The organism is Thermohalobaculum xanthum (genome assembly GCF_016623495.1).
Lineage (GTDB): Bacteria > Pseudomonadota > Alphaproteobacteria > Rhodobacterales > Rhodobacteraceae > Thermohalobaculum > Thermohalobaculum xanthum.
This window is the reverse complement of sequence record NZ_JAEHHL010000007.1, coordinates 1-222469: the sequence shown is the minus strand read 5'-3', so window position 1 is coordinate 222469 and position 222469 is coordinate 1. Positions and strand designations below refer to the sequence as shown.

General features: G+C 69.7%; 208 protein-coding genes, 1 tRNA gene and 1 pseudogene (1 of these 210 cut by a window edge). 100 read left to right on the top strand and 110 right to left on the bottom strand.

Annotated elements, in window-relative coordinates; genetic code table 11:
- On the bottom strand, positions 1 to 145 hold the beginning of the coding sequence (locus H0I76_RS12785; protein ID WP_200610381.1) for a LabA-like NYN domain-containing protein. Its footprint begins 449 nt before the window's first position; 145 of the gene's 594 nt are visible here — the first part of the coding sequence; its start codon is at positions 143 to 145; its stop codon lies beyond the left edge, outside the window.
- Between the two features lie 48 nt (positions 146 to 193).
- On the opposite strand from H0I76_RS12785, the gene folK reads away from it, so the two are divergent.
- The 17 genes from folK to rnhA all read left to right on the top strand — a co-directional run bounded on the left by folK (position 194) and on the right by rnhA (position 16480).
- A complete protein-coding gene (folK, locus tag H0I76_RS12780; protein WP_325166447.1) occupies positions 194 to 835 on the top strand; it encodes a 2-amino-4-hydroxy-6-hydroxymethyldihydropteridine diphosphokinase in 642 nt (213 codons plus the stop codon).
- Between the two features lie 100 nt (positions 836 to 935).
- Entirely contained in the window at positions 936 to 1307 is a 372-nt protein-coding gene (gene rpoZ, locus H0I76_RS12775) for a DNA-directed RNA polymerase subunit omega (protein ID WP_200610380.1), read from the top strand.
- A gap of 40 nt (positions 1308 to 1347) precedes the next feature.
- Positions 1348 to 3546, top strand: coding sequence for a RelA/SpoT family protein (locus H0I76_RS12770; RefSeq protein WP_200610379.1), 2199 nt, complete (start codon positions 1348 to 1350; stop codon positions 3544 to 3546).
- 55 nt (positions 3547 to 3601) lie between these two features.
- Positions 3602 to 4195, top strand: a complete 594-nt coding sequence (locus H0I76_RS12765; RefSeq protein WP_200610377.1) for a DUF2062 domain-containing protein — start codon at positions 3602 to 3604, stop codon at positions 4193 to 4195.
- 1 nt (position 4196) lies between these two features.
- Complete coding sequence (locus H0I76_RS12760) at positions 4197 to 5012, top strand: pyridoxine 5'-phosphate synthase (RefSeq protein ID WP_200610375.1); 816 nt, start codon at positions 4197 to 4199, stop codon at positions 5010 to 5012.
- Positions 5012 to 5635, top strand: a complete 624-nt coding sequence (locus H0I76_RS12755) for a LysE family translocator (protein WP_200610374.1) — start codon at positions 5012 to 5014, stop codon at positions 5633 to 5635. Before H0I76_RS12760 ends, H0I76_RS12755 begins: the two co-directional genes overlap by 1 nt.
- Positions 5636 to 5866: 231 nt before the next feature.
- Positions 5867 to 6292 (top strand): holo-ACP synthase, encoded by a 426-nt coding sequence (acpS, locus tag H0I76_RS12750; RefSeq protein ID WP_200610372.1) that lies wholly within the window; start codon positions 5867 to 5869, stop codon positions 6290 to 6292.
- Positions 6293 to 6402: 110 nt separating this feature from the next.
- The gene (locus tag H0I76_RS12745; protein WP_200610369.1) at positions 6403 to 7362 is read left to right on the top strand and encodes a TAXI family TRAP transporter solute-binding subunit; all 960 of its coding nucleotides are present in this window, start codon (positions 6403 to 6405) and stop codon (positions 7360 to 7362) included.
- 70 nt (positions 7363 to 7432) lie between these two features.
- Positions 7433 to 9247, top strand: a complete 1815-nt coding sequence (locus tag H0I76_RS12740) for a TRAP transporter permease (RefSeq protein WP_200610368.1) — start codon at positions 7433 to 7435, stop codon at positions 9245 to 9247.
- A 98-nt stretch (positions 9248 to 9345) separates the two neighbouring features.
- Positions 9346 to 10230, top strand: coding sequence for a signal peptidase I (lepB, locus tag H0I76_RS12735; protein WP_200610366.1), 885 nt, complete (start codon positions 9346 to 9348; stop codon positions 10228 to 10230).
- A 94-nt stretch (positions 10231 to 10324) separates the two neighbouring features.
- On the top strand, positions 10325 to 11023 hold the full coding sequence (rnc, locus tag H0I76_RS12730; RefSeq protein WP_200610365.1) for a ribonuclease III: 699 nt from the start codon (positions 10325 to 10327) through the stop codon (positions 11021 to 11023).
- 31 nt (positions 11024 to 11054) lie between these two features.
- Positions 11055 to 11966: a GTPase Era gene (gene era / locus H0I76_RS12725; RefSeq protein ID WP_200610364.1), complete on the top strand. Its 912-nt coding sequence runs from the start codon at positions 11055 to 11057 to the stop codon at positions 11964 to 11966.
- Between the two features lie 5 nt (positions 11967 to 11971).
- On the top strand, positions 11972 to 12304 hold the full coding sequence (locus H0I76_RS12720; protein ID WP_200610363.1) for a DUF1491 family protein: 333 nt from the start codon (positions 11972 to 11974) through the stop codon (positions 12302 to 12304).
- Positions 12305 to 12378: 74 nt separating this feature from the next.
- Positions 12379 to 13125, top strand: coding sequence for a DNA repair protein RecO (gene recO / locus H0I76_RS12715; protein WP_200610362.1), 747 nt, complete (start codon positions 12379 to 12381; stop codon positions 13123 to 13125).
- A gap of 102 nt (positions 13126 to 13227) precedes the next feature.
- Positions 13228 to 15015 (top strand): ABC transporter ATP-binding protein, encoded by a 1788-nt coding sequence (locus H0I76_RS12710; RefSeq protein ID WP_234455291.1) that lies wholly within the window; start codon positions 13228 to 13230, stop codon positions 15013 to 15015.
- Positions 15012 to 15962 (top strand): 4-hydroxy-3-methylbut-2-enyl diphosphate reductase, encoded by a 951-nt coding sequence (gene ispH, locus H0I76_RS12705; RefSeq protein WP_200610361.1) that lies wholly within the window; start codon positions 15012 to 15014, stop codon positions 15960 to 15962. Before H0I76_RS12710 ends, ispH begins: the two co-directional genes overlap by 4 nt.
- 41 nt (positions 15963 to 16003) lie before the next feature.
- Entirely contained in the window at positions 16004 to 16480 is a 477-nt protein-coding gene (rnhA, locus tag H0I76_RS12700) for a ribonuclease HI (protein ID WP_200610360.1), read from the top strand.
- A gap of 38 nt (positions 16481 to 16518) precedes the next feature.
- On the opposite strand, the gene coaD is transcribed toward rnhA, so the two are convergent.
- Both coaD and H0I76_RS12690 read right to left on the bottom strand, forming a co-directional pair.
- On the bottom strand, positions 16519 to 17016 hold the full coding sequence (gene coaD, locus H0I76_RS12695; protein WP_200610359.1) for a pantetheine-phosphate adenylyltransferase: 498 nt from the start codon (positions 17014 to 17016) through the stop codon (positions 16519 to 16521).
- 97 nt (positions 17017 to 17113) lie between these two features.
- A complete protein-coding gene (locus H0I76_RS12690) occupies positions 17114 to 17545 on the bottom strand; it encodes a CBS domain-containing protein (RefSeq protein ID WP_200610357.1) in 432 nt (143 codons plus the stop codon).
- Between the two features lie 141 nt (positions 17546 to 17686).
- Between H0I76_RS12690 and H0I76_RS12685 the strand changes: the two genes are divergently transcribed.
- Together H0I76_RS12685 and H0I76_RS12680 are read left to right on the top strand one after the other, a co-directional pair.
- Positions 17687 to 17989 (top strand): RcnB family protein, encoded by a 303-nt coding sequence (locus H0I76_RS12685; RefSeq protein WP_200610355.1) that lies wholly within the window; start codon positions 17687 to 17689, stop codon positions 17987 to 17989.
- A gap of 156 nt (positions 17990 to 18145) precedes the next feature.
- Positions 18146 to 18829, top strand: coding sequence for an RcnB family protein (locus tag H0I76_RS12680; RefSeq protein ID WP_200610353.1), 684 nt, complete (start codon positions 18146 to 18148; stop codon positions 18827 to 18829).
- 91 nt (positions 18830 to 18920) lie between these two features.
- On the opposite strand, the gene H0I76_RS12675 is transcribed toward H0I76_RS12680, so the two are convergent.
- A complete protein-coding gene (locus tag H0I76_RS12675) occupies positions 18921 to 19997 on the bottom strand; it encodes an alcohol dehydrogenase family protein (RefSeq protein ID WP_234455290.1) in 1077 nt (358 codons plus the stop codon).
- A gap of 70 nt (positions 19998 to 20067) precedes the next feature.
- Between H0I76_RS12675 and H0I76_RS12670 the strand changes: the two genes are divergently transcribed.
- Positions 20068 to 20589: a TetR/AcrR family transcriptional regulator gene (locus H0I76_RS12670; protein ID WP_200610351.1), complete on the top strand. Its 522-nt coding sequence runs from the start codon at positions 20068 to 20070 to the stop codon at positions 20587 to 20589.
- A 131-nt stretch (positions 20590 to 20720) separates the two neighbouring features.
- On the opposite strand, the gene uvrA is transcribed toward H0I76_RS12670, so the two are convergent.
- From uvrA to H0I76_RS12650, 4 genes are all read right to left on the bottom strand, one after another.
- Positions 20721 to 23600: an excinuclease ABC subunit UvrA gene (gene uvrA, locus H0I76_RS12665; RefSeq protein ID WP_200610349.1), complete on the bottom strand. Its 2880-nt coding sequence runs from the start codon at positions 23598 to 23600 to the stop codon at positions 20721 to 20723.
- A gap of 116 nt (positions 23601 to 23716) precedes the next feature.
- Positions 23717 to 24205, bottom strand: a complete 489-nt coding sequence (locus H0I76_RS12660) for a helix-turn-helix transcriptional regulator (protein WP_200610347.1) — start codon at positions 24203 to 24205, stop codon at positions 23717 to 23719.
- Between the two features lie 97 nt (positions 24206 to 24302).
- Positions 24303 to 24869 (bottom strand): cytochrome b/b6 domain-containing protein, encoded by a 567-nt coding sequence (locus tag H0I76_RS12655; protein ID WP_200610345.1) that lies wholly within the window; start codon positions 24867 to 24869, stop codon positions 24303 to 24305.
- A complete protein-coding gene (locus tag H0I76_RS12650) occupies positions 24869 to 25126 on the bottom strand; it encodes a PepSY domain-containing protein (RefSeq protein WP_200610343.1) in 258 nt (85 codons plus the stop codon). The genes H0I76_RS12655 and H0I76_RS12650 overlap by 1 nt, the downstream gene beginning before the upstream one ends.
- Positions 25127 to 25412: 286 nt before the next feature.
- On the opposite strand from H0I76_RS12650, the gene H0I76_RS12645 reads away from it, so the two are divergent.
- The 4 genes from H0I76_RS12645 to H0I76_RS12630 all read left to right on the top strand — a co-directional run bounded on the left by H0I76_RS12645 (position 25413) and on the right by H0I76_RS12630 (position 27404).
- Positions 25413 to 25757: a CidA/LrgA family protein gene (locus H0I76_RS12645; protein ID WP_200610341.1), complete on the top strand. Its 345-nt coding sequence runs from the start codon at positions 25413 to 25415 to the stop codon at positions 25755 to 25757.
- Positions 25750 to 26469, top strand: a complete 720-nt coding sequence (locus H0I76_RS12640; RefSeq protein ID WP_200610339.1) for an LrgB family protein — start codon at positions 25750 to 25752, stop codon at positions 26467 to 26469. The genes H0I76_RS12645 and H0I76_RS12640 overlap by 8 nt, the downstream gene beginning before the upstream one ends.
- Positions 26470 to 26577: 108 nt before the next feature.
- Positions 26578 to 27075 carry a single-stranded DNA-binding protein gene (ssb, locus tag H0I76_RS12635; RefSeq protein ID WP_200610337.1) on the top strand — a complete coding sequence of 166 codons (498 nt, stop codon included), beginning with the start codon at positions 26578 to 26580 and terminating at the stop codon, positions 27073 to 27075.
- A 17-nt stretch (positions 27076 to 27092) separates the two neighbouring features.
- The gene (locus tag H0I76_RS12630; protein ID WP_200610336.1) at positions 27093 to 27404 is read left to right on the top strand and encodes a DUF3144 domain-containing protein; all 312 of its coding nucleotides are present in this window, start codon (positions 27093 to 27095) and stop codon (positions 27402 to 27404) included.
- Positions 27405 to 27424: 20 nt separating this feature from the next.
- On the opposite strand, the gene H0I76_RS12625 is transcribed toward H0I76_RS12630, so the two are convergent.
- Positions 27425 to 28108, bottom strand: a complete 684-nt coding sequence (locus H0I76_RS12625; protein WP_200610334.1) for a DUF2270 domain-containing protein — start codon at positions 28106 to 28108, stop codon at positions 27425 to 27427.
- Between the two features lie 212 nt (positions 28109 to 28320).
- Here H0I76_RS12625 and gyrA point away from each other — a divergent pair, with 212 nt between their 5' ends.
- The gene (gene gyrA / locus H0I76_RS12620) at positions 28321 to 31065 is read left to right on the top strand and encodes a DNA gyrase subunit A (RefSeq protein WP_325166446.1); all 2745 of its coding nucleotides are present in this window, start codon (positions 28321 to 28323) and stop codon (positions 31063 to 31065) included.
- A gap of 93 nt (positions 31066 to 31158) precedes the next feature.
- Here the strand turns inward: gyrA and H0I76_RS12615 are convergent, their stop codons facing one another.
- From H0I76_RS12615 to H0I76_RS12600, 4 genes are read right to left on the bottom strand one after another with little or no spacing between them, the layout of a single operon-like run.
- Positions 31159 to 31929, bottom strand: a complete 771-nt coding sequence (locus tag H0I76_RS12615) for a phosphoadenylyl-sulfate reductase (protein WP_234455289.1) — start codon at positions 31927 to 31929, stop codon at positions 31159 to 31161.
- On the bottom strand, positions 31922 to 32413 hold the full coding sequence (locus H0I76_RS12610) for a DUF934 domain-containing protein (protein ID WP_200610332.1): 492 nt from the start codon (positions 32411 to 32413) through the stop codon (positions 31922 to 31924). Before H0I76_RS12610 ends, H0I76_RS12615 begins: the two co-directional genes overlap by 8 nt.
- Positions 32397 to 34058 carry a nitrite/sulfite reductase gene (locus H0I76_RS12605; protein WP_200610330.1) on the bottom strand — a complete coding sequence of 554 codons (1662 nt, stop codon included), beginning with the start codon at positions 34056 to 34058 and terminating at the stop codon, positions 32397 to 32399. The genes H0I76_RS12610 and H0I76_RS12605 overlap by 17 nt, the downstream gene beginning before the upstream one ends.
- 11 nt (positions 34059 to 34069) lie before the next feature.
- A complete protein-coding gene (locus H0I76_RS12600) occupies positions 34070 to 34384 on the bottom strand; it encodes a DUF2849 domain-containing protein (RefSeq protein WP_200610327.1) in 315 nt (104 codons plus the stop codon).
- Between the two features lie 190 nt (positions 34385 to 34574).
- Here H0I76_RS12600 and folP point away from each other — a divergent pair, with 190 nt between their 5' ends.
- Together folP and glmM are read left to right on the top strand one after the other, a co-directional pair.
- A complete protein-coding gene (folP, locus tag H0I76_RS12595) occupies positions 34575 to 35618 on the top strand; it encodes a dihydropteroate synthase (protein WP_200610325.1) in 1044 nt (347 codons plus the stop codon).
- The gene (gene glmM / locus H0I76_RS12590) at positions 35615 to 36958 is read left to right on the top strand and encodes a phosphoglucosamine mutase (RefSeq protein WP_200610324.1); all 1344 of its coding nucleotides are present in this window, start codon (positions 35615 to 35617) and stop codon (positions 36956 to 36958) included. The genes folP and glmM overlap by 4 nt, the downstream gene beginning before the upstream one ends.
- Before the next feature lie 4 nt (positions 36959 to 36962).
- On the opposite strand, the gene argC is transcribed toward glmM, so the two are convergent.
- The 3 genes from argC to H0I76_RS12575 form a co-directional block, all read right to left on the bottom strand.
- Positions 36963 to 37889 (bottom strand): N-acetyl-gamma-glutamyl-phosphate reductase, encoded by a 927-nt coding sequence (argC, locus tag H0I76_RS12585; protein WP_200610323.1) that lies wholly within the window; start codon positions 37887 to 37889, stop codon positions 36963 to 36965.
- Positions 37890 to 38003: 114 nt separating this feature from the next.
- Entirely contained in the window at positions 38004 to 39053 is a 1050-nt protein-coding gene (locus tag H0I76_RS12580; RefSeq protein WP_200610322.1) for a Glu/Leu/Phe/Val family dehydrogenase, read from the bottom strand.
- Between the two features lie 191 nt (positions 39054 to 39244).
- Complete coding sequence (locus H0I76_RS12575; RefSeq protein WP_200610321.1) at positions 39245 to 39823, bottom strand: GNAT family N-acetyltransferase; 579 nt, start codon at positions 39821 to 39823, stop codon at positions 39245 to 39247.
- A 123-nt stretch (positions 39824 to 39946) separates the two neighbouring features.
- Here H0I76_RS12575 and H0I76_RS12570 point away from each other — a divergent pair, with 123 nt between their 5' ends.
- The 3 genes from H0I76_RS12570 (at position 39947) to serA (ending at position 43158) form a co-directional block, all read left to right on the top strand.
- Positions 39947 to 40111, top strand: a complete 165-nt coding sequence (locus H0I76_RS12570; protein WP_200610320.1) for a glutathione S-transferase family protein — start codon at positions 39947 to 39949, stop codon at positions 40109 to 40111.
- A gap of 162 nt (positions 40112 to 40273) precedes the next feature.
- Positions 40274 to 41449, top strand: coding sequence for a phosphoserine transaminase (locus tag H0I76_RS12565; protein WP_200610318.1), 1176 nt, complete (start codon positions 40274 to 40276; stop codon positions 41447 to 41449).
- 116 nt (positions 41450 to 41565) lie between these two features.
- A complete protein-coding gene (gene serA / locus H0I76_RS12560; RefSeq protein WP_200610316.1) occupies positions 41566 to 43158 on the top strand; it encodes a phosphoglycerate dehydrogenase in 1593 nt (530 codons plus the stop codon).
- 115 nt (positions 43159 to 43273) lie between these two features.
- Here serA and H0I76_RS12555 read toward each other — a convergent pair whose 3' ends face one another.
- Positions 43274 to 43894: a Crp/Fnr family transcriptional regulator gene (locus H0I76_RS12555; RefSeq protein ID WP_325166450.1), complete on the bottom strand. Its 621-nt coding sequence runs from the start codon at positions 43892 to 43894 to the stop codon at positions 43274 to 43276.
- 304 nt (positions 43895 to 44198) lie between these two features.
- Between H0I76_RS12555 and H0I76_RS12550 the strand changes: the two genes are divergently transcribed.
- Together H0I76_RS12550 and H0I76_RS12545 are read left to right on the top strand one after the other, a co-directional pair.
- Complete coding sequence (locus H0I76_RS12550) at positions 44199 to 44738, top strand: adenine phosphoribosyltransferase (protein WP_200610312.1); 540 nt, start codon at positions 44199 to 44201, stop codon at positions 44736 to 44738.
- 112 nt (positions 44739 to 44850) lie between these two features.
- Positions 44851 to 46449, top strand: a complete 1599-nt coding sequence (locus H0I76_RS12545) for a thiamine pyrophosphate-binding protein (RefSeq protein ID WP_200610310.1) — start codon at positions 44851 to 44853, stop codon at positions 46447 to 46449.
- Between the two features lie 32 nt (positions 46450 to 46481).
- On the opposite strand, the gene H0I76_RS12540 is transcribed toward H0I76_RS12545, so the two are convergent.
- From H0I76_RS12540 to mutM, 10 genes are all read right to left on the bottom strand, one after another.
- The gene (locus H0I76_RS12540) at positions 46482 to 47744 is read right to left on the bottom strand and encodes a glycerate kinase type-2 family protein (protein ID WP_200610308.1); all 1263 of its coding nucleotides are present in this window, start codon (positions 47742 to 47744) and stop codon (positions 46482 to 46484) included.
- A gap of 7 nt (positions 47745 to 47751) precedes the next feature.
- Positions 47752 to 48747 carry a DMT family transporter gene (locus H0I76_RS12535; RefSeq protein ID WP_200610305.1) on the bottom strand — a complete coding sequence of 332 codons (996 nt, stop codon included), beginning with the start codon at positions 48745 to 48747 and terminating at the stop codon, positions 47752 to 47754.
- Positions 48748 to 48857: 110 nt separating this feature from the next.
- Positions 48858 to 51263 carry a DNA topoisomerase (ATP-hydrolyzing) subunit B gene (gene gyrB / locus H0I76_RS12530; protein ID WP_200610303.1) on the bottom strand — a complete coding sequence of 802 codons (2406 nt, stop codon included), beginning with the start codon at positions 51261 to 51263 and terminating at the stop codon, positions 48858 to 48860.
- A gap of 49 nt (positions 51264 to 51312) precedes the next feature.
- Complete coding sequence (gene recF, locus H0I76_RS12525; protein ID WP_200610301.1) at positions 51313 to 52461, bottom strand: DNA replication/repair protein RecF; 1149 nt, start codon at positions 52459 to 52461, stop codon at positions 51313 to 51315.
- An 88-nt stretch (positions 52462 to 52549) separates the two neighbouring features.
- Positions 52550 to 53668 carry a DNA polymerase III subunit beta gene (gene dnaN, locus H0I76_RS12520; protein ID WP_200610299.1) on the bottom strand — a complete coding sequence of 373 codons (1119 nt, stop codon included), beginning with the start codon at positions 53666 to 53668 and terminating at the stop codon, positions 52550 to 52552.
- Positions 53669 to 53798: 130 nt separating this feature from the next.
- A complete protein-coding gene (gene dnaA, locus H0I76_RS12515; protein WP_200610297.1) occupies positions 53799 to 55166 on the bottom strand; it encodes a chromosomal replication initiator protein DnaA in 1368 nt (455 codons plus the stop codon).
- Positions 55167 to 55614: 448 nt separating this feature from the next.
- Positions 55615 to 56073, bottom strand: a complete 459-nt coding sequence (locus tag H0I76_RS12510) for a rhodanese-like domain-containing protein (RefSeq protein ID WP_200610295.1) — start codon at positions 56071 to 56073, stop codon at positions 55615 to 55617.
- Between the two features lie 360 nt (positions 56074 to 56433).
- On the bottom strand, positions 56434 to 56700 hold the full coding sequence (rpsT, locus tag H0I76_RS12505; protein ID WP_200610293.1) for a 30S ribosomal protein S20: 267 nt from the start codon (positions 56698 to 56700) through the stop codon (positions 56434 to 56436).
- Positions 56701 to 56783: 83 nt separating this feature from the next.
- Positions 56784 to 57560 carry an enoyl-CoA hydratase gene (locus H0I76_RS12500; RefSeq protein ID WP_200610291.1) on the bottom strand — a complete coding sequence of 259 codons (777 nt, stop codon included), beginning with the start codon at positions 57558 to 57560 and terminating at the stop codon, positions 56784 to 56786.
- A gap of 88 nt (positions 57561 to 57648) precedes the next feature.
- Positions 57649 to 58500: a bifunctional DNA-formamidopyrimidine glycosylase/DNA-(apurinic or apyrimidinic site) lyase gene (mutM, locus tag H0I76_RS12495; protein WP_200610289.1), complete on the bottom strand. Its 852-nt coding sequence runs from the start codon at positions 58498 to 58500 to the stop codon at positions 57649 to 57651.
- Between the two features lie 370 nt (positions 58501 to 58870).
- On the opposite strand from mutM, the gene ubiE reads away from it, so the two are divergent.
- From ubiE to H0I76_RS12455, 8 genes are all read left to right on the top strand, one after another.
- The gene (ubiE, locus tag H0I76_RS12490; RefSeq protein ID WP_200610287.1) at positions 58871 to 59623 is read left to right on the top strand and encodes a bifunctional demethylmenaquinone methyltransferase/2-methoxy-6-polyprenyl-1,4-benzoquinol methylase UbiE; all 753 of its coding nucleotides are present in this window, start codon (positions 58871 to 58873) and stop codon (positions 59621 to 59623) included.
- 3 nt (positions 59624 to 59626) lie between these two features.
- Positions 59627 to 61186 carry a 2-polyprenylphenol 6-hydroxylase gene (gene ubiB, locus H0I76_RS12485; protein WP_200610285.1) on the top strand — a complete coding sequence of 520 codons (1560 nt, stop codon included), beginning with the start codon at positions 59627 to 59629 and terminating at the stop codon, positions 61184 to 61186.
- A 188-nt stretch (positions 61187 to 61374) separates the two neighbouring features.
- Positions 61375 to 62595 carry a bifunctional phosphopantothenoylcysteine decarboxylase/phosphopantothenate--cysteine ligase CoaBC gene (gene coaBC, locus H0I76_RS12480; protein WP_200610283.1) on the top strand — a complete coding sequence of 407 codons (1221 nt, stop codon included), beginning with the start codon at positions 61375 to 61377 and terminating at the stop codon, positions 62593 to 62595.
- A complete protein-coding gene (gene dut / locus H0I76_RS12475; protein WP_200610281.1) occupies positions 62592 to 63059 on the top strand; it encodes a dUTP diphosphatase in 468 nt (155 codons plus the stop codon). The genes coaBC and dut overlap by 4 nt, the downstream gene beginning before the upstream one ends.
- 37 nt (positions 63060 to 63096) lie before the next feature.
- Complete coding sequence (locus H0I76_RS12470) at positions 63097 to 63549, top strand: RrF2 family transcriptional regulator (RefSeq protein ID WP_200610279.1); 453 nt, start codon at positions 63097 to 63099, stop codon at positions 63547 to 63549.
- Between the two features lie 28 nt (positions 63550 to 63577).
- Complete coding sequence (gene cysK / locus H0I76_RS12465) at positions 63578 to 64531, top strand: cysteine synthase A (protein ID WP_200610276.1); 954 nt, start codon at positions 63578 to 63580, stop codon at positions 64529 to 64531.
- 78 nt (positions 64532 to 64609) lie between these two features.
- Positions 64610 to 64918, top strand: coding sequence for a hypothetical protein (locus tag H0I76_RS12460; RefSeq protein WP_200610274.1), 309 nt, complete (start codon positions 64610 to 64612; stop codon positions 64916 to 64918).
- On the top strand, positions 64918 to 65682 hold the full coding sequence (locus tag H0I76_RS12455; protein ID WP_200610272.1) for a HesA/MoeB/ThiF family protein: 765 nt from the start codon (positions 64918 to 64920) through the stop codon (positions 65680 to 65682). The genes H0I76_RS12460 and H0I76_RS12455 overlap by 1 nt, the downstream gene beginning before the upstream one ends.
- 19 nt (positions 65683 to 65701) lie before the next feature.
- Here the strand turns inward: H0I76_RS12455 and H0I76_RS12450 are convergent, their stop codons facing one another.
- From H0I76_RS12450 to leuC, 4 genes are all read right to left on the bottom strand, one after another.
- Complete coding sequence (locus H0I76_RS12450; protein ID WP_200610271.1) at positions 65702 to 66886, bottom strand: endonuclease/exonuclease/phosphatase family protein; 1185 nt, start codon at positions 66884 to 66886, stop codon at positions 65702 to 65704.
- 56 nt (positions 66887 to 66942) lie between these two features.
- The gene (leuD, locus tag H0I76_RS12445) at positions 66943 to 67557 is read right to left on the bottom strand and encodes a 3-isopropylmalate dehydratase small subunit (protein WP_200610270.1); all 615 of its coding nucleotides are present in this window, start codon (positions 67555 to 67557) and stop codon (positions 66943 to 66945) included.
- Between the two features lie 53 nt (positions 67558 to 67610).
- The gene (locus H0I76_RS12440) at positions 67611 to 69524 is read right to left on the bottom strand and encodes an asparagine synthase-related protein (protein ID WP_200610269.1); all 1914 of its coding nucleotides are present in this window, start codon (positions 69522 to 69524) and stop codon (positions 67611 to 67613) included.
- A 347-nt stretch (positions 69525 to 69871) separates the two neighbouring features.
- Positions 69872 to 71272, bottom strand: a complete 1401-nt coding sequence (gene leuC, locus H0I76_RS12435; RefSeq protein ID WP_200610268.1) for a 3-isopropylmalate dehydratase large subunit — start codon at positions 71270 to 71272, stop codon at positions 69872 to 69874.
- 352 nt (positions 71273 to 71624) lie between these two features.
- Here leuC and H0I76_RS12430 point away from each other — a divergent pair, with 352 nt between their 5' ends.
- Positions 71625 to 71885 carry a hypothetical protein gene (locus H0I76_RS12430; protein ID WP_200610267.1) on the top strand — a complete coding sequence of 87 codons (261 nt, stop codon included), beginning with the start codon at positions 71625 to 71627 and terminating at the stop codon, positions 71883 to 71885.
- Here H0I76_RS12430 and H0I76_RS12425 read toward each other — a convergent pair.
- From H0I76_RS12425 to H0I76_RS12385, 9 genes are all read right to left on the bottom strand, one after another.
- Positions 71860 to 72345, bottom strand: a complete 486-nt coding sequence (locus tag H0I76_RS12425; RefSeq protein ID WP_200610266.1) for a GNAT family N-acetyltransferase — start codon at positions 72343 to 72345, stop codon at positions 71860 to 71862. The genes H0I76_RS12430 and H0I76_RS12425 overlap by 26 nt on opposite strands.
- Complete coding sequence (tsaB, locus tag H0I76_RS12420; RefSeq protein ID WP_200610265.1) at positions 72342 to 72977, bottom strand: tRNA (adenosine(37)-N6)-threonylcarbamoyltransferase complex dimerization subunit type 1 TsaB; 636 nt, start codon at positions 72975 to 72977, stop codon at positions 72342 to 72344. The genes H0I76_RS12425 and tsaB overlap by 4 nt, the downstream gene beginning before the upstream one ends.
- Before the next feature lie 45 nt (positions 72978 to 73022).
- Positions 73023 to 73580 carry a NifU family protein gene (locus H0I76_RS12415; RefSeq protein WP_200610264.1) on the bottom strand — a complete coding sequence of 186 codons (558 nt, stop codon included), beginning with the start codon at positions 73578 to 73580 and terminating at the stop codon, positions 73023 to 73025.
- A gap of 70 nt (positions 73581 to 73650) precedes the next feature.
- Complete coding sequence (locus H0I76_RS12410; RefSeq protein ID WP_200610262.1) at positions 73651 to 74400, bottom strand: hypothetical protein; 750 nt, start codon at positions 74398 to 74400, stop codon at positions 73651 to 73653.
- A 98-nt stretch (positions 74401 to 74498) separates the two neighbouring features.
- A complete protein-coding gene (locus H0I76_RS12405; RefSeq protein WP_200610260.1) occupies positions 74499 to 74954 on the bottom strand; it encodes a universal stress protein in 456 nt (151 codons plus the stop codon).
- A 153-nt stretch (positions 74955 to 75107) separates the two neighbouring features.
- On the bottom strand, positions 75108 to 77795 hold the full coding sequence (locus H0I76_RS12400) for a cation:proton antiporter (RefSeq protein ID WP_200610258.1): 2688 nt from the start codon (positions 77793 to 77795) through the stop codon (positions 75108 to 75110).
- 131 nt (positions 77796 to 77926) lie between these two features.
- A complete protein-coding gene (locus H0I76_RS12395; RefSeq protein WP_200610256.1) occupies positions 77927 to 78772 on the bottom strand; it encodes a universal stress protein in 846 nt (281 codons plus the stop codon).
- Between the two features lie 77 nt (positions 78773 to 78849).
- Complete coding sequence (locus tag H0I76_RS12390) at positions 78850 to 81564, bottom strand: bifunctional acetate--CoA ligase family protein/GNAT family N-acetyltransferase (RefSeq protein ID WP_200610254.1); 2715 nt, start codon at positions 81562 to 81564, stop codon at positions 78850 to 78852.
- A 155-nt stretch (positions 81565 to 81719) separates the two neighbouring features.
- Positions 81720 to 83198, bottom strand: coding sequence for a capsule biosynthesis protein (locus H0I76_RS12385; protein ID WP_200610252.1), 1479 nt, complete (start codon positions 83196 to 83198; stop codon positions 81720 to 81722).
- A 158-nt stretch (positions 83199 to 83356) separates the two neighbouring features.
- On the opposite strand from H0I76_RS12385, the gene H0I76_RS12380 reads away from it, so the two are divergent.
- The gene (locus H0I76_RS12380) at positions 83357 to 84172 is read left to right on the top strand and encodes an SDR family NAD(P)-dependent oxidoreductase (protein ID WP_200610243.1); all 816 of its coding nucleotides are present in this window, start codon (positions 83357 to 83359) and stop codon (positions 84170 to 84172) included.
- 15 nt (positions 84173 to 84187) lie between these two features.
- On the opposite strand, the gene H0I76_RS12375 is transcribed toward H0I76_RS12380, so the two are convergent.
- From H0I76_RS12375 to H0I76_RS19460, 3 genes are all read right to left on the bottom strand, one after another.
- A complete protein-coding gene (locus tag H0I76_RS12375) occupies positions 84188 to 85528 on the bottom strand; it encodes an aminotransferase class I/II-fold pyridoxal phosphate-dependent enzyme (protein ID WP_200610241.1) in 1341 nt (446 codons plus the stop codon).
- Positions 85525 to 87699, bottom strand: coding sequence for a type I polyketide synthase (locus H0I76_RS12370; protein ID WP_407704272.1), 2175 nt, complete (start codon positions 87697 to 87699; stop codon positions 85525 to 85527). Before H0I76_RS12370 ends, H0I76_RS12375 begins: the two co-directional genes overlap by 4 nt.
- Before the next feature lie 103 nt (positions 87700 to 87802).
- Complete coding sequence (locus tag H0I76_RS19460) at positions 87803 to 93166, bottom strand: type I polyketide synthase (protein WP_234455288.1); 5364 nt, start codon at positions 93164 to 93166, stop codon at positions 87803 to 87805.
- Positions 93167 to 93549: 383 nt separating this feature from the next.
- Here H0I76_RS19460 and H0I76_RS12350 point away from each other — a divergent pair, with 383 nt between their 5' ends.
- Complete coding sequence (locus tag H0I76_RS12350; RefSeq protein ID WP_200610237.1) at positions 93550 to 94335, top strand: ATP-binding cassette domain-containing protein; 786 nt, start codon at positions 93550 to 93552, stop codon at positions 94333 to 94335.
- Positions 94336 to 94352: 17 nt separating this feature from the next.
- On the opposite strand, the gene H0I76_RS12345 is transcribed toward H0I76_RS12350, so the two are convergent.
- Positions 94353 to 95516, bottom strand: coding sequence for a hypothetical protein (locus H0I76_RS12345; protein WP_200610227.1), 1164 nt, complete (start codon positions 95514 to 95516; stop codon positions 94353 to 94355).
- Positions 95517 to 95768: 252 nt separating this feature from the next.
- Here H0I76_RS12345 and H0I76_RS12340 point away from each other — a divergent pair, with 252 nt between their 5' ends.
- The 3 genes from H0I76_RS12340 to H0I76_RS12330 all read left to right on the top strand — a co-directional run bounded on the left by H0I76_RS12340 (position 95769) and on the right by H0I76_RS12330 (position 101091).
- Positions 95769 to 96497, top strand: coding sequence for an ABC transporter permease (locus H0I76_RS12340; protein WP_200610225.1), 729 nt, complete (start codon positions 95769 to 95771; stop codon positions 96495 to 96497).
- 293 nt (positions 96498 to 96790) lie between these two features.
- A complete protein-coding gene (locus H0I76_RS12335) occupies positions 96791 to 99115 on the top strand; it encodes a glycosyltransferase (RefSeq protein WP_200610223.1) in 2325 nt (774 codons plus the stop codon).
- Positions 99112 to 101091: a capsular polysaccharide biosynthesis protein gene (locus H0I76_RS12330; RefSeq protein ID WP_200610221.1), complete on the top strand. Its 1980-nt coding sequence runs from the start codon at positions 99112 to 99114 to the stop codon at positions 101089 to 101091. Before H0I76_RS12335 ends, H0I76_RS12330 begins: the two co-directional genes overlap by 4 nt.
- A 125-nt stretch (positions 101092 to 101216) precedes the next feature.
- Here the strand turns inward: H0I76_RS12330 and H0I76_RS12325 are convergent, their stop codons facing one another.
- Genes H0I76_RS12325 through H0I76_RS12305 form a run of 5 tightly spaced genes read right to left on the bottom strand, consistent with a single transcriptional unit; the run spans position 101217 to position 108778 of the window.
- The gene (locus H0I76_RS12325) at positions 101217 to 101792 is read right to left on the bottom strand and encodes a sarcosine oxidase subunit gamma (protein ID WP_200610219.1); all 576 of its coding nucleotides are present in this window, start codon (positions 101790 to 101792) and stop codon (positions 101217 to 101219) included.
- Positions 101785 to 104790: a sarcosine oxidase subunit alpha family protein gene (locus H0I76_RS12320; protein ID WP_200610217.1), complete on the bottom strand. Its 3006-nt coding sequence runs from the start codon at positions 104788 to 104790 to the stop codon at positions 101785 to 101787. Before H0I76_RS12320 ends, H0I76_RS12325 begins: the two co-directional genes overlap by 8 nt.
- Positions 104787 to 105074: a sarcosine oxidase subunit delta gene (locus H0I76_RS12315; RefSeq protein ID WP_200610215.1), complete on the bottom strand. Its 288-nt coding sequence runs from the start codon at positions 105072 to 105074 to the stop codon at positions 104787 to 104789. Before H0I76_RS12315 ends, H0I76_RS12320 begins: the two co-directional genes overlap by 4 nt.
- A gap of 9 nt (positions 105075 to 105083) precedes the next feature.
- Positions 105084 to 106352, bottom strand: a complete 1269-nt coding sequence (locus tag H0I76_RS12310) for a sarcosine oxidase subunit beta family protein (RefSeq protein ID WP_200610213.1) — start codon at positions 106350 to 106352, stop codon at positions 105084 to 105086.
- Positions 106352 to 108778: a GcvT family protein gene (locus tag H0I76_RS12305; protein WP_200610212.1), complete on the bottom strand. Its 2427-nt coding sequence runs from the start codon at positions 108776 to 108778 to the stop codon at positions 106352 to 106354. The genes H0I76_RS12310 and H0I76_RS12305 overlap by 1 nt, the downstream gene beginning before the upstream one ends.
- Before the next feature lie 314 nt (positions 108779 to 109092).
- On the opposite strand from H0I76_RS12305, the gene H0I76_RS12300 reads away from it, so the two are divergent.
- Complete coding sequence (locus H0I76_RS12300) at positions 109093 to 109743, top strand: hypothetical protein (RefSeq protein ID WP_200610210.1); 651 nt, start codon at positions 109093 to 109095, stop codon at positions 109741 to 109743.
- Positions 109744 to 109901: 158 nt separating this feature from the next.
- Positions 109902 to 110327 (top strand): universal stress protein, encoded by a 426-nt coding sequence (locus tag H0I76_RS12295; protein ID WP_200610208.1) that lies wholly within the window; start codon positions 109902 to 109904, stop codon positions 110325 to 110327.
- A gap of 43 nt (positions 110328 to 110370) precedes the next feature.
- Here H0I76_RS12295 and H0I76_RS12290 read toward each other — a convergent pair whose 3' ends face one another.
- The 8 genes from H0I76_RS12290 to H0I76_RS12255 all read right to left on the bottom strand — a co-directional run bounded on the left by H0I76_RS12290 (position 110371) and on the right by H0I76_RS12255 (position 118821).
- The gene (locus tag H0I76_RS12290) at positions 110371 to 110628 is read right to left on the bottom strand and encodes a hypothetical protein (protein ID WP_200610206.1); all 258 of its coding nucleotides are present in this window, start codon (positions 110626 to 110628) and stop codon (positions 110371 to 110373) included.
- 183 nt (positions 110629 to 110811) lie between these two features.
- Entirely contained in the window at positions 110812 to 111759 is a 948-nt protein-coding gene (locus H0I76_RS12285; protein WP_200610204.1) for a D-2-hydroxyacid dehydrogenase, read from the bottom strand.
- A gap of 97 nt (positions 111760 to 111856) precedes the next feature.
- The gene (locus tag H0I76_RS12280) at positions 111857 to 114067 is read right to left on the bottom strand and encodes a 3-hydroxyacyl-CoA dehydrogenase NAD-binding domain-containing protein (protein WP_200610202.1); all 2211 of its coding nucleotides are present in this window, start codon (positions 114065 to 114067) and stop codon (positions 111857 to 111859) included.
- A gap of 11 nt (positions 114068 to 114078) precedes the next feature.
- A complete protein-coding gene (locus H0I76_RS12275) occupies positions 114079 to 115290 on the bottom strand; it encodes an acetyl-CoA C-acetyltransferase (RefSeq protein WP_200610200.1) in 1212 nt (403 codons plus the stop codon).
- Positions 115287 to 115763: a GFA family protein gene (locus H0I76_RS12270; RefSeq protein ID WP_200610198.1), complete on the bottom strand. Its 477-nt coding sequence runs from the start codon at positions 115761 to 115763 to the stop codon at positions 115287 to 115289. The genes H0I76_RS12275 and H0I76_RS12270 overlap by 4 nt, the downstream gene beginning before the upstream one ends.
- 5 nt (positions 115764 to 115768) lie before the next feature.
- Entirely contained in the window at positions 115769 to 116407 is a 639-nt protein-coding gene (locus tag H0I76_RS12265; RefSeq protein WP_200610196.1) for a glutathione S-transferase family protein, read from the bottom strand.
- A 132-nt stretch (positions 116408 to 116539) separates the two neighbouring features.
- Positions 116540 to 118333: an acyl-CoA dehydrogenase C-terminal domain-containing protein gene (locus tag H0I76_RS12260; protein WP_200610194.1), complete on the bottom strand. Its 1794-nt coding sequence runs from the start codon at positions 118331 to 118333 to the stop codon at positions 116540 to 116542.
- A gap of 86 nt (positions 118334 to 118419) precedes the next feature.
- A complete protein-coding gene (locus tag H0I76_RS12255; RefSeq protein ID WP_200610191.1) occupies positions 118420 to 118821 on the bottom strand; it encodes a MerR family transcriptional regulator in 402 nt (133 codons plus the stop codon).
- Positions 118822 to 118992: 171 nt separating this feature from the next.
- Between H0I76_RS12255 and H0I76_RS12250 the strand changes: the two genes are divergently transcribed.
- The 3 genes from H0I76_RS12250 to H0I76_RS12240 all read left to right on the top strand — a co-directional run bounded on the left by H0I76_RS12250 (position 118993) and on the right by H0I76_RS12240 (position 121610).
- Positions 118993 to 119481: a PaaI family thioesterase gene (locus H0I76_RS12250; RefSeq protein ID WP_234455287.1), complete on the top strand. Its 489-nt coding sequence runs from the start codon at positions 118993 to 118995 to the stop codon at positions 119479 to 119481.
- Positions 119474 to 119971 carry a PaaI family thioesterase gene (locus tag H0I76_RS12245; RefSeq protein WP_200610190.1) on the top strand — a complete coding sequence of 166 codons (498 nt, stop codon included), beginning with the start codon at positions 119474 to 119476 and terminating at the stop codon, positions 119969 to 119971. The genes H0I76_RS12250 and H0I76_RS12245 overlap by 8 nt, the downstream gene beginning before the upstream one ends.
- Before the next feature lie 286 nt (positions 119972 to 120257).
- Positions 120258 to 121610: an MATE family efflux transporter gene (locus H0I76_RS12240; RefSeq protein WP_200610189.1), complete on the top strand. Its 1353-nt coding sequence runs from the start codon at positions 120258 to 120260 to the stop codon at positions 121608 to 121610.
- Between the two features lie 42 nt (positions 121611 to 121652).
- Here the strand turns inward: H0I76_RS12240 and H0I76_RS12235 are convergent, their stop codons facing one another.
- The 7 genes from H0I76_RS12235 to H0I76_RS12205 all read right to left on the bottom strand — a co-directional run bounded on the left by H0I76_RS12235 (position 121653) and on the right by H0I76_RS12205 (position 128043).
- On the bottom strand, positions 121653 to 122150 hold the full coding sequence (locus H0I76_RS12235) for an AAA family ATPase (protein ID WP_200610187.1): 498 nt from the start codon (positions 122148 to 122150) through the stop codon (positions 121653 to 121655).
- 350 nt (positions 122151 to 122500) lie between these two features.
- The gene (locus H0I76_RS12230; RefSeq protein WP_200610185.1) at positions 122501 to 122902 is read right to left on the bottom strand and encodes a hypothetical protein; all 402 of its coding nucleotides are present in this window, start codon (positions 122900 to 122902) and stop codon (positions 122501 to 122503) included.
- 314 nt (positions 122903 to 123216) lie between these two features.
- The gene (locus tag H0I76_RS12225) at positions 123217 to 124263 is read right to left on the bottom strand and encodes a quinone-dependent dihydroorotate dehydrogenase (protein WP_200610183.1); all 1047 of its coding nucleotides are present in this window, start codon (positions 124261 to 124263) and stop codon (positions 123217 to 123219) included.
- On the bottom strand, positions 124260 to 124601 hold the full coding sequence (locus H0I76_RS12220; protein ID WP_200610181.1) for a DUF952 domain-containing protein: 342 nt from the start codon (positions 124599 to 124601) through the stop codon (positions 124260 to 124262). The genes H0I76_RS12225 and H0I76_RS12220 overlap by 4 nt, the downstream gene beginning before the upstream one ends.
- 86 nt (positions 124602 to 124687) lie before the next feature.
- Entirely contained in the window at positions 124688 to 125611 is a 924-nt protein-coding gene (locus tag H0I76_RS12215) for a DMT family transporter (protein WP_200610179.1), read from the bottom strand.
- Between the two features lie 21 nt (positions 125612 to 125632).
- Positions 125633 to 126535 (bottom strand): amino acid ABC transporter substrate-binding protein, encoded by a 903-nt coding sequence (locus H0I76_RS12210; protein WP_200610177.1) that lies wholly within the window; start codon positions 126533 to 126535, stop codon positions 125633 to 125635.
- Positions 126536 to 126651: 116 nt separating this feature from the next.
- A complete protein-coding gene (locus H0I76_RS12205; protein ID WP_200610176.1) occupies positions 126652 to 128043 on the bottom strand; it encodes an aminotransferase in 1392 nt (463 codons plus the stop codon).
- Between the two features lie 249 nt (positions 128044 to 128292).
- Here H0I76_RS12205 and H0I76_RS12200 point away from each other — a divergent pair, with 249 nt between their 5' ends.
- Entirely contained in the window at positions 128293 to 129114 is an 822-nt protein-coding gene (locus tag H0I76_RS12200; RefSeq protein ID WP_200610172.1) for a hypothetical protein, read from the top strand.
- Between the two features lie 56 nt (positions 129115 to 129170).
- A complete protein-coding gene (locus H0I76_RS12195; RefSeq protein WP_200610170.1) occupies positions 129171 to 129836 on the top strand; it encodes a DUF2268 domain-containing putative Zn-dependent protease in 666 nt (221 codons plus the stop codon).
- A 29-nt stretch (positions 129837 to 129865) separates the two neighbouring features.
- Here H0I76_RS12195 and H0I76_RS12190 read toward each other — a convergent pair whose 3' ends face one another.
- Positions 129866 to 130246, bottom strand: coding sequence for a hypothetical protein (locus H0I76_RS12190; protein WP_200610168.1), 381 nt, complete (start codon positions 130244 to 130246; stop codon positions 129866 to 129868).
- A gap of 265 nt (positions 130247 to 130511) precedes the next feature.
- On the opposite strand from H0I76_RS12190, the gene H0I76_RS12185 reads away from it, so the two are divergent.
- On the top strand, positions 130512 to 131369 hold the full coding sequence (locus H0I76_RS12185) for a TauD/TfdA dioxygenase family protein (protein WP_200610166.1): 858 nt from the start codon (positions 130512 to 130514) through the stop codon (positions 131367 to 131369).
- A gap of 42 nt (positions 131370 to 131411) precedes the next feature.
- Here H0I76_RS12185 and H0I76_RS12180 read toward each other — a convergent pair whose 3' ends face one another.
- From H0I76_RS12180 to groES, 5 genes are all read right to left on the bottom strand, one after another.
- Positions 131412 to 132488 (bottom strand): linear amide C-N hydrolase, encoded by a 1077-nt coding sequence (locus H0I76_RS12180; RefSeq protein WP_200610160.1) that lies wholly within the window; start codon positions 132486 to 132488, stop codon positions 131412 to 131414.
- A gap of 43 nt (positions 132489 to 132531) precedes the next feature.
- Positions 132532 to 132828 (bottom strand): antibiotic biosynthesis monooxygenase family protein, encoded by a 297-nt coding sequence (locus tag H0I76_RS12175; protein WP_200610159.1) that lies wholly within the window; start codon positions 132826 to 132828, stop codon positions 132532 to 132534.
- A gap of 112 nt (positions 132829 to 132940) precedes the next feature.
- Complete coding sequence (locus H0I76_RS12170) at positions 132941 to 133558, bottom strand: sulfotransferase family protein (RefSeq protein ID WP_200610158.1); 618 nt, start codon at positions 133556 to 133558, stop codon at positions 132941 to 132943.
- A 155-nt stretch (positions 133559 to 133713) separates the two neighbouring features.
- The gene (gene groL / locus H0I76_RS12165) at positions 133714 to 135360 is read right to left on the bottom strand and encodes a chaperonin GroEL (RefSeq protein WP_200610157.1); all 1647 of its coding nucleotides are present in this window, start codon (positions 135358 to 135360) and stop codon (positions 133714 to 133716) included.
- A 49-nt stretch (positions 135361 to 135409) separates the two neighbouring features.
- On the bottom strand, positions 135410 to 135721 hold the full coding sequence (gene groES / locus H0I76_RS12160) for a co-chaperone GroES (RefSeq protein ID WP_200610156.1): 312 nt from the start codon (positions 135719 to 135721) through the stop codon (positions 135410 to 135412).
- Between the two features lie 232 nt (positions 135722 to 135953).
- Here groES and H0I76_RS12155 point away from each other — a divergent pair, with 232 nt between their 5' ends.
- The 5 genes from H0I76_RS12155 to H0I76_RS12135 all read left to right on the top strand — a co-directional run bounded on the left by H0I76_RS12155 (position 135954) and on the right by H0I76_RS12135 (position 140393).
- Positions 135954 to 136955, top strand: coding sequence for a TraB/GumN family protein (locus H0I76_RS12155; protein ID WP_200610155.1), 1002 nt, complete (start codon positions 135954 to 135956; stop codon positions 136953 to 136955).
- A 158-nt stretch (positions 136956 to 137113) separates the two neighbouring features.
- Positions 137114 to 137998, top strand: a complete 885-nt coding sequence (locus tag H0I76_RS12150; protein ID WP_234455286.1) for a TIGR01459 family HAD-type hydrolase — start codon at positions 137114 to 137116, stop codon at positions 137996 to 137998.
- A gap of 136 nt (positions 137999 to 138134) precedes the next feature.
- A complete protein-coding gene (locus H0I76_RS12145; protein ID WP_200610154.1) occupies positions 138135 to 138578 on the top strand; it encodes a MaoC family dehydratase in 444 nt (147 codons plus the stop codon).
- 37 nt (positions 138579 to 138615) lie between these two features.
- Positions 138616 to 139602 carry a bifunctional riboflavin kinase/FAD synthetase gene (locus H0I76_RS12140; RefSeq protein WP_200610153.1) on the top strand — a complete coding sequence of 329 codons (987 nt, stop codon included), beginning with the start codon at positions 138616 to 138618 and terminating at the stop codon, positions 139600 to 139602.
- Between the two features lie 11 nt (positions 139603 to 139613).
- Positions 139614 to 140393 carry a lysophospholipid acyltransferase family protein gene (locus H0I76_RS12135; protein WP_200610151.1) on the top strand — a complete coding sequence of 260 codons (780 nt, stop codon included), beginning with the start codon at positions 139614 to 139616 and terminating at the stop codon, positions 140391 to 140393.
- On the opposite strand, the gene H0I76_RS12130 is transcribed toward H0I76_RS12135, so the two are convergent.
- Positions 140384 to 140755 carry a winged helix-turn-helix transcriptional regulator gene (locus H0I76_RS12130; RefSeq protein WP_200610150.1) on the bottom strand — a complete coding sequence of 124 codons (372 nt, stop codon included), beginning with the start codon at positions 140753 to 140755 and terminating at the stop codon, positions 140384 to 140386. The two genes, H0I76_RS12135 and H0I76_RS12130, sit on opposite strands and share 10 nt — an antisense overlap.
- 120 nt (positions 140756 to 140875) lie before the next feature.
- Between H0I76_RS12130 and H0I76_RS12125 the strand changes: the two genes are divergently transcribed.
- The 7 genes from H0I76_RS12125 to H0I76_RS12095 all read left to right on the top strand — a co-directional run bounded on the left by H0I76_RS12125 (position 140876) and on the right by H0I76_RS12095 (position 146037).
- On the top strand, positions 140876 to 141490 hold the full coding sequence (locus H0I76_RS12125; protein ID WP_200610149.1) for a glutathione binding-like protein: 615 nt from the start codon (positions 140876 to 140878) through the stop codon (positions 141488 to 141490).
- A gap of 59 nt (positions 141491 to 141549) precedes the next feature.
- Positions 141550 to 141957 (top strand): nuclear transport factor 2 family protein, encoded by a 408-nt coding sequence (locus H0I76_RS12120; protein ID WP_200610148.1) that lies wholly within the window; start codon positions 141550 to 141552, stop codon positions 141955 to 141957.
- Positions 141958 to 141969: 12 nt separating this feature from the next.
- Positions 141970 to 142182: a tautomerase family protein gene (locus H0I76_RS12115; RefSeq protein ID WP_200610147.1), complete on the top strand. Its 213-nt coding sequence runs from the start codon at positions 141970 to 141972 to the stop codon at positions 142180 to 142182.
- A 158-nt stretch (positions 142183 to 142340) separates the two neighbouring features.
- Complete coding sequence (locus H0I76_RS12110; RefSeq protein ID WP_200610146.1) at positions 142341 to 143672, top strand: MFS transporter; 1332 nt, start codon at positions 142341 to 142343, stop codon at positions 143670 to 143672.
- Complete coding sequence (locus H0I76_RS12105) at positions 143669 to 144109, top strand: YcgN family cysteine cluster protein (protein ID WP_200610145.1); 441 nt, start codon at positions 143669 to 143671, stop codon at positions 144107 to 144109. Before H0I76_RS12110 ends, H0I76_RS12105 begins: the two co-directional genes overlap by 4 nt.
- Positions 144110 to 144233: 124 nt before the next feature.
- A complete protein-coding gene (locus tag H0I76_RS12100; RefSeq protein WP_200610144.1) occupies positions 144234 to 145283 on the top strand; it encodes a threonine aldolase family protein in 1050 nt (349 codons plus the stop codon).
- A 7-nt stretch (positions 145284 to 145290) separates the two neighbouring features.
- Positions 145291 to 146037 carry a maleate cis-trans isomerase family protein gene (locus H0I76_RS12095; RefSeq protein ID WP_200610143.1) on the top strand — a complete coding sequence of 249 codons (747 nt, stop codon included), beginning with the start codon at positions 145291 to 145293 and terminating at the stop codon, positions 146035 to 146037.
- A 9-nt stretch (positions 146038 to 146046) separates the two neighbouring features.
- Here H0I76_RS12095 and H0I76_RS12090 read toward each other — a convergent pair whose 3' ends face one another.
- Together H0I76_RS12090 and hslO are read right to left on the bottom strand one after the other, a co-directional pair.
- A complete protein-coding gene (locus tag H0I76_RS12090; RefSeq protein WP_200610142.1) occupies positions 146047 to 147252 on the bottom strand; it encodes an MFS transporter in 1206 nt (401 codons plus the stop codon).
- Positions 147253 to 147296: 44 nt separating this feature from the next.
- Positions 147297 to 148301, bottom strand: a complete 1005-nt coding sequence (hslO, locus tag H0I76_RS12085) for an Hsp33 family molecular chaperone HslO (RefSeq protein WP_325166445.1) — start codon at positions 148299 to 148301, stop codon at positions 147297 to 147299.
- Positions 148302 to 148376: 75 nt separating this feature from the next.
- On the opposite strand from hslO, the gene H0I76_RS12080 reads away from it, so the two are divergent.
- Both H0I76_RS12080 and H0I76_RS12075 read left to right on the top strand, forming a co-directional pair.
- On the top strand, positions 148377 to 148814 hold the full coding sequence (locus H0I76_RS12080; protein WP_200610141.1) for an NUDIX domain-containing protein: 438 nt from the start codon (positions 148377 to 148379) through the stop codon (positions 148812 to 148814).
- 194 nt (positions 148815 to 149008) lie between these two features.
- Entirely contained in the window at positions 149009 to 149215 is a 207-nt protein-coding gene (locus H0I76_RS12075; protein WP_200610140.1) for a cold-shock protein, read from the top strand.
- Positions 149216 to 149377: 162 nt separating this feature from the next.
- Here the strand turns inward: H0I76_RS12075 and H0I76_RS12070 are convergent, their stop codons facing one another.
- From H0I76_RS12070 to H0I76_RS12060, 3 genes are all read right to left on the bottom strand, one after another.
- Positions 149378 to 150046 (bottom strand): hypothetical protein, encoded by a 669-nt coding sequence (locus tag H0I76_RS12070; protein WP_200610139.1) that lies wholly within the window; start codon positions 150044 to 150046, stop codon positions 149378 to 149380.
- Between the two features lie 243 nt (positions 150047 to 150289).
- The gene (argF, locus tag H0I76_RS12065) at positions 150290 to 151219 is read right to left on the bottom strand and encodes an ornithine carbamoyltransferase (protein ID WP_200610138.1); all 930 of its coding nucleotides are present in this window, start codon (positions 151217 to 151219) and stop codon (positions 150290 to 150292) included.
- Positions 151216 to 152385 (bottom strand): aspartate aminotransferase family protein, encoded by a 1170-nt coding sequence (locus tag H0I76_RS12060; protein WP_234455285.1) that lies wholly within the window; start codon positions 152383 to 152385, stop codon positions 151216 to 151218. The genes argF and H0I76_RS12060 overlap by 4 nt, the downstream gene beginning before the upstream one ends.
- Before the next feature lie 285 nt (positions 152386 to 152670).
- On the opposite strand from H0I76_RS12060, the gene H0I76_RS12055 reads away from it, so the two are divergent.
- The gene (locus H0I76_RS12055; protein WP_200610136.1) at positions 152671 to 153087 is read left to right on the top strand and encodes a (R)-mandelonitrile lyase; all 417 of its coding nucleotides are present in this window, start codon (positions 152671 to 152673) and stop codon (positions 153085 to 153087) included.
- Between the two features lie 184 nt (positions 153088 to 153271).
- On the opposite strand, the gene H0I76_RS12050 is transcribed toward H0I76_RS12055, so the two are convergent.
- Positions 153272 to 153850 (bottom strand): hypothetical protein, encoded by a 579-nt coding sequence (locus H0I76_RS12050; RefSeq protein ID WP_200610135.1) that lies wholly within the window; start codon positions 153848 to 153850, stop codon positions 153272 to 153274.
- 650 nt (positions 153851 to 154500) lie between these two features.
- Between H0I76_RS12050 and H0I76_RS12045 the strand changes: the two genes are divergently transcribed.
- On the top strand, positions 154501 to 157137 hold the full coding sequence (locus H0I76_RS12045) for a CARDB domain-containing protein (protein ID WP_200610134.1): 2637 nt from the start codon (positions 154501 to 154503) through the stop codon (positions 157135 to 157137).
- 51 nt (positions 157138 to 157188) lie between these two features.
- Here H0I76_RS12045 and H0I76_RS12040 read toward each other — a convergent pair whose 3' ends face one another.
- From H0I76_RS12040 to hemC, 12 genes are all read right to left on the bottom strand, one after another.
- Complete coding sequence (locus H0I76_RS12040; RefSeq protein ID WP_200610133.1) at positions 157189 to 157728, bottom strand: hypothetical protein; 540 nt, start codon at positions 157726 to 157728, stop codon at positions 157189 to 157191.
- A gap of 177 nt (positions 157729 to 157905) precedes the next feature.
- Positions 157906 to 158349, bottom strand: coding sequence for a D-aminoacyl-tRNA deacylase (gene dtd, locus H0I76_RS12035; RefSeq protein WP_200610132.1), 444 nt, complete (start codon positions 158347 to 158349; stop codon positions 157906 to 157908).
- 200 nt (positions 158350 to 158549) lie between these two features.
- Positions 158550 to 161015, bottom strand: coding sequence for an arsenate reductase (azurin) large subunit (locus H0I76_RS12030; protein WP_200610131.1), 2466 nt, complete (start codon positions 161013 to 161015; stop codon positions 158550 to 158552).
- Between the two features lie 13 nt (positions 161016 to 161028).
- Positions 161029 to 161553 (bottom strand): arsenate reductase (azurin) small subunit, encoded by a 525-nt coding sequence (locus H0I76_RS12025; protein WP_200610130.1) that lies wholly within the window; start codon positions 161551 to 161553, stop codon positions 161029 to 161031.
- Between the two features lie 147 nt (positions 161554 to 161700).
- Positions 161701 to 162915: a sigma-54-dependent transcriptional regulator gene (locus H0I76_RS12020; protein WP_200610129.1), complete on the bottom strand. Its 1215-nt coding sequence runs from the start codon at positions 162913 to 162915 to the stop codon at positions 161701 to 161703.
- Positions 162909 to 164339, bottom strand: a complete 1431-nt coding sequence (locus H0I76_RS12015) for a sensor histidine kinase (protein WP_200610128.1) — start codon at positions 164337 to 164339, stop codon at positions 162909 to 162911. The genes H0I76_RS12020 and H0I76_RS12015 overlap by 7 nt, the downstream gene beginning before the upstream one ends.
- Positions 164336 to 165184, bottom strand: a complete 849-nt coding sequence (locus tag H0I76_RS12010) for a PhnD/SsuA/transferrin family substrate-binding protein (protein ID WP_234455284.1) — start codon at positions 165182 to 165184, stop codon at positions 164336 to 164338. Before H0I76_RS12010 ends, H0I76_RS12015 begins: the two co-directional genes overlap by 4 nt.
- A gap of 337 nt (positions 165185 to 165521) precedes the next feature.
- Positions 165522 to 165597: transfer RNA gene (locus H0I76_RS12005), tRNA-Thr, on the bottom strand.
- A 138-nt stretch (positions 165598 to 165735) separates the two neighbouring features.
- Complete coding sequence (locus tag H0I76_RS12000) at positions 165736 to 167109, bottom strand: heme biosynthesis protein HemY (RefSeq protein WP_200610126.1); 1374 nt, start codon at positions 167107 to 167109, stop codon at positions 165736 to 165738.
- Positions 167110 to 167128: 19 nt separating this feature from the next.
- Positions 167129 to 168655, bottom strand: a complete 1527-nt coding sequence (locus H0I76_RS11995) for a COG4223 family protein (RefSeq protein ID WP_200610125.1) — start codon at positions 168653 to 168655, stop codon at positions 167129 to 167131.
- Between the two features lie 131 nt (positions 168656 to 168786).
- Positions 168787 to 169512 (bottom strand): uroporphyrinogen-III synthase, encoded by a 726-nt coding sequence (locus H0I76_RS11990; protein WP_200610124.1) that lies wholly within the window; start codon positions 169510 to 169512, stop codon positions 168787 to 168789.
- Positions 169512 to 170453 (bottom strand): hydroxymethylbilane synthase, encoded by a 942-nt coding sequence (gene hemC / locus H0I76_RS11985; protein WP_200610123.1) that lies wholly within the window; start codon positions 170451 to 170453, stop codon positions 169512 to 169514. Before hemC ends, H0I76_RS11990 begins: the two co-directional genes overlap by 1 nt.
- An 82-nt stretch (positions 170454 to 170535) precedes the next feature.
- On the opposite strand from hemC, the gene tsaD reads away from it, so the two are divergent.
- From tsaD to H0I76_RS11955, 6 genes and pseudogenes are all read left to right on the top strand, one after another.
- Entirely contained in the window at positions 170536 to 171651 is a 1116-nt protein-coding gene (tsaD, locus tag H0I76_RS11980) for a tRNA (adenosine(37)-N6)-threonylcarbamoyltransferase complex transferase subunit TsaD (protein WP_200610122.1), read from the top strand.
- 71 nt (positions 171652 to 171722) lie between these two features.
- Positions 171723 to 171878: pseudogene (locus tag H0I76_RS19800) on the top strand (YciI family protein); the annotation flags it as partial.
- A 122-nt stretch (positions 171879 to 172000) separates the two neighbouring features.
- Positions 172001 to 173521 (top strand): bifunctional aminoglycoside phosphotransferase/ATP-binding protein, encoded by a 1521-nt coding sequence (locus tag H0I76_RS11970; RefSeq protein ID WP_200610121.1) that lies wholly within the window; start codon positions 172001 to 172003, stop codon positions 173519 to 173521.
- A 19-nt stretch (positions 173522 to 173540) separates the two neighbouring features.
- Complete coding sequence (locus H0I76_RS11965; RefSeq protein WP_200610120.1) at positions 173541 to 173960, top strand: EVE domain-containing protein; 420 nt, start codon at positions 173541 to 173543, stop codon at positions 173958 to 173960.
- Positions 173961 to 174046: 86 nt separating this feature from the next.
- Positions 174047 to 175027 (top strand): iron exporter MbfA, encoded by a 981-nt coding sequence (gene mbfA, locus H0I76_RS11960; RefSeq protein WP_200610119.1) that lies wholly within the window; start codon positions 174047 to 174049, stop codon positions 175025 to 175027.
- Between the two features lie 33 nt (positions 175028 to 175060).
- A complete protein-coding gene (locus tag H0I76_RS11955) occupies positions 175061 to 175690 on the top strand; it encodes a hypothetical protein (protein ID WP_200610118.1) in 630 nt (209 codons plus the stop codon).
- Positions 175691 to 175872: 182 nt separating this feature from the next.
- On the opposite strand, the gene H0I76_RS11950 is transcribed toward H0I76_RS11955, so the two are convergent.
- The 9 genes from H0I76_RS11950 to H0I76_RS11910 form a co-directional block, all read right to left on the bottom strand.
- Positions 175873 to 176364, bottom strand: coding sequence for a RidA family protein (locus H0I76_RS11950; RefSeq protein ID WP_200610117.1), 492 nt, complete (start codon positions 176362 to 176364; stop codon positions 175873 to 175875).
- 93 nt (positions 176365 to 176457) lie between these two features.
- Positions 176458 to 176862, bottom strand: a complete 405-nt coding sequence (locus tag H0I76_RS11945) for a VOC family protein (RefSeq protein WP_200610116.1) — start codon at positions 176860 to 176862, stop codon at positions 176458 to 176460.
- A 27-nt stretch (positions 176863 to 176889) separates the two neighbouring features.
- Complete coding sequence (locus H0I76_RS11940) at positions 176890 to 177882, bottom strand: C45 family autoproteolytic acyltransferase/hydolase (RefSeq protein WP_200610115.1); 993 nt, start codon at positions 177880 to 177882, stop codon at positions 176890 to 176892.
- A gap of 4 nt (positions 177883 to 177886) precedes the next feature.
- Positions 177887 to 179338 carry a biotin carboxylase gene (locus H0I76_RS11935; protein ID WP_200610114.1) on the bottom strand — a complete coding sequence of 484 codons (1452 nt, stop codon included), beginning with the start codon at positions 179336 to 179338 and terminating at the stop codon, positions 177887 to 177889.
- 17 nt (positions 179339 to 179355) lie between these two features.
- Positions 179356 to 182097: an aminotransferase class I/II-fold pyridoxal phosphate-dependent enzyme gene (locus H0I76_RS11930; RefSeq protein ID WP_200610113.1), complete on the bottom strand. Its 2742-nt coding sequence runs from the start codon at positions 182095 to 182097 to the stop codon at positions 179356 to 179358.
- A gap of 112 nt (positions 182098 to 182209) precedes the next feature.
- Positions 182210 to 183184: a carbon-nitrogen hydrolase family protein gene (locus tag H0I76_RS11925; RefSeq protein WP_200610112.1), complete on the bottom strand. Its 975-nt coding sequence runs from the start codon at positions 183182 to 183184 to the stop codon at positions 182210 to 182212.
- 84 nt (positions 183185 to 183268) lie between these two features.
- Positions 183269 to 183697 carry a universal stress protein gene (locus H0I76_RS11920; RefSeq protein ID WP_200610111.1) on the bottom strand — a complete coding sequence of 143 codons (429 nt, stop codon included), beginning with the start codon at positions 183695 to 183697 and terminating at the stop codon, positions 183269 to 183271.
- Positions 183698 to 183711: 14 nt separating this feature from the next.
- On the bottom strand, positions 183712 to 186462 hold the full coding sequence (locus H0I76_RS11915) for a TRAP transporter permease (protein ID WP_200610110.1): 2751 nt from the start codon (positions 186460 to 186462) through the stop codon (positions 183712 to 183714).
- A 117-nt stretch (positions 186463 to 186579) separates the two neighbouring features.
- Complete coding sequence (locus tag H0I76_RS11910) at positions 186580 to 187545, bottom strand: TAXI family TRAP transporter solute-binding subunit (RefSeq protein WP_200610109.1); 966 nt, start codon at positions 187543 to 187545, stop codon at positions 186580 to 186582.
- A 419-nt stretch (positions 187546 to 187964) separates the two neighbouring features.
- Here H0I76_RS11910 and H0I76_RS11905 point away from each other — a divergent pair, with 419 nt between their 5' ends.
- The 18 genes from H0I76_RS11905 to H0I76_RS11820 all read left to right on the top strand — a co-directional run bounded on the left by H0I76_RS11905 (position 187965) and on the right by H0I76_RS11820 (position 207934).
- Positions 187965 to 188972 carry a BMP family protein gene (locus tag H0I76_RS11905; protein WP_200610108.1) on the top strand — a complete coding sequence of 336 codons (1008 nt, stop codon included), beginning with the start codon at positions 187965 to 187967 and terminating at the stop codon, positions 188970 to 188972.
- 129 nt (positions 188973 to 189101) lie between these two features.
- Complete coding sequence (locus H0I76_RS11900; protein ID WP_200610107.1) at positions 189102 to 190643, top strand: ABC transporter ATP-binding protein; 1542 nt, start codon at positions 189102 to 189104, stop codon at positions 190641 to 190643.
- Positions 190640 to 191701: an ABC transporter permease gene (locus H0I76_RS11895; RefSeq protein WP_200610106.1), complete on the top strand. Its 1062-nt coding sequence runs from the start codon at positions 190640 to 190642 to the stop codon at positions 191699 to 191701. Before H0I76_RS11900 ends, H0I76_RS11895 begins: the two co-directional genes overlap by 4 nt.
- A complete protein-coding gene (locus H0I76_RS11890) occupies positions 191701 to 192642 on the top strand; it encodes an ABC transporter permease (protein WP_200610105.1) in 942 nt (313 codons plus the stop codon). Before H0I76_RS11895 ends, H0I76_RS11890 begins: the two co-directional genes overlap by 1 nt.
- Before the next feature lie 124 nt (positions 192643 to 192766).
- Positions 192767 to 194074, top strand: coding sequence for an amidohydrolase family protein (locus H0I76_RS11885; protein WP_200610104.1), 1308 nt, complete (start codon positions 192767 to 192769; stop codon positions 194072 to 194074).
- Between the two features lie 109 nt (positions 194075 to 194183).
- Complete coding sequence (locus tag H0I76_RS11880; RefSeq protein ID WP_200610103.1) at positions 194184 to 196289, top strand: acetate--CoA ligase family protein; 2106 nt, start codon at positions 194184 to 194186, stop codon at positions 196287 to 196289.
- Positions 196290 to 196350: 61 nt separating this feature from the next.
- Positions 196351 to 197136, top strand: a complete 786-nt coding sequence (locus tag H0I76_RS11875) for an enoyl-CoA hydratase-related protein (protein WP_200610102.1) — start codon at positions 196351 to 196353, stop codon at positions 197134 to 197136.
- Between the two features lie 2 nt (positions 197137 to 197138).
- Entirely contained in the window at positions 197139 to 197621 is a 483-nt protein-coding gene (locus H0I76_RS11870; RefSeq protein WP_200610101.1) for a thioesterase family protein, read from the top strand.
- Positions 197622 to 197758: 137 nt separating this feature from the next.
- A complete protein-coding gene (locus tag H0I76_RS11865) occupies positions 197759 to 201166 on the top strand; it encodes a S8 family serine peptidase (RefSeq protein ID WP_200610100.1) in 3408 nt (1135 codons plus the stop codon).
- A gap of 102 nt (positions 201167 to 201268) precedes the next feature.
- Positions 201269 to 201817, top strand: coding sequence for a thioredoxin family protein (locus tag H0I76_RS11860; RefSeq protein ID WP_200610099.1), 549 nt, complete (start codon positions 201269 to 201271; stop codon positions 201815 to 201817).
- Between the two features lie 5 nt (positions 201818 to 201822).
- Positions 201823 to 202512, top strand: coding sequence for a phosphoglycolate phosphatase (gene gph, locus H0I76_RS11855; protein WP_200610098.1), 690 nt, complete (start codon positions 201823 to 201825; stop codon positions 202510 to 202512).
- Between the two features lie 104 nt (positions 202513 to 202616).
- The gene (locus tag H0I76_RS11850) at positions 202617 to 203477 is read left to right on the top strand and encodes an MBL fold metallo-hydrolase (RefSeq protein WP_200610097.1); all 861 of its coding nucleotides are present in this window, start codon (positions 202617 to 202619) and stop codon (positions 203475 to 203477) included.
- A gap of 11 nt (positions 203478 to 203488) precedes the next feature.
- Positions 203489 to 203902: a YeeE/YedE family protein gene (locus H0I76_RS11845; RefSeq protein ID WP_200610096.1), complete on the top strand. Its 414-nt coding sequence runs from the start codon at positions 203489 to 203491 to the stop codon at positions 203900 to 203902.
- Position 203903: 1 nt separating this feature from the next.
- Positions 203904 to 204329, top strand: coding sequence for a DUF6691 family protein (locus H0I76_RS11840; protein WP_200610095.1), 426 nt, complete (start codon positions 203904 to 203906; stop codon positions 204327 to 204329).
- Between the two features lie 144 nt (positions 204330 to 204473).
- On the top strand, positions 204474 to 206180 hold the full coding sequence (locus tag H0I76_RS11835) for a sensor histidine kinase (RefSeq protein WP_200610094.1): 1707 nt from the start codon (positions 204474 to 204476) through the stop codon (positions 206178 to 206180).
- Positions 206177 to 206893: a response regulator transcription factor gene (locus tag H0I76_RS11830; protein WP_200610093.1), complete on the top strand. Its 717-nt coding sequence runs from the start codon at positions 206177 to 206179 to the stop codon at positions 206891 to 206893. The genes H0I76_RS11835 and H0I76_RS11830 overlap by 4 nt, the downstream gene beginning before the upstream one ends.
- A complete protein-coding gene (locus H0I76_RS11825) occupies positions 206886 to 207587 on the top strand; it encodes a hypothetical protein (RefSeq protein WP_200610092.1) in 702 nt (233 codons plus the stop codon). Before H0I76_RS11830 ends, H0I76_RS11825 begins: the two co-directional genes overlap by 8 nt.
- Positions 207584 to 207934, top strand: a complete 351-nt coding sequence (locus H0I76_RS11820; RefSeq protein ID WP_200610091.1) for a hypothetical protein — start codon at positions 207584 to 207586, stop codon at positions 207932 to 207934. Before H0I76_RS11825 ends, H0I76_RS11820 begins: the two co-directional genes overlap by 4 nt.
- A gap of 24 nt (positions 207935 to 207958) precedes the next feature.
- On the opposite strand, the gene H0I76_RS11815 is transcribed toward H0I76_RS11820, so the two are convergent.
- Positions 207959 to 208819: a quinoprotein dehydrogenase-associated SoxYZ-like carrier gene (locus H0I76_RS11815; protein ID WP_200610090.1), complete on the bottom strand. Its 861-nt coding sequence runs from the start codon at positions 208817 to 208819 to the stop codon at positions 207959 to 207961.
- A gap of 225 nt (positions 208820 to 209044) precedes the next feature.
- Between H0I76_RS11815 and H0I76_RS11810 the strand changes: the two genes are divergently transcribed.
- Positions 209045 to 210091, top strand: coding sequence for a quinoprotein relay system zinc metallohydrolase 2 (locus H0I76_RS11810; protein ID WP_200610089.1), 1047 nt, complete (start codon positions 209045 to 209047; stop codon positions 210089 to 210091).
- Positions 210092 to 210230: 139 nt separating this feature from the next.
- Here the strand turns inward: H0I76_RS11810 and H0I76_RS11805 are convergent, their stop codons facing one another.
- A complete protein-coding gene (locus tag H0I76_RS11805; RefSeq protein WP_234455283.1) occupies positions 210231 to 210866 on the bottom strand; it encodes a hypothetical protein in 636 nt (211 codons plus the stop codon).
- Positions 210867 to 211124: 258 nt separating this feature from the next.
- On the opposite strand from H0I76_RS11805, the gene H0I76_RS11800 reads away from it, so the two are divergent.
- A complete protein-coding gene (locus H0I76_RS11800) occupies positions 211125 to 211325 on the top strand; it encodes a hypothetical protein (RefSeq protein ID WP_200610088.1) in 201 nt (66 codons plus the stop codon).
- Between the two features lie 12 nt (positions 211326 to 211337).
- Here the strand turns inward: H0I76_RS11800 and H0I76_RS11795 are convergent, their stop codons facing one another.
- Genes H0I76_RS11795 through H0I76_RS11775 form a run of 5 tightly spaced genes read right to left on the bottom strand, consistent with a single transcriptional unit; the run spans position 211338 to position 215613 of the window.
- Positions 211338 to 212177 carry an ABC transporter permease gene (locus tag H0I76_RS11795; RefSeq protein WP_200610087.1) on the bottom strand — a complete coding sequence of 280 codons (840 nt, stop codon included), beginning with the start codon at positions 212175 to 212177 and terminating at the stop codon, positions 211338 to 211340.
- Positions 212174 to 212914, bottom strand: coding sequence for an ATP-binding cassette domain-containing protein (locus H0I76_RS11790; RefSeq protein WP_200610086.1), 741 nt, complete (start codon positions 212912 to 212914; stop codon positions 212174 to 212176). Before H0I76_RS11790 ends, H0I76_RS11795 begins: the two co-directional genes overlap by 4 nt.
- 45 nt (positions 212915 to 212959) lie before the next feature.
- On the bottom strand, positions 212960 to 213421 hold the full coding sequence (locus H0I76_RS11785; RefSeq protein WP_200610085.1) for a cupredoxin domain-containing protein: 462 nt from the start codon (positions 213419 to 213421) through the stop codon (positions 212960 to 212962).
- An 18-nt stretch (positions 213422 to 213439) separates the two neighbouring features.
- Positions 213440 to 214405 (bottom strand): YVTN family beta-propeller repeat protein, encoded by a 966-nt coding sequence (locus H0I76_RS11780; protein WP_200610084.1) that lies wholly within the window; start codon positions 214403 to 214405, stop codon positions 213440 to 213442.
- Between the two features lie 14 nt (positions 214406 to 214419).
- Positions 214420 to 215613, bottom strand: a complete 1194-nt coding sequence (locus H0I76_RS11775) for an ABC transporter substrate-binding protein (protein ID WP_200610083.1) — start codon at positions 215611 to 215613, stop codon at positions 214420 to 214422.
- Between the two features lie 161 nt (positions 215614 to 215774).
- Here H0I76_RS11775 and H0I76_RS11770 point away from each other — a divergent pair, with 161 nt between their 5' ends.
- Positions 215775 to 216296 carry a DUF3280 domain-containing protein gene (locus tag H0I76_RS11770; protein WP_200610082.1) on the top strand — a complete coding sequence of 174 codons (522 nt, stop codon included), beginning with the start codon at positions 215775 to 215777 and terminating at the stop codon, positions 216294 to 216296.
- 111 nt (positions 216297 to 216407) lie between these two features.
- Complete coding sequence (locus H0I76_RS11765) at positions 216408 to 217196, top strand: hypothetical protein (protein WP_200610081.1); 789 nt, start codon at positions 216408 to 216410, stop codon at positions 217194 to 217196.
- Between the two features lie 12 nt (positions 217197 to 217208).
- Here H0I76_RS11765 and pqqE read toward each other — a convergent pair whose 3' ends face one another.
- From pqqE to pqqA, 5 genes are read right to left on the bottom strand one after another with little or no spacing between them, the layout of a single operon-like run.
- Complete coding sequence (pqqE, locus tag H0I76_RS11760; RefSeq protein WP_200610080.1) at positions 217209 to 218330, bottom strand: pyrroloquinoline quinone biosynthesis protein PqqE; 1122 nt, start codon at positions 218328 to 218330, stop codon at positions 217209 to 217211.
- On the bottom strand, positions 218327 to 218620 hold the full coding sequence (pqqD, locus tag H0I76_RS11755; protein ID WP_200610079.1) for a pyrroloquinoline quinone biosynthesis peptide chaperone PqqD: 294 nt from the start codon (positions 218618 to 218620) through the stop codon (positions 218327 to 218329). The genes pqqE and pqqD overlap by 4 nt, the downstream gene beginning before the upstream one ends.
- A complete protein-coding gene (pqqC, locus tag H0I76_RS11750) occupies positions 218617 to 219372 on the bottom strand; it encodes a pyrroloquinoline-quinone synthase PqqC (RefSeq protein ID WP_200610078.1) in 756 nt (251 codons plus the stop codon). Before pqqC ends, pqqD begins: the two co-directional genes overlap by 4 nt.
- The gene (pqqB, locus tag H0I76_RS11745; protein ID WP_200610077.1) at positions 219369 to 220274 is read right to left on the bottom strand and encodes a pyrroloquinoline quinone biosynthesis protein PqqB; all 906 of its coding nucleotides are present in this window, start codon (positions 220272 to 220274) and stop codon (positions 219369 to 219371) included. The genes pqqC and pqqB overlap by 4 nt, the downstream gene beginning before the upstream one ends.
- 28 nt (positions 220275 to 220302) lie before the next feature.
- Positions 220303 to 220395, bottom strand: a complete 93-nt coding sequence (gene pqqA / locus H0I76_RS11740; RefSeq protein ID WP_200610076.1) for a pyrroloquinoline quinone precursor peptide PqqA — start codon at positions 220393 to 220395, stop codon at positions 220303 to 220305.
- A 384-nt stretch (positions 220396 to 220779) separates the two neighbouring features.
- Here pqqA and H0I76_RS11735 point away from each other — a divergent pair, with 384 nt between their 5' ends.
- Both H0I76_RS11735 and H0I76_RS11730 read left to right on the top strand, forming a co-directional pair.
- Complete coding sequence (locus H0I76_RS11735) at positions 220780 to 221892, top strand: S-(hydroxymethyl)glutathione dehydrogenase/class III alcohol dehydrogenase (protein WP_200610075.1); 1113 nt, start codon at positions 220780 to 220782, stop codon at positions 221890 to 221892.
- Between the two features lie 70 nt (positions 221893 to 221962).
- Complete coding sequence (locus tag H0I76_RS11730; protein ID WP_200610074.1) at positions 221963 to 222376, top strand: SRPBCC family protein; 414 nt, start codon at positions 221963 to 221965, stop codon at positions 222374 to 222376.
- The last annotated feature ends 93 nt before the right edge of the window (positions 222377 to 222469 follow it).

The window sequence follows — 222469 nt, the reverse complement described above, 5'->3', positions numbered from 1 at the left end:
AGTAGAAGGCGCGAACCAGCTTTCCGCGGCGCAGGAACTCGGATCTCAGAAGCTTGTAATCTATATCGAAGCCCAGAGCCTTGGTCGCAGCGTAAAGGTTCGAGCCGTCGATGAAGAGAGCGAGACGCTCGTCGCGATAGAACATAATTTCCTCAGGCACTATGCCACATGGTGAATTGCCAGATGGCGGTTGATGGTCCGCGGGGCGCGCGATTCGGGGGGCACTCTTTACTCCGGACCGAAACGGAATTCCATTCATTGCGGAGCCGGCATGCCGACTGCCTTGATTGCCTTGGGCGCAAATATCCCATCGGGTAATGCCGACATCAAGGCGACCTTATGCCTAGCGTTGGCTATACTAAAGGATAGTGACGGAATCGATGCGATCCAACCGTCGCGCTGGTTTCGCACGCCTGCTTTTCCCCCCGGCAGCGGTCCCGATTTCGTGAACGGCGCCGCGCGCGTCGAGACTGGTCTCGAGCCGGCCGAGCTGCTCGAGCGCCTGCACGCGGTCGAGGAAACGCTCGGGCGCAGGCGCAAGGCGCGCTGGGCGCCGCGGGTCTGCGACCTCGACCTCATCGCGATGGGCGATGCCATGCTTCCCGACGCACAAACGGTGCGCGACTGGATCGCGCTCGACCTGGGCAAGGCGCAGACGCTGGTGCCGCCGCGCCTGATCCTGCCGCATCCGCGCCTGCACGAGCGTGCCTTCGTTCTGGTCCCGCTCGCCGACATCGCGCCCGAGTGGCGCCACCCCCTCACGGGCCGGTCGGTCGCCGAGATGCTCGCGGCCCTTCCCGAGGCCGCGCGCGCCGAGGTCGTCGCACTGCCATGAGGGCGCCCGGAGACGGCATGGGGCGCTGCGTCTTGAATTCGCCGCATCTGCACCATATACACCGCACTTCCGATCAGGATCAGCGACAGGGAGATGCCTCATGGCCCGCGTCACCGTTGAAGACTGCGTGGACAAGGTCCCCAACCGGTTCGACCTCGTGATGCTTGCCGCGCACCGCGCGCGCACGATCTCGTCCGGCGCGCCGATCACCATCGACCGCGACAACGACAAGAACCCCGTGGTCGCCCTGCGCGAGATCGCCGATGAGACGCTCGAGCCCGACGTGCTGCGCGAGCAGGCGATCGAGGCGTCGCAGCGGCAGATCGAGGTCGACGAGCCGGAAGAGGACAACATGGCGATGCTGCTTGGCGCCGAGGTCGGCGTCCAGCCGGCACCGCCGCAGCCCGCGACGGACGATTTGGACGAGGAGAAGCTTCTCCGCGCCCTGATGGCCGAGCAGGACAGAGGCTGAACGGCACGGCCGGCGCCGGCCCGAGCGGAGCGTAGTCTAGGTGATCCGCCAATACGAGCTGGTCGAGAAGGTCCGCGACTATAACCCCAACACCGACGAGGCGCTGCTCAACCGCGCCTATGTCTTCGGCGCGACCGCGCATGCCAACCAGCGGCGCGCGAGCGGCGAGCCCTACTGGGGCCACCCGCTCGAGGTCGCGTCGATCCTGACCGATCTGCGCCTCGACGACTCGACCATCGTGACGGCCCTGCTGCACGACACCGTCGAGGACACGCCCGCGACCTCGGACGAGATCGCGCGCCTGTTCGGCGAGGAGATCGCCGGCCTCGTCGACGGCGTGACCAAGCTCACCAAGCTCGAGGTCACCTCGACCGAGACGGCGCAGGCAGAGAATTTCCGCAAGCTCCTGCTGGCCATGGCCAAGGACGTGCGGGTGATCCTGGTCAAGCTGGCCGATCGCCTGCACAACATGCGCACGCTCGACCATCTCAAGCCCGAGAAGCGCCGCCGCATCGCGCAGGAGACGATGGACATCTACGCGCCGCTGGCAGGCCGGATGGGCATGCAGTCGATGCGCGAGGAACTCGAGGACCTGGCCTTCGAGGTCCTCAACCCCGAGGCCCGCACCTCGATCATGCGCCGCTTCCTCAAGCTCCGGCGCGACAGCGGCGACCTGATCCCGAAGATCTCGGCCGAGCTGTCGCGGGTCCTTGCCGAGGCGGGGATCGAGGCCGAGGTGCGCGGGCGCGAGAAGAAGCCCTACTCGATCTGGCGCAAGATGGAGGAGAAGCAGATCAGCTTCTCGCAGCTCTCGGACATCTACGGCTTCCGCGTGATCGTGACCACGGATGCGGACTGCTACGCCGCGCTGGGCGCGATCCATCGCCACTGGCGCGCGGTGCCGGGGCGGTTCAAGGACTACATCTCGGGGCCCAAGGCGAACGGCTATCGCTCGATCCACACCACCGTGTCGGGGCCGGGTGCCGCGCGCGTCGAGATGCAGATACGCACCTGGCAGATGCATGCCGTCGCCGAGACCGGCGTGGCGGCGCACTGGGCCTATCGCGACGGCGAGCGGGTCGAGAACCCCTTCGCGGTCGATCCCTACAGCTGGTTGCGCGATCTGCTGGCGCGCATCGAGGCGGGCAACGAGCCGCAGGAGTTCCTCGAGCATGTCAAGCTCGACATGTTCACCGACCAGGTCTTTTGCTTCACGCCGAAGGGCGAGGTGGTCGGGCTGCCGCGCGGCGCGACGCCGATCGATTTCGCCTATGCCATCCACACCCGTATCGGCGAGCGCTGCGCCGGCGCGCTGGTCGACGGGCGGCGCGTGCCGCTCTGGACCCGGCTGCGCAACGGCCAGCAGGTCGAGATCATCACGGCCGAGGGCCAGCGCCCCTCGCCGCACTGGGAAGACATGGCCAAGACCGGCCGCGCCAAGCACGCGATCCGGCGCGCCCTGCGCGACCGGCAGCGCGAGGAGGAACTGGCGCTGGGGCGCGACCTGATCGAGCAGACCTTCGCCCGGCGCGGCCGCGAGGGCGGCGCCAAGGCCTACCAGGCCGCGGCGGTCAAGCTCGGCCAGCCCTCGGTCGAGGCAATGCTCGTCCAGCTCGCGCGCGGCGAACTCTCCGCCCACCAGGTCTACGAGGCGATCTATCCAAGCCCCAACGCGGTCGAGGAGGTGGCACCCGAGCCGGCCGAGGCGCTGACCGATCCCAAGCGTGTGCGCGGCGTCAGCCGCGGCGCGGCGGTGATCTTCTGCCAAACCTGCCTGCCCGTGCCGGGCGAGCGGATCATCGGCCTTGCGCGCCGCGGCGGCGTGGTGGTGCACGAGATGTCCTGCCCGATCCTCGAGCAGCACGAGGCCGACCTGACGCGCTGGCACGACCTGCGCTGGTCGCCCGACGCCTCGCGCACGCCGGCCAACCTGGCGCGCATCGACCTCACCTTGCTCAACCAGCCGGGCACGCTGGGCAAGGTCTGCACGCTGGTGGGCGAGCAGAATGCCAATATCGACAATATCGGCGTGAGCACCCGCAAGCCCGATTTCTTCCTGATGACCATGGATATCGAGGTCCGCGACTTGCGCCACCTCAACGACATCCTCACATCCCTCAGGGCACAGAGCTTCGTGAACAAGGTCGAGCGCGCGCGGCACGCACCGCCGCCCGGTCAGGAACTCAGCGTCGATCAGCCGCGCCTGCCATTGGGCACGGATCCGGCCGCCGGGGCTTGAGCCGAGTGGCCGCACGGTTAAGGTCGCGGCGAGAATTGCGTGGGAGCGGTGGCGTATGATCTTCAAACGGCGTGAGAAGCCGCCCTTCTGGGACCGGATGCGCGAGATCATGTATCCGCGCAAGGGCGCGCTGCGCGGCGTCCATTACCTGCGCAAGCGCATCCACCGCCTGCCCGACAGCCCGCACCGCATCGCGCTGGGCTTCGCCTGCGGCGCCATGGCCTCGTTCACGCCGTTCTTCGGTTTCCATTTCGGCATCGCCGCGGCGCTTGCCTTCCTGCTGCGCGGGAACCTGCTCGCGTCGGCCTTTGGCACCGCCGTCGGCAACCCCCTGACCTTCCCCTTCATCGCCGCCGCTTCGCTGCAGACCGGCTGGCTGATCCTCGGCAACAAGCCGCATGTCGTCGACGAGGGCTTCTCGGTCCACTGGCTGGTCGCGAATATCGAGACGATCTTCGTGCCCTACCTGGTTGGCGGCATCGCGCCGGGGCTGCTGACCTCGTTCGCCGCCTACTGGTTGCTCGGCCCCATCGTCGAGGCGTATCAGGAAAGGCGGCGCAAGAAGCTCGAGGCGCTGGCCGCCGACCGGCGGCGCGCGCTCGATGCCGAGCTTTCGGCCTATACGAACGGCGACCGGCGGGAGGACTGACATGGCGGGCACGGGATCTGTCGGGGACGCGGCGCAGGGCCTCGCGCGGCCGCTGGGGCGGCTGCGTCTCGGGGTGAACATCGACCACGTGGCCACGATCCGCAACGCGCGCGGCGGCGGGCATCCCGACCCGCTGCGCGCTGCGCGGATGGCCGAGGCCGCGGGCGCCGACGGCATCACGGCCCATCTGCGCGAGGACCGGCGCCACATCACCGACAGCGACATCGCCGCGCTGATGGAGGCGCTCGAACTGCCGCTCAACCTCGAGATGGCCGCGACCGACGAGATGCAGGCCATCGCGCTGCGTCACCGGCCGCACGCGGTCTGCATCGTCCCCGAGAAGCGCGAGGAGCGCACGACCGAGGGCGGCCTCGAGGTCGCCGCCGACGAGAACCGCCTCGCCCATTTCATCGCGCCGCTGCGCGAGGCCGGCTGCCGCGTGTCGATCTTCATCGCCGCCGACCGCCGCCAGATCGAGGCCGCCGCGCGCATCGGCGCCCCGGTCATCGAGTTGCACACTGGCGCCTATTGCGACGCCCATGCCGAGGGGCGCCTCGCCGAGCGCGACACCGAGCTCGCGCGGCTGCGCGAGATGGCGAGCTTCGCGCACTCGCTGGGCCTCGAGGTCCATGCCGGCCACGGGCTGACCTTCGACACCGTGGCCCCGGTCGCGGCCTTTCCCGAGGTGATGGAGCTCAATATCGGCCATTTCCTCGTCGGCGAGGCGATCTTCTCGGGCCTCGACAGCGCCATCCGCCGGATGCGTGAGGCGATGGACCGCGCCCGGCGCGAGGCGTTCGGCGAAGGCGTGGCGTGATGACCGGCGCGGCGTTCCTGGTCGCGCCCGCGCTCGCCTTCTTCGTTGCCGCCGCCTCGCCCGGCCCGGCGACACTGTCGGTCGCGGCGACCTCGATGGCGCGCGGCAGGCCCGCGGGGCTGGCCATGGCGGCGGGCCTCTCGCTCGGCCTCGCGGCCTGGGGCGTGGTGGCGGCGACCGGGCTCGGCGCGCTCATGCTGGCGTGGGCGCCGGCGCTCGGCATCGTGCGCATCGCGGGTGGATGCTTCCTGCTGTGGCTTGCCTGGCGTTCGGCGCAGAGCGCGCTGCGCCCGGCCGCGGCCGGCGGCACGGCCTCCGGGGCGAAGGGCGCGCGGGGCATGTTCCGGCAGGGCCTGCTGCTCAACCTGCTCAATCCCAAGGCGCTGCTGGCCTGGGGTGCGGTGATCGCGCTGGGCATGCCGGCAGGCGCCGGTGCGGCCGAGTTCGCTGCGATCGTCGGGGTGTGCTCGGCGCTGGGCTGCGCGATCTACGCGGGCTATGCCGTGCTCTTCTCGCTCGCCGCCGTGCGGGCAGGCTATGCCCGGGCGCGGCGCTGGATCGACGGGGTCTGCGCGGCGCTTTTCGCCGCAGCGGGCGGGGCGCTGATCGCGGGGCGGACCTGAGGCTGGGGCGGTAGGGTGATCGCGCCACCCGCTGGCCACCCGGACAGCGCCCGGCCGCGCCAGACCGGCCGTCCTTCGTCGAGGCAAACGCCCTGATGCGGATCCGGGGCATCGGATTTCCTGCATGGAGTGCCTTCCGGAAAACATGCCGGCCATGTCCGCGCAAACGGGCCGTGCATCGCCGCCGCGGTCTGGCGTAGGGTGGCGCAAACGGGAATCGGGCGCCTTTGAATGATTGTCGGCATCGGATCGGACATCGCGGATATCCGCCGCATCGAGCGCACGCTCGAGCGCTTCGGCAACCGCTTCGTCCAGCGCGTCTTCACCGAGATCGAGCAGGCGAAATCCGAGCGCCGGCGGGAGCGCGTGGCCTCCTACGCCAAGCGCTGGGCGGCGAAGGAGGCCTGCTCGAAGGCGCTGGGCACGGGGCTCAGAATGGGCGTGAACTGGCGCGAGATGGGCGTGGTCAACCTGCCCAGCGGCCAGCCCACCATGCAGCTGACCGGCGGGGCCGCGGTCAGGCTCAGGACGCTGATCCCGCCGGGGCTCGCGCCGCGCGTCCACGTGACGATCACCGACGATCATCCCTACGCCCAGGCCTTCGTCGTGATCGAGGCGATCCCCTCGGACACCCCCTATTTCGGACCCGACCGCTAGGCCGCCGTGGCTTGCCGCGCGGGGAATCGCCTCTGGACAGGGGCGCGCGCCCGCGTAATTGTCGCGCCCCGGGGGCCACGATGCGGGCCCGCATCGGGAGGAAGCAAAGAATGAAGATCATCCGTCTCGCGGTAGCGGCGCTGGCCGCCACGGCCATCCTTGCGCCGGTCTCGGGCTGGGCGCAGACCCGTATCACCTTCAAGTCGGCCAAGACCGGCTCGTCCTACTACCAGATGGCCGTGCAGCTGTCCGAGGCGGTCAAGCGCGGCACCGACGGCGGCATCATCCTGACGGTCGAGGAAAGCCAGGGCTCGGTGCAGAACGTCATGGAGGTCGTGGCCCGCTCGGGCAACTACGTCTTCACCACCCCGCCCGCGCTGGTCGGCTCGGCCCAGGGCGCCAAGGGGCCGTTCCAGGACAAGGGCAACCCGCGCTTCGACGAGATCCGCGCGCTCTTCCCGATCCCCTCGCTGACCATGCATTTTGTCGTCGACGCCGATGCCGGGGTGACCGACCTCGCCGGGCTCGAGGGCAAGACCATCCTGCTCGGCAAGGGCAGCTTCGGCGCCACCGAGGGCGAGAAGTACCTCGAACTCTTCGGCCTCACGGACAAGGTGACGATCGCCGATGCCGAGCTGTCGAACGCCGTGGCGGCGCTCAAGAACGGCCAGATCCACGCCTTCGTCACCGCCGGCAGCTGGCCCGCGCCGAACGTGATCGAGGCGGCCGCCGGCACCGGCGTGACCGTGCTCTCGCTCAGCGACGAACAGATCGCCGAGACCAAGCGCGCGCGCACCGTGATCCCGGCCGGCACCTATGCCGGGCAGGAGGCCGACATCGTCACCACCTCGCTGCCCGTGGTCGCCTATGCCACGACCGAGATGGACGACGACACAGCCTACCGCCTGACCAAGACCTTCTGGGACGAGCGGGCCAAGATGGCCGGCGAGGCCGCGTGGTGGAAGGGCGTCGATGCGGGGCTCCTGGCCAATATCGACGGCAAGATCCATCCCGGCGCGCTCAGGTACTATGACGAGGCGGGCATGGCGGTGACCGAGGCCAACCGCTGAGCCGCTGACCCACGCCGGCGCCAGCCCGATCCATCCCGAGGCGCCTACGCGCCGAGCCCCGGACGGCCAGATGAACGACCCCGTGTCCCCTTCTGCGCCGGCGTGGCGCCTCTTCTGGTGCGCGCTCGGCGCGGCGTCGGTCGGCTTCCACCTGTGGCTGATCTTCTCGGGGCTGGTGCCCAACCTCGTCTCGCGGCCGCTGCACATGGCGCTCGCGCTGCCCTGGGCGCTGGTCTACGGGGCGAAGTCCCCCGCGGCGCGCTGGTCGGGCGCGGCGATGTGCGCGGTGGGGCTTGCCGCCTGTGGCTACATCGCCGCCAATGCGACCGAACTGGGGGACCAGTATGGCTTCCTCTCGGGTCCGATGCAGACCGCGATGGCGGTGGCATTGCTCGTCATCGTGCTCGAGATGGCGCGGCGCGCGATCGGCTGGCCCTTGCCACTGATCGCGGCGCTCGCGCTCGGCTACGGCCTCTTCGGCCAGCATATCGGCGGCGAGTTCGGCCATGCCGGCCTGCCGCTTTCGAGCTTCCTCGGCACGCTCACCATCACCGAAGGCGGCATCTGGGGCAGCCTCACGGGTATCTCGGTGGGGGTGGTGGCGGTCTTCGTGATCTTCGGCGCGGTGCTCAACGCCGGCGAGGCGGGGCAGGGCTTCATGAACCTCGCGACCGCCGCGGCCGGGCGGCTGCGCGGCGGCGCGGCCAAGGTCTCGGTGCTGGCCTCGGCGCTCTTCGGCTCGATCTCGGGATCGGCCTCGGCCAATGTCGCCTCCACCGGCGCGGTGACGCTGCCGGCGATGACGGCGCTGGGCTATCCCCGTCGCCTGGCCGGCGCGGTCGAGGCCGTGGCCTCGTCCGGCGGTCAGATCATGCCGCCGCTGATGGGGGCCGGCGCCTTCGTCATGGTCGAGCTGACCGGCATCCCCTACACCGAGATCGTGATCGCGGCGCTGATCCCGGCGATCCTTTATTTCACCACGGTCTGGCTGGGGATCGACGCCTTCGCCCTGCGCTTCGGGCTCAAGGGCCTGCCCAGCGAGCAGATGCCGCGCGCCGCGACGGTGCTGGCCACGGCCGCCTTCTTCGCCGTGCCCTTCGTCGTCCTCCTGGTCGTGATGTTCGCCATCGGCATGACGCCGCAATACGCGGCGGCGCTGGCCATCCTGTCGGCGGCGGCGCTCCTGCTCTTCGACGCGCGCGGCCTCGTGGGCGCACGGCGCTTCCTTGCCCGGGCCGAGACGGTGTGCCTCACCGCGGGCGGGCAGGTGGCGATGATCGCCTCGATCATCCTGTGCGCCTCGATCGTCATCGGCGTGCTGGGCATGACCGGGCTGGGGGTCAAGCTTACCTCGCTGATCCTGTCGGGCGCGGGTGGGTCGCTGTGGCCGGCGCTGCTGCTCACGGCGCTCGCCTGCCTCGTTCTGGGGATGGAGGTGCCGACCACCGCGGCCTATGTCATCTGCGTCTCGATCGCAGGGCCGGCGCTGCAGGGCCTTGGCCTCGAGCCGCTGACCGCGCATCTCTTCGTCTTCTGGTTCGCGCTCCTGTCGACCATCACGCCGCCGGTCTGCGGCGCCGTCTTCATCGCCGCGGGCATGGTGGGCGAGAACTGGCTCCGGGTTGCGCTCACCGCAATGGCGCTGGGCATGGGGCTCTATATCGTCCCGCTCTGCGTGGTGCACCAGCCGGCTCTGATCGCGCTGGGCGCGCGCCCGGCGGCGGCGCTGGCGGAGGGCGCGGTGACCGCGCTCGGCCTCGGCCTTCTGTCCTACGGCCTGATCGCGCCGTTCACCCTGCCGCGCCGCGCCGCCCTGATCGGGGCGGGGTGCGTGGTGCTGGTGGCCTTCGGCGGGCTTGCCTCGCGGTTTGTCGGCGGCGGCTGAGGCGACGCGCGGGGAAACCGTGCTTGACAGGCCCGGACGAGGCCGCCACATACGCCTGACCCACCGTCGAAGCCCATCACGCAGGTCGAGCCCCCATCATGGCGAAGCGTCAGAAGAAGTCCGACGGTGGCATCTGGGAAACCGTCAAGACGATCTTCTGGGCGCTCCTGATCGCCGCGGTGTTCCGCTCGCTGCTGTTCCAGCCGTTCTCGATCCCCTCGGGCTCGATGAAGCCGACGCTGCTGGTGGGTGACTACCTCTTCGTCAGCAAGTTCGCCTATGGCTACTCGCGATACTCGTTTCCCTTCTCGCCCGACCTGTTCGAGGGGCGGATCTGGTCGGCGATGCCCGAGCGCGGCGATGTCGTGGTGTTCAAGCATCCGCGCCACGACGCCTGCGCCGAGGGGCCGATCTCCTGGACCGTCAACCTGGTCAAGGCGGTGCTGGGCACCAGCAGGCCTGCGCCGAACGACTGCGTCGACTACGTCAAGCGCGTGATCGGGCTGCCGGGCGACCGCATCCAGGTGCGCGGCGGGATCCTGCACATCAACGGCCAGGCGCTGCCGACCGAACCCGTCGCCGATTTCGTTGAGGAAAAGGCGGTCCGCGGCGTGCCCCCGGGCCTGCCGCGATGCATGAACGAGCCGGTCGGGCTGGGCGGCGAATGCCGCAAGGAGCAGTACATCGAGACCCTGCCCGGCGGGCGCAAGCACGCCATCCTCAATGTCGAGGGCGAGATGGGCAACGTCAGGCCGATCACCGGCCGGGCCGACGATACCCGCGAGTTCGTGGTGCCCGACGGGCATCTGTTCTTCATGGGCGACAACCGCGACAACTCGGTCGACAGCCGCTTCCCCGATGTCGGCACCGTGCCGCTCGAGAACCTGATCGGCCGCGCGGACCTGATCGCCTTCTCGTCGGACGGGCCGCTCTGGCAGGTCTGGAACTGGCGCTCGGACCGGTTCCTGAAATCCATCGAGTGACCGGACGCGCGGGCCGCGTCAACCGCGCCCCTTTGCGCGGCGGCGGCGGCTTGGGTATAGGCGAACGGATGGAACCTTCGCTGACCGACGCCAGATGACGCGCAACGCCAGGCAAACGCCGCCCCGGGAGATCGAGCCCGCGCTCGGGCATCGCTTCGCGCGGCCCGCGCTGCTGGCCGAGGCGCTGACGCATCCCTCGGCGGCAAGCCCCGCCCGGCCCGACAACCAGCGGCTCGAGTTTCTGGGCGACCGGGTGCTGGGCCTCGTGATCGCCGAGGCGCTCTTCGCCGCCTATCCCGGCGAGTCCGAGGGAACCCTCGCGCCGCGCTTCAACGCTCTCGTCCGCCGCGAGACCCTGGCCGAGATCGCGCGCGAGATCCGGCTCGGCGAGCATCTCAACCTCGGCCGGTCCGAGAGCCTCTCGGGCGGCCGGCGCAAGGTCGCGATCCTCGCGGACGCGATGGAGGCGGTGATCGCCGCGCTCTATCTCGACGGCGGCATGCCGGCCGCGCGCGGCTTCATCGAGCGCCACTGGACCACCCGTCTGCAGGCCCCGGCCGAGGCGCCGCAGGACGCCAAGACCCGGCTGCAGGAATGGGCGCAGGGGCGCGGGCTCGCGCCGCCCGACTACCAGGTGCTGGACCGCACCGGGCCCGATCACGCGCCGGTCTTCACCATCGAGGCGCGGCTCGCCACCGGCGAGCACGCCACGGCCGAAGCCCCCAGCAAGAAGGCCGCCGAACAGGCCGCCGCCGCGCGGCTTCTCGACAGCATCCTCGGCGCCGGCGCATGAGCCGCCGCGCCCCAAGACCCGGAGACAAGGCATGAGCGCCACCCGCTGCGGTTTCGTCGCGCTGATCGGCGAGCCGAACGCCGGCAAGTCCACGCTGCTCAACGCGATGGTCGGCGCCAAGGTGTCGATCGTCACCCACAAGGTGCAGACCACGCGCACCCGCATCCGCGGGGTCGCGCTCGAAGGCGGCGCGCAGATCGTGTTCGTCGACACGCCCGGCCTGTTCCAGCCGCGCCGGCGCCTAGACCGGGCGATGGTCGCCTCGGCCTGGGCGGGCGTCGAGGATGCCGACGCGGTCGTCTTGATGGTCGAGGCGCAGCGCGGCGTCACCGAAGGGGTCAAGGCGATCCTCGAGGCGCTGGAGAGCCATGTCCGCCCCGGCAAGCCAGTGGCCCTGGCGATCAACAAGATCGATCGCGTCAAGCGCGAGACCCTGCTCGCCCTGACCGCCGATCTCAACGACCGGCGCGCCTTCGAGCGCACCTTCCTGATTTCGGCCCAGAAGGGCCACGGCGTCGCCGATCTCAAGCGCTGGCTGGCCGAGAGCCTGCCCGAGGGCCCCTGGCTCTACCCCGAGGACCAGATCGCCGACCTGCCGCTGCGGATGCTCGCGGCCGAGATCACCCGCGAGAAGCTGACCCTGCGCCTGCACCAGGAGCTGCCCTACCAGCTGACCGTCGAGACCGAGAACTGGGAGGAGCGCAAGGACGGCTCGGCCCGCATCGAGCAGGTCGTCTACGTCGCGCGCGACGGCCACAAGGGCATCGTGCTGGGCAACAAGGGCGCGACCATCAAGGCGGTCGGTGCCGAGGCAAGGGCCGAGATATCCAAGCTGATCGAGCGCCCCTGCCATCTCTTCCTGACCGTGCGCGTGCGTCCCAACTGGCTCGACGAGCCCGAGCGCTACCGCGAGATGGGCCTCGACTTCTCGGACGGAAACTGAGCGCGATGGCCCGGGTCGCGGCGCATGTCTGGGTCGGCGCCTACCTGCAGCGCCTGACGGCCGAGGGCATCTTCGCCCATGTCGTCCATCGCGGCGACGACACGGCCGGCGCCATCGCCGTCAAGGTCGCTCTGATGAACGGGCGTGCATCGCTGTGGTCGCGGGCCTACGGTCTCGAGGGCAACCTCGGCTGGGACGCCGAGATTGCCGATGCGCCCGAGGCCGAGGTCGATGCGGCTCTGGCGCGCGCGCGCGGCCGCGACCGGGACCTGTGGGTCATCGAGGTCGAGGACCCGCGGGGGCGGCACATGCTCGGGGATCCCGGCCTCGCCGGGTAACCGGCCGGCGCGCATGGCATCCGCCCGGGAGCGGGCAGGGCTGGACGTTCGGAACGGGGCGGGCGGAGCGGGAGATGGACTGGCGCGACGAAGGCCTGCTTCTCGGCATTCGCGATCACGGCGAATCGTCGGCGATCATCGATGTGCTGACCGTGCATCACGGTCGCCACTCTGGGCTGGTGCGCGGCGGCGCGGGGCAGAAGATGTCGGCCGTGCTGCAGCCGGGCACGCAGCTCGCCCTCGAATGGCGCGCCCGGCTCGAGGAGCACCTGGGCCATTTCCGCGTCGAGCCGCTGCAAAGCCGCGCCGCCGGGATCATGGCCGGGCGCGGCACGCTGGCCGCCTTCAACGCCATGGCCGCCCTGATCCAGGCGCTGGTGCCCGAACGCGCGCCGGACCAGGGGCTGCACGACGCCAGCGTGGCGCTTGCCGATGCGCTGGCCGCGCAGGCACCCGACTGGCCCGCGATCTACGCGCGCTGGGAGGTGCAGTTCCTCGAGACGCTGGGCTTCGGTCTCGACCTCGAGCGCTGCGCGGTCAGCGGCGCGCCCGACGGCCTCGCCTTCGTCTCGCCCCGCACCGGCCGCGCGGTGACGCGCGAGGCGGGCAGCCCCTGGGCCGGGAAGCTCCTGCCGCTGCCGGGCTTCCTGATCGGCCGGGGCGAGCCGAGTGCCGCGGCGGTGGTCGAGGCGCTGCAGCTGACCGGCTGGTTCCTCGCCAACCGCGCTGTCGCGGCGATGGAGCGCGACGCGCTGCCCGAGGCGCGCGAGCGCCTGCTGCGCCTGCTCGACCGGGCCGCCGCGGCGCCGGGCGGCGGCTGATGCGCGGCCGGGCCGGCTATGGTCTGGCTCTGGGCCGCGCGATGCGCTAAGGCCTGCCCGAGCCGGACGCACTGCGCGAGGCGTTGAGAGGGAGCAAGGCGAATGGTGCGGATGCTGACCGCACTTCTCGACAGGGTGCTCGGGCCGGGCAGCGCCGCGCTGCTCGCGCGGCTGATCGCCGAGAACGCCTGGGCCCACCGCCGCGGCTATGCCGTGGCGCTGGTGCTGATGGGCGTGACCGGCGCGATGGGGGCTGCCATCGCGCTGCTGATGGAGAACGTCATGCAGGACGTCTTCGTCGAGCGCCGCGCCGATGTCGTCCCCGCGATCGCCCTGGTCGTGCTGGTCGTGTTCCTCGTGCGCGGGGCGGCGACCTTCGGCTCGCAGGTGATCCTCACCCGGATCGGCAACCGCATCGTCGCGACCCTGCAGAACCGGGTCTTCTCGCATGTCATGGCGCAGGGTATGGCCTTCCATGCGGGCGAGAGCACCGGCGACCTGACCACCCGGATCTCGATGAACGCGGCGCAGGCGCGCACGGCGCTACAGCTGATCGCCCAGCGGCTGGGCGCGGATCTCTTCGCGCTGGTGTCGCTGGTCGCGGTGATGCTGTGGCAGGACCTTGCGCTCTCGGCGCTCTCGCTGATCGGCCTGCCGGCGGTGCTGGCCGGGGTCGGCTGGCTGGTCGCGCGCGTGCGCAAGCTTGCCCGGGCCGAGGTCACGCTCCATGGCCGGGTGCTCTCGCTGATGGCCGAGTCGGTGGTCGGCGCCCGCGTGATCCGCGCCTTCGGGCTCGAGGACGTGATGCGCGCGCGGATGGAGCAGGCGGTCGCCGACGTGCGCGCGCGCTCGGACCGGATTGCCGTCTTCCAGGGCCTGGTCGTGCCGCTGATGGAGACGATGGCCGGCATCGCCGGTGCCGCCGTGATCCTCTATGGCGGGCTGCGGGTGATCGACGGCACGATGGAGGCGGGCGCCTTCTTCTCCTTCGTCACCGCGCTCTTCATGGCCGCCGATCCGGCCCGCCGGCTCGCGCAGCTCAACGTCGCTCTGCGCCAGCAGCTCGCCGGGGTCGAGGCGATCTACGCGCTGCTCGACACCCGCACCGAGATCCCCGAGCTGCCGCGCGCGCCCGAGCTGGTGGTGCCGCGCGGCGAGATCGCGTTCCGCGACGTGCGCTTTTCCTATGGTGGCGTCCCGGCGCTCGACGGTCTCGACTTCACCGCCCGCGCCGGCAAGGTCACCGCGCTGGTCGGCCCCTCGGGCGCGGGCAAGTCCACGGTGCTCGCGCTGGTCGAGCGCTTCTTCGACCCCGATACCGGCCGCATCGAGATCGACGGGCAGGAGATCAGGGGCGTGGCGCTGGCCTCGCTGCGCGCGAACATGGCGCTGGTCACGCAGGAAACCTTCCTGTTCGACGCGACCGTCGCCGAGAACATCGCCTATGGCCGCGCCGGCGCCACCCGCGCCGAGATCGAGGCCGCCGCCGCCGAGGCCAATGCCGCGGGCTTCATCGCCGCGCTCGAGCGCGGCTATGACACGCCGGTGGGCGAGGGCGGGACGCGCCTTTCCGGCGGTCAGCGCCAGCGCGTCGCGATCGCCCGCGCCATCCTGCGCGACGCCCCGATCCTGCTGCTTGACGAGGCCACCTCGGCGCTCGACGCCGAGTCCGAGGCGCATGTCTCCGAGGCGCTGTCGCGGCTGATGAAGGGGCGCACAACTATTGTGATCGCGCATCGCCTTGCGACCGTGCGCCGCGCACATCACATCGTGGTGATTGACAAGGGCCGGGTGGTCGAGGAAGGCACCCACGATATACTTGTCGGCAAGGGCGGGCTCTATGCGAGGCTCGCCGAACTCCAGTTCGGACCGGAGAGGGAACGGGCATGACACGGCCGCCGCTTAAGCTTTATCTCGCCGATCCGCGCGGTTTCTGCGCCGGGGTCGTGCGTGCCATCGAGATCGTCGAGCAGGCGATCGAGAAATGGGGCGCGCCGGTCTACGTCCGGCACGAGATCGTCCACAACAAGCACGTGGTCGACGAGCTGCGCGCCAAGGGCGCGGTCTTCGTCGAGGAGCTTGACGAATGTCCCGCCGACCGGCCGGTGGTGTTCTCGGCCCATGGCGTGCCCAAGGCGGTCCCGGCCGAGGCCGAGCGGCGCAACATGCTCTATGTCGACGCGACCTGCCCGCTTGTCTCGAAGGTGCATATCGAGGCCGAGCGTCACCATGACCGCGGCTACCAGATCGTGATGATCGGTCACGAGGGGCACCCCGAGACGATCGGCACCATGGGCCAGCTGCCCGAGGGCGAGGTGATCCTGGTCGAGACCGCCGAGGACGTGGCGCGCATCACGCCGCGCGACCCCTCGCGGCTCGCCTTCATCACCCAGACCACGCTTTCGGTCGACGACACCGCCGACGTGGTCGCGGCCCTGAAGGCGCGGTTCCCGCAGATCGTCGGGCCGCACAAGGAGGACATCTGCTACGCCACCACCAACCGCCAGGCCGCGGTTAAGGAGATGGCGCCGAAGATCGACGCCCTGCTGGTGGTGGGTGCGCCCAACTCCTCGAACTCGCAGCGCCTGGTCGAGGTCGGCCGCGCCGCCGGCTGTGCTTATGCGATGCTGGTACAGAGCGCCGCGGACATCGACTGGCGTGCCATCGAGGGCGTCGGCGCGGTCGGCGTCACCGCCGGGGCGAGCGCGCCCGAGGTGCTGGTCGAGGGTGTGATCGAGTCGTTCCGCCGCCGCTTCGAGCTCGACATCGTGCGCGTGGTGACGGCCGAGGAGAACATCTCCTTCAAGGTGCCCCGCATCCTGCGCATGGCGGTTTGACGCGGTGGCGAAGGCTCTGCGTGCCCGGCGCCCGCTGCGCCATGGTTGAGATCACCGCCTACACCGACGGCGCCTGTTCGGGGAACCCCGGGCCGGGCGGCTGGGGCGTGGTGATGGAGGCCTGGCGCGGCGAGGATCTCGTGAAGACGCGCGAGCTTTCGGGCGCCGAGGCTGACACCACCAACAACCGCATGGAACTGATGGCGGCGATCATGGCGCTCGAGACGCTCGAGCGCGGCGTGGCCGTCACCGTGGTGACCGATTCGAGCTATCTCAAGGACGGCATCACCGGCTGGATCCACGGCTGGAAGCGCAATGGCTGGCGCACGGCGGCGAAGAAGCCCGTGAAGAATGCCGACCTGTGGCAGCGCCTCGACGCCGCCCAGACGCGTCATCGCGTGCGCTGGGAGTGGATCAAGGGCCATGCCGGGCACGAGCAGAACGAGCGCGCCGACGCGCTGGCCCGGGCCGAGATTGCGGCGCTGAAGAAGGCCCGCAAGGAAGCCTCCGCCGGCTGAGCCGGCATCCCCGCAGCCCCCTGTCGCGGGGGTAGGTCTCAGATGCGGCCGAAACGCGCCTTCAGCGCCTTCTCGATCGCGGGCGAGACGAAGCTCGACACGTCTCCGCCCATGCGTGCGATCTCCTTGACCAGCTTCGAGGCGATCGCCTGGTGCGTCGCCTCGGCCATCAGGAACACCATCTCGATCTCGTCGTCGAGCGCGCGGTTCATGCCGACCATCTGGAACTCGTACTCGAAGTCCGAGACGGCGCGCAGCCCGCGGATGATGATGGTCGCGTCCACCTCGCGCGCGAAATGCATCAGCAGGTTCTCGAAGGGTCTCACCTCGATGATCGTGCCGGATTCGCGCGCGATGGGCGCGCATTCGGCCTCGATCATTGCGACCCGGGTCTCGAGGTCGAACAGCGGGCCCTTGTCACGGTTGATGGCGACGCCGATCACCAGCCGGTCGACCAGCTTCGCGGCGCGGCGCACGATGTCGACATGGCCCAGCGTGACCGGGTCGAAGGTGCCCGGATAGAGTCCTGTACGCACGCGATCCTCCCCCTGTGCGTGGGAGCCACACGCAACCGCGCCGGGCGCCGGAAATCAAGCCGGAATCAGGAACGGAAGGTTTTTTTCGGGGAGATCGTCAGCCACTCAGCATCCCGGCCATGGCCTGGTTCTCGGCCTCGACCTCGTCGATCCGGGCCTTGACCACGTCGCCGATCGACAGGATCCCGGTCATCTTGCCGCCTTCCATCACCGGCATGTGGCGGAAGCGCCCGGAGGTCATCCGCTCGAGCACCGAGATCGCCGTATCCGAGGGCGAGCAGGTCTCGACCTTGCTGGTCATCACGTCGCTCACCTTCAGGCTCAGGGCGCGCGCGCCCTCCTCGCCGATGCGGCGCACGATGTCGCGTTCTGACAGGATCCCCGCGATCGAGCCGTCGCGTCCGGTCACGACCAGCGCACCGATGCGCCGTGCTGCGAGCCGCGCGGCCGCGTCGCTCAGCGTGATGTCGGAGGTGATGGTCTCGATCGCGGCTGACCCCTTGCTCCTGAGGATCTGGATCACATTCATGTCGGCACTCCCAGCGAGGTTGGTCACGTCAGCGTGAGACGCCGAGCCCAAGCTGTCAACTTTCGCGCGAGCCGCGAGAGTGATGGAACCGGCGGGGCGGCTGGCGCATTATGTGGGCGAAGCGTCATGGAGAGTGGCATCATGCGTCAGACACTGCTTGCTGCCGTCGCGGCCGCGTTCTTGCTGCCGGCTTTCGCCGGGATTGCCTCGGCCGATCCTGCGCATTGCCCGCCGGGGCATGCGAAGAAGGGCTGGTGCTCGCCGGGACCGAAATACTACTACCGCAGGGGCGATCGCATCCCGCGCGACCGCTACATCGTGATCGAAGACTACGATCGCTATGGCTACCGCCGCCCGCCCTCGGGCTACGGCTATGTGCGCGTTGACAGCGACATCTTCCTGATCGCGCTTGGCACCGGGCTGATCGTCGAGGCCCTGCGCTGACCGGCGCCGATTTCGCGCAAGCGTGATCGGCCCCGCGACGGAGCGCCGCACGCTCCGCGTTCGAAACAGCAAGGATGCCGGTCTCCGGCACGGCGCGCGCCAGGGGGTGGTGCCGGGCGTCGGGCCCGTTGTCCGCAACAGCGAGGAGAGATCGCGATGAGACTGTCACGCCGATTCTTCGTCATGCCACTGGCGCTTGCGGGCGCCCTGTTCCTGCTTCCCTCGGACGGCGTCGCGGCCGGGGTGGGCAAGCCGGTCCAGGCGGCCGCGGGCGGGGCCGACGGCATGGTGATCTTCATCAAGGACAACGAACGCAAGGGCGGCCATGACCGCGGACGCGGCCACCGCCACGACGGCGATGGCAACCGCCACCGCGGCCACACCGACGACCGCCAGGGCAAGCATTACGACAAGCGCCACGGCAAGCGGCACGATGACCGCGCCGACCGTCGCGACGACAGGCGTCACGACTACCGCGGCGACAAGCGGTACGACCACCGCGACGCCAAGCGCCATGACCACCGCGGCGACAAGCGGCACGATTATCGTGACGACAAGCGGCACGCGAAGAAGCACTACCGCGACGAGCGCCGCGCCTATAGCGACGGCTACCGCGACGGGCGCCGCGACTACCGGCACGACCATCGGCACCGCTACTACAACCGCTGGGGCTACCGGCCCGGCCACTACGTGCCGCGCACCCGCTATGTCGTGATCCACGACCACGTGCATTACGGCTATCCGCGCCCGCCCTACGGGCACGGCTATGTCCGGGTCGACGGCGACGTCTTCCTCGTTGCGCTGGGGACCGGCCTGATCGTCAGCGCGCTGTCCAACTGAGGCGGGCGAACCGAGACGAGCGAACCGCGCCCGCCACTGAATGGCCCCGGCGCTGCAACGCCGGGGCCATTTCACGTCCTGCGGTGCGCAGTCACGCGCCGACGCTGATGGCGATCTTGCCCACATGCGACTTGGTCAGGAACGCCTCCTGTGCCGCCCGCAGCTTCCGCAGGGGGTAGGTCGCGGCGACCACCGGGCGGATCTCGCCGGCCTCGATGTAGCGCACCAGGTCGGTGAACACGTTGGCGGGCTGGTGCGTGCAGCCGAAGAACGACAGGTCGCGCAGATAGAGCGTGCGCAGATCCAGCTCGACGATCGGCCCGGCGATCGCCCCGGCGGTGACATAGCGCCCGCCATTGCGCGACGCCTCGATCATGTCTTCCCAGCGCGGCCCGCCCACCAGGTCGAGTACCAGGTCGAAGGCGTGCCTCGGGTATGCGGCGTCGCGCTCCAGCGTCGCATCTGCGCCCAGCGCGCGCAGATCGTCCGCCTTGCCCGCGCTGGTCAGCGCCGTGACATGCGCGCCGCGCCGCTTGGCCAGCTGGATCGCGGCCGAGCCCACCCCGCCCGAAGCCCCCGTGATCAGCACCCGCTCGGCGCCAAGCCCCGCGCGCTGGATCATCCCCTCGGCCGTCGAGAAGGCGCAGGGGAACGAGGCCAGCTCGGCATCCGTCAACTCCGAGCGCACCGCGACCGCGTCCTGCGCTGCGGCGGTCGTGTATTGCGCAAAGCCGCCGTCTCGCTCGGACCCGAAAGTCGCGGTCGGCAGGTCCGAGCCGTCCGTGGCCGGCGACTGGATGGCGCGCACCATCACCCGCTCGCCTATGCGCGCGGCCGGCACGCCCTCGCCCGTCGCGACCAAGACGCCGCAGCAATCCGCGCCCTGGATGCGCGGGAAGGCCAGCGCCGTCCCCGACCAGCTGCCATCCGCGTCGGCCGCCGCGCCGTAGCCCTGGCCCGCGCCCGAGGCCGTGTCGCCGCGCACGCTCTTCGAGTACCAGCCGGTCCGGGTGTTGATGTCGGTGTTGTTGACCGCCGAGGCGCCGACGCGGATCAGCACCTCGCCCGCCGCCGGCCGCGGCACCGGCAGGTCCTCGCGCCATTCCAGCTTGTCGAGGCCGCCATGGCCGGTGAGGACCATGCCGTGCATCGTGTCGGGAAGTGCCATCTCCGTCTCCCTTGGGTAGAACGATTCCTCTACTTGCGTAGGTAGAGGGATCGTTCTACATGCGTCAAGCATGACCGATACGATGACCAGGATCGCCGCCGGGCTCGAGCGCGCCTTTGCCGCCAACGGCTTCGCCGAACCGAGCGTCGAGGATCTGCGCGACGCCGCGGGCGTCAGCCTGCGGACGCTCTACAAATACGCGCCGTCCCGCGATGAAATGGTGCGCGCCGCCCTCGATCACCGCCACCAGCGCTACATGGCACATGTCTTCGCCGACCTGCCGCAGGAGCACGGCGCGGCGCTCGGTGCCATTGTCGATCGCATCGCGGACTGGATGGCGCGCGAGGCGTCGCATGGCTGCCTGTTCCACGCCGCAGTCGCCGCCGCGCCGCGCGACGCGGGGCTGCGTGCGCTGCTCGCGCGGCACAAGGCCGAAGTGGCGGAACGCGCCGCCCGGGCCTCGGGCCTGCCGGGGCGCGAGGTCGATCTCACGCTGGTCATCGAGGGGCTCACGCAAAGCTGGCCGCTGCACGGCGACGCCACCGCCGCCAGTGCCCGGCGCCTGTGCGATGCCCTGAGGGCGATGCCCTGAGGGCGATGGCCTGACCCGGGCGCCATGCCGCCCGCAAAAAGCCGTGAAAGAGATTTCAGTTCTCTTTTACAATCAGATAGTTGAATAGGCTTTCACGCGTGAAAGCCTCCGCCGGGCGGCGCGGCAGCCGCCTATTCGGCGGCCATCCGCCCGGCCCGGACCAGCATCGGGCGCAGGTAGCGCCCGGTATAGCTGGCCTCGACCTCGGCCACGTCCTCGGGCGTGCCCGAGGCGACGATCCGACCCCCGCCATCGCCGCCCTCGGGACCGAGATCGACGATCCAGTCGGCCGTCTTGATGACGTCGAGGTTGTGCTCGATCACCACCACCGTGTTCCCCTGCTCGACTAGCTCCTGCAGCACCTCGAGCAGCTTCTTCACGTCCTCGAAATGCAGCCCCGTGGTCGGCTCGTCGAGGATGTAGAGCGTGCGCCCCGTCGCCCGCCGGCTCAGCTCCTTCGACAGCTTGACCCGCTGTGCCTCGCCGCCCGACAGCGTGGTCGCCTGCTGGCCGATCTTGACATAGCCAAGGCCGACCCGGGCCAGGGTCTCGAGCTTCTCGCGGATCGAGGGGATGGGGTCGAAGAAGGCGACGCCGTCCTCGACCGTCATGTCGAGCACGTCGGCGATCGACTTGCCGCGATACTTGATCTCCAGCGTCTCGCGATTGTAGCGCGCGCCGTGGCAGGTGTCGCAGGTCACGTAGACATCCGGAAGGAAGTGCATCTCAATCTTGATGACGCCGTCGCCCTGGCACGCCTCGCAGCGCCCGCCCTTGACGTTGAAGCTGAAGCGCCCGGGCGCATAGCCACGCGCCTTGGCCTCGGGCAGGCCTGCGAACCAGTCGCGGATCGGCGTGAAGCAGCCCGTATAGGTTGCCGGGTTCGAGCGCGGCGTGCGGCCGATCGGCGACTGGTCGATGTCGATCACCTTGTCGAGATGCTCGAGCCCCCGCACCGTGCGGCAGGGCGCCGGCACCAGCCGCGCGCCGTTCAGGCGGTTGGCGGCGTGCTTGTAGAGGGTCTCGACCGTCAGCGTCGACTTGCCGCCGCCCGACACCCCGGTGATGCAGGTCAGCGTGCCCAGCGGGATCTCGGCGCTCACGTCATGCAGGTTGTTGCCGGTCGCGCCCTCGACCATCAGCGACTTGCCGTTGCCCGGCCGGCGCAGGCGCGGGATCGCGATCTCGCGCCGTCCGGCAAGGTAGTCGCCGGTGATCGAGGCGGGCGCCGCCGCGATCTCGTCCGGTGTGCCGTGGGCGATCACCTGCCCGCCATGCACGCCCGCGCCGGGGCCGATGTCGATCACGTGGTCGGCGTCGCGGATCGCCTCCTCGTCGTGCTCGACGACGACGACGGTGTTGCCCTGATCGCGCAGCCCCTTGAGCGAGGCCAGCAGCCGGCCGTTGTCGCGCTGGTGCAGCCCGATCGAGGGCTCGTCGAGCACGTAGAGCACGCCCGTGAGCCCCGAGCCGATCTGGCTCGCCAGCCGGATGCGCTGGCTCTCGCCGCCAGAGAGCGTGCCAGAGGCGCGCGAGAGCGTGAGATAGTCGAGCCCGACATCGACGAGGAAGCCGAGCCGCTCGCGGATCTCCTTCAGGATCGCCGTCGCGATCTGGTTCCTTTGCGCCGTCAGCGCCTCGGGCACGGTCAACACCCAGTCGCGCGCCTCGCGGATCGACATCTCGGTGACCTGGCCGATATGCAGCGCGCCGATCTTCACTGCCAGCGCCTGGTCGCGCAGCCGATGCCCGCCGCAGGTGGCGCAGGGGCGCGAGCCCTGGAAGCGCTCGAATTCCTCGCGCACCCAGGCCGAGTCGGTCTCGCGGTAGCGCCGCTCCATGTTCGGGATGACGCCCTCGAAGGGCCGGGCGATCTGGTAGACCCGCCCGCCGTCGTCGTAGCGGAACTTGATCTTCTCGCCGCCCGAGCCGTGGAGCATCACGGCCTTGGCAAAGTCGGGAAGGTCGCGCCACGGCACGACGGGGCTGAACTCGTAATGCTCCGAGATCCCCTCGATGGTCTGGCGGAAATAGGGGGTCTTCGACTTCGCCCAGGGCGCAAGCGCGCCCTCCATCAGGCTCACGCTGTCATCGGGCACGATCAGCCGCTCGTCGAAGAACAGCTCCTGCCCCAGGCCGTCGCAGTCGGGACAGGCGCCGAAGGGCGCGTTGAACGAGAAGAGCCTCGGCTCGATCTCGGGGATCGAGAAGCCCGAAACCGGGCAGGCGAACTTCTCGGAGAAGGTGATCCGCTCGGGCTCGGGCGTGCTGCCGTCCTCGGCCGGAGCCGGCGCGGTCTCGATGATGGCGATGCCGTCGGCCAGTTTCAGCGCGGTCGAGAAGCTGTCGGCGAGCCGCGTCTCCAGCCCCTCGCGCACCACGATGCGGTCGACCACCACGTCGATGTTGTGGCGGAACTTCTTGTCGAGTTCGGGCGCGTCCTCGATCTCGTAGAACTGCCCGTTCACCTTGACGCGCTGGAAACCCTGCTTGCGGAGCTCGGCGAATTCCTTCCTGTACTCGCCCTTGCGGTCGCGCACGACGGGCGCGAGCAGGTAGGCGCGCGTGCCCTCGGGCATCGCCATGACGCGGTCGACCATGTCCTGGACCTGCTGCGCTTCGATCGGCAGCCCGGTCGCCGGCGAATAGGGCGTGCCGGCGCGGGCGAACAGAAGCCGCAGGTAGTCGTAGATCTCGGTGACCGTGCCGACGGTCGAGCGGGGATTGCGCGAGGTCGTCTTCTGCTCGATCGAGATGGCGGGGCTCAGCCCCTCGATGTGATCGACCTCGGGTTTCTGCATCATCTGCAGGAACTGCCGGGCATAGGCCGAGAGGCTCTCGACATAGCGCCGCTGCCCCTCGGCATAGATCGTGTCGAAGGCAAGCGACGACTTGCCCGAGCCGGACAGGCCGGTGATCACGGTCAGCGCGTCGCGCGGGATGTCGACGTCGATGCCCTTGAGGTTGTGCTCGCGCGCGCCCCGCACCGAGATGAATTTCTGCTCAGCCATGCGACTCATGCCTTTCGGGATACCCCGCAGACATAAACTTTCGGGCGGGGAATGCGAGTCCTCAGGAATGTAAACAAAACGGGAACAAAACGGAAGCCACTGCTTGGCACGAGTTGTCAGTGCGTGGGTCGGCCCTCGTTGCCGCTGACACCCGGCAGCGGACCAGCCATGAGTTCCTCGATGAACAGGCCCAGAAGCTGGGGCCGCCCGCTGACGCCGGCCTTCGCGTAGATCGCATTGAGCTGGGCCTTCACGGTGCCGTCCCGCGTTCCCCGCAGCGCCGCGATCTCGGAGTTCGAGAGGCCCTTGATCGAGAAGAGCGCCACCTCGCGCTCGGCCGGCGTGAGGCCCCAGTCGTCGAAATGCTCCTCGAGAAGCTCATGCAGCGCGCCCGAGGCGATCCGGACCTGCCGCTGCGCGGCATGCATCCGCGAAATCGTGATGCGCAGCTGGTACCCGATGAGCACGACACCCGACATCAGCGCCAGCACCACCGCCATCTCCAAGACGCTGTGCGGCAGATCCTCGCCGGCCGCACCGCTCACGGCGATATCCATGGTTGCGTCGGCGACAAGGAAGACGAGGCAGCCAAGCTGCAGTGCCATCACCGCGGCAAGACCCAGCGCCCGGCGTTTCCGGCGGGCGCTGGCGAGGTCGATCCGCGCGTTGGGGCTATTGGCTTCGATCTTCGCCTCCGGCGGGTCACGGCTGCGGCGGGTTCTCCCTTACTCCCGTGATCATGGCACGCACCAGCGGAACATGGGAGCGCCACTGCTCGAACAGAACCCCTGCGACATGGAGCCCTACCGAGATGAGTGCCCAGTCGGCCAGCGTCTCGTGCACCTCCTCGACCCATTCGACGCCCCAGAACGCGTTGGTCGTCATGAGCCACCCGCTCACGCCGATCGCGACCATCGTGGCGAGCAGGTTGTAGACCATCAGCGCGCCGAGCGGGTTGTGTGAGGGGTGCCGTTCGGGCCTGCCGCTGAGCATTGCGCTCAGGTGCCGCCGGGCCGCGCCGAGGCTGGGCGGAAAGGCCGAGAAACGGGCAGGGCGCGTCCCGACGAAACCCCACACGACGCGAATCGCGACCAGCCCGAGGACCGCGTATCCGACCCAGCGATGGGCCGCGCCTTCATCGTCGAGGACCAGCACGTTGGCGAAGAACAGGGCAACGAGCGACCAGTGGAAGACGCGCACGAGCGGATCCCAGACCCGCTCGGCGCAGCTCTCCGGCCGCGCGGCAGTCGTGGCCGGTCGTGTGCTCATCAGTCGTCGACCTTCGACTTGACGATCTCGCCGGTGTCGCCGTCGACGTAGAGTTCGTACCGCTTGCCCTCCTTCAGGGCGTAGACCTCGATCAGACCATCCTCGCGTTCGAGCTTGCGCACCTCGTAGCCCTGCGCGGCGACGGCGTCGGTTACGCGGGCGCGCTCGGCATCCGGGATCTTCTCGTCGCTTGACGCGAGTGCCGCCGTCGGCATCCCAAGGACAAGGGCGAGGGCAAGGGGGGAAAGTTTCCGCATCTATCATCTCCGTGCTTGCGGCCGGCTGGCCGGCCCCGGGCGGCGCGGACAGTCCTGCCGCCGTCACGCATCACATGGACGGACTCGCGGGGCCGCGCCATTGCCGCGAGGTTCATCGTTGGCCGCATTGAACCGGAGTTTATGTGGCCTTACCCGGCGCCCCGATCGATCCGCGTCGAAAACAGGCAGCAAGCATTCGCGTGCTTTGCGCAGCGCGGACCTTCGTGGGAGGCTTCAGGGTCGCGGAGGTCACGCGACCGGCGCGCGACGCTGCACGGGAGGTTCGATGATCTTCTATCTCACCCTGATCCTGTCCTGCCAACTCGCCGGCGAGGTCATCGTCAAGGCCGTGGGGCTGCCGCTGCCCGGTCCGGTGCTTGGCATGGTCATCCTGTTCTGCGGCCTGATGCTGCGTGGTCTGCCAGCGGGCTTGTCGCGTGTCGGAGATGCGCTGCTCGGCAATCTCTCGCTGCTTTTCGTTCCGGCGGGGGTGGGCGTGATGCTCCATGCCGGACTGCTCGGCCGCGAATGGTTGCCGCTTGCGGTGGCACTGGTGCTCAGCACGCTGATCACCGTCGCCGTGACGGGTCTGGTCATGGCGCGGCTGAGCCGGGGAGGCGCGGATGACTGAGGGCATGCGCGACGTCTGGGTCTACCTCGCGCGCGAACCGCTGGTGCACCTGACACTGACGCTCGCGGCGTTCCAACTCGGCTCGTGGATCTACCGCCGCGGCGGGATGAACCCGCTCCTCAACCCGGTGCTGATAGCGGTGGCGCTGACCGTCGGCGGGCTCGTCCTGACCGGGACCAGCTACGACGCCTATTTCGAGGGCGCGCAGTTTGTGCATTTCCTTCTGGGCCCGGCGACCGTGGCGCTGGCGATCCCGCTATACCGGCAGGTCGAGAAGGTCCGCCGCTCGGCGCTGGCGCTGGGGGCGTCGATCGTGGCCGGCGCGCTCGCGGCCTCGGCCAGCGCGGTCGGGATCGCCTGGTCGCTCGGCGCGAGCCGCGACGCCCTGATCTCGGTCGCGCCGAAATCCGTCACGGCGCCGGTGGCAATGGGCATTACCGAGAGCCTTGGCGGGCTGCCTTCGCTTACGGCGGTCCTCGTCATCCTGACGGGGATCGTCGGCGCAATGCTGGGGCCATGGGTCCTGACGTTGGTCGGGGTGCGCGACTGGCGGGCGCGAGGCCTTGCGATCGGCACCGCAAGTCACGGCATCGGCACGGCGCGCGCGCTGCAGGTGAACGAGGTGGCGGGCGCCTTTGCGGGCCTCGCGATGGGTCTCAACGCGTTGGCCACCGCGCTGCTGCTCCCGCTGCTGGCGCGCATCTTTCTCTGACGCCTGATCCAGACCGGCGGCGCGCGACGAGCAGATGTGGCGTCGCGCCGAGGGCCCGGATAAGGTGCCGGCAGAATCAAGCTTCGAGGGCAGGAGGGAGGCCGCGCCATGGCGGGCAGTGTGAACAAGGTGATCCTGATCGGCAATCTGGGCCGCGACCCCGAGACCCGTTCGTTCCCGAATGGCGGGCGCGTCTGCAACCTGCGGATCGCGACCTCCGAGACCTGGCGCGACCGCGAAAGCGGCGAGCGCAAGGAGCGCACCGAATGGCATTCGGTGGCGATCTTCTCGGAGCCGCTGATCAAGATCGCCGAGAGCTACCTGCGCAAGGGCTCGAAGGTCTATCTCGAGGGCCAGCTCGAAACCCGGAAATGGCAGGACCAGTCGGGCCAGGACCGCTATTCGACCGAGGTGGTGCTTCGGCCCTACCGGGGCGAGCTGACCATGCTCGACGGCCGCGGTGAAGGCGGTGGCGGCGGCTTCGGCGGCGGGCGCGACGACTTTGGCGGCGCTGGCGGCGGCGACCAGGGTGGCGGCTATGGCGGCGGCCGCGGTGGTGGCGGCGGCGGCCGAGGCGGGGACCTCGACGACGACATCCCGTTCTGAACGAGGCTGGGGCCGACATGGCGGATGACCACGAGCACGGACCGGACTGCGGGCATCCGCATGACGCGGCGGGAGACGTCGACCGCGCCTTCTTCGATATGGCCGACCAGTTCATCGCCGTCGCGAACCGCCTGACGGACGAGGTTCCCTCCTCGCGGATCTCGGCGGCGATGATGTACGCGACGGCGCGGTTCAACGCCTTTCTGGCCCAGACCCAGGGCGTGGACGCCGGCGAGATCGACGAGCGGACGGTGCTCTATTTCCGCGACCAGTACGAGCGCATGCTGCGCGAGAACATGGGCCAGACGCTGGTCGCCAAGAAGGACTGAGGGACCGCGCCGCCGGCGCCTCAGGCGATCGAGATCAGCTTGTCCGGGCGGCGGTATCGGCGCTCGATCCGCAGGGTCACGAACGCCAGCGCGATCCAAGACAGGTGGAAGACCACGCCCGCGAGCACGACGACCTCGCCCGGGACCGGTCCGATGGTTGCGCGCTCGAAGATCTGCGCGCCATTCTCCAGCGCGCTGGGGTGGATCGCGAGCTTCCCATAATAGGCGATCGCCTGCACCGCGAGGATGTAGGCGTAGTTCTTCCTCAGCCGACGCCCCACGGCGCGGGCATAGCTGATGTGGAATCGCGGCCGGGCGTAGTCGTTGGCCAGAAGCGTGTTCCACTCGCCGTCCATCGTGACGCCCTCGCCGCGCAGCAATGGCGCGTAGATGTCCGTCTCCATCAGCCTGCAGCGGGCGCGCCAGACGTTGAAGTAGCGGTAGCGCCGCGCCTCGAAGGCGAGAAAGACGACGACCAGCAGCCCGACGAGCACGAGCGGCAGTGGCGAGGCCATCGGCTCGGCATAGGCCAGCGACAGGGCGACGCCGGTGGTGACCACGGCCCAGTTCGTCGTGTTGTCGAGCCGCGAGCGCCAGATCGTCGAGCGGTAGACCTCGCCCCGATAAAGATGGGCGATGGCCCCGAGCTCGGGGCCCGAGAAGGTCTTTGCCGGCCCCCCTTCCGGCACGCGCCCGTCAACCATGGTTTCCCCCTTCGGCGCCTGTTTTCCTCCGATCCTAGCGCAGCCTGCCCGGCGGCGACAGATTGCCCGCAACAATCGCGAGATCCGGTGGTTTTTCCCGCCCGCAGCCGCAATATCCTGCGTCCGATGCTTGCCCGGTGGAAAGCCCGCGTCCTATACTCGCCGACGCGAAAACGAGACCCGGAGCAAACAGCCGGGCAAGGGGTGATCCGGTGAGCGACGACACGACGAACGGCGACGACAACGGCGGCGACGAACTGCCCCGCCTCGCCCATGACGGCCCGAGCATCGCCGTCGAAGAGGAGATGAAGCGCAGCTATCTCGATTACGCCATGAGCGTGATCGTGAGCCGCGCGATTCCCGATCTGCGCGACGGCCTCAAGCCGGTGCACCGGCGCATCCTGTTCGCGATGCACGAGGCCGGGAACACCCACGACAAGGCCTATCGCAAGTCCGCGCGCACCGTCGGCGACGTGATCGGCAAGTATCACCCGCATGGCGACTCGGCGGTCTATGACGCGCTGGTGCGCATGGCGCAGGATTTCTCGATGCGCCTTCCCCTGCTGGACGGGCAGGGGAACTTCGGGTCGCTCGACGGCGATGCCCCGGCGGCGATGCGCTACACCGAAGTGCGCATGGCCAAGGTGGCGCAGGCGCTGCTGGAAGACCTCGACAAGGACACCGTCGATTTCCAGGACAACTATGACGGCCAGGACCGCGAGCCGGTCGTGCTGCCGGCACGCTTTCCGAACCTGCTGGTCAATGGCGCCGGCGGGATCGCCGTCGGCATGGCGACCAACATCCCGCCGCACAACCTTGGCGAGGTGGCCGAGGCGACCATCGCGCTGATCGAGGACCCCGAGCTCGATACCGATGCGCTGATGAGCTACGTGCCGGCACCCGATTTCCCGACCGGCGGTGTGATCCTGGGTCGGTCCGGGGCGCGCAAGGCCTACATGACCGGGCGCGGCAGCGTGATCCTGCGCGCCCGCGTCGACGAGCGCGAGATCGAGGCCGCCGGCCGGCCGCGCATCGTCGTCACCGAGATCCCCTACCAGGTCAACAAGTCGACGCTGGTGGAAAAGATCGCCGAGCTTGCGCGCGAGAAGAGGATCGAGGGTCTCGCCCATATCCAGGACGAGAGCGACCGCTTCGGCGTTCGGATCGTGATCGACCTCAAGCGCGACGCGACCCGCGATGTCGTGCTCAACCAGCTCTATCGCTTCACGCAGTTGCAGACCTCGTTCGGCTGCAACCTGCTGGCGCTCAACAACGGGCGGCCCGAGCAGCTCGACCTCAAGACGATGCTCGTGGCCTTCATCGCCTTCCGCGAGGAGGTGGTGGCCCGCCGCACGGCGCATCTGCTGACGAAGGCGCGCGAGCGCGCGCATCTGCTGTGCGGACTGGCGGTCGCGGTCGAGAACGTCGACGAGGTGGTCGCCACGATCCGCTCGTCGCCGGACCCGCAGACGGCGCGCGAGCGGCTCAAGGAGCGCCGCTGGCCGGCGGCCGCGATCGCCGACTACATCCGGCTGGTCGACGACCCCAGCCACACCATGAACGAGGACGGGACCTACAACCTCTCGGACGCCCAGGCGCGGGCGATCCTCGATCTGCGGCTCCAGCGCCTCACCGCGATGGGTGTCAAGGAGATCGGCGACGAGCTCGAAGGGCTGGCCGCCAAGATCACCGACTACCTCGACATCCTGCGCTCGCGCGAGCGCATCCTCGGCATCGTGCGCGAGGAGCTCGAGGCTGTGCGCGCCGAGTTCGCCACGCCGCGCCGCTCTGAGATCGTCGAATACGAGGGCGACCTCGAGGACGAGGACCTGATCGAGCGCGAGGACATGGTGGTCACCGTCACCCATGGCGGCTACATCAAGCGCACGCCGCTGGCCGAGTTCCGCACGCAGGGACGCGGCGGCAAAGGGCTCGCCGGCATGGCGATGAAGGAGGAGGATTTCGTCACCCGTCTCTTCGTCGCCAACACGCACACGCCGCTGCTGTTCTTCACCACCGACGGGATCGTCTACAAGATGAAGACCTGGCGCCTGCCGTCCGGCGGGCGCAACGCGCGCGGCAAGGCGATGGTGAACATCCTGCCCATCAGCCAGGGCGTCTCGATCGCCGCGGTCATGCCCGTCGACGTGCCCGAGGACGAGTGGGAGAAGCTGCAGATCGTCTTTGCCACCTCGGAGGGCGATGTCCGGCGCAACAAGCTCTCGGATTTCACCAACGTGATGCGCAACGGCAAGATCGCGATGAAGTTCGATCCGGATTCGGACACGCGCCTGATCGGCGCGCGGATCTGCGACGAGAACGACGATGTCATGCTGGTGACGGCCCGGGGCCGGGCGATCCGCTTCCGGACGACCGATGTGCGCGTCTTCGCCGGGCGCGAGTCGACGGGCGTTCGCGGCATCCGGCTGGCGGAGAAGGACGAGGTCGTCTCGATGTCGGTGATCCGGCACTTCGAGGCGAGCCCCGAAGAGCGCGCGGCCTATCTGAAGATGCGCCGCGCGGTCGCCGGCGCCGTCGACGAGATCGAGGAGCGCGACAGCGACGAGGCCGAGGTCGATGATATCGCCCTGCCGCAGGAGCGCTATGCCGAGATGTCGGCGGCGGAAGACCTCATCCTCACGATCACCGAGCGGGGAATGGGCAAGCTCTCGTCGAGCCACGACTATCCGGTGCGCGGGCGCGGCGGCCAGGGGGTCGCGGCAATGGACCGGGCGATGCGCGGCGGCTTGCTCGTCGCCTCGTTCCCGGTCGAGCTGGACAACCAGATCATGCTCGTGACCAATGCCGGGCAGTCGATCCGCTGCCCCGTGTCCGACATCTCGTTCCGCTCGCGCAGCGCGGGCGGCGTGCGGGTGTTCAACACCTCGGGCGACGAACGGGTCGTCTCGGTCGCCTGGATCGCCGAGCATGGCGACGACGAGGACGAGGAGGCGTGAGCAGGCAGAACGCCACGCTCTCCGCCGTCAGCGTGGCGGGGCTGGGCTCGGTCTGACGTTGGTGGCGGCGCGCGGCTCGGCCGGGCCCGCCGTCTAGAAGGGCCCAGGCAGCGAGGCGGCGGTGCGCACCCAGCTCTGGCCGTCGAAATGGATCCCGCACTCGACCTTGCCCTGTCCGCGCCACCGGCCGGCGCGGACATCCTCGCCTTCGCGCACCGGCGAGGTGCAGGGTGCGCAGCCGATCGACGGGTATCCCTGGGCGACCAGCGGATGGCGCGGCAGGTCGTGCGCGGCGATGTAGTCCGCGGCGTCGCGCGCGTCCCAGCGGGCGAGCGGGTTGATCTTCATCCGCACGGTCCCGGCCTCGGCCTCGAACGGCTCGAGCGCGGCCCGCGTGTCCGACTGGTAGCGCTTGCGACCCGTGATCCAGGCCGCGAAGGGCTGGAGCGCGCGCTGGAGGGGCAGCGTCTTGCGTAGGTCGCAGCACGCGTCCGTGTCGCGCTGGTGGAGGTCCCCCGCCGGATCGGCCGCCGCGAGGTCGCGGGCGTCGGGGCGGATCACGCGGACCCCGCGCAGCCCGAAACGATCGGCGAGATCGCGCTGATAGGCGAGGGTTTCGGGGAACAGCATTCCGGTTTCGAGGAACAGCACCGGCAGGTCCGGCGCGACGCGCGAGATCATGTGGAGCAGCACGACGGATTCCGCGCCGAACGACGACACCAGCGCGACCTCGCCGACATCGTGGACCGCCAGCGCCTCGGCCAGGATCTCCTCGGCCGGGCTGTCGCGATGGATCCGGTTGAGGGCCGCGGCACTGGCCGCGGCGCTCATCCGCCGGATGGGGTGGCTGAGGCCGTCAGGCATTGCGGGCTCTCCGCGCGTCGAGGATCGAGCTGCGCGCGCCCTGGCGGCCGCGCTGGTAGGCGTGCTCGGCGCGCGCAAGCGCGGCGCGCCAGAGCTCGAGCGGCTGGCGCTCGGCCACGGCGTCGGGGATCTCGACCTCGTCGAAGCCGCATTCCAGCAGATAGGCGAACTGGTCGACGATCACGGGACCGCTTGCCCGCAATCGGCCGGCGAAGCCCAGCGCGCGCAGCTGGCGCCCGATCGAGAAACCGCGCCCGTCGCTGAAGCCGGGGAACCCGACCGAAATCAGGGCGATGCGTCCGAAGTCCCCGACCAAAAGCGCGGGGTCGGTGTTGTTCGGGATATGCACCCCGAGCGGCGCGTGGTCCACCGAGCCGAGCCGCTCGAGATCGACGATCACCGCGCCGTCGGGCAGAGGCGCGTCACCCTCGATCCGGTTCCAGGGATTGGCAAGCTCGCCGTCGCGATCAAAGAGCAGGCTCATAGAGCGCCTCCCTGAAGGGTTCCATGCCGACACGGCGATAGGTCTGCAGGAAGGTCTCGCGCCGCGAGCTGCGCAGCTCGAGATACCGCTCCACCAGGCGCTCGATCACGCCCGGGACCTCCTCGTAGGCGAAGCCCGGACCGGTCCGCTCGCCCAGCGAGGCGTCTGCGCCGGCATGGCCACCCAGGGTGATCTGGTAGCTTTCGACGCCGGCCTTATCGATGCCCAGGATGCCGATGTGGCCGACATGGTGGTGGCCGCAGGCATTGATGCATCCAGAGATCTTGATCGAGAGTGGCCCGATCTCGGCTTGCCGGCGCGGATCGGCGAAGCGCCGCGAGATCGCCTGGGCCACCGGGATCGACCGGGCGGTCGCGAGCGCGCAGTAATCGAGGCCCGGGCAGGCGATGATGTCGGTCACGAGGCCACGGTTCGGTGCGTCGAGCCCGGCCCCCGCGAGCCCGCGGAAGACCTTGTAGAGACCGGCCAGCGCCACGTGCGGCAGGACGATGTTCTGCTCGTGCGTCACGCGCAGCTCGGACGCCGAATGCCGCTCGGCAAGATCGGCGAGGACCCGCATCTGCTCGGCCGTCGCGTCGCCCGGCACGCCGCCGACGGGCTTCAGCGACACCGTGACTGCGCGGTATCCCTGAGCACGATGGTCATGCGTGTTCTGCGCAACCCAGGCGGCAAAGGCAGGATCGGTCTTGAGTGCGCGCTCGAATGCCGCGTCCTCGGCCGGGCGCACCGGCAGGTCGGGTGGCGCGAAATAGGCAGCGATACGGGAGACCTCCTCGGCCGGCGCGGCGATCGCGTCGCGATCGATGCGGGCGAACTCGGCTTCCACCTGCCGCCGGTATTCCTCGATACCCAGCTCGTGCACCAGGATCTTGATGCGCGCCTTGAACTTGTTGTCCCGCCGGCCATGCAGGTTGTAGATGCGCAGCGCCGCTTCGAGATAGGGCAGAAGATCGGCCTTCGGCAGGAAGGCGCGCAGCTCGCGCGCCAGCATCGGCGTCCGGCCCTGGCCGCCACCGACCAGAACCCGGTAGCCCACCTCGCCCGCGTCGTTGCGAACGATGTAGAGGCCGATGTCATGCGTCGCGACCGCCGCTCGATCCTCTTCCGCCGCGCTGACCGCGATCTTGAACTTCCGGCCAAGGAAGGTGAATTCCGGGTGGAGCGAGGACCACTGGCGGATCACCTCGCAGGTTACCCGCGGATCCTCGATCTCGTCCGGGGCGACGCCGGCAAGCGGGTCCGAGGTGGTGTTGCGGATGCAGTTGCCCGAGGTCTGGATCGCGTGCATCTCGACCGAAGCGAGCGCGTCGAGGATGTCGGGGACATCCCGCAGCTTGGGCCAGTTGAACTGGATGTTCTGGCGCGTGGTGAAATGCCCGTAGCCGCGGTCCCAGCGCTCGGCGATCTCGGCCAGCATCCGCATCTGCCGCGATGAGATGGTTCCATATGGAATAGCCACCCGCAGCATGTAGGCATGGAGCTGCAGGTAGAGGCCGTTCATCAGGCGAAGCGGCTTGAATTCGTCCTCGGTCAGGCTGCCGGTCAGCCGGCGCTCGACCTGGTCGCGAAACTCCGCAACCCGCGCCTTCACGAAGCGCGCATCGAATTCGTCGTAGCGATACATGGTGCGTGTCCTCAGGCAGCGACGTCGAGGCGTGCGGCCGGGCCGACGGGGATGGTCGTGCTGCGCGACGCCTTGATCTGTTCGCGCCGCGTGACGGGCCACGGGGTTCCGTCCGCGAGGCTCACATCGACGGCATAGACGCCGACCACGATGTTCGCGCGCTCGCCCAAGGCGGCGCGCGCTGCGAGGGCCTCGGCCTCTGCGGGATCGCCGGCGACCTCGGCCATCGAGATATCGCGCACCCAGGCATCCGCGCCGAGATAGACGCTGTCGCCACCGATCAGGTCGTTGGCCGCGAAAACGGTGGTGGTGAAAGCCTTGGCCATCTCTTCATCTCCCGTGACAGGGCGAGCCGGAATCGCATGCCGGCTGGTGTTCGTCACCAGTTAGCAATCGGAAGTGTGAATTGCAATAAATTACATCCAACAAAATCATCTTTAAATATTTCACAATCAATATATGTTTTATCGAAAAGTCTCTTTGACCGCGGAACCGCGCTTCGGGTATGCGCGCACGATGTCAGGCGCGTCCGATCGACTCTATGCCCGTCCGGTGCCTTGTTTCGAGGCGCGCCCCGGCGCATGGCGCCTTGCCGGGAGCCGCGTGTTCTTTCGCGAGATCGAGGTGCTTCGCCGCAACGCGAGCCCCGAGATCCTTCCCGTCGACGCGGCGGTCGCAATCTCGCCGGTGTTGGCCGAGGCGGTCGGTCGCGCCGGTGCGAGCCGCCCAGACCTTGCCGGCGTGAGCCTCGCGAAGCCCGCGATCATGGGCGTGCTGAACGTGACGCCCGACAGCTTCTCGGACGGGGGCGTCCACGAGGGCGTGGCCGCGGCGATCGGCCACGGCATGGCGATGGCCGAGGCGGGGGCGGGCATTATCGATATCGGCGGCGAGTCCACCCGGCCCGGGGCGCAGCCGGTGCCCGAGGCGCAGGAACTCGACCGGGTACTTCCAGTGATCGAAGGCCTGCGGCGTGCGGGATGCCCGGCGCCGATCTCGATCGACACGCGCAACGCCGCAGTCGCGCATGCGGCGCTGTCGGCGGGCGCGACGCTCTTCAACGACATCTCGGCCCTGACCCATGACCCCGCGAGCCTCGAGGTTGCCCGTGCGGCGCCCGCCCTATGCCTGATGCACGCGCTTGGCGATCCGCAGACCATGCAGCGCGATCCGCGCTACGACGATGTTCTTCTGGACATCTACGACTGGCTCGAGGCGCGCGTTCTGGCTGCCGAGGCCGCAGGGATCCCGCGCGCACGCATCGCGGTCGACCCGGGCATCGGCTTTGGCAAGACCCTCGAGCACAATCTCGCGCTGCTGCGGCGGCTTTCGCTGTTCCACGGATTGGGTTGCGCCGTGCTGCTGGGGGTTTCGCGCAAACGGTTCATCGGAACGCTCTCGGGCGAAGGCGATGCAGCGCGGCGGGCGCCGGGCTCGATCGCCGCGGGGCTTGCTGGACTCGACCAGGGAGCGCATCTCATCCGTGTGCACGACGTGCCCGAAACGGTGCAGGCCGTCGCCGTCTGGAACGCTCTGAGGGAAGAGGGGGCGGGAGAATGAACCGTAAGCTGTTCGGCACCGACGGGATCCGAGGGCGCGCCAATACCGACCCGATGACGGCCGAGGTGGCGATGCGGCTCGGCATGGCGGCGGGCCGGCATTTCAGCTCGGGCACGCGGCGCCACACCGTGGTGATCGGCAAGGACACGCGGCGCTCGGGCTACATGCTCGAATACGCGCTCGCCTCGGGGTTCGTGTCGGTGGGCATGGATGTGCAGATGCTGGGCCCGATCCCGACGCCTGCCGTGGGGATGCTCACGCAGTCGCTGCGGGCGGATGTGGGCGTCATGATCTCGGCCAGCCACAACCCTTTCGAGGATAATGGCATCAAGCTTTTCGGCCCTGACGGCTACAAGCTGTCGGACGAGATCGAAGCCGAGATCGAGCGGCTGATGGAAGCTCCGGTCGAACTCGCGCCACCGCGCAAGATCGGCGTGATGGAGCGTCTCGACGACGGCCATGCGCGCTACATCGAGTTCGCCAAGGCGACCTTCCCGCGCCGGCGCGGTCTCGACGGGCTGAAGGTGGTCATCGACTGTGCCAACGGTGCCGCCTACTCGGTCGCGCCGCGCGTGCTTTGGGAACTGGGGGCCGAGATCATCAAGATCGGCGTCACCCCCAACGGCGAGAACATCAACCGGGAATGCGGCTCGACCGACCCTTCGGCCTGCCAGCGTGCGGTTGTCGAATCGGGTGCCGATATCGGGATCGCTCTCGACGGTGACGCGGACCGCGTCCACCTGATCGACGAGCAGGGCCGCGTGATCGATGGCGACCAGATCATGGCGCTGATCGCGACGAGATGGGCCGAGAGCGGGCGCCTCGAAAAGGGCACGCTGGTCACGACCGTCATGTCGAACCTGGGGCTCGAGCGCCTGCTCGCCAAGCGCGGCATCGCCTTGCTGCGCACCAAGGTGGGCGACCGCTACGTGGTCGAGGCGATGCGCTCGGGCGGCTACAACCTGGGTGGCGAGCAATCGGGGCACATCGTGCTGGCCGATCACGTGACGACGGGCGACGGCCTGCTGGCGGCTCTGCAGGTGCTCGATGCCGTGGTGACCGAGGGCCGCCCGACCTCCGAGGTCTGCGCGATGTTCGAGCCGTTTCCCCAGCTGCTCAAGAATGTCCGGTTCGACGCCGCGTCGAAGCCGCTCGCGGATCCTGCGGTCCGCGCGGCGATCAGCGACGGCGAGGCGGCGCTGGGCGCGTCCGGGCGGCTTGTGATCCGCGCATCGGGGACCGAGCCGGTGATCCGGGTCATGGGCGAGGCCGAGGATGCAGGCCGGCTCGCACAGGTGGTCGACTCGATCTGCTCGGCGGTCGAACGCGCGGCAGGCTGAGGCCTCAGAGCCCCGCGGCCTCGTCGATCCCTAGCATCAGGTTGAGGTTCTGCACCGCGGCACCTGACGCGCCCTTGCCGAGATTGTCGAGCACCGCGATCAGCACGACGCGACCGGACGCGTGGTCGCCATGCACCGACAGCTCGAGCCGGTTGGTGCCGTTGAGCCGCGTGGGGTCGATGCGCGCGCCGTAATGGCCGGGCTCGACGACGCTGACGAAGCGGCTGCCGGCGTAATGCGCGCGCAATGCCTCGGTGAGGTCGGCCGCCTTCGGCGCCGAGGCAAGCGTGCTCAGATGCAGCGGGATCTGCACGATCATGCCCTGCGCGAAGTTCCCGACCGAGGGCACGAAGATCGGCGCGACCTCGAGCTTCGAGTAGAGCCGCATCTCGGGCAGGTGCTTGTGCGCCTGCGACGTCCCGTAGACGAAGAAATCGCCCGCCGTGCCGGCAGCGAATTCCTCGATCAGTGACTTGCCGCCACCTGAATAGCCGCTCACGGCATTGATCGACACCGGCTGATCGGGGCCTATGATCCCCGCCTCGGCAAGCGGGCGCAGGAGCGCGATCGCGCCGGTCGGATAGCATCCCGGGTTCGAGACACGCCGGGCGGCCGCGATCCGCGAGGTTTGGCCGTCCGTCATCTCGGCGAAGCCGTATTCCCAGTCGGGATCGACCCTGTGCGCCGTGCTGGCGTCGATGAACCGGGTGCCGAGATTGCCTGCAAGGGCCACGGCCTCGCGCGCGGCGTCGTCGGGCAGGCACAGGATCGCGACATCGGCGGCGGCAAAAGCCTCGCGCCGCGCCTCGGGGTCTTTCCGGCGCTCGGGATCGATGCGGATCAGCTCGACATCGCCGCGCGGCTGCAGCCGCTCGCGGATCTGCAGACCCGTCGTTCCTGCCTCGCCATCGATGAAGACCGTGTGCGTCATCGTCGACGCCTCCCTTGCGCGCGCCTCTCGAGCCCGTGTCTCCCGATAACGGCTCCGAGCCCTCGCGGCAAGCTTGCGATGCCAGGCCGCGTGATGCCCGGAACGCGGGTTCGCTCAGGCCGCGGTGGCTTTGCGCACGCCCTTGGCGATCCGCGCGCGCGCGACGCGATCGGCCGCGGCGTCGGGCGAGATCTGCTCGGCCTCGGCCTTGGCGAAGATCTCGAGCAGGGTCTCGGGGATCGCCTCGAGCCGCGCCGTCGCCTCGGCATCCGACAGCTTGGTCGAGGGCCGCGCGACCGAGATCAGGCCGCCGGCATTCACGAGGTAGTCGGGCGCATAGAGGATGCCGCGCCGCCTGAGACGTTCGCCGTCGGCCACCGTGGCAAGCTGGTTGTTCGCCGCGCCGCAGACGATCTGGGCGGCGAGCTCGGGGATGGTCGTGGCATTCAGCACCGCGCCCAGGGCGCAGGGCGCAAACACGTCGGCCGCGACCCGGTGCGCAGCGCTCGGCTCGACCGACCGCGCCGCGCCGCGCGCCAGCGCAGCCTCGACGGCTTCGGGGCGGATGTCGGCGACGGACACCTCGACGCCCGCATCCACCAACTGGGCAACAAGGCTCGCGCCGACATTGCCGAGCCCGGTCACCGTTACCCGCAATCCGTCGAGCCCGCGCTGCAGGCGGTGCCGGACCGCGGCCTCGAGCGACAGGAAGACGCCGCGCGCGGTCCAGGGCGAGGGATCGCCGACACTGCCGGACAGGCCCGAGACATGGCGGGTCTGCGTTGCGATCTCGTCCATGTCCGCGACCGTTGCGCCCACGTCCTCGGCGACGATGTAGCGTCCGGCCAGGCGCTCGACCGCGCGGCCCATGGCGCGCATCATCGCCGGCGTCTTCGGCCGGTCGGGCCCGACCATCATCACCGATTTGCCCCCGCCGAGCGGCAGGTCGGCGAGCGCCGCCTTGAAGCTCATCCCGCGCGACAGCCGCAGCACGTCCGTGAGCGCCTCGCCCTCGGAGGCGTAGGACCAGATGCGGCAGCCACCGAGCGCGGGCCCCAGCGTGGTGTCGTGGACCGCAATGATCGCCCTGAGTCCCGTCTCGGCGTCATGCGCGAAGACGACCTGCTCGTGGTCGTCGAAATCGTGATGGGTGAAGGTGTCCATGACCGCGGCCTCCCCAAGGCTGGAGCGTTGTTGGCAGCACGATGCCGCCACGCCGCGCCTTCTGCAAACCCGGGATTCTTTGATCGCCGCGGCGCTTGTGCGGCGGGCGCGGCGCGGGTGGGCGGAACTCGCCGCGCAACATTGTTTCGCGGCCGCGCAAGCCACGTGGCGCGCCCGCAGCCGCCCGCGAATCAGAGGGGCTTCACCAGTAGAACCCATTCCTCGCCGCGCCCTCGCCAGCCGTCATGGACCATGGGCCGCCGCGCGCGCTCGGCATAGCCGGTGCGCTCGTAGAGCCGGCGCGCCCCGGTGTTGGCATCGGCGACGATGATGCTCATTGCCGCGAGGCCCTCGTCGCGGGCGATCTTCTCGGCGACCGCCAGCAGCCGTGCGCCAAGGCCGCGGCCGCGTGCCTCCGGGTAGGCGGCGAGGACGTTCACGTACCAGTTCGAGGGCGCGAGGTTCTCGAGCTCGACCAGGGGAACGACCGGCGGCGGAAGATCGGCGGTAATTTCCTCGGGCGTCGTCCCGATCTCGTAGCCGGTGAGCGCCGCGAGCGTGCCTGCGCCTTCGTCTGCCACGATGATGCGGGCGGTCCCGGTCTTCTCGGCCTGCCGACGGCGGCCGACCTCCCACGGGTCCTCGCCGTCCTTCGCCATCGTCGCCCAGAGATAGAGCGGCAGGCCTTCTCCCGCGAAGTTCACGAGGTCCGCGAGCGCCGCGGCATCCTCGCGCGTGGCGAGCCGGAAGGGGGGCTCGAGCTCGATCATCGTTCTTCTCCGCGGTCGCCTCGGCTGCGCAACTCTGCCACGCATCGCCGCTTGGGTCACGGCTGGGCCGGCGCTTCGCGCGGATGGCGCATTGCGCGCGGGCTTCGAGAAGACGGCTGGGCCGTGGGCGCCGCTTGTTCCATTGCCGACCCGTCTCTCTTCACGCTGGCGCAGTGGCTCGAAGGCGACCGCGCCGATCTGGCGCGCCTGCCAAGGGTCCTTGCCCACCGCGAGCGGATGCGGGCTCGACCCGCGGTCGTCCGCGCCGTCGAGATCGAGCGGCGCTGAGCGGGGTGCGGGCAGGGAGCACGAGCGACGCCTGCGGCGCCGAATGCGACATCGATCCAGTTGACGACGCGATGTGGCGGGCGTATGCGAGCGGTGGGCGCGTCGTCGGCAGGGCGAGTGGCGGCGGGCTCAGGAACCTCGCCCTGACGACGGAGCGCGTCCATGACGTTCCCCCCCATGCCCGAGGTGCGTCCTCGGCGCCCCGAGTTCTCTTCAGGTCCCTGCGCGAAACGCCCCGGCTGGTCGGCCGAATCCGTCGTGTCGCGCGCCTTCCTGGGACGCTCGCACCGTGCCGGCGGCCCCAAGGCGCAGCTCAGATCCGTGATCGACAGGACCGCCGCGCTGCTGGGCGTGCCCGACGGCTATCGCGTCGGCATCGTTCCCGCCTCGGACACCGGCGCGGTCGAGATGGCGATGTGGTCGATGCTGGGCGCGCGCCCGGTCGATATCCTGGCATGGGAAAGCTTCGGCGCGGGCTGGGCGACGGATGCAGTCAAGCAGCTCAAGCTTGCTGATTGCCGCGTGATCGAGGCGCCATACGGCACGCTGCCGGACCTCGGGCAGGTCCGCGCCGACGCGGATGTCGTGTTCACCTGGAACGGCACGACCTCGGGCGCGCGGGTGCCCAATGCCGACTGGATCTTGGCCGATCGCGCCGGGCTCACGATCTGTGACGCGACCTCGGCGGCCTTTGCCCAGCCGCTCGACTGGCCCAAGCTCGATGTCGTCACCTTCTCGTGGCAGAAGGTCATGGGCGGCGAGGGCGCGCACGGGATGCTGATCCTGAGCCCCCGCGCCGTCGAACGGCTCGAGAGCTTCGCGCCGTCGCGGCCGCTGCCCAAGATCTTCCGCCTGACCAAGGGCGGCAAGCTGATCGAGGGCATCTTCAAGGGCGAGACGATCAACACGCCCTCGATGCTGGCCGTCGCGGATTACGAGGACGCCATCGCATGGGCCGAGGAAATCGGCGGCCTGCCGGCGCTCATGGGCCGCGCCGATGCGAACTTCGCGGCGCTTCAGGCTTGGGTCGACCGCACGCCCTGGGTCGAGAACCTGGTCGCCGAACCGGCGCAGCGCTCGAACACCTCGGTCTGCCTCAGCATCGTCGACCCCGAGATCGCGGCGCTCGACGATGCGGGCCAGCGCGCCTTCGTGAAGGCGATGGTGAGCGCGCTGGAAAAGCAGGGCGTCGCCCTCGACATCAATGGGTACCGCGACGCGCCCGCGGGCCTGCGCATCTGGTGCGGCGCGACGGTCGATACCGCCGATGTCGAGGCCTTGCTGCCCTGGCTCGACTGGGCCTTCGCCGCCGCCCGATCGGAACGCGCGGCCGCCTGACACAGGGACGGCGTTTTTCGCCCCTGCGCCGCGGCGGAGGGGCTCACCGACAGGACATATGGAGCCGACCGTCCGCGCGCGCAGCCGCGCCGGCGCTCCGAGACAGGATAGACGAGATGCCAAAGGTTCTGATTTCCGACGCGCTTTCCGACCAGGCCGTCGCCATCTTCCGCGACCGCGGGATCGAGGTCGATTTCCAGCCGGCGCTGGGAAAGGATCCCGCCCGCCTCGCCGAGATCATCGGCGACTATGACGGCCTCGCCGTCCGGTCGGCGACCAAGGCCACCGCCGAGATCATCGCGCGCGCCAGCAATCTCAAGGTGATCGGCCGCGCGGGCATCGGCGTCGACAACATCGACCTCGCGGCGGCGTCCTCGCGCGGCATCGTGGTGATGAACACGCCGTTCGGCAACTCGATCACCACCGCCGAGCACGCGATCGCGATGATGTTCGCGCTGGCCCGGCAGATCCCGGCGGCGAATGCCTCGACCCATGCCGGCAAGTGGGAGAAATCGAGGTTCATGGGGGTCGAGATCACCGGCAAGACGCTGGGCGTGATCGGTTGCGGCAACATCGGATCGGTCGTCGCGAGCCGCGCCTGCGGTCTTCGGATGAAGGTGATCGCCTATGATCCCTTCCTGAGCGAGACCCGGGCGCGCGAACTGGGCGTCGAGAAGATCGAGGAGGTCGACGACCTCCTGACCCGCGCCGATTTCGTGACGCTGCACCTGCCCAAGACCGAAAAGACCGCCAACCTGCTGAGCCGCGAGCGGATCGCGAAGATGAAGAAGGGCGCGCGGCTGATCAATTGCGCCCGCGGTGGGCTGGTGGACGAGGAAGCGGTGGCCGACGCGGTGCGCGAGGGTCACCTCGCGGGCGCGGCCTTCGACGTGTTCTCGGTCGAGCCGGCCAAGGAGAACGTGCTCTTCGGGCTCGACAACGTGGTGGTCACTCCGCACCTGGGCGCGGCCACCAGCGAGGCGCAGGAGAACGTCGCCCTGCAGATCGCCGAGCAGATGTCGGACTACCTGAACTACGGCGCCATCTCGAACGCGATCAACGCGCCCTCGATCACCGCCGAGGAAGCGCCGATCCTCAAGCCCTGGGTGCGCTGCGCCGAGGTGCTGGGAAGCTTCGCCGGCCAGCTGACCGAGGAGCCGATCACCGAGATCGAGATCGAGTTCGTGGGCCGCGTGGGCGAGCTGAACCTCAAGCCGCTGACGGCGGCGCTGACGGCGGCGCTGCTCACCCCCCAGATGGGCGAGGGCGGGGTCAACATGGTCTCGGCGCCGGTGCTGGCGCGCGAGCGGGGCATCAACATTGCCGAGACCCGCAAGGACGCCCAGGGCGCATACGGCACCTATATGCGCCTGCTGGTGACGACGGCGAAGAAGACCCGGTCCGTCGCGGCGACGCTGTTCTCGGACGGCAAGCCGCGCTTCATCCAGATCAAGGGGATCGGGATGGAGGCCGAGCCGCAGCCGAACATGCTCTACACGGTCAACACCGACCAGCCCGGCTTCATCGGCGCGCTGGGCATGACCACCGGCAAGCTGGGCATCAACATCGCGACCTTTGCGCTGGGACGGTCCGAGAAGGGGGGCGACGCGATCACGCTGATGGGCGTGGACGAGGCGCTCTCGCCCGAAACCCTGGACGAGATCCGGGCGCTGCCGCAGGTGCAGGAGGCCAAGGCGCTCGTCTTCTGAGGCGGGCAAGCCAGGCGGACGGCCCCGTTTTCACGCGTGAAAACGGGGTCAAATTATTGAAAATAAATAAAATACACTGACGTGCATCGTTTGGTGCGGGGGCGGCGCATGCGTCCTACCCCACCTCGCTCAGGCCGCTTGCCGAGAGCTCGCGCAGGCGGGTAGCGTCGAGGATGCGGAAGCGGCGCGGGTCGAGCAGCTCGATCACGCCCTCGCTGGCGAGTTTCGAGACCTGCCGGCTTACGGTTTCGAGCGAGAGGCCGAGGAAGCTGCCGATATCGACCCGGGTGAGCGGCAGCTCGTAGACCGGCCGGATGCCCTTGCGGCTGTGCGGGCAGCCAAGCCTGTCAGCGCGGTTGATCACCAGCGCGAGGAAGCTCGCTACGCGCTCGAGGCCGGACTTGCTGCCCAGCACGACCATCCAGTCCCGCGCGGCGTCGAGCTCGGTCAGAACCTCCTTCAGGAAGGCGTGCTCGAGGCTGGGGTGGGCCAGCAAGAGCGCCTCGAAGCCCGCCTTGTCGAAGCTGCACAGCTCGGTCTCGCGCAGCGCCGTCGCGGTGAACTTGCACGACTCGGAGAAGGCGCAACCGAGAAAGTCGCTGGGCTGGAGCAGGCCGACGATCTGCTCGCGCCCGTCCGGCAGCAGCTTGGAAAGCCGCACGATGCCCGATCGCAGCATGTGCACTTCGCGCGGGCGGCTGCCCTCGGCGATGATCTGCGCCTGCGGCGCGAAGATGCGGCGGCGCGCGATCGCGCGGAGCGCGTCGATCGTGCCCTCGTCGAGGGCCTGGCAAAGGCCCAGGTGCTGCAGGTCGCAAACCTCGCATGTCGCGGCGGTCCGGAGGGCGCGTGGCTGCGGCAGCGGGGGTCTCCCTGTCTCGTCGGGCCGCGAAGGCGCGGAATGCTGGCAGCTTGCGAGGCCCTCGCACGGCTGTCAACGCGATCAGCGCACATATCCCGCGCGGCAACAATCGCCGCCCGGACGTTGAGTTTCTGTCGCGCGCCAGTATGATCGCGCCGCCGCAGCAAAGGGGGGCACGATGAGCGAGACGCGCGCGATCAAGGACTACATCCGCACCATCCCGGACTTCCCCATCCCGGGCGTGCAGTTTCGCGACGTGACGACGCTGTTCAGCGATCCCACCGGGTTCCGGCAGGCGGTGGACGCGCTGGCCAATCCCTTCACCGAGGACCGCCTGACCACGGTTGCCGCGATGGATGCGCGCGGCTTCATCCTGGGCGGCGCGGTGGCCTACAAGCTGGGCCTTCCCTTCGTGCCCATCCGCAAGAAGGGCAAGCTCCCGGGCGGCACCATCGCCGAGGCCTATTCGCTGGAATACGGCGAGGCGATCGTCGAGATCCACCATGACGCCTTCGACCCCGGGGCGCGGGTGCTGCTGGTCGACGACCTGCTGGCGACGGGCGGCACCGCCGTGGCCGGCGTCAAGCTGATCGAGCGGCTGGGCGGGCACATCGTCGCCGCCGCCTTCGTGGTGAACCTGCCGGACCTGGGCGGGTCGGCACGGCTGCGCGAGCTGGGCGTCGAGGTGCTCACGCTCTGCGATTTCGACGGCGACTGAGGCCACGGCGGCGGCTGCGCCGGATCCCTGGCGCAAGCTGTCGTGATCCGGGCTGTTCCCTCGCGCGGGCTCTGCTAGACCGGGCGACGTGACCCCGCAGGAGCCCGCGCCCATGAACGCCGCCGACATCATCGCAAGCCGCCTGCACGCCGCCGGCGTGCGCCACGCATTCGGCATCCCCGGCGGCGAGGTGCTGACCCTGATCGACGCGCTGGAACGCGCCGGGATCCGGTTCGAGCTGGCCCGCCACGAGAACGCGGCCGGCTTCATGGCCGAGGGCGCGTGGCACGCGACCGGCGCGCCGGGTGTGTTGGTAGCGACGGTGGGGCCGGGGGTCGCGAACGCCTTCAACGTGGTGGCGAATGCCGAGCAGGACCGTGTCCCGCTGATCGTGATCTCGGGCATGGTCGATCCCGCGGTGGCGATGTCCTACACTCACCAGGTGTTCGACCATGGCGCCGTGTTCCGGCAGGTCTGCAAGGCAAGCTTCACGGCGGCCGACGGCGCCATCGACGTGATGATCGAGAAGGCGATCAGGATCGCGCAGTCCGGCCGCCCCGGACCTGTCCATATCGACCTGCCGATCCGCGTGGCCGGCGCCGCGCAGCCCGCACCGCGCGAGGCGATGCCAGCGGCGGTGGCGCCGAGCGCGCCGGCCGGGGGGCCCGCGCTCGACCGTGCGCGCGCGATGCTGGCGGCGGCGCGCCGGCCGGTGATCCTTGCCGGGCTCGACGTGCTGAACGAGGCGGGCGGTCCCGAAGCGCTGCGCGGTTTCGCCGAGGCGCAGGGCATCCCGGTGGTCACCACCTACAAGGCCAAGGGCGTGCTGCCCGAGGACCACCCGCTCTGCCTCGGCGGTCACGGGCTGAGCCCGAAATCCGACGCGATCCTGCTGCCGCTGTTCGAGGCGGCGGACCTCGTGATCCTGGCCGGCTACGATCCGATCGAGATGCGCGTCGGCTGGCGCGATCCGTGGGAGCCGGGCAAGGCGATCGAGTTCGCCCATGCGCCGAACACCCATGACATGCATCGCGCCGGCCTCTCGTGGCTCTGTTCGGTCGCGGGCGGGCTGGCGGCGCTGGGACCGGCGGGCACGGATCTCTGGGCCTGCGGCACGCCGGGCCGGGTGCGGGCCGAGCTGATCGAGGCGTTCCGCCCGCGCGGGAGCTGGGGGCCCGACCACGCGATGGCCGAGATGCTGGCGGTTCTGCCGGCGGATGCGGTGGCGAGCGTCGACAGCGGCGCGCACCGCATCCTGTTGAGCCAGCACTTCTTCGCTCGCCGGCCGCGCGCGCTGATCCAGTCGACGGGGTTGTGCACCATGGGCTGCGCGCTGCCGCTGGCGCTGGGTCACCGCATCGCCGATCCCGGGCGCCCGGCGGTTGCCTTCATGGGCGATGGCTGCGCCGAGATGGTGCTGGGCGAGCTTGCGACGCTACGCGATTCCGGCGCGCCCGTGGTCGTCGTCGTGTTCGTCGACCGCTCGCTGGCGCTGATCGAGCTCAAGCAGCGCAAGGAAGGTTTGCAGAACGCCGGGGTCGATTTCGGGCGCACCGATTTCGCGGGGCTTGCGCGCCTGTTCGGCGGCATCGGCGTCACCGTGCGCGGCCCCGGCGAGGCTGGGCCTGCGCTGGAGGACGCGCTGGCCGCCGACCGCTTCACCGTGATCGAGGTCGAGATCCCGCGCCGGGCCTATGACGGGCTGATCTGACGGGCTCATCGGGCGGCGCGCGGGCCGCGCCGTCAGGGGATCAGGATCGCGCGGAAGTCGTTGACGTTGGTCAGCGTCGGGCCGGTGACGACCTGGTCGCCCAGCGCCTCGAAGAAGGCATGGGCGTTGTTGTCGGCAAGCTCGGCCCGCGGGTCGAGCCCCGCGGCGCGGGCGCGCGCCAGCGTGTCGGGGGTGGCGATGGCGCCCGCGATCTCCTCGGCGCCGTCGACACCGTCGGTATCGCCTGCCAGCGCATAGACCGGCCGGCCGTCGAGCGCGACGGCAAGCGCCAGCAGGAACTCGACATTGCGCCCGCCGCGTCCCTTGCCGCGCAGCGTCACCGTGGTCTCGCCGCCCGAGAGCAGGACGCAGGGCCGCGGCAGCGGCTGGCCGTGGGTCAGCACCTGCTGCGCGATGCCCGCCATCACCTTGCCGACCTCGCGCGCCTCGCCCTCGAGGCTGTCGCCGAGGATCAGGGGGGCGACGCCGGCCTTGCGCGCGACCTCGGCCGCCGCCTCGAGCGACAGCTGCGGCGCGGCGATGACGTGGTTCTCGGTGCGCGCGAGGCGGGGATCGCCGGGCGCCGGGCAGCCCGCCGTGGCCGCGAGGTGGCGCGTGACGCTGGCGGGCAGCTCGAGCCCGAAGCGGCGGACGATGGCGCGGGCGTCCTCGGGGGTCGAGCGCTCGCCCACGGTCGGGCCCGAGGCGATCACCGCCGGATCGTCGCCGGGCACGTCCGAGATCAGCAAGCCGACGAGCCGCGCGGGATGTGCCGCGGCCGCGAGCCGGCCGCCCTTGATGGCGGAGAGGTGCTTGCGCAGGACGTTCATCTCGCCGATCGCCGCGCCGCAGGCCAGGAGCGCCTTGTTGACGGCCTGCTTCTCGGCCAGCGTGATGTCGCCGGCGGGCAGGGTCATCAGGGCCGAGCCGCCGCCCGAGATCAGGGCGATCACGAGATCGTCCTCGGTCAGGCCCTGCACGGCCTCGAGCACGCGCTCGGCGCCGCGCCGACCGGCCTCGTCCGGCACGGGATGCGAGGCCTCGACGATCTCGATCTGCCGCGTCGGGCAGGCATGGCCGTAGCGCGTGATGACGATGCCCGAAAGCGGGCCGTCCCAGGCCGCCTCGAGCGCCTCGGCCATGCGGGCCGAGGCCTTGCCGGCACCGACGACCACGGTGCGGCCCCGGGGCCTCTCCGGAAGGTGACGCGCCAGCATGGCCATCGGGTCGGCGGCCGCGACGGCCGCGTCGAACATGGCGCGCAGGAGCGCGCGGGGGCTGTCTTTCTCGCTCATGGGGAGCCTATTTGGCGTCATCCTCGGGCGTTGTCCACGGCACATCGGCCCGAGGCACCACGCGCGGCCGTGCCGGGCGCCCCTCGCGCCAGGCCACGAACGCACCCGAACCCGCGATCAGCGCCATGCCGGCCAGCGTCTCGACGCGCGGCTCGACGCCCCAGAAGGCAAGGTCGAAGGCCGGCATGATGGCGAGATAGCTGTATTCGAAGGGCGCGATGCGGCTCGCCTCGTCGCGGCGATAGGCGCTGATGCTCGACATCATGCCGCCGACGTGGGTGAGCGCGGTCGCCAGCATCGCCGCGAGGACCGCGAGGCCGACGGGGTGCCAGCCGGTGGTGACGAAGGCGAGGTTCGCCCGCGTCTCGACCGCAATCGGCAGCAGTGGCACCAGCGCCAGCCCCGCCAAACCGATGCCCGTGTAGAGCAGGTTGTGCGTCATCGTCAGGGAAAGCGAGCTTTCACCGACGCAGCGCCAGCGCGTGGTGATGACGCCGAGCGCATAGCAGACCGCGGCGACGAGCGGCAGGAAGGCGGCGAGCTGGATGTCGGCGGCGCCGGGCCGGACGATCAGGACGACGCCCGCGAAGCCCGCGACGACGGCAACGAGCCGCCGCGGCCCGATCTTCTCGCCGAGGATCAGTGCGGCGAGGAGCGTGATCAGCAGCGGCCCGATGAAGAAGGCCGAGACCGCCTGGGTCAGCGAGAGGAAGGGCAGCGAGGCGTAGAAGAAGAGATACGCCCCCGCCATGAAGCCCGAGCGGATCAGCGGCCAGCGCCAGCGCGACGGCAGAAGCGGCTGGCGGCCGAGCAGCACGCGCCCGGCGAAGGCGAGGATCGCGACCGTCGCCGCCGAGCGGATCGCCTGCAGCTGCCAGAGCGAGACGTCGGCCGCGATCGCCTTCACGGTCGCGTCCTGCACCGCGAAGCAGAGCATCGCGAACAGGATCAGGCCGACCCCGCTGCGCTCGCGCACGACCCCGGCTTCCGCGCTCTCAGACATGCCGATCTCCCCGTCCTGACGCCGCGAGCATGGCGGCGTCGAGGGGCGGCGTCTTGCGCCCCAGCGGCGGATGTCGTCGCGGACGTGCGCCGGGGATCAGGCGTTGCGCGTCAGATGTCGAGGTTCGCGACCGAGAGCGCGTTCTCCTGGATGAAGTTGCGCCGCGGCTCGACCACGTCGCCCATCAGCTTGGAGAAGATCTCGTCGGCATCCGCCATGTGCTCGATGCGCACTTGCAGGAGCGTGCGGGCCTCGGGGTCGAGCGTCGTCTCCCAGAGCTGGTCGGCGTTCATCTCGCCCAGGCCCTTGTAGCGCTGCAGGGTGAGCCCCTTCTCGCCCTCGGCCATGATGACGTCGAGCAGCTCGGACGGCGCGCGGATCGCCACCTCGCGGTCCTTGCGTGCGAGGCGCGCCGGCGTCGCGTAGGATTCGGCCAGCGCCGGACCCAGTTCCGCCAGCCGCCGGGCCTCGGCGGCCCTGAGCGCGAAGGCGTCGACCGAACGCGTCTCGGCCACGCCACGCAGCACGCGGGTGAAGCGCACGCCGCCATCCGCAGTCACGTCGCCCTGCCAGCCGCGCTCGGTCTCGGGCGCCAGCGCGTCGAGGCGCTGGGCGACGGAAGCCGCCGCGTCGGGCGTGACGCCGGGCGCCATCGCCCCCGCGATCGCCATCTGTTCGAGGATGAAGCGCGGATAGCTGGCCGGGAAGGCGTTGAGCACGCCCTTCACCCGGCGCGCCTCCTCCACGAGGCGGATCAGGTCGGCGCCGGCGATCTGCTCGCCCGAGCCGAGGATCAGGGTCGCGCCCTCGATGCCCTCGCGGATCAGGTAGTCCTCGAGCCCGCGCTCGTCCTTGCAGTAGACCGACTGGCCGCGCCGGGTGACCTTGTAGAGCGGCGGCTGGGCGATGAAGAGGTGCCCTGCCTCGATCAGCTCGGGCATCTGGCGATAGAAGAAGGTCAGCAGCAGCGTGCGGATATGGGCGCCGTCGACGTCGGCGTCGGTCATGATGATGATCTTGTGATAGCGCAGCTTGGCGAGGTTGAACTCCTCGCGCCCGATGCCGGTGCCAAGCGCCGTGATCAGCGTCCCGATCTCCTGGCTCGACAGCATCTTGTCGAAGCGTGCGCGCTCGACGTTGAGGATCTTGCCGCGCAGCGGCAGCACCGCCTGGTTGGCACGCGAGCGGCCCTGCTTGGCCGAGCCGCCGGCCGAGTCGCCCTCGACGATGAAGAGCTCGGACTTGGCGGGGTCCTTCTCCTGGCAGTCGGCGAGCTTGCCGGGCAGCGACGCCACGTCCATCGCGGTCTTGCGCCGCGTGAGCTCGCGCGCCTTGCGCGCGGCCTCGCGGGCCAGTGCCGCCTCGACGATCTTGCCGACGATCTCGCGCGCGTCGGCCGGGTGCTCCTCGAACCACTCGGCCAGCTTCTCGGCCATCAGGCTCTCGACCGCGGGGCGGACCTCGGAGGAGACGAGCTTCTCCTTGGTCTGCGAGCTGAACTTGGGATCGGGCACCTTGACCGACAGCACGCAGGTCAGGCCCTCGCGCGCGTCGTCGCCGGTGAAGCTGATCTTCTCCTTCTTCGCCAGCCCCGAGGACGCGGCATAGGCGTTGATCGTGCGGGTGAGCGCGCCGCGGAAGCCGGCGAGGTGGGCGCCGCCGTCCTTCTGGGGGATGTTGTTGGTGAAGCAGAGCATGTTCTCGTGGTAGCCGTCGTTCCACCACAGCGCCGCGTCCACGGTGATGCCGTCGCGCTCGCCCTGCACCACGATGGGCGCGCCGATCAGCGGCTGCTTGGAGCGGTCGAGCCAGCGCACGAAGGCCTCGACGCCGCCCTCGTAGAACAGCTCCTGCTCGACCGCGTCGGCATGGCGCTGGTCGCGCAGGATGATGCGCACGCCGGAATTGAGGAAGGCGAGCTCGCGCAGCCGGTGCTCGAGCGTCTTGAGGCTGTAGTCGATGTTCGAGAACGTGTCGGTCGCGGCGAGGAAGCGCACCCGGGTGCCGCGCTGGTCGCCCGCATCACCGGTCTCGGCCAGGTGCTTGACCGTCTCGCCGCGCTCGAAGCGGGCCTGGTGCTCCTTGCCGCCGCGCCAGATCGTCAGCTCGAGCCAGTCGGAGAGCGCGTTGACCACCGAGACGCCGACGCCGTGCAGGCCGCCCGAGACCTTGTAGCTGTTCTGGTCGAACTTTCCGCCCGCATGCAGCTGGGTCATGATGACCTCGGCGGCCGAGACGCCCTCCTCCGGGTGGATGTCGGTCGGGATGCCGCGGCCGTTGTCGGTGACCGAGACCGAGCCGTCGGCGTGCAGCACCACCTTCACGTGGTCGGCATAGCCCGCCAGCGCCTCGTCGATCGCATTGTCGACGACCTCGTAGACCATGTGGTGCAGGCCCGAGCCGTCATCGGTGTCGCCGATATACATGCCCGGACGCTTGCGCACGGCCTCGAGGCCCTTGAGCACCTTGATCGACTCTGCGCCGTAGTCTTCGCCGTTCTGCCCGTTCTCTGCCATCTGTCAGGTCCTGACCTGCATGTTGTTGTGGTTCGTGGTCCCGCCGCGGTCAGGCCGCGGCGAGGCGTGAGATCCCATCGGTTTCCGAGACCGCGAACTGCCGCGCGCCCTCCAGCCCGTCGAACAGCTCGGGGCCGGTGCCGGTCATCCAGACCTGCGCGCCGAGGGCGCGGATCTCGGCGTAGAGCGCGCGCCGGCGGCCCTCGTCGAGATGGGCCGCCACCTCGTCGAGCAGCAGGATCGGCGCGGCTCCGGTGGTCTCGGCGATCGCCCGGGCATGGCCCAGCACCAGCGAGATCAGGAGCGCCTTCTGCTCGCCCGTCGAGCAGGCCCGCGCCGGCATCGCCTTGCTGGCATAGACTGCCTCGAGATCCGACCGGTGCGGCCCGTCGAGCGTGCGTCCCGCGGCCGCGTCGCGCGTCCGTCCCGCGGCCAGCCTGCGCGCCAGTTCCGCCGCTTCCTCAGCCTCCAGCGTGTCGGTGTCGCCCGCCGTGGCAAGGGCTTGATGAAAGCGGGTTTCCATGGCCCCGAGAATAGACAGTTCGGCCCGCGGAAACAATGTCTGCGCCCTGTCCTGGGCGGCAATCAGGCGGGTCAGCGCGTCCGCCCGGGCGCGGGCGATGCGCGCGCCGTGGCGGGCCATCTGGGCCTCGATCCCGTCGAGCCAGGCGGCGTCCCAGGGCGGCTCGCGCAGCAGGCGGTTTCGCGCGCGCATGGCCTTCTCGTAGCCGCTGGCGGCCTCGGCATGCGAGGGCGTGAATCCCATGGTCAGCCGGTCGAGGAACTGGCGCCTCTCGGTCGCCCCCTCGATCCACAGCCGGTCCATCGCCGGGGTGAGCCAGATCATGCCGAAGAGCTCGGCCAGCCGCGTCTGCGGCGCGGGCTTGCCGTCGATCGCGACGGTGCGGCGGGTGTCTTGGAGATCCTCGACGCCGGTCACGATCTCGACCTCGCCGCCCGGTGTCTCGACCTCGGCGCGGATGCGCCAGCCGGGGCCCCCGCGATGGGCAAGCTCGTCCGCCCCGGCGCGGCGCAGGCCGCGGCCGGGCGAGAGCATCGAGACGGCCTCGAGGATATTCGTCTTGCCCGCGCCATTCGGCCCGTGCAGCGCGACCGAGGTGCCGCCGGTCTCGATCGCAGCCGCGTCGTAGGAGCGAAAACGGCCGAGCCTGAGGGTGAGAATGGCTGATCGGGTCATGGCCGGGTCCCGGGCTGGCCCTCGGCGCGCTCGCCCGCGCCCGGTTCCGCCCGGCGAGCGGGGCGGTCACGGATGCGCGGTGGCCGCGTCAGACCCGCATCGGCATCACGACATAGACGGCCGACAGGTCCTCGCCCTCGCGCACCAGGGTGGGCGCGCCCGCGTCCGCGAACATGAACACCGCGTTCTCGCGGTCGATCTGCCCGGCGATCTCGAGCAGGTAGCGCGCGTTGAAGCCGATCTCGAGGGCCTCGTCGTCATAAGCGACCGTCAGCTCGTCGGCGGCGCTGCCGGCCTCGGGCGAGTTGACCGAGAGCGCGAGCCGGTCGTGGTCGAGCGCGAGCTTGACCGCGCGCGAGCGTTCCTGGCTGACGGTGGCGACGCGGTCGACGGCCTTGGCGAACTCCTTGGCGTCAACCTCCATCTTGCGGTTGTTGGCGGTCGGGATCACGCGGCTGTAGTCGGGGAAAGCGCCGTCGATCACCTTCGAAGTGAGCACGAGCGCATCGACGGAGAAGCGGATCTTGGTCTCCGAGACCGAGATGGTGAGTTCGGCGTCGTCGTTCTCGAGAAGCTTGCGCAGTTCGCCCACGGTCTTGCGCGGCACGATCACGCCGGGCGCGCCCTCGGCGCCGTCGGGCAGGGGCATGTCGATGCGCGCGAGGCGGTGGCCGTCGGTCGCCACCGCGCGCAGCACCTTGCCCTCGGCACCCTCGGCGACATGGAGGTAGACGCCGTTGAGGTAATAGCGAGTCTCCTCGGTCGAGACGGCGAACTGCGACTTGTCGAAGATGCGGCGCAGTGCCGGTACCGGGGCGGCGTAGGACACCTGGTACTCGCTCGAGGCCATCACGGGGAAATCCTCGCGCGGGAGCGTCGCCAACGAAAAGCGCGAGCGGCCCGCGATCACGTCGAGCCGGCCCGAGGCGGTGTCGGAGATCAGCTGGAGCTGCGCGCCCTCGGGCAGCTTGCGCACGATCTCGAATAGCAGATGCGCGGCCACGGTGGTGGCGCCGGCCTGTTCGACCATCGCCGGCAGGCGCTCGATGACCTCGATGTCGAGGTCGGTCGCGCGCAGGCTGACGGTGCTGCCCTCGGCCTCGACCAGAACGTTCGCGAGGATCGGGATGGTGTTCTTGCGCTCGACCACGCCCTGGGCGCGGCTCATCGCCTTGAGAAGCTGGGCGCGTTCGATCGAGACCTTCATCGCGTGATCCATTCCGTCGCAAGTGCGGCCTCTCAAGGCCGCCCGGCCGTCTTTTTCGGGACACCCAGACTAGTCAAATCCGGGGCGGGATCAATGGCAGAATGCCACAAGATGCAGGGGGTAGAGGGGCTCAGGCCTCCAACATACGCCGCAGAAGCTCGACATCCTCGGAAAGCTGGCTGTCGCTCTCGCGCAGCGCCTCGATCTTCTTGACCGCATGAATCACGGTGGTGTGGTCGCGGCCGCCGAAGCCCCTGCCGATCTCGGGCAGGCTCTTCGAGGTGAGGTTCTTGGCGAGGTACATGGCGACCTGTCGCGGCCGGGCGACGGCGCGCGCGCGTCGTGCCGAGACGAGATCCGAGAGCCGCAGGTTGTAATGGTCGGCGACGCGGCGCTTGATTTCCTCGATCGTCACCTTGCGTTCGGCGGCGCGGAGCAGGTCGGCGAGGCATTCCTGCGCCATGTCGAGATCGATGCGCCGGCCAACCAGCGAGGCGAAGGCGACCAGCCGGGTCAGCGCGCCCTCGAGCACGCGGACATTCGAGTTGATCCGGTGCGCCAGCATCTCGAGCACCTTGGGGTCGAGCACGATCTCGGGATGCGTCGCCATGATGCGCTCGGCCTTGGAGTGCAGGATGCCGAGGCGCAGCTCGTAATCCGCCGGGTGGATGTCCACCACCAGCCCCCATTGCAGGCGCGAGCGGATGCGCTCCTCGATCCCCTCGATCCGGTCGGGCGAGCTGTCGCCCGAGATGACGATCTGCTTCTTCTGGTCGATCAGGGCGTTGAAGGTGTGGAAGAACTCTTCCTGGGTCGAGTCCTTGCCGGCGATGAACTGCACGTCGTCGACCATCAGCACGTCGACCGAGCGGAACTGCTCCTTGAAGGTGATGGTGTCGCGGAAGCGCAGCGCCTGGATGAAGCGGTACATGAACTGCTCGGCCGAGAGGTAGAGCACCTTCACGCCGGGCCGGGACGCCTGGAGATGCGCGGCGATGGCGTGCATCAGGTGCGTCTTGCCGAGACCGACCCCGCCATGCAGGAAAACCGGGTTGAAGCTGGCATCGGGGCATTCGGCCACGCGGCGCGCGGCGGCGTGGGCAAGCTCGTTCGGCTTGCCCACCACGAAGCTGTCGAAGGTGAAGCGCGGGTCGAGCGGCGCCGAGTTGAGGCCGCGCTCGGTCTCGGGCGCCGGGGTGAACATCTCGACCGGGGCGGACGGCTCGCGGCGCGGCGCGCGCTCGCGCACGGTGACCTGGACGCGGCGCACCGCGGGATCAGCCTGACCGATCATGCGCACCAACGCCTGGCCGAAGTTGCGCTCGATCCAGTCGGCGAGGAAGCGCGTCGGGGCTTCGAGGGTCGCAAGATCGCGCGTCACGCTGGCGAGGGTCACCTGGTCGAGCCACTGCTCGACCGCCTTCTCGCCGAATTCCCGACGCGCCACGACCAGAACATCGCGCCAGACCTCGTCAAGCCCGCCTCCGGCGCTCGTCATGGCCCCGCTCCTCTGCTGCAACGGCATTTCCCGCCCCCGACTTCCCACGTACTCCTTCGCCTGCTCTCGCCTCGCCATCGGCCCGTCTCTGTCGCGGGCTCTGAGTTGTTCGTTCCTGGCCGGTTTGCCCGGCCTTATCACCGTTCCCCCCCGCCATCCCGCGCCTGAAACGGAATGGCGTGACAACTGACATTCGCACACCGGACGATTCGCCCGGTGCCGGGCTCCTTCCTTTCGGTTCGACGGTGCCGTTGCCGCACCGCCACCCGGGGTTCCACGCCCGCTCTTCCCCAAGGCCCCATCGGGCTTGCCGCCGACACGATTGCCGTGGGGTGGCGGTATCATGTTATCGCGCGTGGTGGCTCCCCGGTTCCATGTTCCCTCCGTGACGGGATCTTCGCGTCCCGATGACCTGTGCCGGGTGTGCGGGCCGGCCCCCGATTCGATCTCAGTTCTGCCGCCAGGGCAGGCCGCGCATCTTCCATCCGTTCACCGCGCCGCGATGCCCGCTGGCATCGAGATCGCCCTCGAATCCCTCGGCGACATTCGTGCAGCGCGCGAGTCCCGTCTTCGCGCCGAAGGCCTCCGCCACTGCCCGCGCGGCCGAAAGCGACCGCGCGCCCGAGCGGCAGATGAAGAACAGGCGCGACGGCATTCCTTCCTCGTTGCGGTCAAGCGCCTCGGCCACCGCGTCGAGGAAGTCCGGATTGGGTGCCATCGCGGGAAAAGTGAGCCACTCGATCGGCCAGACCTGGCGCCCGAGCGTGGAGAGGTCGGGCAGTCCGACGAAGCTCCATTCCGCCCGGGTGCGGACGTCGATCAGCTGTGCAGTGGGGTCACCCTCAAGCAGGCGCCAGGCGTGGTCCGGATCAACCGCATCCACTGTAACGCCTGCCTGCTCTGCCATCGTCCCTGCCCTGTCCGTTTCTGTCTCTGAATGCCAGACCGAACTAAGCGCCGGCCAAGATTCGGAGCAACAGGAATCCGACCCGATCGGGTCAGAAATTCCGTAGTGTAAAAAAGTAATAAACCATCATCGTTAAGAAACGCATAAGAATAGACGCACCAATAGAGCAAAGGCGCGCGCGGCAGATCCAGTATTAAATGTGATTAAGTGCTGGCTGGAATACCAGCACCCGAACCCTAGCGAATGAGTCGGCGTTCCGGCAACTGGTCTGAAACGGGAACATTTCAGATCCGTGACAATGATGCAAAAACGCCGCCCTTGGGGGGCGGCGTTGCGTTACCGAGCGGTCACAGGCGCGCGTCAGGCGGAGAGCTTGCCGATCCGGTGATGCAGGCGCGAGATCTTCCGGCTGGCGGTGTTCTTGTGCAGGACGCCCTTGGTCACGCCGCGCATCACCTCGGGCTGTGCAGCCTGCAGGGCCGCGAGCGCGGTCTGCTGGTTGCCGGTCGCGATCGCCTCCTCGACCTTGCGGAGGAAGGTGCGAATCCGCGAGCGGCGCGCCTTGTTGATTTCGGTGCGCTTGAGCGTCTGACGCGCCCGCTTCTTTGCCTGCGGATTATTGGCCATCGTCGTCGTCCGTATCCTCGATTCCGGGTGAGCGGCGTCTCTAGCTCAAACCCGCCTGCGCGTCAACTGCCCGTCTGCGCCGCTCACTGGCCGCGGAACTGGGCCGTGCGCTTCTCGACGAAGGCATCCATGCCTTCCTTCTGGTCCTCGGTGGCGAAAAGCGCGTGGAACATGCGCCGCTCGAATCGCACGCCCTCGGCCAGCGTGGTCTCGTAGGCGCGGTTCACCGCCTCCTTGGTGGCCATCACGGCATAGGGCGCCTTGTCGGCGATCTTCGAGGCGGTGGCGACGGCTTCCTCGACCAGCTCGTCGGCCGGCACGATCCGGCTGACGAGGCCCTTGCGCTCGGCCTCGGCCGCGTCCATGAAGCGGCCGGTGAGGTTCATCTCCATCGCCGTCGACTTGCCGACGAAGCGGGTCAGACGCTGGGTGCCGCCGGCGCCGGGCATCACGCCCAGGTTGATCTCGGGCTGGCCGAACTTGGCCGTGTCGGCCGCCAGGATGAAGTCGCACATCATCGCAAGCTCGCAGCCGCCGCCCAGCGCGTAGCCCGCGACCGCGGCGATCACCGGCTTGCGCACGCGCGTCACCGCTTCCCACTCGGAGGTGATGAAATCCTCGCGATAGACGTCGACGAAGGATTTGGGCCGCATCTCCTTGATGTCGGCGCCGGCGGCGAAGGCCTTCTCGGACCCGGTGATCACGATCGCGCCGACATCCTCGTCGGCATCGGCCTTGACCAGCGCATCGCCCAGCTCGCGCATCAGCGCGGAGTTCAGCGCGTTGAGCGCCTTCGGGCGGTTCAGTCGGATCAGCGCGACGTGCTCGCGTTTCTCGACGATGATGTTCTCGTAGGCCATCGGGGTTCTCCGGCTTTGTGTCGGTCGGCCTCGCGGCGCCGCGCCGGGGGTTTAGCCCCCGATGGGCGGACGATCAAGCCCGGCGGGCTCAGCGCTGGCATTTGGGGCAGTAGAAGGTCGAGCGTCCGGACTGCACGATCCGGCGGATCGTGCCGCCGCAGCCGGGCTGCCGGCAGGTCGTGCCCTCGCGGTCATAGGCGAGGAAGCTGTGCTGGAAATAGCCGAGCTCGCCGTCGGCCTGGCGGTAGTCGCGCAGGCTGGATCCGCCGGCGGCGATCGCCTCGGCCAGCGTCGCTCGGATCTCGCGCACCAGCCTGTCGATGCGCCGCGCGGAGACCGAGCCGGCGATGCGCCCCGGGTGGATCCCCGCCCGGTGGAGCGCCTCGCAGACATAGATGTTGCCAAGCCCCGCCACCACGCGCTGGTCGAGCAGTGCGGCCTTGATCGGGGTCATCTTGCCTGCGAGCCGCGCCGCCAGCACCGGCGCCGAGAAATCATTGCCGAGGGGCTCGGGGCCCAGGCGGGCGAGCCAGGGATGGGTGGCGAGGTCGCCGGTCGGCCACAGGTCCATCGCCCCGAAGCGGCGCGCGTCGTTGTAGACGATGCGGATGCCCGCGTCGGTGGTCAGGATCACGTGGTCGTGCGGGCCCGGCTCGGGGGTCTGGTGATGGAACTCGCCCAGCATCCGGTCGCCGATCAGCACGCGGCCGGTCATGCCGAGGTGGACGAGCCAGGTCTGGCCGTCGTCGAGGCCGATCAGAATCGTCTTGGCGCGCCGGCCAAGGCCCTCTACGCGGCGGCCGGTCAGGCGCTCGGCGAATCGCTCGGGCAAGGGCCAGCGCAGGTCGGCGCGGCGCTGGACCACCTCGCACAGGCGGTGCCCGGCAAGCACGGGCTCGAGCCCGCGGCGGACCGTCTCGACCTCGGGCAGTTCGGGCATGGGCACCTCGTCGCGTCGGTCTGGAACATTTCTCGCGCCGCCATGCAGCCGGCCGACAGCGCCGCGAGCGATGTTCCGGCCGCCTTCTTTCGCGCGGACGCCACCCTTTATCAAGCGCCGTGCGGGGGAAGGCGCCTTGCGCCCAGAGGAGGAGAGACACGCATGACTGCCGACGTGACGTCTGCAGCCGGGCCGGCGTTGCCCGGCGTGACGACACGCATGCTGACGACCATGGTCTTCGCGGGAGCGGGCGCCTTAGCCGGCCGTCGGCCCGTGGCCCGCGGCGGCGGCGGGCCGACCTTGCGACAAACGCATCCGGCCCGCGCGGGCCTGTGGCTTTGCCGCGCGGGCTGCGCTATCTCTCGCCCCCATGAGCGACAACAGCACCCGCGAGACCCATTTCGGGTTCCAGACGATCCCCGAGGACGAGAAGGCCGGCCGCGTGCATGGCGTCTTCTCCTCGGTCGCCGCGCGCTACGATCTGATGAACGACCTGATGTCGGCGGGCGTCCACCGGCTGTGGAAGGACGCGATGATCGACTGGCTGGCGCCGCGGCCGGGAATGCGGCTGCTGGACGTCGCGGGCGGCACCGGTGACATCTCGTTCCGCTTCCTGCGTCGGCTCAAGGGCGAGGGCGAGGCGGTCGTGTGCGACATGACCGAGGCGATGCTGCGCGAGGGCGCGCGCCGGGCCGAGGCGCAGGGCATCCACGGGCTCGACTGGGTCACCGGCGACGCGATGAAGCTGCCCTTTCCCGACCGCAGCTTCGACGCCTACACGATCGCCTTCGGCATCCGGAACGTCACGCGCGTCGAGGACGCGCTGGCCGAGGCATACCGCGTGCTCAAGCCCGGCGGGCGGTTCCTGTGCCTCGAGTTCAGCCAGCTGCCGGTGCCCTTGATGCAGAAGCTCTACGACGCCTATTCCTTCAACCTGATCCCGGCGATGGGGCAGGCGGTCACCGGCGACCGCGAGAGCTACCAGTACCTCGTCGAATCGATCCGCCGCTTCCCCGACCAGGAGAGCTTTGCCGCCATGATCCGCGCCGCGGGCTTCGGCCGCGTCGCCTATCGCAATCTCTCGATGGGGGTCGTCGCGCTCCATTCGGGCTGGCGTCTCTGACCCATGGCAGGGCCCGTCTCGCATCTGTGGCGCCTTTTCCGTACCGGCGCGACCTTCGAGCGGACCGGGGCGATGCGGGTGATCCTCGATGAGCTCGAGATCACCGGCTGGCCGCGGCTGGCGATTCGCGCCATCGCGCTTCCCTTCGGCTGGTTCGGGCGTGACGGCGACCCGGGGCTGCCGCCGGTGGCGCGCGCGCTGCAGGCCATGGGGCCGGCCTATGTGAAGTTCGGCCAGGTGCTGTCGACCCGGCCCGACGTGGTCGGCGAGACCATCGTCGGCCAGCTGCGCTACCTGCAGGATCGCCTGCCGCCCTTTCCGCTGGAGGAGGCGCGCGCGGCGCTGGAGGAGGAGTTCGGCCCCCGCGCCTGGGACATGCTGGGCGAGCTGGGCGAACCGGTCGCCGCCGCGTCGATCGCGCAGGTCCATCCGGCGATCTGGAAGCCGACGGGCGAGAAGGTCGCGGTCAAGGTGCTGCGCCCCTCGATCCGCGCGCAGTTCCGCCGAGACATCGGCGCCTTCTACTTCATCGCGCGCTCGCTCGAGATGGTGGTGCCGCAGACCCGGCGCCTGCGCCCCACCGCGGTCGTTGCTCATTTCGAGGGCGTCGTGATGACCGAGCTCGACCTTCGGCTCGAGGCGGCGGCGGCATCCGAGTTCCGCGAGAACTCGGTCGATGACGACCGTTTCCGGGTGCCGTCGGTCTACTGGCCGGGTACGGGCCGGCGGGTGCTGACGCTCGAATGGGTCGATGCCATGCCGCTCGACCCCGAGCAGATCGAGGCCGCCGGGATCGACCGCCAGGACCTTGGTGAGCGGATCATCCAAAACTTCCTGCGCCACGCGCTGCGCGACGGCTTCTTCCATGCTGACATGCACCAGGGCAACCTGCGGGTGGCCGCCGACGGCACGCTGATCGCGCTGGATTTCGGGATCATGGGGCGGCTCGACGCGATCACCCGGCGCCATTACGCCGAGATCCTCTACGGCTTCATCACCCGCGACTACCGCCGGGTGTCGGAGGTGCATTTCGAGGCGGGCTATGTCCCGGCCGACCGCGATGTCGATGCCTTCGCGCAGGCGCTGCGCTCGATCGGCGAGCCGATCCACGGGCAGGATGTGAGCCAGATCTCGATGGCGAAGCTGCTGGCCTACCTGCTGGAGAACACCGAGCGCTTTGGCATGGAGACGCGGACCGAGCTGATCCTGCTCCAGCGCACCATGGTGGTGGTCGAGGGGGTCGCGCGGTCGCTCGATGCGCGGACCAATATCTGGGAAGCGGCCAAGCCCGTGGTCGAGGGCTGGATCCGCGAGAACCTGGGGCCGCGCCGCGTGGTGGCGGACCTGGCCGAGACGGCCAAGGTCATCTCGCGCCTCGGCCCGCGCCTGCCCGGCGTCGCCGAGGAACTGCTGATGCTGGCCGAGGAGATGCGCACCCGCCGCCTGCGCGGACCGCTGGCGGTGGATGTGCGCGAGATGCCGGCGCAAGGTGGGTTGCGGCCGCGCCTGCTGGCCTTCCTTGCCGGTGCCGCGGTGGCGGGCGCGATCGCCTGGCTGATCTGACAGCCCGCCCCCGTGCCAGCCGTAGGGCAGCGCGGCAGGGCCCCGCAAATCCCCGTTCCTGACGGGCCTTCGGGCGCGGATCTTGACGGTTGAACGCGGTGACGCTTCAAACTACAAGGCTCGTGCGGGGTTTGTATAATAACCCCTGCCGAAGGATAACGGGTTGCGGGATTAACAGGTCGCGACGGATGTCAGTGCAAGGCAAGCGGATCCTGCTGATCATCGGGGGCGGCATCGCCGCCTACAAGTGCCTCGAGCTGATCCGGCTGGTGCGCAAGTGTGGCGGCGCCGTGACCCCGGTGCTGACCCGCGCGGCCGAGCAGTTCGTGACGCCCCTGAGCGTCGCGGCCCTGGCCGAGGAGAAGGCGCACACGGCGCTGTTCGACCTCACCGCCGAGGCGGAGATGGGCCATATCCAGCTGTCGCGCGTGGCCGATCTGGTGGTGGTGGCGCCGGCCACGGCCGACCTGATGGCCAAGATGGCTCATGGCCATGCCGACGACCTGGCCTCGACGCTTCTGATGGCGACCGACACGCCGGTGCTGATCGCGCCCGCGATGAACGTGCGGATGTGGGAGCACGCGGCGACGCGGCGCAACCTGGCGACGCTGGCGGCCGACGGGGTGGGCGTGGTCGGCCCCAACGAGGGCGACATGGCCTGCGGCGAATACGGGTTCGGCCGGATGGCCGAGCCAGCCGAGATCCTCGCCGCGATCGAGGCGCGGCTGGCGCCGGCGGGCCCGCTGGCCGGCCGGCGGGTGCTGGTCACCTCGGGGCCGACGCACGAGCCGATCGATCCGGTGCGCTACATCGCCAACCGCTCGTCCGGGGCGCAGGGCACGGCGATCGCCGAGGCGCTGGCAGCGCTGGGCGCCGAGGTCGTCTTCGTCACGGGCCCTGCCAGCGCGCCGATGCCCGTGGGAGTGCAGGTCGTCCCGGTCGAAAGCGCGCGCGACATGCTGGCCGCGGTCGAGACGGCGCTTCCGGTCGAGGCCGCGGTCTTTGCCGCCGCCGTCGCCGACTGGCGCGTCGAGGGCGCGGGCGCCTCGAAGATCAAGAAGGATGGCTCGGGCAAATGCCTCGAGCTTCGGCTGACCGAGAACCCGGACATCCTCAGGACCATCAGCGGCCTGCCGGCGGGCGCGCGCCCGTCCCTGGTGGTGGGCTTCGCCGCCGAAACCGACGACGTCATCGCCAACGCGACCGCCAAGCGGCTGCGCAAGGGCTGTGACTGGATCGTCGCGAACGACGTGAGCCCGGGCACCGGGATCATGGGCGGCGCCGAGAACGCCGTCACGCTGATCAGCGGCGAGGGGGCCGAGGAATGGCCGCGGGCCAGCAAGGCCGAGGTGGCACGGCGCCTGGCGGCGCGCATCGCCGCGCACCTGGCGGAGGAGGGCGTGGCATGACGCTGATCCTGCGCGTGGCGAGGCTCGAGCATCACGACCCGGCGCTGCCATTGCCGCAATACGAGACCGCGGGGGCGGCCGGCATGGATCTGCGCGCCTCGCTGATGCCGGGCGAGCGGGCGGCGGGGCTGGCGCTGCCGCAGATGGGGCGCGTGCTGGTGCCCACGGGGCTTGCGGTGGCGATCCCCGAGGGGTTCGAGGGCCAGGTGAGGCCGCGCTCGGGGCTGGCCGCGCGCCATGGCGTGACGGTGCTGAACGCGCCCGGGACGATCGACAGCGACTATCGCGGCGAGCTTCGGGTCCTGCTGGTCAACCTGGGGCCCGAGACCTTCCGCATCCGCCATGGCGAGCGCATCGCCCAGCTGGTGATCGCGCCGGTCACGCGCGCGGATGTCGAGGCCGCGGCGGTGCTGGACGAAACGGTGCGGGGCGCGGGCGGCTTTGGCTCGACGGGCCGGGGCTGAGGCGAAATACGCAGGGAACTCTGGAGGCGCAAGGACGATGCTGAGACTGTCGCGCAAGACCATGCTCGCGCTCGAGGCGGTGCTGGACGTGGCCTACAACGCCCGGCCCGACCCCGTGCAGTCGAAGGAGATCACCAGTCGACAGGGCATTCCGCAGCGCTATCTCGAGCACGTGATGCAGAGCTTTGTCCGGCACGGGATCCTCAAGGGCGTGCGCGGCCCCAAGGGCGGCTACACCCTGGCGCGGGAGCGGCGGCGGATCACCGTCGGCGATGTCGTGCGCGTCGTCGACCAGATCGATGCCGAGGCCGACGCCGAGCCGCTGAGCCAGGCCGCACTGGGCGAGAAGGTGATCCAGCCGCTCTGGACCGAGACGCGCGATGCGGTGCTGGAGAAGCTCGACTCGATCACCATGGAGGACCTGTGCCGGCGGGCGCAGGAGCTGGGCGTGCCGCACGGATCGAAGCCGACCGCGGATTTCACGATCTGAGCGAGCGCCAACGAGGGAGGGGACTGCGATGTTCGAGGCTGCGCCGCGCGGGCGGATCTACGATTGCATCACCGAGACGATCGGGTCCACGCCGCTGGTGCGCCTCAAGCGCCTTCCCGTCGAGGCGGGCGTGTCGGCGGACATCCTCGGAAAGCTCGAATTCTTCAACCCGATCGGATCGGTCAAGGACCGGATCGGCGTGAGCATGATCGAGGCGCTGGAGGCCGATGGCCGCATCGGCCCGGGCGCCACGCTGATCGAGCCGACATCGGGCAACACGGGCATCGCGCTCGCCTTCGTGGCCGCCGCCAAGGGCTACCGGCTGATCCTGGTGATGCCCGAATCGATGTCGGTCGAGCGGCGCAAGATGCTGGCGCTGCTGGGGGCCGAGCTCGAGCTCACCGACGCGGCCAAGGGGATGAGCGGCGCTATCGCGCGGGCCGAGGAACTCGCGGCCACGATCCCGGATGCGGTCATCCCGCAGCAGTTCGAGAATCCCGCGAACCCGCAGGTCCATGTCGAGACCACGGCCGAGGAGATCTGGACCGACACCGGCGGCGACATCGACGTCTTCATCTCGGGTGTCGGGACGGGGGGGACGATCACCGGGGTGGGGCGTGTGCTCAAGGCCCGCAAGCCCGACGTGCGCATCGTCGCGGTCGAACCCGAGGACAGCCCGGTCCTCTCCGGCGGCCAGCCCGGGCCGCACAAGATCCAGGGCATCGGCGCGGGCTTCGTGCCCGGCGTCCTCGAGCGCGGGGTGATCGACGAGGTGCTGACGGTCGCGAACGAGACCGCCTTCGAGACGGCCCGGCGCCTGGCCAGGCTGGAGGGCATCCCCGGCGGCATCTCGTCCGGGGCGGCCGTGGCGGCGGCGCTGGAGATCGCCGAGCGCCCCGGGATGGCGGGCAAGCGCATCGTCGCGATCCTGCCGAGCTTTGCCGAGCGCTATCTTTCGACGGCGCTGTTCGACGGTCTGTGAGGCGCTGACGCCGCGGGGCGCGCGCCCGCCCGGGAACCGGCGTTCGTGTCGCGGCAGGGGTCGGGAACGGCGGGCAGGATGCTCTTTCTCGCGCTGAAGGCGGTCATCTTCGTTGCCGGCTGGTGGCTGGGCCGGGTCGCGATCCGCGTGGCACGGCGGGCGGGTGCGCTCGACCGGCCCGGGGCTGGCGTCGCCCTGCATGTCGCGCTGGCGCTGGTGGTCGCGCTCTACTGGTTCCCCGAGCTGCGCTGGGCCGCCGAGCATCCGGGCGCCGTTGCCCGTGCCCTCGGCATTCTCGCCTTGACGGCGCTTCCGGTCGCGGGTTTCGTCCTGTTCCTGCGCTGGGCGCATCGCCGGGCCGCCGCGCAGAGAGGCGAGAGGGATTGATGGGCTTCGACCGCGACGAACTCGAGCGCTATGCACGCCATATCGTCCTGCACGAAATCGGCGGGCCAGGGCAGCAGCGCATCAAGGCCGCGAAGGTGCTGGTGATTGGCGCCGGCGGGCTGGGCTCGCCCGCGATCCTCTATCTCGCCGCCGCCGGCGTGGGACGGATCGGCATCGTCGACGATGACGAGGTGAGCCTGTCGAACCTGCAGCGGCAGGTTCTGCACCACACCGACGAGGTGGGCGAACCCAAGGTCGCGAGCGCGGCACGCGCGGTGGCGCGCCTCAACCCGCATGTCGAGGTTGTTACCCATGACGCGCGTCTGACGCCCGAGAACGCTGACGGGATCGTCGCCGGCTATGACATGGTGCTCGACGGGTCCGACAATTTCGACACGCGCTACCTGGTCAACCGCGCCGCGGCGCGCGCGGCCAAGCCGCTTGTCTTCGCCGCCATCGGCCGGTGGGAAGGCCAGGTCGCGGTCTTCGATCCCGCCGCGGGCGGCCCGTGCTACGAGTGCATCTTCCCCGAGCGGCCGGCGCCCGGCCTTGTTCCCGCCTGCGCCGAGGCCGGCGTTCTGGGCGCGATGGCGGGCGTGGTGGGCGCGATGCAGGCGGTCGAGGCGGTCAAGCTGATCGCGCAGGCGGGCGAGCCGTTGCGCGGACGGCTGATGCTCTACGACGCGCTGGGGGCCGAGGCGCGGGTCATCCGCGTCAAGCCGCGCGCCGATTGCCCGGTCTGCGGGGACGCGTCGCGGGGCTGACACGCGGGGCGGCGCCGGCTCAGGGCGCGACGATGTCGAGCCAGACGAGCCGGTGATCCGACGAGACGGGCTCGCGGCCGCCCCCGACCAGGGCTGCGGCCGGGTCCGTGCTCTCCGGCCAGAAGACGCCCGCGCCGCGCATCTCGAGGTTCCGCGAGGGCAGGAGGTAATCGACGCGCAGGTTGCCGGGCCCGTTGCCGTCGTTCCAGTCGGCGGTGTCGGTGGCAGCGGGGCCCGCGTGCCGGGCGTTGCTGCCGCCCTGCGCCGCGGCGGCCTCGGCCGCGCCCACGCTCTGGGGGCGGGGGTCATGCACGCGCGGATGCCCGAGCAGGCCGCGGATCCCGTCGCGGCGGGCCTCGCCATCCACGGGGTCGGCGTTGAGATCGCCCGCGACGACGAAGGCCGCCCCGGGGTCGAGGCCGCCGGGATCGCCCGCATCGTCGCGCAGCCAGTCCGCCCCGTCGAGTATCGCTGTGATCAGCCGGATCTCGTCGGCGTTGCGCGCGCCGTTCCGATCCTCGGGGCCATCGAACACCGGCGGCGTCGGATGCGCCGTGACCAGGTGAAGGACGCGGCCGTCTGGCAGTTCCAGCGGCGCGGACCAGTGCGCCTTGGAGCTGAGCCGCAGCTGCGCCCAGGTCGCGTCGTCGTGGTAGGGCCGGCCATCGGGGTGATGCGGTCGCTGCGCCCCGGGCAGGGCCGACCAGGGAAAGAGCCGATAGCTGCGCACCTTGCCCAGCGGCAGGCGGCTGAGCAGCGCCATGCCGTAATGGCCAGGGTAGACGCCGTAGCCCCAGGCGTCGCCCGGCGCCATGCGGCTGCCGTCGCCGTCGAGATCGATCCCCGAGGGCTCGCCCGAATTCACGCGGCCCTGGAACCGGAACGGGTAATCGAGGCCAGGAAGATCACCGAGCCCCTCGGCCAGAAGGCGCGCGAAGGCGTCGAGCGCCCGCCCCTCGGGGTCGCGGTCGAACTCCTGGAGCACGAGGACGTCGGGGCGCACGCGCAACACGACCTCGGCGACCGCGCGCACCTGCGTGTCGCGTTTCGCGACGTCACGTTCGAGCAGGCCCGCGCCCGACCGCGAGAGCGCCGTGTTGAAGGTGGCGATGCGAACCGTGCCCGCGTCGCGGTCAAGTGGTGATGCGCCCGCGGCAGGTGCCGCAAGCGCGAGGACGAGGAGTAGCGGGAGGGCGCGGCGCATCGTGATCGCCCCGGGGATCCGGTGCGGTCCGTCGTCCGGCGTGCGATCAGGCCGCCTCAGGCGCCCGCGAGCCAGGGGGTCCGCGCCGCGCGCTCGGCCTCGAAGTCCGCGATCGCGTCGGCCTTCTCCATCGTCAGGCCGATCTCGTCGAGGCCATGGATCAGCGAGTGCTTGCGGAAGGGGTCGACCTCGAAGGCGATCGTGTCTCCGTCCGGGCCGGTGATCACCTGCTCCTCGAGATCCACGGTGATCGTCGCATTGGCGCCGCGCTCGGCGTCGTCCATCAGCTTGTCGACATCCTCCTGCGGCAGGACGATCGGCAGGATGCCGTTCTTGAAGCAGTTGTTGAAGAAGATGTCGGCGAAGCTGGGCGCGATGATGCAGCGGATGCCGAAATCCATCAGCGCCCAGGGCGCGTGCTCGCGGCTCGAGCCGCAGCCGAAATTGGCGCCGGCGATCAGGATCTTCGCTTCGCGATAGGCCGGCGTGTTGAGCAGGAAATGCTCGATCTCCTCGCCCTCGTCGTCATAGCGCATCTCGTGGAACAGGCTCTTGCCAAGGCCGGTGCGCTTGATCGTCTTGAGGAACTGCTTGGGGATGATCATGTCGGTATCGACATTGATCAGCGGCAGCGGCGCGGCGACACCGGTCAGCTTGGTGAACTTTTCCATCAGCGGTCTCCTCTTCGGGCGTGTGGAGGGTAAAGCACGGCGCGCGCGCCGCATCAAGCGTCAGCCTGCCTGGTTCCGGGCGGCACGGGGCGCATTCCGCCGCCCGAGGCAATGAATCGCGCGCCGAAGAGTGCAATCCAGCCGGTGCAAAAGAGGTCGTCGAACTGGCGGCCCTGGGCCGCGCGGTCGCGGATGCGTTGCGTCACCTCGGCCGGTGGCGGGACCGCCTCGATATCGCGGGCAATCTTCTCCATGTCGAGGATCTCGGCCACCTCGGGCAGCCGGCCGAGCCTGCGCGCCAGTCCGGCAAGGCATGTGCGGTTCTCGGCGAGCCAGAGCGCCTCGGTCCCGTCGTCGAGCAGCTTGTCGGGAGCGAGCCGAACCTCGTCGGGCAGGAGCCCCGCCATCGCCGCGCGCATCGGCCAGCGGGCGATTCCATCCCGGCACCAGAAGAGCGCGGGCGCGCGCGTCGTGAAGTCGAGGAGCTCGGGATCCAGCAGGGGGTAGACGTAGCGCAGGCCATGCTCGGCCGCCTTGATGGCACGGGCTTCGAGGCCGGCCTGGTAGTGGTTCGACTCGAGGAACGGGCGCGGCCCGTCGGACCGGAGCAAGCGCGCCGGAACGAAGCCGCGCCCCCCGGGTGCAACGAACTCGGCGCCCGGCGGGACGTAACCGGCGCGGCCGATGCTCCCGAGGGTTGCGCTGAGGAGCCGGCGCGGCACGACGGCGCGCATCACCTCGACAACGAGGCGGCGGATCGCGCGGCTGCCCTCGCGCCGCGCGTCCCGGGCGACGGCGGCCAGGCACGCGCCGATCAGCCCGCGGCCAAGCGCATCGGCATATCTGCCGCTGCCATGACCGCTGGCGCCCTCGTCGCCGCCGAGACCGCAGAGCAGCCGGTCGGCGCCGAGGGCAGCGGCCTGTGCGAGGATCTCGCTGTCGCCCCCGTCGAGGTCGCCCGCGAAGCAGACGCCGGGCACCGGCGGTGCATCGAACACGGCCGCGATGTAATCGGTCGGCACCAGCCGAAGCGGTATCCCCGCCTCGCGCGCGACCGATGTCGCAAGACCGGTCTGATCGGGTGCGCCCAGATGGGCGCGCGTCTGCGCGGTGGCGCGGCAAAACCCCGTGATCGCGCGCCCCGATCCGGCGAGCCGGCGGGCGGCGGTCGCGCCAATCGCGGCGCTGTCGAGCCCGCCGCTGAGCAGCGTCGCGACCGGCCCCTCGTCCGGCAGGCAGCGCGCCACCGCGCGCTCGATCAGAATGCGCAGCTCGGACTGAAGCGCATCCGGGGAGGCGGGCCTGATCGTCGGCTGGCGGGCGAGCCGCCAGTAGCGCACGCACCGCTCGCGCCCATCCGAGACGCGCAGAACATGGCCGGCCGGCACCCGTCGGATCGCGCGCAGATGCGTCTGCTGCACGGCCGGGGCCGGTCCGCACAGCCATCGGATCAGTTCCCGGGGGTCGGTGTCGGCCTCGGCGCAACCCGCCTCGACAAGGGCGCGGGGCAGCGATGCGAATGCGATGCCGCCCGAGTGCATGCGCGCGAGGAACAAGGGTCGGATGCCGATCCGGTCGCGTGCCAGGACGAGTTCGCCGCGCGCCGGGAACCAGGCGGCGATCGCGAAATCGCCCGCAAGGCGGTCGGGGAAACGATCCGGGTTGTCGAGGGCCGTGGCGAGGGCGAGATCGGCCTCGTCGGTCCCAAGCCCGGGCGATGCCGCATGGTCGCCGGCGCCGGTCAGTCTCAGATCGCCTGCAATCAGCGCCCCGCCCTTGCCCCGCGCGATCCTTGGCGCCGGGCCGATGCCGCTTGCGTGCCGGCGGACGACGCCCAGCCGGCACTTCCCGTCATGTGCGATGCTGTATCCGGACCCGCGGGTCGTGAGGCTGTGTCGCAAGCGGTCGAAGACCAATGCCGCGTGCTCTTCGGACGCCGAGAGCACGCCGAAGATCAGGTCGACCATTGGCGGTGGGTCAGCTTCCGCGCGCGGCGCGCGTCACGAGAAACGGCCGTTCTGCTGGGTCTGCTCGCTGTGGTTCGAGGACTTGGCAGCGGTCGAGGAAAGCGGGATGACATGAAGGGTTGGAGGGGTCCATGCCTTGCGGCCGGCCGTCGGCTGTTCTCTGCAAGAGGCGTCCATGTGTCTTCCACCTTCACGTGTCCGCGCGAACCGGTCCCCTGCCCCCAAGGAACTACAGCGGGTCGCGCCGAAACATTGTCATGAACTATAAGTCGGATTGTTTGCCCGGAAAATTGGGCAGATTGAAGGCGAGAGGCGCGTGCCTGCCGGGATGGCAGGCACGCTGCAGGTCAGGCAATCTCGCGCACATCCGTGAGCCGGCCCGTGATCGCCGCCGCCGCCGCCATGGCGGGGCTCATCAGGTGCGTGCGGCCCTTGTAGCCCTGCCGCCCCTCGAAGTTGCGGTTCGAGGTCGAGGCGCAGCGCTCGCCCGGCGCCAGCTGATCGGGGTTCATGCCGAGGCACATCGAGCAGCCGGCCATGCGCCAGTCGAAGCCTGCCTCGATCAGCTTCTGGGCGATGCCCTCTTCCTCGGCCTGGGCGCGGACGAGGCCCGAGCCCGGCACGATCATGGCGCGCAGGCCGTCCTTGACCTTGTGGCCTTCCATCACGCGGGCGACCTCGCGCAGATCCTCGATCCGGCCATTGGTGCAGGACCCGATGAAGACCGTGTCGATCTCGACGTCCTGAAGCCGCATGCCGGGGGTCAGCCCCATGTAATCGAGCGCACGGCGTGCGGCCTCGACCTTGCCGCCCTTGAAGTCCTCGGGGTGCGGGACCGTCGAGGTGATCGGCAGCACGTCCTCGGGGCTGGTGCCCCAGGTCACGACCGGCGCGATCTTCTCGGCCGCGAGCGTCAGGACGCGGTCGTAATGCGCGCCCTCGTCGGTGAAGAGCGTGCGCCAGTAGGCCACGGCCTTCTCCCAGTCCTCGCCCTTCGGCGAGCGCGGGCGCCCCTTGAGATAGGCGAAGGTCTTCTCGTCGGGCGCGATCAGGCCGGCGCGGGCGCCACCCTCGATCGCCATGTTGCAGACCGTCATACGGCCTTCCATCGAGAGCGCCTCGATCGCCTCGCCGCAATACTCGATCACGTGGCCGGTGCCGCCGGCGGTGCCGGTCTCGCCGATGATCGAGAGGGTGACGTCCTTGGCGGTCACGCCGACCGGCAGGGTGCCGGTGACCTCGACCTTCATGTTCTTGGATTTCTTCTGGATCAGCGTCTGGGTCGCGAGGACGTGCTCGACCTCGGACGTGCCGATCCCGTGCGCCAGCGCGCCAAAGGCGCCGTGCGTCGCCGTGTGGCTGTCGCCGCAGACGATGGTCATGCCGGGCTGGGTCAGGCCCTGCTCGGGACCGATGATGTGGACGATCCCCTGGCGGATGTCGGCGACATCGAAGATCTCGACGCCGAAATCCTTGGCGTTCTTGCGCAGCGCCTCGACCTGGATGCGGCTTTGCTCGTCCTCGATGCCGGCGGCGCGGTTCACGTCGGTCGGCACGTTGTGGTCGGGCACGGCAATGGTCGATTCCGGGTGGCGCACGCGGCGCCCGGCCATGCGCAGCCCCTCGAAGGCCTGCGGGCTGGTGACTTCGTGCACGAGGTGACGGTCGATGTAGAGGAGGCACGTGCCGTCCTCGGCCTCGTGAACAACATGCGAGTCCCAGATCTTGTCGTAGAGCGTCTTTGCCATGGGTCTTGGTCCTGAAGCTGCCTGCCGGTCGGGTGGAGTGGCGGGGGATCCCCGTCGCTCAGCCGCCGGCAAGGCCCGTCGCCGCGCACGCGAAGAACCGCCAGGGAAGGCGGGAGCGGTCGCTCGGCGCGAAGTTCATCGAGGCACGGGTCATCATGGCGCGGAACCTAATCCGTCCCGCGCGTTCCGGCAAGCGGCGCCGCGCACCGGGAACGCGGGCGCGGTGCGATCGCGTCAGTCCGACGTGGTCTGCCGTCCGGGACTGGCGAAATCGGCGCGAACGGGCTTCCAGACGCCGACCGCGCTGGAGGCCGAATCTCGCAGCGGCCGCTGAGCTTCGTCGCGACCGGCCGTGCCCGACCCGGCCATCGCCCGGCTGGCCGCCGAGTTGGCGAGCTATCCGGTGCCGCCAGGGGCCCGGCCGCCGGGCGTGTCCGGTCAGGCCGGGGCAGGCATCGCCGTGGCCCTGGAGCTGAAGACCGACGCGGGCGTGCTGCGTTTCATCAGCATGACGACCGTGTTCGGCACGGCGCTCGATCTGGGGCTGGCCGAACTGACGATCGAGACGTTCTTTCCGCTCGACGCCTTCACGCGCGCGGCGCTGTCGGCGTGACACCCGGCCCGAGATCGCGGGCCAGCACCAGCGCGTCCTCGCGCCGCCCGTCGTCGCGGCGGTAGTAGCCGCGCCTGCGTCCGGCCAGGCTGTAGCCCGCGTGGGCGTAGAGCGCGCGCGCCGCCGCATTGCTCTCGGCGACTTCGAGGAACATGCGCGCCGCGCCGGCTGCGCGGGCCTCGGCCTCGGCCACCGCCAGGAGGCGGGCGCCGAGGCCGTGTTTCCGGGCTTCGGGCGTGACGGCGATGCTCAGGAGTTCGGCCTCGTCCAAGGCGACGCGGATCACGGCGCAGCCCGAGGGCGCGGCGACAACCAGGGCGCCGTCGCGGGCGAGATCCGAGACGGCCACGGCATCCCAGGCCTGTTCGGGCGTGTCGAAGCTGGAGCGCAGCAGCGCGGCGATCGCCTCGGCATCCTTCGGATCGAGAGGATGGCGCAGGCGGCGGATGGCCTCGCTCATGCGTCGAGGATCGCCGGAGGGGCCTCGCGCGGCAGGGCCGCATCGGCGTCGCGCAGGTAGAGCGGCGCGGGCGGCTCGCCCGGCGTGCGCGCGGCGCCGAGCGTGGCGATGACGGCGGGATCGGGGAGGCTTGCGGGAAGGATGGACCTCAGTTCCGCGACGTCTCCGATCCGCAGCGCAAGCGGCGGCATCACGGATTCGAGCGCGGCGGTGCTCACCCGCTCGGGCGGGCCAAGCGGTGCGCCGTCGGTCGCGAAGCACTGCACCACTGCCACGTCAGTCCGCAGCGCCAGGGCGACGGCGACGGGGTGGCCATGCGCCTTGTGGCGCGCCTCCGCCGCCAGCGCCTCGAGCCGCGAGACGCCCACGACCTCGCAACCGAGGCCAAGCGCGAGGCCGCGCGCGGCGGCGATGCCCAACCGCAGTCCGGTGAACGAGCCGGGCCCCGTGCAGACCGCGATGCGCGCGATGGCGCCCGGCGCGGCCCTGGCCTCGTCCAGCACGGCATCGATCATCGGGAAGAGTCGCTCGGCGTGGCCCTTGGTCATATCCTCGCGCCGCGACACCACCGACGCGCCCGTGTCGAGCGCCACGGCGCATTGCCCTGCCGATGTGTCGATGGCGAGGAGCAAAGGGGCAGTCGTCGGTTACGGCGAGCCGAGCGCGGCGGGCCGGGCTCAGACCCCGACCGGCCGGACCTCGACCACCTCGGGGATGTAGTGGCGCAGCAGGTTCTCGATGCCGTGCTTGAGCGTCAGCGTCGAGGACGGGCAGCCCGCGCAGGCGCCCTGCATGTGCAGGTAGACGACACCGCGATCGAAGCCGTGGAACGTGATGTCGCCGCCGTCCTGGGCCACCGCCGGGCGCACGCGCGTATCCAGCAACTCCTTGATCTGGCCCACGATCTCGGCGTCCGGCCCGTCATGTGCCGCATGGCCGACGGTCGGTGCCTCGCCCTGCATGACGGGCGCGCCCGAGGCGTAGTGCTCCATGATCGCGCCAAGAATCGCGGGCTTGAGATGCGCCCACTCGGCGTCGCCCTTGGTGACGGTCACGAAATCAGGCCCGAGGAACACGCCGGTGACGCCGTCGACCGAGAAGATCCGCGCCGCCAGCGGCGAGACCTCGGAGCCGTCGCGGCTGGGGAAATCCGCCGAGCCCTGCTGCATCACCGGCTGGCCGGGCAGGAACTTGAGCGTCTGCGGATTGGGCGTCGCTTCGGTCTGGATGAACATAACTGAGGCCTTTCGTCAGGTTGCACTAGAGATGCACCCCGGCGAGACCGAAATCAAGAATGATTCTAAATTACCCGAGCTTTTCCGTCAGTTCGCCGGGCCAGCGCCTGATCCGGTTGCGCAGCGTGATCGCGTAGACGAGCAGGTAGCTATAGAGAAAAAGCTCGTGCATCTCGGCGTCGCGGGGCGAGATATAGGGCAGGTAGCCCGCTTTCCGGCCCGAATCCCAGACCATGTAGAACAGGACGAGATATCCGAGCACATGGCAGCTCCGGCCCGGCAGCACGAAGCTCAGGTGTCCGATGGTCTTGCGCGCGACGCCCCGCGCCAGGGCAAGCGGGATCAGGATGCTGCCGAACAGCACGCCGAGGTTGAGGAGAACGCGCGGCTTGTGATTGAGCCACGAGGTCGTGTTGTGCAGGTTGGTCTCGTCCTGGCGGTTGATCGCGGACCAGCCCTCGGGGGTCTCCCATCCGAAGAAATGCTGTCCCCAGCTGTGCTCCTCGCCCGCGATGTAGAAGCATCCGAGCGCCAGCGCCGCGAGCCACGCCCGCAAGGCCGCGCTGGTTCCGCGCGGCGTCGCCACGAGCGCCTGGACCGCGACGACGCAGGCCGCGAGAGGGATCACGAAATGCGCCAGTTCGATCACGCCCCAGCCCTCGGCGAAGAGACGGCGCCACGTCCAGTCGGGGACGGTGTGATGCAGGACGAGCACCGCAATGGCCGCGGCGAGCGGCAACCACATGCGCCACACGGCCGGGATTTCCTGCCGGTCGTCGGTATAGGTCGAAAGGGTCAGGTGTGGCGCATAGCGCAGCATGGCTGCTCATCCGAAGTTGTGACACTTCAGTGTCGTCCGGATGACGGTTCGATTTCAAGGGAGGTTCACGCGATCGTTCGCGCCCGGACGGGCGCGGATCAGCTGATCTCGTCGATCCGCTGAAGGCTCAGGCCGCCCGGCACCACGGTCACGGGAACGCGCATGCGGCCGCCCAGCTTGGCGACGAGGTGACTGACCAGGGGGCCCGGGCTTTCGCCTTCGCCGGCGCCCAGCACGAGGACGCCGATCTCGGGGTCCTCCTCGATCATCTGCAGCACCTCCTCGGAGCGCTTGCCCTCGCGGATGGCGAACTCGGGCGTGATCCCCGCCAGTTGACGCAGTTCCTCGGCCAGTTCGTTCAGCCGGTCCTCGGCCTGGGCGCGGGCCTCGGCGCGCATCACCTCGGCCACGCCCATCCAGTGCTGGAACTCTTCGGGCTGGATGACGTAGAGCATCAGCACGCCGCCCTCGGTGCGCTGTGCGCGACGCGCGGCGAAGCGCATCGCGTTCTGGCATTCCGGTGTCTCGTCGACGACGACCATGAACTTGCGCACCGGCGGTCTCCCCGGGAGGTTGCCCAAGCGGTCACTCTGTCGGTTCTCTCGGGGCTGCGCAAGCAGCGACGGCCAGCGGCACAGCGGCGTGGCCTGGGGCCGGTCGAGGCCACGAACGCGGCTCGCGGCGCGGACGCATCTCCGCCGGAACGCTCAGTGGGTGCCCGATTTGGGCGTGATTTCGGGCCCCGTGCTCTCGTCGTCGTCGCGATCGGGCATCGCGGGCGGCTCGCCCGGCGTCCCTTCGCGCGCGTCGTCCGCCGAAGCGGCCGCGGGCGGCGTTGCGGGCCGCGTGACGGGGATGGCGCTGGCGCTGGCAAGGCGCGCCTCGGTCCGCGGCGCGTCGATGACACGTCCGCGGAAACCGAGGTCGAGCTGGCGCGCCGCGGCTTCGCGGATCGTTGCCTCGATGTCGGGCTCGCGCCGGACCAGCTTTGCGAAGTCGTCGCGCGAGAGGGTGAGGAGCCGGCCGAAACCCAGCGAGACGACTGCGGTCTGGCGCCGCCTCATCGGGCTGATCAGCGCGATCTCGCCGAAGAATTCGCCGTTCGAGAGCTGCAGCGGCTCGCCTGTGCCGCGCACCTCGACGGCGCCGGACGCGATAAAGAACATCTTGTCGCCGCGGGTTCCCGTCTCGAGGATCACTTCCTCTGGCGCGACCAGATGCGTCCGGAGCCGCCGCGCGATCGCGCGGCGCTGGCGCTTGTCGAGGCCCTGGAAGAGCGGCACCCGCTCGACCAGGTCGCGCGGCTTGAGCGCGAGGTCGAGGCGCGGCGGGCGCGCCAGCGGACGCTCGCGGCGGTCGAGTTCGGCCGCAAGGCTGTCATGCAGCTCCTGCCCGATGATCCCGTCATTCAACAGGCGGGCGAACTGCTGACGCTCGCGCCGGATCGCGGCGCGCAGCAGCAGCAGCCTTTCCATGTCGGCGACATAGGACGGGTATTGCAGGCTGACGGCCTCGATCTCCTCCTCGACCCGCTCGAGGCGGTAGGCGATCAGCGCGCGCAGGTTCCCCGCGGCGTCGTCGCCTATCATCGGGCCGAGGGTGCTCTCGGCGAACCGCACGAGGTCGCGCAGGATCCGTTCGCCCTCGAGCAAGGCGGTCAGCCGGATCTCGATGCGCTGGCGGAGCAGGCCGTCCCACCCGGTGAGCCGGTGAAGGGCCACCGCGACCCGGAACGCGCGGGCCGATCGCAGCTCGCGCTCGAAGGTCTCTTCGTAGCCGTCGCGACCGTCGACGCGCGCGGCGTCGACGAGGCGCTCGGAAAAGAGGCGCATGTAGTTGGTCACGCGCGGGCCGATGGCCCCCTCCTCGAAGGCACGGCGCACCAGGCGCCCCTCCTGCGCACCCAGGATGGCAAGACCGACCCTCAGACGCTCGCCAAAGGGGATCCGCAGCCCTCCGGTCGCGCTCTCGGCCTCGCGCATCTGCGCGGCAAGGGTCTCCTCGACGGCTTCGATCGCCTCGTCCTCGAGCGCGCGCTTGCGGGCAAGGTCGGTGATGACGTTGCGCACGCGCTCGATCGAGCCCGCGACGATGCGCTCGCGGATCGCGAGGTCGGTGGGCGAGAGGCGGTTGAGCCCCAGGTAATGGGTGACGAAGGCCAGGGTCGAGGCGTTGATCACCAGTGTCGTCAACGTGAAGGCCGCGGCGAGCGCGCCGACAATGGGCGCATCGGTGCCGAGGGCGTCGATCTCGGTCAGCGCCAGCGCCAGCACCAAGGTCACCGCCCCGCGCACGCCGCCCCAGAGCACCAGAAGCTTCTGCGGCGTCGTCATGTTCTCGGTCCGGGTGAAGAGTTCGATCACCGGAAGCACCGCGAACAGGATGAGCGCGCGCGCACCGAAGGCGCCGATGTAGACGGCCGGGACCAGCAGCACCATCTCCCAGGTGAGCCCCGAGATCAGTCCGGGCGTCAGGGTGGCCACGAGGAGAAGCACGAAGCCATTGGCCCAGAACCCGATCTGGGTCCACACCGCCCGCACGGTCGCCCAGTTGCCGGGGCCCATCCGCACGAACCCGACCGTGCCCGTGAGCGCGCCCGCGAAGACGACCGCGACGACGCCCGAGACGCCGAGGCCCGCATCTGCGATCAGGTAGGTTCCATAGGCGAGCGCGACGGTCATCGAGGTCTCGGCCACCGCCGAGCGGCCCAGCACCGGGTAGAGACGCGAGGCCACGTAGCCCACGCCGAGCCCGACCACCGCGCCGCCGCCGAAGCTGCGCAGGAACTCGGTCACCGCCATGCCGGGGTCCGGGACGTTGATCTGCGACGCGATCTCCAGCAGCACCGCGAAGATCGCGATGGCAGCCGCATCGTTGAGCAGGCTCTCGCCCTCGAGCAGCACCATCAGGCGGCGTGGCGCGCCGATCTCGCGGAAGGTGGTCACCACCGCGGCGGGATCGGTGGTGGCGACCGCCGCGCCCAGCATCAGGCAGGCGACCAGGCCGAGCGGCGAGACGCCCCAGACCGCGAGGCCGACCCCCGCCGTGGCCACGACCACCGCAAAGACCGCGAGCAGCACCACGGCGGCGAGGTCGTCGATCAGCCGGCGCACATTGATCGCCAGCGCCATCTCGAACAGGAGCGGCGGCAGGAACACGTAGAGCAGCGTGCGGCTGTCGAAGGCGATCGAGCTCAGGAACCACAGATCGAAACTCTCGACGCCGCCTCCCGTGAGCTGGAAGCCGGTCATCAGGGTCACGGTGCCGTAGGTGATGCCGGAGGCCGCGACGATGACCGGAAACGGCAGGCCCAGCGCGCGGGCGATCGGAACGCCCAGCGCGACAAGCGTCATCAGCAGCGCGAACAGCCCAAGGCCGAAGACGATGACATCCATGTGACCAGCCTATCCGGGCTCACCGGTGCGGCGGAAGGGGCCTCGGTACCTGGCGCTGCAATCGCCAGTCGCGGTCACGAGCGGGGAAGGCGCCCGCGAGAGGCGCCCCCGGTCGAGGCGGCGCGCACCCGTCAGTGCGACATGAAGATCGGGACCGGCGCGCCGTGCAGCATGTCGCGCGTCACGCCCCCGAAGATCTGCTCGGTGAGCTTCGAATGGCCATAGCCGCCCATGACGATCATGCCCGCGCCAAAATCCGTGGCGTGGCCCAGGATGCATTCCGCCACCGGCTTGCCCATCGCCGGCAGGCGGTCGACGCTCACCTCGATGCCGTGGCGGGCGATCTGTCGCGCGATGTCGGCGCCGGGCTCGTCCCCGTAACGGCCACCGCCGGCCTTGGGGTCGATCAGGGTCAGGGACACCGCATCGGCCGCCTTGAGGAAGGGCATCGCGTCGTGCACCGCGCGCGCGGCCGTGCGGCCGGCGTCCCAGGCGATTACGATGCGACGGAAGTCGGGCTCGTCCGCGCCGTTGCCGGGCATGATCAGAACCGGGCGTCCCGAGCTGAAGAGGATGCCGTCCAGAATCTCGGAATGAAGTTTCTCGGCATCGCTGTCCGGCATGGGTTGCCCAACGATCCCGAGGTCGCAATAGCGCGCGTTCAGCGCCGCGATCTCCGAGATGCCGCCGACCACGCTGGTATCTCCGCGGCTCGCCGCGCTCAGGCCGGCCGCGGTCACCTTCTCGACCGCCTTTGCGGCGATCTCGTCGGCGAGGCGGCGCATCTCCTGAACCTGCTCCGACCAGACCTCGATCGCGAGTTCCGCGCCCGCGACATAGTTGAAGGGCGGCTCCTCGAGCAGCGCCACCACGTCGAGATGCGCCCCGTGTCTAGATGCAAGCGCAATCGCCCGGGCGAGGCAGTTGTCGGAGCCGGGCATGCCGTCGACGAAGACGGCGGCGGAGCGAAAGGCCATGGGAATTCTCCTCGGATTCTGACCGGACAGCCAAGGCAAGAATGCGCTGCCATCGGGCGCATTCGCGTTGATCCGTGTCAAGCCCGCGTGCTGTCGCCGTCCCGCAGGTCGAGCACGACATGCACCGTTCCCTCGGACGGGCGCGGCATCGCGCGGAAGCCGAGATCGGCGCACATCCGCAGCATGGCCCGATTCTCGGGCAGCACCTCGCCGTAAAGCTCGGCGATGCCGGCGGATCGCGCATATTCGATCAGCCGCGTCATCAGCGCCCAGCCGAGCCCTTTCCCCTTGAGGTCCGAGCGCACGGCGATCGAGTATTCGGCCCTCTCGAAGTCGGCATCGCGCGACAGCCGCGAGACGCCAAGCAGACCGCCATCACCGGGGTCGATCGCAGCGAAGGCCATGGCACGGGCGTAATCGATCTGCGTGAGGGCTGCGATCATGCGCGGGTCGGGGTTCGCGACGCGGCCAAAGAAGCGCAGCCGCAAATCGTCGGGATCCATGCGATCGAAGGCCTCGACATAGAGAGCCGCGTCCTCGGGCCGGATCGGACGGCAGATCACCTGGCTGCCATCGGCGAGGTCGAGCGTGCCTTCCCACTCGGCGGGGTAGGGGTGGATCGCGAGGCGGGAATTGGGAACGCGCTCGTCCAGCCGGTCGGGGTCGATCACCACCTTCGCGTCGAGCGCGATGACGCCCGACGGGCTCGCGATCAGCGGATTGACGTCGAGCTCGCGGATCATCGGCAGGTTGCAGGCGATCTCGCCAAGCCGGATCAGCACGTCGCCGATCGCATCCATGTCGGCTGCCGGGCGGTTGCGATAGCCGCCGAGCAGACGCGCGATCCGCGTGCGCGCGACCAGGTCGGTGGCCAGCAGCGTGTCGAGCGGGGGCAGTGCGACGGCCTTGTCGTTCACCACCTCGACCGAGAGCCCGCCCGCGCCGAACAGCAGCACCGGGCCGAAGCGCGGGTCCTCGGCGATGCCCGCGATCAGCTCGTGCGCGTCCGGGCGGCGCAGCATCTCCTGCACGCTGAGGCCGCTGATGCGGGCCGAGGGTGCGCGCTGTGCTGCCTCGAGCAGAATGCGCGCGGCCGCGACCTCGACCGCGGCGGGGCTGTCGAGGTCGAGGACCACGCCGCCGACATCCGACTTGTGCGCGATATCGTCCGAGAGGATCTTGACGGCGAAGCGCGCGACACCGTCACGGGACAGTGCGCTCGCCGCCTTGCGCGCGCCGGCTGCGTCGGAGGCGGCCAGGGTCCGCACGGTCGGGATGCCCGCCGCACCGATCACCGCCTTGGCCTCGGCCTCGTTGAGCACGCTCGCGCCTCGCCCCGCGGCCTCGCGGATGACCCTGCGCGCGGTATCCCAGTCGGGCTTGCGCCCGTCCGACATCGCGGGCGGCACGCGGCTCAGTCGTTCGAGAAGGCGGTTTCGGCGGGTCAGGTGGCCCCAGGCCCGCACTGCGTCGACCGGCGTCGAGAAGACGGGGATACCGACCTCGTCCAGAGTGGCGCGCGATTCGGCGGCAGCGCGCTCGCCAAGCCAGCTCGCGAGAACCGGCTTGGCCCGTCGCCCCGAGGCACGCTGCGCGCGCGCAGCCTCGGCCACCGCACCCGCGACCTTGCCCGGGCTTGCAAGCGCCGTGGGGGCATGAATCACCAGGACCGCGTCGACCTTCCTGTCGTCGAGGAGTGCCGTCATCGCGGCGCGATACCGCTCGGGGTCGGCGTCGCCGAGGATGTTGACCGGGTTCGCATGCGAGCAGAATGGCGGCAGCAGCGCGCCGATCCGCTCGCATGTCTCGTGCGACAGCGGGGCCAGGCTCTCGCCGAAATCGGCCATCGCGTCGGCGGCGAGCAGGCCCGCGCCGGTGCCGTTGCCGAGAATCGCGAGGCGCTCGCCGCCCGGCGTCACGTGGTGGCCGAGGATCTCGGCCGCGTCGAACATCTCGTCGAGCGATCTGATCCGCAGGATGCCGGCGCGCTCGAGCGCCGCCTCGATCATCTCGTCCGAACCCGCAAGCGCACCGGAATGCAATCTTGCCTGCTGGGCGCGCCGTTGCCGCAGGCCCGCCTTCAGCGCGATCACCGGCTTGATGCGCGCCGCCGCGCGCGCCGCCGACATGAAATGCTGCGCATCGGTGATGCGTTCGAGATAGAGCAGGATCGCGCGGGCATCGATGTCCGCGGCGAGGTGGTCGAGCATGTCGGCGACCGTCACGTCGGTGGTGTCGCCAAGCGAGACGATGTGGCTGAAGCCGATGCCGCGCGCTGCCGCCCAGTCGATCATCGCGCCCACGATGGCGCCCGACTGCGAGACGAAGGCGAGCCGCCCGGCCTGGGGCTCGAGATGCGCGAAGGACGCGTTGAGGCCGAGCCGCGGCCGGATCAGCCCGATGGAGTTGGCGCCGAGGATGCGGACACCGTGGTGGCGCGCGGCCGCGAGCATGTCATCGCGAAGGCCCGACTCGGCGGTCATGCCGGCCGAGATCACGACCGCGGCGCGACCGCCGGCGGCGCCGAACTCCTCGATGATGCCGGGCACGGTCGCGGCGGGGGTGACGATGATTGCAAGCTCGGGGACAGGGTCGAGCTTGCTCACCGAGGCCACGGCCGGCCGCCCCAGCACCGTGCGGTGCTTCAGGTTCACGGGGTGCACGTCACCCTCGAAGCCGCCGCGGAGGATGCTCTCTAAGATGACGCGGCCCGGCGCCAGGTCGCGCTCGGTCGCGCCGATCACCGCGACGCCCGAGGGCGAGAAGAACGCGTCGAGGCCTCGGACACTCATGAGATCAGCCTGTCCCTCTGCGCCGTCGCGTCGGTTGCCGCCCGCGGCACCGGGCGTGCCGGTCGCCGCGGAGCGGTGAAGGGGCGTGCCCGGCTGTCGTTTCCGGCGCCGGGCAGAACCGCGTGTGCCACGGTCTCGTCGTCAGGCGGGGGGAGTCAATGGGTGGCGATGGTCTTCTCGGCCTTGGCGCGAGGGCGCCGTTCCCGTGCAGCGTCGCGCCCGGACGGCGCCGTCACGGCTGCGGGGGCGCACGGCGTCGATGCCCCTGCCGCCGCGGGATCGCGCCAGGTCTGCCAGTAGTGGCGATGGTTCCGGACACGCTCGACGATCTCGCGCGCCGCGGCGCGCTGGCCCCTGGGGTCGAAGAGCGAGCCGCGCATCTGGATCCAGGCCGCGGCGGCGCGCGACCAGGCGTCGAACAGCTCGGGATCGGGGCGCTGGGGCGCGGTCCAGAACTGGTCGAGCGGGCCGCGATGCGTGAGGCCCTCGATGTCATAGACCGCGTCGCCCATGACCCGGACCGGGCAACCGACCGAGAGCGCCAGCACGCCGCTCGTCGAATTCGTCGTGATGACGCCATGGGCGGCCTGGGTCATCGCCGTCAGGTTGCCGCCCCGGATCGTCGCCACCCGGCCGGCCACGCCGGCCCGGCTGGCGATCCGCGCGGCCACCTTGCCCCAGTTGATGAGCCCGGGGTCGAAGGGATGGACCTTGATCACCAGCCGCATGTCCCCGGGCGCGCTGCGCGCGAAGGAGGTGATCACTTCCTCGAGCATCTCGCGCTGGCTGGTGTAATCGCTCGACGCGCGGATCTGGTAGTCGGTCTCGAGTTGCAGGGCGACGAGCACCGAGGGCGTCTTGCCGGCGACGAAGTCGCGCTCGACCCGCCGTGCGTGCCGGCGCACCTTGCGGCTGTTCCAGATCCGCGGCAGCCAGCCAAGATACTCGACCACGGGCCATACCGCCTTGTCGCTGAAATAGCGCGGGAAGGCGACGCGGCCGAAGACCTGGGCGAGATTGAACGTGACCTCGCAAAATGCCTCGACGGCAAAGGGATGGCCAAAGGCCGGCTTGCGCGACGGCGCCTCGGGGTGTTTTTCCGCCGCCTCGGCGGCAAGGTAGCGCAATGTCTCGGGGTCGCGGGTGAAGCGCGAATGGCGTCCCATCGCGAAGGGCTCGAGCGTGATCCAGTTGGGGCGGAGATAGCCGTTCTCGACCGCCCAGACCCTCAGCCCCTCGCGCCGAAGGGCGATGCGCTGCGCCGCCTGGTGATAGGGCAGGCGATCCCCGAAATAGAGGATGTCGGTGACACCTTCCCTTTCGACGAGAGCCTCGAGCCAGTGCTCCCAGTCCTCGAGCCGCCCGCGATAGTTCAGGCGCTTGCCGCCCGCGCGCCAGAACAGCCAGTCGCCAAGCGCGAGGTTGACGTGGATCAGGCGCATCCCTGCCGCCGTGAAGGTCGAGCCGAGCACCGACCAGAAGCCCGATGCAGGGCCCTGGAGCATCAGCACGGTCTGCTCTCGGGCGGATCCGGGGCCGGCCTGGAGCGAAGGCGTGCCCGCCAGCGCGCCGTCGGGATCGGGCACCTTGCGCACGCGCTGGCTTCGTGAATCCAGGGGATGCAGCTGATTCATCTAGTCTCTATGCTCCTGCCCTGGACGGTCGGCACGGAAGAGGCGGGGATGCCGGAGTTTCGACGAGCATGGGCCACCCGAGCGACCGGACGATGCCCGGTTCAGGGACAGCGCATTGACGGCCACGAATGCGCGCCACCCGGTGCACGGGGCGTGAGATGAGCGGCAAGTGGCGCGCGATCGTGCTGACCGGCGCGTCCGGCGGGATCGGGCGCGAGCTGGCGATTGCCTTTGCCGCGCCCGGTGTCACGATGCTTCTCGTTGGCCGCGACCGTGCACGGCTGGACGGCGCGGCGCTGGCGGCCCGCGAGCGGGGCGCGAAGGTCGAGACGGCCGTGCTCGACGTGACCGACGCCGAGGCGCTGGCGGGCCGCCTGGCCGCCTTCGACGCGGCGCATGCGGTCGATCTTGTCGTGGCGAATGCCGGCGTGTCGGCCGGGCGCGCGCCGGGTGGCGCCATCGAGCCGCCCGGCACGATGCGCAGGCTGGTCGAGATCAACCTGATGGGCGCGGTCAATACCGTCGAGCCGCTGATCCCCGCGATGGTCGCGCGCGGCGCAGGCCGGATCGCGCTGGTATCCTCGCTCGCCGGTTTGCGGCCCCTGCCGGACATGCCCGCATACTCCGCGACCAAGGCTGCGCTGAGGGCGTGGGGCACGAGCCTGCGCGGCGCGCTGGCGCCCAGGGGCGTGGGCGTGAGCGTCATCTCGCCGGGCTTCGTCACGACGCCGATGGCGCAACGCCACCGCGGGCCGAAGCCCTTCGAGATGGATGCGGCCCGCGCGGCGCGGATCATCTCCCGCGGGCTCGAGCGCGGCAGGCCGCTGATCACCTTTCCCCTGCCGCTTGCGGCCATGGTCTGGCTCGGGAACCGCCTGCCGCCGGTCCTCTCGGATCTCGCGATCCGCGCCTTCGGCGCCGAGATCCTTCCGGAGGGTGACGAGGGCGACGACGGCGGCCGGGACGGGCTGTGAGCCAGCACCATCAACTCAGGCCTTCAACGCTTCGAGGCGGCGGTCGGCCTCGGGTATGATGCGCGCGAGGGTTTCGACCGCCCGGTCGATCTGCTCGGGGCGGTGCTCGGACGTCAGGAAGAATCGCAGGCGGGCGAGCTTTTCGGGCACCGCGGGGTAGATGATCGGCAAGGCGCTGATCCCGGCCTCGTGCAGCAGGTGCGAGGCAAGCCCCGCGCGCATCGAGTGGCCAAGGATGACCGGTGTGACGGCGCTGCCCTGGCTGAGCCCGGTATCGAGCCCCGTGGCCTTCGCCGCGGCAAGGAATCGCTGGCCATTGGCCTGCAGGCGCGCGACCCGCTCGGGCTCGCGCAGCATGATCTCGAGCGCCTTGGCCGCCGCCGCGGCAAGTGGGGATGCCAGCCCGACCGAGTAGACGAAGCCGGGTGCGTTGAAGCGCAGGATGTCGATCAGCGACTGGGCCCCGGCAATGTAGCCGCCGCAGGCGCCAAGCGTCTTGGACAGCGTGCCCATCCAGATCTCGACGCCACGCGGGTCGATGCCCTGGGCCTCGGCGATGCCCCGGCCGGTGGGGCCGAGAACGCCGAGCCCATGCGCCTCGTCGACCATCAGCCAGGCTCCGTGGCGGTTCTTGATCTCGATCAGGCGGCCCAGGTCGGGGCTGTCGCCATCCATCGAGTAGAGCCCCTCGACCACGATCAGGACATTGCGGTGATCGGCCCGGGCCTGGCCCAGCCGCTCGTCCAGCCAGTCGTAGTCGTTGTGCGGGAAGGTCAGGCGCTGGGCGCCGGACAGTTTCGCGCCCTCGGTGATCGAGTTGTGCGAGAGCTGATCCATCATGATCAGGTCCTCGCGGCCCAGAAGCGTGGCGATCGTCGTGACGTTGGTCGCGTGGCCCGAGACGAAGGTCAGCGCGCTCTCGACGCCATAGACGCGGGCGAGCGCATCCTCGAGCGCGCGGTGTGCCGGGCGCTCGCCGCCCACCAGCCTGCTGGCGCAGGCCGAGATCCCGTGCCGGTGCATCGCTTCGGTCGCGGCGGCGACGACCTCGGGATGGCCGTTGAGACCGAGGTAGTTGTAGGAGGCGAAGTTGAGCCGAGGCGCGCCGTCGATCCGCAGTTCGGGCTCGGGCGCGCCTTCGTGGATCCGAAAGAAGGGCGAACTCATCCCCAGCACGTCCGCGACCGCGCGATGCAGCGCCATGGCCTGGTGCTGGGGCAACTGGCTGAAGTCGAAGCTTTCCGCCGCCTCGGCCGGCTCGGCCGGGGCGCCGGCAGCGGTCGCGTCGCGTTGCCCCGAACGCGTCCTGTGCGCCGCCCGAAGCTGGCCGATCAGGGCGGCGCGCGCGTCGCTCATTTCGCCCCCGCGATGCGCTCGGCGCGGGCCCGGATCTCCTCGGCGGCGCGATCGGAGACCTCGGTGTCGCCGTGCTGGGCGCGAAGGCGGTCGACCGTTGCCTCGGCGTCGGTGTCGGTATCATCGGAGGCGCCGCCGGCGCGGAGCCGCTCGAGCACGCGTCCCGACAGGTCGGCGAGGCTCATCTGGTCGCCAAGCGTCGTGATCGGCAGGCTGATCCCAAGCTCTTCTTCGGCCGACATCTTGAGATCGACGGCCATCAGGCTGTCAAAGCCGAGGCTGGCCAGCGGACGGTGCGGGTCGATCGAGGCCTCGGGCTGGCGCAGGATGCGGGCGCATTCGGCGGTCAGCGCCTCGACGATCCGGGCGCGTGCGGCCGTGTCGTCGAGGCCCGCGATCTCGGCCACGAAGTCGCGCCGCGCGGTGCCGGCACCCCGGCGCGTGCGATCGACGCGCTCGAAGAGCGGCGTGTCGATCAGCGGAAGATCGCCGGCAAGGCTGGACCAGCGCATCGGCGCGTAGCGCACGACCGGACCGGCCTCGGGGTCCGCGAGCAGCGCGCCGAGACCTTCGAGCGCATCGTTCGCCGCGAGCAGCGCCCCGTCGAGGCGGCGCTCGATGAAGGCGCGCTGCGCTTCGGCCCGCGCGAGATAGCCCTGGTCCGAGATCGGTCCCCAGGCGATGGCGAGCCCCGGAAGGCCCTCGGCGCGGCGGTTCGCGGCGATGGCCTCGATCGCCGCGTTCGCCGCGACATAGGCCGCCTGCCCGGGATTGCCGAACGCGACCGAGATCGAGCTGTAGAGCACGAAATGCCGTGGCGCGAGGGGCCGCACCAGACGGTCGAGCAGGGCCGCCGCCTCGACCTTGGGGCGCATGACCTTGGCGACGCGCTCTGGCGACAGCTCGGCGAAGGGGGCGTCGTCGAGCACCATGGCGGCGTGGATCACGCCTTCGAGCGGGCTGCCCTCGGCGCGGATGCGGGCGATCAGCGTCTCCATCGCCTCGCGGTCGCAGGCATCGACGGCCAGGGGCTCGACACGTGCGCCGAGCGCCGAGATCTTGGCGATCGCGCCTTCGCTGCCGGGTTGCGGCACGCCCTTGCGGCTGGTCAGCCACAGCCGCCGGGCGCCTTGCCGCGCGAGCCAAAGCGCGGTCGCGAGGCCGAAGCCGCCAAGGCCGCCGACGATGAGCCAGCTGCCCTTGCCCGAGACGGCCTCGCGCGGCGGCGGGGCCGTGCGCTGCGGCGGCTTCGCGGGCCGGATCACGATCTTGCCGACATGGTCGGACCGCTGCATGAGCCGGAAGGCATCGGCTGCCTCGCCCGGCTCGAAGACCTGAACGGGTGGCGGCGTAAGCTTGCCCGAAGCGAAGCCGCGCATGAGCTCGGTGAAGATCCGGCTGGTGAGCGCAGGCCGGGCCTGTACGAGCTGGTCCGCATCGACCCCGAAATAGCTGAGATTGCGCCGGAAGGGCCTGAGGCCGAGGCGCGTGTTGGTGACGTAGTCCTGCTTGCCAAGCTCGACGAACCGGCCGAAGGGCGCGAGACAGTCGACCGAGCGCTGCATCGCCTCGCCGGCCAGCGAGTTCAGCACGACATCGACGCCACGACCGCCGGTGGCTGCGCGTACCTGCTCGGCGAACGCGTGGCTGCGGCTGTCGAACACTGCCTCGGCGCCCATCAGGGTGACCAGCTTGCGCTTGGCCGGCCGCCCCGCCGTGGCGAAGACCCGGGCCCCGCGCATTCGCGCGACCTGGATTGCCGCGAGGCCGACGCCGCCGGCGGCACCATGGATCAGCACGCTCTCGCCCTCCGAGAGCCCTGCGAGTTCCACGAGGCCGTAATGCGCGGTCAGGAATATGGCAGGCAGCCCCGCCGCCGCTTCGAGCGAGACACCCTCTGGCAGCGCGGCGGCAAAGGTCGCGTCCAGGGTGACGTGGCTCGCGAAGGCCGCGGGCGCAAAGGCGACGACCCGGGTGCCGGCGTCGAAGCCCGACGCCTTGCCGGCGCGGGTGACGATGCCCGCGCATTCCATGCCGAGGGTCGGGCCGGCAAAACCGTCCTCGAGTGCCTCGGGCGGCAGCAGGCGTTGCGCCCACATCAGGTCGCGGAAGTTCAACCCTGTCGCTGCAACCTCGATCTCGACCTCGTGGTCGGCCGGGGCGCGGCGCATGCCGGAGGCCCAGTGCAGCGTGTCGACGGCCCCCTCGCGCCCCAGCGCGAGGCGGCGACATCCCTCGGCGCCGGCGCGGGCATCCGCAGCGGCTGCTGTCGGGTCACCGAGGGCGCCGAGCCGCGGCGCCGCGACGCCGTCGCCGTCTATCACCAGTTCGCGCTCGGGTCCCGGCGCGGCGATCAGCCGGGCAAGGCGCGGGCCCGCCGTCGCGCTGTCGAGGGCGGGGTCGATGTCGATCTGGCGGACGATGCAGGCTGGAAACTCGTTTGCAATCACGCGACCGAGGCCCCAGAGCGCCGCGTCCGAAGGACGGCGCGGGGCCGCCGGCTGTCCGGTGCGCTCGGCCGGGCGTCCGCCGCGCGTGAGGAGCCAGATCGGCGTCCCATCGCTGCTCTCGACGGCGAGGCGGCGGCAGAGTTCGATGCGCGGGTCGGGCCCGCCCTGGCGCTGGGTTGGCCAGGGTGTGACGATGGCGGTCTCGCCCTCGCACGATAGCCCGATCGCCGCGGCCGCGTCGTCTTCCGCGCTCGGAGGGTGTGCCACCAGCCGCACCTGCCAGCCGAGCTGCGAGAGCTCGCGGGCGTATGCCGCGGCCTCTTCCGGCGCCGATGCCGCGTGATGCAGCGCAGCGCGGGGCGGCGGCGCAACGTCTGTTGGGTGCTGATCCTCGGTGCCGGTCGTGTCCAGGCCGTCGACCTTCGTCGCTGCGGCACCTGTCACCGGACGCCGCGCCACCGCGACCATGGCCGCGGTCTCGCTCCGGTCGAGCGGCCACGGCCCGGAAAGCTTGAGGCCCGCGGCCGTCAGGCTGCGCGCCAGCGACGCCTTCCCGTGGCGCGGCCCGCCGCTCGAGGCGCCGTTCCACCACGCCGCGGCAAGGCCGGCCTCGAGATCGGTGACAAGATCGCCGAGGCCCTCGACGGCGGCCAGGATGCCGCCTGGCGCGAGGACCGCGGAGAGGCGCGCGCGCTGGATTGTCGACCCGCCAAAGGGCGTCGCCCGACAGCACGACGTCGAATGGCCCTTCCAGCGCATCCCAATGGGCGACGCGCGTGGCCGTCTGCGAGGACAGGGCGAGGGCGAGGCGCTCGCTCACCTCCCGCTCGGGGTCGCTCAGCACGAGGCGGGTAAGGCCCGGCAGGCCCGCCAGCCGGGCCGCGACATCCGGCGGGACATCGCCGAGGACGAGCAGCGCGAGCCGATCGCCCATGGGCCATGACCCGCCAAGATCGAGCCCCATCCGCTCGATCGCGGCCCAAAGCGCGCGTCGCGCCGGCGCGTGGCTGGCGAGATGTCCCGGGGCCGCAGCCCTGGCGTCATCGTCGAGCCCGTCGCGAAGTGCGGGTTCGAGACAGGCGGCCAGGCGCGTCAGGCTCGCAAGGTCTGCCGCGCGCTCGGGGGCCTCGGCGATCAGGGCCTCGATCAGCGCATCGAGCGGCGGGTATGGGCAGTCCCGCGCAAGGCCGAGCACGCCCGATGACGGGGTTACCGCAGCTTTCGTCTCTGTCTCGGGTTCGCCCGTCATCGTGTCGCTCGCGACGGCGAGCAGCCCGCCATCGGCTTCGAGGACACCGGCGACGCGCGCGAAGAGCGACCGCGCCGAGGGGTGGACGCTGCTGCCTCCGTTCCGGTCGATCTGCCGGCTGGCTCCCGCAAGGCTTTCGACCGCGTCCCAGGCAATGCGCCGCGCCGCGGCGTCGGCGATAAGCGCGCCCGCGTCGGGTTCCGGAGCCTGATCGGCCTCCGGGATGATGCCAAGGCCATGCAGGCGCTCCCGCGGCGCGCTCCAGCCATCCGGAACGGGCACCGCGGCCCCGGGCTCAGCGAGTGGAACCAGCGTTTCGGCCCACGCGATCGGGGTGTCGCGAAGCCGCCGCCTCGAGCGGACGCGGCGCAGGCGCATGCCCTCGATGCGCGCGATGGGCGTTTGCTGCGCGTTGCCCAGCGTGATCGCGGCTTCCGCCCCATACTCGGTCAGCCGGACGAGTTCGACCTGGGCATGGCGGATGACGGACCCGGCCTCGGCGGGTTCGGGCTGCGCGAAGGTCGTGAGGCGACCGAGCCGGATCGGCAGGAAGCTGCCCTCCTCGGGCAGGCCCTGCTCGCGCAAGGCGCGTCCCACGAGAGGGAAGAGCGCATGGAATGCGGCGTCGAGGCTGGCGGGGTGGAGCACGAAGTTGGCTCCCGGCGCCGCGTCGGCTTCCGCGAGCTCGGAGATCGCGCCGGGGCCATCGGCGCTCAGGCTGGTGACCAGCTGGAACGCCGGTCCGTACTCGAGCCCCGCCTGCGCCAGCATCCGGTAGAGCCGCTCGCCGGTCCATGCGAGCCGTCCGACCGGCGCGGCATCATCCGTGGCGTCGTCCAGGGGCAGGTTCGCGCCGCCGGGCGCGCGGCGGATGGTGCCGCGGGCATGGAGGCGCCAGTCGTCCGTGCTGCCTGAAGGCCGGCTCTCGATCCGTACGATGCCGGTCTCGCGCTCGAGTTCGGTTCGCAGCGTCACGAGGCCCGGTGCCTCGAAGACGAGCGGGCTGACGATGTCGAAATCGCTCAGCTCGAGGGCGCGCGTTCCCAGGCTCTCGGCGCCGGCCGCGAGCGCGATCTCGGCAAAGCCTGCCGCCGGCATCACGGCGCTGCCCTCGATCGCGTGATCGCCAAGCCAGGGCAGCGACGCGACGTCGAGCTGCGCGCGCCACGTGCCTTCGCCGTGCCAGGGACGCCATCCGAGCAGCGGATGATCGATCGCCGAGCCCAGGACGTCGAGCTCCTCGCTGGTCGCGGGCACCCGGTGGGTCGCATGGTCCCAGCTGTAGGCCGGCCGGTCGTGCCGCGCGGGAAGGGGCGGGCCGAAGAACCGCTCGGCGTCCACCCTCGCGCCACAGGCGACGGCGCGCGCCGCCATCATGTCGATGGTCGCGGATTTTCCGGGGCCCTCGATCGTTCCAAGCACGGCGCCGGCGCGGCCAAGTCCGTCCAGGGTATCGCCGACATAGCTGGGGAGGACCGGGCGCGGCCCGATCTCGACGAACACCGTGCAGCCGACCTCGTCGAGCGCGCCGACCGCCCCGCGAAAGCGCACGGCGTCGCGCGCGTTGTGCCACCAATGCGTGGCGCCCAGGCATTCGCCCTCGGCCCGGGCGCCCGTCGTGGTCGACACGAAAGCCAGCTTGGCGGGGCGGGGCGCGAGTTCGGCAAGGCCGCTCAGCAGCTCGTCGCGGATCTCGTCGATCGCGGGACCGTGGTAGGGATAGGCGACCGCGAGGCGTCGGACCGCGATGCGCCGCTTGCGGGCACTGTGCCCAAAGCGGTCGAGCGCGTCCGCGTCGCCGCAGATCGTGACGCTGCGGGGGCTGTTGTCGCCGGCGACCGAGATCTCGGCCTGCATGCCAAGCTCGTCCAGCATGCCCTGGACGGTCTCGGCGCTGGCGAGCACGGCCGCCATGCCGCCGCGCCCGGCCAGGGGCCGCACGGCGCGTGCGCGCACGCGGATCAGCCGCACCGCGTCCTCGAGGCTCAGCGCGCCGGCGGCCCAGGCCGCCGCGACCTCGCCGACCGAATGTCCGGCGACGGCATCGGGCCGCACTCCGCGCCCGGCCAGCGCCTCGACCAGGGCGACCTGGATCGCGAAGATCAGGGGTTGCGCGACCTCGCTTTCCTCGATGCGCGCGCCGAGCTCGGGGTCCTGCAGGAGGTCCGCGAGGTCTGACGTCGGGTCGTCGGTCCCGCTCTGTGCGCGGAATGCGTCGGCGACACGGTCGAAGGCCGCGCGGAAGGCGGCGTCGCCGGCATAGAGATCACACCCCATCCCGGGCCATTGCGCGCCGTTCCCCGAGAACACGAAGGCGGTCTGTCCGGCCCGGTCGGCAGCCGTCGCGACCGCGGTGTTCACGAGCGACGTTCCGGCGCCGAGGCTGTCGAGCTCGGTCACGAGCGCGCTCACGGTGTCGCCCAGCACGACCGCGCGGTGTCGGTGGCGGGCCTGTCGATGCGCGGCGGTCGCGATCAGCGCCGTCGCCTCGGCAGCCGAGGTGCCGGCGACGCGCGCCGACCATGCGGCGGCCTGGCGGGCGAGGCTCTCGCCGCTCGCGGCGGTAAGGATCAGCGGCGGCAACGATGCCTGCGAGGTCAACGGCTCGGGCGGCGAGGCGGGACGCTCGGCGGGCAGCGCCTCGCGCAGGACGGCATGCGCGTTCGCGCCACCGAAGCCGAAATTGTTGATGCCCGCGACCCAGGGCGCGCCGTCGGGATGCGGCGGGACGGGCAGCGCCTCGGTCGCAACCTGCAAGCCCAGGTCGTCGAGCGGGATGTGCGGGTTCACCTGCTCGACATGCAGGCTGCGCGGCACCGTGCCGTTCTCGAGCGCGAGGGCGGCCTTAATCAGCCCCACCAGGCCCGAGGCAGGCTCGAGATGCCCGACATTCGATTTGGCGGAGCCGATCGGCAGCGGCCGCGCGCGGCCCTTGCCCAGAACCTTGCCGATCGCGTGCGCCTCGATCGGGTCGCCGACCGGGGTGCCCGTGCCGTGCGCCTCGATGAAGGCGAGGCGGTCGGGCTCGATGCCAAGCCGCCGGTAGACCGTCTCGAGCAGCGCCGCCTGCCTCTCGCCCGACGGCAGTGCGAGGCCCATCGTGCGGCCATCCGAGTTCACCCCGGTTCCCATCAGAACCGCGCGCACGGGTTCGCCCTCGGCGCGGGCGCTCTCGAGCCGGCGCAGGACGAGCGCGACGGCGCCTTCGGCCCGGACATAGCCGTCCGCGGCGGCATCGAAGGCACGGCAGAGCCCCGTCGGCGAGAGCATCGACGCGCGCGAGAAGCCCACGAAGTTATAGGGCTGGAGGATCGCGTTCACACCGCCCACGATCGCGGTGTCGATCTCGCCATCCGCAAGCGCGCGAACCGCGTGATCCAGCGCGTAGAACGATGACGAGCAGGCGGTGTCGACCGTGTAGCTCGGTCCCTTGAGGTCGAAGGCATGCGAGATGCGGTTCGACAGGATCGAGAGGGTGTTGCCGGTCATGAACTGCGCGCCAATCGCGGCGGGGTCCGCGGCAAAGCGCTGCGAGTGGTCCATCGAGGAGGCGCCGACATAGACGCCGGTTCGCCCCTCGGAAAGGATCTCGGGCTTCAGGCAGGCCGCATCGATCGCCTCATAGGCAACCTCGAGTAGGATGCGCTGCTGGGGGTCCATCTGAGCGGCTTCGCGTGCCGAGATGCCGAAGAAGCCGGGGTCGAATTCCCAGATGCCGTCGATCAGGCCCGCCGACATCGTGTAGCTGCGGCCGGCCATCCGCCGGTCGGGGTGCAGGAAACGGCGGGCGTTCCACCGATCGGGCGGGATCGGCGCGATGCTCACGCGCTCCTCGGACAGCAGGCGCCAGAACTCCGCGGGATCGGAGGCACCAGGCAGGCGGCACGCAAGTCCGCTGATCGCGATTTCGACCAGCTCTCGGTCGTGCCGGCTCGTCATTCGGGCATTTTCCCCCACCACATGAGGTGCTCTGCTCACCTCGTGTCACTGCTCTCCAACGCCGCCAAGGCGTTTGTGCACCAGTCCCTACCACCGAACCAAGGAACGAAAAGCCGTTGGCGCCATACTCTGCAATCGCTGCCTCTGCAATCGCTGCCGTCCGGCCGATCCAACGCGGGGCGTCACACCATTTTGCGCAGCATTCCCCACCGCCCCGAAGGACAATCAAAGGTTAGCCTGCCCGGCCACAGGATCAAACAACTAATCCGAATGCAGCGATCATGCGCTGCGACGGTTGACCACGCTCGCGGCGCACGGCTTTACTTCGCGCCACTGAAGCACCCGCCGTCGCGTGCGAGAGCCGGGTGCGCAAGGAGCCGTTCATGCCTGACGAACGCCATCAGAGCCGCGGGGTTCCGGCCGACCCCGAGGCATCCCCGCAGACGGGCGGCACGACAGCGGGCGCGATCGTGCTCGAGGCGCATGACGTCGTACGCTCCTACGGCCGGAAGAAGGTGCTGGCGGGCATCAGCCTCACGCTGCGGGCGGGCGAGGGCGTCGCCATCCTCGGGCGGCGCAATGCGGGAAAGAGTGTGCTCAGCCGCGTGCTCTCGGGCGTTGCCCCGCCGGATTCGGGCTGGGTGGCGACCTCGGCCCCGGTGGCGCCGATCGTCGGGACGGGAACGGGCTTCGGAATGACGGCGAGCGTCGAGCGTGACCTCGGGCTGCGCGCCGCCGCCTACGGGATCTCGACGCAGGATCATCTCGCGGACGTCGCGAGCCTGCTCGACGACCCGGACGTGCTGGCGCAGCCGTTCAGGCATGTGGACGGCGTGTCGCGCGTGCTGCTGACCTATGGCGCGAGCTACCTGACGCCGTCGGACGTCTATATCGTGGACGGGATGCCGGTGCCGCAGGTGCCGGCCGCACGCGCTAAGCTTGCTGCCCTGTTTCGCGCGGCGCGGAAGCGCGCAGCCGTTCTGTGGCTGCATTCCACGGCCGGGCAGTTGCGCGGCATCGGCCCCGACCGGTGCCTGATGCTCGAGGGCGGGCGTCTGCATCCGCTGAGCGGCATCGACGAGGCCGAGGCCCACTTCCTGCCGCGGCGCGGGCGTGGCGGCCCGGCTCCGGTCCCGGAAGACGACGAGCCCCCGGCCACTGACGACTAGACGGCTCATGGCCGCCTTCAGGGTGTCCGCAGCGAGGCGAGCAGGATGCGCCCGATGAGCCAAACCAGGAACGCCGCGCTGAACACGATGAGCACCTCGAGCCACCGGACGGGCTCGATCGACCAGACCGCGGGCCGCGGCGGCACGAAGACCACGAGCTGCGCCATGCTGAGCGTGGCGTTCGAGCGCGCCTTCTGACGCAACTCGAGCGTCGAGATGTAGATGTCACGTGCGATCAGGTACTCGTTCTGCAGCCGCTCGAACAGGCTGAGCTGACCCGGCAGCGCCGAGTCGGCGCTGCGACCGCCCAAGGCCGCGCGCTCGGCCGCGAGCTGCGCCTCGAGGCTCGCGATGCGGTCCGTGAGGACAGGGATCTGCGGCGAGTTGGGAACATTGACCATGAGCGAGCGCAGGCGGACCCTGAGCTCGGTGACCTCGGAGGTGAGCGTCGCGATCACCGTGGATCCGAGCTCCGCGGTCTCGGTCGGAGACACGAGCTCGTTCTCGCGGCGGAACTCCTCGATCGCGTCGAGGGACTCGCGCAGGCGCTGTTCGGCGACCACGAACTCGCCCTCGACATAGGCGAGCATCTCTTCCCGCGCCTGCTCGGAAAGCTTGTCGACCAGAATCCCGAGCTCCTCGGCCAGCGCCCTGGCAACTGCCGCGGAATCCTCGGGCGTGTAGAGCGCGACGCTCACGCTCGTGATGCCGGTGACCACGTCGAAACGGACGTCGAGCGCGCCGTTCCAGAAATCGATGATCTCCTCGGGCGGGAGGTTGACGTTGTAGCGCCGGATGGGGTCGCCGCCGTCACGCCCCAGCATGTCGCGAAGCGGCAGGGTCCGCTCGACATCGCTGACCGCGGCGTAGGAGCGCAGATAGTCCTCGAGGATGAAGCTGTCGGCGGCTGCCTGCAACGCGGCGCCGGAGCCCATCGATACCGCGACCTGGTCGGTCTCGTTGCCAAGGCTCGCCGCCCCGCCCCGAACGGCGTAGCGGAACTCCGTCACGTAACGGTCGGCCGCGATCAGATAGTAATAGGCGGCGGCGAGCAGCGTGGGCAGCAGGACAAAGGCCGCGAAGCCGACGGCAGGCCAGAACAGGCTTCGCCTGCGCGGGTCCCCACCTTGCGGCCGCAGCACCCGGTGGGGAAGGATCGATCCGGCGCGTTCGGCCTTCATTGATTTTCGCCCCCTTGGACCTTCATCTTGCGGTCACGCCATCGGCCAGGTCAACCGGTGCGATGACGTCACGCATTCCTTGCCCGCTACTGTCGCCCGGTGCTTCTGCACGTCCGGGCGCTTGAACAGCGCATATCCTGCCGATAAGGATCCCCTTGTGACCAAGCGGACAGCCTCCGGGGGCGCCACGACTTGTACGGAACCTCGCCTGCGGGATCAATTGCGGTTCGTCTGAACCTGATCTGGACGTTGATGTGGCACAAGTTCGTGCCGCGCAACAACCGCGAGGGGATGGTCCTTTTCTGGGTGTTCGTCGAGCCGGCAGCGCAGCTCGCGATTCTCCTCATCCTGCTCACGCTGGTGGGGCGCGCGGCAGGCTACGGGACCAGCTTCGCGCTTTTCCTTCTGACCGGGATCTCGACGCTGCATCTGTTCAACAGCACGTCGACCGCGGTCAAGAACGCGGTCGCCACGCTGGAGAGCCCGCGCCGCCTCGCGACGGTCGGCGTGTTCACCCCCGCCATCGCGGCGCTGGGGTTCCGCTTCACGGTCGGCGTGGTCTCGGCAATCGCATTGGGATATGGCGTCGTCGTCTGGCAGCATCTGCACGGCGTGCCATACGATTTCCTGACTTGCCTCGAAGCCTTTGTGCTGACGGCGTTGCTCGCCTTCGGCATGGGGCTCATCCGCGGGTATTCGCGGCTCTTCATGCCCGTGTTCGAGCGGGTCTACGCGATCTTCTCGCGCGTGCTGCTGTTCATCTCGGGCGTCTTCTACGTGCCGTCATTCCTGCCGCCGGCTTTCCGGGAGCTGCTGGCATGGAACCCTGTGCTGCATGCGATCGACTGGGTGCGCACCGGGGTCTACTCCGGATACCCGGAGCTCATCCTTTCGCGTGGCTATTTCGTCGCTTTCGTGCTCGGCAGCGTGGCGCTCGGCTGTGCGCTGATCTGGCATGACCGGCGGCGGATCCTGCAATGAGCGTCGGTTCGCAGGGCTCGAGCGTCTCTCCCCTCGAAGGCACACGATGCGCGTCCGGCCTCCGAGAGGCGATGCCATGCGCCTCGGGCGAGGCTCTGCCTGCCCGAGGGCCAGCAGATCAGCCCGAGCAGGTCGCCGGTCGGCGCAGGATTGGCGACGCGCTCGTGATCGCGGCCTTTCCGCCGGGCGCGGGGATCGCCGGCGCGATAGGGCCCTGCGTCGCGGCGCGCCTCGCGGAGATGGGGTGGCGCGTTCATGGCGTCAGTGTCGCCGGGACGGGCGGAGACGCGCATATGCGGCTCAATTTCTCGACCGCGACCGGGCTGCGTGCCTTCGAGCGCGAGATCGCGGACCAAGGCTTCGATGTCGTATTCCTTGATCCCGCCGTGCTGTTCTTTCGCGAGACTCGCCGGTTCGTTCACCTCGTCGTCACCGCGATCCAGCTTGGGGTTCTGTGGCGGCGGCTCGCGGGCGCACGGCGCGCAGTGGTGCTGCGTCGCGAGCCGCGCGGCTTCTGGCCCTCGCGCGTGCTCGCACGACTTGTCCTGAGACTGCAGCGCGATGTCGCGCTCGAACCGGATGCGTCGGTCGATGCGCTCGACGCCGCGCTTTCGCGCGCCCTGGGAGGCGACCCGACCGATGGCGCGGCTCGGCACGCAGCCTCGGTGCCCGTTCGGCTCGCGCAGCTCGGTCCGGAGGCTTCGCCGCCAGAGATCGCTGGCCTCGTGACCGCCGCCGCGGCCGTGGCGAGGCGGCGGGGGATCAATCTTGTTGGTGAGACGGCCGGTGCGGGCGGGGGATCGGGTGATCCGGCGATGCCCCCTTGTCCGGCGATGCAGGAAGGCACGCGCGATCCCATCGCGGTCAGCGAGGCCCCCGACCCTGTCTGGACGGTCGATGGCGTCACTGTTACGCGGCTGATGGTTCACATGCGCGCGTCGCTCAGAGCCTTGCCCAAACTTCGGCCGGGCACGCAGCGCGCGGCACGGCGCCTGGCAGCCTGGTACGAGGGCGCGATGCGCCGCGTCGCCGGGCGGGGGTTGCCGCATTTTCTCGGCACCGCCTCGGAGCCGGACAGCGCGGTTTCGGTCCACGCGCAGCGGCTCGAGGCCTGGTGGCGCGACCTGTCGCTCACCGGGGGCCTCGGGTCGCCGCTGGTCGCGGCCGGAAGTCCCGATCAGGGCGAGGTCGAGCGCCTTGCGAATGCCCTGTCGCGCATCGGTGCCGCGCTGGCGGCGGGCGCCCCGATGCCGCGGCTTGCGCAAGAGGATGAGGCCATCCTCGCGGCCCCGGTCGCAAACGGTGCGGGCGCGGTTTCAGGCATGGAGCTCGCGCTTGCCCTGATGGCGGGCGGGCACGATGCAGATGCCGCCAGCGGCTTCGGGTGGCGCTCGGATATCGGCCGGCGCCTGCTCGGGCGGGTTGCCTCGCCCCGGAACGGGCTCGGGCGGTTCGCCACGGATCCGGCGTCGACGGACCGGCCTGAACTCACGCTGATCGGGTTGACCAGCGGCGGATCGGGTCTGGCGGAAAATCTCGGGATGACCCGGCGGGTCCTGCGGGCGGCCGGCATCGAGTCTGTCACCCGGAGCATCGATGCCGGGCTTGCGCGCGTCGATGACAGCGGTGGCTCGCGCGCAAGGCCAGATGGCCCCGCGGTGCGTCGGTCGGCGCGGCTCATCCATGTCAACGCCGATCTCGTCCCGCAGGTGTTGCTGGAGCCGGCAATGGCATGCGATCGCTTGGCGCTCAACATCGGCTTTCTTCTGTGGGAGTTCGGCGTGTTGCCGGAGGCGCATCGGCTGGCGCTCGATATGCTCGACGAGGTCTGGTGCCCGACGGCGTTCGTGGCCGATACCTATTGCGCGGCGGGACGCGTTCCGGTGCATCGGATCGGAAAGGCCGTGACGCTCGGCCCCGTCGAGCAGGTGGGGCGCGCCGGCCTCGGAATTCCCGAGGACGTGTTTCTCTTTTTCGTCAGCTTCGACTTTCACTCGTCGGTCGAGCGCAAGAATCCGCTTGCGGCCGTGCGCGCCTTCCGTCGCGCCTTTCCGCCGGCGCGGCGCGATGTGGCTCTGGTCATCAAGACGACCGAGGTGGCGCGCGGCCACTGGGGCGATCCGCGCGGGCAGTGGAAGGCGATCCTCGATCTTGCACGGCACGACGCGCGCATCGTCGTGCTGACCGGCCGGATGCCGCTCGAGCGCTATCTGGCGCTGATTTTCTCGACCGACTGCCTGGTGTCGCCGCACCGGGCCGAGGGCTTTGGCTACGGGCCGGCACAGGCGATGCTGCTCGAACGGCCCGTCATCGTGACCGACTACTCGGGGACGCGCGACTTCTGCACCGACGAGACGAGTTTCCCGGTCCGCGCCGACCTCGTCCCGGTTCGCCCGGGCGAGAGCATGTTCCCGATGGAAGGCGCCGTCTGGGCCGCGGTCGACGAGATCGCGCTCGCCGAGACCATGCGCCGCGTGCTTCAGGACCGCAGCGAGGCGGGACGGCGCGCCCGCGCCGGGCGCGCGTTGATCGAGACCGAGTACTCGGTGGCGGCCCATGCCGCGCGCTGCCTCGATCGCCTCACCGCCTTGGGTGTGATCGAGCGGGGGCGCGAATGAGACCGCCGGCCGAGCGCGAGGCCCATATCGCGTTCATCGACGATCCCTGGGTGCTTCGGATGCTCGAGCTCAGCGGCTGGCGTCCGCGACGCGGGCTCGCGTTCACGCCTTCGACCATCAACGGGGTCTGGGGGCAGCAGCGCTGGTCGCGCCCGGGGCGGTTCCTGTCCCGGCTGACCGGAGCCGGCGTGCTGACCATCGAGGACGGGTTCCTGCGCTCGATCCATACGGGGCGGATGGGCGACCGGCCGTTCTCGATCACGCTGGACGAGGAGGGCGTCTATTTCGACGCCTCGGCGCCGTCGCGCCTCGAGCGGATCATCCAGTCGGGCGAGGGCCTCGGGCCCGAAGTCGTTGCGCGTGCGCGGGCCGGGATCGAGCGGCTGCAGCGTCTTGGCCTCTCGAAATATTCGCCGGTGCCGCGCGGGGCGGGCGAGGTGCCCGAGCCCGGCTATATCCTCGTCATCGACCAGACCGAAGGGGACGCCTCGATATCGGGTGGGGCTGCCTCGGGTGCGAGCTTCGCCGCGATGCTCGATGCCGCGCGGGCGGAGAACCCCGGCGAGCGGATCGTCGTCCGCACCCATCCCGAAGTCCTCGCGGGCCGCCGGCGGGGCCATTTCTACGCCGCCGACCTGCGGCCGGGTGAAATCCTCTCCGGCGCGCCCGCGAACCCCTGGGACCTGATCGACGGGGCAAAGCGCGTCTATGCCGTGACCTCGCAGATGGGGTTCGAGGCGGCTGTCGCCGGGCGCGAGGTCCATGTCTTCGGGCTGCCGTTCTATGCCGGCTGGGGTTTTACGCGCGACCGGTTGTCATGTCCGCGGCGGACGGCGCGGCGCAGCGCCGAGGAGGTCTTTGCCGCGAGCCATCTGCTGTTCCCGGTCTACTACGACCCCTTCGCCGACCAGCTCACCGATTTCGAGGGTGCCGCCGATCTTCTCGCGGCGCAGGCACGCTGGCGCCAGGTCGAGCCGCAGTGGCGCGGCGAGGTGTATGCCGGGTTCAGCCGGTGGAAGCGCCGGCACCTTCTGCGCTACGGTCCGGCGCGCCGCGAGCCGCCGCGCTTCCTCGACGACCTCGCGCAGGCCGCAACACAGGCACGCGATTCCGGAAGCCGCCTGCTCGTGGCCGCGAGCCGCTTCGGTCCCGGCGAGATCGCGCACGCGCGCGAAGCCTGTCCGTCGCTCTGCCTCGTCGAGGACGGTTTCCTGCGCTCGGTCGGCCTGGGCGCGGCCCTGGTTGAGGCCGGCTCCCTCGTTTTCGACGAGGTGGGCATCTACTTCGACCCCGCGAGGCCGAGCCGGCTCGAGCAATTGATCGCCGAGGCTGCGGCGTTCCCGGCCGATGATGTCCGCCTCCGCCGCGCGGCGGCGCTGCGCGAGCGGATCGTCTCGGCGCGGGTGACGAAATACAATGTCGGCGCGGCCGATGTTCCGACGCCGCCCGCGGGGCGGCGGGTCCTCCTCGTGCCCGGGCAGGTCGAGGACGACGCTTCGATCCGTTGCGGCGCGGGCGAGGTCCGAACCAATCTCGCGCTGCTCGAGCGCGCGCGCGCCGCCAATCCCGATGCCTACCTGGTCTTCAAGCCGCATCCGGATGTCGAGGCAGGACTTCGGCTCGGCGGGGTTGACGAGGCCGAGGCCTTGCGTCTCGCGGATCACGTCGCGCATGGCGTGTCGGCGGATGCGCTGATCGCGATTGCGGACGAGATCTGGACGATGACGTCCCTGATGGGTTTCGAGGCGCTGCTTCGCGGCAAGGAGGTGACAACCCTTGGCGTGCCCTTCTACGCGGGCTGGGGGCTCACCCGGGATATCGGGGAGCCGCCGTCGCGGCGGTGCGCCCGGCCTTCGCTCGACGCGCTCGTCTGGGCGGCCCTGATCGCCTATCCGTCCTATGTCGATCCGGTCGCAGGCTTGCCTTGCGAGGTCGAGACCGCCGTGGCGCGGCTTGTCGCGGGTGCGCCGTTGTGATGCGGCGGCGAGCCTGCGAGGAAAGGCCCGAATGTTGCGACGGCGCCGTGGGCGCCGCCTCAGGTCCCGGCACGACTGGCGCGGGGCGCTGCGCCGGGAAGGGCTGACAGGGCCCGCGGCCCGCGTCAGTCGATCTCGACGCCGAACTGGGCCGCGACGTGCGTGATATGCTCGAACAGCGAGAGGGCGAAGCTCTGGGGCGCAAAGAGGTCGAAACCCTCCGCGCGCGCCAGGACCGTGACGCCAACATGGTGCAGCCCGCTCGAAGCCACCGCGCCCTGCGGGAAGACGGCCGGGCGCAGATCCAGCGGCAGAAGGCGTGCCATCAGCTCGACGGCGGCGGGGCCCTCGATGCGGATCGGTGTCCGGGCGTGCGAGAGGTCAAGGACCGTGCCGTCTTGCAGATCAAGGTTGGGGCGCGCGAGTTCCTGGTCCGAGACCAGCCACCACTTGAGCGGCTCGACCCGCATCAGCGTGGCGGCCTTGCCGGCCGAGGACCGGCCCGGTTCCGGTGCCGACTTGCAGTCCGCCGCGCGGGCCGCCGCCGCACCGGCGGCGGCGAGGCGGTCGGGCCAGGCCGAGATCTGCCACAGGCTCGTCACCGCGCGCTCGCTCAGGCGAATGCCGGGGCCGTCCTTGCCCACGGGGCCGACGACGCGGGGCGCGCGCGCGCGCGCGAGGCTCGAGATGCGCTCAGGCATGCATGCGCTCTCCCTTGGGGTCGAACTGATGCGGCGAGGCGACGCGGGCGCGCACCTCGCTGCCGCGGATCGGGTCTGCAATCACCACCGTCTTTCCCTCCCAGGCGGCCGGGCCGCCCGTGACGAAGCCGATGCCGAGCCAGCCGTCACCCAGGGCGGGGGCGACGGTCACGCCGGTGATCCAGCCGATGCCGTGGCCCTTGACCTCGCCCTCGCGGCAGACGACCGCGCCGATCGAGAACTTCTCGCCCTCGGTCACGGGGAGGAAATGCGCGAGCTGCGGCCGGTCGGTCCGGCTCAGTTCCGGGCGGTGGCGAAGGGCGTTGCCGATGAACGGCTTCTTGGTCGAGGCCATGCGGCCCAGCCCGCAATCGTCGAGCGTGGTCCTGCCGTCGAGTTCGGCGCCGGTGACATGGCCCTTCTCGATCCGGAGCGCGCCAAGCGCTTCCATGCCGTAGGCGCAGCCATCCTCGGCCCTGACGCTCGGGACCAGCGCCTTCCACAGTGCGGGGCCGTAGCCCGACGGGGTGTAGACCTCGAAGGCCAGCTCGCCCGAGAAGCTAATGCGGGCGATCATCGCCGGGATCTCGCCATCGGTGACACGAACCCGCGCATGAACGATGCCCATGAACGGCAGCCCGTCCTTCGAGACGTCGCCCGAGGCGACGACGCGTTCGAGCGCTGCGCGGGCGCGCGGGCCCGCAACGGCGACGCCTGCCCACTGGTCCGTGGTCGAGGCGACGTGCACCCGCAGCGCGGGCCAGCGGAAGGCGAGCAGGTTCTCGAACCAGGCCATCATCTTGGCGGCATTGGCAGTGGTGCAGGTCACCAGGAACTCGTCCTCGGCAAGCCGCCAGGTCACGCCGTCGTCCATCACGATGCCGTCGTCGCGCAGGTTGACGCCGTAGCGGCATTTCATCACCGGCAGCTTGGCGAAACCGTTGACGAAGACGCGATCGAGGAACTCCGCGGCGTCGGGGCCCTGGACCGCGATCTTGCCGAGCGTCGAGACGTCCACCATGCCGCAGGTCGAGCGCACGGCGCGGGCCTCGCGCACATAGGCGTTCTCGAGCGGCTCGCCCGGGAAGGCGGGATGCCACCAGGCGCGCTTCCACAGGCCGGCATCCGTGAAGACCGCGCCGTCGTCGGCCTGCGCGTCATGCATCGCCGTCCGGCGCTCGGGCTGCCAGTGGGTGCCGCGCGCACGCCCCGCCAGGGCGCCGATCGGCACCGGCGTGTAGGGCGGGCGGAAGGTCGTGATGCCGGTCTCGGGCACGCTCTGGCCCAGGCTGTCCGCGAGCAGGGCAAGGCCGATGACGTTGCCCAGCTTGCCCTGGTCGGTCGCCATGCCAAGGGTGGTGTAGCGCTTCATGTGCTCGACGCTGGCATACCCCTCGCGGGCCGCCTGGCGCACGTCGTCGGTGGTGACGTCGTGCTGCGGATCGACGAAGCTCTTGAGCTTCACGCCGTCGACCCTGACCTCCCAGAGCGGCTGGATCGGGGTCTCCCATCCACCCGGCTCGGGGCGCTCGGCGGCCTTGCGGCGGCGCTTGCCCCTGAGCCCGGCGACGGCGTCGGCCGCGGCCGTGCGCGCATCGGCCAGAACCGCATCGGTCGCCCAGACGCCGCGCGCCGCTCCCGCCAGCGCGACGCCCTCGGGCGCCGTGGCGGGCAGGAAACAGGCAAGCTCGGGCGACCAGACCGGCTTGTGGCCGCGATGGCTGACCAGATGCACGGCAGGCGACCAGCCGCCGGAGACTCCGACGCAGTCGCACGCGATCTCGCGCTCGGACCGCGCCAGGCTGCCCTCGTCGACAAGGCGTCCGACCTGGAGCCCGCGCACGCCCTTGTGGCCGCGCGCCTCGACGGGGACATAGCCCGGCATCAGCTCGATGCCTGCCGACCTAGCGGCATCCGCAAGGGCCGGCGGCAGAGCCATCCGCGCGTCGAGCAGCGTGGTCGAGATCCCGGCGGCGGCAAGCGCCATCGCCGATGAATAGGCGCCGTCATGGCAGGTGGCGACCACCGCCCGGCTGCCGGGCGCGACGCCGAAGCGGCGCACATAGGTCTCCATCGCGCCGGCGAGCATGACCCTCGGGCGGTCGTTGGCACCGAACGCGACGGGCCGCTCGATCGCGCCCGTCGTCAGCACGATGCGCCGCGGCCGCACGATGCGGATCGCGCCGCGCGGCATCTGGGGGTCGGGCGAGGCGAGATGATCCGTCAGGCGTTCGTAGATGCCGACGATACTCCCGTCGTAAAGGCCGAAAGCCGTTGCCCGCGTCAGCACGCGCACCGACCCCAGGGCCGACTGGGCCGATGCCAGCCACTGGTCCGCCGGCTGTCCCTCGACGGTTTCGGTCGAGCCGATCAGGCGCCCGCCAAGGGCGAAGTCCTGCTCGACCAGCATGACGTCGAGCCCGTCCTCGGCCGCTTGGCGCGCGGCGGCGAGGCCCGCGGGACCCGCGCCCACCACCAGCAGGTCGCAGAAGTCGTGGACGATGTCGTACTGGTCGGGATCGGGCTCGCGCGAGGCCGTTCCCATCCCGGCGGCACGGCGGATCAGCTTCTCGAACTGCATCCATGCCCAGGTGCCGCGGCCGGGGCCCATGAAGGTCTTGTAGTAGAAGCCCGCGGTGAAGAACCGGCCGAAGAGGTCGTTGATCTCGCCGATGTCGAACCGGACGCCGGGCCAGGCATTCTGGCCCGAGGCCTGCAGCCCGTCGAAGAGTTCGACCATGGGCGCTTTCTCGTTCGGCACGCGCTGCGCGCCGCGCCCGGTCGTGACCAGCGCGCCGCCTTCCTCGGGGCCCGCGGTCATCACCCCGCGCGGGCGGTGATACTTGAAGCTGCGTCCAACCACGCGCACGCCGTTCGCGAGCAGGGCCGAGGCCAGCGTGTCGCCCTGCAGGCCGGACATCGTCAGGCCGTCCCAGTCGAAGCGCAGGGGCTGGGAGCGGTCGACGACGCCCCCGGCGTTCAGTCGGAAGCTGGTCATTCCTCGCCCTCCGAAAGCGCGGCGCGGATCGCCGGGTTCGCAAGCCGCGCGCCGGTGATCTCGTGGGTCAGAGTGTCGCGCTCGACGATCACGTGGGCGCGGCAGCCATAGAGGTGATGCCAGAGCTCCTCGGTCGGGCCGCGGCGGTCCTCGCGCAGGAAGACGGCCTCGAACCACGCCTCCTCGGGCGCGTCGAGCGGCGGATAGGTCACGGACGCGTCGCCCTCGTAGGAGAACTCGGAATGGTCACGCGGGCCGCAAAAAGGGCAGGGAATGCGAAGCATGTGAGCCTCTCAGTGCAGCTTCGGCGTCGGACCGGTCGCCTCTTCGTCGATCAGGCGACCCTCGCGATAGCGGGTGAGGGTCAGCTTCTCGTTCGCCCAGTGCGGCCGGTCCTGCGCGATCGTGTGGGCAAAGCAGTAGCCCGATCCGGGCGTCGCCTTGAAGCCGCCATAGCACCAGCCGGCATTCAGGTAGAGACCCGGAATGTCCGTCTTGGTGATGAAGGGCGAGCCGTCCATCGACATGTCCATCACGCCGGCCCACTGCCGGAGCAGCTTGACGCGCCCCAGTGCGGGCAGGACGGCCATGCAGGCCGCGGCGACGTCCTCGTAGATCGGCAGGTTCCCCTTCTGCGCGTAGGAGGGGTACATGTCGAGATGCCCGCCATAGACCATGCCGCCCTTGTCGGATTGGCTGATGTAGAAATGGCCGACGCCGCCATAGACGAGGACGCAGTCGAGGAACGGCTTGATCGGTTCCGAGACATAGGCCTGAAGCTTGTGCGTCTCGAGCGGGAGCTTGCCGAGGCCCGCCTTCTTCGCCAGCACGCTGGTGTGGCCGGCCACCGCGAGCCCGACTTTCTCGGCGCGGATGCTGTATTCCTGCTCGCCTTGGCGGGCCTCCACGCCCACGATCGCGCCGCCCTCGCGGATGAACCCGGTGACCTCGCAGCCCTGGATGATGTCGACGCCCAGCGCGGTCGCGGCGCGCGCGAAGCCCCAGTTCACGGCGTCATGGCGCGCCGTGCCCGCGCGCGGCTGGACATAGGCGCCAAGCGGCGGAAAGCGGCCCGCGAAGTCGAGGTGCGGGATGCGCCGGCGCAGGGTGTCCTGGTCCCAGTATTCGCCGTCGATGCCGTTGAGGCGCATGATGTTGTACTTGCGCGCCAGCATGTCGCGATGGCCGGGCGAGAACACCAGGTTCACATGGGCGCGCTGGCTGAACATGACGTTGTAGTTCAGCTCGTGGCTGAGGTTCTCCCACAGCTTCAGCGAGTGCTCGTAGAACTCGGTGTTGCCCTCGATCCCGTAATTCGAGCGCACGATCGTTGTGTTACGGCCCGCATTGCCGCCGCCCAGCCAGCCCTTCTCGATCACCGCGACGCGGCGGATCTTGTGGACCTTGGCGAGGTAATAGGCGGTGGCCAGGCCATGTCCGCCGCCACCGACGATGATGACATCGTATTCCGGCTTCGGCTGCGGCCGGCCCCAGACCGGCCGCCAGTTCTTCTGCCCCGTCAGTCCTCCCCAGAGGACCGAGAGCGCGGAATAGCGTTGCATCAGCCGCGCATCCTCTCAGTGTTCGCGTCCCAGATTGGCGCGTGCTGCACGCGCGCGGGCAGCTTTTCACCAAGAAGCTCGATTTGCCAAGGGCCTTCGGCGTCCGCATGCTCGCGCGGCACGTAGCCCATCGCCATCGAGACCCCCGAGTTGTGGGCGAAGCCGCCCGAGGTGACCCAGCCGACCACGGCACCGTCGAGCCAGATCGGCTCGTCGCCGATCACGTCGGCGTCCCTGGCCTCGACTACGAAGCTGCGCAGGCGCAGCTTGCCGCCCGACGCACGCTCGTCGGCGGCGCCCTGCCTGCCGATGAAATCGGCGGGCTTGTCATAGGCGACGAAGCGATCGAGCCCGGCCTCGAGCGGGCCGTAGATCGGGCGGTATTCGCGCCCCCAGCCGCCGAAGTTCTTCTCGAGCCGCATGGCGTTGAGCGCCCTGAGGCCGAAGAGACGCAGGCCATGGGCCTTGCCCGCCTCCATCAGCCGGTCGAAGACGTGGCGCTGGTATTCCGGCTTCATCCAGATCTCGTAGCCGAGGTCGCCGGTGAAGCTCACGCGCCCGACGATGCAGGGCGCATGGCCCACATCCATGCGGCGCACCGACATGAAGCGGAAGCCGGCGTTCGAGACGTCCTCATGCGTGACGGCGGCCAGCACCTCGCGCGCCTTCGGGCCCGCGATCGAGAGGCCGCACAGCCCCAGGCCGACCACGTCGAGGCGGACCGAGCCGTCGGTCGGCATGAAGCGGTCGAACCAGCGCGCGTAGAAGACCTCGGCCATGCCCGAGCCGGCGAGGAAGAACTCCTCGTCGCCGAGCGTGGCCAGCGACAGGTCGCCCTGCAGCTTGCCGTTCTCCTTGAGCATAGGCGCCAGCGTCATGCGGCCGGTCGCGGGGATCTTGCAGGCCAGCATCCGGTCGAGGAAGTCCCGTGCGCCCGGACCGCGGACGAAGAACTTCGAGAAGCCCGAGATCTCCATCATGCCCACGCCGTTGCGAACCGCCGCGACCTCGGCCTTCACATGCGGGAAGTCGGTCGAGCGACGCCACTGGAACACGTCCTTGGTGCCGTCGGGCGAGAACCAGAGCGGGCTCTCGAGCCCCCAGCTGTCGCCCATCTGCGCGCCGAGCGCGACCAGCTTGTCATAGATCGGCGTCGTCTTGAGCGGACGCGCGGCGGTGAGTTCCTCGTTCGGGAACTTGATCGAGAAGCGCCGCGAATAGTTCTCCTGCACCTTCGGGTTGGTGTACGCCATGGTCGCCCAGTCACCGTAGCGCGACACGTCCATCGCCCAGACGTCGAAGCCCGGATCGCCGTGGATCATCCAGTTGGCGAGCGCGAGGCCCACGCCACCGCCCTGGCTGAAGCCTGCCATCACGCCGCAAGCCGACCAGAACCCGTCGAGCCCGCGGATCGGCCCGACGAGCGGGTTGCCGTCGGGCGCGAAGGTGAAGGGGCCGTTGATGATCTGCTTGATGCCGGCGTTCTGGAACGCGGGGAAATGCTGGAAGCCGACCTCGAGCGAGGGGGCGATGCGGTCGATGTCCGGCTGCAGGAGCTCGTGGCCGAAATCCCAGGGTGTTGTGCGCTCGGACCAGGGCACGCAGGCCTTCTCGTAGGTGCCCATCAGCATGCCGCCGCGCTCCTGGCGCAGGTAGAGCTCGCCGTCGAAGTCGACCGCGTGGATGACCTCCTTGCCGGTCTTGGCGTTGACCTCGGCCACTTCGGGCATGTCCTCGGTGATGAGGTACATGTGCTCCATGGCCAGGATCGGAATGGTCAGGCCGACCATGCGCCCGACCTCGCGCGCCCATAGGCCGCCGGCGTTGACGACATGCTCGCAGGTCACGTCGCCCTTGTCGGTGTGAACCACCCAGCCGCCGCCCATCTTGCGCGAGATGCCGGTGACCATGGTGTGCGTCTCGATGGTCGCGCCGAGCTTCTTCGCCGACTTGGCATAGGCGTAGGTGACGCCCGACGGGTCGAGATGGCCGTCGACCACCGTCCTCAGCGCGCCCACGAACTGCGCCGGATCGAGGAGCGGCATCAGCTCGTGCGCCTCCTCGGGGGTGATGACTTCAGATTCGATGCTCTGGTAGCGGCCCTTCGCGCGCATCGACTTGAGCCAGTCGAACCGCTCGGGCGTCGAGGCCAGCATGACGCCGCCGGTCATGTGGAAGCCGGTGGCCTGGCCCGAGAGCTCCTCGATCTCCTTGTAGAGCTCGATCGTGTATTTCTGGAGCTTGGCGACGTTCGGATCGCCGTTGATGGTGTGGCAGCCGCCGGCCGCGTGCCAGGTCGAGCCCGAGGTGAGCTCGGAGCGCTCGAGCAGCATCACGTCGGTCCATCCGCCGCGCGCGAGATGATACAGCACCGAGCAGCCGACAACGCCGCCGCCAATCACGACCACGCGCGCATGGGTTTTCATCGAGTCTCTCCCTGATCCGAAGTCGTCGGGCATGAAAGCAGGATTCCGGCGGACTACCCGGCGCGATCTCGTCGATTGCGGCCGGTTTTGCGACAGTAAATGCGACAGTCATGCCCGCCTTCGGCGCCCTTGGCAGCGCGTCGCTATCCACAAGGTTGCAGCCGAGCCTCGGGAGACCGATCTACCATGGGACGCCCGAACCGATTCCCGGCGCCCTGTCGCTGTTGTGAGGTCGCATGTCTGGTTGCCGACGCATCGCCCCCATCGAGGGGAGCCCGCGTGCTCGCGCCTGCCTGTGCGCGGCGGTCTTGATCGTGGCCGCGGCCCTGGCCGGGTGCGAGAACGGTGGCGACGGGTTCGATTACGACCGCGCGCGCGAGGATCCCTACACCTACTTCGCGCCGTCGCGGACTGCGGGCGGGGCAGCGGCGCAAGCTGATACCGCGCAAGCGACGGCACAAGGCGCGCAGGCTTCCACGGCGGGTCCCGCGGCACTCCACCGGGACGCGCTTGGCTCCGAGGCGGACGCGTCGCGGCGCGCGACGGCGGCGGACGTGTCGTCGGCGATGGCGGATGCCGAGGCGCGCCGCGACCGGCAGCGGCGCGAGGCGGCCGAGGGCCGCGCCCACGACCGCGACGTGAAGGCGCTGGAAGCCGCGCAGCGCCGGCGCGAGAAGGCGGCGGGGGCCGGTATCGTTTCCGCCGATGGGAGGCACGGCCGCGAGAGAACTCGCCGCGCCGCGGCGCAGGACGAGAACGCGCTCAGGCGCGCGGTCGAGATCGATGCCCAGCGCCGTGCCGCGGCCGACCGTGCCGCGACGCGTCCGGACCTGCCGGGTGCGTTCGACGTGAACGAGCGGATGCAGGGCGGTGCATTCGGTTTCCCCGGTTCTGCCGCTTCGCCGCGAGGAAGCCGGGCGCCGGGCGGGGCGCTGCCCGATATCGGGCCCGTCGATCTTCCGTGACACCCGCGATGTCGGAATGCGACATTGCTGTCGCCGCGTGATCCCCCGGCGTCGCATCCCGCGCTGGCGCGGTGCTGGCGGATCGGTGAATACTTCGGGAGAAATGAGGGCCCGGCATGACCGGGAAACATGCAACTCACGAGCAAGACGGGGGCGCCATGTTCAGGAAGGTCCTTCTGCCGGTCGATCTTGATGCGGCTGCAAGCTGGAAGAAGTCGGTGGAGATTGCCTCCGATCTCGCGGCCAGCGGCGCCGAGATCCACGTGCTCGCGGTCTTGCCGGAACTGCGCTTCTCGATCCTCGGGAGCTATTTCGACAAGGATTTCGAGGGTGCGGCCCTCAAGGACATGACGGGCGGCCTGAGACGCTGGATGGCCGAGCACATGCCGGCGGGCATCAAGGCCGTGCCGCATGTCGCGCATGGCACGGTCTATGACGAGATCATCCGCACCGCAGATCGTCTGAAATGCGACGTCATCGTCGTGGGAGCGAGCCGCCCGGACGCCCGGCAGTACCTGCTCGGGCCGAACGCGGCGCGCGTCGTGCGTCACGCCAAGCAGACGGTCGTCGTCGCACGGGATTGAGCGGGGGCCAGGAGGTCCCCGCCTGTGATGGTTCGCCCGTCCGTCAGCCGCGCGGTGTCGCCGGCTTGATCTCGGTGATCGGGGCGATGCCGTTCTCGTCGATCTGCGTCGCGAGGGTGACCGGCTCACCGGTCGGTACGGTGGCGAGATCGACCGACTTGTCGATCGCCATGACCGTCTTGTCCGCCAGCGTGACGGTTCTCTTCTGGTAGTCGATCTTCACGATCCGCGAGGTCACGGTATCGGCCAGGGCAGGGGTCGTAATCGCGAATGCGATCGCGGCAAGCACGAGTCTGCGCATCATTGTCTCCGGCGATATGGGTTGGTCCGCCTGGATCCCGTAGATCGCGCGCCCCGAAGCCGTCCGCCGGGGGTGCCGTTTCGGCGTGTCATCGTGCGGATGCGGGTCTGATACATCGGCACGTGCAATCATGCGCGCCTGATAGCGACGAGTATGTCGCAAAACCCATGCGACGCGGCAGCCTCAGCGCGCCACGACGTTCTCGAGCGGCTTGCCGCCCCGATAGCGCTCGACGTTGCCGGCGAAGAATTCCGCGAAGCGTAGCGCCCATCCGTCGATCTGGTCGGCGCAGTGCGGCGTGATCATGAGCCCGGGAAGGTCCCAGAGCGGGCTGTCCGCCGGCAGCGGCTCCTCGGCAAAGACGTCGCACCAAGCGCCGCCCAGATGGCCCGATGCCAGCGCCTTGCTCAGCGCCGGCTCGACCACGCATCCCGCGCGCGCGGAGTTGAGGAAGAGCGCGCCCGGCTTCATCAGTGAAAAGCGCCGCGCGTCGAATACACCGGCGGTCTGCGGTGTCAGCCGCAGGTGGCAGGAGACGATGTCGGCCCATGGCAGGACACGGTCGAGCTCGGCCAGCGGGTGCATCGCCGCGATCCCGCCGGCGGCGTGGCCCGAGCGGTTGACGCCGCGCACGTCGAGGCCAAGCGCGGATGCGCGTCGGGCGACCTCGCGGCCGATTGCGCCCGCGCCGACGACGAGCAGGTTTTGCCCCGCCAGCGGCCGGAAGGTCCCGGGGGACCACCTGCGCGCCTTCTGGTCGTCACGGTAGCGCGGCATCCCGAAGCTCAGCGCAAGCATCGCGCCGATCGTGGTCTCGGCCAGAAACGGCGCAAGCACCCCGACCGCGTTGGTCACCGTCAGCCGGGAGGGGTCCCAATCGCCCAGCCACTCGTAGCCCGAGCCGCCAACCTGCAGCCAGCGCAGTCCCGGATGGGCGAGAGCACGCCGCGCCGCGTCGAGCGGAATCGTCTCGTGGCGGATCGTGAACGCGATCTCGGGCCCCTCGGCCAGGGCGGCGTCGAGCCCATCGGCGCCGGTCACGGCAATCAGCCGCTCGCCGGCGAGTCGGGGGCCGAGGTGGCGGGCGACCTCTTCGGCCTCGGCGGCGAGGATCAGAATCGGTGCGGGCATGGCAATTCCGCGGACGCACCGCCGAGCGCGGCGGTCCCGCACGCGCACCGCGGTGCACGCGCGGGGTCCCGCCGACCGGCTTCGCTTCTGCGCCGGATCACGCGGCCTTGCGCGCGGGCGCGCCGTAGAACCGCCCGCCGGTCTCGGCCAGCTTGCGCAGCATCGCCGGGGCGCTGAAGCGGACGCCGTGGCGTGCGGCGAGGTCGTCGCAGATCGCGACCGCCCTGTTGGCGCCGAGGATGTCGAGCCATCCGAACGGGCCGCCCGACCAGGGCGCGAAGCCCCAGCCGAGGATTGCGCCCACGTCGCCCTCGCGAATGTCCATCAAGACGCCGCTTTCGAGCGCGCGGACGGCCTCCAGCGCCTGCGCCATCATCAGCCGGTTCTGGACCTCGGCCAGAGCCGGCTGGATCTCGCTGACGGGGCAGAGTTCAGACAGCCCGGACCAGAGCCCGCTGCGCTTGCCGCGCTCGTCATAGGCGTAGAAACCCTTGCCGTTCTTGCGGCCCAGGCGGCCTTCGTCCTCGACCATGACGCGCAGAACGTCGTCGGCGGGGCTTTCCGGATAGCCGTCGCCCAGCGCGGCCTTGGTGGCCATCGCGATCTTGAGGCCGAGTTCGAGCGACACCTCGTCCGACAGCTGCAGCGGCCCGATCGGCATCCCCATCTGCTTGGCCGCGTTCTCGATCAGGGCCGGGGCGACGCCCTCGGACAGCATCCGCACGCCCTCGTTGACATAGGGCAGGATGCAGCGATTGGCGTAGAAGAAACGCGCATCGTTGACCACGATCGGCGTCTTGCGGATCTGGCGCACGAAGTCGAGCGCCTTGGCGACCGCCTCGGGCCCCGTCTCGCGGCCCTTGATGATCTCGACGAGCTTCATCTTGTGGACGGGCGAGAAGAAATGGATGCCGATGTAGTGCTCGGGACTGGCCGACGCCTTGGCCAGCTCCGAGATCGGCAGGGTCGAGGTGTTGGTCGCGAAGATCGCGTCCGGGCCCAGCACGTTCTCGGCCATCTTGGTGACCCTGGCCTTCAGCGCCGGGTCCTCGAACACCGCCTCGACCACAAGGTCGCAACGCGCGAGCTTGGCGTAGTCGGGGGTGGCGGTGATCCGGTCGAGCACCGCGTCGCGCGTCGTCTCGTCGATGCGCTTCTTCTTGACCGCGTCGTCGAGAAGGCCCGCGACCGTCGCCCGTCCCTTGTCGGCCGATGCCTGGTCGCGGTCGATCAGGACGACGTCGATGCCGGCGCTCGCCGCGACATGCGCGATGCCCGCTCCCATCATCCCGGCACCGAGCACGCCCAGCCGCGAGACCTTCATGTCGGGCACGTCCGCCGGGCGCGAGGCGCCCTTCTCCAGCGCCTGCTTGGAGATGAAGAGCGTGCGGATCATTGCCTCGGCAGAGGGGTTCATCAGAGCGTTGGTGAACCAGCGCGCCTCGATCCGGACGGCGGTGTCGAAGGGCACCAGCGCCCCCTCGTAGACCGCCGAGAGCATCGCCTTCGCCGCCGGGTAGACGCCTTGCGTGCGGCCATGCGTCATCGCGGCGGCGCCAAGGAACATCTGGAAGCCGTCGGGCGTGTAGGGCGCTCCGCCGGGGATCTTGAACCCCTTGCGGTCCCATGGCTTCACCGCATCGGACTCGGTCGCGTCCCTGAGCCAGGCGCGCGCCGCCTTCATCAGGCCCTCGGGCTCGACCACGTCGTCGATCAGGCCGCCCGCCTTCGCCTTCTTCGGGTTCGGTGTCTTGCCCTGCAGCAGGAACTCCGACGAGCCCATCAGGCCCAGCATCCGCACCAGCCGCGTCGTGCCGCCCGCCCCCGGAAAGATGCCCACCAGGATCTCGGGCAGGCCGATCCTGGCCTTGGGGTTGTCCGCCGCGATGCGCCGGTGGCAGGCGAGGCCGATCTCGGTGCCGATGCCCATCGAGGTGCCGGGGCATGCCCAGACGAAAGGCTTGCCGCCCCGGTTGGTCTTGGGATCCGCACCCGCGCGCTCGATCTTTCGCAGCACGCCGTGCAGATGCATGACGAAGCCGAAGATCGTCTCGGCAGCGTTGCCGCCGCGCGCCTCGGCCTCGGCCTTCATCCTGGCGATGACGTTCAGGTCCATCCCGCCGGCGAAGTCGGGCTTGGCCGAGGTGATGATCACGCCCTTGACGGCGGGATCCGTGATCACCGCGTCGACATGTGCGTCAAGCTCGTGGATCCCCTGCTCGTTCAGCACGTTCATCGACGCGCCGGGAAGGTCCCAGGTGATGGTCGCGATCCCGTCCTCGATGGACAACTTGAAGATCTCTGACATGTCCCTCTCCCTCAGACCCGCTCGATGATCGTCGCCGATCCCATGCCCGAGGCGACGCAGAGCGTCGCGAGCCCGGTCGCCTTGCCCGTCCGCTCCAACTCGTCGAGAAGCGTGCCGAGGATCATCGCCCCGGTGGCGCCAAGCGGGTGGCCCATGGCGATGGCCCCGCCATTGACGTTGAGCTTGTCGTGGTCGACGTCGAAGGCCTGCATGAAACGCAGCACGACCGACGAGAACGCCTCGTTGACCTCGACCAGATCGATGTCGCCGATCTCCATCCCGGCGGCGCGCAGCACCTTCTCGGTCGCGGGAACCGGGCCCGTCAGCATGATGGTCGGATCGGTGCCGATCCGTGCCGTCGCGCGGATCCGCGCGCGGGGTTTCAGGCCCAGCTTCTCGCCGGCCTCTCGCGAGCCGATCAGCACGGCCGCCGCGCCGTCGACGATGCCCGAGGAATTGCCCGCGTGGTGCACGTGCTCGATCCGCTCGAGATGCGGATACTTCAGGATCGCCACGGCGTCGAAGCCGGGCATCGATTCACCCATGTCCATGAATGAAGGCTTGAGCCCGCCCAGCGTCTGCATGTCGGTGCCCGGCCGCATGTATTCGTCCCGGACGAGGATCTCGATCCCGTTGATGTCGCGTACGGGAACGACGGATCTGGCGAAGCGCCCCTCGGCCCAGGCGTCCGCGGCGCGGCGCTGGCTCTCGACCGCATAGGCATCCACGTCGTCGCGCGAGAAGCCGTACTCGGTGGCGATGATGTCGGCCGAAATGCCCTGCGGCACGAAATAGGTCTTCATCGCGATGTAGGGATCGATGCCGATCGCGAAGCCGTCCGAGCCCATCGGCACGCGGCTCATCATCTCGACCCCGCCCGCGACATAGAGCTCGCCCACGCCCGCGCGCACCTGGTTGGCGGCAAGGTTCACGGCCTCGAGCCCGCTGGCGCAGAAGCGATTGATGTGGAGGCCCGGAACCGTCTCGGCCCAGCCGGCATAAAGGACGGCCGAGCGCGCGATCTCGCCGCCCTGCTCGCCCACCGGCGTGACGCAGCCCCAGATCACGTCCTCGACCAGCGCCGTGTCGAGCTCGTTGCGGTCGCGGATCGCGTTCAGCATCTGCGCCGAGAGCGAGAGCGCGGTCACTTCGTGCAGGCTGCCGTCCCTCTTTCCCTTGCCACGCGGCGAGCGCACGGCGTCAAAGATGTAGGCGTCGGTCATCGGTCCTCCTCCGCAGCCTCACCCGGAACCGGGTGCTGCCTGCTCGTGATGGTTCCCGGCCCGGTGCCGGACAGGCCGCCGGGGCGAGTTTCGTATTCTGGCAGCCCGTCGGCGAGGTGGAGCCAGCCAAGGCGGCTCTCGATCCCGTAATGCAGGGCAGGGCGCGCCGCCTCGGGGTCATCGAGGGCGCCGATCATCAACTCGACCGCATCCGAGCCCAGGGGCGCGTAGAACAGCGGTGTGCCGCAGTCCCGGCAATAGCCCCGCTCGGCCACGTTCGAACTCGCGAAGCGGGCGGGCTCGCCCTCGAACACGACGCCGCGGGCCGTGACAAGCGGCGCGAAGGCATTTCCGGTGGCGCGCTGGCACATCCGGCAGTGGCACAGGTTTGCGCGCCCCAGCCCTTCGGTGACACGGAAGCGCACGCGCCCGCACTGGCAGCCGCCGGTCGCATATGTTGGCTCGTCGGGCATCCGGCTCAGCTCCTTGGCAGCGGGTGGCCCGGCATCAGGTCGTAGGGGTGCTTCCAGCCGGGAAGCGCCGCGATGCGCGCGGCCCATGCCGTGACGGCGGGGTACTCGCCTTGCCAGTCGACCGGGTATTCCTCAGGGTAGAACATGTAGCCGGCGCAGGACAGGTCGGCGATCGTGGGCTGGCCTCCGACAATCCAGTCCCGTGACTGCAGGTGCTGGTCGAGCACCTTGAGCGCGACGCGCGCCCGGCCCTCGAGGAAGGCGATCACGTCCGCGTTGCGCTTCTCCTCGGGCAGGAAATTCATGAGAAAGCGCCATGTCGCAAGGCTCGCGGTGAGCTTGTGGTTGTCCCACAGGATCCAGCGCAGCACCTCGCGTGCCTGGGCGGGCGCGGGCCGGAAGGTCCCGAGGACCTCGGCGAGATAGTCGAGGATCGCGCCGGACTGGGTGAGCACCTCGCCGCGATGCTCCAGCACCGGCACCTCGCCCATCGGGTTCATCGCCCTGAAGCCGGGCTCGCGCGTGCCGCCCGCGAAGAAATCGACCAGCACCGGCTCCCAGTCCGCCCCGGAAAGCTCGAGCATGAGGGCGACCTTGTAGGCGTTGCCCGACTGGGCGAAGCAGTGAAGGCGGAACTCGGCCATCTGGATCTCCTCGATGCCTGGCTCGTCCTCGCGATCGGGCTTTGGCGCCCTCCCGCGAACGCGCGCCGGTCCGGAACCGAAATCGGCGCGCGCGCGTGCCGAGCGTGAACGATTCGGCCTGCCCCGCGCCATTCAAAATGCGTCGGCGGGCAGGTCCATGACGGGGTCCGCGCCCGTCTCGATCCGTGCGAGCCTCAGCCCGGTCTCGGGCAGGACACGGCGCATGTAGTACCGGCCGGTGACGATCTTCGCCTCGTAGAAGGCGCGGTCGCCATGCCCTTCCTGGATCGCGCGATGCGCGGCCTTGGCCATCCTCGCCCAGGCCAGACCCATGCAGACATGCCCGAAAAGATGGAGAAAATCGACCGAACCAGCCAGCGCGGCATTCGGGTTCTTCATGCCGGCCTGCATGAAGAACATGGCCGCCTGCTGCAGGTCCTTCGACGCCTGCTTGAGCGGGTTGAGGAAGTCCTTGGCAAGCGCGAGGTCGTCCTCGTTGTCGCGGATGTAGCCCTTCACGTACTCGAAGAAGGTCATGATCGGCTGCCCGCCCCTGAGCGCGAGCTTGCGCCCCACCAGGTCGAGCGCCTGCACCCCGGTGGTGCCCTCGTAGATCATGGCGATGCGGGCATCGCGCACGAACTGCGACATGCCCGTTTCCTCGATATAGCCATGCCCGCCGAAGATCTGCTGCGCGTTCACCGTCAGCCGGAACCCTTCCTCGGTCAGGAAGCCCTTGATGACCGGGGTCAGCAGCGCGACCATGTCGCCCGCCTTCTCGCGCATCTTCGGGTCCGTATGGCGCTTCTCGGCATCGAGCAGCATGGTCACCCAGCACAGGAACCCGATGCCACCCTCGACGAAGGCCTTCTGGTCGAGCAGCAGGCGGCGCACGTCGGCATGCACGATCAGTGGGTCGGCCGGCTTGTCGGGCTCGGCCGCGCCCGTGACCGATCTGCCCTGCAGGCGGTCCTTGGCGTAGGCGGCCGCGGCCCGGTAGGCGGCCGACGCCTGCGACAGCCCCTGCATGCCGACCAGCAGGCGCGCTTCGTTCATCATCGTGAACATCGCGCGCAGGCCCTTGCCCTCCTCGCCGACCATCCAGCCCGACGCGCCGTCATAGTTCATGACGCAGGTCGCGTTGCCGTGGATGCCCATCTTCTCCTCGACCTTGCCGCAGGAGAGGGCGTTGCGCTCGCCAAGGCCGCCATCGGCGCCGACCAGGTATTTCGGCACGATGAAGAGCGAGAGGCCGCGGGTGCCCTCGGCCGCACCCGGCGTGCGCGCGAGCACAAGGTGAATGATGTTCGCCGCCAGGTCATGCTCGCCCGACGAGATGAAGATCTTCTGCCCCGTGACTTTCCAGCTTCCGTCCGCGGCGGGCTCGGCCTTGGTGCGCACGAGGCCCAGATCGGTGCCACATTGCGGCTCGGTCAGGTTCATGGTGCCGGTCCACTCGCCCGAGACGAGCTTCGGCAGGTACATGCGCTTCTGCTCGTCCGTGCCATGCGTATGGATCGCCGAATAGGCGCCATGCGTCAGGCCCGAATACATCATGAAGGCCATGTTGGCCGAGGACTGCGTCAGGCCGACGGTCATGTTCAAGACCGAAGGCACGCCCTGTCCGCCGAACTCCGGGTCGCATTCCATCGACGGCCATCCGCCCTCGACCAGCAGGTTCCAGGCATCCCTGAACCCCGCGGGCGTATGCACCACGCCGTTCTCGAGCCGGCAGCCCTGGTCGTCGCCGGTCGCGTTGAGCGGGGCGAGGACGTCGCGCGCGATCTTGCCTGCTTCCTCGAGGATCTGCCCGGTCATGTCCTCGGTCAGCTCGTCATATCCCTCGATCGCGGTTTCCTCGTGGACCTTCAGCACCTCGTGGAGAATGAAGCGGTAGTCGTCGAGCGGTGGGGTGTATGCGGGCATCGCGAGTCCCTTTGCTTGAGCGGCGGTGCTGGATCGACGCTGCGTCGACGCGGGGCCGGGCGCTGCGCATCTGGAGGCGTCCGGGGTTACTCCGCGGCGCTGCGCGGATTGCTCCTCTCGGCCAGCATTTTGCGGATCATCTGGATCTGCTGCTCAAGCTCGGTGATCGCGGTCGCAAGCTCGTCGCGCTTGGCCGTGAGGTCGGCATGGTGCCGCTCGGCGGCCTCGAGCGTCGCCGAAAGCTGGGTGATCTGGCCGTCGCCCAGGTGATAGAGCTCGAGCAGGTCCCGGATCTCGGCGAGCGAGAAGCCGAAGCGCTTGCCGCGCAGGATCAGCTTGAGGCGCGCCCTGTCGCGCGGGGTGTAGAAACGGTTCTGACCCTCGCGGATCGGGTTCAGCAGTTCCTTCTGCTCGTAGAAGCGCAGCGCGCGGGGGGTGACGTCAAAGGCGCGGCACATCTCGCCAATGGTCATCGTGTCGTCGGTCATCGGGGTTTCCTCGCGCTGCGAAGCTCTCGGGCGAGACCATCGATCAAGTTGACGCGCACGTCAAGTCACGAATCTGACCTTTACGTCAGGCCAGGCCGCGCTTGCTCCGTATCGACACGGCGCTGTCCGATCCGGTAAGGCCCGAGCGCGGGAAGCGGAGCGGAGAGCGCGATGACCGACGACGACGAGCGAGACCGGCTCAGGGCAGCGATGCAGGGAAGCGGCATTTCCGGCCCCGGCGGGGGCGCCGTGATGGAGGGAATTCCGTTCTGTCGGGAAATCGGGATGCGCCTGCACAGCGCGAAAGATTCGGTCGCCCTGCTCTCGGTGCCGTATGACGAGCGGCTGGTCGGGGATCCGCAAACCGGCGTCATGCAGGGCGGCGTGATCACGGCGCTGCTCGACACCGCCTGCGGGTCGGCGGTGATGGCCGCGCCGGCGAGGCTGCGCTCGACCGCGACGCTCGATCTGCGCATCGACTACATGCGCCCCGCGCAGCCCGGCAAGACGGTGATGGCCCGGGCCGAATGCTATCGCATGACCCGGACCATCGGCTTCGCGCGGGCGGTCGCCTATCACGACGCGCCCGAGGACCCGATCGCCTCGGCGGCGGCAACCTTCATCCTCGACCGGGTGGCGGCGGAGGCGGGCGATGACTGAGCTTCCGAGCCAGGCGCGGGCCGAGGCCGAGCGCGACGCCGCGCTGGTCCGTCTCGCCGAGACGGTCGCCTATGTCCGGCTGCTGGGGGTCCGCTTCGACCGGATGGGCGACGAGCTGACCGCGCGGCTGCCCTTCGCGCCGCACCTGGTGGGCAACCCCTTCCTGCCGGCGATCCATGGCGGCGTCACGGGCTCGTTCCTCGAGCTCACCGGGATGATGCAGCTGGCGTGGAGCGTCGTGCTGGCCGATATCGAGCGCGGCGGCGCCGCGGCCGAGGCGGTGGCCCGCGGCGCCTTCGCGCCCATGCCCAAGACCATCGACATCACCATCGACTACCTGCGCTCGGGCCGGCCGCGCGAGAGCTTTGCCCGGGCGCGGATCCAGAAGGCAGGGCGGCGGGTCGCGCATGTGCATGTCGAGGCCTGGCAGGACGAGCGGGCGCGCCCGATCGCGATGATGCGGGGGAACTTCCTGTTGCCCAAGGGGTGAAGGGGGTGGCGCCGCTTTCACGCGTGAAAACGGTATTATCTTATTGAAAAATCACATTTTCCTTAAGTGGTGGGGTGCGCTCGCACGCTGCGTCTTGCAAATCGAGGCGTCATGCGCGGGGCCCGCGTGCCGGCCTCCGGTCAAAGCCGGGCCTGCCCGCATCGCGGCGTGCCGCGCGAGGGTGGCGCGGGTCGGGGCCCGGGGGTAGGCTCGCCGTCCCGGGCGGCCCCGATTCGAGCCCGCCCGCCTGCCGCGCGGCCCAACATCTGACCGGACTTCCCACCGCATGACCGACATGACCGCACCGCCCCCGATCGCGCCGCGCGAGATCACCTATCGCCGCGTCGCCGCCATCGCCCTGCCGGTGGTGCTGTCGAACGCCACGGTTCCCCTGCAGGGGGCGATCGACACCGCGATCATCGGCAATCTGGGCGATGCGGTGTTCCTTGCAGCGGTTACGCTGGGGGCGGTGATCATCTCGCTGCTGTTCACCTCGTTCAACTTCCTGCAGATGGGCGTCTCGGGCCTGACCGCGCAGGCCTTCGGCGCCGACGACCGGCGGCGGGTGATGAACACGCTGATGCGCGCGCTGGTGATCGCCGCCGCCATCGCGACCGTGCTGATCGTGCTGCGCGGGCCGATCTCGCGCGTGGCGCTGATGCTTTTCGAGGGCTCGGCCGAGGCCGAGGCCCTGGCCGGCGAGTATGTCCGCATCCGCGCCTGGGGCGCGCCGGCCGAACTGGCGGGCTACGCCCTGATCGGCTGGTTCACCGGCCAGGAGATGACGCGCCGGCTGTTCGAGATGCAGATCGTCACCTCGGTCTCGAACATCGTCCTCAACCTCGTGCTCGTGCTGGGGCTGGGCATGGACGTGGACGGGGTCGCGCTGGGCACGGTGATCGCGGTCTGGCTGGGGTTGGGCTATGGCCTGTGGCGCGCCCGGGAGCGCGCCCGCGTCGTGGCGCCCGAGGGCTGGAGGCTCGACTGGGGGCGGGTCCTCGAGCCGGGCGAGCTGCGCCAGGTCATGGCGCTCAACCGCGACATCTTCGTTCGGACGGTCTGCCTGACCGGGTCCTTCGCCTGGATGGCGCGGCTCGGTTCGCTGCAGGGCGACGTGGTGCTCGCGGCCAACGGCGTCCTGATGCAGTTCCTCTATGTCTCGGCCTATGCGCTGGACGGTTTCGCCATGGCGGCCGAAACCCTGGTCGGCCAGGCGCTGGGCGCGCGCTCGGCGCAGCGGCTGCGCCGCTCGGTGGTCGTGAGTTCGCTGGCGTCGCTGGCGCTGGCGGCGGGCTTCGCGCTGGCCGCGACCCTGCTGTCCGGGCCGATCATCGACCTCTTCACCAATGTCGAGGCGGTGCGCGCGGCCGCGCGCGATTTCGCCCTGTGGGCGACGCTTCTGCCGGTTGCCGGTGTGCTGGCTTACCAGGCCGACGGCATCTTCATCGGCGCTGCCGAGGGGCCGTCGATGCGCAACTCGATGCTGATCTCGGCAGGGGTCTATTTCCCCACCAGCTGGCTGCTGACCGAGGCCTTCGGCAATCATGGCCTGTGGGCCGGGATGTGGCTGTTCATGCTGGTGCGCGCGGGCACGCTGGCGCTGCGCTACGGGCGCATCGAGGCGCGCTGCACCGGGTAAGCGGCGCGTCGTGCAGCGGGCGCGGCGGACCGCCGCGCGGGGTCAGCCGTTCTCGTCGTGCACCACGATGGTGAAGCCCTCGTCAGGCGTGGGCGCCACGAAGTGCATCGAGAACCGGCGGAACTGCTCGTCGGTCACCGCAAAGGGGTGATCGCCGCGTGCATTGCGCGCGCGCAGCCGCGCCAGGCAGACCTCGTCCGGCACGTCGAGCAGGTGAAGCCGGTGCGAGGCGGTGGTGTTGCCGAGGATGCCGCGCATCCAGTCGCGGGTTTCGACCGTGTTCGCGGGAAAATCGAGCACGACCGAGATCCCCGCGTTCAGCAGCAAGGAGACGTGGGGTCCCATGGCGCGCCGCAGTTTGGCGCTGCAGCGCAGATAGTCGGGCGCGGACGTCATCTCGTCCGAGAAGAGCGCGCCGAGCCAGGCGTCCTCGGAAACCAGCACCGTCCCGTCCCGGCTGCCGAGCCGGGCGGCCAGCGTGGATTTCCCGGCGGCGATCTTTCCGCACAGCAGGTGCAGCGTCGGAGGGGACAGAGGCATCGGATATCAACCTTGTTCGGCGCGTCGAGCACGCATGACGTTCAGAAAGCGACCACCCGGCCCGGCATGTCAGGCCGGGACGCCAATTCGCCCGTGACGCCGGGCGTCGGTCGTTCGAACCAAGGTTTTCATGCTGGGTGGGTGGCACGGAAGCGGGTGGCCTGTCCACCCCGGCGCGGCGGCGCGCGGCCGAGACCTCGGGGCGGCCGGTTTGGCTGGGCGGGCTTGCCGATACCCCAAGAGGCTGACCGCCCAGGGGGCCAGGCCGCACCGCATGCTGGGCGAGCGCGATGGCCGCGACCAGGTATCTCTCGTCATCCGAAATTCACGGGCTTGGGCGCAGTGCGAAGCTACTGTGCGCCCGGCACCGAGAAGTAGAGCAGGGTCATCCCGTTCGCTTCCTTGGCGTGGAAATCCACGGGACCCTCTGCTGCCCGCTCTACGGTGAAGCAAGCTGCGTCTTGCCCGTAAGCCGAGCCCCACCATGTCAGCTTGTAGCATATCTCGGAGCCGTTGCGGCTCCAGCTTCCCTCGTCATCGCAGGACGCTGCGGCCGGATCATGCATGCTTACGCAGAGGCTTCCGTCGTCATTCCAGAGAAAATAGTTGGTCAGGCCACCGGTCTGAATATGCCAAGGCGCTTGAGCCATGAGCTTCTGGGTGCTCTCCGGGGCGAGAGGGTCGGCATGTGCAGCCGAACCGGCGATTGCGAGTGCGAATACCAATAGGTGGGATCGGCCAGGGGCGAGCATGACACGCCTCCTTATCCTGCCCTCGCCGTCATTCGAGAGTACAGGCCAGCGGCAAGGTTTCATAGGCCAGCCATCTGCGACCCTTGCGCAGTGAGCGGCGCTGGCGCCCAGGATCTGAAGTGCCGCTTCGCGCGCAGGTCGTGTCCTGATGGCGACTGGTCTCGCTGTCGCGGCCCCGCACTTCTTCCTCGCTTGATGTCGGACCTGAGCGAGGGCGTTCAGGGACGGCAGTGGCGTCCGCAAGCCAGCCGGAGAAAGGGGGCAGGGTTGAAATGCCGAGTTGAGCCTGAGCCGGCCGGGGCGTATCCGGGCCGCTAGTGATCCGCGCCCACCGCGTCGGCGACCGAGGCGAAGCCGTCGCGCGCGAGCAGGGCGTCCAAGCCGCGGGCGATCCGGCCGGGCAGGCTGATCCCCTCGTAGACCATCGCGGTGTAGAGCTGGACCGCCGAGGCGCCGGCGCGAATCCGGGCATAGGCATCCTCGGCCGTGGCGATGCCGCCCACGCCGATCAGCGGCAGGACGCCCCCCGTCATCCGGTAGAGGCTTTGCATCACCGCCTGGGCGCGGTCCCTGAGCGGCGCGCCCGAGAGGCCGCCGGCCTCGGCCGCCTGCGAGCTCAGGAGCCCTTCGCGCGCAAGGGTGGTGTTGGTCGCGATCAGGCCCGAGAGGCCATGCGCCTGCGCCAGCTCGGCGATGTCGGCCAGTTCGGCCTCGCTGAGGTCGGGCGCGATCTTGAGGAAGAGGGGCCTCGCGCGCCCCAGCCCGGCCCATTCACCCGTCACCCGCTCGAGCAGCCGGTCGAGCGCCGCTCGCCCCTGCAGGTCGCGCAGCTTCTCGGTGTTGGGCGAGGAGATGTTGACGGTGAAGAAATCGGCATGGGCGTAGAGGTGGCGCAGCACCGTCGCGTAGTCCTCGGCCTTGTCGGCGGTGTCCTTGTTGGCGCCGAGATTGACGCCCACCACCCCCGCGCCGCGCGCCGCTGCAAGCCGCGGGGCGATGACGGTCATGCCGTCATTGTTGAAGCCGAAGCGGTTGATCGCCGCGCGGTCCTGAGCCAGGCGGAAGAGGCGCGGGCGGGGGTTGCCCGGCTGCGCCCGCGGCGTGACCGCGCCGACCTCGAGAAACCCCGGCCCCGCGGCGAGGATCGGCCGCACCGCGCGGGCGTTCTTGTCGAAGCCCGCGGCAATGCCCACCGGGTTCGGCAGCTCGAGCCCGGCCAGCCGCGTCGCCAGCCGCGGGCTGCGCACCGGGCCGCCGGCGGGACCGAGCCCGGCCCGCAGCGCGGCGATCGCGAGGCCATGCGCGCGCTCGGGATCGAGCCGGCGCAGCGCGGCCATCGCGGCGGTCTCGAGCGCCTTCATGGGATCTCCTCGGGGAACTGGTGGCGTCCATCGGCGTCGACCGCCAGCGCCTCGGCCGCGACGATGTCGGCCAGACGGAGCGGCGCGTAGAGATGCGGGAAGAGCGCCCCGCCGCGCGACGGCTCCCACCGCAAGGCCGGGCCGAGCGCGTCGGCATCGAGACTAAGGAGCCAGAGGTCCTGCTGGCCCGCGAAATGCCTGGCCGCGGTCTCGCGCAGCTGGGCGGCGGTCGAGAAATGGACGAAGCCGTCGGCGACATCGACCGGCGCGCCATCGGTCTGGCCGAGGCGCCGGAGCTCGTCCCACTGCGGGGCGGTGAGGATCTTGTAGATCAGCATGACGCGCTCCTTCGCGCGCGGGCGGGCCGGCGTCAAGTCAGGGCCAAATCCACGGGCCAGGCCACGGGCCAAATCACGGGCCAGCCTCAGCCCTGCGGGGTCATGACCTTACGCGCCCGAGCCCGCTCGAGGCCCAGCTGCCGCTCGCGCCAGATGATGAAGAGGCCGGCGGCGATGACGATGCTTGCGCCGCCCAGGGTCGCCGCGGTCGGCGCCTCGCTGAAAACGAACCAGCCGATCACCAGGGCAAGCAGCATCGAGGTGTAGTCGAAGGGCGCGATCACCGCGACGTCGGCGTGGCGGTAGCTCGAGGTCAGCAGGATCTGGGCGAGCCCGCCCAGCAGCCCCGCGCCGATCAGCATCAGGGTCTCGGCCGGGCTCGGCACCACCCAGCCGAAGGGAAGGGTCAGCAGCGACAGCACCGTGCAGGTGAGCGAGAAGTAGAAGACGATGGCGGATGTCTGCTCGGTATGCACGAGCTTGCGCACGAAGCAGGCCGCGAGCGCCATGAACACGCAGGCCGAGAGCATGATGACCGCGCCCAGGGTCTCGGCATCGCTCACGCCGTCGGTGGTCAACACCGTCAGCCGCGGCCCCAGCACGATCAGCACGCCGACAAGGCCGACGCAGACCGCGCCCAGCCGGTAGAGCCGGATCTGCTCGCCCAGGAACATCGCCGCCAGGATGGTCACGATCAGCGGCGTCGCATAGCCGATCGCCGTCACCTCGGGCAGCGGCAGCAGGCCGAGCGCCGTGAAGCTGAGGCCCATCGCGGTCCCGCCCACGAGGCCGCGCCACAGGTGGCCCATCGGGTTTCGCGTGCTGAGCCCGGTGGCCAGATCGCCGCGCCACCACAGCCACGCGAGGATCACCGGGATCGCGAAGAACGAGCGGAAGAACACCGTCTGCCCCGAGGGCACGTGCTCGGCGGTGATCTTGATCAGCGTCGACATCGCCATGAAGATGGCGACGGAGCCGACCTTGAGGGCGATGCCGCGCAGGGGGTTCATGCCCGGCGCGGCCCGTCGATGTCATTCCGGCAATGCGGACAACCCATAGAAAAGCACCTCGTTCGGACCGGGCTTGCCGAAATGCCGCTCGAAGATTTCGAAGATCGCGCCCGAGCGGTAGATGTGGCTGAGCGCGCGGTCGAGCACGAGGCGCAGGTCCTCGTCGCCGCGGGGGATGGCCAGCGCATAGGGCTCGAAGGTGAAGGTGTTGCGCGACAGCGCGAAGCGGTCGCCGTCATCGGCCGCGGCAAGCACGCCCGACAGGATCGCCTTGTCGGCGAAATAGGCATCGACATTGCCTTCGGCCACCGCCGCGAGGCCCTCGGAGTGATCGTCGAAGCTGGTGATCGAGACGCCCTCGATCTTTGCGAGCGAGCCCTCGCGCAGCCAGGCCTCGGCGGTGGTGTTCGACCGCACGCCCAGCCGCTTGCCCGACAGCGCCTCGCGCACCGCGGCGCCCGAGAGCGTGGCCGGGCCGCCGGTGATCAGCACCTCGCGCAGCAGCTCGGGCGCGTCCTTCGAGACCACGGCGCCGACGCCCGTCGCGAAGATCGGGATGGTGAAGGACATGGTCTCGCGCCGCTTCAGCGTGGCGGTCGTGGCGCCGCACAGCACGTCGATCTCGCCCGAGGCCAGCGCCTCGAAGCGCGTGGCGGTGTCGACGGTCTTGAAGGTGCCCGTCATCTCCGAGAGGTGCGAGGTCGCCATGATCGCCCCGGCCATCAGCCCGCACAGGTCGGTGGTGAAGCCGCCCGGTCGCCCGTCGACGCTCGACGAAAACGGCGGCGCGTCGGTCCGGTAGCCGAGCCGGATGAGCTTGCGCTCGACGATGCGGTCAAGCACTTCGCCGGCCTGCGCGGGCATGATCGGGGCGGACAGGAGGGCTGCCGCGGCGAGCGCCGCGAGGAGACGGGACAAGGGCATGAGCTGGGCTCCGGTTCTGAGGCGCGAGGCCAAATTTTTCTCAGGGTTGTGATGGCACAACTCTGACGAAACCCCGCGCGCTCTTCAATCGGCTTGTCTCGTCGCGCCGTGCTGCCTCACGCGTCCATGTGCCCCTCGGCCTTCGCCCACGAGTAGGTGGCGTCGAGGGCGGCTTCCATCGGGGCGAAGATCTCCTCGACGCCGTCCTCGGTGATGATCATCGGCGGGCAGAAGGCGAGGCTGTCGCCGATCGCGCGCAGGATGACGCCATGCTTGAGCAGCTCGGACATCAGCCTCGCGCCGACCTTGCCCGGCGCCTTGAAGGTGGCGGCGGACTTGCGGTCGGGCGAGAGCTCGAGCGCGCCCATCAGGCCGACGCCGCGCGCCTCGCCGACCAGCGGGTGGTCGGCATACTGGCGCAGCCGGGCCTGGAACACCGGAGCGATCTGCCGCACATGTCTGAGGATGTCGCGCTTCTGGTAGATCTCGATCGCCTTGACGCCGACGGCGCAGCCCAGCGGGTGGCCGCCATAGGTGAAACCGTGGCCGAGCGCCGGGTGTCGGGCCGATTCGGCCTCGATCACATCGGCCATCTGCTGGTTGATCGCCACGGCCGAGAGCGGCACGTAGCTGCCGGTGAGCTGCTTGGCCATCGACGCCGAGGTCGGCTGCATGTTCAGCGTCTCGGCGCCGAACCAGTTGCCGGTCCGGCCGAAGCCGCAGATCACCTCGTCGTCGATCCACAGCACGTCGTGCTTCCTCAGCACCGGCGCGATCGCCTCGAAATAGCCCTTGGGCGGCACGATCACCCCGCCCGCGCCCATCACCGGCTCGGAGATGAAGGCCGCGACGGTGTCGGGGCCCTCGGCCTCGATCAGGGTGTCGAGATCGGCGGCGAGCCGGGCCGAGAACTGCTCCTCGGTCTCGCCGTCGCGGGCCTCGCGCCAGTAATGCGGCGTCGTGGTGTGCTTGACGAAGTCGAAGGGCAGGTCGAACGAGCCGTGGTTGAGCGGCAGGCCGGTCATCGATGCCGCGACCAGCGTCACGCCGTGATAGGCCTTGCGCCGCGAGATGATCTTCTTCTTCTGCGGCTTGCCCAGCGCGTTCATCATGTACCAGATCAGCTTGACCTGGGTGTCGTTCGCCTCGGAGCCCGACGAGCAGTAGAACACCCGCGCCATGGGCTGGGGGTAGAGTTCCTTGATCTTCTCGGCCAGCTCGATCGCGGGCTCGTGCGTGCGGCCGCCGAACAGGTGGTAGTAGGGCAGCTTGCCCAGCTGCTCGCGCGCGGCCTCGATCAGTTCCTCGTCGCCAAAGCCCAGGCTCGCGCACCACAGGCCCGCCATGCCCTCGATGTAGCGCTTGCCGCTGTCGTCCCAGACATGGCAGCCGTGGCCGCGCTCGATCAGATGCGCGCCGACCTGCCGGTGCGTGGCTGCGTTGGTGTAGGGGTGCAGCAGCGCCTCGATATCGCGCATCTGGGCGTTGGTGAGCATGTCGTTGGCCATGGGTGGTCACTCCGAGGATGAAACGGGATCGGCCCCGCGTCGCGACGCCGCGGGTTCCGGACGGCGCGACGTTAGCCAATCGCCGTGGCCGCCGCCAGTCACGGCCGGTGATGGCAGCCATGATCATACGGAATGGCTGCGCCCGGACCGGAGCGCGCGCTGCCGCGGAGGCCCACGAATCCGCTATTCCACCGGATCGGCCCGCATTATCGTGCGCGAACTTGCAAGATTTTCAGGAGAGATTTCGAGATGGGATGGCACAACAGGATCGTGAGAGCGGTGCTGGCGATGTCGGTTACGCTCGGCGCGGGGGGCGCCGCATCGGCCGCTGGCGAGGGGGTCGACATTGCCGGGCTCAGGCTTGGCATGTCGATCGACGAGATCGGTGCGGCACTGGCCGAGCATGATCCAGAACTGGTGATTCACCCGCCGTCCCAGATGGCTCTCAAGTACCGCGTGGTCAATCATACGCGGAGCACGGAAGCCTTCCCGCGCATGGTCTTCGCGGCCCGGCCCGACATGAGCGAGTCGTTCTACGTCTATTTCACCGCCCCGCCGGACGGCGGCAAGGCGGTGCTGATCTATTGCCTGCACAAGAACTTCAATCCGCCGATCCAGCGCGAGACCTATCGACAGGCCCTGATCGGCAAGTATGGCGAGCCCGACGCGACCAGGAGCGACGCGACCGGCGGGATGGCCGCGCGCGCCGTCGACTTCCAGTGGCTGATCGGCGAGGGCAAGGTCCAGTGCTTGCCGCTCTCGCATGGGGGCCACGCGGTCGAGGGACCCTTCGCGAGCGTCGGCCAGGGCACCGTCGAGTCCAGCCTCCTGCCCCGCATCATGGATGTGGCGGCGGGCACCATGAAGGTCGGAGGCGCGGCCAGCCCGGCCGACTGCGCCGCCGTCCTGTCCTACGGCCTGCAGCAGGATCCGGTCTTCGCGGCCACCGGCGTGCTGGTTGACGTGGCCGCCGCGGCGAAGGATGAAATGGACATGTCGGCCTGGATCGAGGAACTCGTCCGGCAGGGAGAGGAAGAGGTGCGCGGCTCGACCGCCGCGCCCAAGCTCTGAGTGACGGAGGCGATGCGGCAATCCAATCGGCAAGCAGCGGGGCGCGCGGGCCCGACGTGACCTGGCACCTGCATTTCCTGAACGCGCGCGGGCAGCTTGACCGCTGGCGTCCGGCGGTCGAGGAGGGCGTCGAGAAGGTCCGCCGCCGCTGCGCCCGCGTGGTCGAGGCGCTGCCCGCGGCCGATTTCGTCGTGCGCGCCGAGCCGGGTGGCGCCATCCCCGAGATCGGGCATGTCGGGCAGTCGCCTGCCCCCGGCGTGATCTTCCTGACCCTCGACCCGACCAACCCCGCCCTCGTCACCCACATGGGTGCGGCCTTCGAGCGGATGGTGGCGCACGAGGTGCACCACGCGCTGCGCTGGGAGGGGCCGGGCTATGGCGACAGCCTGGGCGAGGCGCTGGTCAGCGAGGGGCTGGCCGGGCAGTTCGTGCGCCTGCTGTTCCAGAGCCCGCCCGAGCCCTGGGAACGCTCGACCCCGAACGCGGCCCTGCGCGAGGCGGCCGGCCGGGCGCGGACGCAGTGGGACGCCACGGATTACGGGCATGCGCGCTGGTTCTATGGCCGCGGCGAGCTGGGCCGCTGGACCGGCTATGCGCTGGGCTACCGGCTGGTCGGTCTGTGGCTGTCCGAGCGGCCGGGGCGCAGCGCCGCCGATGCGGCCCACGAGCCGGCGGCAAGCTTCAGGCCCCTGCTCGACCGGCTTGCGGCGCTGGGCTGCTGACGGCGGGACCCCGCCGGCCGGCGGCGGCGTCACTCGTCGTCGCAGACATGCGGCTCGTCGCGGGTGACCCCGAGCGCCTGGTCGAAGACCTCGAGGCAGGCGCGCAGCTTGGCGACTTCCGGGTGGCCGACATACTCGGCCAGCAGCGGCGCATAGAGGGCCTCGGCGGCGCTGCGTTGGCCCGCGGCGCAGGCCTCGTCGATCGCGACGGTGATCTCGCTGTTGCGCTCGAGCATCTCCTCCGAGAAGGCGTCGATCGCCTCCTCGTCCACCGTGGCGAGGCAGGCTTCGAGCGCCGCGATCTGCTCGGCGGTCGGCTCGGGCTCGGGCGCCTGTGCGGTGCCGTCCTGCCCGGGGGCGGCGAGAGGGAAAGCAAGCACGAAGAGAAAAGCCGCGGAAAGTCGCACCATCACCGTTCCTGTTGCCGATCCGAAAAGCCGGACGCCCACTCTACCATTATTGCAGAGGGAACTCTGCGATGTCGCACGCCCGGCCAGAGGTCAATGGGCTGCACGGTCAGCGGCGCGGGACGGGCGCGACTTGTGACATCCCGGCGGCACCCTTGTGGCGTGAACGTCGCACCATGGGCGCAATCCGTCGCCTCGCCGGCTTGCATCGGGCCCATGCGGCGTGGAACGGTGCGGCCGGGCCGCCAATGGAAAAGGGATCCGGTCAATGCTGCGAGAGCTTCCCGTGACGGGCACGATCGGCGCCGAGATCGAGGGGGTCGACCTGAAGCAGCCGATCTCGGGCGATCTTGCCCAGAGCCTGCGCGCGGCCCTGGCGCGCCACCAGGTGATCTTCTTCCGCGGCCAGAGCCTCGACATCGCCGCGCAGAAGCGCCTGACCGCGGCGTTCGGGCCGCCGATGACGCTGCCCTACGTCAAGCCGGTCGAGGGCGAGCCCGAGGTGATCCGCGTGCTCAAGGAGGCCGACGAGGGCGGCGGCGTCTTCGGCGGCGACTGGCATGCCGATTTCAGCTTCCTCGAACGCCCGCCCGCCGGCTCGATCCTGTCGGGCGAGGTGATCCCGCCCTTTGGCGGCGATACCGTCTGGGCCGGCCAGGCGGCGGCCTGGGAGGCGCTGCCCGAGGCGCTGAAGACCCTGCTGCGGGGGCGCGACGCGATCCATGTCGGCAAGCCCTACGGCGTGCGCTGGGCACCACCGGCCGAGACCCGCACGGGCCGCTCGATCGAGATGTCGCGCGGCGATCCGAGCGCGGACCAGGAACGCCGCCACCCCGCGGTGATCGTCAACCCGGTCACCGGGCGCGAGGCGCTGTTTCTCAACCCGCTCTATGTCAGCCACCTCGACGGGCTGAGCGAGGAGGAGAGCCGGCCGCTGCTGGCGCAGGTCCAGGCCCATACGATCCGCCCGGAGTTCTGCGTGCGATTCCGCTGGAGCCCCGGGGCGGTGGCGGTGTGGGACAACCTCTTCACCCAGCATTACGCGGTGAACGACTACCACGGCCACCGGCGGCTGATGTGGCGCACGACCTTCGCCGGGCCGGATCCCCGGGACCTGGCGTCATAACCCAGCCGCTCAGGCCGCCGGGGCAGGGCGCCGACTGCCTCCTCAGCTTCCCGCGCCCAGGAACCTGAACGGCTCGGAGACCGTGAATTCCCCAGTCGCGTCGCCTGAATGGACGTTGGTCTGGTCGGGGCCGAGATCGAGCTTCTTCACCGCGCCGGTCTCGGCCGAGAAGTCGATCCTGTTCAGATCCACCCAGAAGGTGTTGGGCGTCAGCACCGATTCGAAGAAGTAGAGCCTGCGCTTGTGATCGACGACCGTCCGCCAGCGGGTCGAGGAGATGTTCGGCTGGTCCGGCGTCGTCAGGCCGAAGGGAACCGAGACGTTGCGGATCACGCTGAACACGCCGGCCAGCGCCCGGTCCGCGTTCTCGTCCTTCGGGATCGCGTTGACGTAGAACGAGGCGCGCACGAAGCGGTCCGCCGCGCGGTTCGTGCCCGGCAGCATGACCGTGCCGCCGATCTGCTGCCAGTAGGCGTCGAGCGCCAGCTGCTGGTCGAAGGCGGGGGAGTTCGTCATCACCTGGTAGTCGCGGCCATGGTGGATCACCTGCCGGCCGCCGATGTATTCGACGATGGCGCTGTCGCCGGAGGCGTCCGACATCGACAGGTGCAGCGTCGCCAGCCGCCGCTCGCCCGGCACGTTGTCGGTCACGATGGTGAAGGGCTCGTGCGACAGCGCCTCGACCGCTTCGGCCACCGTCGCGTAGTTGTCGAGGACGTACTGCGCCCAGGCCGCGATCGTCAGCCTCGGCTTGTCCGACTGATCCGCGGCGGGGTATTCCGATTCCACCAGCCAAAGCAGGTTCGCGTTGAGGCCCGCCTCGTTCACGCCGTCGGTGGTCGAGACGTCGTAGCCCGTGGCAACCACGCTGCCGTATTTCGAAACCCAGGTAATGGAATTGGGCCCGGCCTCGCCGGTCCGCTCGATGCCGCGCGGCAGGATCCAGAGGTTGGTCTGGACGTCGTTCTTCCAGTCCATCGAACGCGCGGTGATCACGGTGTCGTCGGGCCCCAGATAGACCAGCCGCGTGCAGGCGTCGGCTGCCGGGGCGAATTCCAGGATCGAGGCGAGGGTGAAGGAAATCAGCGAATGGGCAAAATGAGTTCGTCCGGCTGTCATGGCCGCTCCAATGATTGACTGTCGGTTCAGAGGGCGTCCCGGATCAGGCGCCCGCGAGCTCATAATGATGGATCGAGCGCTCGCGCACCAGTGCCGCTTCCTCGGGCAGGATATGGGCGCTGCGCCAGTCCTCGCCGACGAAGGCCTTCATGGCGTCGAGGTCCTTCCAGACCATTACCATGCAGAAGTCGTTGGGTGTCTCGGGCCGCGGCAGGCCGGGCGTGACCGAGACGATGCCGGGCTGGCCCTGGACCAGCGGGATGGCGGTCTCGCGGAAGAACTTCTCGAACTCGGCGCGCTTGCCGTCCTGGACCGTGACGCGGAACACCCTGACGATCATGGCTCGGCCCTCCGGTTGGGGAGGGCCAGTCTAGCACGGGGGGGCGGATGCGCCGAATTCTCGCCCTCGGCCCGCTGAGGTCAACGCGGCGTCCCGGCGCGGCCCGGTCGGATCACGCCTTGCCGGACACTCTGTCCCAGAACTCCGCCCGGTCGTTGGTGCGCGGGAAGGGCGCGTCAGGCTCGGGCACGCCGAGAAACGCGCAGAGTGGACCCCAGCCTTCCTTCACCTGGTAGACCAGGAGCTGATCGGCCGGAATTGCCGCCTTGACCGCCTCGGTATGCGCCTCGAACCGTTGCCGCAGCGCGGCCGCGTCGAGGCCGAGGGGGAAGCCGGTCCGGGCGACGACGCTCACGCACATCTCGTGCCAGGGCCTGGCATGTTCCGGGACGAGGTCGGGCAAGGCCAGCAGCTTGTAGATCGTTTCCTCGAAGCTTGCCTGCCAGCTTTCCGGGTTGCGCACCGTGAGGACGAATTTCGCCGTGGGATAGGCTGCATGGAGCTCGCGGAAGAAGCCGGCGGTGGGCCAGTCGACCGCGCTGCCATAGCTCGCATAGATCGCCGGCCAATCCGGCTTGCCACCCGTCGCCGCCGCCCAGAGCGGGACCTGCGTCTGCGGGTTGAGCAGCACCTCTTCCATGTGGTGGCAGGGGCCGAGCCCCAGCTGGTTGATCGCGAGCTTGAGCGAATAGGTGCCGGTTCGCCCCACGCCAGTGCCGATGACCTGCATTCCCCGTGTCCCTTGCTTTGGCGCGAGCGGATAGGGTCGCTTCGGGCCCGTGGTGTCGGGCGCGAAGAGTAGCAGGCGGCGGGATGGGCGCCGCAAGAAAAAGGGCCGCCCCTTGCGGAGCGGCCCCCTGTCTGCCTTACGGCAAGACGGCGTGATTACATCATGCCGCCCATGCCGCCCATGCCGCCCATGTCGGGCATGCCGGCGCCCTGGCCCTTCGGCTCGGGCTTGTCGGCGACCATCGCCTCGGTGGTGATCAGCAGGCCCGCCACCGACGCGGCGTCCTCGAGGGCGCAGCGCACGACCTTGGCCGGGTCGATGATGCCCTTGGCCACCAGGTCGCCGTACTCCTCGGTCTGCGCGTCGAAGCCGAACTTGGGGTCGGCCGACTCGCGGACCTTGCCGGCGACGACCGAGCCGTCGACGCCCGCGTTGTCGGCGATCTGGCGCAGCGGCGACTCGATCGCGCGGCGCACGATCTTGATGCCGGCATCCTGGTCGGCGTTCTCGCCGGTCAGGCTGTCGAGCACGCGGCCGGCATGGACGAGGGCGACGCCGCCGCCCGGCACGATACCTTCCTGGACCGCGGCGCGGGTCGCGTTGAGCGCGTCATCGACGCGGTCCTTGCGCTCCTTCACCTCGACCTCGGTCGCACCGCCGACGCGGATCACCGCGACGCCGCCCGCGAGCTTGGCCAGACGCTCCTGGAGCTTCTCGCGGTCGTAGTCCGAGCTGGTCTCCTCGATCTGCTGACGGATCTGGGCCACGCGGGCGTCGATCTCGCCCTTGTCGCCAGCGCCGTCGACGATCGTGGTGTCGTCCTTCGTGATGCGGATCTTGCGAGCCGTGCCGAGCATGTCGATGGTGACATTCTCGAGCTTCATGCCGAGGTCTTCCGAGATCACCTGGCCGCCGGCCAGGATCGCGATGTCCTGCAGCATGGCCTTGCGGCGGTCACCGAAGCCGGGCGCCTTGACGGCGGCGATCTTCAGGCCACCACGCAGCTTGTTGACGACGAGCGTGGCAAGCGCCTCGCCCTCGACGTCCTCGGCGATGATCAGGAGCGGCTTGCCGGTCTGGATCACCGACTCGAGCAGCGGAACCATCGGCTGCAGCGACGAGAGCTTCTTCTCGTGCAGCAGGATGTAGGCGTCCTCGAGCTCGGCCACCATCTTGTCAGCGTTGGTGATGAAGTAGGGCGAGAGGTAGCCGCGGTCGAACTGCATGCCCTCGACCACCTCGGTCTCGGTCTCGAGGCCCTTGTTCTCCTCGACGGTGATCACGCCCTCGTTGCCGACCTTCTGCATGGCGTCGGCGATCTGCTGACCGATCTCCCGCTCGCCATTGGCCGAGATCGCGCCGACCTGGGCAACCTCGTTCGAGTCGTTGACCGGGCGGGCCATCTTCTTGATCTCGGCGACGACCGCCAGAACCGCCTTGTCGACGCCACGCTTGACGTCCATCGGGTTCATGCCGGCGGCGACCGACTTCATGCCCTCGCGCACGATGGCCTGGGCCAGGACCGTGGCGGTCGTGGTGCCGTCGCCCGCCTCGTCATTGGTGCGCGAAGCCACTTCGCGGACCATCTGGGCGCCCATGTTCTCGAACTTGTCCGAGAGCTCGATCTCCTTGGCGACCGAAACGCCGTCCTTGGTGATGCGGGGCGCGCCGAACGACTTGTCGAGCACGACGTTGCGGCCCTTGGGGCCGAGCGTGACCTTCACCGCATTGGCGAGGATGTCGACACCCTTGAGCATGCGCTCGCGGGCATCGGTGTGGAATTTCACGTCCTTCGCAGCCATGTGGGAAATCTCCGTTGACTGATGTTCTTTGAGGCGGATGCGGGCTGGCTCAGGCGGCCTTGGCGGCCTTGTTGCCCGTCAGGATGCCGAGGATGTCGCTCTCTTTCATGATGAGCAGTTCCTCGCCCTCGAGCTTGATCTCGGTGCCCGACCACTTGCCGAAGAGCACGCGGTCGCCGGGCTTCACCGACATCGGGATGAGCTCGCCCGAGTCCTTGCGAGCACCCTCGCCGACCGAGATGATCTCGCCCTCCTGGGGCTTTTCCTTGGCGCTGTCGGGGATGATCAGGCCGCCCTTGGTCTTGTCTTCCGACTCGATGCGGCGGACGAGAACGCGATCATGCAGCGGTTTGAAGCTCATGGAAGCGCTCCTTACATAGCTGGTTGCGGTTCAAATTCTCTCGGGGGCGGTGCCCTCCCCTCGCGGGTGTTAGCACTCGCCTCCCCTGAGTGCTAACATCCGGGCAGCCGCGATTTAGGAAATGCCCCGAAGCGTGTCAAGGCATGTGGTCGGGGACAGGCAAGAAATCTGCGCCGCGGCGCGGTCCGGAAGACCCGGACCGCACGCCGGAGCGAAGCAGGAGAAACGGGACATGCGGCGCATCATCGGGACATTCATCGCGCTGGCCGGCCTTTCGGGGCCAGCGCTGGCTGACTGCGGCGGCGACGACCTGATGGCGCGCCTCGCCGTCGAGGAGCCCGCGACCCATGCGGCGATCCTGGCGGACGCCGCGGCGATCCCGAACGGCGAGGGCCGGCTTTGGCGGGTCGAGCGCGAGGGCGCCGCGCCGTCCTTCCTGTTCGCGACCTATCACGACACGACCGCGATCGAGACGATGACGCCCGCTGCCAGGGAGGCCTTCGAGGCGGCGCGCATGCTGGTCGTCGAGCTGAGCGCCGAGGAGATGGAGCGGCTGAACGCCCGGGTCTCGACCGACCCGACCTTCGTCTTCGCGCCCGAGGGGCAGGGGGTCGCGGCCCGGCTCGATGCGGGGCTGCGCGCGCGGGCCGAGGCGGTGCTGGCCGAGCGCGGCATGACCGTCGAGATGGCCGAGCGCCTCCGGCCCTGGATGTTCTTCTCGGTCATGGGCATCCCGGCCTGCGAGCTCGAGGCGATGGCCCGCGGCGCGCAGGTGATGGACCAGGTGCTGCTGGAGCGCGCCGCCGCCTCGGGCAAGGCGATCGTCGGGCTCGAGACCTACGAGGAGGCGCTGGGCGCCTTCGGCCAGGTAGATCCCGAGATCGCCGCCGAGGTCGCGGGCGACATGATCCGCCTGGCCGAGCGCGAGGAGGACCTGCGCGCCACCATGCTGGGCCTCTACAGCGAGGGAAAGATCGGCGCGATCGACGCCTTCAGCCAGTGGCTGACGACCCAGGCCTCGGGGCGCCTGTCGGCCGAGGCCGAGCGGCTTGGCGACGCCTTCGAGGCCGAACTGGTCGATGCCCGCAACCTGCGCTGGATGGCCGGCCTGGTGCCCGCGCTCGAGGAAGGCGGCGCCTTCGTCGCCGTCGGCGGCCTGCACCTGCCGGGCGAGGTCGGGGTCGTCGCGCTGCTGCGCGAGCGCGGCTTCACCGTGACGCCGGTCGGGGAGTAAGCGCGCCGCGCCGCGCCGAAGGGCGGTTGACCCGGCCCGCCGTCCCGGTCTAACCGGCAGCGGGGCCCGGACAGCCGGTCCCCGATGCCGCGCCGAGCCTGCCCCGAGCCCGCCCCGGGCCCGCCCCGCACCTGCCCCGCACTTACCTCGACGAGACCATGAACATCAGCGAGCCGATGACCCAGACCCGCCTCATTCCGTCGCTCGACGCGATCGCCGAGAACTATGATGCCGTGCTCTGCGATCTGTGGGGGTGCTACCATGACGGGCTGAAGCCCTATGCCGACGCGGTCGAGGCGCTGCGGCGCTACCGCGCGCGCGGTGGGATCGTCATCCTGCTGACCAACGCGCCGCGCCCGCCCGCTTCGGTCAAGCGCTTCCTCGACGCGATGGGGGCGCCCGAGGACAGCTACGACGCGATCATGTCGTCGGGGGGCGCCTGCCAGCGGGCGGTGGCCTCGGGCGATTACGGACAGCGCTTCCACTATGTCGGCCCCGAGCGCGACCGCCACATGCTGGCCGATATCGGCTTCGAGGACACCCCGGCCGAGGAGGCCGACGCGATCCTGTGCACCGGCTTCGAGGACGACACGCGCCAGGTGCCGGCCGATTACGACCCCCAGATCGCCAACTGGCGGGCGCACGGAGTGCGGCTGCTGTGCGCCAATCCCGACATCGTTGTCGACCGCGGGCACGAACGGCTGTGGTGCGCGGGCGCCATCGCGCAGCGCTATGCCGATGCGGGCGGCGAGGTCGTCTGGTTCGGCAAGCCGCACCGCCCGACCTACGAGCAGAGCTTCTCGCTGCTGGCCGAGGTCGCGGGCCGCGAGGTCGCGCCCGGCAAGGTCCTGGGCATCGGCGACGGGGTGTTCACCGACGTGAAGGGCGCGCTCGATTTCGGCATCGACGCGCTCTTCGTTTCGGGCGGGCTTGCCGCGGCCGAGGTCGGCGACGACCCCGAGCATCCCGACCCAAAGCGCCTTGCCGACTGGCTGGCCTCGACCGGGCAGAGCCCGCAATTCGCGATCGGCCGCCTGCGGTAGGGAGCCGGTGGCGGGCAAAATCGTCGGCAACGATGTTCCCGCTAACCTAAGATTCTGGGAATAATCTTTCGCAAGATAATTGCGCGCCCATTCCGCATGCGCTATGATGCACTGCACAATGGCGGAGGGCGATTCCATGCTGGACAACATCCCGAGGGGCACGATCTGCATCGAGGATCTCGAGATCGGCATGGTGCGCCGCCTGACCAAGCGCATCGAGGATTACGACATCCGGCTGTTCGCCGACATCTCGACCGACTGCAACCCGGTGCATCTCGATGACGACTATGCCCGCGACACCATCTTCGGCGGGCGCATCGCGCATGGCATGCTCACGGCATCGCTCATCTCGGCCGTGATCGGCGAGCAGCTTCCCGGCCATGGCACCGTGTATCTGGGTCAGACCCTCAAGTTCCTGGCGCCGGTGTTCCCGGGCGACGAGGTGACCGCCGAGGTCAGCGTCCGCGAGATCGACCATGGCCGCCGGCGTGTCACACTTGATTGCGTGTGCCTGGTGGGCGAAAAGGCGGTTCTCAAGGGCGAGGCGCTGGTGCTGGCGCCCTCGAAGAAGTTCGACTGACGGGGGCGGCGGGGCCTCCGCCACTCCCGGGGGCAGGATGCGGATCAGCCACGGCTTCGAGAACCTCGGGGCAGGCCTGCGCGGCGGTGCCGCGGCCATCGGCAATTTCGACGGGGTGCATCTGGGGCACCGCGCGCTGTTCGCGGCGGCGCGCGAGGCGGCCCGGCATGCCGGCCCGGACACGCCCGCCTCGGTCGTCACCTTCGAGCCGCATCCGCGCCGCCATTTCCAGCCCGAGGCACCGCCCTTCCGCCTGACGACGCCCGAGGAGCGGGCACATCTCCTGGCGGCGGCCGGCGTCGACCGGCTGCACGTGCTGCGCTTCGACGCGGCGCTGAGCGCGATGTCGCCCGAGGCCTTCGCGCGCGACGTGATCGCGGAGGGGCTTGGCCTGAGCCATGTCGTGGTGGGCGAGGATTTCCGCTTCGGTCACCGCCGCGCCGGCGACGCGACGATGCTGCGCCGGATGGGCCAGCAGATGGGCTTCGGCGTCACCATCCTGCACCTGGTGGGCGACGAGGCGGGGGACTTCTCGTCGACCGCCGCGCGGGTCGCGATCGAGCAGGGCAACATGGCCGACGCCGCCGCGATCCTGGGCCGGTGGCATGCCGTTACGGGCAACGTGCGGCAGGGCGACCGGCGCGGTCGCGAGCTTGGCTATCCGACCGCCAACCTCGATTTCGGCGAGCAGATCCTGCCGCGCTTCGGCATTTACGCCGCCCGGGTCGAGATCCGCGAGGGGCCGCATGCCGGCATCCGCGACGGCGTGGCCTCGATCGGGATCCGCCCGACCTTCGGGGTCAACGCTCCGAATTTCGAGGTGCACCTGTTCGATTTCGACGGCGATCTCTACGGCACGCCGATCGCCGCGAGCCTGGTGGCCTTCCTGCGCGCCGAGGCACGCTTCGACAGCGTCGAGGCGCTGATCGAGCAGATGGACCGCGACAGCCTCGAGGCGCGGGCGGCGCTGGCACGGGCGCGCATTCCCAGCCGCAGCCGCGGCGAGCGCAAGCGCTCGGGCTAGGGGGCGGCGGCGTGCGGACCCTGGCCTTCAACCTGTTCTTCTACGCCTATACCTTCTGGGTGGCGCTGAGGCTGTGGCTCCGCGCCAGCCTGGGACAGCCGAAGGAGCGGCTGTGGCCGCTGATCCGGAACTGGGGCGAGACCGTGCTGCGCGCGCTCGACGTGATCCTCAAGGCGCGCGTCGAGATCCGGGGGCGCGAGAACCTGCCCGCCGAGGGCCCGGTCTTCGTCGTCTCGAAGCACCAGTCCGAGCTCGACATCGTCATGCTCGCGGCGCTGTTTCCGAATGCCGGCGCGGTGGCGATGCAGGAGCTCGAGCGCTACCCCTTCTTCGGCAAGATCCTTCACACGCTCGACCTCGTGCTGGTCGCGGTCGACCAGGGGCCGCAGGGGCGCACCGAGCAGACGGTCGAGGGCGCGCGCCGCATCATCGCCCAGGGGCGGCCGATGGTCATCTATCCCGAGGGCGAACTGATGGCGCTTGGCGCCAAGGAGCGTTATCGCCGCGGCGCCGCGCATATCTACCGCGCGCTCGGCTGCCCGGCCGTGCCGGTGGCGGTGTCGCTGGGCGTGATCTGGCCCAAGCGCGACTGGCGCAAGCGGACCGGCGTGACCGGCGTGATCGAGTTCCTCGAGCCGATCGGGCCCGGTCTCGATCCCGAGACCTTCATGGCCGAGGTCGAGCGGCGGATCGAGGCGCAGACCATGGCGCTGATCCGCGAGACCGCGCCGCCCGATGCGCTGGCGCATGCCGAGGACCGCCACGCCCGCGGCGCGAACAATCACGGCTGAGGCGCATCCTCGGCGTCGGCGTGCCGCCGCTTGAGCTTCTCGCCCACCTCGACGATCGCGGTGATCGCCGGCATCAGCTCGTGCCCGAATGCGGTCAGCGCGTATTCCACCGACGGCGGCGAGGTCGGCACGACGGTGCGCGTCACGATCCCGCGCGCCTCGAGCTCCTTGAGCCGGGTCGTCAGCATCTTCGCCGAGATCCGCGGGATGTCGAGCCGCAGCTCGCTGAACCGCCGCGGCCCGGCGGCGAGATACCACAGGATGTTCGGCGTCCATGCGCCGCCGATGATCGACAGGCATTCGCTCAGAGGGCAGCCCTCGGGCGGCGGCGCGGCGCGGTTCTTGCGGATCTTCAGGGCCATGCTCGCCTCCGGTTACCGGCCGGTAACTCGATAATTCACTCACCAATGGTTTGCAAGTTTACTTGGGTAACTTGACTTCCTAGCTTCCCGGCGAACCCAACCAAGCCGGAGAAACACCGAATGAAGCTCTACACGATCCCGGGATCCTGCTCGCTCGCCCCCCATATCGCGCTCAGCGAGGCCGGGGCGGAATTCGACGCCCTGATCGTCGACGGCGCGAGCAAGCGCGCGGCCGATGGCACGGCCCTCGCGAGCCTCTCGCCCAAGGCGCAGGTGCCGGTGCTCGCGCTCGACACGGGCGAGGTCATCACCGAGAACGCGGCCATCCTCCAGTACATCGCCGACCGCTTCCCCGGTTCGGGTCTCGCGCCCGCGCCCGGCGGCATGGAACGGGTGCGGCTGCAGGAGCATCTGAGCTTCATCGGCTCGGAGCTGCACAAGTCCTTCGGGCCGTTCTTCGCCCCCGAGCCGCCCGAGGGCCGCGCGCGCGACGCGGCGGTGGCCAAGGTCGGGGCCCGGCTCGACCATGCCGAGCGGCTGCTGTCGCATGGCCAGCCCTACCTGACGGGCGAGACCTTCACCGCCGCGGACGCCTATCTCTTCGTCGTCGCGAACTGGTCCGGGCCGACCGGGATCGGCATCGGCGCGCGGCCCAACCTTGCCGCCTTCCTCGCCCGTGTCGGCGAGCGTCCGGCCGTCCGCGCCGCGATGCGCGCCGAAGGCCTGCTGCACTGAGCCAGGCGCGCGCCGGTTGACGCCGGCGCGCGCACGACCGATCCGCATCCGAGGAAAAGATGACCGACGCCAATCACGCGCCACCGGCCGATCCGTCCGCCGATATCGCCGAGATCCTGTCGCTGACCGATGCCTATGCCGCGATGCTGCACCGATGCGACACCGAGGTGCTCGACCGGATCTTCCACCCGCAGGCGGTCTATGCGACCGCGCAGGGCGGCGAACTGCTGCATCGAGACATGCCTGCATACCGCGCCGTCCTGGCGTCGCGGGTCTCGCCCGAGGCGCGTGGCGAGACGGGCGGGTTCACGCTCGAGCGCATCGAGTTCGCCGGTCCCGACGCCGCCATGCTGCGCCTTTCCGGGCGGATGCTGGGCAATGCGTACACCGATCTTCTGTCCCTTCTGCGCATCGATGGCCGCTGGCAGATCATCGCCAAGGTCTTCCACGCCGCGCCGGCCGCCTGAAAGGAGCCCACCATGCCTTATGTGAATATCCGCATCACCCGCGAGGGTGGCACCACGCCCGCGCAGAAGGCCGCGCTGATCGAGGGTGCCACGGCACTTCTGCAGCGCGTTCTCGGCAAGGATCCCGCGACCACATTCGTCGTGATCGACGAGGTGGAGCTCGAAAGCTGGGGCGTCGGCGGCCTTCCGGTCGAGCGCTACCGGGCGCAGCGCCGGGCCGGCTGATCCAAGTGCTGCCCCCGGATTGTTCCGGGGGGCATTCCGCGGCGGTCGCGCGATTCCGGTCTGGCGGGGGCGCGGCGTGACGGCTATCACTGGCGCCCGGGCCGGACGCCTTGCCGCGGGCCCGCAGCGCAGTGGACCGAGGCAGTGGACCGAGCCGCATGACCGAGCCCAGACCGAACCAGTTCGCGCTGCTGCGCAGCCGCAGGTTCCTGCCGCTGTTCCTGGTGCAGTTCCTGGGCGCCTTCAACGACCAGGTCTACCAGAAGGCCTTCGTCGCCCTGATCACCTACCGGCTGGCCGACCAGGTGGGTATTCCGCTGCCGCTGCTGGGGGTGATCGCCTCGGCGCTGTTCATCCTGCCCTTCGCCGTCGTGACGCCGACCGCCGGTCAATATGCCGACCGGGTCGACAAGGCGGTGATGATGCGCTTCGTCAAGGCGTGGGAAATCGTCGTGATGATCCTCGCCGTCATCGGCTACCACACGCAGAATATCTATTTCCTCTATTTCGTCCTGTTCCTGATGGGGGCGCAGTCGGCGGTCTTCGCGCCGCTCAAATACGCCGTGCTGCCGCAGTACCTGCGCCCGCACGAGCTGCTTGGCGGCAACGGGCTGGTGCAGGGCTCGACCTTCCTCGCGATCATCTTCGGCACGATCCTGGGCAACGAGCTGATCCTGACCGAGCAGGGGGTCGCGCTGGTCTCGATCGTCGTCGTGGCCGTCGCCGTTGCCGGCTTCGTGGCCTCGCTGTTCGCGCCCCCCGCGCGCCCGGCGACCCAGGCGGGGCCGGTGGACTGGCTCTTTCCCCGCGCCATCGCGCACCTGATGCGCATGGCGTGGCAGAATCGCCCGGCCTTTCGCGCCATCGTCGCGATCTCGTGGTTCTGGTTCCTCGGGGCGACCTTCCTGTCGCTGTTGCCGGCCTATGCCAAGGAGGAACTGGGCGCCGACGAGAGCGTGCTCACCGTGCTGCTCGCCGCCTTCTCGGTCGGCGTGGCCATCGGCGCGCTCGCCTCGGAGCGCCTGGGCCGGGGCAGGGTTGGCGTCGATCTGCCGCCGGTGGGCGCGCTGGGGCTTGCGGTGATGGCGATCGAGTTGTGGTTCGCGACGCCGTCGCGGGCAAGCGTCGAGCTCCTCGACCGCGCGGCCTTTTTCTCGGACCCGCAGGGCTGGCGGATCGCGATCGACTTCGTGCTGATCGCGGCCTTTGCCGGGATGTATGTGACGCCGCTCAACGCCGTGCTGCAGGCCGAGGCGGCGCCCGACCGGCGGGGCCAGTTCATCGCCGCCTCGAACGTGATGGACGCGACCTTCATGGTCGTCTCGGCCGGGGTCGTCGCCGTCATGGTGGGCCTGGGTCTCGGCACGACCGAGGTGCTGGTGCTGCTGACCATGACGGGGCTGCCGATGTCGGTCCTGGTGGCCCGCTATGCGCCCGGCACGCGTCTGGGGCGCGTTGCGCTTGCGCTCTGGCCGCGGGGGCCGCAATGAGCAAGCGGCCCTTCTGGGAGAAGCCGCTGGGCGCGATGAGCGTGGCCGAGTGGGAATCGCTCTGCGACGGCTGCGGGCGGTGCTGCGTCGTCAAGCTCGAGGACGAGTACACCGGCGAGATCCACTACACCGACGTGGCCTGCCGCCTGTTCGACGACGCGACCTGCCGCTGCGGCAACTACGCGCTGCGCGCCAAGCTGGTCACGGGCTGCGTGGTGCTGACGCCGGCGACCCTGCCCGAGATCGCCTACTGGCTGCCCGAGACCTGCGCCTATCGCCGCCTGCACGAGGGCCGGGGCCTCGCGTCTTGGCACCCGCTGATCTCGGGCGATCCCGACAGCGTGCACCGCGCCGGGATCTCGCTGCGCGGCAAGACGGTCCCGGAATGGGAGGTCGCCGAGGACGAGCTCGAGGATCACGTCGTCGCGCTTCCCTGAGCCGGCGTGGCCTGTCGCGCGGTCTTGCATGGCGGTGGGCCGGGCCCCTTCACAGGCGGAACGCGGCGTTGCATTCTGCGCGCCGGCGCGAGTCCCGCGCCTGCCGCGAGGGATCCGCCAAGCCATGTTCTTTGCTTCCGACAACGCCTCGGGCGTTGCGCCCGAACTGCTGGACGCGCTCGGCACGGCCGCCGCCGGCCACGCCATGCCATATGGCAATGACGACCTGACAAGGGCGGTCGAGGACCGGATCCGCGAGCTGTTCGAGGCGCCCGACGCGCGCGTCTACCTTGTCGGCACCGGGACGGCGGCGAACGCGCTTGCGCTGGGGTGCCTGTCCCCGCCCTGGGGCCGGATCTACTGCCACGACGCGGCGCATATCGAGCAGGACGAGTGCAGCGCTCCCGAATTCTACACGGGCGGCGCCAAGCTGAGCCTGATCGGGGGGCTCGACGCGAAGATCGGCGCCGCGGGGCTGAGCGCGGCGCTTGTCGAGGCCCAGCCGGGCGTCGTCCACTCGGCCCAGCCCGCTGCGCTGTCGATCAGCCAGGCGACCGAGCTTGGCGCGGCCTACACGCCCGACGAGATCGCGGCGCTGTCGCGGCTGGCGCGCGAGGCCGGGCTGCCGGTGCACATGGATGGCACGCGCTTCTCGAACGCGGTCGCGCGGCTCGGCGCCAGCCCGGCCGAGATGAGCTGGCGCGCGGGCGTCGACGTGCTTTGCCTTGGCGCGACCAAATGCGGGGCGATGGCGGCCGAGGCGGTGATCCTGTTCGACCCCTCGCGCGCCTGGGAGTTCGAGCTGCGGCGCAAGCGGGGCGGGCATCTCTTCTCGAAGATGCGCTTCGTGGCGGCGCAGATGCTGGCCTGGCTCGATGACGGCCTGTGGTTGCGCCTCGCGGGTCATGCGAACGCGATGGCGGACCGGCTGGCAGCCGGGATCGCGGCGTCGGGGGCGGCGGTGCTGAACCCGGTGGACGCGAACATGATCTTCGCGCGCATCACCCTGGGCCAGCACCGGCGGCTGCAGGCGGCCGGGGCGCGCTATTATCTGTGGCCCAAGGCCCAACTGCCCGAGGGCGGCGACGAGGCGCCGGTCGAGATCCGGTTGGTCACGTCCTTCGCGACCACGCCGAATGATGTGGACCGCTTCCTCGAGGTGCTGGCAGGATAGGGACGTCATGCGCGAGATCGCCACGCTCCAGCCGTCCTTCGATCCGGGTGCCAGCCGGCGGATCGGGCTCGTCTCGCTCGCCTCGGATGAGGTGTCCTCGGACGAGATCCGCGCCGTGCTCGCGGCCCCGGGCCTCGCGATCCACGAGACGCGGATCGCCAACAGCGACATCATCACACCCGAGAGCCTGCTCGCCATGGCCGAGGGGCTGACCGAGTCGGCAAGCCGGCTGCCCGGCGCCGTTCCCTATGACGCAATCGGCTATCTCTGCACCTCGGCCTCGATGCTGATCGGCGCGGACGGGGTCGCCGCGCGCGTCCGCGCGGCCTGCCCCGGGGCCGCGGTCACGAACCCGATGGAGGCCGGTCTCGCCGCCTGCCGCGCCTTGGGCGCCGCCCGCATCGCGCTCGCGACTCCCTACGTCGCCGAGGTGACCGACGGCATCGCTGCCGCCTTCGAGGCCGGTGGGCTCGAGGTCGTGCGCGCGGCAAGTTTCTTCGTGAACTCGGACACGCGGGTTGCGCGCATCTCGGCCGAAGCGCTGGGGGAGGCGGTGGCCGGGCTCGCAGGCGGCGTCGACGCGGTGTTCCTGTCCTGCACCGCGCTGCGCACCGTGCACCACGTGGCCGCGATCGAGGACCGCGCCGGCGTGCCGCTCGTCACCTCGAACCAGGCGGTGGCATGGCGGCTCGCGCGGCTGGCCGAAGTTACCCCCGCGCCGGGGGCGTGGGGGGTGCTCTGGTCCCGCGGCTGAGGCCGGCGCTCAGCCCGCGCGGCCGAGCGCGATCAGCCGCCGCATCGCCTCGACCCCCAGCGCCGGGCCGATCGCCATGCCCGCCAGCGTCAGCGGCCAGCCGATCGCCCCGGCCACCTGCGGCGTGATCTGCACGGTGACGATGGTCAGTGCGAATCCCAGCGCCGTCTGGAAGGTCATCAGGCTGCCCGCTGCCTCGCGCGGCGCGGCGTCGGCCACGAGCGCCGAGAACTGGGCCGAATCCGGGATCACCGCCACGCCCCACAGCAGCATGATCAGCGCCGTGATCCACACCGGTCCGCCAAAGCTGAGGCCCGCGAGGATCGCCGCCGACCCGCTGGCCATCATCGCCCAGCGCGCGACGCGGGCCTTGCCGACCCGGTCGGCAAGCCGCCCCGCCGGGGCGCAGACCAGCCCGCCGGCCGCGATCGCGCCAAAGGCCACCAGCCGCGCCGCCGAGGTGGGGTCTTCCATGCCAGCAAGCGTGAACGAGGCCGCCGCCGCCGCGCCCGCCCAGGCCCAGAAGGCGTAAAGCTCCCACATGTGGCCGAGATACCCCGCATAGGCGAGCCGCAGGCGCCGGTCGGTCCAGGCGAGGCCGATGACGCCGGGGTCGAAGCGCCCCGCCCGGGCGTGGTATGGCCCGAGCCCGGCGCCAAAGATCGCGAGCCCCCCGACGGCGGCCAGAATCGAGGTGATCGCCACCGTCACCCGCCAGTCCGCGCCGCCGGCAAAGGCGATCAGGTGCGGCGCCGCCGAGCCGATGGTGAGCGCGCCCACCAGAAAGCCCACGAGAAAGCCGCGGTCCCGGGTGCCCCAGCCGACCGCGATCTTCATCCCCACGGGATAGACGCCGGCAAGGCAGGCACCGGTGATGAAACGCATGGCGATCTGGCCCGCGCCGCCCGGCGGCAGGATAGCGAGCGCCGCGTTCGCCGATGCCGCGATCAGGGCCGCGAGCGCGAACACCGCCCGAGGGTCGAACCGGTCGGCAAGCCCCAGCGCCGCCGAGGCGAGCGCGCCGACAACGAAGCCCGCCTGCACGGCGCTGGACAGCGCCGCGGCGGCGTCGGGGCCAAGGGCCGCCTCGGCGACGATCTCGGGCAGGATGGCGGCCGAGACGAACCACAGGCTCATCGCGAAGACCTGGCCGAGCGCGATCAGGGCAATGGCGCGCCGCTTGCCTGACACCGCCACCTCTCCCGCATCCTGCATCGCGTTCCTTCCCGGTGCGCGCCGCGCCGCGCCTGCGCCGTGCCTCAAGTGTCGGGCGTGGCTGTTGCCTCGAAGCCCAGCGACTGGGGCGCGAACTCGTAATGCGCGCCGCAGAACTGGCAGTCGGCGGTGACGCGGCCGTCGTCGGTGGTCATGTGGGCGATGTCCTTGGCCGAGTACTGCGCCAGGGCGCGGACGACGCGCTCGGCCGAGCAGGTGCAGCCGAAGCTCACCGCCTGCGCCGGGTAGACCCGTGGCGTCTCCTCGTGGAAGAGGCGGTAGAGTAACCCCTCCATCGAGACATGGGGGCCGATCAGCTCGTGGGTCTCGACCGTCTCCATCAGGATGGCGGCGCGGCTCCAGTCCTCCTCGCGCGCGCCCATCGCGGCGACGTCGTCGGCGGTCATCAGCCCGTCCTCGCCCGAGGGGGCGTCGGGCGAGCGCCCGCCCGTGCTGGGCAGCTGCTGCAGCATCAGCCCACCGGCGCGCCAGGCGCTGGCGCCGCCCGGCGCGACCTCCTGCGCCGACTCGACATGGAAGCGGGTGGCGAGCTGCTCGGACTGGGCGAAATACGTCTCGGCGCAGGTCGCGAGGCTGCCGCCGGTCAGCGGCGTCATCCCCTGATAGGGCCGCATGTCGGGGCCCTGGTCGATGGTCACGCCGAAGATGCCCTGGCCCAGCAGGTCGAAGGGCGCGCCTTCGGCCGCCCCGACGGCCTCGGGATCGAAGCCCGCGTAGGCGCGCATCCGCGCCGCGCCGCCGGGCTTCTCGGGCGCGAAATAGTCCGTCGCGACCAGCCTGATGGCGCCCTCGCCGCGGATCTGGAGGCTGAACCGCCAGCGCAGCTTGACGGCCTGGCCGATCAGCGCGGTCAGCACGACGGCCTCGGCCACCAGCGCCGCGACCGGCGCAGGATAGCTGTGCCGTCCGAGGATGTGGTCGAGCGTCCCGTCGAGCCGCGCCACCCGGCCGCGGATGGCGGAGCGGTCTAGGCCGAAGGGAAGAATGGTGTCGTCGCCCGGATGGGCGCTCGTGTGGGTCATGGACATGGCGACCACATAATCGCTGTGCGAAGCCCTGAAAAGCCCGTTCCCGCGGCGCCCGCGATCTGGCAGAAGGGCGCCATGAAACGCATCGGCGAACCCTGGGCGCCCGGACGCCCTTACCGCGACCGGCCGGGCGCCTATGTGCTCGCGTTGCGCGGGGGCCGGCTTCTCGCGGTCTGGCAGGACGACGAGCTGCAGCTTCCCGGCGGTGGCATCGACCCCGGCGAGAGCCCGCTCCAGGCGCTGCACCGCGAGGTACGCGAGGAGACCGGCTGGCTGATCGCCGAGCCGCGCCGGATGGCCGCCTTCCAGCGCTACGCCTGGCTGTGGGACTACGGCTACTGGGCCCGCAAGGTGCAGTCGATCTACCTCGCCCGCGCCGTGCGCCGCCTGGGCCCGCCATCCGAGCCGGGCCACGTGCCGGTCTGGCTGAGCCCCGCCGACGCCGCGCGCCACCTGCATGTCGAGGGCGACCGCGAGATGGTGCGCCACGCGATCGCCCGCGACCTGATCTGAGGACCCGCCCGGCGCGCGTGCGCGGGCCACGCCAACCGCTTGAACAGACGCCCGTTCGCTGGCATATTTCACGCGCACTTTCTGCACTGTTGAACTGACCTGTCCGTCCATCGGCCGCAGTCATTCGATAACTTGCTGACTGGGCCACAGCCGCCGCATTCCGCGGGCGGCGAGACTGAACGGGAGAAACTCACATGGCCAATGGCACTGTGAAGTGGTTCAACTCGACGAAGGGTTACGGCTTCATCCAGCCCGCCGACGGCGGCAAGGACGTCTTCGTCCACATCTCGGCCGTCGAGCGCGCCGGCCTCACCGGCCTCAAGGACGGACAGGCGATCACCTACGAACTGATCACCGACCGCCAGGGCCGCAGCTCGGCCGGCGAGCTCAAGCTCGCCTGAACGGGCAGAGCGCCGCGGCGCAGGCCGCTGGCGAAAAGAACAACCCCCGTGGCCCGGCCGCGGGGGTTTTTGCTTGCCCCTCGGGGCAACCCGGTCAGTCCGGCCGCGCCGGCGTGCGACCGGTAATGCACCGGCACCTGATCGCCGGTCGCGGATCCGGGCTCAGTCGAAGATCGACCCCCAGAATTCACGCGCCTTGGCGCCGACCCGGCTGGCATCGCGGCGAGCGTTGTCCATCGCGTGCGAGAAGCTGCGGCTCTCGCGCCGGTCATCGTCCCGGTCGCTGTAGCGGTCGCCGTCGCGATGGCGACCGTAGCGATCGTCGTCGCGGTCGCGGTGCCGGCCATACCGGTCATGGTCGTGGTCGCGATGCCGCCCATAGCGGTCGTGGTCGTGATCGTGGTGCCGGCCATAATTGTCGTCGTGGTGGTGGCCGTAGCCGCGTGCCTTGTCGTGGCCGAGGCCGAGCCCGTTGCCATGCGAGTGGTGCCCGCGCCCGACGGCATGGCCATGGCCGTCATGCCCGTAATCGCCGTGGCCGCGGTGGTCGCGCCCGTAGTCGCCCCGGCTGGCATGGCCGCGCCCATGGTCGCCCCGGTCGGCGTGACCGTGATCGCCGTGGCCGGAATGCCCGCCGCGCCCGCCGCGGCCGCCGCCATGTCCGCCGCCGTGTCCGCCCTTGCCCTTGGCAAAGGCTGCGGTCGCCGTCGCGCTGATGCTTCCGTCCGCGTCGACGACGAGTGAAATGGCCGAGAGGGAGAGGAAGGAACCGATGGCCGCGATGGCTGCACCGCGGAGGATCCGCTGTCGCGTAACGGGAGAGAACGCCATAACCCTGACCTCTTAAAATTACCAAGAGGCGCCGATTACCGCACGAATTTCATCCAGAAAGGGAGAAAAAATCAGAAATGCCCGGAAAGGTTGCGCTTCTTCCGATCTCGCGCGACTTGCAGCGGGCGATTACGGGAACCGCCAGGTGGGCGCGAAGGGGTAAGCCCCCGCAGCCCGGGCCGGGACGCGACCGGCGCTAGGGTCTGAGGCCGGGCGCGGCCGCGACCCCGGCGGCCAGCGCGTTTACAGCACGCCCAGGCACCACCGCACGATTCCCTTTTGCACGTGCAGCCGGTTCTCGGCCTCGTCGAACACCACCGACTGAGGGCCGTCGAACACCTCGGAGGTGACTTCCTCCTCGCGGTGGGCGGGCAGGCAGTGCATGAAGATCGCGTCGGGCTTGGCCCGGGCCATCAGCGCGGCGTTCACCTGGTAGGGCTTGAGCTGGTTGTGGCGCCGGTCGCGCGCGGCCACGTCGTCATGCATCGACAGCCAGGTGTCCGCGATCACGCAGTCGGCGCCCTGCACGGCCTTGGCCGCGTCGCGCTCGAAGGTGATGGTGGCGCCGCCCGCGCGGGCTTCGGCCACGATCGCGGGGTCGGGGTCCAGCGTCTCGGGGCCCGAGATCACCAGCTCGTAGCCGAAGCGCTGGGCGCCATGGATCCAGCTGGCGCAGACATTATTGCCGTCGCCGGTCCAGACCACCTTGGCGCCGCGGATCGGGCCCTTCTTCTCCTCGTAGGTCATCACGTCCGCCATGATCTGGCAGGGATGCGAGCGGTTGGTCAGCCCGTTGATCACGGGCACCGAGGCGGCCGAGGCCATCTCCTCCAGCGTCTCGGGCTGGAAGGTGCGGATCATGATCGCGTCGACATAGCGCGACAGCACGCGGGCGGTATCGGCCACGGTCTCGCCATGGCCGAGCTGCAGCTCCGAGCCCGACAGCACCATGGTGTGCCCGCCCATCTGCCGGATGCCGCAGTCGAACGAGATGCGGGTCCGGGTCGAGGGCTTCTCGAAGATCAGCGCGACCATGCGGTCTGCTAGCGGCTGCTCGGCGTCCGGGGTCAGCCGCGGCAGCCCCGCGCGCGCATCCTTGAGCGCCTGCGAGCGGTCGAGGATGGCGCGCAGGTCGTCGGCGGGCACCTCGTCGAGGTCAAGGAAATGCGTCATGCCGTGCGCTCCCGCACCGCCGCCAGCGCCACGCCCAGCCGGCGAACGCCCTCGGCCAGGTCCTCGTCGGGGGTGTTGAGCGGCGGCAGGATGCGCACCACGTTGTCGCCGCCCGGCACGGTTAGCAGATGCGCCGCGCGTCCGGCCTGCACCACGTCGCCGCAGGCGAAGCCCTCGCGGATGCGGATGCCCAGCATCAGGCCCTCGCCGCGGATCTCGTCGACGATGTCGGCATGCTCGTCGGCCAGCTCGCTCAGGCGCTGGTTGAGGAAGCCCGCCTTGCGCCGCACCTCGGCGAGGAACGGCTCGTTGGCGATCTCGTCCATCACGGCGAGCCCGACCGCACAGGCCAGCGGGTTGCCGCCATAGGTGCTGCCATGGGTGCCCGCGACCATGCCCGAGGCCGCGTCCTCGGTGGCGAGGCAGGCGCCCAGCGGGAAGCCACCGCCGATGCCCTTGGCCACGGCCATGATGTCGGGGGTGATGCCCGCATGCTCGTGCGCGAAGAGGGCGCCGGTGCGGCCCATGCCGCACTGGATCTCGTCGAGGATCAAGAGAATGCCGTGCGCGTCGCACAGTTCTCGCAGGCCGCGCAGGCACTGCTTGGGGACCGGACGGATGCCGCCCTCTCCCTGGATCGGCTCGATCAGGATCGCGGCGGTCTTCGGCCCGATGGCGGCGTGCAGCGCATCGTGGTCGCCGAAGGGCAGGTGCACGAAGCCGGGCAGCAGCGGGCCGAAGCCCTTGGTCAGCTTCTCGGCCCCGGCGGCCGAGATGGTCGCCAGCGTGCGCCCGTGGAACGAGCCCTCGAAGGTGATGATCTCGTGGCGGTCCTCGCCCTTGGCCGAGAAGTGCTTGCGCGCGGTCTTGATCGCGCACTCCATCGCCTCGGCGCCCGAGTTGGTGAAGAACACCGTGTCGGCGAAGGTCGCATCGACCAGCCGTGCCGCCAGCGCCTTCTGCTGCGGGATCTCGTAGAGGTTCGACAGGTGCCACACGCGTCGGGCCTGTGCCTCCAGAGCTGCGACGAGCTTCGGATGGGCATGGCCGAGCGCGTTGACGGCAATGCCGGCGCCGAAGTCGAGATAGGTCTCGCCTCCGGTCGTCGTCAGCCATGCGCCCTCGCCCCGCTCGAATTCGAGCGGTGCCCGTGCATAGGTTGGCATCACGGGCGAGATCACCGGGCGGTCCCCCTCTGGTTCGCGCGTTACGGCGCGGTTGAAAAAGCAAAGGCGCCCCATCTGGCCGATTGGCGGGGGCGCGTGGGCCGGATTTATCGCGCAGCGCCCGCGTCAAGTCAATCGGACGGGAGCGGGCCGCGCGCCTCGCGGCGGCCTTGCGCTGCGGCCTCGCGCGGCCCTGGCCGGAGGTGGTGGACGGCCGCGCCCCAGGGGCTAGACTGGCGCCGCCGGACAAAGCTACCGGCGCTCAGGCCACGGGGGGACAAGGCGATGGAGATCATGCAGGCGGGCGCGCGACCGACGCGGCGGGCCTCGGCCGAGTATTTCACCGGCACGGTCTGGCAGGACCCGGTGATCGACGCGCCCGATCCCGCCCGGGTGATGGCGCTGCGCGTGGCCTTCGAGCCCGGCGCGCGGACGCACTGGCACACCCACCCGCTGGGCCAGACGTTGCACGTGTTGTCGGGGGTGGGGCGCGTCCAGGCCGAGGGCGGTCCGGTCGTCGAGATCCGCCCCGGCGACACGGTGTGGATCCCGCCCGGAAAGCGCCACTGGCACGGCGCGGCGCCCGACTGCGCAATGGTCCACCTCGCGATCCAGGAGCGCGAGGGCGCCCGCGCGGTCGACTGGTTCGAGCCGGTGAGCGAGGCCGACTATGCCCGCGCGCCGGGCGGGATGCCGGGCTGACGCGCGGCCTGCGCGGCGCCGATGTCAGGCGCCCATGCCCGGGCAATGCTGAGAATGTGGAGTGAAGATGCGAGCGCCCGGAGGCCGGCCTGCCTCAACACTTGCGCGCCCCGTGCTTACTCCGGGCGCTCGCTGATCGCCTGCCCGCGCGTCCACCCCGCGCGGCGGGCGATTTACGCGATACTCAGAGCGAGCGGCAACTGCCGCTGCTGATGCGCGCGGCCGGTGCCGTCGCGTTCTTGCTGGCGAGCGTCAGGCTGAAGTCGCCATCCAGCCCGGTCGCGATCTCGCGGTTCCAGCCCGAGCAGCGCATCTGGCCGACCCTGATGCCGTCGGGCCCCTGGCTGAACTCCTCGGCACAGACCAGCGGCAGATCGGGCTCTCCGGTGCCGGGCGTGCGCAGGGTGTAGCAGCGCCCTCCATCCGGATCGTAGCCGGCCTGCTGGGCCATTCCCTCGGTCCGGCAGGTCTCGCGCGGGTCCGAGACGAGGAAGAACTCCTCGAGGAAATCCTTGACCGGCGCGCCCGACGCGACGCGCAGCTCGGCCGACTGCTCCTGGCACAGCAGCGCGTTGGGCGGCGGGTCGATGCGCACCGCGGCGGCGCTCAGGACCATCGGAGCCGGCGCGCTTGCCGGCGCGGCAGACTGGGCGGCCGCGCGTTCGGAGGTCGGTGCATCGAAGGTGACGCGGTCATAGCCGGTTGCGATCACGGCCGCTGCTGCGACGACGATGGCGATCCCGAGTGAATAAGACGTATCCATGTTCCGGCTCCGTGCCCTCGAGAGGATCCAGCGGTCATGCAGGCCGCGAAACGGCCCGCTTGAATCGTTTCCCCAGTCTCGCACGACATCCTGAACAGCGGGTCAACACGCCGGATGACTTCCGGGTTAGCCGGAACGCGGACTGGTCAACGCGGCAATCGAGGCGACCAGTAAGCTACACCCAGACGCTTCACTCAGCCGCCCCTGGCGGCGTCGGCGTCATCGAAATCCTTCCGGGATCAACGGTCACGCACAATGACCTCTTCACCCGTTCCATAACCTGAAGTGTTGCCCTTAATTGAGTGTTAATCAACAGAAAGCCACGAACTGCTCCAGATTCGTGCGTAATGTCCCGATTCAATGCTTGGGGGCATAAGATGATTCCACCCGGCATCAATCACCGGGAGAGCGACCTCTGCGGGGCTCGCCATTTTGGCGATGACGGGCGAATCACTGCGACTCACCCGCGTCGCCGCGCCGGATCGCCACCCACGCGCTGCGGGCCGAACCAAAACCTTTCGCGAACCCTGCATTATTCTGGCACGCCCGCGCGGTATTTGGCGGCAGCGCGTCAACAAAGTTTCAGATCGCGGGGTTACTCTGTTTAAGCTCGCAGATCTTGAAGTGTCGAATTTCAGTGGGGGTGGATAATGGCTCGGGGCGGTAAAGGCGGTGGCGGCGGCAATGGTGGCGGCGGCCAGGGCGGTGGCGCCATCACCGGCAACAAGCGCGACAATTACCTGGCCGGCACGGCCGCGGACGACACCATTCTGGGCGAAGGCGGCAACGACACGCTGCTCGGGCTCGACGGAAACGACACGCTCGACGGCGGCACCGGCCACGACACGCTCGACGGCGGCAGCGGCGACGACATCATCTCGGGTGGCGACGGCGACGACACGGCGCTCTTCGCCGGAAGCTACGACGACTACGTCTTCGAGCAGGTCGACGCCACGACCGTCCGCATCATCGACGCGGCGACCGGCGAGACCGACCTCGTCACCGGCGTCGAGAACTTCGCCTTCGCCGATCAGACCCGCACGCTGGCCGACCTCTACCGCGGGCCGGACCTGGCGGCGGCAAGCCTGGCGGTGAGCAGCGTCACCTGGTCGACCGGGGACGTGATCGACTTCGACTGGCTGGTCGCCAATATCGGCGACCTTGCAGCGGCGAGCACGACCGCGGGCATCTACCTGTCGACCGATGCCGAGGTCACGACCGACGACATCCTGCTGGTGCTCGATCCCGCGAGCGGCACGCTTGGCCCGGGCGCGGACGCCGCGATGAGCGCGAGCTTCGCCGTCGATGCGGGGCTGGCGGCGGGAACCTACTACCTGGCGGCGATCGCCGACCCGGGCGACGCGCTGGCCGAAGGCGACGAGACCAACAATGCGACCCAGCCGGTCCAGATCACCGTGGCCCACACGCCCGCACCCGATCTTGTGGTGACGGCGAGCACGCTGACCGACACCTCCTGGGCCGATGGCGACGGCTACCAGATCCGGTTCACCGTCACGAACCAGGGCGACGCCGCCAGCGGCGTGTTCCTCAACCGGGTCTATGTCTCCGAGGACGAGGTGCTCGACGCGGGCGACCTGGCGCTTTCGGCCTCATCGGGCTCGCTCGCAGCCGGTGACTCGCAGGAGTTCATCGCCAATCGCGGCGTCGTCGGCCTGGTCGCGCCGGGCGACTATTACCTGCTGGTCAGCACCGACGACAACGGCGGGGTCGCGGAAAGCAACGAGGCCAACAACGTCACGACCATCAGCCAGTTCACGGTCCTGCCGCTCGATCCGCCGAACCTGCAGATCGACCAGTCCACCCTGCGTGACACCGAATGGACCGACGGCACCACGCCCTTCATCAACTGGCGGGTCGAGAACACCGGCAACACCGCCGTGCCGGCGACGACCACGGCGCTCTACCTTTCGACCGACGCGACGCTCGACGCCTCTGACCTGCTGCTCGACACGCGGTCGCTCCAGTCGCTGTCGGGCGGGCAGTATTACTACCAGTACGCCGATTTCACGGTACCCTCGGGCCTCGCCTCGGGCAGCTACTACGTCTTTGCGACCGCCGACGCCGGCGGCGTGCTCGCCGAGAGCGACGAGGCCGACAACGTGCGCATGCTGGGGCAGGTGACGATCGCGGACCCCGCGAACCTGTCGGTCAGCGGCGTCGTCGCCGACGATAGCGACTGGGCGGCCGGCGAGACGGTCACGATCTCGTGGAGCCTCGACAATGACGGCGGCGCCACGGCCGGCGCCAGCACCACATCGGTCTACCTGACGGCGGACGGCACGGTCGGCAGCGGCGCGATCCTGCTTGGCCAGGTGGCGGCATCCTCGGTCTCGACCGGCGGCTCGGCCACACAGGTGCTGGTGATCGACACACCCGCCGGCGTCGCGCCCGGAAGCTACCAGATCGCGGTGGTGAGCGACGCGTCCAACGCGGTCGCCGAGGCGGACGAGACCGACAACACCGCGCTTTCGGCCTCGGTCACCATCGCCGACCCCACGATCTACGGCACCGAGGGCGACGATGTCCTGACTGGCACCGCAGGCGCCGACATCATCGAGGCGCTGGGTGGCGACGACGTCCTGGTCTGGACGCCGGGCGGCGATCTGCTGAGCGGCGGGGACGGTTTCGACACGGTCGATTTCTCGGGCCGCACCTCCTTCGTCGAGGTCTATGCCTACAACTTCGTCGACGGTGTCGCCGTCTCTTACACCACCGCCGAGGGCGATATCCTCGCGGATGTCGAGGGGCTGATCGGATCGGCCTTCGACGACTTCTTCGACTTCGCCTATTCCGGCGGCCCGGTCAGCGTCGACGGCGGTGAGGGGGCCGACCAGATCGCGACCGGCGAATTCGCCGACATCGTGCTGGGCGGCGGTGGCGGCGACGTGATCTGGGCCGGCTCGGGCGACGACATGATCGATGCGGGCGAGGGCGACGACCTTGTCGCCGCGGCCCTGGGCGACGACGCGATCTGGCTCGGGGGCGGCGCCGACACCGTCTATTTCGTGCGCCGCGAGGGCGGCGCCACCGGGGAGGGTCATGACACGATCGGCGATTTCGATCCCCTCGCGGACATCATCTACATCGAGTACGAGATCGGCGATCCAGTCCCGGACATCTTCGGCAGCCTGGTCGACACGGCCGAGGGCGTGCGCATCGACTACGCTCTCGACAGTTCGATCCTCGTTCATGGCGTGACGGCGGCCGACCTCGATGCGGCGAACCTGATCGTGGCCGAACAGGGCAGCGGGGGCATCTTCGTCTAGGCACCGGGCGCGCTCCGGCCGGCGCCGCGCGGTCCCCGCGGCGCTCTGCGCTCACCACGGGCTCGGCCGCGGGCCCTGCCGGAAGGTGATGGTGTCGCCGCTGCCGAGGCCGACCGCGGGCACGCCGATGCGGCCAATGCCGCCGCCGCCCGCAAAGGTGAGGCGGGGAAAGCGGAAGGCGGTCTCGGCCGTCCCGTAGCCCGGATCCCAGCGCAGGCCTGTCCGCACGCAGGAGGCGGGTCGCCCGAGCAGGCGTGCGGATTCCTCGTACCGGAGCATGAAGCCGAGATTGCCGACCACGCGCCGCCCGCCGACGAACAGGGCGCCGGCGCGGATGACGTCCTCGTTGCGCAGGATCGAGAGGGCGGATTGCCGGTCGGTGGTCCATGCGCCGCAGGCGACGACCTCGCCCTGGCGGTCGACGACCTTGCCCACCGCCGTGATGCCACCGCCCGAACTCCACTCGCCGCCGCCAACGGCGAAGTCTCGCGTGATCACCTCGTCGAGCGCAGGCGGAAGGGGGGCAGCGCAGCCGCAAAGCGCGAGGGTCAGCACCAAGGCGACACGGCGGGCGAAGGGTTTGCGGTTCATCCTGCCTCCGTAGGGCCCCGGCCGATCCGGCGCCGCCGAGGCCCGCAAGGCCTCGCGGGACCGGCGCCAGGAACGCTTGCAGGCCCGAGCATAGCGGCTGCCCGCGCGCGCTCCAACACCGCCAGAGCCGGGCAGGCCGCCGCACCACGATGGCGCGGGCCCCTCGGCCCGCCTTGCTCACCCCTGCTCGGTGTCGAGCCAGATCGTCACCGGCCCGTCATTGACCAGCGCGACCTTCATGTCGGCGCCGAAGCGTCCGCGCTCGACGGGAATGCCGTGTCCCTGCAGCTGCGTCATGAAGTGCTCGTAGAGGCGCTCGCCGTCCTCGGGTGCCGCGGCGCTGGAAAAGCCCGGCCGGTTTCCACGGGTCTCGGCTGCCAGCGTGAACTGGCTCACGACCAGCGCGGAGCCGCCGATGTCCTGGACCGACCGGTTCATGCGGCCTTCGTCGTCGCGGAAGATGCGCAGCCTGGCGACCTTGCGCGCCAGCTTCTCGCTCTGCGCCTCGGTGTCGTCGCGCATCGCGCAGACGAAGACCACCAGCCCGGGGCCGATTTCGCCGACGATCCGGGCATCCACGGTCACGCTGGCCTGCGAGGTTCTCTGGATCAGCGCGCGCATCGGGCCCCTCGCGGTCTTGGTCGATGGGGCGATGTGTGGGGCGGTGGCGCGGGAGGAGTCAAGCCGCACGGGTGCGGCAAAACTCGTGGCGGCGTGAGGCGTGCCGTGCCAGGGACCTTGCCGTCGCACGGTGCGACCGGTCCCCACGGCGCGAAAGACCGTGGCGCAAAGGGTCTTGCGCCACGGCAGGGGGGCGAGCCCTAGAGTTCGACCTCCCAGGACTTGAAGCTCAGCTTCGCTGTCGTGGGCCCCGCGTCCGCGATCTTGCGGATGTTGGCCCAGGTCTGCTTGTAGTTCGGCAGGATCAGCTCGTTCACGCCGCCGTTGATCACGTTGCCCTGCGCGCCCGACGGCGCGCCGAACAGCATGAACGTCTCGTTCCTGCGGGCGGTCGGCTCCAGATAGACCATCGCCTGGGTGGCGCCGACGTCGTTGTGGACCTCGACCATGTCGCCGTTCTTCACTCCCAGCTCGGCCGCGTCGTCCGGGTTGATCTGGATGAAGGGCAGCGGGAAGCGGTCGATCACGAAGTCGTTGTCCTGGTCGAGGAACCAGTTCTGCCAGTTGAGGTTCGACCGGCCGTTGTTGATCAGGAAGCGGAAGTTCGCCTGCTGCTGTGCCTTGCCCGGCGCCTCGAGCCCGCGCCACGCGCCGAGGCAGAACAGCGCCTTGCCGTCCTCGCGCCCGTGCCGGGTAAAGACCCCGTCGGTGTAGAGACGCGGGGTGCCCACCAGCTTGCCGTCGGCAAAGCCCGTGACCGGCTCCTGCACGCCGTTGTTTCCCATGGCGCGCAGCCGCTCGTAGGTCACCTCGGGGTTGCCCGAGTTGTAGCCGTCCATGAAGGCGTCTTCCTCGGTCTGCCAGTCATAGCCGGCGAACTGCGCGGCATACTCGGCCCGGCCGTCCTCGGTCAGCACACGCTCGAGGTGGTTGGCCAGGCGCGCGGCGATCAGGCAGTCGGGCATCGCCTGACCCGGGCCGTCCATGTACTTCTCGACCAGCCTCAGCCGCCGCTCGCCGTTCATCGAGGTCAGGTTCATCTCGCCCGATTCGACCGCCGGCAGGATGACATGCGCGGCCTGGCCGATCTGGCTGTGGATGATGTCCACGTTCACCGAGAACAGGCCGCCTGCGCGGATCGCGCCCTCGATGGCGTCGACCAGCTGCTCGCGCGTGGCGCCGGCGGATGCGTCCATGGCCTCCTTAACCATGTTGGTGCGCCGGTTGTATTCGCGCTTGAAGACGCTCGCGTTGAGCGTGGTCTTGTAGTGATCGCAGGCCCAGACGTGGTGCACCCGGCCGCCACCCTGGATCAGGATCTGGTCGAAATACGGCGCGGGCCGCCCGACATGGCCGTCGCCCGGGCGGAAGTAGCCCTCCTGGTGCCCGCCCAGGCGGCAGACGCCGCCGCCCTCGCGCCCGATGTTGCCGCAGGCCAGCCCAAGGTTCACCAGCGCGCCGATCGTGCGGTAGTTGTCGTTGCCCCAGATGATGCCCTTCTCGTAGGCGATGATCGCCTTGCGCCGGCTGCCGTCATCATTTGGCTTCGCATACCACTCGGCCGCCTTGATGATGTCGGCCTCGGGCACGCCGCAAATCCCGGCGGCATCGGCCGTCGAGATCCGCACCGCCTGAAGCGCATCCTCGAAGGACCCCAGCGCCGCCGGGTGCGCCGCATCCTCGCCGACCGCGATGCCGTTGCGGAAGGTGGACGCGTCGATGAACGCGCGGTCAACCCAGCCCTGGTCGGCGACATGGGTGAGGATCGCGTTGAAGAGCGCGAGATCCGTGCCCGACTTCGGCTGAAGGTGCAGCACGTTCTCCGCCCCCGCCGCCTCCTCGCAGGCGTTGACGCTCACGGTGCGGCGCGGGTCGACGATGACGACCTTCGCGCCGTTCTGCATCCCCGGCACCATATGGTTCAGGAACAGGTTCGTCTGCGTCTCGAGCGGGTTCGCGCCGACCAGCATGATCGTGTCGGTCAGCGTGTAGTCCGCATAGGCATAGTTCAGTTCGTCCACGCCCATGTCGCGCGAGGAGTGGACCTCCGAGTTGTAGGCGGGCCGGTTGTGGATGCGGCAGTTCCTGACCTTCATCGACCCGAAGTAGAGCTTGCCGGTCCCCCAGGTGTTCTCGTATCCGCCCGCGCTGCCGCCGTGGTCGAACATCGACACGTAGAGGTCGTCCTCGTCGTCCTTGTCGATGAACCGGGCGGTGACCCGCGCCACCAGGTCGAGCGCGTCGTCCCAGGTCGTCGGCTGCCAGGTGCCGTAGCGCCAGACCAGCGGGTCGGTGAGGCGCTGCTGCTGGGTGCCGGTGACGTCGGAGCGGCGGTTCTCGGCCATGCGGGCGCCGCGGATCGACCCGAGCCCCGAATTCACCACGCAGTTCGTGTCGGGCTTGATCACCAGGTGCACGTCGCGGCCGTTCTGCTTGACCACGTTGTACATCGAGGGCGCGTACCACGCCTCGGTGTCCATGGGCTGCTGCTCGCTCAGGTCGACGCCGAACTTGTTCTCGGCCGGTGCGGTGCCGCCCTGCCGGTTGAGCGGCCATGTATAGGCCTTGTAGCCGCAGCCGACGATGCAGTAGTGGCAGGTGACGTTGTGTTCTTTCGCGTCCGCCGGGATGATCGGGAGACGGTCGGTATAGCGCTTGTAGGTCATCGTCCTTGCTCCCTCACGATTCCAGCACGTTCGACAGGCGGCCATAGATCAGCTCGTCCACGCCCTCGGCATGGATGTCGCCCTTGTCGTCGACGCGCAGCAGGAACTGCGGGAGGTTCTGGGTCGCATGCCCCCAGGTCTGCTGGCCCGCCGCCTCGCAGTCGAAGCGCGAGTAGTGGCCGGGGCAGTTCAGCGTCTTGTCGCCGGGGTTGTAGGACAGAAGCCAGCCCTTGTGCGGACACAGCACCGAGAAGGCGACGATGTCTCCGTCAGGCCCGACGCCACCATCGACCGGCGTCCCCAGCTTGAGCAGCACGCCCGGGCTCTCGGCATCGGGATAGGCGATGTCGAGCGGCTCGTTGACCGCCAGGTCGCTCACATTCGCAAGCCGGTTCGACGGGTAGTCGACCCGGGCGAGACCGCGCGCCCTGGCTTGTCCGGCGGGCAGAACGGTTGCGGCCGCCGCCCCGGCGGCGCCGGCAAGGCCGCCGCGCAGGAACTGGCGACGGCCGGCATCGACCATGCGCTTGCACTTCATGACTGGACTCCTCCCCTGGAAATGTTTTGAGCAGGGTAGTCCAAGTCACGGGCCGGGTACGGACGCTCTCGGTGTCCCGCGGCAGCGTCACTACGTTGATTTCATGGAATAAATCGTGACGTTCGGATTTCCGAACGCCAGCGGCGGTCAGAGACCGAGCTTCTGCATCTTCTCCCACAGCGTGGTGCGCGACACCTTCAGCAGCCGCGCCGCCTCGGCGACCTGTCCGCCTGTCCGGTCCAGCGCCTTCATGATCTGCCGCCGCTCGGCCATGGCGCGGACCTCGGACAGCGAGCGCACCTCGCGGTCTTCCTCGTTGAGCTCGGGGAAGATGTCGGTGGGAAAGATCCACTCGCCTGCCGCGACGTCCATCGCGCGCAGGAGACGCGACCTCAGCTCGCGCCCGTTGCCCGGCCAGTCGTGGTCCCGGATCGCCGTCATCGCCAGTTCCGAGATGCCACGCATCGGCGCCGGGCGCCGCGCGTTGAGGGACTGGAACATCTGGCCGGCCAGCCAGGCCGCGTCCTCGGTCCGCTGCGACAGGGGCGGCACGACGATCTCGTTCGCGACCAGCGCATAGAGTGCGTCCGTGCGAAAGCCGCCCGCCTCGGCCTTCTCGTCGATCCGGGTGCCGCAGGAGGCGATCAGCCTGAAGGATGCGTCCCCCAGCGCGTCCATCATCCGGTCCTGGTCGCGGCTGCCAAGCCGGCCGACGCCGTTCACGAAGAGGGTGCCGTCGCCAACGCGCTCGAGCGCGGTCCCAAGCTCGTCGCCCGCCCCGCCTTCGCGGAACGCGTTCACCGTCACGAACGGTGCCGCGCGGCGGTCCGACAGATCATGGATGCGGCGCGCGATGCGCGCCTTGCCAAGGCCGCGTTGCCCGCGGATCAGCACGGGCCGGTCGTGCAGCGCGAACTCCGCGACCAGGGCGTCGACCTGCCGTGCGAGGGGCGAGATGCCGGTCTGCGGCGGCAGGCCCACCGACGGATCCGGGCGCAGGATCAGCGCGAGCCGCCCGAGGAAGGCCGGCATGTCGAAGGGCTTGGTCATGTAGTCGGCGCCGCCCGCCCGCAGCAGGCGCACGGCCTGGTCGATCTCGCCCTGCCCGGTGATGAACAGGAACGGCGGCGGGGCGATCGAGCGCGAGACGGCGTTGAACACCTCCTCGCCCGTGCCGTCGGGCAGGCGGATATCGCAAATGACGGCATCGACCGGTCGACGCGGCGTGCGCACCGCCGCGACCCCCCGCACCGCCTGTTTGACCCAGGTGATATTCGCCCCCTCGAGCTCGAGCCGCTGCAGGATCGAGTTTCCCATCAGGGCATCGTCCTCGATCAGCACGAGATAGCGCCCGGTCAGCATGACCCGGCCCCGCGTCGCGGCAGGCTGACGGTGATCTCGGTGCGGCCCTCGGACCGGTCGTAGGCGATGGTGCCACCCAGCCCGGCGACGAGGTCGCGCACCAGCCGCAGGCCGACGCCCCCACCCGGCGCGACCGGGGCTTCGGACATCAGCCGGGCGCGCGCCGAATCCGACAGGCCAGGCCCGTCATCCGCAACCGCCAGGTCCAGCACGCCGTCCGGCCCGCGGATGCCGAGCGAGACCTCGCCACCCTCGGGCGCCGCCGAGGACGCGTTGAGCAGCAGGTTGAGCGCGATCTGCCGGACCGGCGCCGAGGGCAGGCTCGCCAGCGCCTCGTCGCAGCAGCCGATGTCCCATGCCAGCCGCTGCCGCCGGCGGATCGTCTCGGGCTCGAAAAGCAGGCGCAGATCCTCGAAATCCGCCGCCGACAATCGACGGCCCGAGCGGTCGACGCGGTTCTCCTCGAGGATCGCGCGGCTGACGTCGCGCAGATGGCGAAGCCCGCGATCGAGCAGGTCGGCCGACTCGCGCACGACCTCCGGGCGCTCGGCGTAGGAACGGATCGTGTCGGTCGCGTTCAGGAGGCCGCCGAGCGGATTGTTGATCTCGTGCGCAAGCGACGACGAAAGCCGCCCCAGGCTGACGAAGCGCTCCCGCTCGGCCAGCCGGCGCTCGGCCTCGGATCGCGCGGTGATCGCGCCCGCCATCTCGTTGAAGTTGCGAAGCAGCCTCGCGAGGACGGAATCCGAGCGCGGGATCGCGTCGTCGGGGATGGGATGCGGCGCGCCGCCGGCCTCGCCCATGTGGTGCGCAAGCAGCTCGACCGGCTTGAGCATGCGTGCGACCACGAAGTAGCCCGCCAGGGCAAGGGTCAGCGTGGCCAGCGCGTTGCCGGCAAGCAGGGCGAGGGCCGCGTTCCGGCGCTGGTCGATCAGGTCGCTGACATCGAGCTCGGTGACGACCTGTCCGACGTCCCGGCCCTGCACCGTCAGGGGCGCCATGACCCGCACGACCGAGGCCCCGTTCGCCGCGGTCACCTCGCTCACCGGCACGGCATCCCCGGTGAAATCCGCGATGCTCGAATCGACCGGCGCACGCAGCGGATCCGTCGCGGCCAGGACGCGGCCGCGTTCGTCCGACACGACCGTGAACAGGATGCGCTCGCCCGACGAGTTGGTGCGGGCTCGATCGAGCGTGTCATAGACCTCCCAGACGTCCTTGTGCAGCGCGAACGGGCCAAGCGCGACGGTCAGCCCCTCGACATGCAGCCGCGCATATTCCTGGAGGCGCGCGTCCTGCAGCCGGCCAAGGGTGGAAAGGACCTGTTGCGATGCGACGAGGCCAAGCAGCACCATCAGCGCGGCGCTCGCCAGCGCCAGGCGGATCGTGATCGGCCAGGTTCCGAACCGCCGCAGCACCGTCATCGCGCCGCCGCCTCGGCCATCCGCGCGGCGATGCCGTCGAACAGGGTTGCGTCGCCCGGGGCGATCCGGTCGAGAAACAGCAGATCCAGCGCCGCGCGCCCCGCCGGGGTCGCGTCGAGGCCGAGCAGCACCTTGCCGAAGCGCCGCAGCTCGGCATCCGCCGCCCGGTCCGCGCGCGCGGCGAAGGGCGGAAAGCCCAGCCACTCGGATCGCGCCACGACCCGCGTCCGCCCGGTCAGCGACGGCTCGACCACGGCCAGGGTCTCCCAGACATAGCCGTCGACGCTGCCCGACCGCGTGAGCCCGCCCGCGACCGCGCGCACGACGTTGCGATGCCCATAGGTGAAGATCGAGCGGGCGAAGAAACGTTCGGGCGCCTCGCCCATGCGCGCGAGATCGGAGGCGGTAACGAGGAATCCCGAGTTGCTGTCCGGGTCCGAGAAGGCGTGAACGTCACCCCGCAAGTCGCCGAGCCCGGCCGCGGCGTCGTCCTCGCGCACGATCAGGTAGGACTGGTAGAGCGGCCGTCCGCGCCAAACGGGAACACCCAGGAGCGACAGGCCGTCACGATGCTGCAGGAAGGGGTAGCCGCAGATCCATGCCGCGTCGACCGACCCGTCCAGAATGGATGCCGTGATCTCCTGGTAGGTCCGGCGCTGGATCAGGTCGACCGGCTCGCCCATCGCCTCGGAAAAGGCCGATCTCAGGCGCTCGATCACGACGGCATCGTTGTCGAGAAAGACGGGCGTCAGGCCCAGCCGGAACGTCGCCGCCCCCCGCGCCAGGGCCGGGGAGGCGAGCGCTCCCACCGCGGCGGTGCCGGCGATGAAGCGCCTTCTGTCCATCCGAACGTGCCTCCGTGCCATCAAACAGGCGAGCGCGGCGTCCCGGATCAACTTCGCCGCCGCCCGACCTTACGGCGCAACCTGCACGAAAGCACGGCCAGATCGACGGCGCTATATCGGCAGGAGGGCGGGCGGGCTCGAATCCGAGGGCCTTGGACAAGGGACCGCCGGGGATCGGCGTGGTGCGGCCGGGCCGCTCGCGGCGGTCGCACTTCGGGTCATGCGGCGAGGGAATGCCGGCTCCCGTTCTCGAGGCCCGTCACGGTCCGGCCGGCGCGTTCTCAGGAAGGGCGGCCACGAGCGGAGACGTCTCGGAGGTTCGTCGCTCCAAGGCTCGTGGTGCCGGTGAAGGGACTCGAACCCCCGACCCCATCATTACGAATGACGTGCTCTACCAGCTGAGCTACACCGGCGCCGCGGCCCTAGTATCGCCCTACCCGTCGACGGTCAAGGCCTCGTCGCCACCGGGCGCCGAGGGGTGAGCCCCGCCCGGCGTCCGGTCTGGCGGCGCGTCGCCGGGACCGCGCCGCTACGCGTCCCCGCCGGCGGGATCAGTGGGCGCTCGCGCGTGGCGCCTCGCCCCCATCCGGCGCGGGCTGGGGGGTCTCGTCGGCCCCGTTCGCTGCGCGCGATCCGGTGGCCGGCGCGGGGTCGTCGCCGATGATCAGCGGCAGCATCGCCGCGTTGGCCAGGATCGCATCCGCCCCGTCGTCGCGCGGCGCGCCGACCGCGCGGGCCAGCCAGGCGCGGACCTCGGCCTCGGGCCGGCCCTCGCCGCGCGAGATGGCGGCCATGATCGCGCAGTAGCGCGCGGTCGGCTCGTCCGCCTCGATGCGGTCGATCTGGGCCCGCGCCTCCTTCCAGTCCTGGTTCAGCAGCGCGAGCTCGGCGCGGGTGAAATGCGTCTCGGGATGGTCGCGGTTGCCGTCGAGCAGCCGCTCGAACCGCCGCCGCCGCGCCGCGGGCGCCTCGTCTGGCTCGAGCGCGGCGAAGGCCGCGGCAAGGCCCGGCGACGGCGCGACCTTCCAGCCATCGGTGATCAGCCGGACCGCGGTGCGGCTCTGGCCCGCGGCCGAGAGCAGCCGCGCCGCCGCGCCCACCGCCTCGGGGTTGCCGGGGTCCGCCTTGGCGGCCTCGACCGCCAGGCGCATGGCGCCGGCGGTGTCGCCCGCGGCCTCGGCGTCCTCGGACTGGGCCAGCGCCAGCATCGCGTCGCGGCGCTTGGCCTCGGGCTCGGGCAGGGCCTTGGCCCGGCGCTGGGCGGCGAGCGTGGTGCGCGCGGCGGCCCAGTCGAACTTGCGGCTCTGCAGGGTGTAGAGCGTCTCGAGCACCTCGGGATCCGAGCCGTTGAGCCCCGCCGCGGTGCGCGCCAGCACCAGCGCCTTCTCGCTCTCGCCATCCTCGACCGCGAGGCGCAACAGGCCGCGCACGCCGACGAACTCGGTCCCCGTGCCGTCGGCCAGGGCCTTGTAGTAGTAGCGCGCGCGCTCGCGGTCGCCCGTCATCTCGGCTGCCTGGGCGCTCAGCAGACGGGTGAGCTCGGGCTTGTCGAGCAGCCGCTCGGCCTTCTGCGCCTTGGCCTTGGCCCGGCGCGCATCGCCGCTTTCCAGCGCGATCATCGCCTGGGTGAAGGCCTTGAGGCCGCTGCGCTCGTTGCGGCGGTCGAAGAAGCGGCTGATCGCCGTCTCGTCGCCCATGACGAAGCGCAGCACCGCGACCACGAGCCCGGCGAGCCTGAGCAGAAGCCAGAGCGCCGCGAAGCCCGCGAGCAAGAGCCCCGCGAAGACCAGCGGGGTCAGCGCGAACTCCCAGGCGCCGAAGCGGATGGTGATGCCGCCCGGCGTCTGGATGAGGTGGTTGACGCCGAAGGTGATGGCGGCGACCGCCGCGATGAAGAGGGAGATCCTGATGACCGAACCCAGCATGATGCGTCTCTCCCTGACTTCAGCCCTTGGCGTCTAGCGAGGCCAGCCAGCCCGCCAGCGCCTTGTCCGCGGCCGCGCGTGCGGCCAGCGTGTCGAGCCACTCGCCCATCGCCGCGCGGGCGTGCTCGGGCAGGGCGGCCGCCTCGGCCTCGGCGGCGACGGCGTCGCCGGCCTCGAGCTTGGCCACGACGCGGCTGAGAACCGAGGCCACGTCGTCGCCCTCGCGCGGCACCGTCGGGCGCATCACCACCTGGCTGCGCGCCCAGGCGCCCAGCTGGCCCAGCATGCCGGGATCGGCATTGGCCCGGATGTCGGCGGCCAGCGCCGCGCGCGCAGGCTCGGAAACCTGCCGCGCCAGCGTCGCCGCGGGCGCGATCCCGGTCGCAGCGGCGCCGGACAGCGCCGCCGGCGCGTCCTCGCCCGAAACCGCGGCCACCTCGTCGAGTTCGCTGGTGAAGGGCCGGCCGTTGCGCACCCGGTCCGACAGTGCCGCGATGGCGCGCTCGAGCGCCGAGGACCGGACCGCCTGCTCGAGGCGCGCGATCTCGCCGTCGCGGGCGCTCTCGATCGCGGCCACGCGGGCGGCGAGGCCGTCGACCTGCGTGCGCAGGGCAGCCAGTGCCTCGGCCTTCGCGGCGCTCTCGCCCGCGGCGGCGACGGTGTCGAGCCGGGCCGACAGGGCCGTGATCTCGGCGCTCAGCGCCGCGGTCGCTTCACCGCCGTCGGTGGCGGCCGGAGCGGGTGCCGGAGCCGGGGCCGGCGCGGGCGGCGCGTCGCGCAGCGCGGCGAGTTCGTCGCCAAGGCTGGCGGCGCCCTTCTCCAGCGTGCCGATGCGCTCGTCGAGCGACGAGACGGCATCGGCGACGCCCATCAGCGCGTCCTTCCCGGCGCGCTCGGCAAGCTGGCTCTCGAGCGCATCGATCCGCTGCAGCGTCTGGGCGAGGCTCGCGTCGAGCGCCGAGATGCGCGCCTGGGCGTCCGCCTGGCCGGGGACGAGGTATTTCGCGACCCCGGCAGGAACATGCGGCGCAAGCTTGGGTGCCGCGTAAAGCGCGCCGACCCCGGCGATGATGGCGACGATCAGCAGGACGAGCAGCCGCCCGGCCACGCCCATGCCGTGATCCTCGTCCTCGTCATGCGGCTCGCGCTCGATCTGCGGCTCCTGCACGGCGGGTTCCTCGGTGGCCTCGGCCGCCATCTCCTCGGCGGGGGCGCTCTCGGGCTCGTGCGACGCGACCGCTTCGCTGGGCTCGTCCGCGGCGCGCCAGTCGTCGGTCACGCCCGGGTCGTCATCCGGGCCGCCGGCATCGTCGGCCGTGCCATCGCCGTCCCTCGGGCCGCGCGCGGGATCGTCACCGGCCGCAGCAGCCGGCTCCTCGGTCGGAGATGCGCTGACGTCGTCGTCGCGCGCGGGCTCGGCCGCTGCCTCGTCCGGGCGACGGCCGTCACTGCCTTCGCTTGTCGCGCCGGCTTCCACCGCGGTTTCCTGCGCCGCGGTCTCTTCGGGCTTGTCGGAGGGCCTCTTTCGATCCTTCGGGCGGTTCATTGGTCTTGGCCCCTTCCTGTCGAATCGCGGTTCGATGGCAGGCCGGACCCGATTGGCGAATCCGACCAGTGCTAGACTAGGAACCCCCGGGCCTCGCGGCAACTTGCGAAGAGATGACCGATTGTCACCGTCTAGCCCGGCTCGCGTCGGTGCGCCTCGAGGATGGCATCGATCATCGCAGCGCCATCGGGGCGCCGCGCGATTCGCAGCGCGGCGAAGCCACAGGGCGACAACGGCCCGGACGCCCGCGATGAAATCGCGACAACACAAAGGTTTTCCGGCTTCCAGCCGGGGTTTTCGGCGAATCTGCGGGTCAGGATCGCCGCATTGCGGGGCGACCAGGCGGTAATGACCGCGGTGCGGCCCTCGTCCAGCGCCGCGCGGACCGGGGCGGGGATATCCGCGACCTCCTCGGCGGCGTAGAGAATCGCCTCCTCGACGGCGATGCCCAGCGGCGCGAGGTCGGCCTTGAGATCGCCCGCGCGGTCGCGTCCGTGGGGGTGGAACATCCGCCGTGCGCCATGCGCCGCCGCCAGCCGCGCCAGGGCGGCGGCATCGCCATCGGCCGATTCGACCCGCGCGAATCCGGCCTCGCGCGCCGCCGCGGCGGTGCGCGGCCCGACGCAGAGCGCAGGCAGGTCTCGCCGCGCCGAGCCTGCCGCGAAGGCCGCGACCCCATTGGCCGAGGTGAACAGCAGCGCGTCCGTCCCCGCGGGCGGCTCGGCCGCGGCGCCGGTCATCCGGATCTCGGTCAGCGGCCAGGCAAGGGCCGAGACACCGCGCGCGGCAAGCGCCTCGACGACCCGGCCGGCATCGGCCTCGGGCCGGGTGACAAGGACAAGGCGGTCCTCGCCCATCAGCCGTCGAAGAAGCCGGCGCCGCCACGGGCGCGCAGTTCGGCCGCTGCATCGGTGCCCATCGCGGCAGCGTCCGATAGCGCGCCGCGCCGCTCGGTCCAGTGGCGCTCGGACCCGTCGGGGCGGATGATCTCGCCGCGGAACCACAGGCTCTGGCCCTCGATCACCGCGAGCCCCCCGATCGGCGTGCGGCACGAGCCGTCGAGGGCGGCGAGAAAGGCGCGCTCGGCCGCCAGCCGCGTCGCGGTCGGCCGGTCGTGGATCGGCTCGAGCAGGCCGAGCACGCGGCCATCCCCCGCCCGGCTCTCGATGCCGATCGCGCCCTGCGCCACGGCGGGCAGCATCTCGTCGGGCTCGATGGCGCTGCGGATCTCGTGCTCCATGCCCAGCCGCCTCAGCCCGGCGCAGGCAAGGAAGGTTGCCTCGGCCACCCCTTCGGCAAGCTTGCGCAGCCTGGTCTGCACGTTGCCGCGGAACTCGACGACCCTGAGATCGGGGCGGCGGTGCAGGAGCTGGGCCCGGCGGCGCAGCGAGGACGAGCCGACGGTCGCGCCCTGCGGCAGTTCGGCGATGCCGCCGTGGCGGTGGCTGATGAAGGCATCGCGCACGTCCTCGCGCGGCAGCAGCGCGGTGATCGCGAGGCCGTCGGGCAGGACCGTCGGCATGTCCTTCATCGAATGCACCGCGATGTCGAGCGAGCCGTCGGCAAGGCCGTCCTCGATCTCCTTGGTGAAAAGGCCCTTGCCGCCGATCTCGGACAGCGCGCGGTCCTGCACGCGGTCGCCCATGACCGATACGATGACGATCTCGAAGGCCGCCTCGGGCAGGCCATGCGCCGCCATCAGCCGGTCGCGCGTCTCGTGCGCCTGCGCCAGCGCCAGCGGCGAGCCGCGGGTGCCGATCCTGAGCGGTCGGTCGGGGCTTGGCGGGCCTGCGGTCATCTTGGCTCTTTCTGTCATCGGCTCGGGCCCTTAGTAAGGGGCGCAATCGGGGCGTGCAACGCCCGCGCGGGAAACGGGTCCGGTGGCCAGCGAACTGACGATCCTCGGCATCGAATCGAGCTGCGACGAGACCGCGGCCGCGGTCGTGCGTGCGCGCGCCGAAGGCGGCGTGGCGCGGGGGCCGGGCCAGATCCTGTCGAACGCCGTCTTCGGGCAGGAGGACCTGCACGCGGCCTTTGGCGGCGTGGTCCCCGAAATCGCCGCCCGCGCCCATGCCGAGCGGCTCGACCTCGTGGTCCGGCGCGCGCTGGAGGAGGCCGGCATCGGGCTCGGCGCCGTCGATGCCGTTGCGGTGACGTCGGGGCCGGGCCTGATCGGCGGGGTTCTCTCGGGGGTGATGGCGGCGAAGGGCATCGCGCTTGGCGCGGGCAAGCCGCTGATCGGGGTCAACCATCTCGAGGGCCACGCGCTGACGCCGCGGCTCAGCGACGGGGTCGACTATCCCTATCTCCTGCTGCTCGCCTCGGGCGGGCATTGCCAGCTGATCGCGGTCGAGCGGCTGGGCAGCTATCTGCGCCTGGGCTCGACCATCGACGACGCGCCGGGCGAAGCCTTCGACAAGGTCGCCAAGATGCTGGGGCTGGGCTTTCCCGGTGGCCCCGAGGTCGAGCGCCGCGCCGCCGAGGGCGATGCCGCGCGGTTCGAGTTTCCCCGCCCGCTGATGGACCGGCCGGGCGCCGACATGAGCTTCTCGGGTCTCAAGACCGCGGTGCTGCGCGCGCGCGACCGGCTGGCCGAAGGGCAGGGCGGGCTCTACCGCCGCGACGTGGCCGATCTCTGCGCCGGCTTCCAGGCCGCGGTGGCTGAGGTGCTCGCGAGCAAGGCCGCGCGGGCGATGCGCGCCTTCCGCGACCGGTATCCCGGTCTCGCCCAGCCGGTGATCGCGCTGGCCGGCGGGGTTGCCGCCAACACGAGCCTGCGCGCCGGGCTGGATGCGGCGGCGCGGGCCGAGGGGTTTGCGGCCATCGCCCCGCCGTTGCGGCTCTGCACCGACAACGCCGCGATGATCGCCTGGGCGGGCGCCGAGCACCTGCTGGCCGGCGAGCACCCAGGCGCGGTGAGCGCGCGCCCGCGCTGGCCGCTCGACGCCGGCGCCGCGCCCCTGATCGGGTCGGGCAAGAAGGGCGCCAAGGCCTGAGGCTTGCGGGAGGCTTGCGGGCGCGCGCGCGATCGCGCAATGAGAGGCCCGGCGCGCGAGGGAGGACGACCATGCTCTACGCCATCATCTGCATCGACAAGCCCGGGCATCTCGAGGTCCGCAAGGCCAATCGTGACGCGCATCTTGCGCATATCGCGGGCGCCGACGGGGCGATCCAGCAGGCCGGGCCGTTCCTGGACCCGGCAGGCGAGATGTGCGGCTCGCTGCTGATCTGCGAGGCGCCCGATATGGCAACGGTCGAGGCCTGGTGCGCGGCCGACCCCTGCCCAGGCGGGGCTTTTCCAGTCGGTCGAGATCCGCCCCTGGAAGCGCGTGGTCGGCTGACCCCATGGGCTGGCGGGGCGAGGACGATTTCGCGCGGTTCACCGCCCTGCTCGCCGACCCCGCCACCCATGACGGCGCCTCGGTCGCGCGGATCGATACCCATACCGCCGCTGTCTTCCTGGCCGGGGATCGCGCCTTCAAGCTGCGCCGCCCGGTCGATTACGGGTTTCTCGATTACTCGACCCGCGCCCGGCGCCGCGCCTCGGCCGAGCGCGAAATCGCCGAGAACGCGCGCTCGGCGCCGGGCCTCTATCTTGGCCTCGCCGGGATCGCGGACGGCACGCCGCCGCAGCTGATCGCCCCTCCCGCGCCCGCGGATGCCGAGCCGGTGGTGGTGATGCGCCGCTTCGAGGCGGCCTGCCTCTTCGACCGCATGGCGGCCGAGGGCCGGCTTGACGCGGCGATGATGCGCGCCACCGGTCAGGCCGTGGCCGAGATGCACCGCGGCGCGCAGCCGCGCCCCTGCCTGCGCCCTCTGCCCGACCTCGCGCTGGCCGAGGTCAGCGCCATCGACCGCCTCGCGCCGCTGCTGGGCGCCGAGGCCGCACCCGTCGCGGCGCTGTTGCGCGAGCATGGCCGGCGCCTCGCACCGCTGGCCGCGGCGCGTCCGGCGCGGCGCTGCCATGGTGACCTGCACCTGCGCAACATCGTGCTCTGGCAGGGCCGCCCCGCGCCCTTCGACTGCATCGATTTCAACGACGAGCTGACCGATATCGACCCGCTCTACGACCTCGCCTTCCTGCTGATGGATCTCGACCATCGCGGACTGAGCGCGCTTGCCAGCGTCACCCTCAACGCCTGGGCCGAGCGGATGGCGGCCGATGCCGGGGGCGAGGCGACGGCTTATGACGGGCTCGGCCTCCTGCCGCTCTACCGCGCCTGCCGCGCCGCGATCCGCGCCAAGGTGGCGGGGCTCACCGCCCAGACCTGCGGCGACGCCGGCGCTGCCGAGGAGGCGCGCGGCTACCTCGCGCTGGCGCATGGCTATCTTGACGCCCCGCGGCGGGCGCGGCTGATCGCCGTGGGTGGGCTCTCGGGTTCGGGCAAGTCGACGCTGGCGCGCGCGCTCGCGCCTTCGCTCGACGCCGTGATCCTGCGCACCGACGCGATCCGCAAGGCACTGTGGGGCGCGCCCGAGAGCGAGCGCCTGCCATCCGGGGCCTATACTCCCGAGGCATCGATCGCCGTCTACGAGACCATGGCCCGCCGCGCGCGCATGGCGCTGGCCGGCGGCGCCACGGTGATCCTCGACGCCGCCCACCTGCGCGAGGGCGAGCGCGACGCCGCGGCGGAGCTCGCGGCCCAGGCCGGCGCGGACTTCACCGGGCTCTGGCTCGACGCGCCGCCCGAGACCCTGGCCGCCCGGGTCGAGGCGCGGGCGGGCGATGTCTCGGACGCCGATGCGCGGGTGGTGGCCAAGCAGGCGGGCTACGACCTCGGCACCATCCGCTGGACGCGCCTTCGCGCCGATGCCGGTGCCGCGCGGGTTGCCGAGGCGGCGCTTTCCGCCATATCCGGGATCTGACCACAACAGGGAGTGACGCATGGCCTACTGGCTCTTCAAATCCGAACCCGGCACCTGGGGCTGGGATGACCAGGTCGCGAAAGGCGAGGCCGGCGAGCAGTGGGACGGCGTGCGCAACTACCAGGCGCGCAACAACATGAAGGCGATGAAGATCGGCGACCGGGGCTTCTTCTACCACTCGGTCGACGAGAAGCGGATCGTCGGTATCGTCGAGGTCTGCGCCGAGGCCCATCCCGACACCACCACCGACGACCCGCGCTGGGAATGCGTGGATATCAAGGCGGTGGCGCCGATGCCCCGGCCGGTGACGCTGGCCGAGATCAAGGCCGAGCCGCGCCTTGAAGACTTCGCGCTGGTGCGCCAGTCGCGCCTCTCGGTCGTGCCGGTCTCGGACGAGGAATGGCGGCTTCTGTGCGCCATGGGCGGCTACGTGGGCTGAGGCCTGCGACATCGCCGGGCTTGCGCCGGCGCCGCGAGACGCAGATGCTAACTTAGAACGTTTCTAAAGTTAGTGATCGGTCACCCATGATTCTCGGCCAGTTCAGGAACCGCCGCCGCTTCAAGGACCTTGGCGAGCGCGAGATCCTCGCCCTCGCGATCTCGGCCGAGGAGGACGACGCGCGCATCTACCGCACCTATGCCGCCCGCCTCAGCGACGAGTTCCCCGGCAGCGCGGCCATGTTCGACGAGATGGCGAAGGAGGAGGACGGCCATCGCCGCCGCCTGATCGAGGTCTACCGCAAGCGTTTCGGCGAGGTGATCCCGCCGCTGCGGCGCGAGCATATCTCGGGCTTCTACACGCGCCGCCCCGTCTGGCTGGTCGAGAACCTTGGCGTCGAGCGGATGCGCGAGGAAGCCGCGGCCATGGAGCGCGAGGCCCACGACTTCTACCTCGCCGCGGCCAAGCAGGCGACCGACGCCGAGACGCGCAAGCTCCTGGGCGACCTCGCCGCCGCCGAGGCGGCCCACCAGAAGACTGCGGCCCGCCTCGAGGAGCGCCACGTCCCCGAGGACGTCGCCGAGGAGGAAAGCCGCGCGGCGCATCGCCAGTTCGTTCTCACCTATGTCCAGCCGGGCCTTGCCGGGCTGATGGACGGCTCGGTCTCGACGCTCGCACCGATCTTTGCGGCAGCCTTCGCGACGATGGACACGCATGCGACTTTCCTCGTGGGCCTCGCGGCCTCGGTCGGTGCCGGCATCTCGATGGGCTTCACCGAGGCGATCTCGGACGACGGCCAGATCTCGGGCCGCGGCTCGCCGATCAAGCGCGGCCTCGCCTGCGGGATCATGACGACGGTGGGCGGGCTCGGTCACGCGCTGCCCTACCTGATCCCCGACTTCTGGACGGCCACGATCATCGCCATGATCATCGTGGTCTTCGAGCTCTGGGCCATCGTCTGGATCCAGAACCGCTACATGGAGACGCCGTTCCTGCGCGCGACATTCCAGGTCGTGCTCGGTGGTGCGCTGGTCTTCGCCGCGGGCATACTGATCGGCAGCGCCTAGCGGGCATGGGCAAAGGCACGGGCGAGGACGGGGATGCGGTCACCATTTTCCAGCTTCCGGGGCGAGCAGCTTGCCGGCATCGGCCACAACCAGGGCCCGCCGATCGAGCCGGGGCGCTCGTTCCGCCGTCACGCCTGGACGGTGGCGCGCCGCGAGTTGCTGCCCAAGCTGCCGCTCGAGATCATCCGCCGGCGGGTCGCGCGGGCGAAGGAGCTGGGACTGGCCTATCCCGCCTATGCTTCGGTCCTCCTGGGCTCGGGCCGCGACATCGTGGGCTTTTTGTTCACCTGCGACGCGCTGGGGCTTCGGCTCGCGCAGACGCTCGAGCTGCCCGGGCCAACGGTCGACAAGCTGCGCGGCCTCGCGCGCTGCGACCGGCTCCTGCTGGCCGAGCCCGGTGACGATCCCGAGGTGCTGCGCCGGGCGCTGAGCGCCGGGCCGCGGATCGATTTCGCTGCGGCGGGGCGCGCGCCGCTGCCGCCTGCGCCGCTGCCCGCGGGGCGGGCCGCGATCCGCGCGGTGCTCGATCCGCTCAGCCTGCCTTCGGACGCGGTGGTGATGATCGGCACCCGCGGCTCGGAGCGGGCCTGGGCCGATGCCGCGCGGCTGGCGAAGTTCCTGCCGGCCGAGAGCTATTTCGGCGGCGAGGCGGCGTCGCGCTGAGCACCGACGCTGCGGCGTGGGTCGGCGCGTCCGCTCACGTGTGATTTTTAAGATTACTTAGTGAAATCAATTGGTTGATTTCGCTTTCACGCGTGAAAGTCCCTCTGGGATACACGGCTGCCGCGCCGATGCGCGGCCCCAAGCCCTTGGCCGGGGCCCCGCTATGCCGGGTGCGGGCCGGGTCAGGCGATCTCGAACACGGCCTCGATCTCGACCATCACGCCCATCGGCAGCGAGGACGAGCCCACCGCCGCGCGGGCATGCTCGCCCGCCGCGCCGAAGACCTGCTGCATCAGGTCCGAGGCGCCGTTCACGACCACCGGCTGCTGGGTGAAGCTGGCGTCGCTGTTGACGAAGCCGCCCAGCTTGACCACGCGCGTGATCCGGTCGAGATCGCCGGTCGCGGCCTTGGCCTGGGCGATAAGGTTGAGCGCGCACTGCCGCGCTGCCGCCTGGGCCGCCGCGAGGCGCGAGCCCGCCGCCGGCGCGCCGTCGGCATGGTCGGCCGCGGTCAGCGTGCCGGTCGGCAGCGGATCGAGCCCGAAGGGCAGCTGGCCCGAGACGAAGAGCAGGTTCCCCGACTGCACGAAGGGCACGTAGGAGGCCACCGGCTTGGCCGGCGTGGGAAGGCTCAGGCCCATCTCGGCCAGCCGCGATTCGATCTTGCCCGTCATGTCCTCGGTCTCCCTTGCTGTGGATGCGGGCCCTGATTGCCCCGACCGGCCGCGCGGCGCAATCACAATTCCGACAGCCCGCCGCGGGGGCGGCTAGAGCCCCCAGATCCGCGGCTCGGCGAACTCGACCGAGTTGCCCGCGGGATCGCGGAAATAGATCGAGCGCCCGCCCTGCGGCCACTCGAAATCGCTCTCGATCGCGACGCCGGCCGCGTCCAGCCGCGCGCGCCAGCGCTCGATCTCGGCCGCGCTCGCCGCGAAGCAGACATGACCCTGCCCCTCGGGCCCGTGCGGCGGGACGGGCAGCGCCCCGGCGGTGGGGGGCACGCGCGTCGCGGCGGGGCGGAAGATCAGGAAGACGCCGCCCTCGACCCGGAAGAAGACATGCCGGCCCTCGACGCCGGCGAAGCGCTCGAGGCCAAGGACCTCCTCGTAGAAGGCCGCCGTCTCGGCCAGGTTGTCGGCGTAGATCGCGGTCTCGAGGATGCGTGCGGGCATGGGCGAACCCTCCCTGCGGAATGGCGCTCAGGCGGCCTCGGGATAGGCCACGGCGCGCGCGCCCCCGATCGGCCCATCCAGCGGCAGGCGCCAGACCGCGCCGGGCCAGTGCAGTTCCATCATGCGCTCGGCGACGCGGTAGACCGCTGTGTAGAGCGTGCCGAACCCCGCGCCATAGGCGATCGAGTAGAGCGGCGGCTTGAGGAAGGCGCCGATGAACTTGTCGTCGGGCTCGACATGCAGGGTGAGGCGGTGAAGCAGGAAGCGCTCGCGCTCGACCGTCGCGGTGAAGCGGGCGTGGCTCGACCACTCGACCCGTTCCTGGTGATTGGTCGCCACCGCGGCGTGGGTGATGGTGGTGCTTCGGTCGGGCGCGAGGAAGGCGGTGACGTAGCGCCGGGCGGCATCGACCACGGTGACGTTGTAGCTCATATGCGTGGGCAGCCGCGACAGCGCCGCCGCCGCCTCCTCGGTCGTCTCGCAGGTCTGCAGCAGGTAGCGCAGGATCAGCGGCACGCCGAAGCCCTCGCCGACCACGCGCCGCCCGCCGAAGGTGAGCGAGACCGCAAGGCCCGCGTCGTTCATCCCGTCCACCAGCCCGAACATCCCGTCCGAGGTGCCGATCACGCCCCGCCCCTGCCACTCGGTGCGCAACACCACGGCGTCGAAGGCGCGCGGGCTGTAATCGTAGTTGCGCACCAGGATCGGCTCGGGCCCCGGCCAGATCGCCTGGCTGCAGCCCGAGAGATAGGGCGGCGGGCACCAGAAGCTGAGAAAGCGCGCCTCGCTGTCGCCGCCGCCGGCACGCTCGGCCATCTCGTCATAGAGGCCGAGGATCTCGGGCATGTGGGTCGCGATCGCGCGGCGGCTGGAAAGATAGGTCGGCCGGGCCTTCAGCCCCTCGCGCACCCACCAGTCGCGATAGGCCGGCCAGAGCGCGCCAAACTGCGTGGCCCAGGCGTCGCCGGGGCCACCGTCGCGTGTCCTCCCGTCGTCGATGGCTCGGAAGAGGAGTTCCATCGCCTCAGAGGATCTTGAAGGCCGGGTCCGTGAGCGCCGCGGCCGAGGGAAGCGGACGAGCCGAGAAGCTTTGCTTGATTCCATGGATCCACTTCTTTGCCCGGTCGGTCAGCTTGAAGCTGTTGGTCATCGACCGCCCTCGGGTTACCAGGATGCCCAGATCCGCGCCCTCGTAGCGGTAGTCGCCGGGCTTGAGGATGCGCAGGAAGAACGCCTCGCTCTCCGACTCGACGGCACGGCGGTGGTAGTCGAACCGGTCGAACACCACCCGCCCGTCATCCAGCATGCGGTAGATGCCGCTCTCGGGCGCGCCGGTCAAGATGTCGACGCTGTCGTCGGTATGCTTGATGACCATCTGCGACCACGAGTCGATCATGTCGGGGTCGGCCCAGCGGGCGTTGAGCTCCTCGACGTCGAGCTCGAAGTCCTTGCCCGAGAACTCGAGCAGGTGGAAGAGGAAAAGCGGCGCGTCGGCATGGGCGAAGGCCGCGTGGTTGGTCATCGAGCTCGCGCCCGTGATGCGCGGGTTGAGCTCGCCCAGCCACAGATCGCCGGTCTTCTTGTCGATCAGGAAGTCGAGCTCGAAATAGCCGCGATAGCCTTCCTTCTTGAGCTGTTCGCCGAACTTGAAGGTCAGTTCGCGCGCCTGCTGGCGGACTTTTGGCGCGAAGGCGGTCGGGAAGATCTCGTTTCCGCACCAGCCGCCGCGATAGGGGGTCAGTTCCTTGAAGCCGACGAGCTCGGTCATCAGCGGGCCCACGATGGTGCCCTGCTTGGTCGCGCAGGCCTCGATCGCCGAGCCGCGGCAGTCGATGCGCTTCATGATCTTGATCTCGCCCTGGCCCACGATCTCGTGCTCGTGGCGGCGGAAATCGGCCTCGGACTTGATGAAGAAGGTGGTGTGGCCGGAATCGCCGAAGGCGGATTGCAGCACGAGGTCGTCGCCCAGGCCCGATTTCTCGCAGACCTTCTGCAGGTGCGCGTAGTCCTTGACCTCGGAGAGGGTGTTCGGCACCGAGGGCACGCCCGCCTTGTTGCCGATGCGCACGGTCTCGATCTTGTTGTCGCATTTCTCGCGCAGCTTGGCCTTGGGGAACCAGACCTGCGCGCCAAGCTCCTTGGCGAGCTTCTCGGTCTCCTTGTCGAACATCAGGAAGACGAATTTCGGCTTGCCGCCGCGGCGCTTGATGTAGTCGATCACCTGCTTGTGGCACAGCAGGTAGTTGTTGATGTCCTCGATCGACTGGAACTCGTCATGCGGCATCTCGGGCGGCACGAAGACGTTGGGGTGCCGGCCGTCATAGCAGTCCAGGTAGTTGATATACTTGAAGTTCTTGACCCACTCGTCGAGCCCGAGAAGGTTGAAGTTGGTTGCCGAGACGAAATAGATCGGCTCCTCGTTGCGGTGGAAGTAGCGGCGGATCTCGGAGATGTTCTTGAGTGTCTTCTTGGACATGTTGTTCTCCCTGTCGTTCATTCCGCCGCACGCGGCAGAGCCTTGGCGGCATGATGGGCCAGCGCTTCTTCGGTGAAGACGCGCAGTCCCAGATCCGGGCGGTAGCCGTGGATCTCGTTCACGTCGAGCGCACGCATGAAGGCGAGAATCTCCTCGCTGATGACCTGTCCCGGAACCAGGATCGGAAAGCCGGGCGGGTAGGGGATGATAAAGCTTGCCGAGACGACCTCGCGCCGCTTCACCTCGTCCATGAGAGAGCCCTGCAGGTCGAGATAGTCGCAATTGGCCTCGTCATAGGCGAGGAAGAAGGCCGATCGCATGTCGCCCTCGGGGGTTCCCGTGCCGTCGCCGGCGCGGAAAGCGTCATGGAAGCGGCTGAAGTCGGGCAGGGGCGGAAGCTCGACCGTGAGGCTGTTGACGCGGTTCTCGAAGCTTCGCCGCTCCATGCGCGAGGCGTCGTCAAGCCGGTCGTCAAGCTCGCGCGCGATCTCGACCAGGACCTCGATCAGGTAGGCGACCGACGAGCGGGTGGTGCCGATGTTCGTCATGAACAGCACCGTGTTGCGCGAGGTCTTGTTGATCTGGATGCCGAAGCGGTCCATCAGGATCTGGGTCTTGAAGGTGTCGCCGTCCCAGCCGGTGCCGCCGACCGCGAGGGTCACGCGCGTGGCGTCGAGGACGAACTCGTCGCGCCCCCAGCATTCCCAGATGTCGTGCCAGCCCTGGTCGGGGTCGTAATAGGAGGTGATCCCGCTCTCGCGGTAGCGGTCGGGGATCATGTCGCCTGCGGTGAGCACCTTGAAGTATTTCTGCAGCAGCGGATGGGTGGCGATCGCGCGCCGCATCGACATCGCCGCCTCGACCTGGCGCTGGACGAACTCGAAGCCTTCCAGTTCGACCTGCCTGCGGCCCACGTCGAGCGAGGCGATGATCTGGTAGTTCGGCGAGGTCGAGGTGTGGGTCATGTAGGCTTCGTGGAACGACTGCTCGACCTCGCCTTTGAAGTCCTGGTCGTTGACGTGGATCATCGACCCCTGCCTGAGCGACGTCAGGGTCTTGTGCGTCGACTGCGTGGTGTAGACGCGCACGCGCGCATCCGGCGAGGGGATCAGGCGGGTCTTGAGCAGGGTCGCCTCGTCGGCGTTCTCGAGCTTGGCCTGCTGCTTCTCCCATGCCGCCCGGTGCTCGGGGCTGCGCAGGCGCTCGCGCAGCACGTTCGCGGCATTCATCCCGGTGCGCTGGCGATAGGTCGGGCCGAAGCGGGCGAAGGCGAACCAGGCCTCGTCCCAGAGGAAGACGAGGTCGGGCTTGATGGCGAGGCATTCCTCCATCACCCGCTCGACATTGTAGACGATGCCGTCGAAGGTGCAGTTCGTGAGCAGCAGCATCCGCACCCGGTCGAGCTTGCCGGCCGCCTTGAGCGTGAGCAGCATGTGCTTGATCTCGCGCAGCGGCACCGCCCCGTACATCGAGTATTCATTGAGCGGATAGCTGTCGAGATAGACCACCTCGGCCCCCGCCAGCACCATGCCGTAATGGTGCGACTTGTGGCAGTCGCGGTCGACCAGCACGATGTCGCCCGGCCTGACCAGCGCCTGCACCACGATCTTGTTGCAGGTCGAGGTGCCGTTGGTCGCAAAGAAGGTCTGCTTCGAGCCGAAGGCGCGCGCGGCCTTCTCCTGCGCCTCCTTGATCGGCCCGTGCGGCTCGAGCAGGCTGTCGAGGCCGCCCGACGTGGCCGAGGTTTCCGCGAGGAAGATGTTTGCGCCATAGAAGGCGCCCATGTCCTGGATCCAGTGCGACCGGCTGATCGACTTGCCGCGGCTGATCGGCATGGCGTGGAACACGCCGGTCGGCTGCTTCGAGTACTCCTTTAGCGCGGTGAAGAACGGCGTCTTGTAGCGCGCGTTGATGCCGCGAAGGATGTTGAGGTGGAGTTCGAGGAAGTCCTCCTGATTGTAGAAGACCCGCCGGCAGCCGCCCAGATCGCGCCCAGCGATCTCTTCAACCGAGCGGTCGGTCACGAGGTAGGCATCGAGCTCGGGGCGCACCTTGGCGATGAGGCGGCACAGTTCCGGGCCGTAATCCTCGGGCGTGAGACCCTCGACGTCCTCCTCGCCCACGCGGCTGAGATAACGGGTAAGGATCTGCAGCGTGTTCTCGGACTTGAGCGTGAGACCCGGGCGCACCACCACGGCCTGGATGTTGTGGTTGAACAGGATCGCGATCAGCGCGTCCTCGAGGCTCGGAACCACCACGGATTCGTAGATGAAGGCGTCCTCGACCCGGCGCATCCGTTCGAGGCTGTGGCGCAGGAAGCGCTCCTGCGCCTCGGTCAGGTCGTCGACCAGCAGGACCTCGAAATAGGGGCGCGAAAGCGCGCGGGCCTCGATCGGCTGCGTCTGCTCGTCATCGACCTCCTCGACGTCGGCATCCTCGCGCGCCAGCGTGATCCGGCGCCTGCGATATGCCCCCGAGGTCAGTGCGCGCGCCACCCGCCGCACCGAGAAGGCGAGGTCGTCGTCGTTGCCATGCTCGAACTGGCGCCGCATGAAGTCGAAGGCGGCGGAGCCCGGAAAGGCCCAGTAGGTCTCGATCGGCGCGAGCTGGTCGAAGACGGTGGCGATCTTCTTGATCAGGCCGGCCGATCCCCGGGCGTTGCGGCCGTTGCGGGCGAGCTCGCCGGTGAGCTGCCTGAGCGCGCTCCAGCGATCGACGCGAAGCTGCACCGCGCTGTAATAGTCACTTATCGCGGTCATGGGTCGGCCCTCCCGTGCCGGCCGGGCGCGGTATGTTCCGCGCCTACGGCGTTTGCGCCCGGGAGGAGCCTGCGCCGGGCCGCGCGGTGTGCGCGGCCCGGGAAGTCTCGGCTCAGCCCGAGGCGATGCGTCCAACCGGTATCGGCTGCGAAGCCGAGCCGGCAGTGTCGAAGTCGGTCCGCGAGACGCTCGGCGCAGGGCGGGGATCGGCGCGGTGAAGTCCCGCGCGCGTGCCCTTGCCCGGCATCTCGAGCGGCCCGAGACCCTGCAGATAGGCGTCCGTGCCGCTTGCGCGGTCGTAGACGGTGAAATCGGCCTCGCGGTCGCGGAAGCTCTTGAGCACCTGCCCCAGGCCGCGCATCCCGGTTTCGCGCTGGCGGCGAACCAGGTCGAGGTCGATCTCGATCGGGAACATGTCCTCCTGGCCAGCCGACTGGTGCAGGACGGTGGCCGAGGGGTCGACGACCAGCGAGCGGCCGACGCCGCCCGCACCCAGGCCGTTCACATCGAAGACGTAGACCTGGAATTGCGCCGCAGTGGCGCGCGCGATCGCGAGTTCGGCGTCGCGGTCCGTGGTGCCCGTGAGCACCGGGTGGAGCAACACCTCGACACCCTGGCTGGTGAGCTGGCGCGTCGTTTCCGGGAACCAGATGTCGTAGCAGATCGACAGACCGAATCGGCCGACCTCGGGGACATCGAAGATGCAGAACTCGGTGCCCGCCTCGACCTCGGTCTCGTAGGGCCGGAACGGAAACATCTTGCGGTACTTGGCGACCACTTCGCCCTCGGGGTTGATCACGACCGAGGTGTTGTAGATGCGCCCGTCCGAGGTCTTCTCGAACATCGAGCCGGGGATCAGCCACACGCCGTGACGGCGCGCATCGGCACAGAACTGGTCGATCACCTGGTTCGGGAAAGGCTGGGAAAAGCGCGGCAGCGGTCCGAAGGGCGCGAGCTCGGAGAAGAGCACCATTTGCGTCCAGGGGAAGCGCGCCATCAGGATGTCGAGGCGGTGGCGCATGCCTTCCACGTTGTCGTGAGCGGCTGCGACATGCATCTGCACGCCGGCGATGGCGAAGGGGGTCATGGGGCGGGTGCCTCCGAAGCTGTACTTTCTCGGGCCACCATCTACTCCACCTTGCCGCGCTGCAACAAGCCACCTCCCTATAATTCAGCCTCGCACCACGAGGACGGAAACCGGCGCGCGGTGCACGATCCGGTCGGCATGGCTGCCGACCAGGAAAGATCTGAGCTCGGAGGGCGGGTGCGAGGCCATCACGATCAGCGAGGCCCCGATTTCCTCGGTCAGGCGCAGGATCTCGCGATCGATGTCGCCATGGCCGACATGCGCCTTCCATTTCACGTCGTCGGGGACGTGGGTCGTCGCGAACTCGGATACCGCGGCAAAGGCGCGGGTGAGGGCCTCCTTCTCGAAGCCGGCGGGGAAGTAGTCCTGGATCATCGTCATGCCGAAATCGGGGACGATCGCCGCGAGATGCAGGGTCGCGCCCTTGGAGCGGGCCTGCGCGACCGCCTCGGGCAACGCGTGCTGCCACGAGGCGTCGTGGTTGAGATCGATGGCGATCAGGATGTCGGGCATCGGTCGGCCTCCCCTCAGACGGTCGCGGCGCGTGCGGCGGCGCCGTTCGCGGCCCGCCGGCGCTGCAGCATCACCAGCCCGCCGAGCACCAGCAGCGCCGGGATGTACATCAGGTACTTGCTGGGCTGGTCGGCCGGCCGCAGCACGCGCAGGATCTCCTGATCCCAGTCGAGTCCCGCCTCGGCGGCGGCGCTGCCGAACGCCACGTCATCGATCACGGTCTTGCCGTCGCGCTCGGCCAGCACGATCCCCGCGGCTTCGAGCCGCTCGGCGCCCGTGGGCTCGTTGCCGATGGGCAGCAGGGCCACGAACTCGATGGGGTCGCCGAGATCGTTGAGACCTGCCACGCGCAGCCTCAGCTTCTCGTTCGGTGGTGTGTTCTCGGCCGCGGCCACGATCTCGGACGGCGCCCTTTCGATGTAGGGCGGCGAGACCATGTCCATCCAGAAGCCCGGCCTGAACAGGGTGAAAGCGATGAGCAGGAGCAGCACGGACTCCCAGATCTTGTTGCGCGTGATGAACCAGCCTTGCGTCGCGGCCGCGAACAGAAGCATCGCCACCGTCGCGACCACGAAGACGAAGATGCCGTGCGCAAGGTCCACGTTGATCAGCAGAAGCTCTGTGTTGAAGATGAACAGGAAGGGCAGCGCCGCCGTCCGCAGCGAATAGAAGAAGGCGACCACGCCCGTCTTGATCGGATCGCCACCCGACACCGCCGCCGCGGCGAACGAGGCGAGGCCGACCGGCGGAGTCACATCCGCCATGATACCGAAATAGAAGACGAAGAGGTGGACGGCGATCAGCGGCACGATCAGCCCGTTCTGCTGGCCGAGCGTCACGATCACGGGCGCCAGCAGCGCCGAGACCACGATGTAGTTCGCCGTCGTCGGCAGGCCCATGCCGAGGATCAGGCTGAGGATGGCGGTCAGGAACAGGATCGCCATGATGTTTCCGCCCGACAGCACCTCGACCACGTCGGCCAACGCCGAGCCCACGCCCGTCTGGCTGACCGAGCCCACGATGATGCCGGCGGTCGCCGTGGCGATGCCGATGCCGATCATGTTGCGCGCGCCGGCCACGAGGCCGTCGACCAGGTCCTTGACGCCGCCCGCGATCTCGCCCGCGAGGGCACTGCCCCGGCCCATCATGAGCGCCGCGATCGGCCGCTGGGTGACCAGAATGAAGATCATGAACGCCGAGGCCCAGAACGCCGAGAGGCCGGGCGAGAGCCGGTCGACCATCAGCGCCCAGACCAGCACGACGACGGGAAGGATGAAATGAAGGCCCGACTTCACCGTCGGTCCGGGCAGCGGCAGCTTGGCGCCCGGCTTGTCGAGGTCCGACATCTCGGGCGTCGGGTGCCGGGTCGAGAGCCACAGCAGGCCGAGATAGACCGCCGTCAGGAAGCCAAACACCACGTAGCCCGCCGAGGCGCCGAAGGTGGGACGGATCCAGCCCATGGCGTAGTACACCCCGAAGGACAGCGCGCAGATCACGGCGACGCCGAAGGCCGTTCCGATCAGCCTCTGCACGATGGGCTTGGGCGTGTAGGCGCGCTCCATGCCCTGCATTCCTGCCTTCATGGCCTCGAGATGCACGATGTAGACCAGCGCGATGTAGGAAATCACGGCCGGCAGGAAGGCGTGCTTGACGACCTCGAAATAGGGGATGCCGACATATTCGACCATCAGGAAGGCGGCGGCGCCCATGACGGGCGGCATGATCTGGCCGTTGACCGACGAGGCGACCTCGACGGCGCCGGCCTTCTCGGACGAGAAGCCGACCTTCTTCATCAGCGGGATGGTGAAGGTCCCGGTCGTCACCACGTTGGCGATCGAGGAGCCCGAGATGAGCCCGGTCATCGCCGAGGAGACGACCGCCGCCTTTGCCGGGCCGCCGCGCAGGTGGCCCATCAGCGAGAAGGCGACCTGGATGAAGTAGTTGCCCGCGCCGGCCTTGTCGAGCAGCGAGCCGAACAGGACGAACAGGAACACGAAGGAGGTCGACACGCCCAGCGCGATGCCGAACACGCCCTCGGTCGTGATCCACTGGTGGTTGATGACCTCGGAGAGCGAGTTGCCCTTGTGCGCTATGATCGAGGGCATGTGCGGCCCGAGGAATGTGTAGGCGAGGAACAGCGTCGCCACGATCATCAGCGCGGGGCCCAGTGACCGGCGCGTCGCCTCGAGCAGGATGATCAGCCCCACGACGCCGGCAACGAAGTCCTGGGTGATCGGCGCGCCGACGCGGTCCGAGATCTCGCGGTAGAAGATGAACAGATAAAGCGCGGTGAAGGCGCCGACGATGGCCAGCGCCCATTCCCATGGCGCCACGTGGTCGCGCGGCGAGCCGAGCAGGATCGCCACGACGACCGCGGCCACGATGCCGCCGATCACGAAAGGCGAGAGATCGCCCTCGGCGCCGAAGATGAAGAGAAACCCGAGCAGCACGGGCACGCCGACGCCCAGCACCAGCTGCACGGGCGTGCGTGCGGCGGGATAGGCGACGAAGGCGAGGAAGATGGCGAAGGCGAGGTGGATCGACCGCGCCTCGGTATCGTTGAAGACGCCCCAGTTGACCATGAAGGGGATGGGCGAGGCGAACCACAGCTGGAACAGCGACCAGGCCAGCGCGGTAAGCAGGATCAGCGTCCCGACCGCACCACCGGGCGTGCGCGCGCCGGTGTCGGCAGCGGCGACCAGCTCGTCGAGTTCGGCCTGGCTGAGACCGTCGAGTCCGGATTCGGGGTTCGGCTGGTTGGTCATGACTGAGGCCCTTCGGGAGGGCCCGCGGGGGCGGGGGGCGTCACGCCACGAGCGGGCCGGACGGATCGAAACGGGAACGCCCGCCCGGCCTGTGCCGGGCGGGCGATTGGGCGCGGATTACTGGATCCAGCCGCGTTCCTTGTAGTACTTCTCGGCGCCCGGATGGAGCGGAGCCGAGAGGCCGGCCGAGATCATCTCTTCCTCCTTCAGGTTCTCGAAGGCCGGGTGCAGCTTCTTGAACCGGTCGAAGTTGTCGAAGACGGCCTTGACGACCTGATAGACCGTGTCGTCATCCGAGTTGGTCGACGACACGAAGGTCGCGCGCACACCGAAGGTCGTGGTGTCGGTGTCGGTGCCCGTGTACATGCCGCCCGGAACGGTCGCGAAGGAGTAGAACGGGTTGTCGGCCACGAGCGCCTCGATCGCGGGCCCCTCGACGCTGACGAGGTTCGACTCGCAAGACGTCGTGGCTTCCTGGATCGAGCCGTTGGGGTGGCCCACCGTGTAGATGATGGCGTCGACCTTGTTGTCGCAAAGCGCCTGCGCCTGCTCGGCCGGCTTGAGTTCCGAGGCGAGCGAGAAGTCATCCATCGTCCAGCCCTTCGCCGCGAGCACGACTTCCATGGTCGCGAGCTGGCCCGAGCCGGGGTTGCCGACATTGACGCGCTTGCCCTTGAGGTCGTCGAAGGTCTTGATGTTGGCGTCCTTGCGCGCGATCACCGTGAAGGGCTCGGGATGGACCGAGAACACGGCGCGCAGTTCCGGGAACGCCCCGGTCTCTTCGAACTTCGAGCTGCCGTTATAGGCATGGAACTGCCAGTCGGACTGGGCGACACCCATGTCCATGTCGCCCGCCTTGATCGAGTTGATGTTCGCGATCGAGCCGCCGGTCGAGGGCGCGGTGCACTTGAGGTTGTGCTCGGCGCTGCCGCGATTGACGAGTCGGCAGATCGACTGACCGACCACGAAATAGACGCCGGTCTGGCCGCCCGTTCCGATCGTGATGAACTTCTCTTCGGCCTTCGCAGCCGCGGCTCCAAGGCTCAGCGCGACGGCTCCTGCGAGCAAGCTGAAGTGTTTCATTAACGGTCTCCCTGATTTTTACCGTTCGTGCGGAGTGCTTGTGAAAAAACGTTTTTTTAATCACAGCACGAGTCTCCATGCAGAGTCCAGCCGTGAATGGCGGGCCGTGTGGGCGGGTGTCATCGTTTCGTCAACGTCTTGGCGGGACGAGCATAATCAGTTTCGAAGCGGGACTTTCCCTAGCGTCATGCGGGGCTGTGGTGTCCGCATTCCGCGCCGTTCGGGCAGGGTTCGGGCACGCTCATCGCCGATTCCATCGCCGGTATCGCCTGCACCGCCGCGGCGGCTGAGGGGGCGAAACGGAAGGGAGGTCCTGATTGACCGCCCTCATCGATCTGGCATGATGCTTGCTCCCTTCGTCCAAGGTGCCCGCCCCGGGGCGCGCCAACCCCAAGAATGATCTGGATGTGAGCAAAATCATGATCAGGAAAGCAGCACGCTTCACCCGCCGCTTCGTGCTCGCGGCCGCGGCCGTCGCGCTGGCAGCCCCCCTTGCCACGGGGCCTGCCGAGGCGCAGAAGGCCAAGCCCATCAAGGTGGCCGCGATCTACACCGTTCCCGTCGAGCAGCAGTGGGTGAGCCGCATCCACAAGGCGCTCAAGGCGGCCGAGAGCCGCGGCGACGTCACCTATGTCTGGTCCGAGAACACGGCCAACACCGACTACGAGCGCGTCATGCGCGAATACGCCGAGCAAGGCATGGATCTGATCGTTGGCGAGGTGTTCGGTGTCGAGCGCGCCGCCCGCAACGTCGCCGCCGAGTATCCGGACACGGCCTTCCTGATGGGATCGTCCTTTGGCCCGGCACAGCCCAATTTCTCGGTCTTCGACAACTGGATCCACGAGCCCAGCTACCTGACCGGCATGATCGCGGGCAAGACGACCGGCTCGAACGTGATCGGCATGGTGGGCGGCTACGCGATCCCCGAGGTCAACCGCTTGATGCACGCCTTCATGGAGGGGGCGCTGTCGGTCAATCCCGACGTGAAGTTCCTCGTGACCTTCATCAACTCCTGGTACGACCCGCCGAAGGCGAAAGAGGCCGCCTTCGCCATGATCGACAAGGGCGCGGACATCCTCTACGCCGAGCGCTTCGGGGTCTCGGACGCGGCCAAGGAGCGCGGCATCAAGGCGATCGGCAATGTCATCGACACCTCGGCCGACTACGAGGGGACGATCCTCGCCTCGGCGCTGTGGCACATGGAGCCGACCATCGACCGTGCCATCAAGGCGGTCACGGAAGGGAGCTTCGAGCCGGCCGACTACGGGCAGTATTCCTACATGGCCTATGGCGGCGGGAGCTTCGTTGCCGACGCCGTGCTGGTCCCGGCGGATGCGCTGGAGGCGGCGAAGATGAAGGAGAAGGAGATCCTCGACGGCTTCTTCCGCGTCAACGTCAACGATGCCGAGCCGAAGTCGACGATGTGAACCGGGCAATATCTATCGCGAAGCGCCCGGCTCGCCGGCCGGGCGCTTCGTCCCATGCCCGCATCGGGACCTGGCTGCGTCGCGCCCCGCATCGTGTTTCGCGCGACCTTCGTTTTCGAGAATGACACCATGACCACGTCCGCTCCTGTTCTCGTCCTCGAGGGCATCACCAAGCGTTTCGGCCCGCTGCTCGCGAACGACGAGATCGACCTGGCGCTGGCGCCGGGCGAAGTGGTCGCGTTGCTGGGCGAGAACGGCGCGGGCAAGACCACGCTGATGAACATCCTGTTCGGCCACTATACCGCGGACGAGGGGCGGGTGCGGGTCGCGGCCAAGGGTGCGGGGTTGCGCGATCTCGAGCCCGGATCGCCGCATGCCGCCCTGGCCGCGGGCATCGGCATGGTCCACCAGCATTTCACACTGGCCGAGAATCTCACGGGTCTCGAGAACATCGTTCTGGGCACCGAGCCCGTCCTGCGCGTATTTGGCGGCCGGCGCGTGGCGCGCGAGAAGGCCGAGCGGCTGATGCGCGACTCGGGCCTCCATGTCGACCTCGACGTGCGGGTGAGCGCCCTGACGGTGGGCGAGCGCCAGCGGGTCGAGATCCTCAAGGCGCTGTATCGCAATGTGCGCGTGCTGGTCCTCGACGAGCCCACGGCCGTGCTGACCCCGCAGGAGGCCGAGGGGCTGTTCGCGGTGCTGCGGCGTCTCGCGGCCCAGGGGCTCGCAGTGGTCTTCATCTCGCACAAGCTGGGCGAGGTGCTCGCGGTCTCGAACCGCATCGTGGTGCTGCGCGGCGGCCGCAACGTGGGCGAGCTCGAGACCGTCGCCGCCGACCGGCGCGCCATCGCGGAGCTGATGGTGGGACGCGAGGTGCCCCGCTCGCGCCGGGCGCCGTTGTCCCCCGGGGCGCCGGTGCTGGAACTCGAGGCGGTTGACGTGGCCGGGGCCGATGCCCGCCGCTCGCTGCACCAGGCAGATCTGGCCGTTCGGGCGCGCGAGATCGTTGGCGTCGCCGGGGTCTCGGGCAACGGCCAGGCGGCGCTCGCCGCGTTGATTGCGGGACTCACGGCGCCCGACGCCGGCGAGATGCGCCTGAACGGGCGCGCGCTCGACCGGCACGATCCGCGTGACTTCGTGCATGCCGGAGTGGCGCGCGTGCCGGAGGACCGGCATCACGACGGCGTGGTCGGGGCGATGACGATCGCCGAGAACGTCGCGATCGAGGATATCCGCGCCCCCGGCTTCCAGCGCTGGGGCCTGCTTGACTTCGCCGCGATCCGCGCCCGCGCCGAGGCGGCGATCCGCGACTACGACGTGCGCTGTCCGGGCCCGGACGCGCCCGCGCGGCTGCTCTCGGGCGGGAACATCCAGAAGCTGATCCTCGCGCGGGTGCTCGAGCGCGACCCGCGGCTGATCCTTGCCAACCAGCCCACGCGCGGCCTCGATGTCGGCGCGCAGGCCGAGGTGCACCGCCGACTGCTGGCCGCGCGCGAGCGGGGGGCGGGGATCGTCCTGATCTCGGAGGATCTCGACGAGCTTTTCACCCTGTCGGACCGGATCGTCGTGATCCATGCCGGGCGGCTGCGCGAGGCCGGCCGGCCCGAGGCGCTGGACCGCGGCACGGTCGGGCTGATGATGGCCGGCCATGGGCGCGAGGACGCGGCATGATCCGGCTGGAAGCGCGCCAGTCCGTTCCCGGCTGGCTCAGGCTGGCGTCCGCGGCGGGCGCGGGTCTCGCCGCGCTTGCACTGGTCGCGATCCCGATCGCTGCGGCCGGCGTCGATGTTCTCGAGGCATATGCGCTGATGGCGAAGGGGGCCTTCGGATCGGTCTTCGCGGCAAGCGAGACTTTGACCCGGGCGACGCCGCTGATCCTGACGGGCCTTGCGGCTGCCGTCGCGTTCCGCGCGAAGCTGTGGAACATCGGGGCCGAGGGCCAGCTCTACGCCGGCGCGCTGGCAGCGGTCGCGGTCGGCTCGGGCGCAATATCCGCGCCGCCCGCCGTGATGGTGCCCATGGTGCTGGCGGCAGGTGCCCTGGCGGGCGCGCTGCTGATGCTCGGGCCGGCGCTGCTGAAGCTGCGGTTCGGCGCCGACGAGGTGGTCACGACCCTCTTGCTGAACTTCGTCGTGCTGCTGTTCGTGCAGATGATGCTGGAAGGGCCGATGAAGGACCCGATGGGTCTGGGCTGGCCACAGTCGATGCCCGTGACCGACGAGGCGAGCCTGCCCAAGCTGATGGCGCGCACGCGGTTGCATGCAGGGCTGGTCATCGGGCTGGTGCTGGCGGTCGCGGTCGCGGTGCTGCTGCGCCGCACCGTCTGGGGCTTCGAGATCAGGGCGGTGGGCGAGAACGAGGCTGCCGCGCGCTATGCCGGAATCCCGGTGACCGCCACCATGGTCCGCGTCGCGCTGATCTCGGGCGGGCTTGCGGGGCTTGCAGGGGTCGGCGAGGTCGCGGGGCTCAAGGGCTACCTGACCTCGGATCTCTCGCCCGGCTTTGGCTATGCGGGGATCGTGGTGGCGATGCTGGCGGGTCTTTCGCCGCTTGGGGTGATTGCCGCCGCGCTCTTCATCGCGGGGGTCTTCGTGGGCGCGGATTCGATGAGCCGCGCGACCGGCGTGTCGAACTATCTTGCCGACCTCGTGGTCGCCATGTCGCTCTTGTGCGTCCTGGTGGGGGGCTTTCTCACGCGCTTCCGCATCCGGCTGAAAAGGGGCCGGTGATGGAGATCCTCGACATCCTCCTGACCGCGAATTTCTGGGCCGCCGCGATCCGCATCGCCACGCCGCTGATCTTCGGTGTCCTCGGCGCGCTGGTCTGCGAGCGGGCGGGGGTGCTCAATCTCGGCATCGAGGGCATCTTCACCGCTGGCGCGATGGCGGGCTGGATGGCGGTCTGGGCCGGGGCTGACCTCTGGACCGGGGTCGCCATCGCGGCGGGCGCGGGGGCGCTCTTCGGTCTGCTGCATGCAATCCTGACGGTGCCGCTGGGGCTCTCGCAGCATGTCTCGGGCATCGGGGTGACGCTGCTCGCCTCGAGCCTCAGCTACTTCATCTACCGCACGGCCCTGCCGGACGTCACTTCGCCGCCGCGGATCGAGCCGTTTCGACCTGTCGAGATCCCCGTGCTCTCGGAGCTTCCGTTCATCGGGCCGGTCCTGTTCCAGCAGACCCCGCTCACGCTGCTGGCCTTTGCCATGGTGGGCGTGGTCGCCTTCGTGCTCTACCGCACGCCGCTGGGGCTCGCGATCCGCGCGGTCGGCGACAACCCGGCGTCCGTCGAGGCGCAAGGCCTGTCGGTTTACGGCCTCAGGATCGGTGCGGTGATGGCGGGCTCGGCGCTGATGGCGATGGGCGGCGCCTTCCTGACCATGTCGGCCTTCGACGCCTTCTTCTTCGGCATGGTGAATGGCCGCGGCTGGATCTGCATCGCGCTGACCGTGTTCGCGTCATGGCGGCCCGGCAAGGCACTTCTTGGCGCGCTGCTGTTCGGCGCCTTCGACGCCTTCCAGGTCAGGCTTCAGACCGAGGTCGGCGCCTTCCTGCCCAGCCAGGTGTTCCTAATGCTGCCATATCTTCTGTCGATCGCGGCACTCGTGGCGGTGGCGCGCAAGGCCGACTATCCGCGCGCGATGCTCACGCCCTGGTTCAAGGGACAGCGTTGAGGCCTGCCTGCCCCGGTGCCTTCGCGCACGGCGGGATGCGCCATCCCGTGCCGAGGCGCTTGCCCCACCGGCGGATTTTCCCCAGTCTGCCGCCGACCCACCGGCAGCATGCGGAGCCTGCGCGATGACCTTCGACCTGATCGTTCGCAACGCCACGCTGCCCGACGGCCGGACCGGGCAGGACATCGCCTGCGCCGATGGCCGGATCGCGGCCGTCGCACCCCGGATGGATGCCGCCGGCGCGCGCGAGATCGACGCGGACGGGCAGCTTGTCTCGCCGCCTTTCGTGGACTGCCATTTCCACATGGACGCGACGCTGTCCCTCGGCTTGCCGCGGATGAACGTCTCGGGCACGCTGCTCGAGGGCATCGCGCTCTGGGGTGAGCTCAAGCCGCTGCTGACCCACGAGGCGGTGATCGAGCGCGCGTTGCGCTACTGCGACCTCGCGGTGTCCCAAGGGCTTCTCGCCGTGCGCAGCCATGTCGACATCTGCGACGACCGGCTGCTGGCGGTGGAGGCGCTGAAGGAGGTGCAGGCGCGCGTCCGGCCCTATCTCGACCTGCAGCTCGTGGCCTTTCCGCAGGACGGCTACTACCGCTCGGCCAATGCCGAGGCGAACCTTGCCCGAGCGCTCGATCTCGGCGTCGAGGTGGTGGGCGGGATCCCGCATTTCGAGCGCAGCATGGCCGATGGCGCGGCCAGCGTCCGCGCGCTGTGCGAGATCGCGGCCGATCGCGGGTTGCTGGTCGACATGCATTGCGACGAGAGCGACGATCCCCTGTCCCGCCATATCGAGACCCTGGCCTTCGAGACGCAGCGTCTGGGGCTGCAGGGGCGGGTTGCCGGCTCGCATCTCACCTCGATGCATTCCATGGACAACTACTACGTCTCGAAGCTTCTGCCGCTGATGGCCGAGGCGGGGGTGTCGGCGATCGCCAACCCGCTGATCAACATCTGCCTGCAGGGCCGGCATGACGGCTATCCCAAGCGCCGCGGGATGACGCGGGTGCCCGAGATGCAGGCAATGGGCATTCCGGTCGGCTTCGGCCACGACTGCGTGATGGACCCCTGGTACTCGCTGGGCCAGGCGGACATGCTCGAAGTCGCGGCCATGGCGGTCCATGTCGGGCAGCTGACCTCGCGCGACGCAATGCGCGCGGCCTTCGAGGCTGTGACCACCGTCCCCGCCGCGATCATGCACCTGCAGGATTACGGGCTTGCGCCGGGGTGCCATGCGGACATGGTGCTCCTGCAGGCGACCGATACCATCGAGGCGATCCGCATGAAGCCGGTCCGCCTGGCCGTCATCCGCCGGGGCCGCGTCATCGCCGAGACGATGCCAAGGGTGATCGCGCTCAGGATCGATGGGCGGCCCGACATGGTCGATCCCGCGAGCTACGCGCCGCGCGAGGGCGGCGATCCGCGGTTGTGACGAGGGTCGCCTTGTCCAATCGCGTCACCGCGGCGCCGGTTTTGGCGCGTCGGCGGGCAGACCGCGCGCTAGTCTCGGCGCGAGATTCCAGTCGCAGGAGCCGCGCCGAATGACCGCCGACCACCCGCTGAGGCCGCTGTTCAATCCCCGCTCGATCGCTTTCGTCGGCGGCTCGAACCTCCGGCCGGCGCTGCGCTACCATCGCGATCAGGGTTTCGCGGGGCCGACCTACGTGGTCAATGCCAAGCACGAGAGCCTGGGCGGCTATCCCTGCACGCCGTCGATCGAGGACCTGCCCGAGGCACCGGATCTCGCCTTCATCGCCATCCGGCGCGAGGCGGCGATCGAGGCCATCGCGGCACTCAGGACGCGCGGCTGCCGGGCGGTGGTGTGCAACGCCGCAGGGTTCGCCGAGCTGGGCGATGCGGGGACGGGGCTGCAGGCGGACTATCTTGCCGCCGTGGGCGACATGGCAGCTCTCGGTCCGAACTCGATCGGTCTGGCCAATTTCGCCGATCCCATGGCCGCCATGATGGACCATTTCGGCGTGGCCAAGGCCGAGCGTGGCGTCGCCATCGTGAGCCAGGGTGGCGGGCTCCTGTGCGACGTGGTGTTCGCGGACCGGGGTCTTAGGGTCACGCATCTGGTCGGATGCGGGAACCAGGCGAAGACCACCGTCGCCGACTGCCTCGACTACATGCTCGACGATCCGCGCGTCAGTGCCGTGGGCCTGACCTTCGAGGGTCTGCCCGACACCGCGACGCTGCGCCGCGCGGCGGTCAAGGCGCTGAGGCTGGGCAAGCCGATCGTCGCCTTCAAGCTGGGACGCAGCGCGGCGGGCTCGCGCGCCTCGGCCTCGCACACCGCCTCGATGACCGGGGCGGGGGCGGCATGGGACGCGCTGTTCGACCGGCTGGGGATCGTCACGGCGGATTCGGAATCGACCTTCATCGAGACGCTCAAGCTCTTCGACTCGGGCCAGGTGCCGAAGGGGCGGCGCGTGCTGGTGACCGCCGCCTCGGGGATGATGGGCATCATGCTGGCCGATCACCTCTCGGCCGCCGGTTTCGAGATGCCCCAGCCCGGCCCGTCGGTCGTGGCCAGGCTGCGCGAGCTGCTCCCGGGGATCGCCACGCCCGGCAATCCGCAGGACATCACCATGGCGGCATGGAACGATCTCGACCGGCAGAGGGCGATCTACTCGACCCTGCTGGAGGAGGATTACGACATCGCGATGATGCTTCAGAACTACCCGCGCGAGGGGATGTGGGACATCACCGAATACGCCGCCCAGGTCGATGCGATCGGTGCCGCCTGCCAGGGGCGCCCGGTGGTCGGCATGCAGGTTGCGCCGCTCGCCGATTGTTTCCCGGCCCATGCGCGCCTTCACACCGAAAGCCACGGGCTGGCCGCGATGCAGGGGCTCGAGGAATGCATGGCGGCGCTGAAGGCGGCCGTGACGTGGCGCGAGCGCCGCACGGAGCTGCTGGCCGGGTCGCTCGAAGATCTAGAGCGCGGCGCGCCCGCTGCGCCCGCCAATGCAGCGCGCCTCGACGAGGCAGAGGCGAAGGCCCTGATCGCGGCCGCCGGCGTGCCGGTCCCCGCATCGCGCGTCGCGGCGCCCGAAGGTGCCGCGCGCGCGGCGTCGGGCCTGGGCTTCCCGGTCGCGCTCAAGGCGCTGGATGCGCGCCTTCTGCACAAGACCGAAGCCGGTGCCGTCCGTCTCGGCCTACGGGACGAGGCCGAGGTCGAGGCCGCGATCGCAGGCATGCGCGCCGACATGGCGCGGCTTGCGCCCGAGATCCCGCTCAGCCGCGTCCTCGTCGAGCGGATGGCGCCCGACGTGGTCGCCGAGGTGATGGCCTCGGTCAGCCTCGATCCGGTGGTTGGCCCCTTGATGATGATCGCGGGCGGGGGCGTCGAGGCCGAGCTCTGGGGCGACTCGACCCTTCTGGCTTTCCCGGCCACGCGCACCGAGATCGAACGCGCGCTGGATCGGCTCAAGGTCTCGCAGCGGATCGCCGGCTGGCGCGGGCGCCCGCCGGGGGACCGCGCGGCGCTGGTCGACGCGTTGCTTGCCCTTGCCCGCCTGGCCGAGGACCGGGGCGGCATGTTCGGCGAGATCGAGATCAACCCCATCCTCGTCGGGCGCGAGGGGGTTCTGGCGGTTGACGCGGTGATGACGCTGGCCCGGGCCGAGGCGCAGGTCGCCTGAGCGCGGTTGCGCCGTACCGGGTTTGCCGGGCAGAACGAACAAAGCGACAGGGAGGGAGTGGATGACCGGACCAGTGACATGCTGTCGTCGAGGCCGGGTGCTCGAGATCACGCTCGACCGCCCGAAGGCGAATGCGATCGACGCCGCCACGAGCCGCGCGCTGGGCGAGGCGTTCCGTGAGCTGGCTGAGGATGACGGCCTTTCGGTCGGGATCGTCACCGGCGCCGGCGAGAGGTTCTTCTCGGCCGGGTGGGATCTCAAGGCCGCAGCCGCGGGCGAGGCACCTGACGAAGACCAGGGGGTGGGCGGGTTTGCCGGCCTCACCGAGTACTGGAGCCTCAAGAAACCCGTTATCGCGGCGGTCAACGGCATGGCGCTGGGCGGCGGCTTCGAGCTCGCCCTGGCCGCGGATCTGGTTGTCGCCGCCGATCACGCCGAGTTCGGCCTGCCCGAGGCGGGTCTGGGCATCGTGGCCGATTCCGGCGGCATGATCCGCCTGCCCAAGCGCCTTCCCCGCGCCATCGCGATGGAGATGATGTTCACGGGCCGGCGGGTGGGCAGCGCCGAACTCGCAAGCTGGGGCCTGATCAACCAGGTCGTCCCGGGCCCGCAGCTGATGGAAGCGGCACACGAGCTCGCCGACCGCGTGGCGGCCTCGGCGCCGCTCTCGCTGCAGGCGATCAAGGAAGTTGTCTGCGCGACCGAGGGGGCGACCGTCGAGGAGGGGTATCGCCTGATGCGCTCGGGCGCGTTGCCCGTCTACGCAGGGGTCTACGCCTCGGAAGACGCAGCCGAGGGCATGGCCGCCTTCGGCGAGCGCCGGGCGCCGGTCTGGAAGGGGCGCTGACCATGGCCGAGCCGCTGCGCCTTTACGAGACCCGGGTAAAGCCCGAATGGATCGACGAGTTCGAGCACGTCAATGTCGCCCACTACATCACGATTTGCGACCAGGGGACCTGGGCCTTCTGGAACCTGATCAATGACGGCCGGACGATGGAGGCGCGCGACGGCCACGAGTACGTCGTTCTCGAGACCCATGTGCACTACATCTCGGAACTGCCACTCGGTGCGCCGATCCACGTCACGACGCAACTGCTGGCACATGACGACAAGCGTATCGTCCTCTTCCACAGGGTGTGGCGCGATGATCCGTCTGGTGCCGTGCTTTCGGCCACCAACGAGGTGAAGATGATCGCGTTCGACCTTGGCGCGCGCCGGATCGAGCGCTTCGCGCCCGACGTCAAGGCGCGGCTCGACGCGCTTGCCCTCGAACAGGCGGGGATACCGATGCCCGAGCAAGCCGGCGAGGGGATCGCACTCACGCGCCGCTGACACCGCGCCGCATGGCCGTGGGCGGCAGCCAAGCCCAGCCAGGGCGGACGCACTCTTAACCGATCTTTCAGCTTACCTGCTTAGGCCGGAGGCATCGCGCGGGAACGCGCGGCGTCCGTGAGCAGGAGTGGCCAGAGATGGCGACGATCCCGACAGATCCGCTGTTCGGCCAGCAATGGTATCTGCTGAATGGCTCGGGCGGGTTGGACCTCAACATTGTCGATGTCTGGGATGAATACACCGGCGCCGGCATTCAGGTCGCGCTGATCGATGACGGGTTCGATCTGGGCCATGCCGACCTGGCCGCAAACTTCCGCACCGACATCGATTTCGACTACACCGCCTTCGACACCGTTCCCCTTCCCGGCGCCGGCGAACATCACGGCACATCGGTCGCCGGAATCATCGGCGCGGCCGAGGGCAACGGGATCGGCGGCGTCGGGGTGGCGTGGGACGCGACCCTCGTGGGGTATCGCAACGCCTCGGACCTCATGCTCGACAGGGCACTACTGGATGCCGCCGGGCTTGGCGATGGCATCGGCAATGTCGCCGGCACCGGAAACGGCTCGGACGTCGTCAACATGAGCTTCGGTTTCCACCCGCTCTTCCTGAGCGATGCGTCGTTCGACCGGATCCTCGACGCGATGGAGCGAGCCGCCGCCGACGGCCGCGGGGGGCTTGGCACGATCCTTGTGAAGTCCGCCGGCAACGGCCGCGCAGTACCCGGCAGCGTGTATCGCGAGGAAGGCACGACCGAACTCCTCGACACCTCGGCCTTCACCATCAATGTCGGGGCCGTGCGCTCGGATGGCTGGGTCACCGGGTTCTCGACGCCGGGCGCCAACCTGCTGGTCACCGCATTCTCCGATGACGCGCTGAACGGGTCGGCGATCGTGACGACCGACCGCACCGGAAGCGCCGGATACGTGAATGGTGACTATCTCGCGAGCTTCGGGGGGACGTCGGCCACGGCGCCGCAGGTCAGCGGCATCGTTGCCCTGATGCTCGAGGCCAATCCCGAGCTCGGCTGGCGCGATGTCCAGCAGATCCTCGCGCTCTCGGCGCGCCATGTCGGTTCGGCGGTCGGAGGGCCGGCGAATGGCGGTGCGCCCGCGGATGGCGCGTTTGAGCAGGCCACCCAGGCAAACGGCGCGAGCTGGTTCTGGAACGGCGCGACCAGCTGGAACGGGGGCGGGCTGCATTTCTCGAACGATTACGGCTTCGGCCTGGTGGATGCCAAGGCGGCGGTCCGCCTGGCCGAAAGCTGGACGCGGCAGTCAACCTCTGCCAATCGCGTCGAGATCGCCCACGATCTTCTGAATGCGACCCAGGTGATCCCCGACGGCAGCGCCACGGGAGCAAGTTTCTCGGCGACGCTTGCCCCGGGGGTCGATGTCGAGCACGTCTCGGTCGAGGTCGCGATGAGCGTCGCGTTTCTCGGTGACCTCGAAGTATATCTGACCTCGCCCTCGGGAACGCGCGTCCAGCTCGTTGCGAGCACGGGCGGAAGCGCCAGCTTCTCGGGGCGCTGGAGCTTTGGCACCACGGCGCTGCTTGGCGAGAGCTCCGGCGGAACCTGGACCGTGACGGTCGTCGACAACTCGCGGGCCGACGCAATCACGGTGAGCGACATCGTGCTGCGGGTCTTCGGCAGTGCGGCAAGCGATGACGACGCCTGGATCTTCACCGAGGAGTTCTCCGAGCTGGCAGGCGATGGGCGCGTCGTCAACTTCGCTGGAGGCGCGGGCCACGACACGCTGAACGCCGCGGCCGTCGATGCGGCCGCGGTCATCGATCTCGAGGCAGGTACCGGCGAGATCGACGGCATTGCCATAAGCTTCTCCTCGATCGAGCAGGTGTTCACGGGCGACGGTGACGATCATGTCGTCGGCAGCGGCGGGGCGGATCGCTTCAGCACCGGGCGCGGGAATGACACCCTCAACGGCCGTGGCGGCGCCGACATCCTGATTGCAGGCAGTGGCGACGATGCCTTCATCGTCGACGCGGGCGCGACACCCGGCCCCGGCGCCCTGATCGACGGCGGCGAAGGGCACGACGCTCTCATCCTGGGCGTGGCCGCCGCCGGGGGCGAGGCGGTTTACGACTTCACCGGAATCGACTTCCTTTCGATCGAGGAGCTTCGCTTCGCGCCCGGCGGCGGCGCGCAGTTGCGCTCGGCGATCTTCGAGGACCAGGAGTTCGACACCCAGGGCGAGTTCTCGCCCGACCTGCTTGTCCGGGGCGATGACGCCGATGGCGCGACCGAGCGCATCGTGATCCGGATGGGGGTCAACCAGACGCTCGATCTTTCGGGCTGGCGCTTCGCCGACTGGGGCGGGCAGGGCGAGGTGGTCGAGATCATCGGCGACATCTCGGACGAGACGGTCGTCTCGACGTCCGAGGCCGATGTGATCGCAACGGCTGGCGGCAACGACAGCGTCCTTGCGGGCGCCGGCGATGACTGGATCGATCCCGGCGCGGGGCGTGACACCGTTGATGCCGGAGCCGGCGATGACGTCGTGATCGATGCCGATGGGCTCGCGGCGCTGAGCGCCGCCGACAGCCTCGATGGTGGCGCCGGCGTCGACACGCTGGTCGCCATTGGCCCGTGGGATCAAAGCGTGATCTTCGACCTCGGCCTCGGCCTGCACAGCGCAGGTGGGCTGACGCAGCAGATCATGAACTTCGAGAACCTCACCTTGTCGGGTTCGGCGCAGGTCATCGGGAACGACGCCGCCAACGAGATCATCGTCACGGCGGACTTCGCGTCTGCTGGCAACCGAATTGTGGCCGGGGGCGGCGACGATCTCGTTCGCACGGGCTCGGGCGACGACTCCATCGACGGTGGAGAGGGGCGCGACCTGCTCGAATCCGGCTTGGGCAACGACGTGATCCTGGGTGGTGGCTCCGACGACACCATCTTTGCGGGCGCCGGGCACGATCGTGCCGAGGGTGGGGCGGGAGCCGACACCATCTGGGGTGAATCGGGGGACGACACGCTCGATGGCGGTGCCGGCAACGATGTCGTGATGGGGGGCATCGGGAGCGACACCATCTCGGGCGGCGGTGACGATGACCGGCTCGATGGCGGGACGGGGGACGACAGGATCACGGGCGGTGCGGGGAACGATCGGATCTTCGGACGCTTCGGCGATGACGAGTTGCTCGGCGACGAGGGCGATGACTGGATCGAGGGTGGCGTCGGCCACGACCGGCTGCTCGGCGGCGCGGGGCGGGATGTCCTCAGCGGCGGGCATGGCGACGATACGCTCGTGGGCGGGGCCGGGGATGACCTGCTCGACGGCGGCGCCGGAGCCGACATCTTCCTCTTCGCCTCGGACGCCGATGGCAACGACCGGATCGGCGGGTTCGAGGATGGGCTCGATCGCATCCAGTTCTCAGGCCTTTCCGGTGTCGACGGCTTTGCTGACCTGGTGGTCATGGCGCAAGGGGAAGACAGCCTGGTGAAGGCGGGGACGGTGACCGTCCTTCTGGTCGGCATTGCCGTGGACCTGGTGGATGTGGACGACTTCATCTTTGCCTGAATGGCAGCCGCAGCGTTGCCCCGAACGGCTTGAAGTCATGACCGATGTCGATGCAGGGTCGCTCACGTGGCGCCGATTGGCGAGCGACGCGCGGAGGCAGGCATGGCGACCGGGACACCGATCTGCGATTTTGGCTGGAAGGCGCCTGATTTCAGCCTGCCCGGCATCGACGGAAAGAATTACTCCCGCGCCTCGCTGACCGGGCCGCGCGGATTGCTGGTCATGTTCCTGTGCAACCACTGTCCCTATGTCCGCGCCGTCGAGACCCGGATCGCCCGCGACGCGCGCGACCTTGCGCCCCTGGGGATCGGTGTCGCCGCGATCTGTTCCAATGATGCAGCCGCCTATCCCGATGACGGGCCCGATGGTCTGCGCGAGCAGGCCGCCCGGGCCGGCTTCGGCTTTGCTTACCTGATCGATGCGGAACAAGCCGTGGCGCGGGCCTATGGCGCGGTCTGCACCCCGGAATTCTTCGGGTTCGATGCCGGGCTCGGACTGCAGTACCGCGGCCGGCTCGACGCCTCGCGGCGCGAGGCCGGGCCCGATGACTTGCGCCGCGACCTGTTCCTCGCGATGAAGCAGGTCGCCGAAACGGGCCAAGGTCCGCGCGAGCAGATCGCCTCGGTCGGCTGTTCGATCAAATGGAAATGAGTTGCATGTCGTTGCCGCTTGCCAAGATGCCCCGCGCAGTGATCTTCGATCTCGACGGCACGCTTGTCGACAGCGCGCGTGACCTCCACGCGGCCGCGAACGTGATGCTCGCCAGGCTCGGCCGCGATCGGCTGGAACTCGGCCAGATCACCAAGTTCGTCGGCAACGGCATCCCGAAGCTCGTGGAGCGATGTCTTACCGCGACCGGGGGCAGCGATGGCGCGGTGCTCGACCACGCGCTTGCGCGCTTCTTCGACGCTTACAATGCCGCGCCGTCGGCGCACACGGTGCCCTATCCCGGCGTGCTGGCGTCGCTCGACGCGCTGGCCGAGGCAGGATGTGTTCTTGGCGTCTGCACCAACAAGGCGGAGGGTCCGACGGTCCAGATCCTCGAGGCGCTGGGAATGGCGTCGAAATTTTCCGCAGTCGTGGGGGGCGATACGCTGGACGCGATGAAGCCCGACCCGGCGCCGCTCCTGCTCTGTCTTGACCGTCTGAACACGCCTGCCGCGGATGCGCTTTTCGTCGGCGACAGCGAGATCGACGCAGCGACCGCGCGGGCGGCGGGCCTGCCCTTCGCGCTCTTCACGCGCGGCTACCGCAAGAGCCCGGTCGAGAGCTTCGAGACGGCGTTCGCCTTCGACGAGTTCTCTCGCCTCGCTCCGTTTGTGCTCGGGACCACCCGCGCCGCCTGATCCCAATCCACACGTGTGCAAGCGGGTGGTTTGCACAGGATGCAATTGTATTATGCTTTCCGGATCCCCATCTCGCCTTGGGGATGGATCGAACGGAGGGCGCAATGAATCCGGATGTGACAGCCTATTTCGACGAAGCGACCAACACCGTGTCCTACGTCGTCCGCGACCCGGGTTCCGCAAAAGCCGCGATCATCGACTCGGTGCTCGATTTCGACCAGGCCGCGGGCCGCACGATGACCGCCTCGGCCGACCGGATCATTGCCGATGTGCAGGCCGAGAAGCTCGAGGTCGAGTGGCTGCTCGAGACCCATGTGCATGCCGACCACCTCTCGGCTGCGCCCTATCTCCAGCAGAAGCTCGGCGGACGCATCGGCATCGGCGAGAACATCACCGTCGTACAGGACACGTTCGGCAAGATCTTCAATGCGGGCACCGAGTTCGAGCGCGACGGATCGCAGTTCGACCGCCTGTTCCGCGAGCAGGATCGGTTCGAGATCGGAGCATTGTCGGGTTTCGTGCTGCACACGCCCGGCCACACGCCGGCTTGCCTGACCTACGTGATCGGCGATGCGGCCTTTGTCGGCGACACGCTGTTCATGCCCGACTACGGCACGGCGCGCTGTGACTTCCCCGGCGGATCGGCGGCCGACCTTTGGGAATCGATCCAGAAGGTTCTGAGCCTTCCCGACCACACGCGCCTATTCATGTGCCACGACTACAAGGCGCCGGGCCGCGACTGCTTTGCCTGGGAAACCACCGTGGCCGAGGAGCGCGCGACCAATGTGCACATCGCCGGGCGCAGCAAGGAAGAGTTCGTGGAAATGCGCGAGGCGCGCGATGCGACGCTGGGCATGCCCCGTCTGATCATCCCCTCGATCCAGGTAAACATGCGCGCGGGCAACATGCCGCCCGCCGAGGACAACGGGACAGTCTATCTCAAGGTGCCCCTCAACCGGCTTTGACGGAGACTGACATGGCGGACTGGGGCTTCGGCCTGCTGGGCGGGCTGATGATCGGGACGGCCGCAGCGATCTTGCTGCTCGGGACCGGCAGGATCGCGGGGATCAGCGGCATCGTGGGCGAGGCGCTCGCCGGGCGTCGGCTTGACGACGGGTTGCCATTTCTGGCCGGCCTGATCGGCGCGCCCGCGGTTGCGGCGATCATGACCGGCGCACCTGTCGTCGCGCCCTCGGCGCCCACCGGTGTGCTGGTGGTCGCGGGATTTCTCGTCGGGATCGGCACCCGCATCGGCAATGGCTGCACGTCGGGTCACGGGGTCTGTGGCCTGTCCAGACTTTCGCCGCGCTCGATCGCAGCGACGGCAGCCTTCATGTCGGCAGCCGTCGTGACCGTGTTCGTGACGCGCCACCTGCTTGGAGGGGCCTAGGATGCGGCAGTTGACGGCGGGACTTGCCGGCGCGCTTTTCGGCCTCGGCCTTCTGGTTTCGGACATGGTGAATCCGGCACGAGTGCTTGCCTTTCTCGACGTGGCGGGAACCTGGGACCCGACGCTCGCCTTCGTGATGGGCGGCGCGCTGATCCCCATGGCGATCGCGTGGCGCGTGGCCGCCCGGCGAGGGCGGGCATTGAGCGGCGCCGCGATGCCGGGCCCGGCCCGGGGCGCGATCGACCCTTCGTTGATCGGTGGTGCAGTGCTGTTCGGCATCGGCTGGGGGCTGGTCGGCCTGTGCCCGGGGCCGGCGCTCGCCATCATCGGGATGACGGACGCATCGGGCATGATCTTCATCAGTTCGATGCTGGCCGGGATGCTCGGCTGGGCGTTCCTCTCGGCCATGCGCGCACGCACCGCCTGACGGACGCGGCGGATCGGCAACCTCGCTGCCTCGATCCTGCATCGTTTGACCGTGGATGGCGTTCAGGGCGACACTCGGACGTCGGCGCAGGCGATGGACGGGCCGCGGAATGGCAAGGGGTGACGTGAACGGTGAGGCGCCGGCATGACGACGCGGCGTCGCGCGAGGGTAGGGCTACGGCTGCGGCTCCTCGCGGGCAGCGGCATGCTGGCCGTGCTGGCGGCCCTTGCCGCGTTGCTCGCCGCCTATGGTGCCGCGCAGTCGGCGCGCCAGATCGATGCGGCATCGAGCGCCGAGGCCCGGATCGAGCTTTTCGGCGCCTTGTCCGGCCGTGTCGGGGATTATGCCATCGTCGCGGTCGAGCAGGCCGGTGCGCCAAGCCTCGACGCGGACGAGCGGGCGGCACGCATCGGATCGCGTGCGGCGCAGGTGCGCGCAGCCTTCGACCGGCTCGAGAGCGCGCTTGCCGGCGCGGTTGCCGATGCCCGTGCCCTCGGGGTGGACGAACAGGCCGAGCGCGCCACCCGCGGTCTCGGTCTCGCCCGCATGCGCGCCCTTTTCGAAGCCCTCGACAGGGCGGTTGCTGCTGTTGTTGCCGAGGGTCGTGGCAATGCCGGGGGCGACGCAGAGGTCGGTGCAGCGACGCTGCGCGCCGAACTCAACAGCTTCGCCACGCGCTTTTCGCCGCTGCTCAGCCAGGCGATCGACGAGGAGCGCCGCACCCGCGATGCGGCCTTTGCGGCAGCCGAGCGTCTGCGTCTGGGTCTCGCGCTCGCCTCCGCGGGCGTGATTGCTTTCGCGGTGCTCGCGGTGGTGCTTTTTCACGTCGGAATCACCCGGCCGCTCGTCATGCGCCTTGGCGCCGCCTCCGAGGCCGCGGCTGCGATAGGTCGAGGCGGCTTCGCGACGCGTTTGGCGGGCCGCGGCCATGATGAGTTGGGTCTGCTGTTTGCGCAGCTCAACCGGGCGGCGGCGCGGCTTGGTCGTGACCGCGCCGCGATCGACGCGGATCGCGCGAGGCTCGAGGAGATCGTGGCCGAGCGCACGCATGAACTGAGCGAGGCGAATGCGCGCCTCGAGGCCGCCGACGCGGAACGTCGGCGCTTCGTCGCCGATATCGGGCACGAATTGCGCACCCCTTTGACCGTGATCCTGGCTGAAACCGAGCTCAACCTCGCCTCGGAGGCGGAGGACGCGTCCGAGGCACGCGCATCCTTTGCGACGATCCGGGCGCGGGCGCGTCGCCTGAACCGACGCATCGACGACATCCTGCGCATTGCCCGGTCCGAGAGCGGCCAGATCGATCTCGAGTCGGAAAGCTTCGATCTCGCCGCCGCCGCGTCCGAGGCGGTCGATGACGTCGAGGGGCTCGCGCGGCGTGCCGGCGTCCGGATCGAGGTCAACGCCCAGCCAGCGGTTGTCGCGCGGGGTGACCGCGACTGGACCCGGCAGGTCGTGGCCGGGTTGCTCGACAATGCGATCCGCCACTCGCCGCGATCGGGGCGGGTCCGGGTCACGGTCGCACCCGCCGGCGAAGCAAGCGTCGCCGTCGCAGTGATTGATGAGGGCCCAGGTATCACCGCGCAGGACAAGGAGTTGATCTTCGGGCGTTTTGCGCGCGGCGGCGCGGGGCGAGGCGAGAACGGGAGCGGCACCGGTTTCGGCGTCGGTCTCGCCCTTGCAAGATGGATCGCCGAGCGCCAGTCTGGAACCATCGAGGCGATGAGCCCCGCGCCCGAACCCGTCGGGCCGGGTGCGCGCGGGCCCGGCGCCGCGTTCCGCCTGGTCTTGCCGGTTCCCGGGACATCGGGCGGCGCCGTAGGTGGCGATGCAGGAGAGAACGGCGCATGACGGTCCCCAGACGCGTCCTGATTGCCGAGGACGACGTGGATATCGCCTCGACGCTGTCGCGCGGCATGGAGCGCGCCGGCTACGAGCCGGTCGTCGCCCACGACGCCGCCAGCGCCATGGCGGCCGCGCGTGCCGCGCCTCTGGCCGCTGCGGTGGTGGACATGATGCTGGGCACCGATCGGGGTGAAGAGCTGGTGCAATGCCTGCGCGTCGCGGGGATGGACGGGCCGATCCTGGTGCTGTCGGCGCTCTCGGCGGTTGAGGACCGCGCTGCGGGAATCTCGGCCGGCGCCGATGATTACATCGCCAAGCCCTTCGATCTTGCCGAGCTGATGACGCGCCTGTCGCTGCATGCGCATCTGCGCGCGCGCGAACCCGGCGTGTCGGGCGCGCGTCCGGACGGCTCGATCCGCGTTGCTGGCCTGACCTACGACCCGCAGCTGCGCGAGGCGATCGGCGCCGGCCATCGCGCATTGCTAACCCAGCGCGAGGGCGAGCTCTTGAGCTTTCTCGCGCAGAACCTGAACCGGCTGGTGAGCCGCGGCGAGATCTTCGATACCCTGTGGGCGACGGAGGGTGGCTCGTCCGAGAATGTCGTCGATGTCTATATCGGCTACCTGCGCCGGAAGCTTTCGCCGCGCGAGGCGTTTGGTGTTCAGATCCGGACAGTGCGCGGAAGAGGTTTCATGCTGACGGACCGGCTGGATGACTGACCCGAGAACCATTTGGCGCGGGTTCCGCCTCGCGATCACTGCGCTGTCCCTGAGCGCCGCCGTCGTCGCGGGGTGTTCCGCCTCGGCATCGGCCGAGAGCGCGACCGGATCGGCGGCGCCCGGGGTTGGGCTGCTTTTCGATGCGCACCAGCTTGACGGGCTCGCCGACGGTACCGCGCTTCATTATGCCCATGCGCGCGAGGTAGCGCCGGGATCGCCAGCGCCTGCGGTCGAAGATGGCGCACTGCGCCTTGCCCTCGGCGCCTCCGAGTCCGAGGTGACCCTCGTCGAGGGCACACGCACGCGTCGCCTCGACCCGTTCCCTCGGGCTTCGGGAAACCCGGTCTTCATCGTCTTTCTCGAGTCGATGCTCAGGGCCGTGGCGGCCCAGACCGGGGGCAGCCCGTTCTACCTGCGCAACCGGATCAAGGAGGCGTTGTGGAAAGGCGCTGTCGCCACCCCCGTCTCGGTGCGGCTGGGCGATGCCGAGGTCGCGGCCGAGCGTCTGAGCTACCAGCCCTTCGCGGCGGACAGTCACAAGGCCGAGCTCGGGGAGCTCGCGGGCCTGACGATCGAGTTCGTTCTGGCGGAGGGCGCGCCCGGGCGGTTTGTCAGCCTCACCGCCGCGACGCCGGACGGCGGCGCCACACCGTTCCGGGAGGAGATCCGATTGATCGGGGAGACTTTGGAATGACGCGAACGCTGTGCACGGCCGCGCTTGCCGCTGCGATGTTCTGCGCATCGGTGGCGCATGGCCAACCGGTGCTGAACGATTATCCGACCGAGGCAAGGGCGGACTATGTCTTTGCCTGCATGGCCGCGAACGGACAGACGCGCGAAGTGCTGTCGCGCTGTTCCTGTTCGATCGACGTGATCGCGTCGATCCTGCCCTATGATCGCTATGTCGAGGCGGAAACCGTGCTGTCGATGCGCCAGGTGGGCGGCGAGAAGACGGCCATCTTCCGCAACGCCGCGATGATGCGCGAGGTGGTTGCCGACCTGCGCCGCGCGCAGGCCGAGGGCGAGATCCGCTGCTTCTGAGCCGGGGTTCGGCGCGTCCTTTGTTCAGGTGGCGCCGCCCGTGATGGGCAGGCTCCGGTCGAAGACGCTGCCTTCCGTGTCCGTCGCGTGAACGTGGAAGACGCCCGAGCCGTTGTCGGTATACGTGAAGCGGAACGCGGGATCCTCGCTGATCGAGATCCCGGCAGTCATGCGGAACACCAATTCCTCGCCCTGCTTCACCTCGAGCGTGTCGATGAAGTGCGCCGGAATGTAGAGGCGCGTCACCTGGTTCATCTGGAGGCCGGAGTAGTTCGGGTGCCGGACCATTACCTGAGCCTCGTGCCGCGCGCCTGACATGGGCGCAGCGGACGCCGCTTCTGCAGCGATCTGATCGAACAGCCTGAGCTTCATCTGCCCCAGCGCCGCGATCGCCGCGTCGGCGTCCTTCAGCGCCGGCGCCGAGCAGCCGCCCGAGGCCTTCACATAGCGGCCAACCATGTAGAGCGCGCCATCCTCGGTCTCGGCGATGGCGCGAATGTTCGAGTAGGCGTTCACGCGGACGCGGGTCGAGAGATCGAGGGCGCCCATGGCAGGGCCGATCTCGAACTCGGCGGCGACGGGGGCGGGGTTCTCGTCAACGACCAGCGTGAGGCGCACGACACGCGCATCCGTGCCGGGCAGGGCCCGGATGTCGACCGGCACGATCGCTGCGTCGTGCGCGCGATATGGCGCGTCGAGCGTGAACAGCGCCGAGCCGTCGCGGATCTCGCGCTCGCCCACGATGTCGTGGCGCAACGCCTCCCAGGTCTCGCTCGGCTGCATCGGGTTCTCCACCTCGCTCGCGGCGGCGCCGACCGGGGTCAGCATCGCCATTGCGGCGAGCGCGAGCAGAGTACGGCGGGTGCGGTCGATTGTGAGAGCCATGGTCCTTCCCACTGCATGCGCACGAGACCGGCTGCCGCCACATCCCTGTTCCGGGGTAAGGGGACGGCACGCCGGATGAAGGGCGTAGTCTACACGATTCCTTTGAGGGCAAGGATCACAATCATGCGCGCGACCCGAGCGGTGCGCGCCGCAGCTTGACCCCCGCGATGCCTCCCGCCAGCCTCGACGCTGGTTCCGCAACTTTTCGGGGACCCGGAGGAGCAGATGTTCGAGCTCGTGCTGAGCCTTTGCCTTGCTGCCGATCCGTCGGTTTGTGCCGAGCGACGGATCGCGCCGGCGGTGGCGGACGAAGAGGCGTGCCACGAGACCGCCGACATGCGCGCGGCGGCGTGGCTTGCGGCGCATCCCGGCCTGGCGCTCGCTGGCTGGACCTGCGGGCCGGGCGCGCCCGATCCCCGCTTCGCAATCGCAGAGGTCGCGGAAGGCATCCACGTCCATCGCGGTCGGCACGACATCGCGCGTCCCGAGAACGCGGGCGATCTGGCGAATATCGGTTTCATCGTTGGAAACGAGGCCGTCGCCGTCATCGATGCGGGCGGAACGCGCGCGGTGGGCGAGGCGCTTCTGGCGTCGATCAGCGCCACGACCGATCTGCCGGTGCGCTGGGTGATCCTCACGCACATGCATCCCGACCACGTGCTGGGGGCAGAGGTCTTCGCCGAGGCGGGTGCGCGCATCATCGGCCATGCGAAGCTGGCGCGCGCGCTGGCGGCGCGGGCCGAGACCTACGAGGCCAACATGCTCAGGCTCGCCGGGCCGCAGGCCATGCTTGGCACCCGGGTCGTGCTGCCGGAGGAAGGCGTCGAGGGCGTGCGGGAAATCGATCTCGGGGGCCGGGTGCTCGAACTGGCGGCGCATCCGACCGCGCATACCGACAACGACCTGAGCGTTTTCGACCGGCAGACCGGGACGTGGTGGGTCGCGGACCTGGTCTTCGCCGAACATACGCCGGCGATCGACGGATCGATCAGGGGGTGGATTGCCGAGCTCGAGGCGATGCGCGCCCGGCCGGCCGCGCGCATCGTGCCCGGCCATGGGCCCGCGGCGCTGCCATGGCCCGGGGGAAGCGACGCGACCCTTGGCTACCTGCAGGCACTGGCCGGCGAGACGCGCGCCGCGATCCGGCGTGGCGAGACGATGAACGAGGCGATCCGGCATCTTGGCGAGAGCCAGCGCGGAAACTGGGAATTGTTCGACGAGTTCAACCCGCGCAATGCCTCGGCGGCGTTCCAGGAGCTGGAGTGGGAATGACACCCGCGGCGCATGTTGGTCGGGGCTTTCACGCGTGAAATCTTTGTAGGCACCTGATTCTATTGGTCAAAATAGTTGATACTCAGAATGGCGCCAGCGTGAGCGGGGGCTCGGAGCAGACATGCGCCTTGCCCGCGGCTCAGGGTAGCTGCGCCATGATCGTGCGGGCGAGCCAGAAGGCGCGCTGCTCGAGGATCACGGGGGACTCGCAGACATAGGTCAGCGACTGCTGGCGCTCCTTGAAGATGCGCGTGTCCCACAGGATCTGGTCCTGTAGCGCCTCGAGCTTGTCGGCTTCGTCGAAGCTGAGGCTGGGGCGCGCCTCGAGGGCGCTCGCGGCCTCGCGGGTCGCGTCAAGCCGATCGGCCAGCGCCGTCTGCTTGCGGGCATAGCGCCCGATGCCGCCGATGATCTGCGTGCGCTCGGCGTCGATCAGTGCGAAGGCGCCTGCGAACAGCAGGGTCAGGCGTTGGGCCCGGTCTTCGCCGAGGCCCGCGGCAAAATCGGCGATCAGCGCCTCGGCCTCCGCGTCCGAGGTGCGCCGCGCCGCCAGCAGGTGCGCCAGCTCCGCGACGTCGGCGTCGGCGCGCCAGTCGGGCAGGGGATCGGGGATCGGCGGGCCGGCCCACATCTGGCCAGGCCACAGATGCGGCACCTTGCGCTGGATGCACGGCCACTCGGGATCCGAGAAATCGGCCGCCCGGACAGGCGACGCCGTCACCGCCAGCGACAACGCCAGAGCCGCGAGGAAGGCGGGCGGGAAAATGCGGTTCATGCTGTCATCCTCTCCCTCGTCGGGCTGGCCGGGCGTGGGCGGCGCGCCACATCCTCGCAAATGCTGACCTCGCATGACCAGACCCGCCCCCATTTTTGCTTGCATTACCCGCATGGCGCCGTCACGCTGCAATGCAACATGATGCATGTTTGTGCGATCCGGATGGATCGCCCAGTAATACATCAACAAACGCACGATGGGGAGGCAGACCCGCGGGATTGAGGCCCGCGGCGCAACAGGTGTGCATGGGAAACCAAGATGATCGAGCTAGTATTCGTCGCCTGCCTGCTCTCCGCTCCGGATCGGTGCGAGGAGAAGGCGCTTCAGTTCGTGGATGTGAGCCACATGGCCTGCCTGATGGGCGCGCAGCCGCAGCTTGCCGAGTGGACCGAGTCCCATCCGAAATGGCGCATAGCGCGCTGGTCCTGCCGCATTCCGGGCGCCAAGCAACGGATCTGAGCAGGGTGGGTCTCAACGGCCCGGACCACCGCGCCGGGCGATGAGGCCCTTTGACGGGTCGTATGCGATGATCGCCGCGCCGAGAAAGGCGGCGGCGACGCCCGTGACGACACCCGCCGAGAACCAGTCGATCCGCATGTAGAGCGCGAAGCGGATCAGTTCGACCGCGTAGGTGAAGGGGTTGATCGAACAGATCTGCCACAGCAGCAGTGAGCTCTCCTTCATCCGCCAGAGCGGGTAGAGCGCCGAGGACGCGAAGAACATCGGGAAGATGACGAAGTTCATCACCCCGGCGAAGTTCTCGAGCTGTCGGATCGCCGACGACAGGAACAGCCCGATCGCGCCCAGCATGAGCCCCGCCGCCACCAGGGCCGGGAAGGCCGCGAGATAGCCGCCAAGCGGCGGGCGCACGTCCCAGAACCACGCGACCGCGAGGAAGGCGTAGCATTGCAGCACGCCCACGGCGGTGCCGGCGATGAGCTTCGCACCGAGCAGAAACCAGCGCGGGAAGGGGCTGACCAGCAGAGTGCGCATCGCCCCGGTCTCGCGGTCGTAGACCATGCTGAGCGAGGACTGCATCCCCTGGAACAGCAGGATCATCGCGCAGAGCCCGGGGGTCACGTAGACCTCGTAGAGCACATAGGTCTGGTAGGGCGGCTGGATCGAGAGCCCGAGCACCGCGCGAAACCCTGCGGCGAAGATGAAGAGCCAGACGAGCGGGCGAACCAGCGCCGCGAGAAAGCGCTCGCGCTGGCGGGCGAAGCGCAGCGCCTCGCGCCAGACGATGCCGCGGAAGGCCGTCATCCGGCCGGCCCAGCCGAGGCGCGTCGCGGGATCGTCGGGGCCGGTCATGCGGCTGCCTCGGGCGCCGTGCCGGTCATTGCCACGAAGGCGTCGGCGAGCGCCGCGCCGCCCGAGAACTCGGCGGCCGTGCCCCGCGCCAGCACCTTGCCGAGGTGGAGGACGACCAGCCGGTCGGTCGCCTCGATCTCGTCGAAGAGATGGGTGGCCCAGAGCACGGCGACCCCGTCCTCGGCGACAAGTGCGCGCACCAGCCGGACCACGTCGCGCCGCGCCGCCACGTCGAGCCCCACCGTCGGCTCGTCGAGCAGCAGCAGCTGCGGGCCGTGCAGAAGCGCGCGCGCGACCTCGACGCGGCGCACCTGGCCGCCGGACAGGGCCGCGACCGGCGTGTCGGCGCGCTCGATCAGCCCGACGCGTGCGAGCAACGCATCACCGCGTTCGCGCGCCTCGGCCCGGCCGATGCCGTGCAGGGCGGCGTGATAGGCCATGTTCTGGCGCAGCGTCAGCCCGGGGTCGAGCGCGCGCGACTGGAAGACGACGCCGATGCGCGCGAGCGCAGGCCCAGGCGCACGGCGCACGTCGTGTCCCGCGACCCGGATGCTGCCGGTGACATTGTCGTAGAGCCTGGTGATGAGCGAGAACAGCGTCGTCTTGCCCGCGCCGTTCACCCCCAGGAGCGCGGTGAAGCTTCCGCGCGGCACGTCGAGCGAGACCTGGTCGAGCGCGGTAACCTTGCCGAAGGCATGGGTCACGTTCTCGACCGCAAGGGCTGGTGGTGCACTCACAGGTGCGGATTTCCTTGCATCGCCCGGCCGGAGATGGCCGGGCCGTCACTGGATGGTGATCTGAACACGCTGGCTCTCGCCCGTCGAGCCCGGGATACGCAGTTCGTAGCGGCCCGGCTTGATCGCGATGAAGCTGAACTCGGCCGTGCCCTCGTCGTCGAACTCGAGGCTGTCGATCGCCATCGGCCGGACCTCGATGTCGTTGATCACGATCTCGTCCATCCAGATCGCGCGGAAGAACTCGGGCCCGGTGATGGCCAGTTCCTGCGTGCCGTCGGCGATGATCTCGATCTCGTAATAGGCGCCCGACTGCAACGCGAGCGGCGCCTCGGCAAGCGGCTTGCCGGCGCTGAGCGTGATCGGCGGGAGCTCGGCCTTGTTGCACTTGGCAAGCAGCCCGGCGAAGCCGAAGTCGGTGCAAAGCGGCGCCGCCATCGCGGCCGACGCGCCAAGCGTGATCCCGAGCGCTGCGGCCGCGAGTGCCGTGGTGATCCTTCCCTTGGTCATCGTTCCTGTTCTCCGATCTCAGTTGGGGGCAACGACCACGCCCCAGGGCTGCTGGCCGACATGAACCGATTTCACGACCTCGAGCGACTCGACATCGATGAACGAGACGTCGTTGGAATTGCCGTTCGTGGTCAGGAGCAGCTTCTCGTCCGGGGTGAAGGCGAGCTGCCACACGCGCTGGCCGACCAGAAGATACCTGTCGACCTCGAGCGTCCCGCCGTCGATCACGGCGACCCGGTTGGCGGGGCCCAGCGCCACGAAGATCTTGCTGCCGTCCGAGGTTACGCGCACGCCGACGGGCTGAAGCGCTTCGGGCGGCACGCCGGGCACGCTGAAGGAAATCACCTTCTCGACCGCCTGCGTCGCCGGGTCGATGACGGTTACCGTGCCGCCGATCTCGGCCGAGACGAAGAGGCGCGAGCCGTCGGCGGTGAACTGCGCGAAGCGCGGGCGCTGGTCGACCAGCACGTTGGCGAAGATCTCGAAGCTCTCGCTGTCGATGAAATGCGCCATGTTCGTCGTCTCGGAGGTGTTCACGACGACGCGCCCGTCGGGGCTCACGCCCATGCCCTCGGGCTCGACGCCGACGGGCACCTCGGCCAGTACGGTGTGGCTCTCGACATCGACGACGGTGACGATGTTGTCGTCCTCGTTGGCGATGTAGAGCGGGTTGCCCGAGGGGTGGAGGACGAAGAGTTCGGGGTCCGGTCCCGAGGGCAGCGTGTGGAGCTGCTGGTAGGTCTTCGCGTCGAACACCCGCACGGTGTCGTCGTCCGAGGCGCAGACATAGAGGTGGCGTCCGTCCGGGCTGATGGTGATGCCGCGCGGTCGCTGGCCCGCGTCGAAGGTGGCGATGACCTCCATGCTATCGGTGTCGAGGACGGTGATGTCGTTCCCCTTCTCGTTCGACACGAAGGCGGTGAAGGCGGCGGCCGATGCCGGAACGAGAAGCGTGGCGGCGAGGGCGGCGATGGCTGCACGCATGCGCGAGACCTCCGTCAGTTGAGCTTGCATGTCGACTCGGGCTCGTCCCAGCCCAGCGTGTCGAGGCGGCTGACCTGGTGCAGGAACTCCTGCTGCGGGCTGACCGAGACCATCACTCGGTCGTGGATCAGGAGGATGGGCTGGCGCAGCTGGTGGTTCCAGGGCCGGAAGGTGAGTTTCTGGCCCTTGAAGGCCGCGAGCTCGAATTCCGGGCCGAGGATGTAGTCGCGCAGCACGGCGTAGTCCGTCGAGCGCGTGCGCGTCGCCGCCTCGCCCAGCACGCGCAGGGCGGCCCAGACCTGGAAGTCCACGGGCCGCATGTAGCGGCCCGAGAGCCGCTCGAAACGGCGCTGGAACTGCGTCGCGCCCCAGGCCTCCTGCGTCGGGTGCCAGGTCACGGGCCGCAATCCGGCCGACCCGGCGACGGGTCGCGGCTCCCAGGTCTGGTAGGGCAGGTAGGCGGCGAAGATGTCGCTCTCGTCCGCGGTGATCACGACGTCGTGGTCCTCGGTGTCCTGGGTGAACACGGGCATCTGTTTCTGCACCTGGACATGGCCGGTGTCGGTGCGCCGGGCGCCGCCGGTGTCGGCGAAGACGCGTTCTTCGACGACCTTGGCGCCGAACTTGCGCGCGGCGCGCCGGTAGGCCTCGGCCATGGCGCGGTCATTGGGGTGAGAGCCCTCGATCAGGAACCACTCGTCCCATTTCTTCCATGTCAGGAACTGCGCGAGCGCGTCGGCCAGCATCGCGCGCGACGGCGCCACATGCAGGGTGTTGGCGCGGCACAGCTCGTTGCGCAGCCGGTCGTCAGGCGAGGTCGCGTTCAGGACCAGCGCGCGCTCGCCGGCGGCATCGGCCAGGGCGACGGTCGTCTCGGCATCGGCCATGGTGACGATGAAGCTCGCGCCCTGCGCGATCAGCTGTTCGAGCGTCGCGGCGGCGGTCTCCGGCGTGGCGTCGGCCTCGATCACCTCAAAGGTCTGGCCCATGAAGCGCCCGGTGGTCTGGTTGTCGTCATTGGCCAGCCTTGCGCCGGCGAAGCCGAGGTCGGCGGGCGGCAGGTCGAGCCGCGAGATCGGCAAAGGGTTTCCCTGCTCGACGCGCAGGACGGCGGCGCGCACGACCTGCGGCTCGGCCGGGTGGGCCGGTTGCGCGCCGATCGCGAGGCTTGCAAGACAGACCGCGATCAGGCCGCGGATCCCGCGCATTCAGCTTCCTCCCCTTTTGATGCCCGATTAGGTCGCGAAAGGCGCGGGTGGTCAATCCGGGGTGCACGCGCTTTTTGCTGATAAGAGTTTAATAAGACGCTGGCTTTCGCCGCATGCGCGATGCCATTGCCTGCACCGCCAAGCGGACCTAGGCTCGGGCCATGAGGCATCTTGCGCGTCCCATGCTGTGCGCCATCCTCGCGCTCGGCCTTCACCTGCCGGCGGCCGCGCGTCCGGCCGAGAGCGGCGCGGTGATGGCGGTGGTATTTCTCGACACCTCGACCGAGGGCGAGCTCACCGGCATGCGCGAGGACGAGGCCGCACGGCTTGCCGCGTTCGAGGCGCGGCTGGCCGAGGCCTTTGCTGCGCAGGGGCTTCAGATGGTCGACCGCGCGCCGGTGCAGGCCGAGCTCGACCGGGTGCAGAACCCCGCCAACTGCAATGGCTGCGACGCCAAGGCGGCGGCGCATCTGGGCGTCGACCTCGCCGTCTCGGCCGAGGTGCAGAAGGTCTCGAACCTGATCCTGACGTTCAACGTCTTCGTGCGCGAGGCCGGCACGGGGCGGATGCTGCGCGCGGGCAATGCCGACATACGCGGCAACACGGACGAGAGTTGGCGCCGAGGCCTCGACTGGATTCTTCGCAACCGGATCTTCGCGGCGGGGCCAATCGACGTCGACTGACGCGGCGCGACCCGCGGCGGCGCGCGTCGAGAATCGTGCACCAAGGCCTGCCCTTCGCTAATCTTGGCCAACGGGCGAGGCGCAAGGACCGGTTGCATTGGGAGGGTAACGATGGATTTCGACAAAAAGACGCTTCTTACCGCGGGCGCCGCGCTGGTGGTCGGCCTGCTGGTGGGCAGCGTCGCCTCGGACGATGGCGAGGAGATACACGAGCGCATCGCCGCGGCGATCGATGAAGCCTCGGCCCCGGTGGCAGGGCTTGCCGGTGGCGTCGACGCGGTGAAGGCCGACGTGGCGTCATTGGTCGAACGGCTCGAGGCGATCGAGTCCTCGATCGCCGATGCGGGCACGGCGGCGATGTCGGCCGGCGAGCACGCGGTCGCGGCCGGTGCCGAGGCCCATGCGGTCGGCCGGGCATTCTCGGCCGAAAGCTCGGCCATTCGGTCCGACATCGCGGCGCTGTCGAGCGTGGTGACCAGCATGGCGAGCGAGATGCAGGCCCGCCACGCCGAGATGGACAAGCGGCGCGCCGAGCATCACGCGGCGATGCAGAAATACCTCGCGGAGAACCCCGGCGCGGCGATGCCGGGGATGGGAATGATGACGGGGGCCGGGGCGGCGGCCGCGACCGCTGGCGCATCGGGCGCGGCGTCGGCCGCGCCCGTGGGCGCCCGACCCGGCGAGACCGTGATGCTGGAGGATGGCGCGATCCGTGCCTTCGTGAGCGCCGTCGACGGCGAGGCCGGCACCGCGCGGGTCGCAGTCAACGGTGTCGAGGCGACCGAGCTTGGTCTCTATGGCAGAGACGCGGAAGTGACGGTCGACGGCAAGACCTGCCGCGTGACGCTCGACGGGATCGATCGCGGGCATGTGCAGCTGTCCGCCGACTGCGGCGGCTGAGCCGCAGCGCGATCATGCCGGGCTGGTGCGGTAGACCAGCTCGGCGCCCTCTGCCGCGGCATCGGCCTCGGCAGCTTCCTGCAAGCGCGCATGCAGGGGCGACTTGATGCAGACCGGGTCGGTCGCGCGCGCGTCCCCCGCGAAGGCCATGGCCTGGCAGCGGCAGCCGCCGAAGTCACGTGTCTTGCGGTCGCAGGAACGGCAGGGCTCCTGCATCCAGTCGAAACCGCGGAACGCGTTGAACGCCGCCGAGTGGCGCCAGATGTCGCCCAGATGCGTGCCCGGCGCCTGTTCGAAGACCAGGCCCGGGATGGTGTGCGCCGCATGACAGGGCATCACTCGCCCGTCCGGCGTGACATTGAAGCCGGTCGAGCCCCACCCCCCCATGCAGGGCTTGGGATACTCGGCGTGGTGGTCGGCGGTGACATAGTCGATCACCAGCACACCCCTCAGTCGCTCGCGTGCCTCGGCCACGATCCGGCTGGCCTCGCGCGCCTGGGCGCGGGTGGGCATCAGCGCCGCGCGGTTGCGCGTCGCCCATCCGTGGAACTGGACCGTCGCGACCTCGAGCCGGCGCGCGCCCAGTTCGACGGCAAGCTCGATGGTGTCGGGCAGACGGTCGAGGTTCTGCTTGTGCATCACGGCGTTGAGCGTGAGCGGGATCTCGCGCCGGGCGATCCAGTCGGCAACCTGCATCTTGCGCGCAAACCCCCCGCGATAGCCGCCGATCCGGTCGGCCATCTCGGCGTCCACGCCCTGGAGCGAGAGCTGGATATGCTCGAGGCCGTTGTCCACGAGCGCGTCGAGCCGCCGCTCGGTGAGCCCGACGCCCGAGGTGATGAGGTTGGTGTAGAGGTCGACGGCATGGGCGGCGCCGACGATCTCCTCGAGGTCGCGCCGCGAGGCGGGTTCGCCGCCAGAGAGATGGACCTGGAGCACGCCGATCTCGGCGGCCTGCGCGAAGATCGTGGCCCAGTCCGCGGCACCGAGTTCGCTGGCTTTCGCCGCGAGCTCGAGCGGGTTCGAGCAATAGGGACAGGACAGCGGGCAGCGATGCGTAAGCTCGGCCAGCATCGCCATCGGCGGGCGGGCCTGCACCGCGGCGGCGGGTTCGGGTTGCGCCTGAGTGTTCATCGCGCCTCCGCCATGCGCCGGTCGATCAGCGACGCGAGGAACCTTCCGGCATCCTCGGCGATCCGGTCGCGCGGCGCGTTGTAGGTGGCGGCCAGCCGGTCGACGATCTCGCCGAAGCTGCGCTCGCCATTCGTTTCCGACAGGATCGCGTGACCGATCTGGTCGAGCTTAAGCGTCCGCTCGGGCGCCAGCAGGACCCAGGTGTCGCGCACGCGGTCGAACTTGGTGCGCACGCCGCGCAGCAGGCGCGGCCGCGCGGTCTCGGGCAGTGTGGCGGCGGGGGCGGTCATGCCGCCTGGGCCCGCAGCCCCTCGCCCGGCCGCCAGGCGCCGGGAGGGATGCGGGCGGGTGCGACATAGCCATGCCAGAGCGCGTCGAGTTGGGCCCAGAGCACGTCCGTCTTGAATTCGAGTGCCGCGGCCGCCGCGTCCTGCTTCTCGGCCGTGTCGGCATGGTCCAGCACCCAGGCGAGGCCGAAGGCGACGTCCTTCGGCGCCTCGTCGAGGCGCTTGCGGAAATAGCTCATCGAGATGTCGTCGGCGAAGGCGTAGTGCCTGAGCAGCCCCTCGATCCGCTCGGCATGGATCCTGGGGGCAAAAAGCTCGGTCAGCGAGGAGGCAACGGCTTCGAGCAGCGTCTTCTCGCGCACGAAGCGGACATAGGCATCGACCGCGAAGCGCGTGGCCGGCATCACGCCGCGGGCCGAGGCCACGTAGGCCGGATCGAGCCCGACGGCCTCGGCCAGCTTGAGCCAGCGCGCGATGCCGCCCTCGCGGCCATCCGCGCCGTCGTGATCCTCGATCCGGCTGCGCCATGCTCGGCGAAGCGCTGGGTCCTCGACGCGCGACATGAAGGCCGCGTCCTTCATCGGAATGCGCGACTGGTAATAGTAGCGGTTGACCACCCAGGCGCGCACCTCGTCGGGCGTGCAGTCGCCGCCGTGAAGGCGATGATGAAAGGGGTGCCGGTCGTGGTAGCGCTCGGCGCCGATCTGCCGGAGCCGGGCCTCGAAGGCCTCGCGCGACAGGGGCAGTGCGGTCATATCGCGATCTCCATGCCGTCATGGCCCACGGTCCAGCCCGCCGCTTCGGCCATGCGCCGCTCGGCCGAGCGCGGATCGAGCACCGGGTTCGAATTGTTCATGTGCACGAACACCTTGCGTCCCACGCGAAGGTCCCGGAAGGCGGCGATCGAGCCGTTCTCGCCATCCATCGACAGGTGCCCCATGCGCGCGCCCGTCTTCTTGCCAAGCCCGAGGCGGATCATCTCGTCGTCGCGCCAGAGCGTGCCGTCGAAGAACACGAGGTCGGCGCCCTCGAGCCGGGCGCGAAGCCCCAGCGTCATCCGTGCGCAGCCGGGGATGTAGCAGGCCCGCCGGCCTCCGGCCGCGATCTCGACGCCCACGGTCTGCTCGCCTTCGAGGTCGGTCACCAGGGTTTCCTCGCTCCCCTCGAGATAGAGCGGCACCTTGCCCGGCACGGCGAAAAGCCGCGCGGCGAGGCCGGGGGCGGGCTCGAATGCCTCGCCGAGCGCGATCGCGCGGCGGACGACCAGTTCGCGGTCGAGGGCGTCGAAGATTGGGTTCGCGGCGATCACATCAGCGATCCCGTGCGTCATCCACAGGGTGAAGGCCTGCTTCTCGCGGAGCGTCAGCAGGCCCGCAACGTGGTCGATATCGCCGTTCGTGAGCACGACCGCGCGGAGCGGGACATTGCGCGGTCCGGTGGGGTGGAGCACAGGTGCCATGACAAGCTGACGCCCGATGTCGGGCGACGCGTTCAGGACGACCCAGTCGGCACCGTTCGCCGATACCGCCACAGACGATTGCGTCTGCGCCGGGATCTCGCCCCGGCGCGCCGCCATGCAGTTGGTACATCCGCAGTTCCACTGCGGAAGGCCGCCGCCCGCCGCGGCGCCCAAAACGACCGCGCGAAGGCTGGTCATGGTGCCTCCGCGCCGGGTCGGCGTCGCCTCAGAAGAGGGTGCCGTCCTCGTCGGCCGGGAAATACATGTTGATTTCCATGCCGCAGGTCACTTCTTCGATGATCGGCGCAGTCCAGGCCATATCGGTTTCCTCCGGTTATCGTTTCGCTTGTTCTGGCGGTTCCATCCCGCAAGCTTGTCGCCGCACGAGTTGGTATCGCGGCACGGTCGACAGGATGACGCAGCCGGGCGCAGCGTCAACCTCTTTCTCCTAAGAGTTTCTTGAGAACGGCGCCGCAGACGGGCCGGAAGGGGCCGCCCGCGGCTATGCGCAGGCCGCGCCCGCCGCCGTCCCGCGCGCCGAAAAATCGGCGCGTGGCTCGGCATTCACAACTTTGCGGTTGAAATCGCCGGCCCCGCCCGTCCAACTACACCGCGGCGCCGAGGTGCATGCGTCGCGCGGCGCAACAATGTTGTGCCGCTCGGCCCCGTGGCCCGCGACCGATCAGGAGGGGAGGAGAGAAGGATGAAAACCCGTGCAGCCGTGGCCTTCGAGGCCGGCAAGCCGCTCGAGGTCACCGAGGTCAATCTCGAAGGCCCCAAGGCCGGGGAGGTGATGGTCGAGATCAAGGCGACCGGCATTTGTCACACCGACGAGTTCACCCGTTCCGGTGCCGACCCCGAGGGGATCTTCCCGGCGATCCTGGGCCACGAGGGCGCGGGCGTCGTCGTCGAGGTCGGCCCGGGCGTGAAGTCGCTGAAGAAGGGTGATCACGTCATTCCGCTCTACACGCCCGAATGCCGTGAATGCGATTACTGCCTCAATCCCAAGACGAACCTGTGCCAGGCGATCCGCTCCACCCAGGGCCAGGGGCTGATGCCGGACGGCACCTCGCGCTTCACCACGCTCGATGGCGACCCGATCAAGCATTACATGGGCTGCTCGACCTTCTCGAACTACACGGTGCTGCCCGAGATCGCGGTCGCCAAGGTCCGCGAGGACGCGCCCTTCGACAAGATCTGCTACATCGGCTGCGGCGTGACCACGGGCATCGGCGCGGTGATCAACACCGCGAAGGTCGAGATCGGCTCGCGCTGCGTGGTCTTCGGTCTCGGCGGCATCGGGCTCAACGTGATCCAGGGGCTGCGGCTTGCCGGCGCCGACCAGATCGTGGGCGTCGACCTCAACCCGGGCAAGAAGGCGATGGCCGAGAAGTTCGGCATGACCGACTTCGTCAACCCGAGCGAGATCGACGGCGATCTGGTGGCCTATCTCGTCAACCTCACGAAGGGCGGTGCCGACTACTCCTTCGACGCGACCGGCAACGTGAAGGTGATGCGCACGGCGCTGGAATGCGCGCACAAGGGCTGGGGCGAGTCGGTGATCATCGGCGTCGCGCCGGCGGGCGCCGAGATCGCGACCCGGCCGTTCCAGCTGGTGACCGGCCGCGTCTGGCGCGGCACGGCCTTCGGCGGCGCGCGTGGCCGGACCGACGTGCCGAAGATCGTCGACTGGTACATGGAGGGCAAGATCGAGATCGACCCGATGATCACCCACACCATGCCGCTCGAGCAGATCAATCACGGCTTCGACCTGATGCACGAGGGCAAGTCGATCCGCGCGGTCGTGACCTACTGATCTCGCACAGGCAGTTCCGCACATACCGGGAGAGCGGCGTGGCCCGCTCTCCAGCACATGGAGGTCCCCCATGGGCCAGGACAAGATTTCTGTCTCCCGCTCGGTCACGCTGAAGGCTCCGATCCTCGAGGTCTGGGCCGTCGTCGGCGACTTTCACGGCCTGCACAAGTGGCACCCTGCGGTTGTCGACTCGACGCGCGAGCATGTGGGCGACGAGGAATTCCGCGCGCTCACCTTGGCCGATGGCGGCCGCATCATCGAGCATCTCGAGTCCTCGGGATCGCATTCGTACCGCTACTCGATCCTGCGTGGGCCGCTTCCGGTCGCGCATTACCATGCCCTGATCGAGGCCACCGCCCTGGCCGGCGGCACGCGGGTCACCTGGTCCTCGACCTTCGATCCCACGGCGCCGGACGCGGACAAGGTCATCGCGGGCGTCTATGACGCGGGCCTCGCGGCACTGGCGGAGCGCTTCGGCAGCTGAGCGGGCGCCGGGCGCGATCCGCGCCCGGAACGCGGCGTGACGCGCGGCGCAGATCAATGGAGTTTTCCGGATGTCGATCCCGCAGGAGGGTGG

Excerpts from the sequence above, each read along its gene's own strand:
- folK (WP_325166447.1), top strand. The coding sequence starts at position 194 with ATGGTCCGCGGGGCGCGCGATTCGGGGGGCACTCTTTACTCCGGACCG.
- rpoZ (WP_200610380.1), top strand. The coding sequence starts at position 936 with ATGGCCCGCGTCACCGTTGAAGACTGCGTGGACAAGGTCCCCAACCGG.
- H0I76_RS12765 (WP_200610377.1), top strand. The coding sequence starts at position 3,602 with ATGATCTTCAAACGGCGTGAGAAGCCGCCCTTCTGGGACCGGATGCGC.
- H0I76_RS12760 (WP_200610375.1), top strand. The coding sequence starts at position 4,197 with ATGGCGGGCACGGGATCTGTCGGGGACGCGGCGCAGGGCCTCGCGCGG.
- H0I76_RS12755 (WP_200610374.1), top strand. The coding sequence starts at position 5,012 with ATGACCGGCGCGGCGTTCCTGGTCGCGCCCGCGCTCGCCTTCTTCGTT.
- acpS (WP_200610372.1), top strand. The coding sequence starts at position 5,867 with ATGATTGTCGGCATCGGATCGGACATCGCGGATATCCGCCGCATCGAG.
- H0I76_RS12745 (WP_200610369.1), top strand. The coding sequence starts at position 6,403 with ATGAAGATCATCCGTCTCGCGGTAGCGGCGCTGGCCGCCACGGCCATC.
- H0I76_RS12740 (WP_200610368.1), top strand. The coding sequence starts at position 7,433 with ATGAACGACCCCGTGTCCCCTTCTGCGCCGGCGTGGCGCCTCTTCTGG.
- lepB (WP_200610366.1), top strand. The coding sequence starts at position 9,346 with ATGGCGAAGCGTCAGAAGAAGTCCGACGGTGGCATCTGGGAAACCGTC.
- rnc (WP_200610365.1), top strand. The coding sequence starts at position 10,325 with ATGACGCGCAACGCCAGGCAAACGCCGCCCCGGGAGATCGAGCCCGCG.
- era (WP_200610364.1), top strand. The coding sequence starts at position 11,055 with ATGAGCGCCACCCGCTGCGGTTTCGTCGCGCTGATCGGCGAGCCGAAC.
- H0I76_RS12720 (WP_200610363.1), top strand. The coding sequence starts at position 11,972 with ATGGCCCGGGTCGCGGCGCATGTCTGGGTCGGCGCCTACCTGCAGCGC.
- recO (WP_200610362.1), top strand. The coding sequence starts at position 12,379 with ATGGACTGGCGCGACGAAGGCCTGCTTCTCGGCATTCGCGATCACGGC.
- H0I76_RS12710 (WP_234455291.1), top strand. The coding sequence starts at position 13,228 with ATGGTGCGGATGCTGACCGCACTTCTCGACAGGGTGCTCGGGCCGGGC.
- ispH (WP_200610361.1), top strand. The coding sequence starts at position 15,012 with ATGACACGGCCGCCGCTTAAGCTTTATCTCGCCGATCCGCGCGGTTTC.
- rnhA (WP_200610360.1), top strand. The coding sequence starts at position 16,004 with ATGGTTGAGATCACCGCCTACACCGACGGCGCCTGTTCGGGGAACCCC.
- H0I76_RS12690 (WP_200610357.1), bottom strand. The coding sequence starts at position 17,545 with ATGAATGTGATCCAGATCCTCAGGAGCAAGGGGTCAGCCGCGATCGAG.
- H0I76_RS12685 (WP_200610355.1), top strand. The coding sequence starts at position 17,687 with ATGCGTCAGACACTGCTTGCTGCCGTCGCGGCCGCGTTCTTGCTGCCG.
- H0I76_RS12680 (WP_200610353.1), top strand. The coding sequence starts at position 18,146 with ATGAGACTGTCACGCCGATTCTTCGTCATGCCACTGGCGCTTGCGGGC.
- H0I76_RS12675 (WP_234455290.1), bottom strand. The coding sequence starts at position 19,997 with ATGGCACTTCCCGACACGATGCACGGCATGGTCCTCACCGGCCATGGC.
- H0I76_RS12670 (WP_200610351.1), top strand. The coding sequence starts at position 20,068 with ATGACCGATACGATGACCAGGATCGCCGCCGGGCTCGAGCGCGCCTTT.
- uvrA (WP_200610349.1), bottom strand. The coding sequence starts at position 23,600 with ATGGCTGAGCAGAAATTCATCTCGGTGCGGGGCGCGCGCGAGCACAAC.
- H0I76_RS12660 (WP_200610347.1), bottom strand. The coding sequence starts at position 24,205 with ATGGCACTGCAGCTTGGCTGCCTCGTCTTCCTTGTCGCCGACGCAACC.
- H0I76_RS12655 (WP_200610345.1), bottom strand. The coding sequence starts at position 24,869 with ATGAGCACACGACCGGCCACGACTGCCGCGCGGCCGGAGAGCTGCGCC.
- H0I76_RS12650 (WP_200610343.1), bottom strand. The coding sequence starts at position 25,126 with ATGCGGAAACTTTCCCCCCTTGCCCTCGCCCTTGTCCTTGGGATGCCG.
- H0I76_RS12645 (WP_200610341.1), top strand. The coding sequence starts at position 25,413 with ATGATCTTCTATCTCACCCTGATCCTGTCCTGCCAACTCGCCGGCGAG.
- H0I76_RS12640 (WP_200610339.1), top strand. The coding sequence starts at position 25,750 with ATGACTGAGGGCATGCGCGACGTCTGGGTCTACCTCGCGCGCGAACCG.
- ssb (WP_200610337.1), top strand. The coding sequence starts at position 26,578 with ATGGCGGGCAGTGTGAACAAGGTGATCCTGATCGGCAATCTGGGCCGC.
- H0I76_RS12630 (WP_200610336.1), top strand. The coding sequence starts at position 27,093 with ATGGCGGATGACCACGAGCACGGACCGGACTGCGGGCATCCGCATGAC.
- H0I76_RS12625 (WP_200610334.1), bottom strand. The coding sequence starts at position 28,108 with ATGGTTGACGGGCGCGTGCCGGAAGGGGGGCCGGCAAAGACCTTCTCG.
- H0I76_RS12615 (WP_234455289.1), bottom strand. The coding sequence starts at position 31,929 with ATGCCTGACGGCCTCAGCCACCCCATCCGGCGGATGAGCGCCGCGGCC.
- H0I76_RS12610 (WP_200610332.1), bottom strand. The coding sequence starts at position 32,413 with ATGAGCCTGCTCTTTGATCGCGACGGCGAGCTTGCCAATCCCTGGAAC.
- H0I76_RS12605 (WP_200610330.1), bottom strand. The coding sequence starts at position 34,058 with ATGTATCGCTACGACGAATTCGATGCGCGCTTCGTGAAGGCGCGGGTT.
- H0I76_RS12600 (WP_200610327.1), bottom strand. The coding sequence starts at position 34,384 with ATGGCCAAGGCTTTCACCACCACCGTTTTCGCGGCCAACGACCTGATC.
- folP (WP_200610325.1), top strand. The coding sequence starts at position 34,575 with ATGTCAGGCGCGTCCGATCGACTCTATGCCCGTCCGGTGCCTTGTTTC.
- glmM (WP_200610324.1), top strand. The coding sequence starts at position 35,615 with ATGAACCGTAAGCTGTTCGGCACCGACGGGATCCGAGGGCGCGCCAAT.
- argC (WP_200610323.1), bottom strand. The coding sequence starts at position 37,889 with ATGACGCACACGGTCTTCATCGATGGCGAGGCAGGAACGACGGGTCTG.
- H0I76_RS12580 (WP_200610322.1), bottom strand. The coding sequence starts at position 39,053 with ATGGACACCTTCACCCATCACGATTTCGACGACCACGAGCAGGTCGTC.
- H0I76_RS12575 (WP_200610321.1), bottom strand. The coding sequence starts at position 39,823 with ATGATCGAGCTCGAGCCCCCCTTCCGGCTCGCCACGCGCGAGGATGCC.
- H0I76_RS12565 (WP_200610318.1), top strand. The coding sequence starts at position 40,274 with ATGACGTTCCCCCCCATGCCCGAGGTGCGTCCTCGGCGCCCCGAGTTC.
- serA (WP_200610316.1), top strand. The coding sequence starts at position 41,566 with ATGCCAAAGGTTCTGATTTCCGACGCGCTTTCCGACCAGGCCGTCGCC.
- H0I76_RS12550 (WP_200610312.1), top strand. The coding sequence starts at position 44,199 with ATGAGCGAGACGCGCGCGATCAAGGACTACATCCGCACCATCCCGGAC.
- H0I76_RS12545 (WP_200610310.1), top strand. The coding sequence starts at position 44,851 with ATGAACGCCGCCGACATCATCGCAAGCCGCCTGCACGCCGCCGGCGTG.
- H0I76_RS12540 (WP_200610308.1), bottom strand. The coding sequence starts at position 47,744 with ATGAGCGAGAAAGACAGCCCCCGCGCGCTCCTGCGCGCCATGTTCGAC.
- H0I76_RS12535 (WP_200610305.1), bottom strand. The coding sequence starts at position 48,747 with ATGTCTGAGAGCGCGGAAGCCGGGGTCGTGCGCGAGCGCAGCGGGGTC.
- gyrB (WP_200610303.1), bottom strand. The coding sequence starts at position 51,263 with ATGGCAGAGAACGGGCAGAACGGCGAAGACTACGGCGCAGAGTCGATC.
- recF (WP_200610301.1), bottom strand. The coding sequence starts at position 52,461 with ATGACCCGATCAGCCATTCTCACCCTCAGGCTCGGCCGTTTTCGCTCC.
- dnaN (WP_200610299.1), bottom strand. The coding sequence starts at position 53,668 with ATGAAGGTCTCGATCGAACGCGCCCAGCTTCTCAAGGCGATGAGCCGC.
- dnaA (WP_200610297.1), bottom strand. The coding sequence starts at position 55,166 with ATGACGAGCGCCGGAGGCGGGCTTGACGAGGTCTGGCGCGATGTTCTG.
- H0I76_RS12510 (WP_200610295.1), bottom strand. The coding sequence starts at position 56,073 with ATGGCAGAGCAGGCAGGCGTTACAGTGGATGCGGTTGATCCGGACCAC.
- rpsT (WP_200610293.1), bottom strand. The coding sequence starts at position 56,700 with ATGGCCAATAATCCGCAGGCAAAGAAGCGGGCGCGTCAGACGCTCAAG.
- H0I76_RS12500 (WP_200610291.1), bottom strand. The coding sequence starts at position 57,560 with ATGGCCTACGAGAACATCATCGTCGAGAAACGCGAGCACGTCGCGCTG.
- mutM (WP_200610289.1), bottom strand. The coding sequence starts at position 58,500 with ATGCCCGAACTGCCCGAGGTCGAGACGGTCCGCCGCGGGCTCGAGCCC.
- ubiE (WP_200610287.1), top strand. The coding sequence starts at position 58,871 with ATGAGCGACAACAGCACCCGCGAGACCCATTTCGGGTTCCAGACGATC.
- ubiB (WP_200610285.1), top strand. The coding sequence starts at position 59,627 with ATGGCAGGGCCCGTCTCGCATCTGTGGCGCCTTTTCCGTACCGGCGCG.
- coaBC (WP_200610283.1), top strand. The coding sequence starts at position 61,375 with ATGTCAGTGCAAGGCAAGCGGATCCTGCTGATCATCGGGGGCGGCATC.
- dut (WP_200610281.1), top strand. The coding sequence starts at position 62,592 with ATGACGCTGATCCTGCGCGTGGCGAGGCTCGAGCATCACGACCCGGCG.
- H0I76_RS12470 (WP_200610279.1), top strand. The coding sequence starts at position 63,097 with ATGCTGAGACTGTCGCGCAAGACCATGCTCGCGCTCGAGGCGGTGCTG.
- cysK (WP_200610276.1), top strand. The coding sequence starts at position 63,578 with ATGTTCGAGGCTGCGCCGCGCGGGCGGATCTACGATTGCATCACCGAG.
- H0I76_RS12460 (WP_200610274.1), top strand. The coding sequence starts at position 64,610 with ATGCTCTTTCTCGCGCTGAAGGCGGTCATCTTCGTTGCCGGCTGGTGG.
- H0I76_RS12455 (WP_200610272.1), top strand. The coding sequence starts at position 64,918 with ATGGGCTTCGACCGCGACGAACTCGAGCGCTATGCACGCCATATCGTC.
- H0I76_RS12450 (WP_200610271.1), bottom strand. The coding sequence starts at position 66,886 with ATGCGCCGCGCCCTCCCGCTACTCCTCGTCCTCGCGCTTGCGGCACCT.
- leuD (WP_200610270.1), bottom strand. The coding sequence starts at position 67,557 with ATGGAAAAGTTCACCAAGCTGACCGGTGTCGCCGCGCCGCTGCCGCTG.
- H0I76_RS12440 (WP_200610269.1), bottom strand. The coding sequence starts at position 69,524 with ATGGTCGACCTGATCTTCGGCGTGCTCTCGGCGTCCGAAGAGCACGCG.
- leuC (WP_200610268.1), bottom strand. The coding sequence starts at position 71,272 with ATGGCAAAGACGCTCTACGACAAGATCTGGGACTCGCATGTTGTTCAC.
- H0I76_RS12425 (WP_200610266.1), bottom strand. The coding sequence starts at position 72,345 with ATGAGCGAGGCCATCCGCCGCCTGCGCCATCCTCTCGATCCGAAGGAT.
- H0I76_RS12415 (WP_200610264.1), bottom strand. The coding sequence starts at position 73,580 with ATGTTCATCCAGACCGAAGCGACGCCCAATCCGCAGACGCTCAAGTTC.
- H0I76_RS12410 (WP_200610262.1), bottom strand. The coding sequence starts at position 74,400 with ATGCTGCGCTATGCGCCACACCTGACCCTTTCGACCTATACCGACGAC.
- H0I76_RS12400 (WP_200610258.1), bottom strand. The coding sequence starts at position 77,795 with ATGGATGTCATCGTCTTCGGCCTTGGGCTGTTCGCGCTGCTGATGACG.
- H0I76_RS12395 (WP_200610256.1), bottom strand. The coding sequence starts at position 78,772 with ATGGCCTTTCGCTCCGCCGCCGTCTTCGTCGACGGCATGCCCGGCTCC.
- H0I76_RS12390 (WP_200610254.1), bottom strand. The coding sequence starts at position 81,564 with ATGAGTGTCCGAGGCCTCGACGCGTTCTTCTCGCCCTCGGGCGTCGCG.
- H0I76_RS12385 (WP_200610252.1), bottom strand. The coding sequence starts at position 83,198 with ATGAATCAGCTGCATCCCCTGGATTCACGAAGCCAGCGCGTGCGCAAG.
- H0I76_RS12380 (WP_200610243.1), top strand. The coding sequence starts at position 83,357 with ATGAGCGGCAAGTGGCGCGCGATCGTGCTGACCGGCGCGTCCGGCGGG.
- H0I76_RS12375 (WP_200610241.1), bottom strand. The coding sequence starts at position 85,528 with ATGAGCGACGCGCGCGCCGCCCTGATCGGCCAGCTTCGGGCGGCGCAC.
- H0I76_RS12370 (WP_407704272.1), bottom strand. The coding sequence starts at position 87,699 with ATGCGCCGCGCCCCGGCCGACCACGAGGTCGAGATCGAGGTTGCAGCG.
- H0I76_RS19460 (WP_234455288.1), bottom strand. The coding sequence starts at position 93,166 with ATGACGAGCCGGCACGACCGAGAGCTGGTCGAAATCGCGATCAGCGGA.
- H0I76_RS12350 (WP_200610237.1), top strand. The coding sequence starts at position 93,550 with ATGCCTGACGAACGCCATCAGAGCCGCGGGGTTCCGGCCGACCCCGAG.
- H0I76_RS12345 (WP_200610227.1), bottom strand. The coding sequence starts at position 95,516 with ATGAAGGCCGAACGCGCCGGATCGATCCTTCCCCACCGGGTGCTGCGG.
- H0I76_RS12340 (WP_200610225.1), top strand. The coding sequence starts at position 95,769 with ATGTGGCACAAGTTCGTGCCGCGCAACAACCGCGAGGGGATGGTCCTT.
- H0I76_RS12335 (WP_200610223.1), top strand. The coding sequence starts at position 96,791 with ATGCGGCTCAATTTCTCGACCGCGACCGGGCTGCGTGCCTTCGAGCGC.
- H0I76_RS12330 (WP_200610221.1), top strand. The coding sequence starts at position 99,112 with ATGAGACCGCCGGCCGAGCGCGAGGCCCATATCGCGTTCATCGACGAT.
- H0I76_RS12325 (WP_200610219.1), bottom strand. The coding sequence starts at position 101,792 with ATGCCTGAGCGCATCTCGAGCCTCGCGCGCGCGCGCGCGCCCCGCGTC.
- H0I76_RS12320 (WP_200610217.1), bottom strand. The coding sequence starts at position 104,790 with ATGACCAGCTTCCGACTGAACGCCGGGGGCGTCGTCGACCGCTCCCAG.
- H0I76_RS12315 (WP_200610215.1), bottom strand. The coding sequence starts at position 105,074 with ATGCTTCGCATTCCCTGCCCTTTTTGCGGCCCGCGTGACCATTCCGAG.
- H0I76_RS12310 (WP_200610213.1), bottom strand. The coding sequence starts at position 106,352 with ATGCAACGCTATTCCGCGCTCTCGGTCCTCTGGGGAGGACTGACGGGG.
- H0I76_RS12305 (WP_200610212.1), bottom strand. The coding sequence starts at position 108,778 with ATGAAAACCCATGCGCGCGTGGTCGTGATTGGCGGCGGCGTTGTCGGC.
- H0I76_RS12295 (WP_200610208.1), top strand. The coding sequence starts at position 109,902 with ATGTTCAGGAAGGTCCTTCTGCCGGTCGATCTTGATGCGGCTGCAAGC.
- H0I76_RS12290 (WP_200610206.1), bottom strand. The coding sequence starts at position 110,628 with ATGCGCAGACTCGTGCTTGCCGCGATCGCATTCGCGATTACGACCCCT.
- H0I76_RS12285 (WP_200610204.1), bottom strand. The coding sequence starts at position 111,759 with ATGCCCGCACCGATTCTGATCCTCGCCGCCGAGGCCGAAGAGGTCGCC.
- H0I76_RS12280 (WP_200610202.1), bottom strand. The coding sequence starts at position 114,067 with ATGTCAGAGATCTTCAAGTTGTCCATCGAGGACGGGATCGCGACCATC.
- H0I76_RS12275 (WP_200610200.1), bottom strand. The coding sequence starts at position 115,290 with ATGACCGACGCCTACATCTTTGACGCCGTGCGCTCGCCGCGTGGCAAG.
- H0I76_RS12270 (WP_200610198.1), bottom strand. The coding sequence starts at position 115,763 with ATGCCCGACGAGCCAACATATGCGACCGGCGGCTGCCAGTGCGGGCGC.
- H0I76_RS12265 (WP_200610196.1), bottom strand. The coding sequence starts at position 116,407 with ATGGCCGAGTTCCGCCTTCACTGCTTCGCCCAGTCGGGCAACGCCTAC.
- H0I76_RS12260 (WP_200610194.1), bottom strand. The coding sequence starts at position 118,333 with ATGCCCGCATACACCCCACCGCTCGACGACTACCGCTTCATTCTCCAC.
- H0I76_RS12255 (WP_200610191.1), bottom strand. The coding sequence starts at position 118,821 with ATGACCGACGACACGATGACCATTGGCGAGATGTGCCGCGCCTTTGAC.
- H0I76_RS12250 (WP_234455287.1), top strand. The coding sequence starts at position 118,993 with ATGACCGACGACGACGAGCGAGACCGGCTCAGGGCAGCGATGCAGGGA.
- H0I76_RS12245 (WP_200610190.1), top strand. The coding sequence starts at position 119,474 with ATGACTGAGCTTCCGAGCCAGGCGCGGGCCGAGGCCGAGCGCGACGCC.
- H0I76_RS12240 (WP_200610189.1), top strand. The coding sequence starts at position 120,258 with ATGACCGACATGACCGCACCGCCCCCGATCGCGCCGCGCGAGATCACC.
- H0I76_RS12235 (WP_200610187.1), bottom strand. The coding sequence starts at position 122,150 with ATGCCTCTGTCCCCTCCGACGCTGCACCTGCTGTGCGGAAAGATCGCC.
- H0I76_RS12230 (WP_200610185.1), bottom strand. The coding sequence starts at position 122,902 with ATGCTCGCCCCTGGCCGATCCCACCTATTGGTATTCGCACTCGCAATC.
- H0I76_RS12225 (WP_200610183.1), bottom strand. The coding sequence starts at position 124,263 with ATGAAGGCGCTCGAGACCGCCGCGATGGCCGCGCTGCGCCGGCTCGAT.
- H0I76_RS12220 (WP_200610181.1), bottom strand. The coding sequence starts at position 124,601 with ATGCTGATCTACAAGATCCTCACCGCCCCGCAGTGGGACGAGCTCCGG.
- H0I76_RS12215 (WP_200610179.1), bottom strand. The coding sequence starts at position 125,611 with ATGAACCCCCTGCGCGGCATCGCCCTCAAGGTCGGCTCCGTCGCCATC.
- H0I76_RS12210 (WP_200610177.1), bottom strand. The coding sequence starts at position 126,535 with ATGCCCTTGTCCCGTCTCCTCGCGGCGCTCGCCGCGGCAGCCCTCCTG.
- H0I76_RS12205 (WP_200610176.1), bottom strand. The coding sequence starts at position 128,043 with ATGGCCAACGACATGCTCACCAACGCCCAGATGCGCGATATCGAGGCG.
- H0I76_RS12200 (WP_200610172.1), top strand. The coding sequence starts at position 128,293 with ATGGGATGGCACAACAGGATCGTGAGAGCGGTGCTGGCGATGTCGGTT.
- H0I76_RS12190 (WP_200610168.1), bottom strand. The coding sequence starts at position 130,246 with ATGGTGCGACTTTCCGCGGCTTTTCTCTTCGTGCTTGCTTTCCCTCTC.
- H0I76_RS12185 (WP_200610166.1), top strand. The coding sequence starts at position 130,512 with ATGCTGCGAGAGCTTCCCGTGACGGGCACGATCGGCGCCGAGATCGAG.
- H0I76_RS12180 (WP_200610160.1), bottom strand. The coding sequence starts at position 132,488 with ATGACAGCCGGACGAACTCATTTTGCCCATTCGCTGATTTCCTTCACC.
- H0I76_RS12175 (WP_200610159.1), bottom strand. The coding sequence starts at position 132,828 with ATGATCGTCAGGGTGTTCCGCGTCACGGTCCAGGACGGCAAGCGCGCC.
- H0I76_RS12170 (WP_200610158.1), bottom strand. The coding sequence starts at position 133,558 with ATGCAGGTCATCGGCACTGGCGTGGGGCGAACCGGCACCTATTCGCTC.
- groL (WP_200610157.1), bottom strand. The coding sequence starts at position 135,360 with ATGGCTGCGAAGGACGTGAAATTCCACACCGATGCCCGCGAGCGCATG.
- groES (WP_200610156.1), bottom strand. The coding sequence starts at position 135,721 with ATGAGCTTCAAACCGCTGCATGATCGCGTTCTCGTCCGCCGCATCGAG.
- H0I76_RS12155 (WP_200610155.1), top strand. The coding sequence starts at position 135,954 with ATGCGGCGCATCATCGGGACATTCATCGCGCTGGCCGGCCTTTCGGGG.
- H0I76_RS12150 (WP_234455286.1), top strand. The coding sequence starts at position 137,114 with ATGAACATCAGCGAGCCGATGACCCAGACCCGCCTCATTCCGTCGCTC.
- H0I76_RS12145 (WP_200610154.1), top strand. The coding sequence starts at position 138,135 with ATGCTGGACAACATCCCGAGGGGCACGATCTGCATCGAGGATCTCGAG.
- H0I76_RS12140 (WP_200610153.1), top strand. The coding sequence starts at position 138,616 with ATGCGGATCAGCCACGGCTTCGAGAACCTCGGGGCAGGCCTGCGCGGC.
- H0I76_RS12130 (WP_200610150.1), bottom strand. The coding sequence starts at position 140,755 with ATGGCCCTGAAGATCCGCAAGAACCGCGCCGCGCCGCCGCCCGAGGGC.
- H0I76_RS12125 (WP_200610149.1), top strand. The coding sequence starts at position 140,876 with ATGAAGCTCTACACGATCCCGGGATCCTGCTCGCTCGCCCCCCATATC.
- H0I76_RS12120 (WP_200610148.1), top strand. The coding sequence starts at position 141,550 with ATGACCGACGCCAATCACGCGCCACCGGCCGATCCGTCCGCCGATATC.
- H0I76_RS12115 (WP_200610147.1), top strand. The coding sequence starts at position 141,970 with ATGCCTTATGTGAATATCCGCATCACCCGCGAGGGTGGCACCACGCCC.
- H0I76_RS12110 (WP_200610146.1), top strand. The coding sequence starts at position 142,341 with ATGACCGAGCCCAGACCGAACCAGTTCGCGCTGCTGCGCAGCCGCAGG.
- H0I76_RS12105 (WP_200610145.1), top strand. The coding sequence starts at position 143,669 with ATGAGCAAGCGGCCCTTCTGGGAGAAGCCGCTGGGCGCGATGAGCGTG.
- H0I76_RS12100 (WP_200610144.1), top strand. The coding sequence starts at position 144,234 with ATGTTCTTTGCTTCCGACAACGCCTCGGGCGTTGCGCCCGAACTGCTG.
- H0I76_RS12095 (WP_200610143.1), top strand. The coding sequence starts at position 145,291 with ATGCGCGAGATCGCCACGCTCCAGCCGTCCTTCGATCCGGGTGCCAGC.
- H0I76_RS12090 (WP_200610142.1), bottom strand. The coding sequence starts at position 147,252 with ATGCAGGATGCGGGAGAGGTGGCGGTGTCAGGCAAGCGGCGCGCCATT.
- hslO (WP_325166445.1), bottom strand. The coding sequence starts at position 148,301 with ATGTCCATGACCCACACGAGCGCCCATCCGGGCGACGACACCATTCTT.
- H0I76_RS12080 (WP_200610141.1), top strand. The coding sequence starts at position 148,377 with ATGAAACGCATCGGCGAACCCTGGGCGCCCGGACGCCCTTACCGCGAC.
- H0I76_RS12075 (WP_200610140.1), top strand. The coding sequence starts at position 149,009 with ATGGCCAATGGCACTGTGAAGTGGTTCAACTCGACGAAGGGTTACGGC.
- H0I76_RS12070 (WP_200610139.1), bottom strand. The coding sequence starts at position 150,046 with ATGGCGTTCTCTCCCGTTACGCGACAGCGGATCCTCCGCGGTGCAGCC.
- argF (WP_200610138.1), bottom strand. The coding sequence starts at position 151,219 with ATGACGCATTTCCTTGACCTCGACGAGGTGCCCGCCGACGACCTGCGC.
- H0I76_RS12060 (WP_234455285.1), bottom strand. The coding sequence starts at position 152,385 with ATGCCAACCTATGCACGGGCACCGCTCGAATTCGAGCGGGGCGAGGGC.
- H0I76_RS12055 (WP_200610136.1), top strand. The coding sequence starts at position 152,671 with ATGGAGATCATGCAGGCGGGCGCGCGACCGACGCGGCGGGCCTCGGCC.
- H0I76_RS12050 (WP_200610135.1), bottom strand. The coding sequence starts at position 153,850 with ATGGATACGTCTTATTCACTCGGGATCGCCATCGTCGTCGCAGCAGCG.
- H0I76_RS12045 (WP_200610134.1), top strand. The coding sequence starts at position 154,501 with ATGGCTCGGGGCGGTAAAGGCGGTGGCGGCGGCAATGGTGGCGGCGGC.
- H0I76_RS12040 (WP_200610133.1), bottom strand. The coding sequence starts at position 157,728 with ATGAACCGCAAACCCTTCGCCCGCCGTGTCGCCTTGGTGCTGACCCTC.
- dtd (WP_200610132.1), bottom strand. The coding sequence starts at position 158,349 with ATGCGCGCGCTGATCCAGAGAACCTCGCAGGCCAGCGTGACCGTGGAT.
- H0I76_RS12030 (WP_200610131.1), bottom strand. The coding sequence starts at position 161,015 with ATGACCTACAAGCGCTATACCGACCGTCTCCCGATCATCCCGGCGGAC.
- H0I76_RS12025 (WP_200610130.1), bottom strand. The coding sequence starts at position 161,553 with ATGAAGTGCAAGCGCATGGTCGATGCCGGCCGTCGCCAGTTCCTGCGC.
- H0I76_RS12020 (WP_200610129.1), bottom strand. The coding sequence starts at position 162,915 with ATGCTGACCGGGCGCTATCTCGTGCTGATCGAGGACGATGCCCTGATG.
- H0I76_RS12015 (WP_200610128.1), bottom strand. The coding sequence starts at position 164,339 with ATGACGGTGCTGCGGCGGTTCGGAACCTGGCCGATCACGATCCGCCTG.
- H0I76_RS12010 (WP_234455284.1), bottom strand. The coding sequence starts at position 165,184 with ATGGACAGAAGGCGCTTCATCGCCGGCACCGCCGCGGTGGGAGCGCTC.
- H0I76_RS12000 (WP_200610126.1), bottom strand. The coding sequence starts at position 167,109 with ATGCTGGGTTCGGTCATCAGGATCTCCCTCTTCATCGCGGCGGTCGCC.
- H0I76_RS11995 (WP_200610125.1), bottom strand. The coding sequence starts at position 168,655 with ATGAACCGCCCGAAGGATCGAAAGAGGCCCTCCGACAAGCCCGAAGAG.
- H0I76_RS11990 (WP_200610124.1), bottom strand. The coding sequence starts at position 169,512 with ATGGGCGAGGACCGCCTTGTCCTTGTCACCCGGCCCGAGGCCGATGCC.
- hemC (WP_200610123.1), bottom strand. The coding sequence starts at position 170,453 with ATGACCGCAGGCCCGCCAAGCCCCGACCGACCGCTCAGGATCGGCACC.
- H0I76_RS11970 (WP_200610121.1), top strand. The coding sequence starts at position 172,001 with ATGGGCTGGCGGGGCGAGGACGATTTCGCGCGGTTCACCGCCCTGCTC.
- H0I76_RS11965 (WP_200610120.1), top strand. The coding sequence starts at position 173,541 with ATGGCCTACTGGCTCTTCAAATCCGAACCCGGCACCTGGGGCTGGGAT.
- mbfA (WP_200610119.1), top strand. The coding sequence starts at position 174,047 with ATGATTCTCGGCCAGTTCAGGAACCGCCGCCGCTTCAAGGACCTTGGC.
- H0I76_RS11955 (WP_200610118.1), top strand. The coding sequence starts at position 175,061 with ATGCGGTCACCATTTTCCAGCTTCCGGGGCGAGCAGCTTGCCGGCATC.
- H0I76_RS11950 (WP_200610117.1), bottom strand. The coding sequence starts at position 176,364 with ATGACGGGCAAGATCGAATCGCGGCTGGCCGAGATGGGCCTGAGCCTT.
- H0I76_RS11945 (WP_200610116.1), bottom strand. The coding sequence starts at position 176,862 with ATGCCCGCACGCATCCTCGAGACCGCGATCTACGCCGACAACCTGGCC.
- H0I76_RS11940 (WP_200610115.1), bottom strand. The coding sequence starts at position 177,882 with ATGGAACTCCTCTTCCGAGCCATCGACGACGGGAGGACACGCGACGGT.
- H0I76_RS11935 (WP_200610114.1), bottom strand. The coding sequence starts at position 179,338 with ATGTCCAAGAAGACACTCAAGAACATCTCCGAGATCCGCCGCTACTTC.
- H0I76_RS11930 (WP_200610113.1), bottom strand. The coding sequence starts at position 182,097 with ATGACCGCGATAAGTGACTATTACAGCGCGGTGCAGCTTCGCGTCGAT.
- H0I76_RS11925 (WP_200610112.1), bottom strand. The coding sequence starts at position 183,184 with ATGACCCCCTTCGCCATCGCCGGCGTGCAGATGCATGTCGCAGCCGCT.
- H0I76_RS11920 (WP_200610111.1), bottom strand. The coding sequence starts at position 183,697 with ATGCCCGACATCCTGATCGCCATCGATCTCAACCACGACGCCTCGTGG.
- H0I76_RS11915 (WP_200610110.1), bottom strand. The coding sequence starts at position 186,462 with ATGACCAACCAGCCGAACCCCGAATCCGGACTCGACGGTCTCAGCCAG.
- H0I76_RS11910 (WP_200610109.1), bottom strand. The coding sequence starts at position 187,545 with ATGAAACACTTCAGCTTGCTCGCAGGAGCCGTCGCGCTGAGCCTTGGA.
- H0I76_RS11905 (WP_200610108.1), top strand. The coding sequence starts at position 187,965 with ATGATCAGGAAAGCAGCACGCTTCACCCGCCGCTTCGTGCTCGCGGCC.
- H0I76_RS11900 (WP_200610107.1), top strand. The coding sequence starts at position 189,102 with ATGACCACGTCCGCTCCTGTTCTCGTCCTCGAGGGCATCACCAAGCGT.
- H0I76_RS11895 (WP_200610106.1), top strand. The coding sequence starts at position 190,640 with ATGATCCGGCTGGAAGCGCGCCAGTCCGTTCCCGGCTGGCTCAGGCTG.
- H0I76_RS11890 (WP_200610105.1), top strand. The coding sequence starts at position 191,701 with ATGGAGATCCTCGACATCCTCCTGACCGCGAATTTCTGGGCCGCCGCG.
- H0I76_RS11885 (WP_200610104.1), top strand. The coding sequence starts at position 192,767 with ATGACCTTCGACCTGATCGTTCGCAACGCCACGCTGCCCGACGGCCGG.
- H0I76_RS11880 (WP_200610103.1), top strand. The coding sequence starts at position 194,184 with ATGACCGCCGACCACCCGCTGAGGCCGCTGTTCAATCCCCGCTCGATC.
- H0I76_RS11875 (WP_200610102.1), top strand. The coding sequence starts at position 196,351 with ATGACCGGACCAGTGACATGCTGTCGTCGAGGCCGGGTGCTCGAGATC.
- H0I76_RS11870 (WP_200610101.1), top strand. The coding sequence starts at position 197,139 with ATGGCCGAGCCGCTGCGCCTTTACGAGACCCGGGTAAAGCCCGAATGG.
- H0I76_RS11865 (WP_200610100.1), top strand. The coding sequence starts at position 197,759 with ATGGCGACGATCCCGACAGATCCGCTGTTCGGCCAGCAATGGTATCTG.
- H0I76_RS11860 (WP_200610099.1), top strand. The coding sequence starts at position 201,269 with ATGGCGACCGGGACACCGATCTGCGATTTTGGCTGGAAGGCGCCTGAT.
- gph (WP_200610098.1), top strand. The coding sequence starts at position 201,823 with ATGTCGTTGCCGCTTGCCAAGATGCCCCGCGCAGTGATCTTCGATCTC.
- H0I76_RS11850 (WP_200610097.1), top strand. The coding sequence starts at position 202,617 with ATGAATCCGGATGTGACAGCCTATTTCGACGAAGCGACCAACACCGTG.
- H0I76_RS11845 (WP_200610096.1), top strand. The coding sequence starts at position 203,489 with ATGGCGGACTGGGGCTTCGGCCTGCTGGGCGGGCTGATGATCGGGACG.
- H0I76_RS11840 (WP_200610095.1), top strand. The coding sequence starts at position 203,904 with ATGCGGCAGTTGACGGCGGGACTTGCCGGCGCGCTTTTCGGCCTCGGC.
- H0I76_RS11835 (WP_200610094.1), top strand. The coding sequence starts at position 204,474 with ATGACGACGCGGCGTCGCGCGAGGGTAGGGCTACGGCTGCGGCTCCTC.
- H0I76_RS11830 (WP_200610093.1), top strand. The coding sequence starts at position 206,177 with ATGACGGTCCCCAGACGCGTCCTGATTGCCGAGGACGACGTGGATATC.
- H0I76_RS11825 (WP_200610092.1), top strand. The coding sequence starts at position 206,886 with ATGACTGACCCGAGAACCATTTGGCGCGGGTTCCGCCTCGCGATCACT.
- H0I76_RS11820 (WP_200610091.1), top strand. The coding sequence starts at position 207,584 with ATGACGCGAACGCTGTGCACGGCCGCGCTTGCCGCTGCGATGTTCTGC.
- H0I76_RS11815 (WP_200610090.1), bottom strand. The coding sequence starts at position 208,819 with ATGGCTCTCACAATCGACCGCACCCGCCGTACTCTGCTCGCGCTCGCC.
- H0I76_RS11810 (WP_200610089.1), top strand. The coding sequence starts at position 209,045 with ATGTTCGAGCTCGTGCTGAGCCTTTGCCTTGCTGCCGATCCGTCGGTT.
- H0I76_RS11805 (WP_234455283.1), bottom strand. The coding sequence starts at position 210,866 with ATGAACCGCATTTTCCCGCCCGCCTTCCTCGCGGCTCTGGCGTTGTCG.
- H0I76_RS11800 (WP_200610088.1), top strand. The coding sequence starts at position 211,125 with ATGATCGAGCTAGTATTCGTCGCCTGCCTGCTCTCCGCTCCGGATCGG.
- H0I76_RS11795 (WP_200610087.1), bottom strand. The coding sequence starts at position 212,177 with ATGACCGGCCCCGACGATCCCGCGACGCGCCTCGGCTGGGCCGGCCGG.
- H0I76_RS11785 (WP_200610085.1), bottom strand. The coding sequence starts at position 213,421 with ATGACCAAGGGAAGGATCACCACGGCACTCGCGGCCGCAGCGCTCGGG.
- H0I76_RS11780 (WP_200610084.1), bottom strand. The coding sequence starts at position 214,405 with ATGCGTGCAGCCATCGCCGCCCTCGCCGCCACGCTTCTCGTTCCGGCA.
- H0I76_RS11775 (WP_200610083.1), bottom strand. The coding sequence starts at position 215,613 with ATGCGCGGGATCCGCGGCCTGATCGCGGTCTGTCTTGCAAGCCTCGCG.
- H0I76_RS11770 (WP_200610082.1), top strand. The coding sequence starts at position 215,775 with ATGAGGCATCTTGCGCGTCCCATGCTGTGCGCCATCCTCGCGCTCGGC.
- H0I76_RS11765 (WP_200610081.1), top strand. The coding sequence starts at position 216,408 with ATGGATTTCGACAAAAAGACGCTTCTTACCGCGGGCGCCGCGCTGGTG.
- pqqE (WP_200610080.1), bottom strand. The coding sequence starts at position 218,330 with ATGAACACTCAGGCGCAACCCGAACCCGCCGCCGCGGTGCAGGCCCGC.
- pqqD (WP_200610079.1), bottom strand. The coding sequence starts at position 218,620 with ATGACCGCCCCCGCCGCCACACTGCCCGAGACCGCGCGGCCGCGCCTG.
- pqqC (WP_200610078.1), bottom strand. The coding sequence starts at position 219,372 with ATGACCGCACTGCCCCTGTCGCGCGAGGCCTTCGAGGCCCGGCTCCGG.
- pqqB (WP_200610077.1), bottom strand. The coding sequence starts at position 220,274 with ATGACCAGCCTTCGCGCGGTCGTTTTGGGCGCCGCGGCGGGCGGCGGC.
- pqqA (WP_200610076.1), bottom strand. The coding sequence starts at position 220,395 with ATGGCCTGGACTGCGCCGATCATCGAAGAAGTGACCTGCGGCATGGAA.
- H0I76_RS11735 (WP_200610075.1), top strand. The coding sequence starts at position 220,780 with ATGAAAACCCGTGCAGCCGTGGCCTTCGAGGCCGGCAAGCCGCTCGAG.
- H0I76_RS11730 (WP_200610074.1), top strand. The coding sequence starts at position 221,963 with ATGGGCCAGGACAAGATTTCTGTCTCCCGCTCGGTCACGCTGAAGGCT.